Genomic DNA, 185,567 nt, shown 5'->3' on the forward strand with positions numbered 1-185,567 from the left:
TACATCCACTGGTACAACACCAAAAGAATCTCAACAAAGCTAAAGGGCCTGAGCCCGGTGGAATACCGTGCTCAGACCCTCGCGGCCTAACATCTATTTAGCGGTCCAACTTTCGGGGACCACTTCATTTCGGTGGGGCCCTCTTTTGCTCTCAGGTACTGCTAGTGTGCGTGGTCGCCACGGCTGTATTCAAAGACCCAGCCAACGAGTGCCACCAGGGCCAGACCACCGGCAATGTAGGTGATCCAGAAACCGACTGCGAGACCCAGGAAGCCGCCTGCGCAGGCAAGGCCGAGAACCAGCGGCCACCAGCTCCAAGGGCTGAAGTGCCCCTGTTCGCCTGCGCCCTCGTGAACCTCTGCATCGGGACGGTCTTCCGGACGCATGCCGACACGCTTGCCGGTGAAACCAAGGTATGCGCCGATCATGCCCGCAAGGCCACCGACGAGGAGGATTCCCAGGACGCCGACCCACTCAGACCAATTGGTCAGGAAGCCGTAGGCGATGGCTACGGGGACGAAGAAGAAGACTCCGGCTCCGAAGAGCCACGATTCAATTTTCATTTGTTGACGTCCCTCTGGTCGGCGTTACCCAAAACAGCTGCTGCGGGTGACGGGGCCTCTGCGGTGTGGATCTGAGCCAACTCGGGGTGGTGCAGGTCCAGTGCCGGGCGCTCGGAGCGGATACGGGGCAAGGAAGTGAAGTTGTGGCGCGGCGGCGGGCAGGACGTAGCCCACTCCAGCGAGGCACCGAAGCCCCAAGGATCATCAACTTCAACCTTCTTGTTGCTGCGCCAGGTGATGTAGACGTTCCAGAAGAACGGCAGCAGCGAGGCGCCCAGTACGAAGGAGGAGATAGTGGAGAACTGGTTCATCCAGGTGAAGTTATCCTGCGGCATGTAGTCGGCGTAACGACGCGGCATGCCTTCGACACCCAGCCAGTGCTGGATGAGGAACGTGCCGTGGAAACCAAGGAAAAGGAGCCAGAAGTGGATCTTACCCAGGCGCTCGTTGAGCATCTTGCCCGTCCACTTTGGCCACCAGAAGTAGAAGCCGGCGAACATGGCGAACACAACCGTACCGAAGACCACGTAGTGGAAGTGCGCCACCACGAAGTAGGAGTCGGAGACGTGGAAGTCCAGCGGCGGCGACGCCAGGATGATGCCCGTCAGGCCACCGAAGAGGAAGGTCACCAGGAACCCGATGCTCCAGAGCATAGGGGTTTCAAAGGTGATTGAGCCCTGCCAGAGCGTTCCGATCCAGTTGAAGAACTTCACGCCCGTCGGTACCGCGATCAGCATGGTCATGAAGGCGAAGAACGGCAGCAACACCGAACCGGTCACGTACATGTGGTGTGCCCACACGGTGACGGAGAGTGCAGCAATGGCGATGGTGGCGTACACGAGGCCCTTGTAGCCGAAGATCGGCTTGCGGCTGAACACCGGGAAGATCTCGGAAACAATGCCGAAGAACGGCAGGGCGATGATGTAAACCTCGGGGTGCCCGAAGAACCAGAAGAGGTGCTGCCAGAGAACGGCACCGCCATTTTCGGGGTCAAAGATGTGGGCACCGAAGCGACGGTCCGCGCCGAGCGCGAACAGCGCAGCTGCCAGCGGCGGGAAGGCCATCAGGACGAGGATAGCCGTCACAAGGGTGTTCCAGGTGAAGATCGGCATACGCCACATGGTCATGCCCGGTGCACGCATGCAGATGATGGTGGTGATGAAGTTGACGGCACCAAGGATGGTTCCGAAGCCTGAGAGCGCGAGGCCAAAGACCCACAGGTCTCCACCGACACCAGGGCTGAACGTGGTGTTCGACAGCGGAGCATAGGCGAACCAACCGAATGACGCAGCACCCTGGGGGGTGATGAAGCCGGAGACGGCGATGGTGGAACCAAAGAGGAAGAACCAGAAGGCCAGGGCATTCAGACGCGGGAAGGCGACATCGGGAGCACCGATTTGCAGCGGCATGATGACGTTGGCGAAGCCCGCGAACAGCGGGGTTGCGAACATCAGCAGCATGACGGTGCCGTGCATCGTGAACATCTGGTTGTACTGCTCTTTGGTCTGCAGGATCTGCATTCCGGGCTCAAAGAGCTCGGCGCGGATCAGCAGGGCCATGACACCACCGAGGCAGAAGAACACGAAGGACGCAATGAGGTACATGTACCCGATGGTCTTGTGGTCGGTGGAAGTGATCCAGTTGACGACGATGCGTCCCTTGGACTTGGGTACTACCGGAGCTTCAAGAACCCCCGGCGCGGATTGAGTGTACGTAGCCACGTCGCTCCCCTTACTTGGATTCGTTCAGGTTCGGGTTGCGGTCGTATTCCGCACCGAGGAGACCCGTGTTGCCTTCTTGGCGAAGCTTGTCCATGTGCGACTGGAATTCAGACTCGGAGACAACCTTGACCCGGAAGAGCATTTCGGAGTGGTATTCACCGCAGAGCTCGGCACACTTGCCATCGAAGGTGCCCTCCTTGGTGGGGGTGAACCTGATGTAGTTCGTCTTACCAGGGATCATGTCGCGCTTCTGGAGGAATGCGGGAACCCAGAATGAGTGGATGACATCGCGGGAGTTCAGCTCCAAGTCCACGGACTTGCCAACGGGCAAGTACAACGTGGGGAGGAGTTCCTTGTCGACATCGTTGCCGGTCAGGTGGGCCTGGACGCCGGCCTCGTGGAGGTCCTCGTTGACGACCTCGCCCTTTTTGTAGTTGAAGTCCCAGGCCCACTGCTTGCCGCGGACGTCAACAACGACGTCGGCAGGCTGCGAACGGTCATCGATCGCACGCTGGTCCTGGTCGGTGAAGTAGAAGAACACCAGCACCATGAACAGCGGAATGGTCAAGTAGAAGACCTCAAGCGGCAGGTTGTAGCTGAGCTGCTTGGGGAATCCCGTGGTGCCCTTGCGGCGACGGTACGCGATGATGCACCAGACCAGGAGGCCCCACGTGATGATACCGACTGCCAAGGCGGCGATCCATGAGTTGACCCAGAGGTCCATGATCCGGTCAGTGTGGTTGGTCGTGCCGCGCTCTGTTGGCAGCCAACCCTTCTCTACCTCTGGTGAACATCCGGTCAAAACCAACGCGCCGGCGACTGCCAAGCCAGTGATCGAGGTGATCTTTATGCGTCGGCTGCCGGTTCGGTTCTGCGAACTCACAGACGGCCCTTCCTCTTGTTGCTGTCTCCCGGCAGGCCGAAGGCTCACCGGGCACACTAAAAGTTTTACTACCCGATGTAGAGCTTACCGCTATCAAGCGGTTTTCGCGCACATGTCGGCGCCGTGGCTCCCAACGCGTTTCACCGCGTCGGAAGTGGCGCCGACGTGCAGCGACGGCTCACATCAGTGGAATGAATCACCGCAGGCGCAGGAGCCGCCCGCGTTCGGGTTATCAATGGTGAAGCCCTGCTTCGAGATGGTGTCTTCGAAGTCGATGCTTGCGCCGCTGAGATAGGGAACGCTCATCTTGTCCACCACGACCTCGACGCCGTCATAGTCACGCACGGCGTCGCCGTCGAGCAGGCGCTCGTCGAAGTAGAGCTGGTAGATCAAGCCGGAGCATCCGCCGGGCTGGACTGCAACGCGCAGCCGAAGATCGGTGCGCCCTTCCTGCTCGAGGAGGCTGCGGACCTTGCCTGCGGCGACGTCGGTCAGATTGACCTCGTGCGTGGCCAGTTCGTCGTTTGCGACGACCTGCGTTCCGGTGCTGTTTTCGTTGGTTGCAGTGCTCATTGGCCTACCTTCTTATGAAGCTCTTGGCGGCGGCGCCGGGACGCTGCCTGCCCTTACCCAATTACGTACGGGTTATAGCTAATGCTACGTCGCGCAGACGCTTAGCTATAACTCCTGACGTAACCACCTGCGGCATTTGGTTGTTCCCGGCCTGCACTTTCGGTTCAGCCCGCGAGGCCCTCGGCATTGAGCCTGGCCAGCATGAGAGCCTCAGCGACCACAGCATGGCTGAAATCGCCGATATGCAGTGACTCGTTGGCACTGTGGGCCCTGGAATCAGGGTCTTCCACCCCGGTCACCAGGATCTGGGCTTCCGGGTACATTTCCAGGAGGTCTGCGATGAAGGGAATGGATCCACCTATTCCCATCTCGACAGGCTTCACTCCCCAGGACTCCCCCAGCGCCCAAAGGGCCACCCGGGCCGCAGCTGATGAGGTATCGGTGGAGAACGCATCGCCCCGCTCCCCCGGCGTGAACGTCACCTTGGCACCGAACGGAGCATGGGACTCGACGTGCCGCCGCAGGGCGTCCATGGCAGCCTCGGGGTCCTGGCCGGGCGCCAGCCGCATGCTGAATTTGGCTCGCGCCGCCGGAATGAGGGTGTTGGAGGCAACGTCCACTGCCGGAACGTCCATGCCAATGATCGAAAGAGCGGGCTTGGTCCACAAGCGGGAAGCGATGGTGCCGCTCCCGGCGAGCCGCACGCCGTCGAGCACTGACGCGTCGGCGCGATAGTCGGCTTCGGCGAGGTCCACGGCCACCTCGTCCCGGCCCACCAGACCGGCAACAGCGACGTTGCCCTCGTCATCGTGGAGGGTGGCAATGAGCCGCGAAAGGAGGGTCGGGGCGTCGAGCACTGGGCCGCCGAACATCCCGGAGTGCACCGCGTGGTCGAGCACGCGGACTTCAAAAGTGCCGTCAACGAGGCCGCGCAGGCTGGTGGTCAGGGCCGGAACGCCCACTTTCCAATTGCTGGAGTCTGCAACAACAATGACATCAGAACGCAGGAGTTCGCGATGCTCCTCGAGGAAAGTCCTGAAGGTGGGCGAGCCCGCCTCTTCCTCGCCTTCGAAGAAGAATGTCACTCCGAGGCCGAAATCCTCGCCCAGGACTTTGATTGCTGCACTGTAGGCCGCCAAGTGGGCCATGATGCCCGCCTTGTCATCAGCCGCACCGCGACCATAAAGCCGACCGTCACGTTCCTCTGCAACAAACGGCTCCGACTCCCACCGTCCACGGTCTCCAGGGGGCTGTACGTCGTGGTGGGCGTACAGGAGGATGGTCGGCTTGCCTTCCGCCGCGGGACGGCGCGCGACGACGGCGGGCCCGCCGGGGGTGCCGTCACTCTTGTCGCAACGAAGGATGCGGACGTCCTCCATGCCTGTTGCCTTTACCAGTGCGGAAACAGCTTCGGCGCTTTTGTCCAACTCTGAAGGGTCGAAGCTGGACCAAGCAATGCCCGGTATGGCGACGAGGTCTTTCAAGGAGGCCAGAGTGGCATCGAAGGAGTCATGGACCGCCCGGGTCAGTGCCTCCACCGGGGTAGCGCCGGAGTCCAGGGGCTTGTTCTGCGGGGTCTCCGCATGTGCTGAAGTCATGGGCCACACTTTACCGCCGGGCGTTCTCCCAGCGGGGCAGGCGCGGAGTGGCCATCGGAGCGCGGGCAACCCGAAGCGTAACCTGCGCCACCTTGGTGCGGGTATTCTGTAGGGGTGTTCGGACGCAAAAAGGAAGAGCCCAGCGCTCAATCAGTAGTTGACCAGGCCTATGCCACCACCCAGGAGCCCGTAGCTGGAAAGGGCGCGCCCACGCCCAAGCGGAAGGACCAGGAAGCAGCCCGCAAGCGCCCTCTGGTGCCCACCGACCGTAAGGCATCAAAGGCAGCGGAGCGGGTGGCCATCCAGGACCAGCGCCAGAAGATGCGGCAGGCCCTGGATACGGGTGACGAAAAATTCCTGCCGCTTCGGGACAAAGGGCCCCAGAAGAGGTACGTCCGCGACTACGTCGACGCACGGTTCAGCCTGGGCGAGTACCTGATGTTTGGCGCCCTGTTGTTCGTCGTCATTTCACTGATCATTCCCACCACGAGCGCGGGAATCAGCTACGTCCTGGTGGGCTTCTGGATCATGTTCCTGGCTGTATTCATCGATGCCTTCATCCTCTCCCGCAAGCTGCGGAAGAAACTCACCGAGAAGTTCGGCGAAGTGGAGCGTGGCTCTGTCTGGTACGGATGCATGCGAGCCCTTCAGTTCCGCAAACTCCGTCTGCCCAAGCCGCAGGTGAAGCGCGGACAGTACCCGGCCTAAGGCCCCAACCCCTGTCAAACGTATGAAGACCCCCGACCAATGGTCCGGGGTCTTCATCGCTTAACCGCAGTCTTAGTGGCATGAGCCCCGACGAAGCCTTACAAGGCCCTTGTTGATTCGGGACGCCCAGAACGGACCTTCGTAAAGGAATGCTGTGTAGCCCTGGACCAGGGTGGCGCCGGCCTCAAGGCGTTCCTGGACGTCCTCGGCCGATTCGACGCCGCCGACCGCGATCAGCACAAGGTCATCGCCCACAGCCTGCTTGAGCCTGCGAAGCACCTCCAGGGACCGCTCCTTGAGGGGCGCTCCTGACAAGCCTCCGGCACCGATGGAATCCACCTTCGCACTTCCGGAGACAAGCCCCTCACGGGTAATCGTTGTGTTGTTCGCGATGATTCCGTCCAGCTTGAGGTCAAGTGCAAGCCGGGCGACGTCCTCGATGTCTTCGTTGGACAGGTCAGGCGCAATCTTGACCAGAAGCGGTACGTGGCGCCCCGCGGCTTCGTCGGCAGCGTCTCCAACTGCCCGCAGCAAAGGACGCAGCGTCTCCACGTTCTGCAGTAACCGCAGGCCCGGCGTATTGGGCGAACTGACATTGACTACCAGGTAGTCTGCGGCGGGGGCGAGGCTCCGGGCGCTCACAAGGTAGTCCTCCGTGGCGTCGGCGAGGTCCACCACCTTGGTCTTGCCAATGTTCACCCCGATGATCGGCCGAAGATCAGGGTGGTTTTTCTGCAAGGCAGCCCGAGCAGACTTGAGCCGTGGCGCAACGGCAGCAGCGCCGTCGTTGTTGAATCCCATCCGGTTAATGACCGCCCGGTCCTCTATCAGGCGGAACAGGCGTGGTTTCTCATTGCCCGGCTGCGCTTGGCCCGTGATGGTACCCACTTCGACGTGGCCGAAGCCCAGCTCCGTCAGGGCCTCAATGCCGTGGCCTTCCTTGTCGAAACCCGCCGCAAGTCCGAAGGGCGAGGGAAAGCTCAGGCCCAGCGCCTCGGTGCGGAGCGAGGCATCCGGGGCGGTCATGCGGGCAAGGACCCGCCCCGCGCCAGTACGGTGGGCGGCACGGATTCCCTGGAATCCGATCTTGTGGGCCTTCTCGGCATCCATCCAGGAGAAGGCCAACTTAAAGAATGTGGGGTAAAAACGCATGGTCTTAGTTTTGCTGTTCGCGGACGAACTCACCAAACCCATGACTGTGCCGGGCGCTAGCATGTACGCATGCAGCCAGAAAACAGTGACCCACGTCATCCCCGCACGAGCCTCAGGATCACGGCCGATGTCGTGGTGGTCGGGGCGGGACTGTCGGGACTGGTGGCAGCCGCCACAGCATACGCGGCGGGCAAGACGGTGGCCGTCCTGGACCAGGAGCCGGAAACCTCGGTCGGCGGCCAGGCCCATTGGTCCTTTGGCGGCCTCTTTATGGTCGATACGCCGGAGCAGAGGCGGCTCGGCGTGCGGGACAGCGCTGATCTCGCACTTTCCGACTGGCTGGCCTCCGCGGCTTTCGACCGGCCGGTGGATTCGAACGCCCGGGAATGGGCCGAGGCCTATGTGGACTTCGCCGCCGGTCGGAAGCGGGCCTGGCTGAGAAGCCTCGGCGTTGGCATCTTTCCGTTGGTCCAGTGGGCGGAGCGGGGCGGGTACGGACCACAGGGCCATGGAAATTCAGTACCCCGCTTCCACGTCACCTGGGGCACGGGACCAGCCCTGGTGGAACCCTTCCTGAGGAAGGTGCACGAAGGCGTCGAAGCCGGAAGGGTGTCGCTTCACTTCCGGCACAGGGCGACAGCCCTCACCATCACGGCCGGTTCGCTGACCGGCGTCGTCGGAGATGTCCTGGAACCGTCGACGGCGGTGCGGGGCCAGGCGTCATCCAGGCTCCCCGTTGGGGGCTTCGAGGCTGCAGCCGGAGCGGTTGTGGTGACAACCGGGGGCATAGGCGCCAACCACGTGGCAGTCCGACGCCAATGGCCAGGAGGGCGACCACCCGCGGAGATGCTCAGCGGCGTCCCCGCCTCAGTAGACGGTGATTTCCTTTCAGTGGTGCAATCCGGCGGCGCCGCCATGATCAACGGCGACAGGATGTGGCACTATCCCGAAGGTATCCACAACTACGATCCCGTGTGGCCGATGCACGGTATCCGTATTCTTCCCGGGCCATCATCCTTGTGGCTCGATGCTGAAGGACATCAACTGCCGGCACCATTGTTCCCGGGGTACGACTCCCTGGGCGCCCTCCGTCACATTGTGGCAACAGGCCAAAGCCATTCGTGGTTCGTCCTCAACCGCACCATCGCCCTCAAGGAACTCGCCTTGTCAGGTTCGGAACAAAACCCTGACCTGACCGGCAAGGACGTCAGGCTCCTTGCGTCGCGGTTGAGGGCGGGAGGCGACTCCCCCATCCAGCGGTTCCTGGACCGCGGCGTGGATTTCCTGCAGGCAGCCACCCCCGGGCAGCTCGTGTCGAAGATGAACCAGCTGGCCGGAGGCGACCTCATACAGCGGGAGTCCTTGGAGTCCCTGATCAGCGCCCGGGACCGGCAGGTAGCGAGTGGGCTCGGCAAGGACCCGCAGCTTGCGGCCATCAGGGCAGCGAGGCGGTTTGCCACCGACAAGCTGATGCGAGTGGCTCCCCCGCACCGCCTGACCGACCCTGCCCACGGGCCTCTCATCGCCATCCGGCTCTCGGTATTGACCCGCAAGAGCCTGGGCGGACTCAGGACAGACTTGGCCTCCAGGGTGCTCGACGATAGTGGACAGGCAATCCCAGGGCTCTACGCAGCCGGGGAAGCTGCCGGGTTCGGCGGCGGAGGCATCCACGGTTACCGGGCTCTGGAAGGGACATTCCTGGGCGGCTGCCTCTTTACCGGAAGGGCGGCCGGAAAGGCGGCAGCCGCTTTTGTCTAAGCTGGAGCCATGGAATGGACCGCTGACATCCTGGGAACCGGCTACCAGTCCTGCAGTATCGACGCCGCAGGCCCGGATGGCGTGATCCGCCATGCCACGCTGATCCGACACGACGCGGATCCGCTGGACCAGGCCGGAAGCGGCAAGGACGGTTCGGTGCGACGACTTGGCGTTGTCCTGTTCCTCCATGGATGGAGCGACTACTTCTTCAACACCGAGCTCGCCGAGTTTTGGTCGCGCCAAGGCTATGAGTTCTATGCCCTGGACCTGCACAACCATGGACGGAGCCTCCAGCCCGGAGATCCCGGTGGCTATGTCGGCAACCTGGCCGACTACGACGCCGAAATCAACCAGGCCATTAGCGCGATTCACCAAGGACGTAACCGATCCACGGCGGACAGCCTGACACTCATGGGCCACTCGACGGGCGGGTTGGTAGCCGCCCTCTGGGCCAGCCGACACCCTGAACGAGTCCAGTACCTCATTCTCGACAGCCCCTGGTTGGAGATGCATGGGAGTTCCATGGTCCGGCGGACAGCGAACGCCATGGTGTCGCCTTTGGCGAGATTCCGTCCCGAAACGGTCCTGAAACTGCCGGAGCGTGGTTTCTATTTTCGCAGCATCAGCAGCTCCGCAGAGGGAGAATGGCACCTGGACGAAAGGTATCGGCCGCCCTTGGCTTTTCCTGTCCGGGCGGGCTGGCTCCGCGCCGTTTTCGCCGGCCAGTCGCAGGTGGCCCGCGGCCTGAACCTGGAAATGCCGGTTCTGGTCCTGATGTCCTCAGCCAGTGCAAACGGCATGATGTGGCGCGAGTCCATGCGCCGTTCAGACGCTGTGCTTGATGTAGGCGTGATGGCTTTGCGGGCCATGGCACTGGGCCGGACTGTGACTCTGGAGCGTATCGACGGAGGCCTCCATGACGTATTCCTGTCGGCACCTGCCGTGAGGAAAGACGCCTACGCCCGCCTGGCCCGATGGATCAGGGGATTCATGCAGGACAAAGCACCGGATGACCACCACGAGGGGGATAGATGAGCGCCGCAGGGAAAACCGGTGCCGGATGGGAAAACGACATCCTGGGCCACGGCTATGAATGCTTGGACCTGCCACTTAAGCCGGATGAGGAGGGACAGGTCAAGGCGACGCTGGTCAGGCACGCACCTCCCGTCGCCCATCCCGCCCCGCAAGGTGTCCTGGACTTCCTGGTGTCCTTTACCAAGCGGCATCGTCGCGCCACCCCTGCGGATCCCGGAGGTGCCCCGCGGGCGGTCCTGTACCTCCACGGATGGGCGGACTACTTCCTCCAGACCGAGCTCGCCGAATACCTCACAGCCTCCGGTTTCCACTTCTACGCGCTGGACCTGCGGAAGTTTGGCCGCAGCCTCCTCCCCGGACAGACTCCCGGATACACCTCCGACCTTGGTGTTTACGACGAGGACATAGGGGCAGCCTTAGTGGAAGTCGAACGGGACGTGATGGCCCGGACCGGCAACTCCACTGCACCCACCATTCACATGGTGGCCCACTCCCTGGGCGGTCTCATCGCTGCCCTGTGGGCTGACCGCAACCCGGGCAGAGTGGGCACCTTGGTACTGAATTCACCGTGGCTCGAACTGCAGGGAAGCAGCCTGGTCCGAAGTATCGCCATGCATCTGGTTGAACCTTTTGCCCGCACGGACCCGAAAAGGCCTTTCAGGTTCCCCGAGATGCCGGCGTACTGGGAAAGCGTCAGCAACGAAGCCCACGGCGAGTGGATCCTGGATCCGGTCTGGCGACCACGGGCGTCCTTCCCGATCCGGGCGGGATGGACCAAAGCCGTGCTCGCCGGTCACGCTGCCGTGGAACGTAAGCTCAATATTGACGCGCCAGTGTTGGTCCTCTTATCCGGACGGACCCGGATCCAAGCGGAATGGACGGCGGACCTCATGCGGGCCGATGCCGTCATCGACGTCGAGGAAACATCCCGTCGCGCGCTGGGCCTGGCTCGGCGCACGGCCGTCTTCCGCTATCCCGGAGCCCTTCACGATGTGTTCCTGTCCCGGCGCACGGTACGCCAGCAGGCCTATCGGGACGTCGCCGTCTGGCTTGCGGCGTACCCCTACTGAGCAGGCACACCTCGAATTAGCGCGGCCGTGCTATTTGGTAGCGGGGGCGGCATCGACCGCACCACCGTAGCGGCGATCCCGCTTGGCGTAAATCTCCACGGCCTCCCAGAGCGTCCGCCTGTCGACGTCCGGCCACAGAGTGTCCATGAAAACGAACTCCGCGTAAGCGGACTGCCAGAGAAGGAAGTTGGAGAGGCGCTGCTCGCCGGAGCTGCGAAGGAAGAGATCCACATCCGGAAGGTCGGGTTCATCCAGGTACTTCTGGATGGTCTTCTCCGACACAGAACCAGGCTTCAAGCGGCCCGCCGCCACGTCCTGGGCAATGGCCGAGACCGCGTCAGCGATCTCCGCGCGTCCGCCGTAATTAACACACATGGTCAAAGTGCACGTGTCATTGGCCCGCGTGTAATCCTCGGCCTCTTCCAGTTCCTTGATCACCGAACCCCACAGCCGTGGCCGACGACCGGCCCAGCGGATCCGGACACCCCACTCGTCAAGCTGATTGCGTTGACGACGTAGCACGTCCTTGTTAAATCCCATGAGGAACCGGACTTCATCAGGCGAACGCCGCCAGTTCTCGGTAGAGAACGCATAGACGCTGACGTACTTGATGCCCAGCTCGATCGCACCGGCCATGACGTCCAACAGTGCCGGCTCCCCTGCCTTGTGCCCCTCTACCCGGGGCAGGCCCCGCTGGTTGGCCCAGCGCCCGTTGCCATCCATGACAATGGCCACGTGCTGCGGTATGAGCTCACTGGGTATCTTTGGTGGCACTGCCCCGGAAGGGTGTCCATAAGGCGCAACCACTGGCGCCGTCCTCGCTACTGTTGACTTGTTCTTTTTGCCAAGTGCCACTGTCAGCTTCGCTCCACATGTTTGAGTGATTTCACGGCACGTTCCAAATGCCATTGCAGGTAACTGGCCACCAGCCCCGCGCTTTCCCTGCGATGCCGGGGATCCGAGACATCGGCAATGCTCCAATTGCCTGTCAGCAGCGCTCCGAGGAGTTGTACCGTTTCCGGTGCGGGAGCCGGAGAACCCGGAGGACGGCAATCGCTGCACACCATTCCGCCCACCGGCGCCGCAAATGCAGTGTGGGGGCCGGGACGGCCACATCGGGCACAATCCGTAAAGCTTGGCGCCCAGCCACCGGTCGCCAGGGCGCGCAGGAGATACGAATCCAGAATGAGTTCGGGCGGGTGGTCCGAGCGGCTCAAGGAGGCCAGTGCTCCAACCAGCAGATTGTATTGTGCGGTCCCCGACTCGGTGTCGGCATCCGTCAATTTCTCGGCTGTCTCGGTCATTGCGGCCGCAACGGTGAACCGGCCGTAGTCGGCGGCTATGGCGCTTCCGTAGGCTCCCTTGGCGACTGCCTGGGTCACGATATCGAGTGTCCGGCCGGACACGAGTTGCAGGTCGGCGACCATGAACGGCTCAAGGCGCGCTCCAAACCGGCTGCTGGTTCTCCGGACTCCCTTGGCGACGGCCCGGACCTGCCCATGGTGCTTGGTCAGCAGCGTAATGATCCTGTCCGCCTCGCCCAGCTTGTGGGTACGGAGCACTACGGCATCGTCCCGATAGGACCGTGCTGCAAACGACGGATTGGCCACAACTAATCTTTGCACTTCGCGCCGGTCGGGCGTGACCGCCGGACGGTGTGGTGACTGAAAATCCAGCCACCACACCGCGGGGATCTATGCCTGCGCGTCGCGGACTGCCCGGTTTACCGCCGAGATCAGGGCCTTCAGCGATGACGTCGTGGTGCTGGGATCAATCCCGACGCCCCAGAGTACGCGTTCACCGACAGCGCATTCGACGTACGCTGCCGCACTCGCGCTGCCGCCTTCGGACAGTGCGTGCTCGCTGTAGTCGAGCACCCGGACGTCCACGCCGTCCTGGTGCAGGATGTCCAGAAGTGCGGCGATGGGACCGTTGCCGTGACCTGTTCGGCGTACTTCGGCACCGTCGATCCTGAGGTTCGCGTTCATGGTCATGGCACCGGACTCGTCAGTCTCGGTGCTCACGCTGCCCAGGGTGTAGCGGCCCCATTGCGCCTGTTCTTCGTCAGAGGGGAGGTACTCGTCCTGGAAGATCTGCCACAGCTGGGCGCCACTGACCTCGCCGCCCACAGCGTCGGTGCGTCGCTGGATGACACCGGAGAACTCGATCTGGGCCCTGCGCGGCAGGTCCAGGTTGTGCTCATTCTTCAGCAGGTAGGCGACGCCACCCTTGCCGGACTGGGAGTTAACCCGGATGACGGCTTCGTAGCTTCGGCCGAGATCCTTGGGGTCGATGGGCAGGTACGGAACCTGCCACGTGAAGTCATCCACCGACTTGCCGGCAGCTGCGGCATCCTTCTCGAGAGCCTCGAAGCCCTTCTTGATCGCGTCCTGGTGCGAACCGGAAAACGCGGTAAACACGAGGTCTCCACCATACGGGGAGCGCTCCGGCACCGGCAGTTGGTTGCAGTACTCCACCGTGCGGCGTACTTCATCGATGTCGGAGAAGTCGATCATGGGATCAACGCCCTGCACGAACATGTTCAGGCCCAACGTCACCAGGTCCACGTTGCCGGTGCGCTCTCCGTTGCCGAACAGGCAGCCTTCAATCCGGTCGGCACCTGCCAGGTATCCCAGTTCAGCAGCAGCCACGCCAGTCCCGCGGTCGTTGTGCGGGTGCAGGGAGATGATGATTCCCTCGCGCGGGTGCAGGTTGCGGTGCATCCACTCGATCGAGTCCGCGTAGACGTTGGGTGTCGCCATTTCCACCGTTGCCGGCAGGTTGATAATGACTTGCTTGTCCGCGGAGGCCTCAAAGACATCGGCGATGGCATTGCAGACGCGGGCAGCGTACTCGAGCTCGGTGCCCGTGAAGGACTCCGGGGAGTATTCGTAAGTGATGTGCGTGTCTTGCAGCGTCTCTTCGTACTTCTTGCACAGGCGGGCACCCTGCAAGGCGATGTCCATGATGCCGTCTTCGTCCTGGTTGAAGACCACCCGGCGCTGCAGCACGGAGGTGGAGTTATAGAGGTGGACGATGGCTTGCTTGGCGCCCACCAAGGACTCGTAGGTCCGCTCAATCAGGTGCTCGCGCGCCTGGGTCAGGACCTGGATGCTGACATCGTCAGGAATGTGGCCGCCTTCGATGAGCTGACGGACGAAGTCGAAGTCCGTTTGCGACGCAGACGGGAATCCAACCTCGATCTCCTTGTAACCCATCTTGACGAGCAGCTGGAACATCTTCAGTTTGCGTGCCGGACTCATGGGATCAATCAGTGCCTGGTTTCCGTCCCGCAGGTCGACCGCGCACCAGCGAGGGGCCTTGGTGATGACTTTGTCAGGCCAGGTGCGGTCCGGAACATCTACAGTGATCTGGTCCTGGAACGGCAAGTAGCGGTGAATCGGCATACCGGAGGGCTTTTGTGCATTACGCATGATGTGGCCTTTTCTGTAAAGAACTAAGTGAAAGCTTAGCCGGACACAACGGAACTCCGCGGCGAGGATGGCCCAGCGTCAGATAGCTTTCAGGCCTCGCCGCGGCAGCTAAGAAGAAGCATTTCCGCACGCACAAATTCACAGTAACACGATGCGTATGATGACAGTGCAACACCTCATGCAACGTCCACTATGCAGACGCCACGACGGTGGAAACGCCGGCTGCAGCGTCCACACAAGGAGCCACAGTGCCACAGTCGGGGATCACTCTTTCCAACATCGACCACAACGTCCGGCCCCAGGACGACCTTTACCAACACGTCAATGGTGCGTGGCTCAACAGCACGACGATCCCGGACGACCGCCCGCTGGAAGGAACCTTCACCGCGCTGAGGGACGGTGCCGAGCTTGCTGTGAAGGCAATCATCGAGGAAGCCGCCGCAAAAGCGGACTCAGCTACCGGCGTCGAACAAAAAGTCGGCGGCCTCTATGCCAGCTTCATGGATGAAGCGGCGGCGGAGGAAAAGGGCTACGAGCCGGTCCGCGGCAGGCTTCAGGAGGTTGAATCCGTAGAATCCCCGCAGGAATTGGCAGCGCTCATCGGGCGGTTGTTCCGATCCGACGTCTCAGGCCTATTCTCCATCTACCCCGCGCCGGATGCCGGCAATCCCGAACGCATCCTTCTCTACATCGGTCAGGGTGGCCTGGGGTTGCCTGACGAATCGTATTACCGCGACGAAAAATTCGAAGAGATCGTGAAGGCCTACGGTAAATACATTGCCGCCATGTTCAACCTTGCGTCCATCCCCGACGCAGAGGCCGCCGCCGGGCGCGTGGTTGCCCTGGAACGGGCGCTGGCCGCGCATCACTGGGACAACGTCACGCTTCGGGATCCGCAAAAGACCTACAACCTCAAGACCGCAGACGATGCACGGGCGCTGTTCCCCTTGCTGGACACCTGGTTTGAAGCGGCGCGCGTGGACCAGGACAAGCGGAGCGAGCTGGTGGTGAGCACGCCGGACTTCTTTACGGGAGCCGCTGGACTCCTGGAATCCGAGTCCCTGCAAACGTGGAAGGAATGGCTGACCCTGCGCATCCTGAGCTCGACCGCCCCGTATTTGTCGTCCGGTTTTGTCGAGACCAACTTCGACTTTTATGGGACCACGCTCAGCGGCACGCCCCGCAACAAGGAAAGGTGGAAGCGCGGCGTAGCCGTGGTGGAAGCTGCCCTCGGCGAAGCAGTAGGCCAAATCTACGTTGAGCGGCATTTTCCTCCCGGTCACAAGGCCCGGATGGAGACACTGGTGGGAAACCTCATCGAAGCCTACCGGGACAGCATTTCAGCGCTCACCTGGATGAGCGAAGAAACCAAGGTTGAGGCCCTCAAGAAGCTCCAGGCCTTCCGGCCCAAGATCGGCTTCCCCGAGAAGTGGATTGATTACTCGGCCGTCGAGATCGACCCCAATGACCTATTGGGCAATGTAGAGCGTGCACACAATGCCGACGTCGACAGGCACCTTGACGAGATCGGCAAGCCGGTGGATCTCACCAAGTGGCTCATGACGCCACAAACCGTCAATGCCTACTATCACCCGATGCTGAATGAAATCGTCTTCCCCGCCGCGATCCTCCAGCCGCCATTCTTCAATGCCGATGCAGACGACGCCGTGAACTACGGCGGTATCGGAGCCGTCATTGGACACGAAATCGGCCACGGATTCGACGATCAGGGCTCCCAGTTCGATGGAACGGGCGCCCTTCGGAACTGGTGGACCGAAGAAGACCGCACTGCCTTTGAAGCCCTCACCACCAAACTGGTGGCACAGTACGACGCCCTCTCCCCCTATGCCGCCCCCGACCACAAGGTAAACGGAAAGCTGACGCTGGGTGAGAACATCGGTGACCTGGGCGGACTCGCGATCGCCTACAAGGCCTACCTCCTCAGCTTGAACGGGGCGGAGCCTGAAGTCATCGACGGGTTCACCGGACAGCAGCGGTTCTTCATGTCATGGGCAGCCGGATGGCGCCAGGTAATCCGCACTGAGGAAGCAATACGGAGGTTGGCCACCGACCCGCACTCCCCCAACGAGTTCCGTACCAATGCCATTGCCCGCAACCTCGACGCTTTCCACCAGGCGTTCTCCGTGGCCGAGGGCGACGGAATGTGGATGGAACCCGGAGAACGGGTCAGTATCTGGTAAGAAGCCGGCGACGTAACCAAAGAGGCCGGGCCATTTGGCCCGGCCTCTTTAGGCTTCAATAACTATTGGTCGATATACAGCGGATTGACCTGCTGGCAGACGGCGTCGCTGGCTGTCTGGTTAACAACGTCCGGCGGTACCGAAGCAGCCCCATAGACCAAGCCCGTTCCGAAGTCAGTGCCCACGTAGAGCTGAACACCGGCGACTCCCGCTGCCTGCTGGACCTGCGCGGCAGGAATACCGTAGAGGGTCGCCACATCGGCGGCCACGTCCGCAAAACCGGGGCCGTAATAGACCACGGTCCGGTCCACCGGGTTGGCCAGGTAGGACACAGCCTGGGTGAAGCCATTGCCCGTGAGGACGGCCATCAATTCCTGGGCCCTGGTGGCTACTCCGCTGCCGTTGGCAACCGCAACCGGCTGGATGGCCTTGTTATAGGCGGGCACGGCTGGCGTCGTAGCAGTTGGCTGGGCTGCCGGGCTTTGGGAAGCGGCCGGGCTCGAGGTCGCACCCGGCGTGGTGAGGTCAAGATCGGCCCGCAGAGCGGAGAAAAGCTGCGATGCCTGTGGTTCGGCCAGCTCCAGTCGATTCGGATCGACGGCAGCCGGCTGGGTGGGAACAGCAACGAAAGCCACCTTTGAAACATCAATGTCCTTCAGTCGCCCGCCAATCGTCAGCAGGGACGGCACGGAAGCCAGTCCGTTGTCGACCGTGAGGTTCTGCGTTACGACGTCGGCAATTTGCAGCAGCCGCTGCGGGTTGCCCAAAGTACCTTCGTCCTTAAGCTTCCTGGTCAAGGACGAGAGGAAAGCCTGTTGGCCCTTGATCCGTCCGAGGTCTCCACCATCACCAAATGCATGCCTGGTTCGCAGGAACGCCAAAGCCTGTTCGCCTTCAACCAGGGAATTGCCCTTGGGGAGGCGGAGGCGGGAGTCCGGATCGAAAACGGGATCACTGACACAAACGTTAACGCCACCAACAGCTTTGGAGAGCTCCTTGACAGCGTTGAAGTCCGCCATCATGAAGTGGTCGATCTCCAGGCCGGTCAATTTGTTGACCGTATCCACAGCGCAGCCAATGCCGGCTTCTGCCATGGCTTCATTGATCATCACGCCACTTCTGGCAGGGAAGGTCTGGTTGTTGGTGTGGTCCGTACACTGCGGCACATCAACCAGCAGGTCGCGGGGAAAGCTCATGACATTCACGCGTTTGTTGTCCGCGGAAATGTCCAGCAGCATCATGACATCGGAGTGGCCGTAGCCTGTGGAGTCCTCTGAGGTGCCGTAGTCGGAGTTCTTTCCGTCACGGGTGTCCGACCCAAGAATGAGGATCTGCAACCGGTCGGTTTTGTCATTTGCTGTCGCAGCCCCCGAATCCCGGTTTTCGCCGGCGCTGAGGGGAGCCTTGGTGATGTTCGACTGAAGGCGGATAAACCAGAATGCGGCAAAGGCGACGCCGGCAACCAGCGCCAAGGAAACCACGCCGGTCGTAATTTTCAACCAGAGCGGCAGTCCCTTGCGTTCCTTCATGTGCCGGGGAGTGCCATCGGCATCCTCCCCATGGCGTCCCGCAACGGGGCCGGCGGTGCCGGTGCCCTGCGGGCGGGCGTCACGACGTCGCACTATTCGGTTTACCTTTCCTTAATCACCTGAATCTCCGCAATCATAGTTGCCAATTCTGGGAAGTTCCCTATCGGAGGAGCACTGCGCAGGATCGTGTCCCGGCAAACCTAGAACCCGAGCTTCACCAACTGCTTGGGGTCGCGCTGCCAGTCCTTGGCCACCTTGACGTGGAGATCAAGGTAGATCCGGGTGCCCAGAAGTGTTTCGATGCCTTTTCGGGCGTTCGTTCCCACCTCCCGCAGGCGGCTCCCACCCTTACCGATGATGATCGCCTTTTGGGACGGCCGCTCAACGTACAGGTTGACGCGAACGTCCAGCAGCGGGTTGTCCTCGGTTCGGCCTTCGCGGGGAACAATTTCTTCGACCACTACTGCCAAGGAGTGCGGAAGCTCATCCCGGACGCCCTCCAGGGCAGCTTCCCGGATCAATTCGGCAATCATCACTGCCTCGGGCTCATCAGTGAGTTCACCGTCAGGGTACAGCGGCGGTGACGGCGGCATGTGGCTGATCAGGACATCGGCAACCGTGGAGACCTGAAAACCATCCGCTGCGGAAACCGGGACAATGTCCGCCCAGCCCTGCTCGCCCAGGACATCCCTGCCCAGTTCGGCGACGGCGAGCAACTGCTCGGTCAACGCCTGACGATCCACCAGGTCGGTCTTGGTCACGATGGCAACGATCGGCTTGCGCCCCACGGCGGCCAACTGCGCCGCAATGTACTTATCGCCGGGGCCGATTTTCTCGTTGGCCGGGAGGCAGAATCCGATGGCGTCAACTTCGGACAGGGTGTCTGCAACAAGATCGTTGAGGCGCTTGCCCAACAACGTGCGCGGCCTGTGGAGGCCTGGCGTGTCAACGAGGATGAGTTGCGCGTCGTCGCGGTGCACGATGCCACGGATGGTGTGGCGCGTGGTCTGCGGTTTTGCCGACGTGATCGCAACCTTTTGTCCCACCAAGGCGTTGGTGAGGGTTGACTTGCCGGCATTGGGCCGGCCGACCAGGACGGAGAAACCTGCGTGGAAGCCACCGAAGTCCTGATCGGCGTCGAATTTCTTATTTTGCTTGCTCACGTGGAACTCCCTGTTGCGTTGAGTCGGCGTCTTCGAGGAGGTCCTCAAAGTCAGTGTCTTCCTTTGGGATGGCTGCCGCAATGATGTGGCTGACCCTGTTTCGGCGACCCTCAAGCCTATCTGCCCGCAGCGACACTCCGTTCACCTCCACGGAACTTCCGACAATGGGTACCTGCCCCAGTGCCTTGGCGAGGAGGCCACCCACAGTGTCTACCTCGTCGTCGTCGAGGTCCATGTCGAACAGCTCGCCCAGGTCATCGATGCTCATCCGTGAGCTGACCCGGTACGTGCCATCCCCCAGGTCGATGGCCTCTTCAGCGGCGGCGTCGTATTCATCCACGATCTCACCCACGATTTCCTCGATAAGGTCCTCGAGGGTAACGAGGCCGGCTGTGCCACCGTACTCGTCAATGACAATGGCCACGTGGGTGGATTCCTGCTGGAGTTCGCGGAGGAGGTCACTGACCGGCTTGGACTCCGGAACGTAACGGACATCCCTGGCCAGCGAGTCGACGTCGTGGGCCTGGAGTCCTGGCTCCGTGCGGTGCAGGGCCGCGGCCACGTCCTTCAGGTAGAGAATTCCACGGATCTGGTCCGTGTTTTCGCCGATTACCGGGATTCTTGAGTAGCCCGAACGCAGGAACAGGGCCATGGCTGTCTCCAGGTCCGTACCGGTTCCGATAGTGACAATGTCAGTACGCGGAACCATGACGGAGCGCACCAAGGTGTCCCCGAAGTCGAAGACAGAGTGAATGAGTTCTGCCTCGTTGTCTTCGATCATGTCGGATTCGGCTGCCCGGTCCACGAACTCGCGGAACTCTTCCTCGCTGACGAACGCGTCATCGCCGGCTGGAGCGCCGGGCGCCACCGCCTGTCCCAGCGCCACAAGCCATCCGGGAATGGGTCCGAGGATCCAGCAGAGGAACCTGATCAGGGGCGCGGTGAACCGGACTACCGGTCCTGAGTGCGCCCTGCCCAATTGCCGGGGGGAAACCCCTACCAACACAAAACCGATGACGGCCATAATGCCGGTGGCCGCGAGGCCCGCAAGCCATACGTTGTCCAACAGGCTGTGAAGGACGACGGCGACCGCCACCGCGGCCGCCATCTCGAACCACACCCGCCAGAACCGCAAGGCGCGCATGTGCGCGATCGGGTTCCGCAGGATGCCGCCCAGGGCCTTGCCCTTGTTTCGGCCTATGGATTGTTCGGCTTCATGCCGGGGCAGGAAGTTGAAAGCAGCCTCCGCTGCGGTCAGCAAGGCGACGAAACTCAGGAAAACCAGCGCCATGCCGACCAGGATGATCGAGGTCACTGCATGGTCTCCATGGGCGCATCCTTGCCCAGGAATTCAGACAGCAACTCACGCTGCAAACCGAACATCTCGGCTTTCTCCTCGGGCTCTGCATGGTCGAAGCCAAGCAGGTGGAGAATGCCGTGGGTGGTCAGGAGCAGCATCTCGTCCTGTGTCGGGTGTCCCGCGTTGCGCGCCTGCACCTCCGCCACCTGCGGGCAAATGGCGATGTCCCCAAGCATGCCTTGGGGCGTCGGCTTGTCCGGAGTACCCGGCGTCAGCTCGTCCATCGGTACCGAAAGGACGTCCGTGGCTCCGGGCTCGTCCATCAGCTCGATGTGCAGCTTCTCCATGGCAGGCTCGTCCACCAGCAGGATGGACAGCTCGGCCTGGGGATGGATGTAGAGACGCTCAAAGATGAAGCGCGACAACGTCACCAGCTGGGCCTCGTCCACCGCGACGCCGGACTCGTTGTTTACTTCGATGCTCATTTACGTTCTCCACGCTTGTGATGGGTGTTGGCGTCGGCGCGATGCGCCTCATCCCAGTTGCTGTAAGCCGAGACGATGTCCGCTACCAAACGGTGCCTGACGACGTCGGCGGCTTCAAGGATCGAGAAATTGACGTCGTCGATCCCCGTGAGGATTTCCCGGACGATGCGCAGGCCTGACGTCGCCCCGAACGGAAGGTCAATCTGGGTGACGTCTCCGGTGACTACCATCTTGGATCCGAAACCGAGTCGGGTCAGGAACATCTTCATCTGTTCGGGTGTGGTGTTCTGCGCTTCGTCAAGAATGATGAAGGCGTCATTCAAGGTGCGGCCACGCATGTAGGCCAGGGGCGCTACCTCGATGGTCCCGGCGGCCATCAACCGCGGTATGGATTCAGGATCCATCATGTCGTGGAGGGCGTCGTACAGCGGACGAAGATAGGGATCGATCTTGTCGCTCAGCGTCCCGGGCAGGAACCCCAGGCGCTCCCCTGCTTCGACGGCGGGCCGCGTCAGGATGATCCTGCTGACTTCCTTCGTTTGCAGCGCCTGGACGGCTTTCGCCATGGCGAGGTAGGTCTTGCCCGTACCGGCGGGCCCGATCCCGAAGATGACCGTGTTGTCGTCGATGGCATCAACATAGTTCTTCTGGTTCAGCGTCTTGGGGCGGATGGTCTTGCCCCTGCTGGAAAGAATGTTGTGGGTCAACACGTCTGCAGGATTTTGCACTGATTGGGTGCGCAACAGTGAGACAAGTTGCTGGAGAACGTCAGGGGTCACCAGCGTACCCTTTGACACCAGCCCACGGACTTCCTCAAGCAGGCGCATCACCCGGGAGATATCGGTGGACGGACCTGTCATGGAGAGCTCGTTGCCACGGACGTGGAAACTGACGCCTTCGAACTGATCCTCGATGTAGCGCAGGGCTTCATCGTGGCTTCCCAACGAGTGAACCATCTGGTCGGAGTTGTCGAACGTGACAATTTCCGTGCGCGTGCCCGGTAAGGTGTGCGGGAACTCAGTGGGCGGCAGGTTGCCGTTTCCGGTCCTGAGCCGTCCGTTCAAAGATTCACTCATAGTGTTGGCCGTAGGGCCTGTTCTCCTCCGGTTCGATGGTGTCCTGGCAATAATCCTACGCCAGCCCGTCCCTGATGGACCTCATCTGAGCCGTCCGTCCAAGCCACTAAGGGATGGCCGACATTTTGTCTCAACTCTGCATCAAGCCGGTATCAATCATGTTTCAGTTGCTCCGGGCCCCCTCATTCCCGGCCGGCAGCCGTCGGTGGTGTGCCAAGCTGGCATAGCGGGTGGACAAAGCACCCCGCAGCCACGCCGACCCGGCAAAGGGTCTCCAACGATGCACCGCAGGACAGGAATCCCCATCAGCAAGCCAGGAAACACCGCGCAGGGCGCACACAGGCGGAAGAAGTCCGCTTTTGCCGTGCCCGCGATGGTCTCTGTGCTGCTGCTCACCGGCTGCATCGCCGACGGGGCGGGAAACCAGGTTTCACCGAGCTCCCCTTCGCTCTCCGTGCAGGAGGCCCCGGCAAGCAACGCCCCCTTGGAAACCACGCAGGCCTCCACCAAAATCCCCGTGTACTGGATCGGCCGCAGCAAGGATGAGGTCTACCTCTACCGCGAGTTCCGGGACATCGACGGTGACGACAATCCCGTAACCACCGCCTTGCGGATCATGATGGCGGAAAAGCCATTGGACCATGACTTCTTCACGCCGTGGCAGCAACCCAGCAGCCTGGCTACTTCCATATCGGGCAAGAACGTCATCACAGTGGACGTCTCCCGTGATGCTTTCAATTCGAATCTCGACGCCGCCATGGCTCAGCGGGCCGTTCAGCAGTTGGTCTACACAGCCACTGCCGCGGCGTCGTCGTCGGGCCTTATCAATTCCGGCCAGCAGATCCAGGTGGTCATCCTGGTGGACGGCCACCCCGATTACATGGCGTTCGGGCAGGTGAAGCTGGGACAGCCGATGGCCCGTGACGCCTCCCTCGTGGCACCGGTGTGGATCATCGATCCGCAGGAAGATGTCACGGTGCCGCCGGGCGCAGTGAAGTTCAACGGCCGCAGCACCGACAGCTCCAAAACCATCGCCTGGCAGATCCTCAGGGACAACGGCAAGGCCGAGAAAACGGGTCTGCTCAACGGACAGGCCAAGCCAACGGGCGAGCCGGGCCAGTACGGCGTCTTTTCTTTCAGCGCGACGTTGAAAGCCGGCAAGTACGAGCTGCGGGTCTCACAGGTCGACGCCGCAGGCAAAGTCATCGACTCCAGTACCGACACGCGACTGTTCGGCGTCGGCTAGGACCCGCCGGCGTCCTACCAGCGGCCAAGGACATCACTGGCGAGAACGACGGCGGCTGGTCCCGCCGTCGACGACCGCAGGACATGGTGTCCCAACAGTGCCGTAACGGCTCCGGCGTCACTGAGCCGGGTGACTTCACGGGGTGAGATTCCGCCCTCCGGCCCAACGATCAGCAACACTTCCCGGGGTGATCCCGGATCTGAGCCATCCGGCACGCCCGACTCCTCCAGGACGGTCCGCAAGGGGTTCTTGGCATCTTCGTGCAGGATGATGGCCAGGTCCGCAGCAGCGACGACTTTCGCCAAGGCCGCAGTATCCACGATGGGGCGAACCTGCGGGATGTGTGACCTCCGTGCCTGTTTCGCTGCGGCGCCAACCACCGATTGCCACTTAGCATGTGCCTTTGCGGCCCGATCACCCTTCCATCGGACAATGGAGCGTTCGGACTGCCACGGAACCACCGCGTCAATGCCGAGTTCGGTGGCCGTTTCGACGGCAAGTTCGTCACGGTCCCCTTTGGCAAGCGCCTGGACGAGGACCAGGCGAACGGCCGGCTGCTCTTCGAAGACGACGTCCGAGGCCGTCACAGCCAAAGTGCCGGAACCGGCCTCGGAGACAGTACCCGTCAGACGGGTACCGGCGCCATCGGCGATGTCTACCTGTTCACCCACTGCCAAGCGTTTGACGGTGACCGCGTGGCGTGCCTCCGGGCCTTCCAGGACAAAGACAGAACCAGGCCCCAGGTGGCTGAGGTTGCCAGCCTGGGTGAAGAAGACGGGGTTGCTCACCGCTACAGGTTACCGAGCTTGTCCCGCAGTTTGGCGAACATGCCGCCGCTGGCAACGAGCTTTCCCTCGGTGAACTGCTCTCCGCGCAGTTTGGCGAGCTGCTGGAGCAGCTCCTCCTGGGCGGCGTCGAGCTTGGTAGGCGTTTCGACGTGCAAATGCACCTTGAGGTCGCCTCGTCCATAGCCGCGAAGGTGGGTGACGCCAAGCCCGCGAAGAGTGATGATTTCGCCTGACTGGGTTCCCGCCTTGACGTCGATGTCCTGCGCTCCGTCGAAGGTGTCCAGCTGAAGTTCCGTACCCAGGGCGGCGGCTGTCATCGGCACGCTCAGGGTCGCGTGCAGGTCGTCGCCTTCACGCATGAACATGGAGTCGTTGTTGACCCGGATTTCGACGTAGAGATCGCCGGCCGGTCCGCCGGCGGGGCCGGCTTCGCCCTGGCCGGACAACTGGATCCGGGTACCGGTGGCCACACCGGCAGGAACCTTGATGGTGAGGGAACGACGACTGCGGATGCGACCCTGCCCGCTGCACTCGTTGCAGGGATCCTTGATGACCGTGCCGAAGCCCTCGCAGGAGCCACAGGGTGCCGTGGTCATGACCTGGCCGAGGATGGACCGGACAGCCCGCTGGACCTGGCCGCTGCCACCACAGATGTCACACCGTTCAGGATGGGTACCAGGGCGGCAGCAACTGCCATCACAAGTGGGGCACACAACGGCTGTGTCGACTTCGAGCTTCTTGTTGACGCCGAATACCGCATCCTTGAGGTCGATGCGGACGCTGATGAGGGCGTCCTGCCCGCGCCGGACCCGGGAAGCCGGGCCGCCATGGCCGCCGCCGCCGCCAAAGAAGGTGTCGAAAATGTCCTGGAAGGCGAAGCCCTGGCCGGAATAGCCGCCGCCGAAGCCGTTTTCGGTTCCGTTTTCATTACCGGTGGCGTCGTAGACACGGCGCTTCTGCGGGTCCGACAACACCTCGTAGGCGTGGGTCACTGCCTTGAACTGCTCCGCGACATCTTCCCCGGGGTTGACGTCCGGGTGAAGTTTCCGCGCCAACTTGCGGTACGCCTTTTTGATCTCTTCCCCGGTGGCTTCCGGAGAGACTCCCAAAACGTCATAGTGGCTGCTCAAAGTCGGTATCTCTTCCTTGTTGTACTGCGGATGTTTCCTCAGGCCGGTGTTCAGCCGCCGAGAATGCGGGAAAGGTATCTGGCCACGGCCCGGACTGCGGCCATGGTGGTGGGATAGTCCATGCGGGTAGGGCCAAGGATCCCAACCTTGGCTCCGGAACCGTAGCCGGTGGCCACGACGGAAGCCTCGGCCAAACCGTCGTACGGATTCTCCCGGCCGATGCTTACTGACACGCCGCGCGGATCATCGCCCATATCGGACAACAACCGCAGCATGACGACTTGTTCCTCAAGGGCTTCAAGCACCGGACCGATGCTCAAGGGGAAGTCCACATTGGAGCGGGCCAGGTTGGCGGTGCCTGCCATCAAAATGCGCTCTTCACGACTGTTGTCGCTCAGTGACTGCAGGCCGTGCGCAAGAGTCTGGGCCAGGCCGCGAAGCTCGGGCGGGCAGAGGGCCACTACCGATGGAAGGACCTGTGGGAGAAGGTCCAGTTGCGTCCCGGCTATGCTTCCAAGGAAACGGGACCTCAGCAGCATCAATGCCTCGTTCGCAACATCTGATCCGGCATCGATGACCTTCTGGCCAACGCTGCCCGTGTCCGCGATGAGGACCACCAGGACCTGCTTTGGCGCAAGCAGCACGAACTCGACGTGGCGGACGACCGCCCGGCTCGAGTGCGGGTACTGCACGACGGCGACCTGGTTGGTCAGCTGGGAAAGGAGCCTTACGGTCCGCTCAAGAATGTCGTCCACGTCATCCGGGCCCTCGAGCAGGGAGTGGATGGCACGGCGCTCCGCCGCGGAAAGTGGCTTTACCTGGGAGATACGATCCACAAACAGGCGGTAGCCCTTGTCCGTGGGAATGCGTCCTGCGCTGGTGTGAGGCGCCGCGATGAGGCCCTCTTCCTCCAGGACAGCCATGTCGTTCCGGATAGTGGCACTGGAAACACCGAGGTGGTGGCGCTCGACAAGGGCTTTGGATCCAACGGGTTCCCGGGAATGCACGTAGTCTTCAACGATGGCACGCAGCACTTCCAACTTGCGTGGCTCACTCATTGCTCCACCTCCTGACGACGTCCGTGGTCGTGGCGACCGGTGACTGCGGCACGCCCGCCGGCGCCTCCGCACTTAGCACTCAACATGCCCAAGTGCTAACAAGTCTATTATGGGCCACCCCGTTGCTAGCATTGAAAACGCCCTATTCAGCTTCCAGCGTGCAGGTTCGGCAGCCTCGCAACCCAAACGGCAACCCCACCCACCAAGTACTCAAAGGTAGGAAATATCCCTTGGCTTTCGACAACTGGGGTCCACAGGATCTGACCGCTCCCGCCAAACGCCAGCTTCCCGAGGTAGCGGTCCAGCGGGGAATGGTCCTCGAGGACGTCCAGTCAGGCTGGGTGGGTGAAGTGACCAGGGTGGAGAAAACCGGCGGCATGCATATCGTGTCCCTGGAGGACCGGCGAGGTAAGTCCAAATCGTTCCAGCTGGGATACGGCTTCCTGCTTGAAGGCCAGCCTATCCGCCTGATGCCTCCGGCAGTCCGGCAGTCGCCGTCGTCCGTCCAGACGGGCCGGACCGCCTCCGGTTCCGTGCGGGTGCGAGGCCAGCGCGCGCAGGTGGCCAAAGCCAGCCGCATCTGGGTGGAAGGAAAGCACGACGCCGAACTGGTCGAGAAGGTCTGGGGTGACGATCTCCGGGTCGAAGGGATCGTGGTTGAACCCTTGCATGGCGTGGACGACCTCGCGTCGGCCATCGCGGACTTCAACCCCGGCCCGGACCGCCGCCTCGGGATCCTCGTGGACCACCTCGTCCAGGGATCGAAAGAATCCCGCATCGCCGCCGAGGCCATGGCATGTCCCGGAGCCGCTGGGAATGTCCTCATTGTGGGACACCCATACGTGGACGTGTGGCAGGCCATCAGGCCCAAGGTCCTGGGTATTGAGCAATGGCCCACAGTGCCGCGCGGCATGGATTGGAAAACGGGCGTCCTCCGCGCGTTCGGCTGGCCGCATGAGACCGCCGAGGACATCGGATTGGGCTGGCAAAGGCTGCTGGGCGCCGTACGGAGCTACGCCGACCTTGAAGCATCCCTGCTGGGCCGTGTTGAGGAAGTCATCGACTTCCTGACGGCCCCCTAAAGCAGCCACCCCGAACCACCGCAACAGCAGTGCCAACGGGGAGTTGGTCCAGAGAAGCGGGCTCGTGCCGGTATTCTGGGACAGCAACACCGCAGCATCTTTACAGCAAAGGGAAGACACCGTGGCAGAGAACGCTCCTGAAGAACCGGGCAGCGCCGCAGGGCGGCCCCAGTACCATGGCGCGCCAGCCAATGCACTGCCCCTGACGGCCGGCGAAGACCGGCAATGGGCTACCTTGGCGCACTTTGGTGGCATCCTGGGCTGCTTGCCTTCCCTGCTGATCTACCTGATCTTCCGGGACCGGGGACCCTTCACTGCACAGGAATCCAAGGAAGCGCTGAACTTCACCCTTCCTCCGACCATCGCAGCGGTCCTCGCCAACATCCTCGTACTGCTTCCAGTGGTCGGCAACATTTTCGCCGTGATCGCGACCGGCATTTGGGTAGCCCTGACGTGCTTCTCAGTTTCAGCCGGAATCCGCGTGAACCACGGCCAGCCGCACCGCTACAAACTGAATTTGCGCTGGATCAAGTAGCTGCCTGACCAGCAGGAGAGCCCCGGCAGTGCTGCCAGACGGCCGTGAGGCTCAGTCCGGGAGGATCCTGCGGACCACTGCGTCTGCCAGCAGGCGACCCTTCAACGTGAGGACCAAGCGGCCCTTGAAGGCCTGGATTGGGTCAACCAGTCCGTCTGCGATCAACCCGGCCATTGCGTGCCGTCCCACGGCGTCCATGGCATCGACAGCCAGGCCTGTACCCAGACGGGCTTCGAGCATGATGCGCTCCACCTCGCGCGTGTCAGGGTCCAGCGTCTCCCTGCCTGCCGCCGGCGAGCTTCCCGCTCCCAGTCGTGAAGCATAAGCCGTTGGATGCTTGACGTTCCACCAGCGCACACCGCCTACATGGGAGTGCGCGCCGGGGCCCACGCCCCACCAGTCATCTCCACGCCAGTAAGCAAGGTTGTGGCGGCATGCCTGCTCCGGAGAGCGCGCCCAGTTGCTGACCTCGTACCAGGCCATCCCCGCCGCTGAGATGAGTTCATCGGCAAGTTCGTATTTCGCGGCGTGATCGTCGTCGTCGATGCCGGGCACCTCGCCTCGACGGATTTGCGCAGCAAGCTTGGTGCCGTCTTCCACGATCAACGCGTAGGCGCTGATGTGGTCCGGTTCGTACGACAAGGCCGTTTCGAGGGAAACCCTCCAGTCCTCCATGGACTCCCCCGGGGTCCCATAAATGAGGTCCAGGCTGACGGCGAGTCCGGCGTCGCGGGCCCACTGCACCACCAACGGAACGCGGCTGGGTGTGTGCGTCCGGTCCAGCACTTTGAGGACATGCGGCACTGCGGACTGCATGCCGAAGGAGACCCTGGTGAATCCGGCGTCCGCGAGCAGCTTCAACGATTCGGGCGTGACGGAGTCAGGATTGGCCTCGGTGGTCACTTCCGCGCCGGGTTCCAGCCCCCACGTCCCAACCGCGGAACGCAGGATCCTTGCCAGGTCCTCGGCTGGAAGCAGGGTTGGGGTACCACCGCCGAAAAAGACGGTACTCAGGGGGCGCGCCGGAACCGACGAGGACTCGAGCGCCTTTGCGGCGAAGTCGAGCTCCGAGATGGCGGTACTGGCATATGCATCCTGCGAGGCACCACCGCCCAGTTCCGTCGCGGTGTAGGTATTGAAATCGCAATAGCCGCAACGCACGGCACAAAAAGGGATATGGACGTACAGCCCGAACTTGCGGTGCTCGACGCCCGCCAACACCTGCGGAGGCAGAACGCCATCCGCAGGTGCTGGATCGCCCAAAGGAAGGACGCTGGGCATTTACTTCTTGGCCTTGTCCTTGGACTCGTCGGTGGTCAGGGCGGCGATGAACGCCTCCTGGGGCACCTCCACGCGGCCCACCATCTTCATGCGCTTCTTGCCTTCCTTCTGCTTCTCGAGCAGTTTGCGCTTACGGGTGATGTCACCGCCGTAGCACTTGGCAAGAACGTCCTTGCGGATGGCCCTGATGCTTTCACGCGCAATGATGCGCGAACCAATGGCCGCCTGGATCGGCACTTCAAACTGCTGGCGCGGAATAAGTTCGCGGAGCTTGGCCGTCATCATCACGCCGTAGGCGTACGCCTTGTCACGGTGTGTGATGGCACTGAACGCATCTACTTGCTCACCCTGGAGCAGGATGTCGACCTTCACGAGGTCGGCGACTTGTTCGCCGTCGGCCTTCCAGTCCAGCGAAGCGTACCCACGGGTCTTGGACTTCAGGAGGTCGAAGAAGTCGAACACGATTTCAGCCAGCGGGATCCAGTAACGGAGCTCCACGCGGTCCTCGGACAGGTAGTCCATGCCCTTCATCTGCCCACGACGGCTCTGGCACAGTTCCATGATGGAGCCGACGAACTCGTTTGGCGCAAGGATGGTGGCCGAAACCATTGGTTCACGGACCTCGGAAATCTTTCCCGTGGGGTATTCGCTGGGGTTCGTCACGTGGACAACTTTCTTGTCCTCAAGCGTTACCTCGTATTCCACGTTGGGAGCGGTGGAAATGAGATCCAGGTTGTACTCACGCTCAAGGCGCTCCCTGGTGATTTCCAGGTGCAGCAATCCGAGGAAGCCCACACGGAATCCGAAGCCCAGCGCAGCCGACGTCTCGGGTTCGTAAACGAGCGCGGCATCGTTGAGCATCAGCTTTTCGAGGGCATCGCGAAGCACCGGATAGTCCGTGCCATCCAGCGGATACAGGCCGGAGAAGACCATGGGTTTCGCGTCCGCGTAGCCGCTCAAGGACTCCGAAGCAGGTTTGGCCAGATTGGTGACAGTATCGCCCACCTTGGACTGGCGAACGTCCTTCACACCGGTGATCAGGTACCCCACTTCACCCACGCCGAGGCCCTTGGACGGTGTGGGTTCCGGGGAACTCACACCGATTTCCAGGAGCTCGTGCGTGGCCCGGGTGGACATCATCTGGATTCGCTCACGGGGGTGCAGCATGCCGTCAACCACCCGGACGTAGGTGACCACGCCACGGTAGGTGTCATACACGGAGTCGAAAATCATGGCACGGGCCGGAGCGTCCGGGTCACCCACGGGCGCGGGGAGGTCTCGGACAATTTTGTCCAGCAACGCCTCGACGCCCACGCCGGTCTTACCGGAAACCTTGAGGACGTCTTCGGGGTCGCCACCAATAAGGTTCGCCAGCTCCGCAGCATACTTCTCCGGCTGCGCTGCCGGAAGGTCGATCTTGTTCAGTACCGGGATGATGGTGAGGTTGTTTTCCATGGCCAAGTACAGGTTGGCCAAGGTCTGGGCCTCGATACCCTGCGCGGCGTCGACCAGGAGAACCGCGCCTTCACAGGCGGCCAAGGACCGGGAGACCTCGTAGGTGAAGTCCACGTGGCCGGGGGTGTCGATCATGTTGAGTGCATAGCTGGTGCCATCGAGCTCCCAAGGCATGCGAACAGCCTGGGACTTGATGGTGATGCCGCGCTCACGTTCGATGTCCATACGGTCCAGATACTGGGCCTTCATGTCGCGCTGTTGAACGACGCCGGTGTACTGCAGCATGCGGTCGGCCAGGGTGGACTTACCGTGGTCGATATGGGCAATGATGCAGAAGTTCCGGATGATGGCCGGATCTGTTGCGGCGGGCACCGGTGCGGTGCGGGCCATGGGAGACACGCAGGATCCTTACTGTCGATACTCACACGGCAATTCCGCGAACTGGGCATAGGCCAGCCGGAATGCGCCGCGCATCTGATCCTCCAGTCTCCCACGAACCAGCGGTTCACCGTACATTGCCGGCACAGACCGGTACCGGCCCGGTTGTAGCGTTGTCACATGGCTATCGACTTGCGCCCCCTGGGCAAACTCATCCTGCGATCGCTCAAGGCATGGGGAAGCGGCAACACCAAACCGGCCACCGGCCCCAGTGGAGCAAAAACACAAACCCGGCCTGCCGGCGTCGGCGGCCCCTACCCCGGCGACTTTAGCGGGCCGCTCCGGCCCAAGTACTCCCCCAAGCCGGATGGGCAACCGGACCCGGGCGAGATCGTGTGGGGATGGGTGCCCTATGAAGAGGACTACAGCCGGGGGAAAGACCGTCCCGTGCTGCTCGTAGGTGCTGACGCCAAGTGGCTCCTGGGCCTGATGCTGACTTCCAAAGACCACGACCACGGCGCCCGCGCTGACGATTACGTCGACATCGGCGCCGGAGCCTGGGACCGGCAAGGGCGACCCAGTGAAGTCAAAGTGGACCGCGTAATCCGGCTCGACCCGGCGTCCATCCGCCGGGAGGGTGCGGTGCTGGACAAGGTCCTGTTCAACGAGGTCTCCCGGGCACTCCGCGCGCATCAGGACAGGCGGTGACTTCAAAGTCGCCGTCAGGGCGGACCGTCTGCTATTCTTTATAGCTGTGTGTTCGTGCAGGTCGACGGCCACACATGGTTGGCTGCCATAGGCATCCCCACGCCGCTCAGTCGATGGCCAACCTGAAAACCCTCTAGACCATTTCCGCATTAAAAAGAGAGTTCATACGTGGCTAATATCAAGTCCCAGAAGAAGCGCATCCTCACCAACGAGAAGGCTCGCCTGCGCAACAACGCAGTCAAGTCCGAGCTGAAGACTGCCATCCGCGCCGTCAACACCGCCGTTGAGTCTGCTGACAAGGATGCTGCTGGAACTGCACTTGTTGCTGCCAGCCGCAAGCTGGACAAGGCTGTCAGCAAGGGCGTTATTCACAAGAACAACGCTGCAAACCGCAAGTCGGCGATCTCCAAGAAGGTCAACGCACTCTAAGGTTTTTCCAGTTCGACTGAGCTGATCACAAGGCCGGCGCCCAATGGGTGCCGGCCTTTGGGTTTAACGCGGTCAGCGTCGGCTGGCCGATGTGGCAATAACCGTCACTGCGTGTTCCACCGCGTACACGGGATCGCGGGAAAGGCCCTTAACCTGGGCGTCCGCTTCCGCGATGACCTGAATGGACCGGATGAGACCCTCCGGCGTCCATCGTCGGACATCCCGTTGGGCCTGCTCCACGAGCCAAGGCTGCATGCCCAGGTTCCTGGCGATAGTGGCCGGGGAGCCGTTGGCTCCGGCCACTTTGGCCAGGGTACGCAACTTGGCCGCCAGTGCCGCCACCAAAGGAACCGGATCCACACCTGTCGCCAGAGCGTGACGGAGCGTTGATAGTGCCACGGGACCATTACCGGCCATTGCGGCGTCCGCAACCTTGAATGCGGTGGCTTCAACTCTTCCGCCGTAGTACCGCTCCACAGTCGCCGCATCAACGGCGGTGGTGGCATCGGCGATCAACTGGCTGCAGGCTGCGGCCAGTTCAGACAGGTTGGCGCCCACAGCATTAACCAGTGCCATGACAGCCTCGCCTTCGATGCGCCGGCCCCCGGCCTTGAATTCGGAGACAACAAAGGCGGTCTTGTCGGCGTCCTTCTTGAGCGGCTGGCAATCCACCACTGGCCACCCAGCCGACTTAACGGCGTCGAGCAGTTTCTTACCGCGAACGCCACCGGCATGCCTGAGGACCAACACGACATCCTGGTCGGGGTTCTGCAGGTATGCCAGGCCATCGGCGAGGAAGGCGTCGTTCATGGCCTCCAAACCCTCGATTTCAATGAGCTTTCCTTCGCCAAACAGTGACGGGGTAACGGTCATTGCCAACGAGCCGGCCTCATAGGAGCCTGCGTTGAGCCGGCTCAACTCCACCTCCGGAGTAGCCGTCCGCACGAGGGACCGGATGCGGTCCATGGCGCGGATGCCCAAGTACTCCTCGGGACCCGTAACCAATACCACGGCCGCAGGAGTGATCTCCCGCCAGCTGACGTTGTTGGCCGAGGCGGTTTTGGCCCGGTTATTTTGGGCAGCAGCCAATGGTGGTTCCTTCCGGACGTTTCCTTGCAGGATTCAAGTCTGCCATGCCCGGGCGGGAGCTTCGGACGGTTGCCCCCATGCTCACACCGTCCCGGGGCAGGCCGCACGGATTGCCCTCATACGTTCTTCAGAAGGTGTTCGAAAAGCTCGTGGTGCCGATCCCCGTACCACTGATCTGGTAGCTGAGGGTCGTGGTTTCCGTAGGTCCTTTCCTGGTGACCCCGAGGCCGAACCGGAGCGCCGCAGGGTCAACTGTGGTGCTGACGCAATGGAACTGCCGGGTCGCGGAGGGGGCGTTGGTGCACGTCCAACCGTCGGGAGCAACCAGCTTTCCTGGAATCATGTCGGAGCCTTCGGACACTGTGAAGACGGCTTCCGCTGTGCTGGGAGCGGCGCCGCCAAGGTCGAAGGTAATGGTCACATTGACATCCGACGCTGTTGTGCCTGCTTCGGTGCTGAAGGTTGCGCTCACCTTCGGCTGTGGCTTCGGGGTGGCAGAAACCGATGGAAGGGGCGTGCTGGACGGACCCGGAGTTGGTATTGGGGTTGGAAGCAGCGAAGGCAGGGAACCAGGTTCTCCCGGAACGGCGGGTGGCAGCGGAAGAACGGGAATGCCCGGCGAGGCCGGGGAAGACGGCTGGATAGCCGGTGGCCGCTGCACGTCCGGGAGCAGTGGAAGCGCCTTGGAACTGCCGGCCTTTGTACCGGCCGCAGAGGGCTTTCCTGGAAGGACCGGAACCCCTTCCTGATCCTTTTTTCCGGGATCAGCTATGTCCTCGACGACGGCGGGGATCGTTTCCGGTGTGGCTGTGGGCTTGGCTGGGTTTGCAGTAACACCGGGCAGGGGGCTCGTCGCACCGGCAGGTCCTTCCAAAGATGGCGAACCTGTGACTCCCAGCGCTACGGCCGCACCCAAAACCACCGCAGAGCCCGTGAGCACACCCGCGCCGATTTTCCATGTCAAAGACCATTGCCTGGGCGCAGCGTGGGAACCCTGCCCCACCGCCGTCGCTCCGGAACCCGAAAGAGCCGGTACCGCAGAGGTGAACGCAACACCGGTCACCAGGGGGAAGAGGCCGGCGCGCATCGCTGATTGGACGTCGTTAAGGTCCAGTAACAACGCTGTGCATCGAGCACAGTCGTCCAAATGTGCCTGCATCTTGTCCTGGGATCGCCGACGCAGTCCATTACGGGCATACACACCGAGCTGCGACGAATACTCTTCGCAGTCCTGTCCCACGGAAGAACTGACGTGCTGCTGGAGGTAGACCTGACGTAGCCGTTCCCTGGCCCTCAATGCCAGGGAAGACACCCCGTTCGGGCTCAGCCCCAACATCACCGAGGCGGCTGCCGGCTTCATCCCCTCTATATCCACATACCAAAGAACCGCCTGCCATCGCTCAGGAAGCGCCTTGAACGCCCGGGCGACCGCTGCGGACTCGAACTCCGCCATGACGGGGTCCTGCTGCAACTGCACGGAATCGAGCACGTATGACTCGTCCGTCGGCCGGGTGCGGGACGCTGACTGGTTGGCCTTGAACGAGATACGTTTGACGGCGGTCAGCAGATACGCCCGGAAGAACGTATCCGGCCCCTTTCCTGAGGTCAGGGACTGAAAAACGGAGGCGAAGGCGTCGGATACAACATCATCCACATCTGCCCGGTTATCGGCCTGGTTCGCTGCGACATATGTGGCGATGCCTCGGTGCCGCTCGTACAGCACATCAAATGCAGCCGTGTCACCGGAGCGCACCCGCGCCACCAGGTCGGCATCGCTGTCAGCCAGACCGACTCCGGCACGTCCCCCACTGTCCGCTGGAACTGTTCCCTCCATACCGGCCCCGAGTTCGGACGCGGATCATCCAGTGGACCAACCTGGTCATCGCTGACCAAGGCTTTATGGGGCCACGCTGCTGCAGCCCCGTCGCAGTCGCCGCATCCATGCGCTGCGCTCCACGGGGCCAGCTTACGATCAGACGGTGAATTAATACACAACGCCCTGATGAACGTCCGGACGTAGGAGGCTTGGCCTCCCTCCCCCTGCGGGAAGCCATTGCTTCCAGCAGCGTCGCGACTTCGCTGTGGAGTGCAATGACAAAAGCCTGCAGAGTCGTCGGATGAAGCATCATCCATGCCGACAGGACCGTTACCACCGAGAAAACAGCCATGGCGACCACACCCGCCGGACCTTCTGCCCAAGGCAACGCCGCGCCCGGCAACCCGGCAAAAAACCTGGCCAAGGCCGCTACCGCCCCGGCACAATACCCCGCGATGGCCAGCGGGGCCACCGCCACCCAGGGAACAAAGGCCGCGAGTGGCACCGCAATGGTCCCCAGAATTGTCACGGGAGCCACCAGCGGGCCGGCCGCCACGTTCGCGACGAGCGCGTACGGGGTGAACTGAGGCTGCAGCGCAGCAATGACGGGGCCGCACAGTAACTGCGCCGCTAACGGCACTGCAACAGCCGTTGCCAGCCATCGGGGCACCTGTGGTGGAAACCATGAGCTTATGCGGCTGGCCAGTAAAACAATGCCCAAGGTGGCAAGCACAGACAGGAGAAAGCCGACCTTGCCGGCAAGCGAGGGGTCAACGAACAAGAGTACGGAACTGGCAATGCAGAGAAAGGTCAATGCCCGTCCCCTCAACCCACCAACCAAGGCTGTCACCCCAACGCACCCCATGACCGCGGCGCGCAGCACGCTGGGGTCCGGTCCCACCAACACCACAAACGCGAGAAGCCCAAGGCTACCACCTGCCGCAGAAAGGGGCCTGGACAGCCGAAAGTACCTCGCCAACAGAACGAACCCGCCCAACACCAGGCTGCAGTTGGCCCCGGACACGGCTGTCAGGTGCGTCATGCCGGTAGTTTTCATGTCGACACCAAGACTCTCTGGCAGCGCGCTCGTGTCGCCAGTGACCATCCCGGGTAACAACCCCGCGGCGTCCGGGGGTAGCCATGCGGTAGCTTCCACGAAGTGTTTCCGCAGGTCACCCGCGACACCGCGCACGTCGAAATCCGCCCCTACGGCGACAGGGGCAGACGCCGCCGAGAGCAAGCCCGCTTCCGGTTGACCTGTTCGCGCTTCCTTGAGGGAGCCGGTTGTCCTGACCCGGTCTCCCGCACGTACGTTCTGCCAGCGATCGTCACCCACCACCACCACATCGGCCTCACCCCGCACCCTGGCGCCGGAGTACGTGGCATCGATGAGGCGGGCATCGACGGTCCACCGGTCCCTCGAGGACTGTCCCGGGGCAGGGATCTTGCTGGGGCTGCCCGTGATGACCAAGTGTGCGACGACGCCGTCCCCTGACTCGACTGCCGGCGCGAGCGGACCGTGTTCCTGCTTGGCTGCACTCACAGCGCAGTGGACCGCGACAGCAGCCCCCACGACGCAGGCAAGCGCAAAGGTAGCTGCCATGGTCCGTTGGGACCGGCGCCTGTGGTGCCGCCCTCCAAGGAGCAACCCTCCCCCGGCCACAAGAAGCCCCGACGCCAGGACTGCACAGCCCGCCGCACCCAATATCCCACCAGAAAGCGCCGCGGCCCATGAAACCAACACTGTGGGCACAAGCCTCAGATCCAGGCGGCGAGGAGAAGTTTCCGCCTCAGCCACTGTCCCCCGCCACGAGGTCCTTCAATGACTCCATCAGTTTGGGCCCGATCCCATCAATTGCGTCGAGTTCATCCACGGAGGCGAAAGCACCGTGCTCGTTCCGCCAATCGACGATGCGCTGAGCCATCACCGGCCCCACTCGTGGCAATGTTCCGAGTTCTTCCACGGAGGCGGTATTGATGTTGATCCTGGCAGCGCCTCCCGCAGTGGCACCCGCAGCTGTGCTTGCAGCCCCGGAACCGCCAGTACCCACAGCTGGTCCCCCCTGAGGTGGCTCCCCAAGGGCGGGTACATGGACCTTGGTGCCGTCCCTGAGGACTTCCGCGAGGTTCAGGCCGCCGAGGTTCGCGTTCGGCGAGGCGCCACCTGCCGCTTCGATGGCTTGAAAGACTCGGCTGCCATCGGGCAGTGACACTATGCCTGGCGCTTTCACGGCGCCTGCTACATGGACCAGCACAGTCCCGGATGCATCACCGTCAGGACCTGTCGCCGCAGTGGGTGCCGTACTGCTGCCCGATTCACTGGACGGACTGAGGGGAACAAATGACGGGGCCGCTGCCGGGGACATCCACCATTGAAGCGCGATGAAGCCAACAACCAGCACGGCAAGAAGAGCCGCAACCCGCCAGGGTGTCCGCCATCGGAGGCGGGCAGGGGCCACTGGTTCAGGATCTGCTGCGCCTTGGTTCCCCGCGTCTGGAAGCTCCAACAACGGAGGCGCCGTAGGGCCGGTAGCCACGCGGTCCACGAAACGCTGCCGGACGGCCTGAGCTGCGGCATCCGGCGACGGGTCCTGGCTCCACCGTGGCATGGAACGAGCCTATGGCCGGCACTCCGGGCCGGAACCCGGGGAAGTTTCCTATGTGGAAAACACGGGTGCTCAACCCGCGGGTGTGCTGCTTTCACCAACGATGACAGCCAGCACGCCCAGGCCGGCGTGGGCAGCCAGGACAGCCGGCAGCGCACTGATTTGCGGTGCCGGGCACTCCGGGCATTTCTGGTTCAACCGTGCGGCCAAGGCTTCGGCCTCTATTTGATTGCCGAAGTGGTGCACGGCCAGGCGCTGCTGGCCCGCCGGCCGGGAGGCAACATCGGCGGCTACGATTTCCTCGAGGCGGCCTATGGCGCGGACAGCGGAACGCACCTTTTCGAGCGGAACGATCTTGCCGCCGTCGACCGCCAGAATCGGCTTGATGGCCAGCACGGTTCCAAGCAGCGACGCTGCCGCCCCAATGCGTCCGCCACGCCGCAGCTGCTCCAAGCTGGGGACATAGAAGTAAACCTTGGTCCGCTCCATGCGCCGCTCCGCGAAATGGCGCACTTCAGCTGCCTCGCGACCGTCGGCCGCAGCCACCACGGCGCTCTGGACACCCATGCCTTGTGCCATGCCAACCGTGCGCGAGTCCACCACTTCCACCGGAATGCTGACCCGGGCCGCAGCCAGCCGGGCTGCATCGGCAGTTCCGGACAACTCTGAGGAGATGTGGATGGACACCACGGCCTCGAAACCCCGGCGCTGGGCAAGGAGGTAGGCCTGTTCAAATTGTCCGGGCGATGGCCTTGAGGTTTTGACCGATGCCCCTGACGCCAAAGCCAGCGATAACGTTTGGGTAATGTCGTCTTCGCCTTCGCCGTAGATCTCGTTCCCCACCATAACGGGCATGGGAACGACGGCAAGGCGCCCGTCGGCGGTGAAGGCGGATACCCATTCCGGTGGCAGGGCCGCCGCTGAATCCGTGACGACAGCAGTCTTTACGACGGCGGTCAGCGGCTCGCCGGGAGCAGGAACCGGAGCTGTGGGTTGCCGAAGGCGTGCCACTCTTTCCTTGAGCCACATCCATGCGGGTGGTTCTCGCTCAGGCACGCAACCTCCAAAGATGATGGCCGGCCGCCGGCACGATGCCGGCGGCCACACAATCCCTGCTAGGCAGGAACGATGTTCACCAGTTTAGGGGCCCGCACGATCACGGTGCGGATGCCGCGGCCGTCCAAGGCGCGCTGGACGTTTTCGGAAGCCAGCGCGAGCTCCCGAAGGGCGTCCTCGGTGATGTCCGGAGAAACGTCCAAGCGGTCGCGAACCTTGCCTTGTACCTGGACCACAGCAGTCACGGTGTCCTGAACCAGCAGAGCGTCGTCATGCTTGGGCCAGCCTGCATTGGCAACTGATGCCGGGTGGCCCAGCGTGTTCCAGAGGTCCTCGGCTGTGTACGGAGCGAAGAGGCTCAGGATGACCGCAACGGCCTCCACTGCTTCGCGTACAGCCGGATCGGCAGCGCCGGCACCGGAGTCAATGGTCTTGCGGGTTGCGTTGACCAGCTCCATGAGGCGGGCCACGACCACGTTGAACTTGTTGTTGTCCAACAGTTCGGCGGCATCGGCGATGGTTTTGTGCGTCACCGTACGCAGGGCGCGGTCACCGCCGGCCGGGTCAACGCCGGGCTCGCTGCTGACATCCTGGCCGAGCCGCCAGGCACGCGCCAGGAACTTGGCAGAGCCCGACGGCGACACGTCCGCCCAGTCGACGTCGTCTTCCGGTGGGGAGGCGAAGACCATGGTGAGGCGGACGGCGTCGACGCCGAACTTATCCAGCTGTTCGCCCAGGTCCACGCCGTTGCCGAGCGACTTGCTCATGGCCTTGCCGCCGTTGAGCACCTGGCCCTGGTTGAGCAGCGCGGAGAATGGCTCGTTGGCTTCGATCAGCCCAATGTCTTTGATGACCTTGGTGAAGAAACGCGCGTAGAGCAGGTGCAGGATGGCGTGTTCGACGCCGCCTACGTACTGGCCAACCGGCATCCAATCGTTGATCTTGTCGGGATCGAACGGTCCCTCGGTGTAGTCAGGCGAGACGAACCGGAGGAAGTACCAGGACGAGTCGACGAAGGTATCCATGGTGTCGGTGTCACGCTGCGCGGCACGGCCGCAGTTGGGGCAATCGACGTTGACCCACTCGACGGCGGCGGCCAGCGGCGACGTGCCCTTCGGCGACAGTGCCTCACCGCGCAGGTTGTCGGGCAGCCTTACCGGCAGCTGATCATCTGGAACGGGAACTTCGCCGCATTCCCCGCAGTGGATGATGGGGATGGGCGTGCCCCAGAAGCGTTGGCGGCTCAGCAGCCAGTCACGCAGGCGGAAGTTCACGAACTTCTCGCCGGTTCCCAGCTTCTCGAGGATGCTGATCGCTGCCGGGATGGCTTCAGACTTTGACAGGCCATCGAGCTCGCCGGAGTTCTTCAGGGTGCCCTCGCCGGCAGTTGCAACTCCGGTCTCCGAGGGGTCCTCGTCACCGGTGTCGAGCACGGCCCTGACAGGCAGGCCGAAGGCCTTCGCGAAATCGAGGTCGCGCTGGTCGTGCGCAGGGACGGCCATGATGGCGCCGGTGCCGTAGTCCGCCAGGACGTAGTCGGCAGCCCATACGGGCAGCTTCTCGCCGTTGAGTGGGTTGATGGCGTAACGGCCGGTGAAGACGCCGGTCTTCTCCCGTTCCGTGGACTGGCGCTCGATTTCAGACAGCGCCTTGACCTTCTCGCGGTAGGCCATGAGTTCGTCGTGCTGTTCCGGCGTCACCAGGTCCAGTGCCAGGTGCGCGTCAGCGGCAACGACGAAGAACGTCGCACCGTAGAGGGTGTCCGGACGAGTGGTGAAAACGGTGACTTCACGTTCGGCGCGGTCTTCAGTGGCCTCGATGACGAACCGGACGTGTGCGCCTTCTGAACGGCCGATCCAGTTGCGCTGCATGGCCAGGACACGCTCGGGCCAATGTCCCTGCAATTGGTCCATGTCCTGCAGCAGGCGGTCTGCGTAATCGGTGATCTTGAAGTACCACTGGTTCAGGGACTTCTTGGTGACCGGCGTGCCGCAGCGTTCGCAGGCACCGTTGACGACCTGTTCGTTGGCCAGGACGGTGAGGTCCTTCGGGCACCAGTTGACGGGCGAGTCCTTGCGGTAGGCCAGGCCACGCTCATAGAACCGCTTGAACAGCCACTGCGTCCAGCGGTAGTACTCGGGATCGGAGGTGTGGAGGCGGCGCGACCAGTCGGCCGAGATGGCATAACGCTTGAAGGACGCAGCCTGCGTGTCGATGTTCGCGTAGGTCCACTCGCTGGGGTGCGCGTTGCGCTTGATGGCAGCGTTTTCGGCGGGCAGGCCGAAGGAATCCCACCCGATGGGGTGCAGGACGTCGAAGCCCTTCTGGCGCAGGTAACGTGCTACGACGTCGCCCATGGCGAATGCTTCGGCGTGGCCCATGTGTAGGTCGCCGGACGGGTAGGGGAACATATCCAGCACGTAGCGGCGTTCCCGCGAGCCGTCGTCGACAGGCGTGAAGACCTTGAGGTCTTCCCAGACCTGCGGCCATTTGGCTTCCATCGCAGCGAAGCTGTAGACGCCTTCTTCAGGCACCTCGGCTGCGGCTGTCTGTGCTGTTCCGGTCTCTGTCTCCGGCTGAACGCTCACTGCTGCCCTCTTCTGTTCTCGATGGCGGTTTTGCCTCCTGCTGCGGTCCCGGATAGCCCCGGACACACAAAAGCCCCTCAACAATGGAGGGGCGGCCGCACGGCTGGTAAAGCCGGGCGGCTAGCTAAGCAGAAGGATCTCACGCATACCAATACCTTACCCCACCAAACCCATGGGCTGGGTGTAAGGGGGCCGGACGCCAAAAGAGGTTCCGGGGACTCCCCGCCATGGTGTGGTGGGCACCGCGAAGCGGGCGGGCGGGAGTCCCCGGAACCTCTGTCAGGAGAAGGCTACTTAACGTCCTCGTCGACCCAATCCATGGACTTGGTCACTGCCTTCTTCCAGAGCCGCAACTGGCGCTCCTGCTCTTCGGCGGGCAGCTGCGGCTCCCACCGCTTGTCTTCGCCCCAGTTTGCACTGAGCTCGCCGAGGTCGTTCCAGAAACCGACAGCGAGGCCTGCCGCGTACGCGGAACCGAGGGCCGTGGTTTCCACGACCTTCGGACGGACTACCGGGACGCCGAGGATGTCTGCCTGGAACTGCATGAGGGCATCGTTGGCGACCATGCCGCCGTCGACCTTCAACTCCGTGAGCGGGACGCCCGAGTCGGCGTTGACGGCGTCGAGGACTTCGCGAGTCTGGAAGGCTGTGGCTTCCAGGGCTGCGCGGGCGATGTGGCCCTTGTTGGCGAAACGCGTCAGGCCTACGATCGCACCGCGGGCGTCTGCCCGCCAGTAGGGTGCAAAAAGGCCGGAGAACGCGGGGACGATGTATACGCCACCGTTGTCTTCCACTGCAGCGGCGAGTTCCTCGACCTCCGGGGCTGAACTGATCATGCCCAGGTTGTCGCGGAGCCACTGGATCAAGGAACCCGTGACGGCGATGGAGCCTTCCAGTGCGTAGTGCGGCTTGTTGTCGCCCAGCTTGTAGCCGAGGGTGGTGAGCAGGCCGTTCTTGGAGTGGACGATTTCCTCGCCGGTGTTGAAGATCAGGAAGCAACCGGTGCCGTAGGTGTTTTTCGCTTCGCCGGCTTGGAAGGCCGCCTGGCCGAAGGTTGCCGCCTGCTGGTCTCCGAGGATGCCCGCAACCGGGGTTTCGCGCAGCAGCTGCGAGGTGTGGACGTGCCCATAGACCTCGGAGGAGGACTTAATGGTGGGCATCATGGATGCCGGCACACCGAAGATGTCCAGGATTTCCTGGTCCCACTGCAGTGTTTCGAGGTCCATGAACATGGTGCGTGAAGCGTTGGTGACGTCGGTGACGTGAACACCACCGTCGACGCCTCCGGTGAGGTTCCACAGAACCCACGCGTCGGTGTTGCCGAAGAGGAGGTCTCCCGCTTCGGCACGTTCACGGGCACCGTCGACGTTGTCCAGGATCCATTTGATCTTGGTGCCGGAGAAGTAGGTGGCCAATGGCAGGCCGACCTTCTGCTTGAAGCGCTCCGGTCCCCCGTCCTTGCCGAGTTCGTCGACGATGGACTGGGTACGCGTGTCCTGCCAGACGATGGCGTTGTAGACCGGCTCGCCGGTGTTCTTGTCCCAGACCACTGCGGTTTCGCGCTGGTTGGTAATGCCGACGGCGGCGATATCGTGCCGTGTCAGGTTCGCCTTGGACAGCGCGGAGCCGATGACCTCGCGGGTGTTGTTCCAGATCTCGACGGCGTTGTGCTCCACCCAGCCGGCCTGCGGGAAGATCTGCTCGTGCTCCATCTGGCCGGTGGACACGATGTTGCCCGAGTGGTCGAACACGATGGCCCGGGAGCTGGTGGTGCCCTGGTCAATGGCGATGACGTATTGGTTCATGGTGACGTCCTTGTCTGTTGTTGGTTACTCAGTGGCGTTGTGAGGGTGTGCGTAGTGTGCGTCGATCAAAAGCGTTTTAGCCGGCAATGGCGGGCATGATGTCCGGGACCCACAGGGCCACGAGTCCGGCAAGTGCGCCACCGACCAGCGGTCCGACGACGGGAATCCAGGAGTAGGCCCAGTCGCTCGAGCCCTTGCCCCTGATGGGCAGGACGGCGTGTGCGATGCGGGGGCCAAGGTCACGTGCAGGGTTGATGGCGTAGCCGGTGGGACCACCCAGGGATACACCGATACCAACAACAAGCAGCGCTACGGCCAGCGGGCCGAGGCCGGAAGGTGTGCCGCCGAAGGTCAGGATGACGAAGACCAGGACGAACGTGCCAATGATTTCGGTGATGAGGTTCCACGGGGTGGAGCGGATGGCCGGGCCGGTGGAGAAGGTTCCCAGCTTGTTCGCTGCCAGGGGCTCATCATCGAAGTGCTGCTTGTAAGCGAGCCAGCAGACAACGGCACCCAGGAAGGCGCCCAGCAGTTCGCCACCGAAGTACGTCAGGGTCGAGCCGAAGGTCACTGCCACATCCGGGGCGTACTCTTTGCTGCCTTTGACCAGCAGGCCCAGGGTGACGGCCGGGTTCAGGTGTGCACCGGACTTTGCGGCCACGAAAACGCCCGCGAAGACCGCAATACCCCAGCCCCACGTCACCATTAAGAATCCACCGTTGTTGCCCTTGGTGCCTTTGAGCGCAACGTTTGCCACGACACCGCAACCCAGCAGGGTCAGCATCATGGTTCCGAATACTTCGGAAAGGAAAACAATTCCAAGAGACATCTTTGACTCCTCATTTTTCTGTTGTCAGCCTCCTCGCGGGTGAGGGGGCTGTGTGGGGCGGTTCCGGTTTCCGGAACCGCCCCGATGGTGGTTTCAGGCCACCAAGCTGTGCACGTCAACCTTGTGGAACCGTTGCAGTACTTCCTGGGCGTGGCGGATTTCCGCTTCACGGGCGGCGGCGTCCCAACCAAGTGGCTCAGCAAGCGCGGCAGCGATCTCGTTAAGCAGCTCCCCTGTTACCAGGCCGCGGAACGCAAGGGATGTCCGGCGGATCAGGACGTCCACCAGGTGCCCGATCTGCTCGTGCTCTGCCATGAAGGCCAATTCGCGGACACTCAGTTCGCGGGTGGACCGCAACGGTGTGTCGTGTCCGGCATTCAGGTAATCGATGACGGCGTCGGCCCGTGTTCCGTAACGGGTCAGCAGGACAGCGACGCGGTCAGCGTCCAGGCCCGGCCCCATGTGCTTCTTGATCCATTCCTGTTCACCCTGCTCGGTGGCGGGGAAGCCGGCACCGCCACCGATGGCGAGTTTCGCCGTCGAGACTTTGCGTTCCATGCCCAGTTCGCGAAGGACGTCATTGGTCATGTGCTCTGCAAGGGCGCGGAATGTGGTCCACTTTCCACCGACCAGGCTAAGTACGACGGCGGCCTTACCGCCTGGCGTTGTCACAGCGTCGCTGCCCGTGCGGACGCTGCGTTCGATCCTGTAGTCGCGGGAGACGAAGCCGGGCTGCGTGGCGTCGTGGCGGGGCAGCGGACGGACGCCGGCGAAGCTGTACACGATCTGTTCGCGTTCGACCTTGATGGTGGGGAACACGTGGCCGACGAGGTCGAAGAAGTAGTCGATCTCCTCTTCGGTGCACACGGCGTCTTCTGACATGTCCGCATCCACGTCCGTGGTTCCGACCAGCACGCGGTCTCCCATGGGGTAGATCAGGACGATGCGGCCATCGGTGTGTTCAAAGAAGATCTCCCTGCCATTGCAGGCGGCGAGCAGTTCGGGGTGGTCCAGGACAATGTGGGATCCCTTGGTGCCGCCCATGAATTTGCTGACGGCACCCATGGCCTGGTTGGTGAGGTCCACCCATGCGCCTGTGGTGTTGACGATGACGTCGGCCTGGAAGTCGAACTCCTTGCCGGTCAGTTCGTCGCGGAGCCGCACCCCGTCCGTGCCCATGGAAACGAGCGAGACGTAGTTGCTGGCGCGGGCGCTTCCACCGGGGAGTCCGCCTCCACGGCCTGCCTTTTCGCCATCCTGGAGGACGTCCAGGGTCAGGCGTTCGGGGTTGTGCACGGATGCGTCGAAGTACGTTGCAGCGTACTTGATGCCGGAGTGCAGCTTCGGAAGTTCGGCGAGGGCCTTGGTGCGGCCCCGGAACTGGTGCCGCGGAACACTTCCACCGTCGCGGGAGAAGAAGTCGTACATGCTCAGGCCCACCTTGATGAGGAACGCACCACGTTCCTTCGGCTTGCCCTGCTTGTGGGTCAGGAAGCGCATGGGGGCCGACAGGATTCCGGAGAAGGTGCTGAAGATCGGGATGGTTGTCTGCAACGGTTTGACGTAGTGCGGCGCGATCCGCAGGAGCCGGTTTCGCTCCACTACCGATTCCTGGACAAGGCGGAACTCGCCGTTTTCGAGGTAACGGATGCCACCGTGGATCATGTGGGACGAGGCACCGCTGGCACCCTGGCAGTAGTCGCCACGTTCAACAAGTGCCACATCGACGCCCTGCAGGGCGAGGTCACGGAACGTACCCACGCCGTTGATGCCACCGCCGATGATGAGTACCTTCGCCGAGGGCCGCTCCTGCAGTGCAACGACGGAGTCGCGCTGCTGTGCGTGCTGTGAGGTACCGGAAATCCTGTTGTGTCCCAAAACTGCTCCCTTGGGCTTGGTTCGTGCGCCGCGCCACTCGCTGCTGCACCGTTCACCACTAATCTTGCGAAGGTGGAAAATGGAGTCAAGCTATTTGCACAAACGTGCAGTAAGGAAATGAGATGGCACGATCACGTCACTCGGATGCGCTCCGGGCTGCACAAATGTATTACCTGCAGGACCTGACCATGGATGCGATTGCCCGCGAGCTGCGGACCTCACGATCCACGGTGTCACGGCTGCTCTCCTCTGCGCGGGAAACGGGCCTCGTGCAGGTACAGATCCGCAGCCCGTTCGACACGGGCCCGGAGCTGGAAAGCCAGATCAGGAACCAATACGGAGTGGACGTTCACGTCGTGCCGGTGCTGGACACCCTCAATGAAGCCGAGACGTTGGACCGTGTAGCCATGCAGGCAGCGCGAACCATTGGCCCCCTGGTGGATTCGAACGCCATCATCGGGGTGGCCTGGGGTGCGACCCTCAGTGCAGTCAGCCGCCACCTGACCCGCAAGGTGACCCACGACAGCATCGTGGTCCAACTTAATGGGGCCGGAAACATGCAAACCACGGGCATCACGTACGCCAGCGACATCATGCGTCGCTTCGGCAGCGCCTACGGAGCACGGGTGGAGCAGTTCCCGGTGCCCGCCTTCTTTGATCACGCCTCCACCAAGACAGCTATGTGGAATGAACGCAGCGTTCAACGCATCCTCGATTTGCAGGCACGGATGAGCATTGCGATCTTCGGCGTCGGCTCTGTCGATTCCGATTACCCCAGCCACGTCTACGCCGGCGGATACCTCGATGAACACGACCTCAGCATGCTGGCTGCCGATGACGTTGTGGGTGACGTCGCTACAGTGTTTTTCCGGAGCGACGGTTCCTCCGACGGCATCACCTTGAACGAACGTTCCACGGGGCCGGGCCACGAGCAGCTGCGTCAGGTCAGGCGCCGGATTTGTGTCGTGTCAGGCGCCTCCAAGATCAACGGGCTCCAGGGTGCCCTGGCGGCAGGACTGGCCACCGACCTGATCCTGGACGAAGCCTCCGCCCGGCGCCTGGTGAGTTTCAACGGCCATGCCTGAAGAAATTGCTTCCGGATGGGTAGAGTCGTTGCTATGAGATCCTCCTCCAAGCTGACATCGGGCCGGCTGGCACTTAACAACGGCGTACAGATGGAACGCCTGGGATTCGGACTCTATAAGGTCCCGCCCCATGACGCTGACACCTTGGTTGCCACGGCACTCGGGGAAGGGTACAGGCGCTTCGACACTGCCGCGATGTACGGCAACGAGGTAGGCGTTGGCCGCGGAATCGGGGCAGCCATCGGCGATGCCGCTGCAGCCCGCAGTGCCACTGGCGGTTCCGGGGAAGCCATACATGGCCTCTCCCGCGAAGACCTGTTCGTAACAACGAAGGTCTGGAACGATGACCAAGGCTACGACTCGACACTCCGGGCTTTCGACACCTCCATCTCCAATCTGGGGCTGGACTACGTGGACCTCTACCTGATCCATTGGCCCTGTGCCGGCCGGGGGTTGTTTACCGAGACCTACAAAGCGATGGAAACCCTGTACCGCGAAGGCAAAGTCAGGGCCATTGGCGTATCCAACTTCCAACCCGGACACCTTGAAGTACTTATGGACAAGGCAGAGGTTGTTCCGGCGGTCAACCAGATCGAGCTGCACCCGTGGCTGCAGCAGACCAGGCTCAGGACCCTGCATGAACAGCTGGGGATCGCCACGGAGGCCTGGAGCCCACTGGGTCGCGGGCAGGTCCTGGCCGACCCCGCCATTGTTTCCCTGGCGGAAAAATATCACCGGACCCCGGCACAGATCATTCTCCGCTGGCACCTCCAGCTGGGAAACCTGGTCATCCCGAAGGCAAGTTCTCCCGGCCGGATCAAGGAGAACATTGCCGTCTTCGACTTTGAACTGGACACCGCCGACATTGAACGCATGGCAGAACTCGAGCGGCACCACCGGACGGGTTCGCACCCGGACAACGTGAACTAGGACTATCCGTATGGAAAAAGTGGACACCTCGCAATCGCCTGACGGTGCCCAGGCCCCCGACAAGTTCTTCAGCGCGTCCTTGCCCGGGCGGACACACGCCTCGGATGTCGATGTGGACGGCAGCAATATCGCGTATTGGACCTATGAGCCCGTGTCCGTCACGGCTGCAACCCGCACCATCCTGGTCATCCACGGTTTCCGGGGCGACCACCACGGGTTGCTTCGCGTCGCCGACCAGCTCCCCGAAATGCGCATCATCATGCCGGACCTTCCGGCCTTCGGCAGCTCGGAACCCTTCGTTGGCGACGAGCACAGCGTGGAACGCTACGGCCGGTTCATCTCCAGCTTCATGGCAGCGATCGGCCTCGGCCCCAAGACAGTACTGCTGGGGCACTCCTTCGGTTCCATCGTGGCCAGCCACTTCGCAGCAGCGCACCCGGGATCCATCTATCCCCTGATTCTGGTCAACCCCATTGCCGCGCCGGCACTCGAAGGCCCCAAAGGCATCATGACCAAACTGGCTGTGTTGTACTACCAACTCTCGGCAAGGCTCCCCCGCCCCCTGGGGCTGGCCGTACTCCGCAACCGGGCGATCGTACGCATTATGAGCATCACCATGGCCAAAACCAAGGACAAGAACCTGCGCCGGTTCATCCACGCACAGCATGATGCCTATTTCAGTGCCTTCGCCGACCGGAACAGCCTGCTCGAATCCTTCAAGGCCTCGGTCTCAGGCAACGTAGCAGAGGTCGCCGAACGGCTGGCCCTCCCGGTTCTCCTCATCGCCGGCGAAAAAGATGAGATCGCCACCCTTCCCAACCAGCACAAACTGATGAAGCGACTGCCCGACGGAACCCTGGAAGTGATTCCCGGCGTCGGGCACCTCATCCATTACGAGACGCCGGCCCCGGCCGCAGCAGCCATCCGCACCTTCCTGGAGGAACATCCCGCGTGAAAATCGTCATCGACGCCCGCTTTACCCGAACGGACCACCACGATGGCATCAGCCGCTACGGTTCCAGCCTCATAGCAGCGACATCCAAGATCGCGGATGTGACCATGCTGATCAGCGACAAGCGCCAGCTCGCCCTGCTGCCGGATGTTCCCTACGTGCTGATCAACAGCCCCCTCTCCCCACTGGAGCTGTTTGTTGCCCGCAAAGTCAACCCGCTGGGCGCAGACGTCGTAGTCTGCCCCATGCAAACCATGGGTACCCTGGGGCGGCGGTATGGCTTGGTCCTGACATTGCATGACCTCATCTACTACGAGCACCCCACGCCCCCCGGTTTCCTGCCGGCTCCCGTCCGCTTGCTGTGGCGGCTCTACCACAAGGCATTTTGGCCGCAGCGTTTCCTCCTGAACCGTGCCGATGTTGTGGCCACCATCAGCCAGACGACCCGCGCCCTCATGGCCAAGTACGCACTGACGCAACGGCCGGTGCGCATAGTGGGCAACGCCCCCCAGCCCGGCCAGACACCCCGCGATCCTGCTGCGGGCGCTGACAAGACGCTGCTGTACATGGGGTCGTTCATGCCGTACAAGAACGTGGAAACGATGATCCGGGGCATGGCCGGGCTGCCGGACTTCACCCTCCACCTGCTCAGCCGGATCACTCCGGAACGCAAAGCGGAACTGGAAGCGATGGTTCCGCAAGGAGCCAAGGTAGAGTTCCACAACGGCGTCACGGACGCCCAATACGACGAACTCCTTGTCCGGGCCACCGCGCTTATCAGCCTTTCCCGTGCAGAGGGCTATGGCTTGCCGCTGGTGGAGGCGATGGCGCTGGGAACACCCGTGATCGCCAGCGACATCCCGATTTTCCGTGAAGTAGGCGGCGATGCCGTGAGCTACGTGAACCCGGATTCTGCATCTGAATTCGCAGCCGCCGTCACGGCCTTGGCTGAGGATTCCCTCTGGCAGGAGCGCTCCGTGCGGTCAGTGGAGCGTGCGGCAGAATTCAACTGGGACGAGTCGGCACGGCAACTCCTTGCAGCAGCCGAGGAAGTAATGGCCCTGCGGAAACGCAGAGGCTGACGCGCACGCGCCGGTTAAAGTACGTCCACGCCGTCCAGACGGACTTGCACAGGTCCGGACGTGCGCTTGGCGGCGCTGGCGGCCTTCACGGCGCGCATGGCACGGGTGGCCGCGGCTGCGTCCGCGTAGGGAATGAAGTAAAGCGTCCTGACATCGGCATCATCCGCTGGTGACTGCGCGATTCCTGTAAGCGCCTGAAGGGGCGCCGGCCCGGCGCTGCGGAGCCTGCTGCCTGACGGCAGCGCCGCATTCGCCTCGAAAGCTTGCGAGAAGTGTCCGACGTCGGCCCTCCCGCCGGTGATGGAGGCGACCCGTACCGCCGGGGGCAACTGCAGTTCCTTCCGTAGTGCCAGCTCGCGCGAGGCGTATCCCGGGCCGTCCCAACGCAGCAACGCACCGGTCGCGGCGGTATCGTCCGCCGTGATCACCACGAGTCCGCCCTGGCTTGCGGGCTTGACGAGCGCAGCAGCGTTGAACCAGCGCCTGACAGTGTCCTCGCCTGCCCGGAGGTTCTCGCGCCGGAGCAACGAGTTTCCGTCCAGCAGCAAGGCCGCAGCGTAGCCGTGGGCAGCGACCGGCTCAGCCCCGACAGTTGCCACTACCAAGGCCGGAGCATCAGGCACCGTCGCTTTGATGTGCTCACCCGAGGAAGTCACCACCGCCTTGCCCGGGAAGGCTCGCCCGAGTTCCTCCGCAGTCCGCATCACACCCACAGCGCCACGCCGGAGCCGGGTTCCGCTGCAATGGCTACAGCGCCACTGAGGTGCCGGCGTCGAGCACCAGCGGCACGCAGGAATGGCCGATCCGCTGGATACCGCCAACGGCCCTTGGCAGGCGTTGCAGCGGGCAAGTTCACGGCACGTCTCGCACACCAACGACGGTGCATAGCCGGCCCTGGCAACCTGTACCAGGACCGGACCCCGTTCCAGGCCTTCCTTCGCCGCGCGCCACGCGGCCCCGGGCAGGCGGGCAATGCGTGCCAAGGGATCCCGTTCCTGCTCAAAACTGTCCGCCGTGTTGAGCACCCGGGGAACCGTCGAACGGACCACGGATCGTGGTGCCTCAATGGGTACCGCCCACTGCATCTCGACGAGGCGTTGGAGTTCAGTACTGCGGCTGTGCGATGCCAGGAGGCAGGCGGCAGCCTCCTGTTCGGCACGCAGCAGCAGGACCTCCCGGGTGTGTGCGTAGGGTGTCCGTTGTTCGATGTGCAGGTCATCGCCGTCGTCCCAGCACACCACAAGGCCCAGATTCTGCACAGGGGCGTAGGCGGCTGAACGCGTGCCTATTGCCACTCCCGCCGAACCAGTCAGCAGCCGAAGGAAGTTCCGGTAGCGGGGCGTCTGGCCGTCGTCCGCGGTGAGCCGGGCGACGTCCGACTGAGGCAAGACATTCTCCAGCGCCGCTTCAACCCGTTCCAGGTCCCGGTAGTCGGGTACGACCACCACGGCGCCCCGGCCCGAGGAGCGGACAGCCGCGACCGCGGAAGCGACAAGCGCCGGCCATCCGTTGGGACCGAATCCCTGCAAGGCGGTCAGGACAGCCTTGGGTGTACCGCCACTGGCCAAGTGCTGCACGTACGCTGCACCGTTGGTGTATCCCTTCCAGCCATCGGCCGGGCCGGAAGCCAGCTCAGGGGTCCCTGCCGCTGCCAGCTCGCCGGCGAGCAATTCTTTCTCCACTTTGGCGACCCTGGGCGGGACAGCAGTCCGGAGGACGTCGCTGAGCGTACCTGCATACCGGGAAGCGACATTGCCGGCCAGCTCCGCGATGGCCGGAGTCAGGACGGCCACCGGGGAGACGACTTTGTGGAGGGTCGCCAGGGAGTGGGAGCCCTCCGAATCCGCGCGGCGTTCTACGATGTACCCGTTCAGCTCCTGGCCATTGAACTTGACCTTGACGCGAACGCCGGGAACAGCCACGTCAGCAAGTTCCGCGGGCACGCTGTAGTCGAATGGCCTGTCCAAATGTGGCAACGAGGATTCAAGCACTACCCGTGCCACGGGGTTCTCCGCGGCGAGGGGCGGCCCGTTGACAGGTGCCCGCTCTGGAAAACCCTGCAGCAGTGAAGGCTGCAGCAACGAGGGCTGGGTTTCGAATCCTGCCACGCACTTCACCTCCACCTCACCATTGGACATCCACGAATATCGTCAACGCAGAATGCCCGCAGCGGGATTGACCCGCTGCGGGCATCTCTCCGGCTTCAGCAAACCATGGGGCACCGACAAAGTTGTAACCCGTGCCCAGGCCGCGCAAAGCAAAAGGATCAGGCGTTGAAGTATTCCTTCAGGTCATCAACCCGGTCCAGCCGCTCCCACGTGAAGTCGGGGTCGTCGCGGCCGAAGTGGCCGTGCGCCGCCGTCTTGGCGTAAATGGGGCGCTTCAGGTCAAGGGCGTCAATGATGGCCCGGGGACGCAGGTCGAAGAGTTCCGTGATGGCCTCGCTGATACGGGCCGGATCAACGGTTTCCGTGCCAAAGGTTTCCACGTACGTTCCAACGGGTCGGGCCTGGCCGATGGCGTAGGCGATCTGGATCTCGGCACGCTTGGCCAGTCCGGCGGCGACAACGTTCTTGGCGACCCACCGCATGGCGTACGCAGCCGAACGGTCCACCTTCGACGGATCCTTCCCGGAGAACGCTCCACCGCCGTGCCGGGAGAATCCGCCGTACGTATCAACGATGATTTTGCGGCCGGTAAGGCCGGCGTCTCCTACCGGGCCGCCGATCACGAAGGCACCGGCGGGGTTCAGGATGTTGGCAGTGTGCGCGATATCCAGGTTGGACGCGGACAACACGGGGTCGATCACGTAGCTGGCGAGATCCGCACGGAGCTGCTCCAGGCTCGCTTCCTCGGCATGCTGGCTGGAGATGACCACTGTTTCCACAGAAACGGGCCGGTCGCCGTCGTAACCTACCGTGACCTGGGTCTTGCCGTCGGGGCGGAGGTACGCGAGCTCGCCGTTCTTGCGGACTTCGGTAAGGCGTTCCGAGAGGCGGTGGGCCAGCCAGATGGGAGTAGGCATGTATGAGGCGGTCTCATCGCTGGCGTAGCCAAACATGATGCCTTGGTCGCCGGCGCCCTGGAGGTCGTAATCGTCTTCCTGGCGGCCTTCGCGGGCCTCAAGGGAGTTGAAGACGCCACCGGCGATGTCGTTGGACTGTTGGCCGATGGAGACGGAAACACCGCAGCGGGCGCCATCGAAGCCGTTGGCGGAGGAGTCGTATCCGATACCGAGAATGGTTTCGCGGACAATCTGCGGGATCTCGACGTAAGCGTCAGTGGTGACCTCACCGGCCACGTGGACCAGGCCAGTGGTGGCCATGGTCTCCACGGCCACGCGGGATTCAGGATCCGCGGCCAGCAACGCGTCAAGAATGGAGTCGCTGATCTGGTCGCAGATCTTGTCCGGGTGCCCTTCGGTGACCGACTCTGAGGTGAAGAGCCGGAGCTTGGACGGGGTGCCATGGTGTTCATGGTGCAGCGGTAAAGTCACTCGTCCACCTTACTGGGTTGCGGGACAGCGGAAACTTCCGTGTGTCCCTTTGCTAAGAATTCGGGTGTGGGTTCGGTTACACAGCGGGAAAAACCCGTGCAAGCTCGGCGCCCACCCGGTCGATCACGGCGGCCGCAACGTCGGCCTTGGAGCCTGCGGCGGACTCCGGTTCTGCCCCGTGGCCTGAAAGGATGACGACGGAGTTGTCGTCCTGGCCAAACACACGACCGATGCCAACATGGTTGACTACCAGGAGGTCGCAGCCCTTGCGCTTGAGCTTGGCTGTCGCGTGCTCCAGGACGTCTCCTTGGGCATCGCCCGTTTCGGCCGCGAAGCCCACGATCAACTGTTTGCCACCTTCGGCGTTCCGCCGTTCAACGAGCTCGTGCAGGATATCCGGGTTCCGGACCAGGTGCACCAACGGTGCGTCCTCGCCGTCGACCTTCTTGATCTTGGTGTCTGAAACTTCCGCCGGACGGAAGTCCGCCACAGCCGCCGCCATAATCACGACGTCGGAATCGGCCGCCGCTTTCAGCGCCGCTTCCCGCAACTCCAAAGCAGACTCAACGCGGACAAGCTCGACGCCGGCCGGCGGCTCGACGTCCATATGGGCCGCAAGGAAACGGACAGTGGCTCCGGCGGACAGCGCGGCAGCGGCCAGGGCCGCGCCTTGCTTTCCTGACGAGCGGTTGCCCAGGAAGCGCACCGGATCCAAGGCCTCCCTGGTTCCGCCGGCGGAGATGGTCACGACGCGTCCGGCAAGGACGCCGGGGTGGCTGCCTTGAACTACAGGGGATTCCGCGCCGGCCAGCGCCATGGCAGCTGCGAAGATCGCTTCAGGTTCCGGCAGGCGGCCCGGACCCGAGTCTGCACCGGTGAGGCGCCCGGAGGCAGGCTCAAGGACTGTGACGCCGCGGCTGCGCAGCGTCTCCACGTTGGCCTGGGTTGCGGCGTGTTGCCACATTTCCGTGTGCATGGCCGGAGCAAAGAGGACAGGCCCGTGGGCCATGAGGAGCGTGTTGGTAAGGAGGTCGCCCGCCTGTCCGGTGGCTGCCTTCGCCAGGAGGTCGGCCGTGGCCGGAGCAACGACAATCAGGTCCGCCTCATGCCCCAGCCGGACATGGTTGACCTTCTCCACGTCGTCAAAGACGCTGTTGCTCACCGGATTGCCCGAGAGGGCCTCCCATGTAGCCACACCAACAAAGCGGGTCGCCGCTTCGGTGGGAATGACTGTCACCTTGTGACCGGCTTCAGTAAAAAGCCGGAGGAGCGATGCAACCTTGTAGGCTGCGATCCCTCCCCCGACTCCGAGGACTATGCGCACGTGACCTCCGTCAACAGGCAGCCTGTTTTATTCTGCGGGCTCGATCGGCGTGGAGACCAGGAGGCCTTCGTTGATCTCGCGCAGGGCGATCGACAGCGACTTTTCGTTCAGCTTGGTGTCGACCAGCGGGCCAACGTACTCGAAGAGACCCTCGTGCAGCTGGGCGTAGTACGCGTTGATCTGGCGGGCACGCTTGGCGCCGAAGATCACCAGGCCGTACTTGGAATCGGCAGCCTCAAGCAGCGAATCGATCGGCGGGTTGATGATGCCTTCAAGGTTCGTGGACACGAATTCTCCAAATTCTAGCGGGCCAACAAATGCAGGCGCTTTAGCGCCCGTGCGGGGTAAGCCCCATGAGTGAAACAAGCTCGTCCGCTGCCCGGCGAACGTCGTCATTGATGACGGTGTGGTCAAACTCCGGTTCAGCAGCAAGTTCCAGTTTAGCGGTTTCCAGCCTGCGCTGCTGTTCCTCGGGGGTTTCGGTGCCCCGGCCCACCAGCCGACGCACCATTTCATCCCAGCTCGGCGGGGCCAGGAACACGAAATTGGCGTCAGGGACTGCCTCTTTCACCTGCCGGGCACCCTGCAGGTCGATCTCGAGCAACACCGACTTCCCTTCGGCAATCGCTGCATTCACCGTGCTGCGGAGGGTTCCGTACCGGTTGCACCCGTGGACAACAGCCCATTCGAGAAGTTCACCCGCTGCAACCAGGTCATCAAATTCTTCAGCGGTCTTGAAGAAGTAGTGGACGCCGTCCTGCTCTCCCGGACGGGCGGCCCGGGTAGTTGCCGAGACTGAGAGCCAGACCTCCGGATAGTTGTCCCTGATGTAGGTTGAAACGGTTCCCTTGCCAACGGCAGTGGGGCCTGCAAGGACAGTCAGTCCAGGATTCTTGCTCACGGATTCCTTCGGGGAGATGCGTCAAACGCTTTGCTGGGTATCCATAAAATCTACCAGCGCCCGGGCCTGGTGAATTCCCAGCCCCCTGATCCGCCGGGATCCGGCGATTCCAATCTCCGCCATGATCCCGGCGGCCCTGACGGGTCCAATACCCGGCAGGGCCTCCAGCAATTCCACGACCCGCATGCGGGCTATCGCCTCATCGGTGGTGCCCGACGAGATCAGCTCGGCAATGCTCAGCTCACCGCGCTTGAGCCTTTCCTTGGCTGCCGCACGCACGGCACGTGCCTTGGCAGCCTTTTCAAGGGCATCGGAACGTTCCTGCGGTGTCAGCTCTTTAAGGCCCACTGCCAAACCCCTGTCAGATCGAGATTGTGATCCAGATCACGCGGACTGATCCTGAACCTACCGGCAGGGGCCCGGTTGCGCAATGCAGCCAGGCAACTTACTCGGAACGGAGCCCATCCCTGGTCTGCTCGGTAGCAGCCCGCAAGGCCGTAACCGAGGGTCCAGCGGCCAGGATTCCCCGGCTTGATGTCGCGAGGACAGTCGGATACGCGGCCCCAAAAGTGGCACGGAGATCGGCGGGGGTAGCGCCCTGGGCACCGAGTCCCGGGGCCAGGATGGCACCACGGACCGGACCGAGGTCGATGTCGAGGTCCTCCAACGCCGAACCAATGGTGGCACCCACCACCAGGCCAACCGAACCCAGTACCCCGTCATAGCGCGCGTTCTCCGCGGCGGCCTCGGCCACAATGCGCCGGGCAACGGAATCAGCGCCGCCAACATGCTGGACGGACTTGCCCTCAGGGTTGGATGTTAACGCGAGCACAAACACTCCCCTGCCGTATTGGGCGGCGAGATCCAGCGCCGGACGCAGCGACTCAAAGCCCAGGTATGGGCTCAAGGTCACAGAGTCCGCGGCCAGCGATGACCCGTCCCGCAGCCAGGCATCGGCGTAGGCAGCCATCGTGGAGCCAATATCACCACGCTTGGCGTCAGCGATGCTCAGGACACCCGCATCCGAGGATGCGGCCAGGGTGCGCTCCAGCACTGCCATGCCGGCAGAGCCGTGCCGCTCGTACAGTGCCACTTGCGGCTTCACCGCGGCAGCGAGGGAACCCACGGCCTCCACCACCGTCAGCGAAAAGCGTTCCAGCCCGGCGGCGTCGTCGTTCAGTCCCCACTCAGCAAGGAGCTGCGGGTGCGGGTCGATCCCGACGCACAGCGGACCGCGGGCCGTCATGGCGGCAGCCAGCCGGGAGCCGAACGACTCCCGGACCGGCTGCTGTTCCACGTGTGGCGAAGCAGACTCAGGCATTGGCTGCTTCCACTGCCGCTGCCAGGTTGCCTGCGTGCTCCTGCAGGCTGGTCACGGACCATTCGTACGTCCGCAGCGCTTCAATGGCCTGCACAGCGGCGTTGAACTCGGCAACGGTGGTGATGCAAGGAATGCCGATGGACGTCGCTGCGGCACGGAGTTCGTACCCGTCGCTGCGGGCTTCGCCGCCTGAGGGCGTGTTGAAGACCATGTCGATCTCGCCGGCAACGACGAGGTCGGCGATGGTTCCTTCGCCTTCGGCGCTGCTGCCCTCGGCGACCTTGCGCACCGGAGTGGCCTGGATGCCGTTGCGGCGCAGGACATCTGCCGTGCCACCGGTGGAGACGATCTCGAAACCGAGGTCCGAGAGGCGCTTGACGCCCATGATCACCGAACGCTTGTCACGGTTGGCGACCGAAACGAAGATCTTGCCTTCGGTGGGCAGTGCATTGTTGGCGGCAGCCTGGCTCTTGGCGAAGGCGGTGTCGAAGTGCTTATCGATACCCATGACCTCGCCGGTGGAGCGCATCTCAGGGCCGAGCAGGGAGTCCACAACCTTGCCCTCCGGGGTGCGGAAGCGGCTGAACGGCAGGACGGCTTCCTTGACGGCAACCGGAGCGTCCAGGGGCAGCGTGGAGCCGTCCCCCGTCTCCGGCAGCATCTTGTAGGCAGTGCGGAGCTGGTTGATGGTGACACCCGTGCCGATGAGCGCCGCGGCCTTGGCCATCTGCACACCCGTGGCCTTGGAGACGAACGGGACCGTGCGGGAGGCCCGCGGGTTGGCTTCAAGGACGTACAGGACATCGGAAGCCAGCGCGAACTGGATGTTGATCAGGCCGCGGACACCCACGCCCTCGGCGATGGCACGCGTTGCGGTGCGCACGCGTTCGATCACGTTGTTGCCAAGGGTGATCGGAGGAAGCACGCAGGCAGAGTCACCCGAGTGGATGCCGGCCTCTTCGATGTGCTCCATGATGCCGCCGAGGTACATGTCGGTGCCGTCGAAGAGCGCGTCGACGTCGATTTCGACGGCGTCCTCAAGGAAGCGGTCGATCAGCACCGGGTGGTCCGGGGTGATCTCGGTGGCGTTGGCGATGTAGCGGGAGAGGTTGGCTTCGTCGTAGACGATCTCCATGCCACGGCCACCCAGGACGTAGGACGGGCGCACCAGGACCGGGTAGCCGATCTCATCTGCGATCTTCTTGGCGTCCTCGAAGGAGACGGCGGTGCCGTTCTTCGGGGAGGTCAAGCCGGCTTCGTCCAGCACGCGGGCGAAGGCGCCACGGTGCTCGGCGAGGTCGATGGCCTCAGGCGAGGTACCCAGGATCGGCACGCCGGCATCGGCGAGCTGCTGCGCCAGCTTGAGCGGGGTTTGGCCGCCGAGCTGGACGAAGACACCCATGACACCGCCGGTGCGTTCTTCTGCCGCGATGACCTCGAGGACGTCCTCAAGGGTCAGCGGTTCGAAGTACAGGCGCGTGGAGACGTCGTAGTCGGTTGAGACTGTCTCGGGGTTGCAGTTGACCATGACGGTCTCGTACCCGGCCTTACGCAGGGCCATGGAGGCGTGCACGCAGGAGTAGTCGAACTCGATGCCCTGGCCAATGCGGTTGGGGCCGGAGCCGAGGATGATGACCGAGGGCTTGGCGTGCAGGCCCACCTCATCTTCTTCGTCATAGGACGAGTAGTGGTACGGAGTGTACGCGGCGAACTCTGCGGCACAGGTGTCCACCGTCTTGTAGACCGGACGGATGCCCAGTGCCTGGCGGACACCACGGACCACTGCCTCATTGTTGTGCGTCAAAGCACCGATCTGCTCGTCGGAGAAACCGTGGCGCTTGGCATTGCGCAGCATTTCCTCGTTGAGCACGCCGGCCTTGCGGATCTGCTGCGCAGTCTCGTTGAGCAACTGCAGCTGGTCCAGGAACCAGGGGTCGATCTTGGTGGCCTCGAAGACCTCTTCCAGGCTTGCCCCGCCCAGGAGGGCCCGCTGCACCTGGTGCAGCCGGTCGGTGGTGGGACGCTTGGCCTTCTCAAGGAGCTCGGCAACTTCGTATTCGGGGACGGAGCTGAAGTCCAGCTGCGAGCCCTTCTGCTCCAGGGAACGCAGGGCCTTCTGCAGGGCCTCGGTGAAGTTGCGGCCCATGGCCATGGCCTCGCCGACGGACTTCATGGTGGTGGTGAGGGTGTTGTCCGCTGCCGGGAACTTCTCGAATGCGAAACGGGGAACCTTGACCACAACGTAGTCCAGGGTCGGCTCGAACGATGCCGGCGTCTTCTGGGTGATGTCGTTGGGGATCTCGTCAAGCGTGTAGCCCAGGGAGAGCTTGGTGGCGATCTTTGCGATCGCGAAACCTGTTGCCTTCGATGCCAGGGCCGAGGAGCGGGAAACGCGGGGGTTCATCTCGATGACCACCACGCGGCCCGTGGCAGGGTCGATAGCGAACTGGATGTTGCAGCCACCGGTGTCCACGCCGACTTCGCGGATGACGGCAATGGAGACGTCACGCAGCTTCTGGTACTCGCGGTCCGTCAGGGTCAGGGCCGGAGCTACCGTGATGGAGTCGCCGGTGTGGACGCCTACGGGATCGAAGTTCTCGATGGAGCACACAACAACGACGTTGTCGTTCTTGTCGCGCATCATCTCCAGCTCGTATTCCTTCCAGCCAAGGATGCTCTCTTCGAGCAGGACCTCGGTGGTGGGGCTGTACTGGAGGCCCTGGCCGACGATGCGGCGGAGGTCGTCCTCGTTGTACGCCAAGCCGGAGCCCAGGCCACCCATGGTGAAGGAAGGACGGACCACCATCGGGTACCCGAGGTCTTCCGCTGCCGCAAATGCTTCGTCCATGGTGTGGATGATGTGGCTGCGTGCGGACTCTGCGCCACAACGTTCCACCACGCCCTTGAACTTCTCGCGGTCTTCGCCGAGCTCGATGGCGGCAATGTTTGCACCAATGAGTTCCACGTTGTACTTCTCCAGCACACCGTTCTTGTCCAGTGCGATGGCGGTGTTCAGTGCCGTCTGGCCGCCCAGGGTGGGCAGGATGGCGTCCGGGCGCTCCTTGGCGATGATCTTCTCCACCACCTCGGGGGTGATGGGCTCAACGTAGGTGGCATCCGCGAACTCGGGGTCCGTCATGATGGTGGCGGGGTTGGAGTTCACGAGGATGACGCGCAGGCCTTCCTCCTTGAGGACACGAAGTGCCTGGGTGCCGGAGTAGTCGAACTCGGCAGCCTGGCCAATGACGATCGGGCCCGAACCAATGACGAGGACGCTCTTGAGATCTGTACGCTTGGGCATTACTTCTTGTCCTCAGTCTTGGAGTCGTTGGAGTCGTTGGAGTTTTCGCCTGTGGCCTGGGACTTGGTGTCGGCCATGAGGTCGATGAAGCGGTCAAAGAGGTAGGCGGCATCGTGCGGGCCAGCGGCGGCTTCGGGGTGGTACTGGACCGAGAACGCGGGGATGTCCAGGCAGGCGAGCCCTTCAACGACGTCGTCGTTCAGGGAAACGTGGCTGACTTCAACGCGGCCGTAGCGCTCTTCCGGTGCCACCGTGGCGCCGTTCAGCGGCGCGTCGACGGCAAAGCCGTGGTTCTGGGAGGTGATCTCCACCTTGCCCGTGCGGCGGTCCATGACGGGCTGGTTGATGCCGCGGTGGCCGTAACGGAGCTTGTACGTACCGAATCCGAGGGCGCGGCCGAGGATCTGGTTGCCGAAGCAGATACCGAAGTACGGCAGCTTCTCGTCCAGCACCGAACGCAGGAGCTTCACCTGGTGATCGGCCGTCGCGGGGTCGCCCGGGCCGTTGGACATGAAGAAACCGTCGGGCTTGACCGCGTTGACGTCCTCCACGGTAGACGTTGCCGGGAGGACGTGGACGCGCACGCCACGCTCGGCAAAGCGGACCGGGGTCATGGCCTTGATGCCCAGGTCCACAGCGGCGATGGAGAACCGCGGTTCGCCTTCCCAACCGTGGTCCTTGGGCTCAACAACGTAGGCCTCATCGATGGAGACTTCCTCGGCCAGGGCCGCGCCTTCCATCGGAGCACTCGCCAGGACTGCGTCCAGCAGCTCCTTGTCCGAGGCCTGGGCGGCTTCGCCGGAGAAGATGCCTGCGCGCATGGTCTTGTGCTCGCGGAGGTGGCGGGTGATGGCGCGGGTGTCCACGCCCTGGATGCCGACAACACCCTGCTCCGTCAGTTCGTCATCCAGCGAACGCTCGGAGCGCCAGTTGGAGGGTCGGCGTGCGGCGTCGCGCACAATGTACCCGGCCACCCAGATGCGGCGGGACTCGGCATCTTCACTGTTGACGCCCGTGTTGCCGATGTGCGGGGCGGTCTGGACGACCAGCTGACGCGCGTAAGAAGGGTCGGTAATGGTTTCCTGGTAACCGGTCATGCCGGTGGCGAATACCGCTTCACCGAGCGCGGTCCCCTGGGCGCCGTAGCTGCGGCCGCGGAACATGCGGCCGTCTTCGAGCACCAGCACTGCTGCTGAGGAGGTGGGGGTGGTGGCTGCTTTACTATCCGTCACTTTATTACTTTCCACTATCGGCATCTGCCTGAGGGGCTGCGGAGATCAATTCCTGGAGGGCTTCGAGGAGGAGCTGCTTGTCGGCTGCGTGCCTGGACCGGAAACCGGTGTCCAGTTCGCGGGTGCCCAGTTTCCAGCTGATGACCACGAGTCCGTCCTTTTCGACGAACTTCCCGGTCATGCCGTCTGCTGTGTGGCTGTCCTGCACAGCCGAGCGCGGGATAAAGACCGGGGCGGCGCCGGATCGGTCAAACAGCACGCCTTCGGCGTGAATGCTCAGTTCCGCATTGGTCCGGATGCCCAGGCCCTGAACGGCGATTCGGTCCAGCCAGTCGCCCGCGGTCGTGGTGGCCACGTATTGGCCATCTGCGACGACGGTGGCAGGGGTCAGCTGCTCCGGAACCTCGGGGAGGCGTTCGACGTCGGCTTGTCGCCTCAGTCGGTTCCGCCAACCCAGCCAGAGCATCGCCAGCACGACGGCGATCAACGGAACCGTGATGAGCACGGTCAATGTCTGGTTGTCCATCAGTTACCGCTGACTGCAGGGTAGCGGTACGGGGTGTTGAGTTTGCCGTCGAGGACAGTGGGGTGGCCCTTGAAGAATGTCGCCACCACTGAACCGGGCAGCTCTTTGCCCTTGAACGGTGAATTGCGGCCCATGGTTGCCATTTTATGGGGGTCGACGGTCCAACGCGCAGCCGGGTCCACCAAGATGACGTTGGCGGGCTCCCCGACGTCCAATGGGCGCCCTTGGTCGGCAACGCGTCCGATCACGGCCGGAGTGAACGAGGTAACCCTGGCGAAGTCTGCCCACGACATGAGGCCGGTTTCGATCATGGTTTCCTGCACCACCGAGAGCGCGGTCTCCAGGCCGGTCATGCCCATGGCTGCCTGTGCCCATTCACACTCTTTGTGCTCACTGGGGTGCGGAGCGTGGTCGGTGCCCACGACGTCGATGGTGCCATCGGCGAGGCCCTCGCGCAGCGCCTGCACATCAGCGTCCGTGCGGAGCGGCGGATTGACCTTGTACACGGGATCGTAGCTGCGGACCAGTTCGTCGGTCAGGAGCAGGTGGTGCGGGGTGACTTCAGCGGTGACGTTGATGCCGCGGGCCTTTGCCCAGCGTATTATCTCCACGGAACCGGCGGTGGAGACGTGGCAGACGTGCAGGCGGGAACCCACATGCTGGGCGAGCAGGACGTCGCGGGCAATGATGCTCTCCTCGGCCACGGCCGGCCACCCTGTCAGCCCCAGCACCGCCGAGACAGCGCCTTCGTTCATCTGTGCCCCGGCGGTAAGGCGGGGTTCCTGCGCGTGCTGGGCCACGACGCCGTCGAACGCTTTGACGTACTCCAGTGCGCGGCGCATGATGACGGGATCGTGGACGCAGATGCCGTCATCGGAGAACATCCGGACCTGGGCGCGTGAGTCCGCCATGGCACCGAGCTCGGCGAGCTGCTCGCCGGCCAGTCCCACGGTGACCGCGCCGACCGGACGGACGTCAACCCAACCGGACGCACGGCCCAGGCTGTGGACCTGCTCGACGACGCCGGCCGTGTCCGCCACCGGGTTGCTGTTGGCCATTGCATGCACGGCGGTAAAGCCACCCAGCGCAGCGGCCCGGGTTCCGGTCTCCACGGTTTCAGCGTCCTCGCGGCCCGGTTCGCGGAGGTGGGTGTGGACATCGACCATGCCCGGCAGCGCGATCAGGCCCTTGCCGTCAACGACCGTGGCGTCGCCGTCCGCGAGGTCCTTCCCGCGTGCTTCGATGATGCCGTCGCGGATCAACAGGTCCTCAGGTTCACCGCCGAGGATGGCTGCCCCACGAATCAGGTAGGTGTTCTCTGCCATCAGTTGGTCTCCTTGCTGGACTGGATTGCGTTCGGGGCAGCTTCGCGGGAATCCCCGGAGAGCAGCAGGTAAAGGGCGGCCATGCGGACCGAGACACCGTTGCGTACCTGCGCAAGCACAGTGGAACGCGGCGAATCCGCGGCGGCCGAGGAAATCTCCAGGCCGCGGTTCATGGGGCCGGGGTGCATGATGATGGTGTCCTTCATGCCAAGGTCATCCAGGGCACGCAGACGCGCGTCGTCGAAACCCCAGCGGCGCGAGTACTCGCGGGTTGATGGGAAGAACGACGCGTTCATCCGCTCGCCCTGGACACGCAGCATCATCATGGCGTCGATGCCGGCTTCCAAGGTCTCGTCCAGGTTGTAGCTGACCTTGCAGGGCCAGTGCTCGACGCCGATGGGCAGCAGGGTGGGTGGCGCCACCAAGGTGACGTCAGCCCCAAGGGTCTTCAGCAACCAGACGTTGGAACGGGCCACCCGGGAGTGCAGGACGTCACCGGCGATTGCCACGCGCATGCCCTTAAGATCGGCTCCTGTGGAGGCCGTTCCCTTGAGCTGGGCCCAGTGCCGGCGCATGGTGAACGCGTCCAGGAGTGCCTGCGTGGGGTGTTCGTGGGTGCCGTCACCGGCGTTGATCACGGCAGCGTCGATCCAGTCCGTCGCTGCGAGGCGATGGGGTGCCCCGGAGGCCCAGTGGCGGATGACCACCGCGTCAGCGCCCATGGCAGCCAACGTCTGCGCGGTGTCCTTGAGCGACTCGCCCTTGGACACCGATGAACCCTTGGCTGCGAAGTTGATGACGTCAGCGGACAGGCGTTTGGCTGCGGCTTCGAAGGAGATGCGCGTACGGGTGGAGTCCTCGAAGAAAAGGTTGACCACTGTCCTGCCGCGCAAGGCAGGAAGCTTCTTCACTTCACGCTCGCCCACTGCCGACATTTCCTCCGCCGTATCCAGGACCCGGATGGCATCGAAGGCGCTGAGGTTCTCGGTGGAAAGAAGGTGCTTCACTGGCCGGCCTCGATCACTACTTCGTTGACGGGCACGCCATCCACGGTGTCGATTTCCTCCAGGTGGACCCGGACCTTTTCGGAACTTGAAGTCGGCAGGTTCTTGCCAACGTGGTCTGCGCGGATCGGCAGCTCCCGGTGGCCCCGGTCCACCAAAACGGCCAAACGGACAATCCTCGGGCGGCCAAGGTCAACCAAGGCATCCAGTGCGGCCCGGATGGTACGTCCCGAATACAGGACGTCATCGATCAGGACAACAACTTTGTTGTCAATCCCCGACAAGGGCAGGCGGGTGTGGCGCGGGGGCCGGGTGGGCTGGTGCGAGAGATCGTCACGGAACATGGTGACATCCAGTTGGCCGACAATCGTTTCGGCGATGACCGTGGGGTCGGCAGCTGCGATTTTGTTGGCGAGCCGCACGGCCAAAGGGTAGCCGCGGCTGGGAATGCCCAAAAGAACCAGATCCTGGGAGCCCTTGTTGGCTTCAAGGATCTCGTGGGCGATACGAGTGAGCGCACGGTCAATGTCCGCCTGGTTGAGGACAACCCGCGACGGCAGGTGCGCTGAAGTGACTTCAGTCATCGCTCGTCTCCCCTTTCCCCGCCTCACGGGACGGAATTAAAAAAGGAATATTTGCTTTTCCAAGCTACCACAACGGCAGTTTCCCGCTTCACCCGAGGGCGCCGGGCGGGACGAGTTTAAGCTCACATTCCCCGCCGTGGAATAGGCTCAGTCCCATGACCATGAACCCTCACGGCCAACCCTATCCGCGGCCCTATGTGGAACCCGGCGCCAACCCCACCTGGATGGGGCGGGTGCAGCCCGCCAACTACCAGCACGCTCCAGGCAATCCGGCATCACTCCCCCAACAAACCTGGGCAATGCCGCCGGCGCCGAAACGGTCCATGGGCACACTTCCGCTGGTCATCGGTGGCGGGATCCTGGCACTTGCCAGCCTGCTGCTGGTTCTCCCCTTCCTTCTGGTCAACACGGGAATCACCGGCTTCGTGATTGGCTTCGTCGCCTCCCTCATTCCGTTGACCGTGGTGCTGCTCACCGTCCGCCTCATTGATCGCTGGGAGCCGGAACCAAAGCGGCTCCTTTGGTTCGCCTTCACGTGGGGCGCTGCCGTGTCCATCGCAGGCACGCTGCTGATCCAGCCCTTGTTCGCGCTGGCCGCACCCACCAGCAGCGAAGAAGCCTTCACCTACTTCATGGCCACCGTCCAGGCGCCAATCGTCGAGGAGTTCACCAAGTCGCTGGGACTGCTGGTACTGATCCTCGCGGCCCGGAAATACTTTGACGGTCCCGTGGACGGCGTTGTCTTTGCCTTCACCATCGCCGCCGGATTCGCGTTCACGGAAAATATCCTCTATTTCGGGCGGGAGATTGCCTCGTCGACCGATCCCGGCACCGACTTCGTACGGATTTTTATCCTCCGCGGACTCATGTCGCCATTCGCCCACGCCGTGTTCACTGGCACCACCGGACTGATCATGGGCTTCGCCGCCCGCAGATGGCATCCCGGCTATGCAGTGCTGGCGTTCTTCGTGGGCTTGTTGCCGGCCATGTTCTTGCACAACCGATGGAACAGCATGGGCCAGGACTTCCTGGTGGAGTACTTCGTGGTGCAGGTTCCCATTTTCCTGACGGCAACTGTGGGGATCATCCTGCTTCGCGTGGCCGAGGGGAAGCTCACGCGCCAAAGACTCCTCGAATACGCCCGCGCGGGATGGTTCACACCCGCTGAAGTGGAGATGCTTGGCACGTCCAGGGGCCGGCGCCAGGCCCTGCGCTGGGCGTCGTCCCGGGGAAGGACAGCGCAAATGCGGAACTTCATCAAAGGGGCCACGGCTTTGGCCTTCACCCGTCAGCGCATCCTTAGCGGACGTGACGTACCGGTCCACCAACACGACGAACTCGAGCACCTTCGCGCCATACCTGCCCTGAGGGCGGCAGTCCTCCAATAGTGCGTGGACGGATCCCGGACAAAAAAGGACCCGCTTCCCGGTTTCCCGGGAAGCGGGTCCTTCCAACCTTTGCCGCCGATCAGGCCAGCAGTGAAGGCTTGAGCTTCTGCAAACGGCCGAGCAGGCCATTAATGAAGGCCGGCGACTCGTCCGTGGACATCGTCTTGGCGAGGGCGACGGCCTCGCTGACGGCTACGCCATCAGGGACTTCGTCGTTGTAGAGCAGTTCCCATGCGCCGATACGGAGGATAATCAGGTCCACGGACGGCATCCGCTCCAGAGTCCAGCCCTGGGCGTACGTCTCAAGGAATTCGTCAATGGTCCCCTGCATGGAGACCACGCCTTCAACGATTTCCACCGTGTAGGGGTTGATCACGAGGTCAGTCTTCTCCCGGCGCGCCTTGAGCGCATCGAAAGCCGAGACGGAACGCTGCTCCGCTTCGAAAAGTACTTCCAGAGCCCTGCTACGGGCTTTACCGCGGGCGCTCACTAGTCGTTGACCCGGCCCAGGTAGCTGCCATCGCGGGTGTCGACCTTGACCTTGGTGCCCTGTTCGACGAACAGGGGTACCTGGATCTCGTAGCCGGTTTCAACAGTGGCAGGCTTGGTGCCTGCGGAGGAACGGTCACCCTGGAGGCCGGGCTCCGTGTAGGTGATTTCGAGGACGACGCTCGGGGGCAGTTCGATGTAGAGCGGGGTGCCCTCGTGGATGGCGATATTGACCATCTGGTTCTCGAGCATGAAGTTGGTGGCGTCGCCTACCGTTGCACCGGAGACGGTGATCTGGTCGTAGTCCTGGGTATCCATGAACACGAAGTCTTCGCCGTCCTGGTACAGGTACTGGTAGTCGCGGCGGTCAACCGTTGCGGTTTCGATTTTCAGGCCGGCGTTGAAGGTCTTGTCGACCACCTTGCCGGACATGACGTTGCGCATTTTGGTGCGGACGAAGGCGCCGCCTTTGCCCGGCTTGACGTGCTGGAACTCAATGATGTTCCAGAGCTGGCCCTCGAGCTTCAGTACGGTCCCGTTCTTGATGTCGTTTGTGGTTGCCACTCGTATCCTCTGGTTAATCGCACTGGTTCTAGCTGCCAGCTATCTATGCCAAGCAGGCGTGCCAATCGGCGCGCCAGCGCGTATTTATCAAAAATCCAAAAACCATTCTACCGGCAAAACCGGCCGAGGCTTGCGGGCAGCGTTTCCGGTGGCTCCTAGGAAGCCAGTTCCAGCACGTTCCGGGCGCGCTGCAGGGCCACTGCGGACGAGTAGATGAGCGCGGCATCAGCAGCCATCGCCACGCGCAGGTCCAAGGCCTTGGCGAACTCTTCCGACGCCGCCAGCGCGTTCCCACTGACAAAGTAGGCACGGCCAAGGTACTGGTGGACGATCGCTTCCTTGGAACTGCCCTGGACATCATGCAGCAAGTGCTTGAACAACTGCACGGCCCGGTCCAGGCGATGGGTGGCCCGGTGCACTTCGGCTTCGAAGATCCGGAGGCGGAATGACTCGGGGTCCTTATAGCGGGCCTCGGCAAGGAGCTCAGCGGCTTCGTTTGGCTGGTTATCGAGCAGGAGGGCCATGATCCGGTCTGCCGGATCCCCGGAGGCCGCCAGTGCTGCTTCCATTGCTTCTTCGTTGACGACGACGGGAAGCAGCGTGTCCGGGTTCATGCGCACGCCCGGGAAACCGGCTGTCGGCCAGTCGCTCACGCCGTCCTGCAGGGCGATGCTCATGATGCGATTTCCTGGTAGGCCGCAAACAAGAGCGAAGTGTCAGGAACATCCAGGATGCCCGGCTTGGCGATGCCGTCAAGGACAACAAAGCGCAAAAGGTCGCCGCGGGACTTCTTGTCCCGGCGCATACCATCCAGCAAACCCTGCCAGCGGTCCCTGCGGTAGGTGATCGGCAGGCCCAGGCTCTCCAGGATGGTCCGGTGCCGGTCGGCGTCGGCATCGGACAGGCGGCCCACGCTGCGGGACAGCTCAGCGGCGAACATCATGCCCACCGATACAGCGGCACCGTGACGCCAGGAGTAGCGCTCAACCAGCTCGATGGCGTGGCCCAGAGTGTGCCCGTAGTTGAGGATCTCGCGAAGACCGGATTCCTTCAGGTCCTGGGACACGACGTTGGCCTTGACGGAGATTGCCCGCTCAATAAGCTCACGGACAACGTCGGAGCCGGCATCCATAGCGGCCTCGGTCTTGTTTTCCAGCAAGCCCAGGATCACGGGGTCGGCGATGAAACCGCACTTGATCACTTCGGCCATGCCGGAAATGAGCTCATTCTTGGGCAGGGTCTGGAGCGTGTCGAGATCAACAAGCACGGCCGCCGGCGGGTGGAAGGAGCCCACGAGGTTCTTGCCCTCTGCGGTGTTGATACCGGTCTTGCCACCCACCGAAGCATCCACCATGCCGAGGAGGCTGGTGGGCATGTGGATGACCTTGACGCCCCGGAGCCACGTCGCTGCCACAAAGCCCGCCAGGTCGGTCACTGCCCCGCCGCCCACGGCAACGATGGCGTCCGATCGGGTGAAGTCGTTTTGTCCCAGCACCTGCCAGCAGAAGGCGGCAACCTGAATGTGCTTGCCTTCCTCGGCGTCCGGGATCTCCGCCGTGAGCGCCGTGAAACCGGCAGCCTCAAGCTCGTCACGGACGGTATCGCCTGTCAGGCGCAAGGCACGTGGGTGGATGACCAGGACCCGTCGAACACGCTCACCGAGCTTGGCCGGCAAGGACTCCAGAAGGCCGCGGCCCACCACGACGTCGTAGTTTTCGCTGGCGGCCTGTCCAGTCACCTTGATGACCGTTGCTTCGTTGCTCACTTTTCAACTTCCTGTTTCAAGGCTGCATGCTCGCGCAGCCGCGCCTCCAGCTGGAGGCCGATTTCCGCCACGGATCCTGAGCGCACATCAATGACCAGGTCCGCGAGACGTTCGTAGACGGGACGCCGGGTGGCAAATAGCAATTCCCAGCGTTCCATGGCGTCACCCTGCAGCAAAGGCCTCCCGGTGTTGCGCGCAATCCGGTCGGCGACCGTTTCCGCGTCACATTCGAGGTAAACCACAGTGCACTCGCCCAGCAGTTGTTGGGTGCCGGTGTCCAGGACCGCTCCCCCGCCAAGGGAGATAATGGCCGGCTGCGCCTTGGCTGACTCTATGGACTTCGCCACGGCACGTGCCTCAATTTCACGGAACGCATGCTCCCCGCGCCCAGCGAAAATGTCTGCGATGCTGCCATGCGCGGCAACAACCACTGCGTCGGTATCCACGAAGGGCAGCCCCAGCTGCTGCGCAAGTTGCTGGCCTATGGCCGATTTACCGACGGCCATTGGACCCACCAGGACGACAGGGCGGCCAGGCCGGATATCGGGGACCACTACCGGCCGACCGAGTCCAGGGTGGCCGGGATGCTGTCGAGGTAGCTCTGCAGGTTGCGCTGCGTTTCGGCAACGGAGTCGCCGCCGAATTTCTCCGCAATGGCTTCGGCGAGAACGAGGGCAACCATGGCTTCGGCAACGACGCCGGCGGCGGGCACCGCACAGACGTCCGAACGCTGGTGGTGGGCCTTGGCAGGCTCTCCGGTGCTGACATCGATGGTGCGAAGCGCACGCGGAACCGTGGCGATCGGCTTCATGGCGGCGCGAACACGCAGGACCTCGCCTATGCTCATGCCACCTTCAATGCCACCGGCACGATTGGTCTGGCGGACGATCCTGCCATTCTCGTCCTTGAGGATTTCGTCGTGGGCAGCCGAGCCGCGTCGGGCAGCGGTCAGGAAGCCGTCCCCAACCTCCACGCCCTTGATGGCCTGGATACCCATCAGTGCTGCGGCCAACCGCGAGTCGAGTCGACGGTCCCAGTGCACGTAGCTGCCCAGTCCAGGCGGAAGCCCGTAGGCGAGCACTTCGACAACCCCGCCCAGGGTTTCGCCTTCCTTGTGGGCTGCATCCACCTCGGCAACCATCGCGTCCGAGGTTTCGCGGTCGAAGCAGCGCAGGGGGTCGGCGTCAAGCGCCAGAACGTCCGTGGGCAGCGGCAGCGGCCGCCCTTCCGGAACTGTCACGCTGGCAATGGAAACAGTGTGGCTCACCAACTCGACGCCCAACTGCTTCAGGAACTGGGCCGCGACGGTGCCAAGGGCAACGCGGGTGGCAGTTTCCCGGGCGCTGGCACGCTCAAGGACCGGACGGGCTTCGTCGAAGCCGTACTTTTGCATGCCCGTGAAGTCGGCATGGCCGGGACGGGGCCGGGTCAAGGGAGCGTTGCGTGCCTGGTCGGCGAGCACTTCGGGGTCCACCGGATCAGCAGCCATGATCTGCTCCCACTTGGGCCACTCAGTGTTGCCCACCTGGATGGCGACTGGGCCACCCTGGGTCAGGCCGTGACGGACGCCACCCATGATGGTGACCTCATCCTGCTCGAACTTCATCCGGGCACCACGTCCGTAGCCCAGGCGGCGACGCGCCAGCGCGTCGCGAATCTGCCCACTGGTGAGTTCAACACCGGCGGGCACGCCTTCAACAATTCCGATCAGAGCCGGACCGTGGGATTCACCGGCAGTCAACCAACGCAACATATAACCAATCCTGCCATGTAAGGCTTCTAGAACACCCGCCGGGGAAGCCCGACTGAGTCGCACATCACATCTATGACGGCGGCATCCACGTCACAGCCGCTGAAGCGCCTGATCTGTTCCGCCGCCTGGTACATCAGCATCTCCAGCCCGGGAACCACCGCTCCCCCATGGCCGCGCCACACTTCGGCCAGGCGGCTCGGCCAGGGATCGTACGCGACATCCAGGAGCACACCGGCCCCGGTTCCGGGCAATGCCGCAAGCTCCTCAGCCAATGAGTCGGCCGCACGAGGCGGGAAGGTCGAGATCACCAGATCCGTTCCGGCAATGGCGGTGGCTGCTTGCGTCAGCGGCCGGACAGCAATCGACATTCCGACGGCGGCCGCAGCAGCCTCCGCTTCGCCGGCCCGTCTTGCGTCACGGACGAAAACGTCCACATGCCCGGCACCAAGTTCGCGGGCAGCGGCGACGGCCGCGGCGGAGGTGCCTCCACCACCGAGGATGGCGGCATGCGGAGTGGAGGCCACACCGGCGTACCGGACCGACTCAACAATCCCAGCGACGTCAGTGTTGTAACCCACACGACGCACCGTCCCGCCGTCGTTCTCGAAAGCCACGGTGTTGATGACGCCCAGTTGGGCGCCCGCCCCGCGGACTTCGTCAACTTCCTGGACCATGGCCGACTTCAGCGGCATGGTCACCGACAAACCGCACCATGATTCGTCGCCGACCAGCGATGCCATGAACTCCGGAAGGGCGGTAACCGTCACGTCAATGGCCGAGTAGTCAATGTCCACGCCGAGCTTGGCGTAGGCGGCGGTGTGCAGCGCTGGGGACTTCGAATGTGAAATCGGATGCCCCAGGACTGCTGCACGACGACTCACACACACCGTCCCGCGTTGGCCTGGCACCATGCGTTGTATTGCTCCACATAGGTCAAGTGCTCAGCCAGCGTCTTGGAGAACTTGGTCTCCTTGGTGTCCAGGTTGATCGTCACCCAGTACAGGTAGTCATTGGGGGTCGGTTTGGCCGCAGCGTCGATCGCAGTCTTTCCCGGTGACCCGATGGGACCCACAGGCAGCCCAACATTCGCGTACGTGTTGTACGGGTTGGACTTGTCGGCCTTCTCCTCTTCCGTGACATGGAAGGACTTCCTGCCCAACCCGTACGTCACCGTAGCGTCGGACTGGATAAGCCCACTGGTTTCGACGTTGTTGGGTTTGAGCCTGTTGTAGATCGCGCCGGCCACGTTTCCGTAGTCCGCTTGGCCACCCTCAGCCTGCACGATACTCGCGATGGTCACGGTGTCGTACTGCTTGGCGGGATCGGTGATCCCCTGGGACTTCAGCTCGTCCAGGGTGGTGTTCACCAGCTTCTGGAGGATGTCCTTTCCAGAGGTCCCGAGATCGAACCGGTACTCCCCGGGAGCCAGGAAGCCCTCAAGGTTCTTGGCCTTGGCAGGCACGCCGAACTGCGCCGGCGATTGGTTCAAGGCGTTGAGTTGCTGCAGGGGAATGCCTGATCCCTTGGAGATAGCCTCCAGGGATTCAGTGATCCGCAGGCCCGCACTCAGCGCGAAATACATGACCTTTGAAGCGTCCTTGTTGGCGAGGACAGCCACAGCATCGGAGTTCTTCATCTCGGTACGGAACGTAAATTCGCCCGGCGACAACTCGGCACCTTCGCTCATGAACTCCTTGACGAAGGAGTCGGCATCAGCGACGACCTTGTTCTGCACCAGGGTGTTGGCCACAATCTTCGGCCCGGAGCCTTCGGCCACCGTAATCTTCACCGATCCGCTACCGGGACCTGGATAGTCTGTGACCTTGTCCATCCCCAGCAAAGGCTTCAGGAACTGGGCTCCTATGGCAATCGCGGCCACGAACACGCCGAGCGTGATCAGGAGGGCAAGAACACGACGGCGGCGACGCGCCTTCTTCGCCGCAGCCTTGGAGCCCGGGGTTTCCACCGGGGCAAGAACGGGGGCAATGAGGTCGTGATGGTCCTCATGGTGGTCAACGTGGTGTTGGTCATCATGATGATCAGCGTGGACATCGAAAGCGTGGTCTGCGTACTCGTGGTGGTCAACGAGGAGCGCTGCATGCTCGGCGTGCTCCACGTCGCCTTCATGTTCGTGGTGCTGGGGTTCGTGGTGATGTAGTTCGTGATGCTGGGGTTCGTGATCTACGTGTGCAAGGTGCGCCTGCTCCGGATCTTCGTGCCCAGCTTCGTCGTGGTGTGCCCCTACTTCCGTTTGCGGCACGTGGGCTTCAGCCTCTGGCCCGTCAACGGAGGCCACCGCGGCGGGAGCCGTCTCCGGCGCTGCGGGATGTGCTTCAGCTGCGGGATTTGCCTCAGATGCGGGGCGTGCTTCGGGGGCGGCCGGCGCAGCAGGCTCAGGCTGCACCAATGGAACGGGTGGCTTGGCAGCTTCCGGACGCGCGACCGGCACCGGTGGAGCAGCGGGGGCCGGAGGAACCGCGGGAACGGGTCGCGGCAGCTCGACGTCGGCAGGCGGGTCAGTTTCACCGGGCGTGGCTTCAGGAACGGGTACCACGTTGTGGTTCTGGGTGGCGAGGAATCGTTCCCGCGCGCGCAGCTCTTTGCGGGTCAGCGGCATGCCGCCGCCCGCAGCACCGGTGGAGGGGTCGTTGTTGACCGGGCTCACAGTTGCAGTCCCCTCGTAGAAGAATCGGGTTCACTGCCGGAGGCAGCCTGCAGCGTTGGGGCACTGTCGGGCTTTGTGGACTGCGCCGGTGCCTGCACTCGGCGACCAACGTCCGTTCCTCTGGCTTTTTGCATGTCGATTGCTTGCTGGAGTATCCCAGCAGCAGCAACCTGATCAACCACTTTACGGTGGTTCTTGCTGCTCATGCCAGCTTCGTGCAGGTTGCGGTGAGCCGTAACGGTGCTGAGACGCTCGTCAATCAGGGCCACAGGTATGTCCGAACCGGCGAGGAGAAGCTCGCCGGCCAGGAGTTCTGCGTAATCTGTGGCCATCTGCGCTGACGCGCGTTCCTCACCTTTCATGGTGCGGGGAAGGCCAACAAATATCTGCACTGCCGGCAGCTCCAGGGCATGCTTGACGATGACGCGGACGTCGGTGTTCTTCTTGGCGTTCCGGCTCACCGTTTTGAACGGGGTCGCCAGGATTCCGTCCGGATCGCAGATCGCCAAGCCCACCCTGACGGTGCCAACGTCTACCCCCAGCTTGATGCCCCGGGGGTAGACGCCACTGTTCGTACTCGCAGCCACCGTCAGCGCTTGGCTATCGCGTCCACCACCGCTGTGAGGGCCTCAGGGACCTTCCCAGCGTCGGTGCCGCCGCCTTGGGCGACGTCATCCTTGCCGCCGCCGCCACCGCCGAGGATGCCGGCAGCCGTGCGAACCAAGGCGCCGGCTTTTACGCCTGCCTCGCGGGCGGCCTCGTTCGTGGCAATCAGGATGACAGGACGGTCATTGCTGACACCTGCGACGGCCACTGTGGCGGCGTCGGAGCCCAAACGGTTACGCAGATCCAGGGCAAGGTTGCGCAGATCGTCCGCACCACCCACCTGGCCGGCGTCGTGGGCGATAACACGCACACCCGCTGCATCCTTTGCCGTGCCCACCAGGTTGGCCGCCGCTGCCGTGAGCTGCTCCTTGCGGAGCCGGTCAAGTTCCTTCTCCGTGGCCTTGAGCTTGCTCAGGGTGCTGGAGATACGGTCCGCGAGCTGCCCGGAAGGCACCTTCAGCAGTTCGGTGAGCTCGTTGACCAACGCGCGCTCTGCTGCCAGGTGACGGAACGCGTCCAGGCCCACGAAGGCCTCGACACGGCGGTTTCCTGAACCAACCGACTGCTCTCCCAGCAACGAAAGGCTGCCGATCAGGGAGGTGTTGGACACGTGGGTACCACCGCACAGCTCACGGGACCACGCGCCGTCGATCTCCACGACGCGCACTTCGCTGCCATAGTTCTCGCCGAAGAGTGCCATGGCGCCCAGCGCCTTGGCCTCAGCAAGGCCCATCACCTTGGTATCCACGCGGAAGTTGTTCCGGATGGCAATGTTGGAGACTTCTTCGATTTCCGACCGCGTAGCCGTGCTCAGGCCTTCACCCCAGGCGAAGTCGAAGCGCAGGTAGCCTGCCTTGTTGTAGGAACCACGCTGGGTGGCTTCCGGGCCAAGGATCTGGTGCAGGGCGGCGTGCACGATGTGGGTGCCTGTGTGCGCCTGTTCGGCTGCGTGGCGGCGTTCACGGTCGACGGCGGCGCGCACCAACGCGTCGGAGCCAATCTCACCTTCGCGGACAATCGCCTTGTGCACGCTCAGGCCCTTGATCGGGCGCTGGACATCCAGGACCTCCACCACGAAGCCATCGCCGGTGATGAGGCCTGTATCAGCGGACTGTCCGCCGGCTTCTGCGTAGAACGGGGTCTCGTTGAGGACCAGCTCAATCTCGTCACCGGTGGACGCATGGGCCACCGCGCGTCCGCCGCTGACGATGCCGCGGACCTTTGCCTCGCCTTCGAGTTCGTCGTAACCGGTGAAGACGGTTTCGCCCTTGCCCAGGAGCTCCTGGTAGGCGCTGAGGTCGGCGTGGCCGCCCTTCTTGCCCTTGGCATCTGCCTGGGCGCGCTGGCGCTGCTCGAGCATGAGTGCGCGGAAGCCTGCCTCGTCCACCTTGAGGCCGGCCTCTTCAGCCATTTCCAACGTCAGGTCGATCGGGAAACCGTAGGTGTCGTGGAGGGCGAAAGCGTCGGCGCCCGAGAGTGGAACGCCAGCAGCCTTTGACTCAGCCACCGCATCTTCCAGGCGCGCAGTTCCGGAGGCGATGGTGCGCAGGAACGCCTTCTCTTCGGCATATGCAATGCGGCTGATCCGCGCGAAGTCCGTCTCAACGATGGGGTAGACGCCCTTCATGGCGTCGCGGGAGGCAGGCAGGAGGTCCGGCAGGCAGGCTTTTTCCACGCCCAGCAGGCGCATGGCGCGGACGGCGCGGCGGATCAGGCGGCGCAGCACGTAGCCGCGGCCCTCATTGGACGGAGCAACGCCATCAGCGATCAGCATCAAGGCCGAACGGATGTGATCGGCGACCACGCGCATGCGGACGTCGTCCGTGTGGTGGGGATCCTCAGGAGTCTCAGCGGAGGTGTACTCGCGGCCGGACAACTCAGCGGCCTTATCGATGACGGGACGGACCTGGTCGGTCTCGTACATGTTCTCGACGCCCTGCAGGATCATTGCAAGACGTTCCATGCCCAGGCCGGTGTCGATGTTCTTGTTGGGCAGTTCGCCCACGATGTCGAAATCGACCTTGGAACGCACATTTTCGATCTGGTACTGCATGAACACCAGGTTCCAGATTTCGATGTATCGGGTTTCATCGGCCAGCGGGCCACCCTCAATCCCGTAGGCCGGTCCACGGTCGTAGTAGATCTCCGAGCACGGACCCGCCGGACCCGGCTGGCCGGTGTGCCAGTAATTGTCCGACTTCCCCATGCGCTGGATGCGCTCAGCCGGAATGCCGGTGTTCTTGAGCCAGAGTTCCTTGGCTTCGTCGTCCTCTTCGTAAACCGTCACCCACAGGCGCTCGGCAGGGAGTCCGTAGCCGCCGTCGTCGACGCTGCTGGTCAGCAGCTCGAACGCAAACTTGATGGCGTCTTCCTTGAAGTAGTCCCCAAAGGAAAAGTTGCCGCACATCTGGAAGAACGTGCCGTGGCGGGCGGTCTTTCCGACTTCTTCGATGTCACCGGTACGGATGCACTTCTGCACGCTCGTGGCGCGGCTGTAGGGCGGCTCCTCGCGGGCGGTCAGGTACGGAATGAAGGGAACCATCCCGGCCACAGTGAAGAGAAGCGACGGGTCGCTGGAAACGAGCGACGCGGAGGGAACGGCGGTGTGGCCCTTGCTGACAAAAAAGTCCACCCAGCGCTTGGTGATCTCCTGCGACTTCATTAGCTGATTACTTACCCTTCTCAATTCACTGCACACGATGTGCGCGGACCGGCTGGTGCCGTTCCGCAGCTTTCCATTCTGCCCTGTTGCGGGCGCGGGAGCGAACCGCTCCCGCTAGCGGCGGCCTGCCCCGTCGTCCTGGATTCCCAGCGCAGCCCGCAAATCCTCTTCGCGCTGGTGCATGCCGGTTCGGACCGCATCGGCAAAATCAAAGAGGCCGTCGGCCATGCGGCCTACGGCGCGGTTCAGCCCTTCCGGGCCGAGATTGGCCTGTGCCTGCGTGACTTTGCGGAACGCTATGACGCCGATGGCGACGCCAATACCCATCCAGACAATTCTTTTCATCGGTTTCTCCCGTTAATTCAGCGGCTACGGCGGCCGGAGGACGGTGTGCGGCGGCCAGCGAATGCTGACCGTACGCCGTAGCTGAAAGCCGCCACCTTGATCAGCGGTGAGCCCACAGTGGCAGCAACCAGCGACGAAAGCGCCGAAATGTTGGCCGAGGCATCCGAGACGTTCGAAGCTATCCCGTCAACTTTCTTGAGCTGTTGGTTGGTGGTGGTGACCGTGGCGGTCACTTCGTCCATCAGGGGCGTAGCGCCGTCGCTGATGAGCCGGATGGAGGTGCGGACTTCGTCAAAAACGCCGCCCAGCTTCAAGATGGGCACGGCCAACAGCAGGACGAGGAGCGCGAACACTCCCGCTGCGATGAGGCCGGCGATGTCGCCACCAGACATAGAACTCTTCTCCTAGGATCGTTGCGCTGCCCTGCACCCACCGGTTCCCGGCGCGGCCAAGGCCTCCCCCAGTACCTTACCTACAAAGGGCGGGCACCCGGGATACAAAGAAGCCCGCGGCGGCTGCCACGGGCTTCTTTGTATACGCTGCTTGGATTTAGCGTGCGTAGAATTCGACGACGAGCTGCTCTTCGCAGATCACGGGGACCTCGGAGCGCTTGGGACGGCGAACCAGGCGTGCCTGCAGGGCGTCGATCTTGACGTCCAGGTAAGCCGGAACGTTGTTCAGGACGTGTGCACCAGCAGCTGCCACCTGGAACGGGGGCATAACCTCGGAGCGGCTGTGAACGTGGATGAGCTGGCCTTCGCCAACGCGGAAGGACGGACGGTCCACGCGAACACCGTCAACCATGATGTGGCGGTGCACAACCAACTGGCGGGCCTGTGCGATGGTGCGGGCGAAGCCTGCACGGAGCACCAGGGCGTCGAGACGCATTTCGAGCAGCTCAACCAGGTTTTCGCCGGTCAGGCCCTTGGTGCGGCGTGCTTCTTCGAAGGCACGGGTCATCTGGGCTTCGCGGATGCCGTACTGGGCGCGCAGGCGCTGCTTTTCGCGCAGACGTACGGCGTAGTCGGAGTCCTGCTTCTTGCGGGCACGGCCATGCTCACCGGGGCCGTACGGGCGGCGCTCCATGTACTTGGCGGCCTTGGGGGTCAGAGCAATGCCGAGTGCACGCGAAAGGCGTGCGGTACGGCGAGCACGAGTGTTGTTAGCCACTTGTGTCCTTCCAATTACTGCGGTGTGTCAGTGTTACTGGCCTCCATCAGGGAGAGCATCGGCCAACCGCTGCCTCTTGCTACTAGCCCGGGCGCACAGCACTATGGAAGAAATCTTCAAAGGGATTGTGCGTCGGGCCATGCCAGACAAGGATCCATCCTACCACGCACGGTGGAAGCACCGGGCGCGGGAGCCTCCCCACCGTTACTCGCCACGCACGATCTTGCGGAGCCGCTCCAACCTGGCTGCTATATCGCGTTCGGCGCCGTTGTTGGTGGGCTCGTAATAGTCCTTTCCCACCAGGTCGTCGGGTGGGTACTGCTGTTGTGCGACGCCGTGGGGCTCGTCGTGCGCGTACTTATAGCTTTTTCCATGACCCAATTGCTTGGCCCCGGGATAGTGCGCGTCCCGCAGATGCATGGGGATTCCACCGCCGTATCCGGCCCGGACATCGGCAACGGCCTTGTTCAGCCCCATGTAAGCCGCATTGGACTTGGGCGCGGTAGCCAGGTGGACCACGGCTTCCGCGAGGACGATCCGGCCTTCCGGCATTCCGATCAACTGGACGGCCTGCGCCGCAGCCACGGCCGTCTGCAGCGCTGTCGGATCTGCCATGCCAATGTCCTCGGCTGCTGAAATGACGATGCGGCGGGCCACGAACCTCGGGTCCTCGCCGGCCTCAAGCATGCGCGCCAGGTAATGCAGGGCGGCGTCGACGTCGGAGCCGCGGATGGATTTGATGAACGCGCTCGCTACGTCATAGTGCTGGTCTCCGGCCCGGTCATAGCGCACCGCGGCAGCGTCGAGGGCCCGCTCGGTGTGGCGCAGCTCCACCACCACTGGGTCCGCGGACTCGCCGTCGTCCTCGGCTGCGGAGTCACCGAATGCCACGCCGGCGGCAGCTTCCAAGGCCGTCAGGGCCCTTCTGGCGTCACCACCGGACAGGCGCACCAGGTGGTCCAAAGCCTCGTCACTGAGCGTCACCCGTTCAGCCAAGCCCCTGGCATCAACCACCGCCTTTTGCAGCAGTCCTGAAATGTCGTCGTCGGTCAGTGGCTTCAACGTCAGCAGGAGGGATCGGGACAGCAGGGGCGACACCACCGAGAATGAGGGGTTTTCCGTGGTGGCAGCCACCAACACCACCCAGCGGTTCTCGACGCCGGGCAGCAGCGCATCCTGTTGCGCTTTGTTGAAGCGATGGATCTCGTCAAGGAAGAGGACAGTGGTCTTCTTGTAGAGGTCCCGGGCGGTCAGGGCCTCGTCCATGACGCGCCGGACGTCTTTGACCCCGGCAGTGATGGCCGACAATTCCACGAACTTCCGGCCCGGACCGCGGGCGATAACATGCGCGAGGGTTGTCTTTCCGGTTCCTGGTGGCCCCCAGAGGATCACCGAGCTGGGACCGGCCGGTCCGGCCGCTTCGGCACCCGCTGCCAACTGGCGAAGCGGTGAACCCTGGCCCAGCAAATGCTGCTGTCCCACGACGTCATCCAGGGTGCGGGGCCGCATCCGCACAGCCAGGGGGCTGCGCTGGGAAGCCATCCAGTGGGCGTCTGACGGCGCACTGAGGGAATGCGGCATGCCAGTCAGGTCATCCGACTCGTCGTCGTTGTCAGCACCGGCACCAAAGAGATCCTCCACATGGATAGGCTACTCATAGTTCCAGCAAAGGAGACATCGACGTGGGCCGCCCCGATTCCACACCGCTGCCGAAGCAGCAAGGAACCACCAGCCGATTGGCGCTGGTACCGGCCCAGCGGCTCAGCGGATGGGTGGACAGGTTCGCTGCAGGTCATGGACCGTTGCAGGAAGAGACGGTCGACGACGGCCTGGCGCTGAAGGCGTCCGACGGCGCGATGGCCCTCCTGCGCGCCCCCTGGCCTGTGGACGGAAGGCCCGGGCGGGGTGCAAGCAGCATTGAAAGGCTCGCTTCCCTTGCCACCCAGGAGCGCGGCCTGGGCATCCTCCTGGTCCGCCGGGGCGGTTTCGCCGTCGCGGCGGCCAGCGGCCAGCGTGTCCTCGCTTCAAAAGGTGGCAAGCGCTACGCCGACGCCCGGACCACCGCCAGATACGCCGCAGAGGTCTTTGCCGGTCACCTGATCGAGTACATCGTTCCAGGTGGCGACAGGGCGCTGGTGGATCAGGTCCTCGCTGAACCATCCCTGGGGGCCGTGGCAGGGCGGACGCGGCTGGCCCTGTTGGACATCCAGGACCCCAAACCAGCGGTCCTCCAGAAAGCAGCCGCGGAGGCGTGCGCCATCAGGATTACCGTGACCAACCCGTCCCCTAGCAGCCGCTAAGGGCACGCCTGATGGGAGCCTGCCGGTAAAGGTAGCTGCCGTAGTTGGTGAAGCCCGCCTGTGCGTAGAGTGACTGCGCGCCCTGGTTGGCTGCGGTGACCAGCAGCCAGAAGCCCTGGAGTCCGCGCTCGGCACCGGAGTCCAACAGCGCCGCCAGCACCAGACTGCCGTAACCGCGCCTTCGGTGCGTGGCCGTCGTCGCCATGCCGTAGATGCCGCCCCAGCCATCAGCCACGGCGAGGCGTCCGACGGCGGCTGGTACGCCGTCGTCGTCCCTTACCAACGCGTACAACGCCGGGCAGCCGAGCAGGATCCGGCGGGCGACCGCAAGTTCTGCTGCACCGCCGCGACCATCCACCGACCACCACACGCTGAGCCATTCCTCGGTGGGTTCATCGCTGAGCTCGACGTTCCGGCTGGAAGCTGGCGCGGGCAGTCCTTCGAGGCCGCGCACCATAATCCGCGTTTCAGACTGCTTGGTGAAGCGCTGAGTGTCCAGCATGGTGTTAAGGGCCGCGCTGCGGGGGTCGTCGAAGACCTGGAAAATGAGCGGGAGGCGCCGCTGCCGGTACCACTCCAACGCGGAGCGGAGGGATGCAGCAAGGTCCGGGGCGTCGTCGGCAGAGTCAATGATGGTTCGCGGCCAGACGGAATTGGCCCTCTGCGTCACCCCTTCGGACGCACGCAGCACCCACTCCCCTGTATCTTCGCGTTCAACGGCAGGCCACGCCTTATCCATGAGCGTTTCCAGGTGTGCTTGCTCGAGCATGCCTCGACGCCTTTCGTTCGCAGGAACACCAAAGGCCCTCCACCGCAGTGAAGGGCCTTCGGCCGTAGTGCTATTCGGACTTGTTTTCCACCTTGGCGGCAGGCTTGGCCTCGGGCCGGAAATCGACGCCCGCTTCCTTGCGCTGCTGTGCCGTGATGGGGGCCGGTGCCGCGGTCAGGGGGTCGTACCCGTTGCCGGTCTTCGGGAAGGCAATGACGTCGCGGATGGACTCCACGCCGGCGAGCAGGGCCACAACGCGGTCCCAGCCCATGGCCATTCCGCCGTGCGGAGGTGCGCCGTACTTGAAGCCTTCGAGCAGGAAGCCGAACTTCGTTTCTGCTTCTTCCTTGTCCAGGCCCATGAGCTGGAACACGCGTTCCTGCACTTCACGGTCGTGGATACGGATGGACCCGCCACCGATCTCGTTGCCGTTGCAGACAATGTCATAGGCGTAGGACAGTGCCGATCCGGGATCCTTGTCGAAGGTGTCCAGGTACTCCGGCCGCGGCGACGTGAAAGCGTGGTGCACAGCTGTCCACTGTCCGCCGCCCACAGCGACATCACCGGAAGCCACTGCTGCTGCGGCAGGCTCGAACATGGGAGCGTCCACAATCCAGACAAACGCCCAGTCGTTGGGATCAATCAGGCCGGTGCGGTGCCCGATTTCGACGCGGGCAGCGCCGAGGAGCGCCCGGGCTGCGGACTTCTCACCGGCAGCAAAGAAGATGCAGTCGCCGGGCTTGGCGCCGACAGCGTCGGCCAGTCCCGCCCGCTCTTCCTCCGTGAGGTTCTTCGCAACCGGGCCGGCCAGTTCGCCGTCTTCCTTGAAGAGGACGTAGGCCAGGCCTTTGTGGCCACGCTGCTTGGCGAATTCCTGCCACCCGTCCAGGGTGCGGCGGGGCTGGGAAGCCCCGCCGGGCATGACTACGGCGCCGACGTACGGGGCCTTGAAGACGCCGAAGTTAGTGTCCTTGAAGAACTCGGTGAGCTCCGTCAACTCCACGCCGAAACGCAGGTCCGGCTTGTCCGAGCCGTACCTGGCCATGGCGTCCAGGTACGTCATGCGGCGGATCGGGGTGGGGATTTCGACGTCGATCAGCTGCCACAGTGCCTTGACGATCGCCTCACCGAGCTCAATGATGTCGTCCTGGTCCACGAAGCTGGCTTCGATGTCCAGCTGGGTGAACTCCGGCTGGCGGTCGGCGCGGAAGTCCTCGTCGCGGTAGCAACGGGCAATCTGGTAGTACTTCTCAAAACCGCCCACCTGGAGCAGCTGCTTGAAAAGCTGCGGCGACTGCGGCAGCGCGTACCAGGAACCCGGGGCCAGACGCGCCGGTACGACGAAGTCGCGGGCGCCTTCCGGCGTCGAACGCGTCAGCGTGGGGGTTTCGATCTCCACGTAGCCACGCTGGTGCAACAGTTCGCGGGCCACCCGGTTCGCCTCGGAGCGAAGGCGGAGGTTGCGTGCGGGGCCGGGACGGCGAAGGTCCAGGTAACGGTGCTTAAGCCGGGCTTCCTCGCCAACCTCAACGTGCTCGTCAATCTGGAACGGCAGGGCTTCGGAGGTGTTGAGGATAACAACCTTGTCGGCGATGACCTCGATTTCACCGGTCGCCAGGGCCGGGTTTTCGTTGCCTTCAGGACGCTTGTTGACGGTACCAGTCACCTGCAGCACGTACTCGTTCCGCAGGCCATGGAAGACCTCTTCCTCACGGACAACCACCTGGGCGACACCGGACGCATCACGCAGGTCAACGAATGCAACGCCACCGTGATCACGGCGCCGTCCCACCCAGCCGGCCAGGGTAACGGTTTGTCCAATGTGCTCGGAGCGAAGCGATCCGAGGTCATGTGTGCGCAGCACAGCATTCCTTTCAGCATGAAATTTAACGGGACCGCTGCAAAGCGGTCCCGTCCGAGTTTACCCGCCCCGGCCGCGCCTCCCGCCACAGGCGGGACAAGCTCTGTGTGCGTATCAGGCGGTTGTGGTGACGCGTACGTGCAGGTCCTCTTCCGACGGCGTCCAGCTGGACGGGTCAGCATCAACCTGTTCACCGGAACGAATGTCCTTGACCTGGTGCTTGCCGTCGTCGTCGGTGAACCACACGAAAGGAATGCCCCGTCGGTCGGCGAACTTGATCTGCTTGCCGAACTTCTCGGCTTTGGCGGCGACTTCCGTGGCGATCCCCCGGCCCCGCAGCTGCGCTGCGATGTCCTGGGCGGCGGCCCAGCTGTCGTCCGTGTTCAAAGCCACGAGAACTGCGGTGGGTACCGAACGCGAGGCCGTTGCCAGTTCCTGGCTGAGGATGCGGGAAACCAGGCGCGTCACGCCGATGGAAAGCCCGACGCCGGGGAACTTGCGGTTGCCCTTGCTGGCCAGGGCGTCGTACCGGCCGCCCGAACAGATGGAACCGAGCTGCTCATGGCCCACCAGCACCGTTTCGACCACAGTTCCGGTGTAGTAATCCAGGCCGCGGGCGATGCTGAGGTCCGCCACTACCTTGCCCGGGGCGCGCTGGACTGCGGCCTGGATGACCTGCTCCAGTTCGTTGAGGCCTTCCTCCAGGAGGTCATCGGTGATGCCCAGGGCGCGCACCTGCTCAACAAACGAGGTGTCTTCGGTCCGGATACTTGCCAGTTTCAGGGCAAGGCCGGCCTGTTCGTCCGTCGCCCCCAGCTCAGTCTTCAGGAGCTCGGCAACCTTCGCGGCCCCGATCTTTTCCAGCTTGTCGATGCTGCGCAAGACCCCGGCAGTGTCTGTGAGGCCAATGCCGCGATAGAAGCCTTCGGCAAGTTTCCTGTTGTTGATCCGCAGCCGGAAATCCGGAATGGGCAGCGCACTCAGGGCCTCCGCGATCACCAGGGCAATTTCGACGTCGTAACGGAATGGCAGCTCGCCGTCTCCCACGACGTCGATGTCGGCCTGGGTGAACTCACGGGCCCGGCCTTCCTGCGGACGCTCGCCACGCCAGACCTTCTGGATCTGGTAGCGCCGGAAAGGAAACGCCAGGTAGCCTGCGTTTTCAACAACGTAGCGGGCGAACGGCACAGTGAGGTCGAAGTGCAGGGCCAGGGCGTTGGGATCCGTCTTAGCGGCGTCACCGTCGTCGTCCTGAAGCCGGCTGAGGCCGTAGACCTCTTTGTCGATCTCGCCTTTGCGAAGCAACTGGCCAACTGTTTCGACGGCCCGGGTTTCAATCGATGAGAAGCCGTGCAACTCAAAGGTCTTCCGCAGCGTATCGAGCACGTGGAGCTCCACCAACCGCTCCTGGGGAAGCCACTCGGGGAATCCGGACAGGGAGGCGCTACGTGCCATGGAATGTGTCTCCTCAGAAAGCTGACGCTGGCAACAGCACCGCAGCTTTAAACATCCAATCGGCGTTTATAAGGCGGGCGTCCAGCCGGTCATGCATAAACTATGTGCGGCAGCCAGTTTATGCTTTCCGCGCGTGCACATCTAATGCAGCATGCCCGCAGACTGCCCGGCAGCCATCGGAAGCGGGACACAATCAGGAGGACTCTTGGCTACAAGGTCGCGGGATGACCGCGAAGCGAAACGTCGCATCAGGCAGATGGAAGCCAAGCGTGCCCTGCGGCAGGAACAGGGCAAGCGACGCAAACGCGACAACACCATCGCCATCAGCGCCGGTGCGGCAGCCGTGGTCCTGGCTGTCGTGATGCAGCTGACTGTCTTCAGTTCCAATCCCACCGAGGCCGAGTTCGCCGCCGCCGAAGCCGGCCTGAGCTCTCCGTCCGCTTCGCCGTCGGCTTCCAACAGCGCCGACATCCCCAGCCCGGACACCGCTGCCGGCAAGACCTTCACCGGTGACTTGGCTTTGAACGGTGGCACGCTGGGCGTTGAGCTGAACGGTACCGCCGCACCGCAGGCAGCAGCGGTATTGAAATCACTGGCGGACGCAGGCTATTACAACGGGGCAAACTGCCACCGGCTTACGACGGCGGAAACCTTCGGCCTCCTGCAATGCGGCGCGAAGACCGCCGACGGCTCGGACGACGCCAACTACCGTTGGGGCCCACTGGAAAACACTCCCACGGACAACAAATACCCCGCCGGAACCATTGCTGTTGCCCGCACCGGCAACAACGCCTACGGCAATGGCCACCAGTTCTTCATTGTCTATAAGGACACCACCATTCCTGCCGACACAGCCGGCGGCTACACCGTGGTGGGCAAGGTAACCAGCGGCCTGGACGTTGTTACGAAGATCGCTGCAGCCGGTCTCAAAGCCGGTGCAAACAGCGGCGACGGCGCCCCTGTGGCACCTGTCACGATAGACTCGTTCTCTCTGAAGTAACCAACTCCTGGCCCCGGGCCGGGGTGCATTACCCAGCAGTCCCTCCAAGCGAAAGACTTTTAGCGGTGACAGACAGTCAGAAACCCGACGAAACAGCAGTAGTGGCCAACGAAGAAGCTGCCGGACAAGCGCCAGCCGCGCCCCGGCCGACGCCTTCCGCAGCCCCGTCTCCCGCGGCTTTCGCGGCCCGCCCCAAGGCTCCGGCCGCCGTCGTCCCTGCCGCTCCGGCTGTTTCATCGGCGTCGCTTGCTGAGGCAGCGAAGTGGGGCCGCGCAGAAGGGGACGGCCATGTGTTCCTGACACTGGACGGCGAAGAAATCGCTGTCGGCCAGTACCCCGGCGTCAGCCCCGACGAAGCACTGGGCTACTTCGCCCGGAAATTCGACGACATCATCGCCCAGGTGGTCCTGCTCGAACACCGCGTGGAGTCCAAGGCCCCTGCCACGGACATGCAGAAGACTGTGACGCACCTCCGCGAACAGCTCGCTGAGCGCAACATGGTGGGCGATATCCGCTCGGCAGAAAGCCGCCTTGACACTTTGTCGGCCCAGATCGTTGAGCTCGAAAAGACTGAGAAGGCTGCCCACGAGGCCGTACGGGCCAGCGAACTCGCTGCACGTGAGGCCATTGTTGCCGAGGCTGAGTCCATTGCCGGCCAGGATCCGGCCCACATTCAGTGGAAGACCTCCAGCGCACGCATGAACGAACTGTTCGAAACCTGGAAAGCAGCACAGAAGAGCGGCGTCCGCCTGGGCCGCAGCAACGAGGACGCCCTCTGGAAGCGGTTCCGTTCCGCCCGCACCGTCTTTGATCGCCATCGCCGGGCCTACTTCTCCCAGCTGGACAGCAACAACTCTGCTGCCAAGTCAGCCAAGGAAGCCCTGATCGCCGAGGCTGAGGCACTCTCCTCCTCCACTGACTGGGGCTATGCCGCCGGGGAATACCGCAGGCTCATGGACCAGTGGAAGGCCACGCCGCGTGCGAGCCGCAAGGATGACGACGCCCTGTGGGGCCGCTTCCGTGCAGCGCAGGACGTGTTCTTCAGCAACCGCCAGGCAGCCAATGACCAGATCGACCAGGAATACACCGCGAACCTGGCCGTGAAGGAACAGCTGATCGCCGAGGCACAGGCTCTCCTTCCGATCAACGACCTCAACTCCGCCAAGAAGGCCCTCCAGTCCATCCGGGACCGTTGGGAAGACGCCGGCAAGGTTCCCCGCGCCGACATGGGTCGCATCGAGGCAGGTCTTCGCAAGGTCGAAGACGCTGTTCGTGAGGCTGAGGAAGAGAAGTGGCGTCGGAGCAATCCGGAAACCAAGGCACGCACCAACAGTGCGTTGTCCCAGCTCGAAGCCGCCATCGCTGGCCTCAAGGAAGACTTGGAGAAAGCCGAAAAGGCAGGCGATCAGCGACGCATCAAGGCGGCCCGCGAAGCCCTGGAAGCCCGCCAGGCCTGGCTTGACCAGATCCAGCGCTCGGCCAGCGACCTCGCTTAGCACCACCTGACGTTCCCGTCCTGCAGGCTCCGTTCCGGTTATCCACATAGCCGGGGCGGAGCCTGTACTCGTTGGGTGGCCGCACGGAATGATCGGTGGATGGTCCCCGTTGCAACTGCCCCACACTTAGTGGAGCCGGTACTGTCCGAGCTCTACTCCCCCAGCCGCCTTTTTACCTGGAATGAATTGCAGGGCATGGCCATCGACGGCATCCTCCTGCCGCTTTACGGGAAGAGTTATGCCTCGCCAGGCGTGGCTGTCACTTACCGCCTGCGGGCCCGTGCTGCGGCCATGACAGTGCCGGAGAGGATCCGGACCAAAGTGGTGGCCGGAAGGCTGACCGCGGCATGGATCTACGGCTGCGCGAAGCCCCCTGAACGCCTGTCCCTCCTGGTCGATGCGAAGCACCGGATATCCAGCCTGCGGGGAGCTGCTGCCTGCAGTCTCCACGAAGTCAGGCTGGGACAGCTGGATGTGGTGAGCATGGGCGGGATGCTGGTCAGCAGCCCGCTGCGCACGGCAGCCGATATCGCCCTGCACGTGGAAACAGAACGTGCGCTGCCCGCATTGAAGCGCCTCCTGAGCCGGGACGAGCTCGGCATCAGGCTGCGCCTGCTCATCCTGGCCGTCGAGGCCGCGCCCAGGGTGCCCCACAAGAAGCGGGCGCTGGCTACCCTGGCACTGCTGGGTGCCAGAGATCCGGAGCATCAAAACCCTGGGCACCATGGACAGGGTTAGCTGCGGCGCCGGTTCCCCGTTGTGCGGTAAACGTCGAAGACACCGTCGATACGACGCACGGCGTTCAAGACATGGTGCAGGTACTTGGGGTCACCCATCTCGAAAGCGAACTTCGAAATGGCCACCCGGTCACTGGACGTATGCACGGATGCGGCCAGGATGTTGACGTGGTTCTCGGACAAGATCCTCGTAACATCCGAGAGCAACGATTTGCGGTCCAACGCTTCCACCTGGATCTCCACGAGGAAGACGCTGGACTGGGTGGGGGCCCACTCCACTTCCACAATCCTGTCCGGCTGGTCACGGAGCCCCGAAACGTTGGTGCAGTCCGTCCTGTGCACGGAGACACCGGAACCCCGGGTAACAAAGCCCAGAATCGGATCCGGGGGCACAGGGGTACAGCAGCGGGCCAGTTTGACCCACACGTCCCCGACACCACGGACGATGACGCCGGAGTCGGAGAACTTGGACTTTGCAACCTGGGTGGGGATGCTGACTTCTTCAAGATCTTCGTCCGGGGTCTCCTGGCCGCCAAGGTGCTCAACGAGCTTTTCCATGACGGACTGTGCCGACGTGTGTCCATCGCCGACGCCCGCATACAACCCCGAGATGTCGACGTAGTGGAACGCCTCCGCCACAGCCGACAAAGCATCGTGCGTCATGAGCCGCTGCAAAGGAAGGTTCTGCTTCCGCATGGCCCTTGTCAGCATGTCCTTGCCGCGGTCGATCGCCTCTTCGCGGCGTTCCTTGGTGAACCATTGGCGGATCTTGTTCCGCGCACGTGCCGACTTGACGAAGTGCTGCCAGTCCTGGCTCGGCCCGGCCCCTTCGGCCTTCGAAGTGAAAATCTCCACCCAGTCGCCGTGGTTGAGTTCGCTGTTCAGTGGAACCAGCTTGCCGTTGACGCGTGCACCGATGGTGCGGTGGCCCACCTCAGTGTGCACCGCATAAGCGAAGTCAACCGGAGTGGAACCTGCGGGCAGGGCCATCACCTCACCCTTGGGGGTGAAGACGAAGACTTCCCGGGCGTTGATTTCATATCTCAGGGAATCAAGGAACTCGCCGGGATCGGAAGTTTCCTGCTGCCAGTCCACCAGGGACCGAAGCCAGCCCATGTCCCCGTCCCGCGGGCTGCCAGGACCTTGGGCTGTACGGTTGGGCTGGTCTTTGTACTTCCAGTGGGCCGCTACACCGTATTCGGCCCGACGATGCATTTCATGCGTGCGGATCTGGATCTCGACCGGTTTGCCGCCCGGACCGATCACCGTGGTGTGCAGCGATTGGTACATGTTGAACTTTGGCATCGCGATGTAATCCTTGAACCGCCCCGGCAGGGGGTTCCACCGCGAATGGAGTGTTCCCAGTGCGGCATAACAATCCCGCACGGAATCGACCAGGACACGCACGCCCATGAGGTCGTTGATGTCGTCGAAATCCTTATCCCTGACGATCATCTTCTGGTAAATCGAGTAGTAGTGCTTCGGCCTGCCGGTGATGGTGGCCTTGATGCGCGAGGTCCGCAGATCGTCGGCGATCTGGTTGCGGATGACGCTGAGGCTCTTTTCACGCTCCGGCGTGCGGTCTCCCACCATGCGGACGATTTCCTCGTACACCTTGGGGTACAGCGCCGCGAAGGACAGGTCCTCAAGTTCCCACTTGATGGTGTTCATGCCCAGGCGATGGGCAAGCGGAGCAAAAATTTCCAGGGTTTCGCGGGCCTTGCGCGAGGACGACTCCGCCGAGACGAAGCGCCACGTTCGCGCATTGTGCAGGCGGTCCGCCAGTTTGATCATGAGGACACGGATGTCCTTGGCCATGGCCACGACCATCTTGCGGACGGTCTCGGATTGGGCAGCCTCGCCGAAGCTGACCTTGTCCAGCTTGGTCACGCCGTCCACCAACATGGCGACCTCGGGGCCGAAGTCGCGGGTGAGGTCGTTAAGGGTGTAGGGAGTGTCCTCCACGGTGTCGTGGAGCAATGCAGCCGCGAGGGTGGTCCCCGTCATGCCGAGCTCAGCCAGGATGGTGGCCACGGCAACCGGGTGGGTGATGTACGGATCACCACTCTTGCGCTTCTGGCCTTGGTGGCTCCGCTCCGCTACGGCGAACGCCCGTTGGATCAGGTCGAAGTCCTCTTTGGGATTATTGGCCCGAACGGTGCGCAGCAGCGGTTCCAGGATCGGCGAGTAGGGGGCGACGCCCCGGCCTGTGAGGCGGGCGAGCCTGGAACGGGTACGTTCCCTCCTGCCGGGGAAAGTCGGGCGCACGCCGCTGTCGATCGGTACCGCACCTGCGGTCCGTCCGGCCACGCCTGTTGTTGGGACGGCCACAGCATTACGGCCATCTTCCCCGCCCGCCGGTGGTGCCGACGTCGCACGTTCTTCCACAGAAGCACCCCTCACAACCTATTTAATTCTCCCAGTCTATTCCCGTCAGCGAATGCTTCTGCAACCGGACAGCACATGACGAGGACGTGGACAAGTCAAAGAGCCGGCCTCCGCAATGCTGCGGAGGCCGGCTCTCGGGTGAAACTGTACTTTGGGGTGGAGCTAGACGGTTGCCTCGGCCCTGCGGTGCGATACCTTTTTGGCTTGCTTGACGAGCTCCGGTTCGCCTTGGCGCAGCCAGGCGTACAGGGGCGCGGCGATGAAGATCGTTGCCGCTGTGCCAATGAGGATGCCCACGAACAGTGCCAAAGAGAGGTCCCGCAACGTACCGGCACCCAACAAGCCGGCCCCGATGAAGAGGATGGCTGCCACGGGCAGGACTGCCACCATCATGGTGTTGATGGAGCGAACCAGGGTTTGGTTGACTGCGAGGTTGACCTCTTCAGCGAAGCTACGACGCGTCGACGTCGTGATATCGGACGTGTTTTCGCGGATCTTGTCGAACACCACCACGGTGTCGTAGAGCGAGTAGCTGAGGACCGTGAGGAAGCCGATGATGGCCGACGGCGTCACTTCGAAATCGCTCAAAGCGTAGACGCCCGCTGTGGTGAACATGGTGACGAGCATGCCCACCAGTGCCGACAGCGACATTTTCCATGTGCGGAAATACAGCGCCATCAGGATCGCGGCCAGCCCAACGAAGACCACCAGGCCGATGAGCGCCTGGCGTGTGACGTCCTGTCCCCAGGTGGGGCCCACGAAGTTGGACGTCACCTCGTTCTCGGTGACCCCGTATGCACTGGTCAACGCGTCCTTGATGCGGTTGGTTTGGTCGTCACTGAGCTGATCCGTCTGGATCCGCATGGTGTTGCCGGCCACGTTCGCGACACGCGGGATGGCCTCGGGCACCACTTCGTGGACTGCCTTCTCGCCGAGCCCGGCGTCGGTGTTGGCCACGTTCGAAACGGTGAACTCGGAGCCACCGCGGAATTCGATGCCGAGGTTGAATCCGCCCTTGACCACAGGGATCAAGATGGACAGAGCCACGGCTACGGCCGCAATGGTGAACCAGATCTTCTTGGAATTGACGAAGTTGTACGAACGCTTGCCCGTGTAGAGCTCATGGCCGAAGGTTGCGAAGCTCGTTGTCATTTACTTCTCCTCCTTGGTCGCCTTGGAGGAGCCGGCGAACTGGCTCTTCTCGGCGAGGCGCCGTTCGGCGATGGTCATGCGGCGTTCTGCTTCGGCTGCTGCACCGGTGTTGCGCGCACGTACCGGCGTCGGCTTTTGATCCGGGGTGCGGAGCCTGCCGGCGCCGCGGTACAGCGGAACAGCGCCCAGACGGTCGGGCGACAGTCCGGAGAAACGGTGTCCTTCGCCGAAGAACCGGGTGCGTGCCAGGACCTGGAGCATGGGGTGCGTGAACATGAACACCACCAGGAGGTCGGCCAGGGCTGTGAGGCCGAGGGTGAAGGCGAAGCCGCGGACGTTGCCCACAGCCACGAAGTAGAGAACCAGGGCAGCGAGGAGGTTGACCGCCTTTGAGGCCAGAACGGTGCGCTTGGCACGCTTCCAACCATTTTCGACGGCGGACACGAGTCCACGGCCGTCGCGGAGCTCATCGCGGATACGTTCGAAGTAAACGATGAAGGAGTCCGCGGTCTGACCGATGGCAACAATCAAACCCGCAACGCCGGCCAGGGAAAGCCGGTAGTTTTCGGTCCAGCCGAGAATGGCAATGGCAAGGTACGTCAAGGCACCGGCCACCACAAGGGATGCAATGGTCACAAAGCCGAGTGCCCGGTATTGGAAGAGCGAATAGACCACAACGAGCAGCAGGCCGATCACACCGGCCAGCAGGCCCAGGCGAAGCTGGTCGCCACCGAGCGTGGCGGAAATTTGCTCCTGTGACTGGATTTCGAAGCTGATGGGCAACGCGCCATACCGGAGCTGGTCGGACAACGCCTTGGCTGATGCCTGGGTGAAGTTGCCCGTGATCTGCGGCTTACCGTCCGTGATGACGGCAAGGGAGCGAGGCGCGGAGATGACCTTGTCGTCGAGGACAATCGCGAACTGCGACTTGGGATCATCCGTACCCTGGGCCTGCGCGGCAGCATAGAACTGGTTAAGGCGTTCGGTGACTGCCTTGAACTTCGCGGTAGCATCCGCGTTGAAGACGATGTTCACGCCCCAGGAGTTGGTGACGGAACCCTGTGCACCCTGGACCTGGGAGTAGGTCGAGTCGCTGATGTCCTGGCCCTTGACCTCTACCGGTCCAAGGATGTACTTGACCGCGGGAGTCTTGTCCGTGGCGGCCTCGCAGGTGACCAGCGGCTTGGCCGGGTCTGAGCGCTCACGCTTCTCCGTGGACGGATTCACGCAGTCCAGTGCTTCAAATTCCTTGACGACATCGGCAGTGACCCAGTTGATGTCGCTTGCGTTGGCCGGTGCCGCGGTGGGCTTGGGCAGCTGGGCATCAGGGGTACGGGATTCGGCTGGAACGGCAGCCGGGTCTCCCGCAGCGATGACCGGGCGGAAGTTCATGTCGGCAGATGCCTGGATGAGGTCGCGGGTTTCCTTGGAGGGTGTTCCCGGAAGGCTCACTACCACGTTGCGCCCGGACTGGGTGCTGATTTCCGCTTCGGCGACACCTGAGCCGTCAACGCGCTGCCTGATGATGGCAACGGCCTGATTCAGCTGTTCCTCGTTGATTTCGCCGGAACCCTCGACCCTGGGAGCCAGGATCATCTGGGTTCCGCCTTCGAGGTCCAAAGCAAGCTTCGGAGCCCAGCTGGCATGGCCAGTCAGCACTCCGCCACCCAGGACAGCGGTCAGTACAACAAATATTGCGCCTAGCCATGTCAGCACCCTGCGGGCTGAGTTTTTGGGGCCGGTCCTTGCCATTATCGATCTTCCTCTTATCGCCGGACAGCCGCCGGCGGACGCTGGTGAGCGTCTGCCGGCGGCTCTCCGCTGCCGTAGAAGTTGTCCAGCGCGGTGTTGCCGCGGCTGACAGTGCTAGTTGTCCTTCTTGTCCTCTTTGTTGAGGCGCGCAATGGTCTCTTCCGGGGTCTCAACCGTGGCAGGAGTTTCATTCCCGGCAACGGTCAGGGAAGATGCGTCGTCCGGAACAACCGGTGTTTCCTCAGCGGCCGGTTCCACTACCTTGGTGACTGCCTGGCGGTGAACCGTGGCTTCGTTGCCCGGGGACAGTTCGATAACGACCTTGTTCTCGGCCTCGTCGATGGAGACGATACGGCCGAAGAGGCCGAAGCTGGTCATGACGTCCACGCCGGGAGCAAACTTGGACTGCATTTCAGCCTGTTGCTGCTGGGTCTTCTTGTTGCGGCGGAACATCATGAAGACAAAGAGTCCAAGCATGACGAACAGCAATATGGTCATTGGATCCACAGGGAAGTTCCGTTCTGTACTTACGTTTTGGTTCACGGCAACGTCCCTGGCTGATCCGCAGAGCGGGCGCATGAATCAAGGACTCGAACGTGCCGAGCGTCATACCAGTCTAAAGGGAAAAGCTGAAGAGAGCGTGTTAACCAGCCGTATCTACGCTTTCGGCGTGGTTTTCGTCCTCACCAAACAGGTCCAGCGCCTCCTGGCCGAATACTCCGGCCGGAACTGCGAAGCCCAAGTGTGTCCACGCTGGAGCCATGGCGATACGTCCCCGCGGCGTCCTCCCGAGCAACCCTTCGCGCACCAGGAACGGTTCCGCCACGGTCTCCACAGTTTCCGGCTCCTCACCCACTGCGATGGCCAACGTGGAGAGGCCCACCGGGCCACCGTTGAACTTGGTAATGAGGGCTTCCAGCACGGATCGGTCGAGGCGGTCCAGCCCACGTTCGTCCACTTCATACATATCAAGGGCCGCAGATGCTGAGCGGGCGTCGATCTGTTCAATGCCGTGCACCAGGGCCCAGTCCCGGACCCGTCGAAGCAGCCGGTTGGCAATACGGGGCGTTCCACGGGAGCGTCCGGCGATTTCGGTGAATCCGGCCGAGTTCACTTTGAGGTCCAACAGCCCGGCGGAGCGGCGAAGCACCAACTCCAGTTCAGCTACGGAGTAGAACTCAAGGTGCCCAGTGAAACCGAACCGGTCACGCAGTGGCCCCGGCAGGAGTCCGGCACGCGTGGTGGCACCCACCAGGGTGAAGGGCGGCAGCTCGAGGGGAATGGCAGTGGCACCCGCGCCTTTGCCCACGACGATGTCCACACGGAAGTCCTCCATGGCCATGTACAGCATCTCTTCAGCCGGCCGGGACATACGGTGGATTTCATCGAGGAAAAGCACCTCCCCTTCCGACAACGACGAAAGGATCGCGGCCAGGTCACCGGCATGCTGGATTGCGGGACCACTGCTGATGCGCAAGGGTGCGTTCATTTCGGCAGCAATGATCATGGCAAGCGTTGTTTTGCCCAGTCCGGGAGGGCCGGACATCAGGACGTGGTCGGCGCTGCGCCCACGCATCTTCGACGCCTCGAGGACAAGTGCCAGCTGTTTCCGGACGCGGTGCTGGCCCACGAAGTCGTGGAGGTTCTTGGGACGGAGGGCGGCCTCAATGACCCGCTCTTCCGGTTCCTCTCCCCCGCTGACGAGTGACTGCTCAGCCACGGCTGCCTACGCGGTTTCCGGCGCGTGCGCCGTCCTGGCCCAGCCAACGGAGGGTGGCACGGAGGATCTGGGCGACATTTCCTGCCTCCACCAGCTCCGGAGAATCGGCCATGGCTTTGTCGATGCTTCCGGTTGCGTCCTTTTCGGACCAACCAAGGCTGGTCATGGCCGCGACCACCTGGGGCTTCCACTCGGCCTTGAGCGGCGCCTGGGGCTGGGCGGATGTACCCGTGCCGTGCGGAACGAGCTTTCCGGCGAGCTCCAAAACAATGCGTCCGGCGACCTTCGGGCCAATTCCGGGCACCTTGGTGAACGTCTTGCCGTCACCGGTGTGCGCAGCCACCCGGATGGCTTCGGGTTCGTGAACCGCAAGGACGGCAAGCGCCAACCTTGGTCCCACGCCACTCACGCTCAACAGGACGTCGAAGACTTCCCGTTCGTCATCATCAGCAAAGCCGAAGAGCGTCAGGGAATCCTCCCTGACGATCATGGAGGTGAAGAGCTTGGCTTCGGTTCCTACCTTGAGGTGGCTCAGGGTCTGCGGCGTCGCAAAGACACTCATGCCTGCGCCGTTGAGGTCAATAACGGCGGTGGACAAACCAACGTGGGCTACGGTTCCACGGAGAAAACTGATCAAGACCCGGCTCCTGAATTAGCGGACTATCCGAACATATCTACGAATACCCTAGCAAGGGCAGGCGACAATCATCGCGCGCGGCGCGCTTTCGCTTCGGCGTCGGCCCATGCCTTCTGCGCAGGTGTCAGTGTTCCCTTGCCGGATCCACCCGCGGATCCCATGCCGCTGCCTGCACGCCAGGCGTGGGTGAGCGCCAGGGCCAGGGCGTCAGCCGCATCTGCCGGCTTGGGCGGCGCATTCAGTCGCAGGATCTTGGTAACGAGCTTGGTAACGGCATCCTTGTTGGCCGTACCGCTCCCCGTTACCGCGGCCTTAACCTCGGACGGCGTGTGGAGCGCCACGGGGATACCGCGGCGTGCCGCGGCGGCGATCACCACCCCGGAAGCCTGGGCCACACCCATCACAGTGCTCACGTTCATCTGCGAGAAGACACGCTCGACGGCGACGACGTCCGGTTTGTGCAGGTCGAGCCACTCATCGATGGCCTGGGCGATGACCAGCAATCGCTTATCCAACGTCAGCTCAGCCGACGTCCCGACCACTCCGACGGCCACCATGGTGGCCCTTCGGTTCTGCTCGATGTCCACAACGCCGATGCCGCAACGGGTAAGGCCCGGATCGACTCCCAATACGCGAAGAGTCAATTCCGGGCCTTCCTAAGAGATATCAAAGCTGAGTGCTGCCGCGCCTAGTCGGCGTCGAGGGCAGCCTGCACTTCCTCGCTGAGGTCCGCGTTGCTGTAGACGTTCTGGACATCGTCCAGGTCTTCCAGCGCGTCCACGAGCTTCATGAACTTGCGGGCGCCATCGACGTCGAGGTCAACCTGCATGGACGGCACGAATTCAGCTTCATCGGTTTCGTAGTCGATGCCTGCTTCCTTCAGGGCGTCGCGGATGGCCTGGAGGTCTGAGGGCTCCGAGTGGATTTCCCAGTTCTCGCCGCTGTCCTTGACTTCCTCGGCGCCGGCTTCAAGGACTGCCATCAGGATGTCGTCCTCGCTGAGGCCGTTCTTCGGCAGGACAACGACGCCCTTGCGGGCAAAGAGGTAGCTCACGGAACCGGGGTCGGCGATGGTGCCGCCGTTGCGGGAGATGGCGAGACGGACCTCGGAGGCTGCGCGGTTCTTGTTGTCGGTCAGGCACTCGATCAGCAGGGCCGAACCCTGGGGGCCCCGGGCTTCGTACATGATTTCGGTGTAGTCGACGACTTCGCCGGTGAGTCCGGCACCACGCTTGATGGCGCGGTCGATGTTGTCGTTGGGCACTGAAGTCTTCTTGGCCTTGGTGACGGCGAGTTCCAGGCCGGGGTTTCCGGCGAGGTCAGGGCCGCCCATGCGGGCAGCGACTTCGATGTTCTTGATCAGTTTTGCGAACGACTTTGCACGCCGGCTGTCAATGATGGCTTTTTTGTGCTTGGTGGTCGCCCATTTGGAGTGGCCTGACATGCTTTACGCTTCTCCTCTGATCATTCGAATAAAGAGTTCATGCACGCGCTTCTCCCCCGTCACTTCCGGGTGGAAGGAGGTGGCCAGCAATTGGCCGGAGCGCACTGCAACAATTCTAGCCACTCCGTGCAAAGTGGCCGTGTGGCTGGCGTGGTCCGGATCGACCTGGGCCAGAACTTCGACGCCGGGGCCGACGCGTTCCACCCATGGGCCGCGGATGAACACTGCGTGGACTGGCTCTACACCGGATTCGCCGGCACTGAAGTCCAGCCCCTTGAAATCGAGGTCTGTCTCGAAGGATTCGCGCTGGCGGCCAAAGGCATTGCGGCGCACCGTGATGTCGAGTCCGCCGAAGGTCTGCTGGGGGGCTCCCGCGAGGTCGGTGGCCGGGTCGGCGATCTCGTCAGCAAGGAGGATCATGCCGGCACAGGAACCGTAGACAGGGAGTCCTTCTGCAATGCGCTTTTGCAACGGATCGCGGAGCTCAAAGATCCGGGACAGTTTGTCGATGGTGGTCGATTCGCCGCCCGGGATGATCAGGCCGTCGATGTCGTCAAGCTCTGCCGGCCGGCGGATACCCACGCCGGTAGCTCCAGCGGCCTCCACGGCATGGATGTGCTCGCGGAAATCGCCCTGGAGAGCCAGTACGCCGATCCGGAGTCCTGAACCCACGCGTGATGAAGCGTCGGAAAGGGGGGTTGTCATTGGACCATCATAGTGCTCCCGGCCCGGCCAGTGGTTGATGCGAACCGTCCTGCACCGGTCGTGCACCGCCGAAGGGCCAGGTTCCATGCCATGACTGGGATATATTACAGAGCATGCTTTCCTTCAGCGTTCCCCTCGGCAAGCTGGTCCGCAGGCTCTCCCGACTTCGGGGCGGCGGCTCGGCTTTTCCCGGCTTGGTGGTCGAGAAAATCGCTCCCGGCTTCATGCAGCGAACGTTGGCTTCCCTGCCGCACGGCGTAGCCGTGGTGAGTGGCACAAACGGGAAAACCACCACTACCAAAATGGTGGTGGAGCTTCTCGAAAGCCAAGGCCTGAAAGTATTCACCAACCGGTCCGGAAGCAACTTCACCCGCGGTGTCGCAGCCTCCCTGCTGGGTGACGTCGACTGGCGTGGCCGACTCGACGCGGATATTGCCGTGCTGGAACTCGACGAAGCCCATGCAGTGCATTTCGTCAACAAGGTCCAGCCACGCTACAGCCTCCTGCTGAACGTCCTGAGGGACCAGCTGGACCGCTTCGGCGAGATCGACAAGACCGCCCGTTTGCTGGAGCACATCGCGTCAAAGACAACCGACACCGTTGTCCTGAACCGCGAAGATCCGCGTGTTGCGCGGATCGCCACCGTCGTCAACAGTCTGGACGCCGTCCACCACCCCGCCATCCGGTACTTCGGCCTGGATGAGTCACTGCGCAGCACGTTCCCCAACGACGACGAAATGCGCACCGGCAGCGGCCCTTCACCGTCCGGAACGTCAGTAGCCGCAGCGCCCGGTGAGGCAGTAGACCTGCCGGCTGCCGACGTCGTGCTCCGCAGGGTCGGCGCGCAGGACGCCGACTTTGAGTTCGACGGCGAGACCGTCAGTACCGCCATGAAGCTCCGCGGGGTCTACAACATTTTCAATGCCGCCGCCGCATTGTCGCTGACCAGGGCGATCCTTGGCACCGGACCTGTTGATACGCCCAAACTGGTCAAGGCCCTGGGTGAGGTTGCTCCCGCATTCGGCCGTGGAGAAAGCCTGACGGTGGACGGGCAGCCGCTCGAGCTGGTCCTGGTGAAGAACCCCAGCGGATTCCGCCTTGGCCTCAAGTCGTTCCCTGCCGGCGGCTATGCCACCATGATCGCCATCAACGACAACTACGCTGACGGCAGGGATATGTCCTGGCTGTGGGACGTGGAGTTCGATTCCCTCCGTGAAAACGGGGTGGAGGTACTCACGGGCGTCCGGGCCTATGACATGGCCTTGCGTCTTCAATACGACGACGTCCGGTTCGGAGTTGTGGAGCCGGACATCACCGCCGCCCTCCGCACGTTCATTGATGGCTCCCGCGGCAAACCCAAGCGGGTCTTCTGCACCTACACCTCCATGCTCGCCATTCGCCGTGAGCTCGCAAAAATCACCATAGTTGAGGTGGTCTCATGACCTCGGAAACACAGCCCAAGCCGGAAACACAGCCCAGCCCGGAAACGCAGCCCAGCAAGGGCACCATCCGCGTCCTTCAGCTCTATCCCAAAGAGATGAACATCTACGGCGACTGGGGCAACGCCCTGGTCCTGCAGCAGCGCATCAAGTGGCACGGATACACGCCTGAACTGCTTGAGTACAACGTTGGCGATGAATTCCCCGAAGACATCGACATTGTGGTGGGCGGCGGCGGTCAGGACAGTGGCCAGCTGGTCATCCAGGACGATCTCCAGGCCCAGGCGCCCCACCTCAGGAGAATGGCCGACGACGGCGCCCCCATGCTGGTAATTTGCGGGCTTTACCAGCTTTTCGGCAAGTTCTTCAAGACCAGCACCGGCCCTGTGATCCCGGGAATCGGCATCCTGGATGTTGAAACCCACGGCACGGACGAACGGCTGATTGGCAACGTCATCATGAAGTCCACCGAGTTCGGGGACATCCTGGGGTACGAGAACCACAGCGGACAGACCACGTTGGGTCCCGGCGTCGAACCTCTTGGAACGGTCACCAAGGGTGCCGGCAACAACAGCAAGGACGGCCACGAAGGCGCCCGCTACAACAATGTGGTGGCAAGTTATTTGCATGGCTCGTTGCTGCCGAAGAACCCGGCGATTGCGGACTTCCTGATCCGGACCGCTGCGGAGCGCAAGTTCGGCTCTTTCGTCCCGGGAGAGCCCGACGACGATTTTGCCCGCCTCGCGCGCGAACACGCCGCCCGGCGGCCGCGCTAGGCCCTATTTCTCCTTAGTGATCAGCAGTTCGTGGGCGCCGGCGGAGGCCGCGCCCATGGACTCGACAACCGTCTTGGTGCGTTGATGTGTCTCGGCGTCCGCCGCGGGAGAGGCACACACCCCCTGGGGTGCATCGCTTGCCACTGAGCACCAGCGGTACGGGTCGCGGACAATGACCGACGGCGCCCATGCGAGATCCGACGCGGTCCAGGTGCCGGCAGCGTTCTGGCTGAACTGTGCCCGGACCAGGAGACCCTCATTGTTGACGACATACCAGGGGGACAACTCGGTGATGCCGTTGCCCAGTCCGTAGACGATCCATGTTCCCTTGTAGTTTTCGATCGGGAGCACTGAGTGGGTGTGGTGCCCGTAGATCATGGTGAACTGGCCACTGTCCACCAGCGCGTGCGCCACTTCCTGTTGCTGTACGTTGGCCTCGCTCGCGTACTCGTCGCCGGCGTGCATGACGCCCAGGACAATGTCGGCCCCGAGCGCTCTGGCGCGAGTCGCTTTAGCGATCATTGCGGCTGGATCAAGCTCGTCCACAAGCCACGGATATTCGGGGATCTGCCCGTTGTGGCCGTAGGTGCCGGCGATGACGGCCACCTTGGCAGCATCGGTCTGAAGCATCAGAATCTCTTTGGACGCCGCTTCCGTCCGGTAGGAACCGGTGTGCTTCAGCCCTGCAGCATCCAGTGCGTCCAGGGTGCGGAGCAGTCCTTCGGTCCCACGGTCAATAGTGTGGTTGCTCGCGGTGGTGCACGCCTGGTAGCCGACGTCCTTGGAAGCGGTAGTGATCTGCGGTGGAACGTTGAAGGACGGGTATGCGGAGAAGGGACCGTCGGGTGTGCCGACAGGGGTTTCCTGGTGGCAGATGGCGAGGTCGCTTTTGCTGATGTAACGCCGCTGCCCTTCAAGGAGTGGCACGAAGGTATACCCAGGCAATCCCGCGGCTACGGCGTCTGCCTTGGCCTGCTGCCAGAGCTGGGTGTGGACCAGCATGTCTCCCGTCACCGTAATGGAGGTGCACCGGAGTTCCGGACAGGCGGGCCCCTTTCCGGGAGTTGGGTTGGGAGCCGGTGTTGGAGTGGGCGATAAAGACTTCGTGGCTGGGGCCGTGGCTGCGTTACTGCCGTCCGGCTGGTTATTTTCGGCGATGACCCCACAGGCGCCCAACGACAGTGCAAGGGCAGCAACGACAGCCAGCTTCAGCCCCGACGCGCGTGTGGCGTATGCCCACGACTTTGTGAACTTCCCCATATTTGCCATCCTACGGGCGCAGTAGGCTGGATCAGGGCGCGCCGCTATTGAGGACACGATTCTTACGTGAAAGAGTCACTTCATGACCAATCCTCTCCTGAGTCCCAGTCCCTTGCAATATGGACTCCCGCCGTTCGGCGGAGTCACATCCGGCCACTATGCCGAGGCCGTCGAGGCAGGTCTCGCGGAGCACCTGCAAGAGATCAAACTCATCGTGGAGAACCCGGAGGCTGCGTCGTTCGAGAACACTGCCCTGGCGATGGAACGTTCCGGGAGGCTCCTGCACAGGGCTGCATCAGCGTTCTATACGTTGGTCTCAGCGGATGCCACGGACGACATCAAGGCACTGGAAATCGAACTATCACCCAAGTTCTCCGCCCACCAGGATGCGGTGTATATGAACCGCGGACTCTACGAGCGTTTCGCGGCAATCGACGTGACCGGCCTCGATCCTGAGTCGTCGCGACTCGTGGAGGAATACCTCAAGGAGTTCCGGCAGTCGGGCATCCAACTCGATGATGACGGTCAGCGCAGGCTGCGCGACGTCAACGCCGAGCTCTCCAGGTTGGGAACCGGGTTTGGCCAACGCGTAAAAGACGCCATGAAGGCCTCGGCCCTGATCCTCGATGACGAGGCGGACCTGGCCGGGCTCCCACCCGAAGACATCGCCGGCGCCGCAGAGGCCGCCAAAGCCGCTGGCCACGACGGTAAGTACCTCATCACCCTCATTCAACCCAGCAACCAGCCGACCCTCGCCTCATTGGAAAACCGGAGCATCCGCCGTCGTCTCTATGAAGCGTCCCTCGCCCGCGGCACCGACGGCGGGCCGCTGGATGTGCGCGAACTCGTGACAGCTACTGTGCAACTGCGCGCAGAAAAGGCATCGCTCCTGGGGTTCGCCAACTACGCCGAACTGGTGGTGGATCAACAAACCGCACCGGACTTTGCCGCAGTCCAGGCAATGCTTGGCCGCTTGGCGCCCGCTGCCGTGCGGAACGCTCAGGCGGAAGCCGACGCCTTGGCACAGTCTGCGGGCCACCCCCTGGAAGCCTGGGACTGGGCTTTCTACTCGTCCCGCGTACGCAAGGACAAGTTCCAGGTGGACGAACAGGCGCTCCGGCCATATTTCACTTTGGACGCCGTATTGCGCGACGGGGTGTTCCACGCGGCCACACAATTGTACGGATTGAGCTTCCACGAGCGGGACGACCTGGAAGGCTACCATCCAGACGTCCAGGTGTGGGAGGTACGCGACGAAGACGGCAGCGGCCTTGGCCTCTTCCTTGGCGACTATTACACCCGGGAGTCCAAGCGTGGGGGCGCATGGATGAACTCCCTCATGGACCAGTCCACGCTGCTTGGGACACAGTCCGTGGTGATCAACAACCTCAACATCACCAAGCCGGCTCCGGGAGAACCGACCCTGCTAACCCTTGATGAGGCGCGGACTGTCTTCCACGAATTTGGCCATGCACTCCACGGCCTTCTCTCGGACGTCACGTACCCACGTTTTTCAGGAACCTCCGTGCCACGCGACTTCGTGGAATATCCGTCGCAGGTCAACGAAATGTGGATCATGTGGCCTGAGGTCCTGGCCAACTATGCCCGCCATCATGAAACTGGTGAGCCACTCCCCCAGGACATCGTCGATAAACTCAACGACTCCCTGCTATGGGGTGAAGGTTTTGCAACCACGGAATACCTCGGCGCGGCGCTGTTGGACCTTGCCTGGCATGTGCTCTCCGCTGCGGATGTACCCGATGATGTGCTGGCCTTCGAGGCTAAGGCCCTGGCCGAGGCCGGCGTCGCCCACCCACTGATTCCACCACGCTACCGGACCGGGTATTTCCAGCACATCTTTGCCGGCGCAGGGTACGCGGCCGGATACTACTCCTACATTTGGAGCGAGGTTCTGGATGCCGACACCGTGGAATGGTTCAAGGAAAACGGGGGCCTCAACCGCGCGAACGGCGATCACTTCCGGGCAGAATTGCTGTCCCGGGGAAACAGCCGCGACCCCTTGGAGTCGTTCAGGGCATTCCGGGGCCGTGATGCCGAACTGGAACCGCTGCTCACGCGCCGGGGACTGAGCTGACAACGACGCCGGGTGGCCACCTCTGTGAGGCGACCACCCGGCGTCGTACTGCTTTTGCTATTTACCAGCCGCGCTCGGCGAGGCGGTGGGGCTGCGGGATTTCGTCGACGTTGATGCCGACCATCGCTTCGCCCAGGCCACGGGAGACCTTGGCAATGACATCGGGGTCATCGTAGAACGTGGTGGCCTTGACCACGGCGGCTGCGCGCTCTGCCGGGTTACCGGACTTGAAGATACCGGAACCCACGAACACACCGTCGGCGCCGAGCTGCATCATCATCGCAGCATCAGCCGGGGTCGCGATGCCACCAGCGGTGAACAGCACCACCGGAAGCTTGCCCGTGGCAGCGATTTCCTTGACTAGTTCGTACGGGGCCTGCAGTTCCTTGGCCGCAACGTAGAGCTCGTCCTCGGGGAGGGCGGCGAGCTTGGCGATCTCGGCACGGATCTTGCGCATGTGACCGGTCGCGTTGGACACATCGCCGGTACCGGCCTCGCCCTTGGAACGGATCATCGCAGCGCCCTCGTTGATGCGGCGCAGCGCCTCACCGAGATTGGTCGCACCACAGACGAAGGGGACGGTGAAGTTCCACTTGTCGATGTGGTTGATGTAGTCGGCCGGGGTCAGGACCTCGGACTCGTCGATGTAGTCAACACCGAGGGACTGCAGGACCTGCGCCTCGACGAAGTGGCCGATGCGGGCCTTGGCCATCACCGGGATGGACACGGCGGCGATGATCTGATCGATCATGTCCGGATCGGACATGCGGGACACGCCACCCTGGGCGCGGATATCAGCCGGGACACGCTCGAGAGCCATCACGGCAACGGCGCCGGCGTCCTCGGCAATACGGGCCTGCTCGACGTTAACGACGTCCATGATGACGCCGCCCTTGAGCATCTCAGCCATGCCCCGCTTAACGCGGCTGCTGCCCGTGACGCTGTTCGCGGACGAACCGGCTTCGTTGCTTACATCTGGTGTAGACACAAAAACCCCTATGGGTAGATAAACGACCTTCTTGCCGGAGCCACGCGCAGCCAGACGACCGCTATCAGTGCACACCGGGTTTCAGGTCAAGGTGACCAAGTACTAGTAATAGTAGTCGCACGTTGCAGGGCCGCAGTACATTCATTACTGCCTTTGGGGGCAACCAACAGTGCTGTGGTAGGACGCCTGCACAAATGCGCAAGCGACACTCTGGTCAGATGCCAGTTCCCTCGACCTCGGCCATGGCCTGCCGATGGACGGCGGCCATTCTTTGGACGATCGTGACCACACTGGCAATGGCAAGCAGGACCAAGGTGGCGAACAGCACGACAGGTGGAAGGCCCAGTCCCGGGAGTCCGGCAATCAGCAGGACGGAGGCCAAACGTTCGGCGCGCTCAGCGATCCCAACACTGGCTTGGTATCCAAGGGATTCGGCTTTGGCCCGCGCGTAGGAGACCACCATTCCCAGGACAAGGCATACGACGGCGGCCGCTCCGATGGCGGGGTCGTGGCCTCCGGTGAAAAACCAGATGGTAAGGCCCGCAAAAATGGCACCGTCAGCCAACCGGTCCAAGGTGGAATCCAGGAAGTTGCCCCACCCACCGCTCCGTCCTTGCAACCTGGCCATGATGCCATCCACCACGTCCGAGAAGGCGAAGAAAGCAACCACCACTGAGCCCCACCACAAGTGGCCAAGCGGGTAGAGGACCAGTCCGCCGAGGATCACGCCCGCTGTCCCCGCAATGGTGACGGCGTCAGGGGACACACCTATCCTGAGGAGCCAGCGGGCCAGTGGGGTAAAGAGTGAAGTAAAAAAGCCGCGCGCATGCCTATTGAGCATTCGACTCCCCCGGCCAGGCTTCAGCCACAAGCTTGCGGACCTCATCGAGTGTCTGCGTGATGGCCTTGGTCTGGGCGATGATGGGGAAGAAGTTACCGTCCCCACCCCAGCGCGGAACGACGTGCTGGTGCAGGTGCGCGGCGATGCCGGCGCCACCCGTTACTCCCTGGTTCATGCCCAGGTTGAAGCCACTGGGGTTGGAGACTTTCCGCAGGACGCGCATTGCGGTTTGGGTCAGCTCAGCGAACTCGGCCGTCTCCTCCACTGTGATGTCCGTGTAGTCGGGCACGTGGCGGTAGGGGCAGATCAACAGATGCCCCGGGTTGTACGGGAACAAGTTGAGGACCACGTAGCAGGTCTTTCCCCGGTGGACGATGAGGGATTCCTCATCAGAACGGGTGGGTCCTACACAGAATGGGCAATCGTCCTTGTTCTTGAACTGATCCTGCCCGCCTTTGATGTAGGCCATCCGGTGCGGAGTCCACAGGCGCTGGAATGCGTCCGGGACGCCCGCGAGTCCGAAGTCATCTGTTACTTCGGCGTCGCCTGGAATGCCGTCTGCTGCGCCTGTGTTCTCCTGCACCGTCTGTGTCCCGTCCCGTCAGCTCTCGCGGTTCTTGACAGCGTCCACGATCCGGCGGACCGCCTCAGCCACGGGCACGCCATTATCCTGGCTGCCGTCCCGGAAGCGGAACGATACAGCACCGGCTTCGGCGTCCTCTCCCCCGGCGATGAGGACGAACGGGATCTTGTCCTTGCTGGCAGTTCGGATCTTCTTCGGGAAGCGGTCAGAGGAGATATCCACTTCGGCCCGGATACCTGCAGCCTTGAGCTGGTCCACGACGTCGAACATGTAGTCGTTGAATGTCTCGGCTACCGGAATGCCCACTACCTGGACGGGAGCGAGCCACGCGGGGAAGGCACCGGCATAGTGTTCGGTGAGGACGCCCATGAAGCGTTCAACAGAACCGAACAGGGCGCGGTGGATCATGACCGGCCGCTGGCGCGTGCCGTCGGCGGCCTGGTACTCCAGTTCGAAGCGTTCGGGCAGGTTGAAGTCCAGCTGGATGGTGGACATCTGCCAGGTCCGGCCCAGTGCATCTTTGGCCTGCACCGAGATCTTGGGACCGTAGAAGGCTGCTCCACCCGGGTCCGGGACCAGTTCCAGGCCCGAGGCTGCGGCGACCTCGGAAAGGGTGCGCGTGGCCTCTTCCCAGGCTGCGTCGTCGCCGACGAACTTTTCCTCGTTCTTGGTGGAGAGCTCCAGGTAGAAGTCGTCCAGACCATAATCCTTGAGGAGGCCCAGGACAAAGTTCAGGGTAGTGGTGAGTTCGTCCTTCATCTGCTCGCGCGTGCAGTAGATGTGGGCGTCATCCTGTGTCATGCCGCGAACGCGCGTCAGGCCATGGACGACGCCGGACTTCTCGTACCGGTACACAGATCCGAATTCGAACAAACGCAGCGGCAGTTCACGGTAGGAACGGCCACGCGAGCGGAAGATCAGGTTGTGCATGGGGCAGTTCATCGGCTTCAGGTAGTAATCCTGCGCCGGCTTGCGGACGGTACCGTCTTCATTGAATTCGGCGTCCACCTGCATGGCAGGGAACATTCCGTCCTTGTACCAATCCAGGTGGCCGGAAACCTCGTAAAGGTGCCCCTTGGTGATGTGCGGCGTGTAAACGAACTCGTAGCCGGCATCCACATGGCGCTTGCGCGAGTAGTCTTCCATCTCCTTGCGGATGATGCCGCCCTTGGGGTGGAAAACGGGGAGGCCGGAACCAAGCTCATCCGGGAAGGAGAACAGGTCCAGCTCGACGCCGAGCTTGCGGTGGTCGCGGCGTTCGGCTTCGGCAATGCGTTCCTGATAGGCCTTGAGGGCCTCCTTGGTAGGCCATGCCGTGCCATAGATGCGCTGCAGTTGCTGGTTGTTCTGGTTACCGAGCCAGTAGGCGGCGGAGGAACGGGTCAACGCAAAGGCGTTGGAAATGATTTTGGTGTTGGGCAGGTGGGGTCCGCGGCACAAATCGCACCAGACGCTCTCGCCGCTCTTCCTGTCCACGTTGTCGTAGATGGTGATATCGCCGGCGCCGACTTCAACGTTGACACCTTCAACAGCGTCGGTTGAGTCGTTCTTCTTCCCCAGCAGTTCGAGCTTGTAGGGCTCGTTTGCCATGGCTTCGCGGGCTTCTTCTTCGGTGACCACCCGGCGAACGAACTTCTGGTTCTGGTTGATGATCTTCTGCATCATCTTTTCCAGCTGACGCAGGTCTTCCGGCGTGAAGGGCTCGGCTACGTCAAAGTCGAAGTAGAAGCCGTCAGTGATGTACGGGCCGATGCCAAGCTTGGCGTCGGGGCGCAACTGCTGAACAGCCTGTGCCATGACGTGCGCGGTGGAGTGGCGCAGAACATTGAGGCCATCGGGGGATTCGATGGTGACGCCTTCGATTTCAGCGTTGGCGGGAAGCACCTGGTCGAGGTCTTTCAGCTCGCCGTTGACACGGGCTACAACGACATCGCGGCGCTCGAAGAAGAGTTCCGCGCCGGTAGTCCCTTCCGTCACCTTGGTCTCTTCGCCATCGACGATGAGGGTGATCTGTTGGGCATCTGACACGGGTGTCTCCTATTCATGGTTGAGGCTTCATAGCTTGTGGCGTACGGGGACCACAGCCAGCCATCGTCAATCGTATCGGTTTCGATGAAGGCGGCCAAAGCAGCACGCCGTCACCGGATTCAGCTGCCTAGGCCCGTGATGGCAAGGTTCCGGGAGATCCCGTGAAGAGGTCCGTGGCGCGTGTATTCATCAGGCAGCCCACCTCCGGATGGAAGGAGTTCAGCGTAGGGCAGGGTCTCGGGCTTGCTAAGGTCCCATGCTTTGCTGGCGCTCAGGCTGATTCCCCTGGGTCCGGTCCTCCTGGTAGTTCCCCGGATCAGCAACATCCGGGTGCCGAACAGCAGTGGACCCGACTCTTCCTGTGCTTCGTGGAAGAAAACAGAATCCACGCAACCCGTGCCGTCGTCGATGCTGATGAACACCACACGCCGCCCTCCACGCATGGGAGGGGTTTGGGTGGCGACCCGCACTCCAGCCACCAGGACCTCAGTGCCGTTCCGAAGCCCCAGAAGTTTGTCAGCGGTAGTGACTCCCAGCTTGTCCAGCAACGGCCTATGGCTCTCCATCAGGTGCTCGCTGACGTCCATCGCCATCAGGTCAAGCTCCGCCCTGACATTTTCCACCCGGGTGGGGGCCGGCAGTTCCGGAGGCAGGTTCCTCAGCTCAACATCCCCCAGCGCAAACGACAGTTGCCCCTCAATGACCTCGGCTGCCTTCCGGGCTGGAGTTGTTTGGAGGGCTTGCAGATGCTGTACGAGGTCTGCGCGGTTTGCCTTTCCGCCGGAATCCCTGTGGAGGGCATCAAAGGCCCCCAGCTGCGCGAGCCTTTTGATGTTCGGCTTGCTCACCCTCGCCCGGGCCCTGAGGTCGGCGAGGGAATCGTACGGTTGGCCTGCCACGATCCTCTTCAGCTCCGCCCCGGACAACCCATAGATTCCGGTCAGGCTCAGACGGATGCCGAGCTTGCCGGCGTCAGGGCCCTCCAGGATTTTTTCGACCCGGTATTCAGCATGGCTTCGGTTGATGTCCAACGGGAGGATGGGTATGCCGAGCCGGCGGGCTTCTGCGACCAGGAGGCGTTTGGGATACATCCCGGGATCGTGTTCCCACAGCCCTGCGAGGAAGGCTTCGGGATGATGGGTCTTGAGCCAGGCCGATTGGTAGGTGGGCACGGCAAACGCTGCCCCATGGGCCTTACAGAAGCCGAAGCTGCCAAAGGCCTTGAGGGTCCCCCAGACCTTGTCCACGACCTCTGGTGGATAGTTCTTGATGGCTTCCTTGCGAAAGAATTTTTCGACGCCGGGTTCGTGGACTTCGTCGCCCAGCGCACGACGGAACTCGTCAGCCCTGTCCAGTCCGCATTTGGTCATGACATCGAATGTTTTAAGGATTTGTTCGTGGAAGACGGTGACACCATGCGTTTCCTCCAGCACTGGCTTGAGGTCCGGATGAGGATAGACCTCAGGGGCAAAGCCGTGCCTGTGTTCCAGGAAGGGCCGGACCATGTCAGATTTCATGGGCCCGGGCCTGAAGAGGGAGATATCTATGATGAGGTCGTTGAATTCACGGGGCGCCATCTTGCCAATGAGCTCGCGCTGACCCGGGGATTCAATTTGGAAGCACCCCAGGGTGTGCGTGCTCCTGATCAGCTCATACGTGGCCTGGTCGTCGAAGGGCACAGCGTTGAGGTCGATCCTGCCATCCGGCGCAATATAGTCAGGACCTGAACCACCCGGCCCGATGGGATGCCGACCGGCTTTCACCACCTCATCCTTGCCCGGATGCAACCGGATAACCTCCCGGACAGCAAAAGCCATGGCACTTTGCATCCGCACGCCAAGGACATCCAGTTTCAGCATGCCCATGGGATCCATGTCGTGCTTGTCGAACTGGCTCATCGGCAGGCCCAAGCCGCTGGGTTGCACAGGAGTGCGGTCCAGGAGCGTGGCGTCACCCAGGATCACTCCACAGGGGTGCATGGAGATGTGGCGGGGCAAGCGGTCCAGTCTTTCAGTCAGGTCCACCAGGAGATCGAGCTGTTGGTTTTCTTCCAAAGCACCCCGTTCCACCCGCCCGGCAAATTCGCGAAGTTCGGGCTTCTCCACCAGCGCCTCACGGAATTTCCGGGCAGAGAACCTCCACAGCTGCTTGGCGATCCCGCTGATCTCACCTTCGTCCATGCCCAATGCCATGCCCGCATCCCGGACTGCGCCCCTTGCCCGGTAACCGTTTTGCATGCTCATAAGGGTGACGCGTTCAGCCCCGAACCGGTCAAAGATTTTTCGATAGACGTTATGCCGTTCAGCACTTTCAACATCAATGTCGATATCCGGCAGGGTTGATCGGCGCCCGGACAGGAAACGCTCGAAGATGAGGTCGTGGCGGATCGGGTCAACCTGGCTGATGTCGATCAAATAATTGACCAGGCTGGAGGCACCGGATCCTCGGGCCGCGACCCGGACCCCCATTTCCAGGATCATCCGTGAGACCTCAGCCACGGTGAGGAAGTAGGAGCCGAACCCAAGGTTTCCAATAATTCCGAGCTCGTGGTCCAACCGCGAGCGCAGCCGTTCTTCAGCCGAGCCACTGATGCCGGGGAATCGTCGGCTGATTCCTGCGTTGCATCGTTCGGACAGTTCGACCATTGGATCTTTTTCGATACCGATGATGGAGGCTTCAGGGACAACAGGCGTTTTCCATCCCATATCGAGGACGGGGTTGATCCGGCATTTGTCGGCGAGGGCTTCCGTGTTGGAAAGGAGTTTGTGAAGGTCTGCTTTGCCGAGACCTGCGGCGCCCATGATTTCCTTGCCCAGTTGGAGCATCTGGTGGGCGTTCTTGAGCCATCCTTGGCCCGTCGGCTGGAGCATTGGGGCGGTTGAGAGTTCGGGGAGGGATTTGAGGGTGCGGGCTGAGTCGAGGACGTCGGCGGTGGCGGCGCCGTCCTGTGCGCAGTAGCGGACGGCGTTGCTGAGAATCGCAGGGACGTTGTATTCCAGCGCCAGTTTGAGCATCCTTACCGCGTGGGCGGTGCTGAGGGGTTCTCCGGGGGCGCTGAGGTGGGTCACTGTTTCGGCAACGATGGTGCCTGGTGGCATGGCGTTGATCCACTCGTTGAAGAGTGTCCGGGGCCGGAGGTATTTGCGTCCTCCCATGGATTGCCCCACATCGGAGTCCGGTCCAATCAGGACCGTGAGGACAGGTTTCAATGTTTGGGGGTCGAGGGTTCGTGAGGCGAGTTCACTTCGGGTGACTGCGACCGGGATGGTTCCACCGGCTTTTCCTGAGGTCCGTGCATGGGCATCGGAGATAAGGCGGCAGAGTGCCCTGTATCCGGCCCCGTTGTTATTGCCATGGGCAAGGACGACGACGCGGCCCGAGATCCGGGTGCGGTGGTCGCCGTCGTCGTCGAAGACTGCAAGGTCGACCCCCACAATGGGGTCGATGCCCGCGTCCATGCAGGCTTTGATGTGTTTTACGGTTCCGTACAGCCCGTCCCTGTCGGTACAGGCGAGCGCGGTTGCTGAGTCTGCTGCTGCGGCTTGGGCAAGTTCATCGGGCCAGGAGACACCGTAGTGGGCGCTGAAGGCTGTTGCGACGTGCAGGTGGGTGAAGCTCAAGGGTCACGCTGCTTCGTCGGGTTCAACGGCGCGTGCAGGTGCGGCGTCGTGGATGCGGAGTAGCCGCCATCGCCCGCTGCCAAGGTGGCGGACGACGTCGAGGGTGATGGTGTTTTCGAGTTGTACGCGCCAGATTTCGTGGTCAACCAGCCCTGCTCCGCTGCCGATGGGTGCACGGGTTTCCTCTGCCCACCACTTGCGCCGTTCGAACCATCGGTTCGGTTCTCCCGTGACTTTGTAGCTGGTCCCTTTCCATGTGACTTCCAGTGGCTGGCCCTGGTCTGTGCAGATGACGTCCACTGATTCGCTGAACAGTCCCATATCCACACTCCTTGCGCCTGAGTTCGTATTCGAAAGTATGTTCGAATACTTCCAGTTTACGACGCTGTACCGACAAAACCTACTTCGAAGTTTTCGCCTTTCCGTGGGTTCGGGAGACACTCTTTCCCGCTTGCTTCAGCAAGGCATCCCGCGCGGGTTGCCAGCGCTGGGCGAGGGAAATCCTGCCCATCAGGGACGATGCCAACCGCATTTGCTGAGTACGGAGTACACGCTTCCTTTCATACTTTGCGAGCGCTTCCTCTATTGGCAGGTCATTGAGCAGCCCTCCCAGGGTCACGGCATCAATGAGTGCTTCGCAGGCGCCCCTGCCGAGGTTGGGCGTCATGGCGTGGGCGGCATCTCCGATCAATACGACCCTTCCCTTTGCGTAGCGGGCAAGGGCAGGGGTGGTCCAGATGCGTTGGGCCAGCGAATTTTTGTCGGATGCCTGGGAAAGCACCTGTTGCACGGCTGGCGAGTACCCGGCATAGCGCCCCCTTGTCGCTTCGAGCGCTACTTCGACGTCGACCCGCCCTGGACCCAGGTGGGATCTGAAGGAGGCGTACCAGTTGGTTCCGCCCAAGGCCGGGGCCATGCCGAAAATCTCGCCCTTGCCCCAGTACTCTCCAACATCCCCGGGTGATGGGACCGTGGGTACTACCCCACGTATGGCCAGGAACGGCGTCGCCTTGGCGGTACTGCGTTTCCCCCATGCAGCTTGGCGAACCACGCTATGGACGCCGTCCGCACCCACCGTCAACCCAGCGGGAGCGGGAAGGCTTTCCACCGGCTGCGTAACCCGGCGTACGACGCCCGGCACGGCGGAGTCCAGCAGGCTGAGCAGCTCGGTCCGGGAGACGCCGAGCAAGCCCTCTCCTTCCATGGACAGCACCGGCTTTCCTCCCGGATTCCGGAGGGCGCCCGCGCTGATGACGGAGCCCCGCCCCCTTACTGCACCGAGGATCCCCAACCGAGACAGGGCCCGCTGGGCTTCGGGCCACATCGCCAAGGTTGTTCCGACAGTGGGGAGTTGGGGTTTTTGCTCGTGCAGGGTGACCGTGAAGCGTCCGGGATCCAGCCGGGCTGCGAGCGCCAGCCCGGCTATGCCGCCGCCAATAATGTCTACGTTTTCCATGCGCTCACAGTACTACTACATTTGTAGTACCAACAGGGGTTGAAGCTAGACTTTCGCCATGGCTGACCGACGCACACTCCTGGCCGACGCAGCGCTCGCCGTTGTCTCCGCGCAAGGCCTCAAAGGACTCACCCACCGCGCCGTCGACGCCCAGGCCGGCGTCGCCGTCGGAACTACCTCCAACTATTTCCGCAACCGCGCCGCTTTAGTGGCAGCCGCCGTCGACCGCGTTGAAGAACAAGACAACCGGCTGCTGCAGCAGGGAGCCCTGGAGGTTCCGACGTCGGTGGCCGCCTTGGCGGGTCAACTCGCCACCGCAGTCGTGGCACTCGCGCACGAAAACGCTGAACTGACCCGGGCACGCTTCGTCCTCGCACTCGACCAACCCGACGTTGTGGCAGCCGGTCACGAACGGATGCTCTCCGCCTTGGCACAGGTTCTAGAAACCATGGGCATATCCGATGCCAGGGCACGGGCGGAAGCTGTGGCCGATTACAGCGACGGACTTGCACTGCACACCCTTACTGCGCGCCGTGGACAAAGCCTTGAGCCCACAGTCGTGGCGAGCAACATCCAGCGCCTCCTGGCGGGCTAACCCGCCAAGGGGTGGACGGCAGAGGGTCCGCAGAGCAGGATTGTGCCATGAGTACCAATGACGCACTCCTCAAGCAGGTCAACATCTCCGCCTCCGACGAGAACCTGGTGGCACGGTTCGAAATTGACGGCAACATTCCTGGCTCCGGCGCCTACGTCGTGGGCCTTGTTGCTGCCAGCGAAGACTACTCCTCCCAGCGCAGGTTGGGGATCGAGTTCATGAACGGTGAAGCGATCTCGTTCTACTCGTTCAACCACGCACTCAGCGCGGAGGAAAACTACGACATCAAGGGCGTGGAGCACTCCGGCAACGTCATCACGGGCAACTTCCCCATCTCTGCCATCCATGGACTCAGCAAGGGACATGTCATGACAGCGTTCAGCGAAGCAGACGGCCGGGATTTCCAGTCCGGCGTCCCCGTGAACGAAGCGCTCTGACCGCTAGAAGAGCCCTTCCACGGGTTCAATCAGTTCCGGTGAGTTGTTGCGGACATTACCCACAGCGGCACCCACCGGGTCGATGGTCCAATCGGCCGCTGCGTCGTGCGCCCTGGAACGGACCAGTTCCACCAACCCCGCCGCATCCTTTTCGCGCGGATCAAGCCAGGCTTCCATCGTCTCGGTGCTCATAGGCAAGGGAACGCGGTCATGGAGGGCAGTCAGTTCGTCAAAGACCGAGGCACTGCGCCGGGTCTGGGCTGATTCGGCCGTCGGGGTGTCTGCGGTCAGGATGGACATCGAAAGCAGCCAGCGTCCCGGGTCATCGGGTGCAGCCGACTGGTCCTTCCACCACTCATACAACCCCGCGAAGACCAGTCCATGCCCGTCCCCCGGGTGCACGTAATAGGGCTGCTTGCTCTTTCCCTCACCCTTCTTCCACTCGTAGTAGCCATCGGCAGGGACCGCACACCGGCGCGCAACGGCGGCCTTCTTGAAGGAGGGCTTCTCCAAGAGGGTTTCACTGCGGGCGTTAATCAGCCTGGCACCGCCCTTGGGATCCTTGGCCCACGAAGGCACGAGCCCCCACTTGGCAACATGCAGCTGCCTTTTCAGGTGATCGTCAACAACCCTCTCCAGGACAACGGGAACCGCATCTGTCGGGGCAACATTCCACGACTTTTCCAAGGCGATCTCGTTCTCCAGCTCGGCGCTAAAGTCGGCGAGCAGGTCCCCCACCGCACGGGCCATTACATAGCGTCCACACATGCGAACAGTCTGCCCTTTCCCGAAGGAACGCACCAGCGCGGACATGTGATGTCATGTGCGCTTCCCCGCCGCACGGGAATTATTCGGTACCGGGTTACCGTTGTCAGGAAGGAACCAACCCGCGAAAACGACCCAACTACTGAGGAGAGCTCTGTGGACTTCACTCCCGACTCCGGCACCATCACCATGTTCTCGACCACCTGGTGCGGTTACTGCAACCGCCTGAAGAAGCAGCTGGACGCCAAGGGCATCGGCTACACCGAGATCAACATCGAAGAAGTCGATGGCACCGCCGAACTCGTCGAGCAGCTCAACGGTGGAAACCGCACCGTTCCCACCGTGCTTTTCCCGGACGGCACGGCAGCGACCAACCCTTCGGCATCCGAGGTTGAGAAGCGCCTGGTCGCCGTATAACCGCTGGCTCCACGCGTAACCGCACCAGGGTCCGCCGGAACAATCCACACGCTGTCTGCCACCTGTGATAGACAGAATGGGAATCCGTAGCGGGCCCTTCTGCAGTTAACCGGGCCCGCTCTCCGCGAGCCCGAAGGGAACCCTCTCCATGGTCCACGCAGTCAAAGGCGTCGTCGTCCGCTCCAAAGGCGCGCCGGCAACCCTCGAAACCGTCTTGGTACCCGAACCCGGACCCGGCGAAGCCCTCGTCGACATCCTCACAAGCGGCGTCTGCCACACCGACCTCCACTACAAGCTGGGCGGCATCAGTGACGACTTCCCGTTCCTGCTGGGCCACGAAGCCACCGGCGTCGTCAGCGCGGTGGGTCCCGATGTCACCGACGTCGCCCCCGGCGACCGCGTAGTCCTCAACTGGCGGGCAGTCTGCGGAAACTGCCGCGCCTGTAAGCGCGGTCAAGCCCAGTACTGCTTCAACACCCACAACGCCACGCAAAAGATGACCCTCGAGGACGGCACCGAGTTGTCGCCGGCCCTGGGCATTGGAGCGTTCATCGAAAAGACACTCGTAGCGGCCGGGCAGTGCACCAAAGTAGACGCCGACGCCGATCCCGCCGCCGTCGGCCTGCTCGGCTGCGGCGTCATGGCAGGTTTGGGCGCCGCGATCAACACCGGCGGCGTCAAGCGCGGCGACTCCGTTGCCGTCATCGGCTGCGGAGGTGTCGGCGTAGCAGCCATCGCCGGCGCTGCGCTCGCAGGAGCCACCACCATCATCGCGGTGGACATCGACCCCAAAAAGCTGGAGCGCGCCAAGGAACTGGGTGCCACCCACACCGTCGATTCCTCTGCCGGGGACCCCGTTGAGGAAATCCGTGCGCTCACCGGCGGTTTCGGAGCGGACGTGGTGATTGACGCCGTCGGAAGGCCCGAAACCTATAAGCAGGCCTTCTACGCCCGCGATCTCGCCGGAACCGTTGTCCTGGTGGGCGTCCCCACCCCCGAAATGACGCTTGAGCTCCCGCTCCTGGATGTCTTTGGCCGTGGCGGATCGTTGAAGTCCTCCTGGTACGGCGACTGCCTGCCCTCCAGGGACTTCCCCATGCTGGTTGACCTCTACAAGCAGGGCAGGCTGGACCTGGATGCCTTCGTAACCGAGCGCGTCACCATCAACCAGGTGGAAGAAGCTTTCGACAAGATGCACCAGGGCGCAGTCCTCAGGTCGGTGGTGGAACTGTGAACGCCGGGACCAGCCCCACGATCGACCGCGTCGTAACGTCCGGAACCTTCTCCCTCGACGGCGGAACATGGGAGGTGGACAACAACGTGTGGATCATCGGTGACGCCGACGAGTGCATCGTCATCGATCCAGCCCACGATCCCTCCGCGATTGTCGACGCCGTCAACGGCCGGGCAGTGACAGCAATCCTGCTCACACACGGCCACGACGACCACATCCGCTATGCCGGCGAATTCCGGGAGCTCGCCAAGGCGCCGGTCTACCTGCACAAGGACGACTGGATGCTCTGGCACGATGTCTTCCCGGAAGCCGATCCTGACCACTCCATCGCCGACGGAGACACCTTCACCGTTGCCGGTGCAACGCTGGAAGCGATCCACACACCCGGCCACTCGCCGGGGTCGGTCTCCTTCCACCTGCCCAGCCAAGGGACGCTCTTCAGCGGCGATACCCTCTTCCAGGGCGGGCCAGGAGCCACAGGACGGTCGTACAGCGACTTCCCCACCATCATCGAATCCATCCGTACACGGTTGCTGCCGCTCCCCGCGGAAACAGTGGTCCGCACAGGACACGGTGACACCACCACCATCGGTTCCGAGGCCCCGCATCTGGACGAATGGATCGCCCGCGGACACTAGCCCTTAAGGGACGGCTGCGGCCGGCTGCCACCTTTTTCGAGGAGGCAGCCGGCCGCAGCCGTGGCTATTGACCAGCCGTGGTTATTGCCCCGCCGTGGCCATTAACCCAGGAGCGCCGGGAAGTCGCCGTCGAGGACGTCCGCGTAACCACGGTAGGCCTCGATCACGGCGTCCTCCACGGTTTTGACGTCCAGGTGCGGCAGCAGGTCGTTTGCCGCACCAGCGGTAGCCGGATCCCAGTCCAGTCCGAGGGCCGCGTAACTGGCCGTCAGGACATCGCGGATGGGCTGCGAGTTCTCCACCACGATCACTGAACTGAAGAGCCAACCGCCGGAAACCACCCGTTGCGCGGTGCCGATCAGCTTGATCCGGTGCGAGGGAAAGTCCGGGTCCTCACCGTGGACGCTGAACTCACCGGGGCAATACTCCCCCGGGATTTCTCCGACGGCGGCGTGGACGCCAACGCTGCGCAGGGCACCGGCCAGCAAATCGCCAAATTCCGAAAACCGTGCCTTGGCCCGGACGATGGCGTCGGGGTGGGGCTCCACGTGATCGATCACCAGCGAGCCTTCGTGGTAAGCAGCCGCCCGGCCTCCGGCTTTGCGGACCAGCGGCTCGAACCCCAGCTCGCGGCACGCTTCTTCAGCGGCGCCAAAACCCGGCAGGTTCGCATCGCGCTGGCCGAAGGCAACCGTCGGCTTCGGGCGGTACAGACGCAGGGACGGCCCCAACTGACCGCTCCGGGCACGTTTCAGGAGCTCCAAAGCGAAGTCGAGGTCCTCTGCCGCCCCCAATGACTTGGGCTGACGGTATGCCGTCAGCTGTCTACGTTCCGTGACTTCCGTCGTGGCCGCACCCACTAGCTCTTCCTCAGGGTCAGGATCTGCTCGGCCCGGCCGAACGGTCCGTTGACGTCGTGAAGCACGGTGGACGTCAGGCCAATGCCGTCTGCCCCGAAGGAGACCTTGTTGTCCAACCCCAACCATTCGCCCGCAGGCGCCCTGTACATGTGGATCTGCAGGTCCAGGTTGGGGAAGATGTAGCTGTTTTCTCCGGGCGGAACGCGGGCGGCGATGCCGTTGGCCGTATCCACGAGTCCCATCAGCCGCGCCAGGTCCGTGCTGTCGTCCCGATCGGTCAGCGGGTGCGAGGTCCGGATCCACACTCGGCCGGAGCCCGGACGGTGCCCCTCGGCCAAGCGCATTTCCAGGGAACGGATGTAGCCACCGGGCCACACGCTGGCGCCGTCCCACGGTTTGCATTCGTCCGGCGCGGGCATCGGTTCATCTTCGACGGCGGCCACCGCGCTGGTGTCACTGGTGATCATTCGCCATGCAGCCGCCCGGATGGCCACCCGGCCCCCTGCTGAAAGTTCGGCCTGGATGAGTTCGATGGTCCGGCCCGGCCTCAGCGTTGAAGTGGTGACCTGGAACTCCCCGCCCGGAATGAGGCCCAAAATTTCATAGCTGATCCGCGCCAGGCGAACATCGTCCCTGGGCTCGTGACGGACCAAAGCATCAGCGATGATGCCGGAGGCCGGAGCCATGTGCTGTTCATGCGGATTCCAGGCACCCTGGGCGTGGATCGTCGAGCGGTAGCGCCCCGATCCCAACGACTTGTAGTAGAAATCGCCGTCCGCCAAATCCGGTAATGCAGTAGTCAAACCCAAGCCTTTCGCCGATCCAGCTGTAGAACTCAGACCACTGTATCCGCTGATTTGGCCGCTGCCCGCCGCCGGCGGAACACGACAACCCAGACCACAACCGCCGCCAAAGTGGCAACGCCCAACGCGGCACCCACAGGCGACGCCGCAGCCACCGCCAACCAGGCCTCCAAGGCAGCCAGGCCAATGGTGGCGTACAGCACTGCCCAGACCACGGAGCCGACAACGGCTGCAGGGAGGTAACGGCGCAGCGGCATACGGGCCGCGCCGGCTGCCAGGTTGATGGCCGTCTGCAGGCCTATCGTCAGGAAGGAAAGCACGACGGCGTACGGACCCCAACGCTGGATGAGCGCTTGGGCCCGGGCTGCTTTGGGTCGTTCCAAGGAACTGCCCAAACGGGTGTGCGCGAACCCTGCAACCGCTCCCCGGCCAATCCAATACGTGACGTTGACGCGGATCATGACAATGGCGAAGAGCGCCGCGAGGGCGACGCCGAAGGGCAAGCTCATGATCTGGTCCACTCGACTTAGGCTACCCTAAGTACCCGCCCTCCGCGGATTCGGTCCACCGGGTTCGTCCGGAGGAACCCTAGGATGGGTCCATGGAACTCCGCGACGCTGCCCAGGAGCTGTACGCCGTCATGCCGCGCGACTTCACAACGCAGCGCACAGCCTTGGTCCGGAAAGCCAAAGACAACGGCGAAAAGGAGCTGTCGAAGGAAATCGGCAGCCTTCCCAAGCCAGCTGCCGGAGCCTGGGCCATCAACATGCTTGCCGTTCACAAACCCGAGGTGATTGACGGCGTCGTACGTTTTGGCAGTTCCCTCCGGGCCGCGCAGGAAGCGTCGGACGCGGGGGCTTTTCGCGAACTCGGACAGAAACGCCAAGGTGAACTGACTGCGGCCGTGCACGCTGCCAAAGACCTTGCGGGCGAGCTCGGAGCGCCGCTCAGCGCAGCAGCGGCTGCCGACGTCGAACAGACCTTGAGGGCAGCGATGGCTGATGCCAGAGCCGCGACAGCCGTGGCGACTGGCAGGCTGGTACGGGGGCTGAGCAGCAGCGGGTTCGAAGCAGTCGACCTCGACGGCGCCGTTGCGGCTGCCGGTCCCGAGGCCGCTGCACGCCCTGCCTCGAAAGTGCCTGAGCAACAGGTGCACACGCCAAAGAAGCGGGATAAACCGGAACCTGCCAGGAAAACGCGGGCGCCCAAGAATGCACCCCAGGATGAAGCTACGTCCCTGGCCGAGCGTCGGGCAGCCAAGCGGACGGCAGCGCTGGAGGAAGCCCGCGCCGCGTTCGATGCTGCCGATCAGGAGGCGCGGGAAGCGGAACAAGCGGCGGCCGCGGCGTGGGAGGCTGTGAAGGAACTGGCCGATCGCCGTGCGGGCGTGAAGGCGGACATCGAGGAAGCCAAGCGCCGCCTGGCGGAGCTGGAAGCCGAATTGATCGGCCTCACCAGGGACGCGGACACCGCTGAATCCAAGAAGAAGCTCGCAGTCAGGGCCGCGACCCAGCAACGACGCACCGCGGACCAGGCGCAAAGACGCGTAGAGCGATTGGGTTAGTCCTTCTTCCTGACCAAGGACTTTTGCAGGTGATGGGTCGCGGGACCTTCAAGGTATTTGCCTTCCGGGGTGAAGCGCGATCCGTGCAAAGGGCAATCCCAGGTCTTCTCGGCGTCGTTCCACGTCAGCAAGCCGCCAAGGTGCGCGCAACTGCCCGAGACCCTGCAGACCTTCCCGTCCACGGTGGACACCGCCGCCGGTTCACCCTTGTAAAGTCCGACGACGCCGCTCCCCTCTGGCGGGCGGGTTTCGTCAGTGATTTCCGGGTTGTTCTTGACTTTGGATTTGTCCTCCCACATCCGACGGGCAATGTCCGCGTTGTGCCGGACGGCCTCGGCTGCTCCCTTGGGCGAGGTGACGCGGTGGTGGATGGTGGTAGCCCAGTCCGAGTGGCCACCCAGAATCTCGGAGGTGATGGCCAAGGCAGCGGCGACCCCGTTACTCATGCCCCACTTGTTGTATCCGGTGCCGAAGAAGATCCGGCCCTTGCCGCGGGGAAGCTTGCCGAAGAACGGCATGAGATTTGTCGCCTGGTAATCCTGGGCGGACCAGGTGTGGGTGACCTCGGCCCCCGGATAGTGCTGGTTGGCCCATCCGAGGAGGTCCTCCAGATGTTGTCGTGGCGACGTCGCCCGCCCACCTGCATGCCCGTAACCGCCCACCAGTAACAGTTCCGCGTCGGCTGCCGGGTAGGTGCGTTGGGACCTCGTGGGCGAATCAATGGAGAGGTACATACCCCGAGGAATGGCGCCCGGCACCCTCAAAGCGGCGGCGTAGGACCGGTTCGGCTCCAGCTTGGCAAAGTACAGGCCGCGGTCCAGGATGGGTGTGCCTGTCGCGAGCACTACTGTGTCAGCGGTGAAGCTGCCTTTCCTGGTGGTGACGTTCAGGGGCCGGTCGCCGCTGACGTTTTGAACTTGCACCCCTTCAACAACCAGGCCGCCGTGTTCACGGATATCCCGGGCCAGCGCGTCCAGGACCTCCATCGGATGGATCTGTGCTTGGCCTTCAAGTTCCAGCGCCTCCACCACCTTGAAAGGCAGGCCGGCATCTCGGCTGAAATGGACGTCAAGACCTGCGTCCCGCGAGACCGCAGCTTCCTTGCGGAGCCGCTGGCCGCCGTCGTCGGTGGTTGCGAAGGTGATGGTTGTGCGGCGCTGGAACGGGACAGCTTGCTGCTCCATATACTGCGTGAGCCACGCTTGTCCCGTTTTGTTGGCCTCCACATAGGCCTGCACCACCTTCAACGGGTACTGGCTGCGCAAAGCCGACAACGTGCCGCCTTGAAGGAGGCTCAACTTTCCGGTGGTGTTGCCAGTGGTCACAGCACCCAGGGTTCGGGCTTCGAAGACCACCACCCGCTGGCCGGACCGGGACAACAGCAGCGCGGCGACCATCCCGGTGATTCCCGCTCCCACCACTATCGAGTCAAAGTGCTTCTCGTGTGGGACGGGGTCGGATGTGAAGTCTGACTCCCTGTCCAACCACAGTGATTTCATCGAACAACCTGCCTCTCAATTCACGGAATTGGCTCCTGGCATGTGTTGATGGAAACGGTAGGCGGCTCGCTGGTGCTTATCAAGGGGCTATGGTGCGGCGGCAAGGCTGGCTGCATATTGCAGTTCACTATCCGGGTCGTTGGCCCATCGCTCCAGCACCCGCTCTGCCCTCTCCCTGGCCAAACCCTCGAGCCGGGCCAGCAACGGTCGCACCACATCTTTGGCCAGGGGCTCGACGAGTTCGCAGGTTCCGGCGCTCCGGATGAAGCCTTCAATGCGCGTCAGGTCCGTGTTGACCAGTAAAGCTACCTTTGTCTGGAGCAGGACCACCGCTGCCAGCCGCCGCTCGAACACCGGCTCCTCCCACAGCTCAGAGCTCAGGGCCGTGATGTCATCGTGGCTGAGGTTCTTGTACCGCTTCAGGGCGTCACGGACCGTTCCGCGTATTGCGCCTACCGATGCACCATAAACCTTCAGGCCTTGGCCGAGGCGCTCGCTGGTCTCGGCAGCTTTCTCCCAGGTCGATTCCATCTGCAGCGTGTAGTCCACGAATTCACCGGCTTCACTCACACGGCTATTTTGTCAGGGCCTCCCCATACCGTGGTTTTACCAGCCACTGACAGGAGAAACATGCCGTCCCAAGAGCTCGCCGCCGAGGCGTCATTTCCGGGTGTTCCCGCCGCATCGTCGATGCCCGACTGGTACCCCACGCTGCTCGACACCGTGGCCAGGGAAGTCCGGGTCGGCCGAACCCGTGCGATGGCGGCGGCCAACAGCGAGCTCCTGAACTCCTACTGGAGCATCGGGCGGCAACTGGCCGAACGCGAATCGGAGCAAGGCTGGGGCGCCAAGGTAGTCACACGATTGTCTGCCGACATCCGCACGCGGTTCCCCGGAGCGAAGGGCTTCTCCCCCAGGAACCTGCGGTACATGAAGAGCTTCGCGCAGGCCTGGCCGGACTTCCCAATGTTGCAAGCGCCGCTTGCAACATTGCCCTGGTACCACCAGATCGCCCTGCTGGAAAAGCTCGACGACGCCGCCACGCGGCTTTGGTACGCAGCGGCCGCTGCCCAGCATGGATGGTCGAGGAACGTTTTGACTCACCAGATCTCCACGCGCTTGCATGAACGCTCCGGGCAAGCCATCACCAACTTCGCTTCCACCATGGTCCGTGCGGACTCCGATCTCGCGCAGCAGGCAACCAAGGATCCCTACGTTTTCGATTTCCTTGCCATGACCGATCGACACACTGAACGGGACCTGGAGGTGCAGTTGGTGAAGCATGTGGAGAAGTTCCTGTTGGAGCTTGGCCAGGGATTCGCCTTTGTTGGCGAGCAGGTGCGGCTGGAAATCGCCGGTGACGAATTCTTCGCGGACCTGCTGTTCTACCACCTGAAGCTTCGCTGCTACATGGTGATTGAACTCAAGGCAGTGAAGTTCGAACCCGGGTTCCTGGGGCAGCTGGGCATGTACATGGCAGCCGTGGATGACCTGATGGCGCACCCGGACGACAAACCAACCATCGGGTTGCTGCTGTGCAAGGAGAAGAACAGCGTGGTGGCCGAGTACGCGCTCCGAGGCTTCAACGCACCCGTGGGCATCGCGGAATGGAAGACCTCACTGGCTGATTCCTTGCCGGATGAGCTGTTGTCCAGCCTGCCCAGCATCGAGACGTTGGAGGCAGAGCTCGCGAGCGAAGTGGCCCGGTTGCGGGGCTAGACGTTGTCCCTGAACCACGCCATAGTGTCGTTCCATGCCGCCGTTGCCTGAGCTTCCACGTAGCGGTCACTGGTGTCGTTATGGAAGGCATGGTCCACGCCGGGATACACCTTGAGTTGGTGCTTGACGCTGGTCCTGTCCAGCGCTTCCTGGAGTTGCGGCATGGGGCCCGTGATTCGCGCATCCTTCTCGGCATACACACCCATCACTGCCGGCTTGATGGTTGGCACCTTGGCCAAGTCCGGGGCCGGGCCGTAGAAGGCGCTCGTTGCCTTGAGTCCTGGAATCTCCGTACTCGCCTGCCATGTGATGCCGCCGCCGAAGCAGAAACCGATCATGGCGATACGGCCCTGCTCCACGAAGCCCTGGCCGTTGAGATACTCGAAGGCGGCTTTGAAGTCACCCACATGGCGCGCTGCGCCGGCCTGGGTCAGCGCACCAGGAACGGCATCCGGGTCCATGTTGGCCGTGCCGCCTTCCCTGCTGAGAAGGTCCACGGCCAGCGCGACGTATCCTTGCTTGGCGAAGCGTCGGGCCACGTCTTGGATATGCGGGGTGAGGCCTCGGTTTTCGTGGCAGATCAGGACGGCAGGGTGTTGCCCTCCGTCCTCGGGCCGGGCCAGGTAGCCACTGATTTGGGTTCCTTGAGACTGGAAATTGACTGGAGCCGTGGTCAGCCCCGCTGCGCCTTCCGGGACCGACAGCGGACTTTTGGCGTTGGGCACGGCCGTTGTGGCAGTGTCTTTTGGTGCCGCCGATCCGGTGGCCGTTGGGGTCGGCATAGGATCCGTTGCCCTCGGTATCTCCTGCGGTGTACAGCCCACCAACATCATGGCCGCCGCCGTGGCCGTCATGCTGCCCATGATGAATGCCACCCGCCGGGTAAACGTCCCGTGCGACATTTCGCCGGAGCGGTAATCGTCGTAGAACTCTTCGATCAGGTACTTCTCAAACTTCTCAAGCTGCACCATGGGACGTCCTTTCAAAGTTGGCCAACATCTTCCCCTGAAGTTGGGACGCGGACAAGGGTGGGACGGCTAATACCGTCAGAAAAGGCCACCGCACGTCACTACTATTCAGAGGTAACCATGACCCGACGGAGGGGAGCATTCGGGAATGACGGGAATCGCTAAGGGATTGGAAAATTCGGCCATATCGGCCAAAAGTGTTGAGCAGGTCTACGAGGAGATTCGCGGTCCCCTGCAGGCACTGGCCCTCACCGTCATTGCCGAGTGTCGGAACGCAGAGCCCAAAGCATCGGGGTGGACCTTTGACCTGGTGACGGTGAGTGGTGAGCGGACTTTTGTCCTTCCCGCAAGGGTGTGGAATGCCGAACTGACTACGATCAAAAGGGCCTTCGATGCAGCTGGAGAGAGCTTCAAGGCGGCCATGATTGACGGCATGGAACTGGAAGTTTCCGGACAACTGCGAATGTGGTCCGAGACCGGCGACATCTATTTGAAGGTCACTGACATTTCATCGGATTTCTCCCTCAACGGTGCGATGCTCCTGAAGGATCGCCAAACGCTTCAAGCACTTAAGGACGATTTTCCGGGTCACTCGAGACTCCACGCCGATGACGACGCGATATATGAGGACGCCAAAGACGGTTTTTCGTTAGGACGATTACGCAAGATCACTGTGATCTCGCCGGAAAAATCTCAGGGTGTCGAGGACTTCAAGCACCACCTGAGCATTTCGAAGAGTGGGAACAAGCCGGAAATCACGTATCGTCACATGAGCTTGAGTGGTCAGTCGGCAGCCGCGACCCTCCGAACCTACTGTGATGAAGCGCGCAGGAACGGTCATGATCTTGTTGTCATTACGCGAGGCGGCGGCCACTGGCGGACTATGCGGGGGTTCCAGGATGAAGAACTGGCGCGTGCCATCCTTGAATCGCCCGTGCCCGTTATCACCGGCATTGGGCACCGTCAGGACGTATCCATCGCTGACCGGGCAGCCACGGCATCTCTCACGACACCGACAGCCGCCGCGGTGGCGATCACGACCCCCTCAGCCAGCCCCGGAGCATCTGGGAAAAAGTACCCGACGTCCTTTAAGGAAAGCCTTGGGGCCGAGCGCCGAAAGGTTGCGAGACTTGAGCGAGACGTATTGTCCATGCGGCAGTCGCTCGCCCATTCCCACGATGAGCTGGCATCGGCTAATGCGGCCCTTCGCCGGTATGAAGCGGATCTGGCAGCAGGCAACGGCGCGCTCAGGGAAAGCTGGGCATCGTTTATCGCCTCTGACCGTCAACACGGACTGGACCTGCTTGAGCTGGCAACGCGCCGAGTGCGCGGATACTCCTGGCTGCTGACCTTGGCGACGCTGGGCTTGGCAGTCACGTTCGTGCTCAACTCAACGCTCATTGCCATTTGGCTGACTGGTTCGGACGACCACGGGCTCGGGCTTTGGGTGGCTATCGGCACAGTGGCCCTTTCGGTCTTTGCCCTCTTAGCGCAGTTCTCTTCGCGAAAGCACCTGAATGAAAAGCACAAAAAGCCCCTGAAACAACCACCGGTAACTGTCCGTGAGTGGGAGATCCGAATTATGAATGTAAGGACAGTTCGGGCCCTCCGGAAACTACTGCACCATGTACCGGTGGGCTGACCAGACGAGCCATTTAGCTCCACAAGTGCGGACCTAATATTGTCGGTGCCTGCTGGGAGAGTGTTCTCATGGTGCAGGTTCGGGAAGGGCAAACGGGTGCAGTGGCTATGGCTGCGCCGGCGCATTCCGCTGCTGCTGTTGCGAACTGTGCCACTGGCGCTGGTTACGGGCCGGACGGTACGGTCAGTGGTGACCTGATCCAGCAGTTGCGGGTGCTGGAGGACATGAAGTCGGCGATCTCAAGCTTGCAGGCCAAGATCGCCGTGGCGTTTGACCTGGCCCAGCGGCAGGAACAGGCAGAGAAAGGTATCCCGGCTTCGGAGCGGGGCAAGGGTATTGGGGCGCAGGTGGCGTTGGCCCGGCGGGAGTCACCAAACAAAGGCTCCCGGCTGCTGGGCCTGGCCAAGGCTCTGGTCACGGAAATGCCGCACACCATGGCCGCGCTGGAATCCGGGCAGCTGAACGAATGGCGGGCAACGCTGCTGGTCAAGGAAACGGCGTGCTTATCTGCTGAGGACCGGGCCGCAGTGGATGAGGAACTGGCCCCCGACACCGGCACGTTCGATGGTGCCGGGGACAAAGCCATCGCTGCCGCCGTGAAGGCCGCGGCGTACCGGCGTGATCCCCGCTCTGTGACCGAACGCGCAGCGCACGCCGCGTCCGAACGGTACGTCAGCCTCCGCCCGGCGCCGGACACCATGGCCTACCTGACCGCCCTGTTGCCCGTCGCCCAAGGCGTCGCCGTGTTCGCGGCACTGACCCGGCAAGCTGGTACGGCCCGGTCCGCCGGTGATACCCGGTCCAAGGGCCAGGTCATGGCCGACACCCTGGTGGAGCGGATCACCGGCACCGCGGCCGGGTACACGGGTATCGACCTGCAACTGGTCATGACCGACAGGACCCTCCTGGCCGGAGACAGCGAACCGGCACGGCTGAATGGCTACGGGATCGTTCCCGCCGGCTGGGCCCGGGAACTGCTCAGCAACGGACAAGTCGGTGAAGGGCCCGGGGCTTACTACCAGGACTTCAACGTCTGGGTCCGCCGGCTCTACACCGCCCCGCGAACCGGTGAACTACTCGCCACCGACTCACGGGCACGCTTCTTCCCACCCGGAATACGACGCTTCATCCAAACACGAGACAACACCTGCCGCACCCCCTACTGCGACGCGCCCATCCGACACCTGGACCACGTCATCCCGTGGCACTCAGACGGTCCCACCACCGTTCACAACGGCACCGGACTCTGCGAAGCCTGCAACCACACCAAAGAAAACCCCGGCTGGAAGTCCACACCCGAAGCAGGAAGCCGGCACACGCTCAGAATCACCACACCCACAGGCCACAGCTACCAATCACAAGCTCCACCACTGCCCGGGTACCGGCGAAACTAGCTCGCGGGATCGTTATGGGAACTCCCTCAGTTCCTGGGAACAACGGCACGCCGCCCCAATCTTTGCTTGAGTTCCGCTTGGTACCCGGTCCATACGCTGTCCAGACCTGAGAATGCCCAGCCAAGCGAAACAGGTGCACTACCGATCGTCGACATTTGTCTCAATGCTTCGTCGGTGCCGTCATCGAGGTCGACTTCTCCCTCATCGGGATCGACTGTCGCATAAGTCGCGTCGTCTTCCACCTTGAGGTCGATGGTGTACAAGACTCGGCGAACACCTCGAGCGATACAAGGAATTGACTCGCATGACCTCGCTCGCGGCGGCCATTGTTCCAACGATGCCCTCGACTGAATTACCTCCAACCCAGTCGCTTCCAACGTAGACCTGATGGCCGGCGCCCAGGTCAGCTCGCCGGTGGCATCGGCTCGACCCGGAACGCAAGTCGACCGAGAACGAAGAACGCTCGGTCCGGACCCAGTCGGCACATGAGGAGAGGCTGAGATCTTGCTAAAGCCAGCCTCCATGGCATCAGCTAATTCTGCAATCTAAGCCTCTGAGTTCATTCCTCAGGCTCCTTTTCGGGCGCATTAGCCAGATCCTGCTTACGGGACTTGAATAAACCAGCAACTTTTCCACTTGCCGCGCCGCTCACTCCAGCAAGCGCGCCACCAAGGCCCTTTATCGCGGTGAAGGCCTGCGGCTCGTCCGGGATGCCGTCCCCGTCGACGTCTACGGCACGGAATGGGCGGGACACTGCAGCGGCGGCGCTTGTTACCCCCGCACCCACCGCCGAGGCGCCTATTGTAACTCCTTCTCCAACTGTGCTGGCCGTTCCGGTGATCCAGCTTCCGGTGGATTTCGCAGCGTCTTCCAGAAGTGCAAGTGCACGGTTGGGTTCGGATTCCCCTTCGTCAGTGTTTGAGGACTTGCCTTGAAGAGTCAAGTGCCGAGGGAATTCCTCCGGAGCTTTGGGGAATGCGGACCGTGCTGACTCGACCACGTCGCGGCCGAACACGAACCGGCTGACTCCTCCTGTCAGCGCTCCGACCCCGTACTCGATCACGGACTGCTGTTTTCCGCTCAATGTCTCTCGCACGGTATCTAGCTGACCGGTCTGGATGGTCCTGACAAGGCTTTGCGCGGCCCCACTGGGCAGGGTATCGGCCAGGGTCGTCGCCCAATGCGACCAGTCACCGCTGGCCGCCGCGAATTTCTGAGCAACGCCCACAACTCCATCGGGAGAAGTTGCCGCAACGTCCTTAGCCATGGTTGCAATCTGCTTCTGGCTAACGGAATCATTGGTAAGACCGTAAATCAAAGCATGCGCCTGGTCTTGGTCAAGATCCATTCCGTGTATGTCAGCGAGGGCAAGTCCAAAGATTGCTGTGAGCTCGAACTGGAGCTGCTGATCACCCGCAGGCAGGAGCGCGGCCACACGATTAGCGCCGGTCTTCACAGCTCCCATGGCCATGTTCTTGGCGGCTACCTTGGCCGCCTCCTTCACCGTTACCTGCGCGGTCATCTTCGCGGCCTGTTTCCCTGCTGTCTTAATGCCGGTGGCCGCCACACCGCCACCCGGAATGAAGGAAATTGCCACCTCAGCAGCGACAGAACCTGCAGTAATGGCCGCACCTGCGGCGGTAATTGAAGTGCTGTAGTGGCGTTCCAGCAACTTGATCACTTCCGCCGGGGTCGCCTCCGGATGCCGACGCCGAATCCTCATGACGTACTTCCGGGCGATCGAATGACGGGCACTTATGGCGTTCTCGATGTCTAAGTTGGCCTCCTCGTCATCGAGCTCGGTCTCCAGTGTCACGTCTTCCAACTCGGTCATTGTGATTCCCCCTTCAACCGCAGGCTCAACTCTCGGCCTTTTCACAAACACAGCAATTCTGTTTTCGGCAGAGTAGCAAAGCTATCCTCTGCCGCACCGTCATCAGTCTCCCGCACGATGCGGGCGCTTTCAGCGCGCCACGCGGCACCGCTCCCGCCACACCAACTTCCACTGCAAGTCCGCCGGTAGTTAGTACCGTCCATCCATGGAGCGAACCCTCTCGAGGTGGTGGGGCTGTTCCTTGTCGTGTTGACGTGCACGCTGACGAGGACGCGGTCGCCTTTCGCTTGTAATATCTGGGGCCCATTACCGATGCTGTGGAGACACCCCAGCAGGCAAAGTACTTCAACCTCGCTGAGATGAAACTGGCTTCTGCTGCCCGGGAATCACAGCTTCGGAAGCAGCCAAGTGAAAACACAAGGTCCATGCTGACCGGCATATTCAGCTCGGCCGGAATTCAAGTCTCCTTCTCATAACAGCAAAAAGGACCCCGCATGCTCAAAGCATGCGGGGTCCTTTAGCTTTCAACGGGCGCTCAGCCCGTGGACGGAGGTTCAGGTGGAAATCCTCACAACCGCCGTCCGGTCTGACAGCTTAGAACTCCCAGTCCTCATCCTCCGTGTTCACGGCCTTACCGATCACGTAGGAGGATCCGGAGCCGGAGAAGAAGTCGTGGTTCTCGTCGGCATTCGGGGACAGGGCGGAGAGGATGGCCGGATTCACGTCGGTGACGGAAGCCGGGAACATGGCCTCGTAGCCCAGGTTCATCAGGGCCTTGTTGGCGTTGTAGTGCAGGAACTTCTTGACGTCCTCGGCCAGGCCGACTCCGTCGTAGAGGTCGTGGGTGTACTGGACTTCGTTTTCGTACAGCTCGAAGAGGAGCTCGAACGTGTAGTCCTTGATCTCCTGCTTGCGGGCCTCGGAAACCTTCTCCAGGCCCTTCTGGAACTTGTAACCGATGTAGTAACCGTGCACGGCCTCGTCGCGGATGATGAGGCGGATGAGGTCGGCCGTGTTCGTGAGCTTGGCACGTGAGGACCAGTACATGGGCAGGTAGAAGCCCGAGTAGAACAGGAAGCTTTCCAGCAGGGTGGAAGCAACCTTGCGCTTCAGGGGGTCGTCGCCCTGGTAGTAGTCCATGACGATCTGGGCCTTCTTCTGCAGGTTCTCGTTTTCGAGGGACCAGCGGAAAGCGTCGTCAATCTCCTTGGTGGAGCACAGGGTGGAGAAGATGGACGAGTAGGACTTGGCGTGCACCGACTCCATGAAGGCGATGTTGGTGTACACAGCTTCTTCATGCGGGGTGATGGCATCGGGGATCAGCGAGACAGCGCCGACCGTGCCCTGGATGGTGTCCAGCAGGGTCAGGCCCGTGAAGACGCGCATGGTGAGCTGCTGCTCTTCCGGGGTCAGCGTGTGCCACGACTGGACGTCGTTGGACAGCGGCACCTTCTCCGGCAGCCAGAAGTTGTTGACCAGTCGGTTCCAGACTTCCACGTCCTTATCGTCCTGGATCTTGTTCCAGTTGATGGCCTCGACGTGTGTCAGCAGCTTGACCTTTTCGGTCATTTCATCCCCTTAAGCGATGGTGTTCTTGAGGTAAGCCTACGACGGCGGGTGGTGACCCGCCGTCGTACTCTTTAGTTTTGAAGGTAGCCGTGGCCACCATTGATCAACCTATGAAGGTTGATCACAACATGCAGCTGACGCAACCCTCAACCTCAGTCCCTTCCAGCGCGAGCTGGCGGAGACGGATGTAGTAGAGGGTCTTGATGCCCTTGCGCCATGCGTAGATCTGCGCCTTGTTGATGTCACGCGTGGTGGCGGTGTCCTTGAAGAACAGCGTCAGGGACAGGCCCTGGTCCACGTGCTGCGTGGCAGCGGCGTAGGTGTCGATGATCTTCTCGTAGCCGATTTCGTAGGCATCCTGGTAGTACTCCAGGTTGTCGTTGGTCAGGTACGGAGCCGGGTAGTAGACGCGGCCGATCTTGCCTTCCTTGCGGATTTCAATCTTGGCGGCCACCGGGTGGATCGACGAGGTGGAGTTGTTGATGTAGCTGATGGAACCGGTCGGCGGGACGGCCTGGAGGTTCTGGTTGTAGATACCGCGCTCCATGACAGAAGCCTTCAGCTCGCGCCAGTCATCCTGGGTGGGGATGTGGTGGCCGGCGAAGAGCTCGCGAACGCGCTCGGTCTCCGGGGTCCACTCCTGCTCGGTGTACTTGTCGAAGAACTCGCCGCTGGCGTAGGTGGACTTCTCGAAGCCGCCGAACTTCTGGCCGGTCTCGATGGCCAGGCGGTTGGAAGCGCGCAGAGCGTGGAACAGCACCGTGTAGAAGTAGATGTTGGTGAAGTCCAGGCCCTCTTCGGATCCGTAGTGGACGCGCTCACGGGCAAGGTAGCCGTGCAGGTTCATCTGGCCAAGGCCAATCGCGTGGCTCTGGGCGTTGCCCTGCGCGATGGACGGCACCGAGTTGATGTAGGACATATCCGACACAGCACTCAGGGCACGGATGGACGTCTCGATGGAGAGACCGAAGTCCGGCGAGTCCATGGTCTTGGCGATGTTCATGGAACCGAGGTTGCAGGAGATGTCCTTGCCCACGGTCTCGTAGCTGAGGTCCTCGGCGTAGATGGACGGCGAGGAAACCTGCAAGATCTCCGAGCAGAGGTTGCTCATGGTGATCTTGCCGTCGATCGGGTTGGCCCGGTTTACGGTGTCCTCGAACATGATGTACGGGTAGCCGGACTCGAACTGGATCTCCGCGAGGGTCTGGAAGAACTCGCGGGCGCTGATCTTGGTCTTCTTGATCCGGGAATCATCGACCATCTCGTAGTACTTCTCGGTCACCGAGATATCGGAGAACGGAACGCCATAGACCTTCTCGACGTCGTACGGCGAGAAGAGGTACATGTCCTCGTTCTTCTTGGCGAGCTCGAACGTGATGTCCGGGACCACGACACCCAGGGAAAGGGTCTTGATACGGATCTTCTCGTCGGCGTTCTCGCGCTTGGTGTCCAGGAAGCGGTGGATGTCCGGGTGGTGTGCGTGCAGGTAAACGGCACCTGCACCCTGGCGGGCACCGAGCTGGTTTGCGTAGGAGAAGCTGTCTTCGAGGAGCTTCATGACGGGGATGACGCCGGAGGACTGGTTCTCGATCTGCTTGATCGGGGCGCCGTGCTCGCGGATGTTGGTGAGCGAGAGCGCTACACCGCCGCCACGCTTGGAGAGCTGAAGTGCGGAGTTGATGGCGCGGGCGATCGACTCCATGTTGTCTTCGATGCGGAGCAGGAAGCAGGAGACGAGCTCGCCGCGCTGGGCCTTACCGGCGTTGAGGAACGTGGGGGTGGCAGGCTGGAAACGGCCATCGATGATTTCGTCGACGAGGCGGTTGGCGAGGTCTTCGTTGCCGCGGGCAAGGTGCAGGGCAACCATGCAGACGCGGTCTTCGTAGCGCTCAAGGAAACGCTTGCCGTCAAAAGTCTTCAGTGTGTAGGACGTGTAGAACTTGAAGGCGCCCAGGAAGGTCTCGAAACGGAACTTCTTCTTGTACGCGCGGTTGAAGAGGTCGCGGATGAAGTTCATCGTGTACTGGTCAAGCGTCTCGCGCTCGTAATACTGGTTCTTCACCAGGTAGTCGAGCTTCTCTTCCAGGTCGTGGAAGAAGACGGTGTTGTTGTTCACATGCTGCAGGAAGTACTGGTGCGCAGCTTCACGGTCGGCTTCGAACTGGATCTCACCGTTGGGGCCATACAGGTTCAGCATGGCGTTGAGCTCGTGATAGCCCAGGCCCTTGTAAGCCTCAGGCAGCGGCTTCTTGGCCGTGTCCACAGCGCCCCCGGTTACTTCTGTTTCTGCGACAGTTGTGTCCAAAACTTTTCCAGCCCTTCGTTGACCCGTTGGACGTCTTCTGGCGTCCCCATGAGTTCAAATTTGTAAAGATGCGGCACCTTGCACTTGACGGAGATGATGTCTCCCGCTGCGCAATAGTTGTCCGCGAAGTTTGTGTTCCCCGCTCCGATAACACCCCGGATCAGCTTCCTGTTCCCGGGATCGTTCAGAAACCTGATGACCTGTTTCGGCACCGAACCTTCGCCGTTGGTGCCGCCGTAAGTAGGCAGCACAAGAACGAAAGGCTCAAGGGCTTGGAGCGGGGCGTCCTGGGCGTACAGCGGGATGCGTGCAGCATCCCTGCCCAGTTTCTGGACGAATCTTTTGGTGTTCTCAGAGGTGGAGGAAAAGTAGATGAGGTGACTCCTCGTGGTCACAGCTTCCGTCACCTTGCGGGCGGTGGCCGCTGCCAGCGGTGCCATGGAGTCACCTCAACTACATAGGAATTCTTGGTGTGTGTGGTGGCGAAAGTCAGGCCACGGAGGAAACGGCCTGGGCCAGTTCCTCGATCTTGTCCGGGCGGAATCCGGACCAGTGGTCCTGCTCGGTTACGACGACGGGAGCCTGCATGTAACCCAGTGCCTTGAGGCGCTCAAGGGCCTCGGCGTCCTGGGAGATGTCGACACTCTGGTAGGCAATGCCCTTCTTGTCGAGTGCCCGGTAGGTTGCGTTGCACTGAACACAGGCCGGCTTCGTGTAAACCGTTACGGTCATGATCCCTGTCCCCTAAGTTGAAGTCTGATTCTCTTCGTATCTGGCGGGCTCAACCGGAACTGACTACTGAATCCGATACCGGCCCGCAGGCTGCCGTGACAGCCAACACGCTCTGATTTTGTCTTGTGCTGGTTTCCCGCTCAATCCGTAAATCGATACTACATGTAGTGCAAGCGCCGAACTGGAACCCCAAGATGATGTATTACAAGTATGTCATTCAATCCACCGCTCGTCCACAGGGCGGGGGGTTCAAAATGTCCGGGATTCCGCCAAAATGAGAGATGTCATCCACACCCTGTGGACTACTTAGCCACATTTAATCTTCAGCGTGTCGCGCGGATACGGCGTGTCGTGACACTTTGAAAATGTGGCGTGGCGAACAGCTAAAATCGGCTGATGGTCAACCTCCTCCACCTCCGCACGCTCATGGAGGTGACCCGCCTTGGCTCGTTCGCCGCCGCCGCTGCACAGCTCGGTTACACCGCCTCTGCAGTCTCCCAACAGATGGCCGCGCTGGAACGTGATACCGGCGTCGAACTCTTCCAGCGGTCAGCGCGCAGCGTTGTCCCCACTGAAGCGGCGCTGACCATGACACGGCACGCCTCCAAGGTGCTCACCGATGTCGAGGCCCTTATGGCCGCCGCGTCCAGGACCAACGACTCCCCCGCGCAGGAACTCAGGTTGGGTATCTTTCCCAGCCTCGCCACCTACGTCCTGCCGGACATCCTGCGCAATGACCGTTGGAACGGTTTGGGCATTGAGCTGAAGGTCTCAGTGGCAGAGCCGGCGCAAACCATCCAAGGGCTGCGCAGCGGCGGCGAACTGGATGTGGCGCTGGTCTACCAGGTGGGGCAGTCCGGGCTGGCGTGGCCGCACTCGCTTGAACGGCAGTGGATCGGCGACGACGACTTCCGCGTTGTCCTGCCCGCGTCGTGGAAAATCCGCGAAGACGCCGAAATCGAGGCAGCCCACCTATCCGACATGCCGTGGATCGTGCATCACCCCGGCACCAGCGACGCCTTGGTCATTGAGCGGTTGTTCGCCAGTTGCAACCTGCATCCCCGCGTCGTGGCCTACAGCGACGACTTCCACGCCAGCCTGGAGATGACCGCGGCCGGCCTTGGTGCTTCGCTGGTCCCGGAACTGGCCCTGCGGAACCGGCCGTCCGGCGTCGTGGTCCTGGACGTCCCGGACATCAGGCTGGCCCGCAATGTGTTCGCCCTGCTCATCAACGAAAAGCGCACCGCGCAGGTGCAATTGTTCACCCAACTGCTGGCCGACACGCTCAGGGACTCCTCCGGAAGAAGCGGACTGCACCCCCTGAAAACCGCGCCCGTCAAGGGCTCACAGCGGCGCAAGTGAAATATTCCCAATTGCTGGAACCCGCCGGTGGTTGGGGTTAGATTGATCACATGGGCAAGCTAGCGAGCAAACATTTTGGGGAAGTCGAGCTCAACCACGGCAGTGAACATTGCTTCGTTGCCAAGCATGAACTCGGCGGCAATCCGCTGGAACTTGACCTCAACGTCACTGCCCACGACCACTTCGACGAAGCCGCTATGCGCAAAGTGGACTATCGCCTGCGCTTCCTGCCCGAACTGGTGGACCAGGTCCGGGAGATGATTGCCGATGAACTCGACCAGGACGGCACCAACCCCCAACAGTTCCTGCATTTCCACAGCTCACAGCTCAAAGAGGAGCAGTTGGAGTCCGTTTTCGGTGTCCGGGACAAGGGCCAGCTCACCAATGATGTCTTCCTGAATGCCCTCAAATTGGGGCACGTGGCCATCTACCCGGGGCAACCCGAGCGATACTTCGTGCTGGATTTCACCCTCGGCTCGCACTTCACCGACGAACTCCTGGTGGTCGCCGCCGATGAGGACGGCGTGGTGGACGACGAAATCCTGTGGGAGTAGCGCGCCATTAAACGCCGACGGCGGTCAGTCACCATGGCCTGTCAACTCCCGGCCCATTATCGGGACCCCGCAGGTATTCGTCGCGTTGCTGGCCTTCGGCCCGCTCCTGCTGTGCCTGCTCTGCACTGTCCCTGAGTTCCTTCAGTTTCCCTGGCTGAGGGTCGGTTTCTTTGTCCGGCGCGGTCGGTGCATCGCCGGCCTTTCTGTCCGTGTCCTGGATCTTGCCTGAGAGCCGTGCGGCAGCCGAATCCAATGTTGATCCTTCGCCGTCCGCATTCGCGGATCCCGCTTCACGGCACTTCTCCGGAACAGCGTTCGCGGCATCCAACGCTTCCTTGAACAACCGGGATGTCGTGCCCCTGTCCGCCGCCGCGTCGCCCAGCTTCTCGATACTCAGGACCAGATTGACGCGGACCTTACATTCATCGTCACCGGCCCCCGAATGTAGCGCGGCATCGAAATCGGTTCGGGCTGCCGAGAACTCCCCCGCCAGCACGTGGGCATCACCGGAAGCGAAGGGCGCCTTATACGGCTCCACTATGTTGGCTACGCCAAGCCACGATGCTGCCCGCGCCAGTTCGTCGTGCTGTCCGTTCCGGAACAACTCCCCCGCAGCACTGCCCAGCAGGCCGACGCTGAGGAGTTTCGCAGCGACCGCGAGGACCAGGAGGACTGGAAGAGCTGACCAGATCACCAGCCGGAGACGCCGGCGTCGTGCTGTTCGGAGGCTCACAGGTCCGGCTCCTTCTGCAAGGGCCGGCGCAGGTTGGCGAGCTCAAAGGAATGTCGCAGGGGTTCGTGCATTGCCAGGAGGAACGCCGCCAGGGCAAACAGCCAGTAAAGCTCCACCCGGCCGGGACCGTCGCCTGCGGTGGTGGTCAGCTTTCCCAGCTGGACGCCACGGAGAATGTCGGAGGTCGGCTCTGCGCCCGTCCGGTGGGCATAAGGGACGTGGAGCTGGTCCGCGATGCGCCCGAGCTGTGCTTCGTCAATACGCGACACAGCATCCTTCGCTTCGTTGGAACCCTTGTCTTTGACATACCCGGCGCCGCCGTCAGCCGATTCCCTCATCCGGCCACCTTCGCCGGTACCGTAGCCCAGGACTGCTCCCCCGGCAACGTTGGTGGCATCCATGGGCGTGGGCGTCTTTGCACTGGTGTTTTCTCCGTCGCCGGCGTAAAAGACCAGCGCAGGTCGACCCGGATGTTGCTTCTGGGCGGCGTCGAGCCTGTCCTTCAAGAGGTTGGCCGCAATGGTGACGCTGCTGCCCGACGCGTAGCGTGCCCTCTGCGGTTGAAGCGTGGCCATGGCGGTCTGCAGTGCCGTGGCGTCCTGTGTGAGCGGCATACGGACTGTGGCTTTGCTGTCAAAGGTGATCAGTGAAAATTTGGCTCCCGCAAGTTCCCGCGCGACTGCCGTCACGTCTTGTTTGACCCCGGCCAATCGCGTTTCGGTGCCGTGATGATCCTCTGCAGCCATGCTGGTGCTGGTATCCACCACGAAGAAGACATCGATCTCGGACGAAGCGCTGACGGACTGCCCGCCCATCAGCCCCGGCCGCATTGCGGCGATGAGAAGAAGCACGACGGCGGCACTGCGCAGGGCGGCAGGCCGCACCTTGCCGTGGGGCCGGGTCCCCCGCCGTGGGATCAGGGTCCAGGCAGTCAGGACGAGGATGCCGAAGCCGGCCACCACAAGGACCGGCCACGGCAGAATCGGTTCGAAGGTCATGGTTCAAGCCGCCATCCGAGGACCAGCATTCCTGCACCGGCCAGCAGGGCAATCCCCAGTGGCCACGCAGGTGTGTCCGTGACGATTGCCTGCGGGGCGGCGCGGTAGCTGGTGGCTTCCGTTGCCTGCACTTCGCGGACTATGCCTGGTACGGCTTCGGGGCTGTCCAGTTTGTAGTAGGAGCCTCCAGTCCGCTCGGCAGCGGCCCGCAGTTGAGCCCCTGGCTGGTCGGTTCGGCCACCGTAGTCCACGTCCCCGGGGTTAAGGGCGTGCACCTTGACATTCTTGGTCGCCGCCAGCGCCACGGCCTCGTCCAGGGTGAAGATCGGCTCCCCGGAGAGGAAGTTGTCCGTTGCCAGCACCACTGACCGCGAACGCTTGGCTGTTCCTTGGTCCCCGCTGGGGTCCGTGTCCGGGAAGCTTTGGACGCAGGAAGCCAGTCCGTCTCCGATCAGGGAGGAGCCTTCGCCGTTCCAGGTGCCGTCGAAGAAGGATCCGGCCCCGTCGTCGAGTGCTTCCTTGGCGAGCTTGAGCTGTTCTGCCGCGTATTCGTAGTCGTCGGTCAACGGGAACACGTGAACGCTGCTGCTGTCGAAGATGACCATGCCTATCCGTTCGCCGTCGAATTCCTTGGCCAGCTCCTGAAAGACGCCGGCGATGGCTGCGTCCGTGCCGGTCATGGACCCGGAAACGTCCAGGCAGAGCACAATGTCCCTGTTGCGGATTTCCGGCTGCTCGGTGCTCCGTTGGGTAGGTCGGGCGGCGGCTGTAGCGGTGGCGGCCAGGAATACTGCTCCCAACAGGACTGCGAGCGCCAAGCGCAGACGGTGCCGGCGCAGGGCCTGCTGGTACTCGGGGAGCCCGGTGAGCCTCTCGCCGTAGGCTACGGCACGGGTGGGTCTGGGTTTACGGCGACGGTGCAGCCATGCGGCGAAAACCACCGTGATTGCTGTGAGGGGAAGGATCCACCAGTAGCTCAGTTCCATTCGAGCACCACTTGGCGGGCTGCGACTGCGGATTGGCTGACGGTTTGGACGGGCATGGGGGCGAATTCGTTGGGGTAGATCCGCGCGATCCCGGTTGCGAGGTCTGCCAACCCGTGGCCGCGCAGTTCTTCGAGCGTCATGGAGGTGATGGGTAGCCCCGTGGCACTTCCGGCGAACTCGCGGACCAGGAAGCTCAGCCTTTGGTGGGCCTCACGTTCGGGCAGGCGACCGGCGTCGGCGTCCGATGCCGTGGCCTGGATGGCGGCCACGCAGGTGTTGCGCAATGTGTCCAGCGTCGGGCGGGCTACGGCTTCCAAGCGGGCGGTCTTTTCCGGGCGGGCAGGCCAGAGCACCCAGGCGTACCAGGCTGCGACGAGGAGTACCAGCAGCAAACCCAACCAAAGCCAGAGCTGCTGGTAGTGCAGTGGCGCGTAGAAGCCGGAGTCATCCTGCACTGGTGCCACCTTTGCCGCGCTGTGCTGTGGTTGCGGCCCGGGAGCGGTGTTTTTCGAGGAGGGTGAAGATTGCGGTCAGGACGTCCTCGCTTCCACCAGTGTGTTCCTCGGCGATACCGAGGCGTCGGAAAGTATCGCGCCGCCGCCGCGTCCGTTCCCCGGTGGCGGTGGCGTACGCGGCCCGCACCTTGCTGTCCATGGCCAGGCGTGACGGGATTGGTTCGGCGGTCCGGACGTCCGTGCTGTCCTTGGCGGCGCTGCCCGGAGTTGGCGCCAGCTCGGCGTCCTGGATGGTGAGCCAGAGGACTTCGTGCCGGGCCCGGAGTCGGCGCAGCATCGCCTCAGTATGGTCATCAGGCAGGAACTCGTCGGCGACCACCACAATCAGCAGCCGTCCCTTCAGGTATCGCAGGACATAATCGAGTTGCTTGGCGATTTTCCCATGGGGACTCTCCAGGGTTATCTGTGAATCGATGTCCCGTAGGAGGCGTTCCAGGTGTTCCTCCCCTGCGCGCGGGGGGACGTAGAGGGAGGTGGCTTCGTTGCCGTGCAGCAGGCCCACATCGTCACCATGGCGACAGGCCAGATACCCCATGACCCCCGCGGCGTGAACGGCGATGTCCTTTTTGCCTTCACCCGAGGATGCCTCCGCGGCCATGTTCCGTCCCGTGTCCACCAGGAGCAGCACCGAATGGCGCCGCACCGCCACGTAGCGCTTGACCAGCGGTGATCCGTGCCTGGCGGTGGCCTTCCAGTCGATGTCCCTGACTTCATCTCCAGGGACATAGGCGCGCAGTTCATCGAAGTCCAGGCTTCGGCCCTTGAAGACGGAACCGTACTCGCCGTCCAGCAACGTGAGGGTGCGGCGATGGGAGAAGATGAACATCCTGGATTTCACGCGGCGGAGAAGGCTCGGCAATGGCTTGTCCGTTACGGCGTCTGCACCGAAGCCAGGACGGCATCGATGACGGTTTCCACGGAGATCCCCTCCACTACGGCATCGAATCCGAGAATGATGCGGTGGCGCAGGATGCGGTGGGCAAGGTTCTTGACGTCTTCCGGGATGACGTGGTCGCGGCCGTTGAGCAGGGCTAGGGCCCTTGCCGCTTGGCTGAAGGCAATGCTTGCCCGTGGACTGGCACCGAACTCAACCAGGCCGGCAAGTTGGGGGTCGAGGTACTGGCTTGCGGTGCGGGTGACGTAGGCCAAGCCCACGATGTACCTGACAATGGCCGGATCGATGTAAACCCTGCGCACCAGCTCCTGGACCCGGAGCACTGCGTCCAACGATGCTGCGGCAGGCGGCTTCAAGTCCGGGTTGAACACGCCGGCATCGATCCGCCGGATCACCTCTGCTTCCTCGGCCGGGCTTGGATAGTCCAACACATCCTTGAGCATGAACCTGTCCATCTGGGCCTCCGGGAGGCGGTAGGTCCCTTCCTGCTCAATGGGGTTCTGCGTTGCCAATACCAGGAACGGCTTGGGCAGCGGATAGGACTCCCCGCCAATGGATGTCTGCCGTTCCTGCATGGCTTCCAACATGGCACTCTGGGTCTTAGCGCTGGACCTGTTGATTTCGTCAAGCAAAACGATGTTGGCGTGGACCGGGCCGAGCTGGGTAACGAAGGTCCCCTTCGCAGCGTCGAAGATCTGCGTACCGGCGATGTCGCTGGGAAGAAGGTCCGGTGTGCACTGGATCCGGCGGAACTCTGCGCTGACCGATTCGGCAATGGCTTGGGCCGCGGTAGTTTTCGCCAGGCCCGGAACGCTCTCGAGAAGCACGTGGCCGCCGGTCAAAAGACCAATGAGCAAGGTCTCGCGCAGCCGGGTTTGACCCACCACTTTATTTTCGAAACTGCGGACAATGCTGCCCACGAGTTGCTGGGCACGGGCCATGTCCGGGGCATCAATGCCGGCCGTGGCTGTGGTCTGTTGCACTCGTGGTCTCCTCGCTGGCGTTGTTTGGCCACTCTATCCAAGTCGGGGTCCAAAAAAGCCGCAATGGGCAGCCCTCCCCATGCGGACGCCGCGGGTCTATCCTTTTGCCATGCATCAGCTACCAGCCGCCTACCAGAACTACCTTGCAAGCCAAACCCAGCACGTTGTGGACGCCGTTCGCCCTGTTTTGCTGCAGTCAGCGGCGGATCAACGCCACGGCGTCCGGATCACCTACAACTCCGGTCCCACGGGTCATCAAGCCCATTTGGACGAGTCGATACCTTACGGCGAAATCGTTGAGGACATCGACTGATCCCGTCCGCGCTAACCCTTCATGGCGCCGGACAGGGCAAACGAGTTCCCCATGCCCCGGGACACCAGGGCATAAAGGACCAGCACCGGAACTGAATACAGGATCGAGAAAGCCGCCAACTGCCCGTAGGCTACGGCGCCGTGCTGGCCAAAGAAACTGAAGATCGACACCGAGGCAGGTTGCTTCCCCGTGGACAGCAGCAGGATGAAGGGGACGAAGAAGTTTCCCCATGCCTGGATGAACACGAAGATCAACACCACGCCCAGGCCCTGCCTCATCAGCGGCAGCACGATGGTGCGCAGTGCCACCAGATTCGATGCACCGTCGATCCAGGCGGCCTCCTCAAGTTCCAGGGGAACGGAGTCCATGAAGTTCTTGGTCATCCAGATCGCCATGGGCAGGGTGGTGGTGGCCATGAAGAAGATGGTTGCAGCCATGGAATCCAGCAATTGCAGCTGGACGAACAGACCGTAGACCGGAACCATGATGGCAGTCACGGGCAGCGATGTACCGAACAGGACCGTGTACAGGAAAGGCTTGTTGAACCGCGACTGGTACCTGGACAACGGGTACGCTGCCAGCACCGCAGCCAACAGGTTCACTGCGGCGGTGCCGGCCGAGAGCAGGAAACTGTTGGCCAGGGGCCTGAACAGCAGCTCCGGGGTCAGCACGGCACGGAAATTATCCAACGACGGCGTTTCGGGCACCTTGGCCTGGTAGCTGGCTTGGGGATCGACGGCGGCAAGCACCAGCCACAGCAATGGCACCACGAAACACACCCCAACGAGGACCAAAGCGGCATTCGCACCCAGCTTCGCCCGACGGCGTGAGCCGGTTCCCGGCGTCGTACTCGCTGTCCGCGATGGCACCTCCGTCCTGCTCATGCGCGCTTGTCCCGCAGGAGCTGCACATACACCGCGCCAAAAACCATGCCCAACACGATCAGCACGGACGCCACCGCCGTTCCGTAGCCGATGTCACCGAACTTGAAAGCCTCCTGGTAGGCCAGCACGGGCAGGGTGGTACTGGCGTTCGCTGGTCCACCGGCGGTCATCACCCAGATCAGGGTGAAGACGGCGAGGGTCTGCAGAGTGATCAGCATGAGGTTGGTCGCTATGCTGCTCCGGATCAGCGGAAGCGTGATGAACGCCAGGCGCTGCCAACCCCGCGCCCCGTCCATCAGGGCTGCCTCCGAGACATCCCGGGGAACGTCAGCCAGCGCGGCCCGGTACACCAGCATGGAGAAGGCTGTGCCGCGCCAGGTATTGGCAAGGATGATCGCCACCATGGGGAAGGAATACAGCCAGTCCGCGCCCGGGATGCCCATGCCGCCAAGGATCTGGTTCAGCGTCCCGTCCCGGTTGAAGTAGGCGTACGCGGCGAAGGCGGCAACGATCTCCGGCAACACCCACGCCGCAACCACTGCCGTTCCCACCCAGGACGACACGGCCTTGCTTGAACGGGTCATCAGCAGTGCTATCAGCAGGCCCAGACCGCTCTGGCCAAGCACGGCAGATGCCATGACGAAAACCACCGTCAGCCAGGCGGCCAAGGGGAAGGAGTCATCTCCAGCCATGCGGACATAGTTGTCCATGCCCACCCACTGGGGTTCCCTGGCTCCTTTCCCGGACAAGGCAGCGTTGGTGAAGGACGCATGGAACGACCACACCACCGGAGCCAGGAGGAACACCGTCAACAGCACAATCGACGGAGCCACTGGCAGGAGCCGCAGGACGCGGCGGACCGTCATTTCTCCAAAACCTTGTCCTCCCCTACCAGCTTGCGTAGGGCGGCGTCGTAGTCGGCTGAGGCATCTTCGGGACTCTTCTTGCCGGTGATCACGGCTTCCGTGGCTTCCTGCACGGCGGTGGAGATCCTCGGGTAGTCAGCGGTCGCCGGCCGGTAGTGTGTCACTTTCACCAGGTCCGAGACATCTTTCACGAACGGGTTGGCAGCCAGGTACCCGGGGTCGGCCGCAACATCGGTCCGGACGGCGATCTGGGAGTTGTTGATGTCGTAGGACAGTGCGTTCTTCTTATTCAGGACCGTTGTGAGGAATGAGAAGGACAGGTCGGGGTTCTGGCTTTTCGCCCCCACGGCCAGGGTCCAACCGCCCGACATGCTTACCCCGCCGGGCTCCTGCCCCTTTTGAGTGGGAAACATCGCAACGCCCATGTCCTGCTCGTAGCCGGGCCATTCGTACGCTCCGCCTTTCTGCCAGAACGACGGCGCGTAGGAACCTTCCACTGTGGCGCCCAGTTTGCCCTTCGGGAACCATTCACCGAAGACCTTTTTCCACACATTCGCGTCCAGGGCCTCGGCCGGGCTGACAGCCAGCTTCTCGTCATACAGCGTTTTCAGGAAGGCCAACGAGTCAGTGAATCCCTGTGAACCGACCACCCATTTTTTCTCGTGCTCGTCGTACAGGGTGCTGTCCGTGCCGTACAGCAGTTCGTAGAACCCCTGCATGACTGTGCCCTCGCCGGTTGCCTTTCCGGCGTAGAGGTTGAACGGGATGGCCTCAGGGTCCGCGGCTTTGATTGCGCGGGCTGCGGCCAGGATCTCCTCCCAGGTTTTGGGTTGCCATGGCACGGGTATCCCGGCCTTCCGCAAGACGGCTTTGTTGTACCAGATGGCACGTGTGTCGGTGCCGAGCGGTACAGCGTAGACAGCGCCGTCGTCGGCTCGTCCGGCTTCCTTGGCTGCTTCGTCGAACGCGGGCCAGTCGCTCCATTTTTCGAGGTAGCTGTCCAGCTTGAGGAGGTAACCGGCGTCGACGTCCGAACGGACCTTGAAGGTGTCTTCGTAGAAGACGTCGGGAGCCGTGTCGGTGGAACGCTGCGTCAGGGAAAGCTTGGTCCCGTAATCGTCGTCGTTGGCCTGAATGGGCTGGAGATCAACAGTCACCCCGGAATGGGCGGCTTCGAATTCCTTCTTGGCATCCTGCATGACCGCGTCCAGCGCCGTGAAGGAATCCGTCTTTTGGTACACGATCTTCAGGGTCTTGTTCTCCGCTGCATCAGGGGAGGGTGAGCACGACGTCGTCGCCGCAAGGATGGCAGCGACAGAGAACATGGCGGCAGATCGGTATATGGCAGTTCTTACCCGGAAGGTCTTTAGTCGGCTGCCCATGAGGCTCCAATCGGTCGAAAGGTGGCTGCAAGCCAGCACTTCATCGTGACACCTATGCGAGGTGGCCCAGCCTTACGGCTATTCAGTTGTCCCTGCCTGGCCTTAGCCCTCCAGCAGGAGCCTTTGCGCGCGCGGGGCGAGCATGTGTTCCAGGACCAGGCATGCGGCACCGATCGCGCCGACGTCCTCGCCAACCCCTGTGCCCACGACTTCGAGCCCGTGGATCGCACGGGCCGCATTGTTCTGTTCCAGCAAGGCGGGCACCCGTTCCAGGAAGTACGGCGACATCCGGCCCCAGAAGGGCCCGCCAAACACCACGCGCTCCACGTCCAGCGTGTTGGCTACTACGGAGACTGCCCGGGCGACAAGTGTGGCTGACTTGTCCAGGATCGCAATGGCCTTGGCGTCACCGGCATCGGCTTTGTCGCACAACTCCGCGAACCGCTCCTGGACTTCCGGGCCGTCTGCTCCCTGGCGCTTTCCGTCCAGGACGCCGGCCTCTTCGGCTTCGGCAACAAGGACCTGCGGGATGCTGCTGGACTTGACGCACCCGCGCTGCCCGCAATCACACAGGGGACCGTCGGGATCCACCACAATGTGGCCGATTTCGCCTGCGTTACCGGACGTGCCACGCACGACTTCGTCATTGAGGACAATGCCGCAACCGATACCGGTTCCCATGTACATGAAGACAAAGCTGCCCGCGCCACTGGCGCCACCTGCCCAAGTCTCCGCAACCGCTGCGCTGGTGACATCCTTGTCCACGAGGGTTTCCAGGCCGGTGGCTTCGGCCAACGCTTCGCGGATTGGTACCCGGTCCCAGCGGGTCAACAGCGGCGGCTCCACTACAGAGCCCTCGTCGAGGTCGATGGGACCAGGGACCGCAACGCCCAGTCCGGCGATCTTGGACGCGTCAACGCCTGATTCCTGGATGAGGATATCGATTTGCCCTGCGATGCTGGTGATCACGTCCGCCGGGTCACCGCCTGGGGTGGCCATGCGTGAATGCCGGACGACATCACCCAACAGGTCCAGGACCACGAAGGTGATGACGGCCGGGTCGAGATGAACGCCCACCGCGTACATACCCGCGGGGTTCAGGCGCAGGATGGTCCGGGGCTTACCCGGCCCCGATCCTTCCTTGCCGGCCTCCATGATGAGCTGTTGGTCAAGAAGGCGCCGGGAGATGTTGGAGATGGTCTGCGGTGAAAGCCCAACGATTTGCGCAAGTTCAACGCGACTGAGCCCTCCCGGGGATCGCCGGATCGCTTCCAGGATGACGGTGAGGTTGAAGTCACCCATCCTGGGTAGATTCGTTCCGCGCCTAGGTGTCGGCTGCCGGATCTCAGTCACTGATGCCCCTCGTCATTGGAAAAACGTCGTCAATTAAGTCTGTCTGAATCGTACGATACCCACGCCACCACGGATATGAGCACACGCAGGCGCGGGGGTCATGGCTTGGTAACGATAGGCCCGGGATGCCCTCAGGCTTTCCGGCTGCGAGTCACCGTGAACTTCGGGTTACGGCCTTCCTCTACAGTCGGCCCGACATATCGCTCCAAGGCCGGACGGTACTGGAGGTGGCTGTTGTACACGGTCCATAGTTCCCCGCCGGGCGCCAGCACCCGTGCCGCGGCCTCAAACAACTTCAGGCCGGCACCGGCATGGACGCCTGCCCCCAAGTGGAAGGGCGGATTCAGCAGGATCAGGTCCACGCTCCCGGCCTCGAGGCTGGACATGGCGTCGTCGTGGATCACGCTGATGCGCTCTGCCAGGCCGTTCGCGGCCGCGGTCGCGGTGGCAGATGCGACGGCCGCCGCGGACTGATCGGTGGCGATGACCCGGGCACCTGGTTGATGGCGGGCGTACATGGTGGCAAGGATTCCGGTTCCGCAACCGAGGTCCACCACCTGCCGGGCCGCCGGAATCCGATCGAGGAAACCAAGGAGGTAGCGGGTTCCAATGTCCAGGCGGGCTCCGGAAAAGACGGCTCCGTGGGCGCAGACGGTGATTCCCAATTCGGGGTTGGCTTCGACCACGGGGAATGGCGGCTCGTCGGGGACCGGCATGGGTCCCTTAGCTACGAGGATCCGCGATTTTTGCCTGGCCAACTGGGGTTGGACTGCGGAGAAGTACTTCTCCAGGACTGCGTTCATCCCCACGGACATGTGTTTGACGCGTCCACCGGCGAGCAGGACCGCAGCCGGTCCCGCGAACCGGGCAACGGCGTCGGCAATTTCTTCCAGCTCGGCCAACGACTTAGGCAGCTGCAACAGCACCAGGTCCGCGTCCTGCAGCAATTCCCGGCGAAGTTCGTGTGGCGTGTACCGTCCGTCCAAGCCTGCCGCGGCGGCATTGCGCTGCAATGCAGCCCTTCCGGTAAACAGGTCCTGGTTGACGCGGACATGCCCGACGCCGGGACCAGACAAGGCGCCCAGGGTCAGGGCCCCGTAACGGTCACCAATGACTACAACCTGGCTATCGGGCCCGAGGTAAGCTTCCGCAGTCTCCAGCAGCAGCCGATCTGTGGCGTCGTAAGCCTGCAGGTTGTCCGCTTCGACGTCCGGAAGCCTGCTCAACCTACCGAACAGCGCTTCGAGTTCCCATGCCGTCACAACGCGTTTCCTGCTTTCCTTGCTTCAATGTCTCGACTTATTCCACGACCGGGAGCACTCTGGAGGCACAACACAAACACCCGTCCGCCCCGTGGCCCACGAACCGGCCCAAACACTGACGGGCATCGGTCCCGGCGGCCGTAGGAGCAAGGGCGCCCGGACCAGCAACAGTTGCTCCCCTCCCCTGCGAGAAGCCATGAGTGTCAATGCTGTCACGAACCTGGAAGTAAAGTCCCACAATTCCCCAGATGAATCACGCCACCCTGAGAAGACCACGCTGGATCTTGTCACCGTAGGAGACTACACAATCGGCCGCCTGACCTTTGAGCCCGGATGGACGTGGGCCGACTGCATCAAGCCAGTGGTCGGCACCGACTCCTGCCAGTTGAGCCACGTAGGATTTTGCGTGTCCGGCAAACTGGACGTGGAAACCACCGACGGCGGACGTATAAGCATCTCCCCCGGCGATTCATACACCATTCCTCCCGGCCACAATGCATGGGTGGTCGGTGACCAGCCGTTCCAAGGAGTAGAGTTCGTCAGCGGCGCCGAATTTGGAAAGGCACTTTCGGAGTAGCCAAGACCTGCGGGAAACAAAAGGACCCCGCTCTCATGAGCGGGGTCCTTTTCCGAAGTGGAGCTGAGGGGACTCGAACCCCTGACCCCCTGCATGCCATGCAGGTGCGCTACCAGCTGCGCCACAGCCCCGGAAATGCTTGCTTTTCCAGGAAGTTTTTCTCTTCCCGTCGAAGCAACTCGTCAATAGTAACCACAATTCACTGAGAAGCGAAATCATCCCAAGGTGAGGTGCGTCACCCGGCAAAACTCCCTGCAGCCGGGCCTCCTCCGGGCGTTCGCGGCAGCCGAGGTGCGCTGGAAATCCATCGCACCTCCCCCCAAGCCGGCTGCCGGTGAGCCGCGCGGGAACACCCTTGCGGTTCACCTGAAGTCTAGGAGCCAAGCGGCAGTAAACCAAACCGATCAGTCGGTTTTGCCGTAATCGGGTTCACCAACAATGCGGTGGTAGCGTTGTCGGGACGCAAAGCTGCCCGATGCGCCAGCGAGTCCATCCCCCACCGAGAGGCTCTGCATCCCCATGCAACAACGTGCGAAGGACACCAGGCTGGCCGTCATTGAAGGTGCGGCCCGCGTATTCGCGGAGATTGGCTACGGGAACGCCAGCCTGACCGACATCACCAAACGTGCCGGCGTAACAAAGGGAGCCCTCTACTTCCACTTCACGTCCAAGCGGGAACTCGCCCTGGCCGTCATTGAAGAGCAACACGCCCTGGTGCTGGCGTCCGGCGCGGAGATAGTCGGATCCAGCAAGCCTCCCATCGACAAACTCATCAGCCTTTGCCGGATGTTCGGCCAGCAGCTTCTTGACGAACCCATCGTCCAAGGCGGTATCAGGCTCACGTTCGAAGCAACCGCGTTCCAAGCAGATGTGTCCGGGCCCTACGAAGACTGGATCAGCACCGCCGAACAGTTGCTTCGACAGGCCGTGGATGAGGGCCAGGTGCGGCCAGACCTGGATCCCGCGGCCTTCTCCCGGTACCTGATCGCATCCTTCACCGGCGTCCAGATGGTCTCAGATGTTCTGGCCGCCCGGAAAGACGTCATGCTCCGGATCGACCAAATGTGGGAGTTTATGCTGCCGGCATTGCGTATGGGCGCCAGTACCTGATTGCCAGGGCGGCGGCAAACCGCCCGGAAGGATCCGGCGAAAGAAAAAGACCCTGCCTGCTCCATGTTTCCCATGAAGTAGGCAGGGTCTCGATGGTGGAGCTGAGGGGACTCGAACCCCTGACCCCCTGCATGCCATGCAGGTGCGCTACCAGCTGCGCCACAGCCCCATATCTTCGCTGCCCAACGCCTGGCATTTCAGCCATCCGCGCCGAAGCAACTCAAATATCTTAGAACAGCGATTCCGAAAATTCCAAATCGGGCATATTCGGTGCCGCGCAGTCCTTAGTGCTCGGAATCCTCCGCGGTGACAGCCTTGGCGGAAGCGTCGTCACCCAGCTCAAGGTCCACCACAGGGCAGTCCTTCCACAGGCGATCCAAGGCGTAGAAGACCCTGTCCTCTGCGTGCTGAACGTGAATCACAATGTCGGCGTAGTCCAGCAGCACCCAACGACCCTCGGAGCGTCCTTCGCGGCGTACCGGACGGAGGTCCTGCTTCAAAAGTTCTTCTTCGATGCCGTCAACGATGGCATTGACCTGGCGTTCCGTCGGAGCCGAGGCAATCAGGAAGACGTCTGTGAGTGCCAGACGCTCGCTGACGTCGAGGGCGACGATATCCTCGGCAAGTTTGCCGGCCGCGGCACGCGCGGCGTGACGGGCGAGGGTGATGGATTGTTCATGTGCAGACACGGGGACTCCTTGTTGTGGCCTGTGGCCTGTGAATGGCGTGAGCCGTTGTTGAGCGGAACTAGCCGCTGGTAATCATGATGATGCCGACGATGAGCGCAACGATGCCCAGTGCGAGGACACCGAACTGCAGCAGCCTGTTGCGCTGGGCCCTGGCCAGGCCGGCCGTGTTGGCATCGAGTGGATCAAGACCGTAGGCAGTGCTCGCCGAGATCGGCGGCCTTTGCTTTTCTTCGCCAGGGTCCACCGGAGGGGCGGACTTCTTGCGCGCCGACCGCGCTACAGCTTCCGCGCGGGCCAGGACGCCGGCACGGCCGCGTGAGCCCGGCTTCTTTCCGGTTGACGGTTCAGCCTCAAGCTTGGGACCGGCGGACGTAATCAGGGGAACAAAGGTTGTGCTGGGCCGCTTCATGACCGGCCGTTCGACACCGGGTACCTTGACGAACTCCAGGGGCGTGACCATGGCAAGGTTATTAGCTGTGGAAGGACCCGAGTTCCCGGGGTTTGGCTTACGCGGCTCGGCCTTGGCTTGGTCCGGCGTCGCCTGTTCGGCCAGTTTCTGCTTCGCAGCGGCACGCTTGTTCAACACGGCCGCGCGCTCCGCCAGGGCAATCTGCTGGGCCAACACCTCTGGATCAACTGCCAGGGGGTCCTGCTCGGCAATGTGTTCCAGTTTCGCGGTCTGGTTTTGGACCTGCGCCGCGATCAGCTCGCGGACTGCCAGAGCCTGCTCCACCGACATATCGGATTCTGTTGGGCCGCTCTTGCCGTCTCCGTCGGTCTTCGGGGAGGCGTCCGGAGCGGCAGTGTCCGTCGCCGGCTTGCCTGCTCCCGGCTTTCCGGCTTCCGGAGCCGCTGCGGGCTTGCCCGCGTCCGGTGCCGGAACGATGGGGTTCATGGACGTGGCAACTTCAGCCTGGAGCTGCTGCAACCTCAGCTGGCGACGCGTTGGCGGGCCGCCACCGGAGAGCTGTTCCTCCTTGTCAGCCAGGTCCTTGATGGTCCTGAGGGCTGCCCGATCACGGGCGCGGATCTGGGATGAACGCTCCTGTGCTGTGGGTCCCACAGCGTCCACGGGCGCGTTTGCCGCGCGCCTGTTACGCGCGTTCGGGCGGTCGGCTTCTTCGGCGGCAGCCGCCTCTGCGGGGTCGCTTGACGTAGCGTCCGGCGTTGTTTCCGGGTGCTCTTCCCGGGCACGGCGAAGCTCGCGCCTGCTGCGGATGGGTCGCTGTTCCTGGCTGCTCATTTAAAAACTCATTCAGTACGTGCTTGGTCGTCTGATCCGGATAATGCGGGCGACAGTTCCCCTGCCGAGGGCCGGGGTGCGTACAGCCCATATTTTGCGATGTACTGGACCACTCCGTCCGGCACGAGGTACCACACAGGGTTGCCCGCGCCGACGCGTGTCCTGCAATCCGTGGAGGAGATCGCCATGGCGGGCACTTCGAGAAGGCTGACATCCTCCGTCCGGCCCAAATCGTTCAGTTCGTGTCCAGGGCGGGTCACGCCGACAAAGTGGGCCAAGGACCACAATTCGTCGACGTCTTTCCAGGACAGGATCTGCGCCAAAGCGTCGGCACCCGTAATGAAGAAGAGGTCCGCATCAGGACGGAGTTCCCTCAAGTCGCGGAGGGTGTCGATGGTGAACGTCGGGCCTGGTCGGTCCACGTCCACACGGCTTACGGTAAAGCGGGGGTTGGAAGCTGTGGCGATCACCGTCATGAGGTAGCGGTGCTCGGGCTCGCTCACCTGCTTGTGCGACTTTTGCCACGGCTGCCCGGTGGGCACGAAGACCACTTCATCAAGGTCGAACTTGGCTGCGACTTCACTTGCAGCCACAAGGTGGCCGTGATGGATGGGATCAAACGTTCCACCCATCACGCCCAGCCGGAGCCTGCGCTCCGACTCCCCGCGAGGTATTGCGGCGATAATGTTAGTGGCCCTGGCCGTGGGTGTGCTTGTTGGGGTGCTGGCGGTGCGGATCGGAGTGCTCTTCCACTGCCTCGTGACGGTTGCCCAGGTTGGTGTAGGACAGCGTTACGAACATGAGAACCAGCAGCAGGGCAAACATGGAGACGCCGAAGACCCACGGCTCGGCCCACAGCGGGGCGAGTTCCTCGTGGCCGCCTTCTGTCGCGGCGGCAATGGACGTGGCGATCTGCTGAAACAGCATCTTCTCCCCTAGTTGGTTCTCAAAGGATTTCGACGGCGGGACTCCCCGCCGTTCCGGACTTCTGTTCTATGTTACCGCGTTGCTAGCTGCGGATTTGGCCTTCGCCCTGGACGATCCACTTAGTGGTGGTGAGTTCCGTGAGGCCCATGGGTCCGCGCGCGTGGAGCTTCTGCGTGGAAATCCCAACCTCCGCGCCGAGCCCCAGCTCACCGCCGTCGGTGAAACGCGTGGAGGCGTTAACGATCACAGCGGCCGAATCGATGTCCGCGATGAATTTCTCCGCATTTGCCAGGTTGTTGGTGAGGATGGCTTCGGTGTGCCCAGTGGTCCACTTGCGGATGTGGTTTACGGCGTCGTCCACGTTGTCCACCATGGCAACGGCGAGATCCAGGTCCATGTATTCAGTGGCCCAATCCTCGTCGTCGGCCGGGACGGTCTCCACACCGGCGCCCAGTGCAGCCGCGATCCGATCATCCACGTGAAGAGTCACACCCGCGTCGCGGAGTGCCTTGGCCACGGCAGGAAGCACAGTGGAACCGGAGTGCACCAGCAGCGTCTCAACGGTGTTGCAGACACTGGGCCGCTGCGTCTTTGCGTTCAAAAGGATGTCCACGGCCATCTCTTCGCCGGCGGACTCGTCGATGAAGATGTGGACGTTCCCCTCCCCGGTCTCAATGACGGGCACGGACGAGTTGGTCACCACAGTCTGGATGAGCTCGCGTCCGCCGCGGGGAATGAGGACATCCACCCGTCCGCGGGCGCGCATCAGGACGTTGGCGCCCTCGCGGCCGTACTGGTCAACGCTCTGTACCGCATCGGCCGGGAGGCCCACGGAGTCCAGCGCTTCGCGCAGGATCTGCACCAGCGCACCGTTGGTGTGCGCGGCGGCGGACCCACCGCGAAGAATCACGGCGTTGCCGCTCTTGAGGGCGAGTCCCGCGATATCCACGGTGACGTTGGGACGGGCTTCGTAAATGGCGGCCACAACACCCATGGGCACATTGACCTGGCGCAACCGCAGCCCGTTGGGAAGCGTTTGGCCACGGACCACGTTGCCCACAGGATCGGGCAGCCCGGCAAGGTTTTCCAGGGCGGAGACCAAGCCGTCGATGCGGGCGGGCGTCAGCGTGAGCCTGTCCAAGAGCGCCGCGGAGGTACCGTTGGCACGGCCTACGGCAACATCTTTGGCATTGGCTTCCAGCACATGCTTACGGTTTTCCACCAGGGCTGCGCCGATCGCACGCAGGCCGCGGTCCTTCCAGGCACGGTTCGCCTGGCCCATGCGTCGGGCAGCCTTCCGGGACCGGTCGGCGATTGCGTGTACCGCAGCCTGGACATCCTCAGGCGACAGTGGAGCGCCGCCTGCCACAGGGTTCTCCGGCGTCTGGCCGGCAGTACCGGAAACGTCGGAGATCACAGGGGCGTCGGGAGTCAGCGCTTCAGTCATGCTCCAAGTTTAGATGAGCGCGGCGCCCCCAGGAGCACCAGATCGTCAACATGAACAACTTCGCGGTCATAACCACGGCCCATGGCTTGGCCGAGCTCCTGGGTAGTACGTCCCAGCATCCGCGGCAGTTCCTCCGAAGAGTAGTTCACCAGTCCGCGGGCCACCACGGTTCCGTCATGCCCAACCATCTCAACAGGATCCCCGGCTTCGAAGTCGCCGCTGATATCCGATATCCCCGCGGGCAGGAGCGACCTGTGCCGGTCGCGCACGGCTTTCACGGCGCCGTCGTCGAGCATCAAGCGGCCCTGAACGGTCGCCAAGTGGGCCAGCCACAACAGGCGCACCGGCTTGCGGTTTCCGTTCACGGCAAACCACGTCCCCACGTCCTCGCCGGCCAATGCAGCCGCGGCGTTGGTGGTAGAGGTGACCAGTGCATGAATACCGGAACCGGCGGCGATGGAGGCAGCCTCCACCTTGGTCATCATTCCGCCCGTTCCCACACCGGCTTTGCCCGCCTTGCCAATGGTGACGCCTTCAAGGTCCTGCGGACCGCGGACCAGCGGAATCCGCTGCGCACCCTGGGACGGCGGACCGTCGTAGAGGGCGTCGACGTCGGACAGCAGCACGAGCGCGTCGGCGCGGACCAGGTGGGCCACCAACGCAGCCAGCCGGTCGTTGTCGCCGAAACGGATTTCGTGGGTAGCAACAGTGTCGTTTTCGTTCACGACCGGTACCACGCCGAGGTTCAGCAGCCGATCCAAAGCACGGAACGCATTGGTGTGCTGCGTGCGGCGCATGAGGTCATCGGCCGTCAACAGGACCTGGCTGACAGTGATCCCATGCGCGCTGAAAGCCTGCGTGTAGCGGGCCATCAGGAGTCCTTGCCCGACGCTGGCTGCTGCCTGCTGCGTGGCCAGGTCCTTCGGGCGCTTGGCAAGGCCCAACGGAGCCAGGCCAGCGGCGATGGCACCAGAGGAGACCAAGATGATTTCGGTGCCCGCATTGCGCTGGTGGGCCAGGGCGTCAACCAGCCCGGCAAGGGACTTCTCGGAAATACCGCCCTTGATACTCGTCAGCGACGAGGAACCCACTTTGACGACTATCCGCTTGGCGGTGGCCAGTGCGTTGCGTTCGAGGCCCTCGGCGGAGTTCGGTGCGTCGACGGTCCTAGTCGTCATCACCGGCGTCCAGGTTGCTTTCCTTCACGGCCTGGGCGCGCCGGCCGCTGACGGACTCGGTCCAGATGCCCGCCTTGCGCTCAGCTTCAAGCTCGGCACGCGCAGCAGCCTTGGCTTCGCGGCGTTCAACCTGTTCTTCGCGCTTCTGCGAACGCGTGGGCCGGTCCCCGATGTCGGCAACGCGGATGTCCGTGCCGCGCGGAGTTGCCAGGAGCTCGGCGCCGGCCATCATGGTCGGCTCCCAGTCGAAGACAACGCCGTCGTCTTCACCGATGACCACGGTGTCGCCCGGCTTGGCACCGACCTTGAACAGTTCGGTTTCGACGCCGAGCTTCGCCAGCCGGTCGGCAAGGTATCCAATGGCTTCCTCGTTGGTGAAGTCGGTCTGCTTGACCCAGCGAACGGGCTTCTCGCCCAGGACACGGAACAGCGGCTCGAGGTTCTTTTCTTCGCGGCGGATCTTGAAGCCGGACTCGTTGACCGCGCGCGGACGAAGGACCGGAGGTGCCACCTTGGGGGGAGCAGTCGCTACCGCATCACGCGCGGCCTTGACGATCTCTGCCATGGCGAAGCCCAGTTGGCGCAAGCCTTCGTGGCTCGTGGCCGAGACTTCGAACACGCGGTATCCGCGGGCTTCGAGGTCCGGGCGAACGAACTCGGCCATGTCCTTGCCGTCCGGAAGATCCACCTTGTTGAGGACAACCAGCTTGGGGCGTTCGTTCAGCGGCACCACCTCACCGTCCACACCGGCGTAGCTCATGTCCACTGCGTACTTGTCGAGTTCGGCCTCGATAATCGCCAGGTCGGACAAAGGATCCCGATCGGATTCCAGGGTTCCGCAGTCAAGGACATGCACCAGTGCGGCGCAGCGCTCCACGTGGCGGAGGAAGTTGTGTCCGAGACCCTTGCCGTCGCTTGCTCCCTCGATCAGGCCGGGAACATCGGCAATGGTGAAGCGGACCTCGCCGGCCTGGACCACGCCAAGGTTGGGGATGAGGGTGGTGAAGGGATAGTCGGCGATCTTGGGCCGGGCAGCGGACATGGCTGCAATCAGGCTGGACTTGCCAGCCGACGGGAAGCCAACCAGGGCAATGTCGGCAATGGACTTCAGTTCCAGGACAATATCGCTGGATTCGCCCTCGATGCCCAGGAGGGCAAAGCCGGGAGCCCGGCGTTTCTGCGAGGAAAGCGACGCGTTGCCGAGGCCGCCCTGGCCGCCGGCGGCAGCGATGTACTCGGTACCTTCGCCCACGAGGTCAGCCAGGACTTCGCCGTCCTTGGTCTTGACCACGGTGCCATCGGGTACCGGAAGGATCAGGGTTTCGCCATTCTTGCCGCCGCGCCAGTCACCCATGCCCGGACCACCATTTGTAGCGTGGCGGTGGGGTGCGTGGTGGTAGTCGAGCAGGGTGGTGGTCTGGGCAGACACCCGAAGGATGACGTCGCCACCGTTGCCGCCGTTACCTCCGTCGGGGCCGCCGAGCGGCTTGAACTTCTCCCGCTTAACAGAGACACAGCCGTGGCCGCCGGTTCCGCCGGATACGTGCAGGACTACCCGGTCTACAAAGCTCGCCACGTGGATCTCCTCAGTTGCTGTTGTACAGCGTTGTTGCAAAACCAGTGCGCCCGAGCGCCCCAGTCGATTGTAATGCGGTTAAAAGAACGGTGGAGCGGGCCGTTTGGCCCGCTCCACCGGTTCAGAACTTGTTGTTACTCTGCAGCTGCAGCAGCAACGATGTTCACTACGCGACGGCCGCGGCGAGTACCAAACTCAACCGCACCGGCCTGGAGAGCGAACAGGGTGTCGTCGCCACCGCGGCCGACGCCTGCACCGGGGTGGAAGTGGGTTCCGCGCTGGCGAACGATGATCTCGCCTGCGGAAACTACCTGACCACCGAAGCGCTTGACGCCCAGGTACTGAGCGTTGGAGTCACGACCGTTGCGAGTGGAACTCGCGCCTTTTTTGTGTGCCATGTGAAATGCCTGCCTCTAAATTTCTGGGGAAACTGAAAAACCTGAACAGCGTGTAACGAAAGTTACGCGATGCTGGTGATCTTGATCTTGGTCAGTTCCTGACGGTGACCCTGACGCTTCCGGTAGCCGGTCTTGTTCTTGAACTTCTGGATGACGATCTTCGGACCACGGAGGTCTTCGAGGATCTCAGCCGTAACCTTGACGTTGGCCAGTTCCGCAGCTGCGGAGGTGACCTTGTCGCCGTCAACCAGGAGCAAGGCGGGCAGCTCAAGCGTGCTACCGGCTCCACCGGGGACGCGGTTAAGCGTTACGTAGTCTCCAACGGAAACTTTTTCTTGGCGGCCGCCTGCGCGGACAATCGCGTACACCACTTGGGTACTCACTTCTCTCGACGTTTATAACTAAATTTGCGTGCGGAACCTGAACCGGAATCAGGCTTGGTTCGCGCTGTGCCTCAACGCCGTGGACTTCTGAACGAAGTCCGCGAGTCATCCCATGAACAATTCCAAGGGGCATAACCCAAGTGTTGGCGTAAGCACCGAAGATCAAGATTACGCTAGTTTGACCTTCAGCTGCAAATGAGGCCGGGTCCGGAGGCTACCACGTGACTCGCGTCACCAGTTGTAACGGACTCTCCCGGCACCGTGCCCATACAGCCTACAGGGTTTGGGCACGATTAACGCGATTTGCCCTGCGACGCGCGGCGAGCCTCGCAAATTACCCGCCCGGACGCCCGACCGGAGAGGTCAGGAGAAAACACGTGGCGCGTCGAAGAAGGCAGTTTCGTAGCGGCAGGACTGGGTGAAGGCTTCCATCATGGCCTCGCGATCCGCCGGCGAGGCCGCAAGGGCCGCCGCGTCCGTGAGCTTGATCGCAGTCCTGGTTGCCTCGGCGAAGTCTTCGTCGGCGTACGTCTTCAACCACTCCGCGTATGCGTGGTCCACAGGGGAACCTGCTTCCACGTAGGCGTGGTGCAGTTTTTGGCCCACTTCCGCGTACAACCAGTAGCAGGGAAGAATCGCCGCCAGCAGCACTGCGTAGCTTCCCGATGCCGAACAGGCCAGCAAATGGTCCACATAGGACTTGGTCACGGGACCCGTTGTCCCGGACACGTCGCGGCTGCTGAGCCAGTTCCTGTGCAATTCCGACTCGACCTCCAAGCACTGCATGGAGCCCTTGGCCCAGAACAACTGCTCGTCTTCAGTAGGGGCCAGGGCGCTGGCCCGGGCCAGGACCCGGGAGTAGCCGTTGAGGTAGATCGCGTCCTGTGCCAGGTAATAGCCGAACGCGGATTCCGGCAGGCTGCCCTTCTGAAGGCCATCGATGAAGCCAAGCCGATGGATCGCCTCGAGCTCCGCGCGTGCGTGTTCCCACAAAGTCGCGGCGAACTCGCCGGGCCTCAGACCCCGCTGGTGGTGGAAGTGGTGGATCGGTCCGCTTCCTCGTCCTACTTCCAAGGCCCCAGAGTGCCTCAAAGCCTCAAGCAACCAGGGCTTCACCTCCCGCAGTGAAGCTTCCCAGTCCCCCGTGCTGACCTGCACCGTGGCCAGGGCGGACGACAACGAACACCCTGTGCCGTGGCTGTTCCGGGTATCGATGCGGGGCCCGTCGACCTCGACCACGTCCTGCCGCAGCAACCCGCTCGTATTCACCAAAGCATCAGGACACGCGTTTCCCGCCAAGTGGCCGCCCTTCACAAGGACCGTGTTCCCGTACTCAGCGGCCAACCGCTTACCCTGGTCCAGCGCCGAAGCCCAGTCCGTAGCTTCCGCCTCGCCCAGCAGCACTGCCAGCTCGGGAAGGTTCGGGGTCAGGAGGTCTGCCAACGGCAGGAGCGAACGCAACGCCTTCTCAGCGGACTCGCGCAGGAGCCTGTCTCCACTGGTTGCCACCATCACCGGGTCCAGGACCACGACGCCGGGACGCACCTTTTCGAGCCAGCTGCGGACTTCGTCGATGACCTCAGGGTCGCCGAGCATGCCGATTTTGACGGCGTCAATCTCAATGTCGTTGCTGATGGCGTCCAGTTGTTGGCGCAGAAATTCGACCGGGGGCACGTGGACCGCGCTGACACCCACGGTGTTCTGGGCTGTGAGGGCGGTGATGGCAGCCATGCCATACCCGCCATGGGCCGCAATGCTTTTCAGGTCCGCCTGGATTCCTGCCCCACCGGATGGGTCGGAGCCGGCGATACTCAGCACCCGCGGAGTCGGCCTGCCTGAAGCGACCGGGTAGACAGGACAATATGGTGCAGTCATGGGGACATCCCTTCGCCGGTGCTAACCGGACAGGTTCAACGGGTCTGGATCTCAGCCCGGCCCAACGCCAGGCACCCCGTGTCTGTCCCCCAGCCTAACCGGGAAGCAGCCCGGCTCGGGAACAGCGCTGCGTAGGGGCCCGGATATGACCCATTGACGTCCCCAGGGTCCGGCCATGAACGTCCTGCACATGCAAAGACCCCGTAGTGTCTGCCGGGGCAGTTACTACGGGGTCTTGGCTAAGCAAGGTACGAATCAGAGCGCGGAAGCCGGCACGCCGACTCCCAGGATGATGGGCTCGTCTGCGGGTGCCTTTTTGGCTGGTTCCACAGGGGCCTTAGCCTCGTGGGACGAACCTTGTGGCGCCGACGCAGTCACTTCATGGTGTTCAACGCTGGTTTCGTTGGCCGCACCTTGGGCCCTGCTTGCGCTGCGGTTACGGCGACCTCGGCGACTCCCGGACGTCGAAGCGGCTTCCCGATCCTGCTCAGCGGCCCGAGCCGGGGCAGCCACCTTCGGGGCAGCAACAGCTTCGCGGACGGCAGCTGGTTCCGCTTCCGCCTCCGGTGCCGCTCCCAGGTGGGAGAATGCCTCCGCCAGCAGATCCAGGCTCATTGCCGGTTTGGCCGCCTGTGGTTCGTCCTGGTGTTCAACGAACGGCAAAGCGACTTCTTCGCCACCGAAACGCAGGACCGGGGTGGAGCGTGCTTCCCGGACTGCTGCCTCGTGGGCCGTTGATTCTTCGTCGTTGCCATGAACGACGGGTTCGTCGGCAGCCGTCTGATGCGTTGACCGCGCCAGTTCCTCTGCACGGTGAAGCTCGTCGTCGTGCAGGTGGGCAGCGTGCGCTGCAGCCGCGATGGTAGCCAACGCAGCGCGGGTTGCCTCGGCCTTTGCCTGGCGCGCAGGGTCCTGCGGTTCAGGGTGCGTTGGCGAGGCCGCGGGCGCGGCCGGCGCAGACTGAACCGGAGCGGGGGCTTCGGAAACAGCCTGTCCCCCACCCTTGCCTCGGCGGCGCTTCCGTTCCGTACGGGCCGCCGGTTGCTGCTGCTGCGTCTCTGTGTGCGGGCGGTGGTGCTCAGCGGCCACAACGTTGGCACGGCGGTGTTCCACCGGCTCATCGTGTGTCACGACGCCACGGCCGGCGCAGTGCTCGCACTGCTCGCCGAAGACCTCGAGGAGGCCGGTGCCCATGCGCTTACGCGTCATTTGTACCAGGCCCAACGACGTGACTTCAGCGACCTGGTGCTTGGTACGGTCGCGGCCAAGGCACTCAACCATGCGGCGCAGCACGAGATCGCGGTTGGATTCCAGGACCATGTCGATGAAGTCGATGACAATGATGCCGCCGATATCGCGCAGGCGCAGCTGGCGGACTACTTCCTCGGCAGCTTCGAGGTTGTTCTTGGTGACAGTCTCTTCGAGGTTGCCGCCGCTGCCGGTGAACTTGCCGGTGTTGACGTCCACCACGGTCATGGCTTCGGTGCGGTCAATGACCAACGAACCACCCGAGGGCAGGAAGACCTTGCGTTCCAGGGCCTTGTGGATCTGCTCGTCGATGCGCCAGGCAGCGAAGATGTCCTGGTCCTTGGTCCACTTCTCGAGGCGTCCCACCAGGTCAGGGGCAACGTAGGTCACGTAGGCCTCGATGGTGTCCCACGCGTCGTCGCCGGAGACGATCAGCTTGGAGAAGTCTTCGTTGAAGACGTCGCGCACTACCTTGATGGTCAGGTCAGGTTCGCCGTACAGCAGTTCCGGTGCAAGGACCTTGGTTGAGGAGGCTTGCCCCTCAATGCCCTCCCACTGAGCGCGCAGGCGGTTGATGTCGTGCGTCAGCTCTTCTTCCGATGCACCTTCAGCCGCGGTACGGACAATGACGCCGGCGTTTTCCGGCAAGCGGTCCTTGAGGATGCGCTTGAGGCGGTTGCGTTCAACGTCCGGCAACTTGCGGGAGATACCGGTCATGGAGCCGCCCGGTACGTACACCAGGTAGCGGCCCGGCAGCGAAATCTGGCTGGTCAGCCGGGCGCCCTTGTGACCCACGGGGTCCTTGGTGACCTGCACCAGGACAGAATCGCCTGACTTCAGGGCGTTCTCGATCCGGCGCGGCTGGCCTTCAAGGTTGACAGCATCCCAATTGACCTCGCCGGCGTACAGCACGGCGTTACGGCCACGGCCGATGTCCACGAACGCGGCTTCCATGGAAGGCAGTACGTTCTGGACCTTGCCGAGGTACACATTGCCGATCAGGGAGTCCTGTTGTGTCTTGGACACGAAGTGCTCGGCCAGGACGCCGTCTTCGAGGACGCCGATCTGGATTCTGTCGTCGCGCTGGCGGACGATCATTTGGCGGTCTACCGACTCGCGGCGCGCAAGGAACTCGGCTTCGGTGATGACCTGGCGGCGGCGGCCGGTTTCGCGGGACTCCCTGCGGCGCTGCTTCTTGGCTTCAAGCCGCGTGGAGCCCTTGACGCTGGCGACACGGTTGGACGGAGCTGTTTCGGTGATGGGCCGGGGCGCCCGGACACGGGTCACCGTGTTGGGCGGGTCGTCATCCGTGCCACCGGTCAGTTCAAGATCCTGGTCGCCGCGGCGGCGACGACGGCGACGACGCGACGTCACGCCTTCTTCGAGGGCTTCCGCTGCCGGGGCTTCGTCATCCTCGGACTCGCTGGGGCCCTCGGTTTCGTTCTCTTCGCGTTCGGTTCCACGCCTGCCGCGACGGCCACGGCTCCGGCGACGACGGCGGCTGCCGGCGTCGTCGAGCTCGTTGTCGGCGCTGGACTCGGCCTCTTCTTCGGCTTCCCCGGCCTTCTCTTCCACGGCCGCAACGCGCGGGACGGTGGTGAGGTCCGGAGCCTGGAAAATCATGGACGTGATGGACACGGGCTCAAGGAAAAGGGACGTGGACGCAGCCGGGGTCTCCTCCTCAGCGGGAGCCCCCTCGTCCGCAGGAACCGGCGCATCAGCTGCAGCCGGTGTTGCGGCGACTGCCTCAGCAACAGGTTCGACGGGCTGGGAGCCGGGCTCCGGCGTCGTGGTTTCTTCAGCGGCCGGCGCCTCTGCTGCTTCAGCCTTCGGCTTTGCCGTACGACGACGGCGGACCGGCTTTTCGGGGGCGGGCTCGGCGGCAGCTTCCGGCTGGCTCTCTACTGCGGCGGCCTCCGGGGCGCCAGCGGCTTCCTCGCCCAAGCCGGGGAGCGGCTCGGCAGGTTCGACCTTCTTGCGCGACCGGGTCCTGCGCACCGGCGGGGCGGCCGCTTCCGGGGTATCGGTCCCCTCGACAGCTGCAGGCACTTCAGCGGTGGGCGACTCAACCGCGGGAGTTTCCTTGGGCGCGGCCTTGCGGCGGGTCCGGGTGGTCTTCTTGGGCACTTCCGCTGTTTCCGCGGACGCTGCCTCGTCATTAACGGCTACAACCTGGTCTTTATCCATATGTGGCAACACTCCTGCCCCAGCGACGCCGCCACATCCGGCGCCCGGTGGGGCAAATATTGTCAAAACCCGCAGGCGTTGACAGAAGTCGGTAGTTTGCCTTCCGGTTCGCACCATCATTGGGGTGCGGCAGCCCTGGAAAGCCGATGGCCCTGTCCTGAAACCCGTTGTTCTGCTGCCACAACCAGGTGCCGTCCATTGTCATGGCGGGCCTACCGAGGATCACGGGATCCGGGGCATGCCCAGCTCATACTGGCGGTCTTGGGAACAAGTCACCGGACCGGATTCCGAATGTGGGTCGAAAACCGGCCATGTTCATTCTCTCACACCCCTGCACCTTCGCGGGGTAACCGCCTGTGTCGCCGCACTCCCGCTACAGGCTGGGGGCCTCCCCCAGCCTGCGGCGCTACAATCCTCCCAAGAGCCCTTCCCGCCCCGCCGGGCCACATATCGAAAAGGATCAGATCCGCGATGCCGAGCACCGCCAGGGGAAACCTGGCCAAGAATGCCTCCACGCCGGTGGAAGAACAGTCCACCGTGCGCGCTGCACTGCCCAAGACCGTGCGGGACAAGCCCTTTGCCTGGCTCCTGCTGATCACCGGAGTCATTGGCTGGTTGGCTTCAGGGGCGTTGGTCCTTGAGAAGCTCGAAGTTCTGAAGGACCCCAACCATGTCACCGTCTGCGATGTAAATCCCTGGATTTCCTGCGGCAAGGTCATGGAAACTCCCCAGAGCTCGGTGTTTGGCTTCCCGAACATGTTCATCGGGATTGTCGCGTTCGCCGTCATCATCACCACCGCCATGGGCCTCCTTGCCGGCGCAAAGTTCTCCCGCTGGTACTGGCTGGGCCTGCAGGCCGGGGTAACCCTGGGTTTCGCATTCGTTGTGTGGCTGTGGTCGCAGGCCCTCTACGTCATCAACGTCCTGTGCCCGTTCTGCATGGTGGTCTGGGCCGTCATGATTCCCCTGTTCGTCTGGGTGACGATCCGGAACATCTCCACCGGTGTCATCAAGGGACCGCCGGCGCTGGCCAAACTGCTGGGTGATTCCGGCTGGATCATTGTGGCACTGCTCTACGTCGCCGTCGCCGCCACGATTTTCTTCGCATTCCTTCACGTGTTCGCCGGGACGTCCGGCTACTAGGGAAACACGCGCAAACTCCCGCCAGATGATGGAAAAGGCCAATGTTCGAGTCGAACATTGGCCTTTTCCGTCATCTCGGTGGGGCGTTCTTAGCCCTCGAACCAGATCTTGATCTCGCGCTCAGCGGAATCAACGGAATCCGAACCGTGGACCAGGTTCTGCTGGACCGCCAGGCCCCAGTCGCGGCCGAAGTCGCCACGGATGGTGCCCGGTGCCGCAGTGGTGGGGTCCGTAGTTCCTGCCAGCGACCGGAAGCCTTCGATCACACGGTGGCCCTCGAAGACCGCAGCGATGACCGGTCCGCTCAGCATGAACTCGACCAGGGGCTCATAGAACGGCTTGCCGACGTGTTCCTCGTAGTGCTGTTCCAGCAGCTCGCGGGTCGCGTTGACCTTCTTCAGCTCCGCCAGGGTGTAGCCCTTGGCTTCGATCCGGGCGAGGATGGTTCCGCCCAGGTTACGGGCGACGCCGTCGGGCTTGACCAGGACGAGGGTCCGTTCAATGCTCACAGTTGCTCCAATGTGGTTGGTCAGTGGTTTTCATGCCAGTTTACGGGGTTTGGGTGCCTGCTTCGTCACCATGGGCCGCATCCCATTCCGCCTGCTCACGGTCCCGTTGCGCCACTTCGCGGTCAATGCGCATCCCTGCTCTGATCCCATACCACCAGCAGATGGCAAAGAGGATGCCGACAATGAACATCGTGGGCTCAGCGAAGCCCGTCAGGATGAGGACCAGTTGCAAGCCCCAGCCGACTGCGATGCCCCAGGTTTTGGACAACACTGCGCACGTCAGGACCAGCACAACGCTCAACGCGATGCCCACGCCCAGGATGATGCCCGGGTCCACCTCGCCGCGCTTCAGCCCAAAGACCGCCAGGGTGCCGAAGAACGCCACGAAGGCCTCCAGCAGAAGCACCGTGGACGCGAACATCACCTTGGTGGACCGACGTTTCTTCGGCATGCCCGGCCGCCATTCGCGCTGGGCCTTCGTCATCTTGGCCACGCTCAGGCACCTGCCTTTCCGAGCAGGATTCGAGCCTCTGCAACCACGGTGATCGATCCGGTCACCAGGACGCCACCGGCGAGGTCGTCGTTGGATTCGGCACGCTCCACAGCCCATTCGAGGGCGTCGTCGAGCTTCTCCGCGATATGTACGTTGTCCTCACCAAAACCGAGGTCGACGGCGAGTTCGGCCAGTTCCGCTGCGGGAACGGCACGTGCCGAGTTGGACTGGGTGAAGCAGAATTCCTCGGCGAGTCCGCCAAGGGACTCTTTGAGGGTTTTCAGGATCTCCTCGGCATCCTTCTCCCGCAGTATGCCCACAACCACCACCAACTTGCTGAAGCTGAAGGCCTCCTGGATGGCCTCGGCAGAGACCCGGATTCCATCCGGATTGTGGGCAGCGTCCACCACCACAGTGGGAGCGGTCCGCACCACCTCAAGGCGGCCGGGCGACGTCACCGTGCCGAATGCTTCCTTCAGCACCTCGGCGTCGAGCTCCTTCTCTCCCCCGCCGAAAAATGCCTCAAGGGCAGCCACGGCAACAGCGGCGTTCTCGGCCTGGTGGGCGCCGTGCAACGGCAGCAGAAGATCCTCGTAGCGACCGGCGAGTCCCTGGATGGTCAGGACCTGGCCACCCACGGCCACGCTGCGGGATTCAACGCCGAACTCAACGCCTTCGAAGCGGAAGGGCACGTCCACTTCGCGGGCCTTCTCCAGGAGGACCTGGGCCGCGTCAACCGGCTGCGCAGCGCTCACCAGGAAGCCGCCGGCCTTGATGATTCCGGCCTTCTCGTAAGCAATGTCCTCGGTGGTGTCGCCCAGCAGGTCCGTATGGTCCAGCGAGATCGGCGTGATGACCGAGACCTGGCCGTCTCCAACGTTGGTGGCATCGGTGATGCCTCCCAAGCCGACTTCAATGACTGCTACGTCTACCGGCTGGTCAGCGAAGACCGCAAAGCCAAGGATGGTCAGGCATTCAAAGTAGGTCAGGCGCGGCTGGTTGTCGGCAACCAGTTCGCTGTCCACTATTTCCAGGTAGGGGCGGATCTCGTCCCAGATACGCACGAACGTCGCATCGGGGACGGGTTCACCGTCAATGCTGATGCGTTCGGTCACCTTGGACAGGTGCGGGCTGGTGTACCGCCCGGTGCTCAGCCCATGGGCACGCAGTCCGGCTTCGATCATGCGGGCCGTGGACGTTTTACCGTTGGTGCCCGTGATGTGGATGATCGGGTACGCCTTGTTGGGCTCTCCGAGCACGTCCATGGCACGGAACAGCGGCGCCAGGCGTGGCTCCATCTTGTTTTCCGGTGCCCGGCCAAGGAGTTCCGCGTAGACGCTTTCCACCGAGAATTCGTCAGTCATGATCAGGCCCCTGCCTTTGCGACGGTGACCTGCGGTTCGTCGACGCCGGCAACCAGGACTTCGAGTTCCAAGGTGAGTGTCTCGGTCTTGACCAGCTCAGCGTTGGCTTCCAGGGCGTCGACAACGTCCTGCGCGGCCTGAACAGACGTGCGGATGCGGTCACTGACATTGAGTCCAGCGTCCTTGCGTGCCTGCTGGATGGCCCGGACCATGTCGCGGGCCAGCCCCTCGGCGGCAAGTTCCGGCGTGACCTCGGTGTTGAGGACCACAAAACCCCCACCGGGCAGGACGGCAGCAGCGGCAGCACCGCCGTCGGCCGACTGGGCCACCACTGTTTCCAAGGTGTATTCGTGGGGCTCAAGCTCAAGGCCGCCGGCCACCACCACTCCGTCGTTCACGGACCAGTCGCCGGACTTGGAGCCCTTAATGGCCTGCTGGACGTTCTTGCCCAGGCGCGGACCGGCGGCCCGGGCGTTGACCACGAGTTTCTGCTCGATGCCGAATTCTTCCGGCGAGGCAGAGGAAGCGTCCATGAGGCGCACGGAGCGCAGGTTCAGTTCATCCGCGACGACGGCGGCAAAGCCTTCCAGCGCATCCGCGCCCGGTGCCACGACAGTCAGTTCCTGCAAGGGCAGGCGTACGCGAAGATTGGCGGCTTTGCGCAAGCTCGAACCGGTGGAGCAGATCTGCTGGACACGGTCCATGGCTTCGACGAGTTCCGGGTTGGACGGGAACAACGCAGCGTCAGGCCAGTCAGCCAGGTGGACCGAACGTCCGCCCGTCAATCCGCGCCAGATCTCCTCGGAGACAAGCGGGAGCAAGGAGGCGGAGACACGGCAGATCGTTTCGAGGGCCGTGTACAGGGCGTCGAAGGCATCAACGTTCTCGTCGAAGAAGCGCTGGCGGCTGCGCCGGACGTACCAGTTGGTGAGCATGTCCAGGTAGCTGCGCAGTTCGTCGCAGGCACCGGAGATGTCATAGCTGTCCAGGCTTGCCGTGACGTTGCGGACCAGGTCCCCCGTGTTGGCCATGAGGTACTGGTCCAGCGTGTCGGAGTAGCCGTCGTAACGCAGCTTCGCGTCGTAACCCGCACCGCCGTTGGCGGCATTGGTGTACAGCGTGAAGAAGCTGTATACGTTCCACAGCGGCAGGATGACCTGCCGCACGCCGTCACGGATGCCCTGTTCGGTGACGATCAGGTTGCCTCCGCGCAGGATGGGGCTGGACATGAGGAACCAGCGCATCGCGTCGGAACCGTCGCGGTCAAGGACCTCGGACACGTCCGGGTAGTTGCGCAGGCTCTTGGACATCTTTTGCCCGTCGGAGCCCAGCACGATGCCGTGGCTGATGACGTTGCGGAACGCCGGCCGGTCAAACAAAGCCGTGGACAGGATGTGCAGCATGTAGAACCAGCCACGGGTCTGGCCGATGTACTCCACGATGAAGTCCGCAGGGTTGTGGGTGTCGAACCATTCCTCGTTTTGGAACGGGTAGTGGACCTGCCCGTAAGGCATCGAGCCGGAATCGAACCATACGTCCAGCACGTCCTCGACGCGGCGCATGGTGGACTTGCCCGTGGGGTCGTCCGGGTTGGGCCGGGTCAGTTCATCGATGAACGGACGGTGCAGGTCCACCTGTCCTTCGTTGTTGACAGGAAGCCGGCCAAAGTCCGCCTCAAGGTCGGCCAACGAGCCGTAGACGTCGGTGCGCGGGTACTCGGGATCGTCCGACTGCCACACCGGGATGGGCGAACCCCAGTAGCGGTTGCGGCTGATGGACCAGTCACGTGCGTTCTCCAGCCACTTGCCGAACTGGCCGTCTTTGACATTTCCGGGGATCCAGTTGATCTCCTGGTTCAGCTCGGACATGCGGTCCTTGAACTTGGTGACTTCCACGTACCAGGAGGACACAGCGCGGTAGATCAAGGGGTTACGGCAGCGCCAGCAGTGTGGGTAGCTGTGCTCGTAGCTGGCCTGGCGCACCAAGCGGCCATCGGCGCGGAGAACCTGCGTGATCGGCTTGTTGGCCTCGAAGACCTGCAGGCCGACGATTTCCGCGAGGCGGCCATGGGCGAACAGGGGAAGGAATTTGGCTCCCTCATCCACGGAAAGAACCACCGGGATGCCGGCTTCTTCACAGACTTTCTGGTCATCTTCACCGTAAGCCGGAGCCTGGTGAACGATGCCCGTACCGTCGGTGGTGGTGACGTAGTCCGCAACGAGGATCCGCCAGGCATTCTGGGTCCCGTACTTTTCGGTATCGGCGAAATCGTTCCAGAGCGGTTCGTACTCGAGGCCTTCCAACTGGGCGCCCGTGTAAGTGGACACTACAGCGGCAGCTGCGGCAGCGGCGTCGTCGTACCCCAGGTCCTTGGCGTAGGACCCCACGAGATCAGCGGCCAGCATGAAGCTTCCGGAAACCGGCGCCTCAGCGGAAGCGGCCTTCACGCCGTTCGGTCCGGCGGGCAGCACTGCATAAGAGATGTCAGGCCCGACGGCGAGCGCTGCGTTGGTGGGCAGCGTCCAGGGCGTCGTGGTCCAGGCGAGCGCCTGGACGCCTTCGAGTTCCTTGGAAAGCGCGGAGCCGTTGGCCTTGATGGGGAACGTGACCGTGACTGTTTGGTCCTGGCGGTTCTTGTAGACGTCGTCGTCCATGCGGAGCTCATGGTTGGACAGTGGCGTCTCGTCTTTCCAGCAATACGGAAGGACGCGGTAGCCGTTGTAGGTCAGGCCTTTCTCGTGCAGCTGCTTGAAAGCCCAGAGGACCGACTCCATGTACTCGACGTTGAGGGTCTTGTAGTCGTTCTCGAAGTCCACCCAGCGGGCCTGGCGCGTGACGTAGGCCTTCCATTCGTTGGCGTACTTCATGACTGAGGCGCGGCAGGCATCGTTGAACTTGTCGATGCCCATGGCTTCGATCTGGGTTTTGTCCGTCATGCCGAGCTGCTTCATGGCTTCAAGCTCTGCCGGCAGTCCGTGGGTGTCCCAGCCGAAGCGGCGCTCCACGCGCTTCCCGCGCTGGGTCTGGTAGCGGCCTACGAGGTCCTTGGCGTAGCCCGTCAAGAGGTGGCCGTAGTGGGGCAGGCCATTGGCGAAGGGAGGGCCGTCGTAGAAGACGAATTCGTTGCTGCCGTCCTTGCCCGCATCGCGCTGGTCGATGCTGGCCTGGAAGGTGCCGTCTTCATCCCAGTATTTGAGGATGCGTTCTTCGATCTCCGGGAACTTCACGGAAGCGGACACGCCGTGCGTGCCGGAAGAAGACGCTGAGGCCTTGGGGTAGTGGGTCATCTCATATCCTGTGATAGCTGGTTGACTGTCAGGATGCGAGGACGGCTCCTGTGACGCTTGTCAGCGACACGGGTACCGCGGTACCACCTCACTTACCGGGACACAGAGTCCCGGCCTCTCATTACTGCTGTGACGGGCTTACCCGTCCGGTTCTACTGGGCACTGGCCGCCACGTGGACGGTCTGTGCTGTTCTTCCGGAAGCTCACCGGTGATGGCCGGGTCAAAGCTTGTCCTCCAAGTCTAGCGGCAGCGGGGCTCCTTGCTCTACTCGGCAGTTCTTCCCTGATAGGCGGCCGCGCGCCGCGCGTGAATAGACTCGGATCCATGACGCATCCAGCTGCTGCCGTTCCGGAAACCCGCCCCGCTCGACGGCGACGGCCGTCCATTGTGTGGTCGGCGCTGGCCTTGCTCCTTATGCTCCCGGTAGCGGGGCTGTCCATCTTCCGTGCTGTTCCCGCTGAGTGGCCTCTGCCGGTGGTCCAGCTGCTGTCGTTCACCCCGTGGATGGTGCTGCCTACGGTGCTGGCATTGCTCCTCGCGGTACTGGGGCGGCGTGCCTGGGTGATGGGCACCAGCACGGTCCTGCTTGCCGCGCAGTTGTTCTGGCTTTTCCCCTTTGACGCAGGGAAGGCGGAGCCGTTGTCCGCGGGGACTCCTACTGCCGCAGTCAAGGTTATGAGCCTGAACTCCGAGTATGGCGGGGCGGATGCAGCCACGATCGTGGGTTTGGTCCGCGACAACGGCGTCCAGCTGCTGGTGATGCAGGAGTTCACGCAAGGACTGGAGGATCGCCTGCGGTCCGAGGGCCTGGAGACGTTACTGCCCCAACACCTCAACAAACCCAATGACGACGCCTCGGGCGGCGCGGTGTACTCGGTGTTTCCTTTGGAAACCGAGGGGCAACTGCCGGACACCCCGTTCACCATGGACGTAACCCGTGTCCTCGCGGCCGACCCGGCTGCTGGTTCCAAGGCCACGTTGCACCTCACCAATGTCCACACTCTTCCGCCTGTGGATGTCCGGATAGCCCAATGGCGGAGCGACCTTGGGAAGATCGCACGCCAGGCCGCCCGACCCGGCAACCAGCTGCTCATGGGCGACTACAACTCCACCTATGACCATTCGGAGTTCCGGGCCGTGCTGGACTCCGGACCGGACGGGCGCAAACTTGTCGATGCAGGGACAGCCGCCGGTGCCCGGTTCTCCCCCACGTGGCCGATGGAAGGTCCGCCGCTGCCGGGGATCGTCATTGACCATATGGTGACAACGCCCCGGATCAGCAGCAGCAACTACTCGGTCCGCCAGGTTCCCGGCAGTGACCACGCAGCCATCATGGCCACGCTCAGCATCCCCGCTGGCTAGGCCTGCTTGCGGACGAGTTTGTGGTTGGCGGCCTGGGCTACCGGGCGGACCACGATCTGGTCGAGGTTGATGTGGTGCGGCAAGGAGACGGCGTACTTTACGACGTCGGCCACGTCCGCAGCGGTCAGGGGCTTCTCGACGCCCTCGTACACCTTGGCAGCGGCGTCCTTGTCGCCCAAGCGGTTGAGGGCGAATTCCTCCGTGAGCACAAGACCGGGAGCGACCTCTATGACCCGGACGTTGTTGCCAACCTCTTCCAGGCGCAGGGCATTGGTCATGGCGTGCTGGGCGAACTTGGCCGCGTTGTAGCCGGCACCGCCTTCGTAGGCGGACAGCCCGGCCGTCGAGGTCAGGTTGAGGACAGTTCCTTCGCCGTTGTCGCGCAGCATCGGCAGGAACGCCCGCGTGATTTTCATGGTGCCCAGGACGTTTACCTGGTACATCCAGTCCCAGTCCTCGGTGTCGGCGTTCGCGATGATGTCCGCGCCACGGGCACCGCCGGCGATATTGATGAGGGTGTCCGCACCTCCGGCTTCGGTGACGGCCGCGAGCAAGGCCGCAACGTCGTCGTCGACCGTGATGTCAGCCGGGAACGGCACGGCGCCGGTTTCGGCACCCAGGGCGCCAAGGCGGTCAGCCCTGCGTGCCACCGCGAAGACCTTCCAACCGGCGGACGCCAAAGCCCTCACGGTGGCCTCGCCAATGCCGGTGCTCGCCCCCGTAACGACGGCGGTTTTGTTCTGTACTGCGGGGATCTGGTGTGCTGCCAAAGTCATGGCACCACCCTATCGGGAGTGCGGGGCCACCGGACGGCGGGCTGTAACGTGCGTCTATCCAGCCATGAAACAATTGGTCCATGGCTGAATCAACGCAGGGTACAGACACGCCCGCCACCGCCCCCATCAACGTTCCCGACAAGCCGGCCCTTGAAGGCCTCGAGGCTGCCCTGACGCAGCGCTGGCTGAGCGAGGGAACCTACAAGTTCAACCCGGACACCACCCGGGAGCAGGTCTACTCGATCGATACTCCCCCGCCGACGGCATCAGGCTCCCTCCACGTGGGCCACATGTTCTCCTTCACCCAGACCGACGTGCAGGCCCGCTACATGCGCATGACCGGCAAGAACGTGTTCTACCCCATGGGCTGGGACGACAACGGGCTGCCCACTGAGCGCCGTGTCCAGAACTACTACGGTGTGCGCTGCGATCCCGCCGTTCCCTACAAGGCCGACTACACGCCCCCGGCCCAGCCGGCCAAGAACCAGCGCGATTTCGACGTCGTTTCGCGCCAGAACTTCATCGAACTGTGCGAGGAACTCGCCGTTGAGGACGAGAAAGTCTTCGAGAACCTGTTCCAGACCCTGGGCCTGTCCGTGGACTGGGACCTGACATACCGCACCATCGACGACACCTCCCGCGCCGTGTCGCAGCGCGCCTTCCTCGCGAACCTGTCAGCCGGAGACGCCTACATGGCCGAGGCACCGACACTGTGGGACGTTACCTTCCGTACCGCCGTGGCACAGGCGGAGCTTGAGGACCGCGAAGTTGCCGGCGCCTACTACCGCTACCCGTTCTTCACCGAGGACGGCGAAAAGATCTTCATCGAGACCACCCGCCCGGAACTGCTTGCAGCCTGCGCGGCGTTGGTGGCAAACCCCGACGACGAGCGGTACCAGCCGCTGTTCGGCAAGACAGTAAAGTCTCCCCTCTTCGACGTGGAACTTGAGGTCAAGGCCCACCCGCTCGCCAAGGCGGACAAGGGTTCCGGCATCGCTATGGTGTGTACGTTCGGTGACCTGACCGACGTCACCTGGTGGCGTGAACTCCAGCTCCCCACGCGAGCCATCATGGGCCGCGACGGCAGGATCATCGCCGACACCCCGGAGTGGATCAATACCGAAGCCGGCAAGGAAGCCTACGCAGCCATCGCCGGCAAGACCGCTTTCTCCGCCAAGGAAGCCGTGGTGGAACTGCTCAAGGCCGCCGATCTGCTCGATGGCGAACCCAAGAAGATCACCCACCCTGTGAACTTCTTCGAGAAGGGCGACAAGCCCCTCGAAGTGGTGACGTCCCGTCAGTGGTACATCCGCAACGGTGGCCGCGACGAGGAACGCCGGGAACGGCTGATCGGCCGTGGCCAGGAGATCACCTTCCACCCGGCCTTCATGCGCTCCCGCTACGAAAACTGGATCGCCGGCCTGAACGGCGACTGGCTCGTATCGCGCCAGCGCTTCTTCGGTGTGCCCATCCCCGTCTGGTACCCGCTGGACGCCCAAGGCAACCCGGACTACGACAACCCCATCCTGCCCTCTGACGACATGCTGCCGGTGGACCCCGCCGCCGACGCCGCTCCCGGCTTCGAGGAATCGCAGCGCGACCAGGCCAACGGCTTTACGGGTGACGCCGATGTCCTGGACACTTGGGCCACATCTTCCCTCACCCCGCAGATCGTGGGCGGTTGGAGCCGCGACGAGGAGCTGTTCTCCAAGGTCTACCCGTTCGACCTCCGTCCCCAGGGCCACGACATCATCCGCACTTGGCTGTTCTCCTCGGTCGTCCGTGCGGATGCCTTGCAGAAGAGCGCCCCCTGGAAGCATGCGGCCATTTCCGGCTGGATCCTGGACCCGGACCGTAAGAAGATGTCCAAGTCCAAGGGCAATGTTGTGGTGCCCACGGATGTGCTCAACGAGTACGGCTCTGACGCTGTCCGTTATTGGGCTGCATCAGCCAAGCTTGGCGCCGACACCGCGTACGAGATCGCGCAGATGAAGATCGGCCGCCGCCTGGCCATCAAGTTGCTCAACGCCTCGAAGTTCGTGCTGAACCTCGGTGCCACGGAGAACTCGGTTGTCACCACCGACCTTTCGGTTCTGACCAACCCGCTGGACCGCGCGCTGCTCGCCCAGCTCTCGGACGTCGTCGCGCAGTCAACCAAGGCGTTCGAGAATTACGACTACGCCCGTGCGCTTCAGATCACGGAATCGTTCTTCTGGCAGTTCACCGACGATTACGTGGAGCTCATCAAGGACCGAGCCTACGGTGCGGCCGGCGAAGCAGAACAGGCCTCCGTGCTTGCAGCGTTGGCAACCACGCTGGATGCACTCCTGCGCTTGTTCGCGCCGTTCCTGCCCTTCGCTACCGAAGAGGTATGGGGTTGGTGGCGCACCGGTTCGGTCCACCGTGCGGCATGGCCCGCCGCCGTGGAAATCACCGACGGCGACACCACCATGCTCAGCACCGTGGGCGTTGCCCTCAGCGGTATCCGGAAAGCAAAGTCCGAAGCCAAGGTCAAGCAGCGCACCGAGGTACTCTCAGCAGCCATCACCGCTCCTGAGGTACTCGTAGCCCAGTTGAAGGCTGGCCTCGGTGACCTGAAGGCAGCTGCCAACGCCAAGGAGATCACGCTCCAGTCCGGCGAAGGCGACTTGGCCGTCAGCGATGTTGTCCTGGCACCTGCGGAGGACGTCCCGGCGTCCTAGCAGGGCCCAGCGTCCTGGATTGTGCCCTTTTTGGGCAAAGGGGAAGCCCCATCAGCGTTTTGCCGTTGGTGGGGCTTCGACTTTCGGCTGCTTGGTGACGTCTTGGCAGTCTGGCGGAATCCTTGGAATTTCAGGTCTTCCTACTTCGTCACTGGTAGCTTGCTTCCAACTTCGCCAAAGGCTGCGTTGGTTGCATATCACTGAATCTTTGGTTTCCGTGTCCCTCTTCTTTCGAAGTGGGTAAGAACCATTGTTGTCCCGCCGCGTCCCATGCACAAGGCCTTCGGAGGAACTACAGGACTGTAGTTCGTCGAAGGCTTTTTTGGCTCTCTTTCCTGCGGGTTCGGCCTCCCGTATGGCAGAGTATGACCATGCCGGAACTCCCCGAAGTGCACGGGCTGTGCATGTACTTGGACACCCAACTCCATGGCGCCGTGTTAACCGAAGTCCGCATCAACTCATTCTCGGCACTGAAGACTGCCGACCCACCGTACAGTGCACTTGAAGGCCGGACAGTTCAAGGAGTCCGCCGAATCGGGAAGTTCGTGTGCGTCGATGTTGATGGCCTGTACTTCGTGTTCCACTTGGCGAAGGCCGGCTGGGTGCGTTACACAGAGCATCCCTCATCTGCCGGACTGCGCATGGGGAAAAGCAACATCGCAGCGCGGCTGCTCCTTCACAGGCCTTCCGACGATGCCCACATCGGCATCGACCTGACCGAAGCCGGAACCAAGAAGAGCCTGGCAATATACGTGGTCAAGGATCCCCATGACGTACCCGGTATCGCCACCTTGGGTCCCGAACCGCTCAGTCCGGATTTCGACGTCGACTCTTTTGCCGCCATCCTCGCATCCAGTTCGCAACAGATCAAAGGGTTGCTCCGCAGCCAGGGCGTGATTGCCGGAATCGGGAACGCCTACAGCGACGAAATACTCCACGCGGCCAGGATCTCTCCTTTCGCAAGCGCGAAGTCGCTGGACAAGGAGACCGTGGCCCGCCTCTACGCGTCCATGCAGGAAGTCCTGGTGGGTGCTGTCAATGCCGCGGCAGGCAAGCCATCCAGTGAACTCAAAGACACCAAGCGGAGCAATTTCCGCGTGCACGCCAGGACAGGACAAGCTTGCCCGGTGTGTGGGGATACAGTCAGGGAGGTGTCCTTCGCGGACACCTCCCTGCAGTATTGCGCTACGTGCCAGACCAACGGCAAGATCCTGGCCGACCGTAGGACATCACGGTTCCTGAAGTAGCTGGATTATTTCCGACTAGCTGAATTCGGGGCTTTCCGAGCGGCTGCGCTTCAGCTCGAAGAAGTGTGGGTAGTCAGCCAAAGTGACCGTGGCGTCCCACAGCTTACCGGCCACTTCGCCGCGCGGAATCCGGGTCAGGACCGGGCCGAAGAATGCTGTTCCGTTGAACGCAACCACCGGGGTACCCACGTCCTGGCCGACCAAGGAAATACCGGCCTCGTGGCTTTCGCGCAGCTTGGCGTCGTACTCGTCCGAGCCTGCGAAGCGTGCCAGCTCGGCAGGAAGGCCTACCTCGGCCAACGCCTTCTGGATGACGGAGGCGCGGTCCTTGTTGCCTTCATGATGGATCTGCTCCCCCATGGCGTCGTAGAGGGGCTTGACGTAGCTGTCGCCGTGCAGTTCCTGGGCGGCAATGATGACACGGACAGGTCCCCAGCTGTCATCCATCATGGCGCGGTACTCGTCGGGCAGGTCACGGCCTTCGTTGAGCACCGAAAGGCTCATGACGTGCCATTCGGTCTCGATTCCACGAACCTGCTCCACTTCCCCGATCCAACGTGACGTGATCCACGCGAACGGGCACACGGGGTCGAACCAGAAATCAGCTTTGTTGGCAGTCTGTTCGGGCACAGGGAACTCCTTGGAATAAGTGGGAGGGTGTTTGGCTGGCGACTCCGGCGGAGCCGCGCCTTACTTTCACCAACGGGCGCCTAGGCCGACTTATTCCTGCGCTTGGCGACGACATCGTGGGCAATCATGGTGGGCTGCGCCTTTTTGAGCACGACGTCCGAGGTGATCACCACTGTGGCGATGTCGTCCCTGCTGGGAAGGTCAAACATCACTGGCAGCAGGACTTCTTCCATGATCGCCCGGAGGCCCCGGGCACCCGTGCCGCGCTCCAGCGCCTGGTCGGCAATGGCGTTGAGGGCGTCGTCGTCGAATTGCAGGTCCACGCCGTCAAGCTGGAACATCTTCTGGTATTGCTTCACCAGGGCGTTCTTCGGCGTGGACAGGATCTGGATCAAGGCGGGGCGATCAAGATTGGAAACGGTGGTGATGACCGGGAGTCGACCAATGAATTCGGGAATCAACCCGAACTTGAGCAGATCCTCGGGCATGACTTCGCCATATGTGTCGACGTTGTCCCTGGCCTCGTTCAGCGGAGCTCCGAAGCCGATGCCCTTGCGCCCGGACCGGGAACCAATGATGTCTTCCAATCCAGCAAACGCACCGGCCACGATGAAGAGCACATTGGTGGTGTCGATCTGGATGAATTCCTGGTGGGGGTGCTTCCGGCCGCCCTGCGGTGGAACCGAGGCCACGGTGCCCTCGAGGATCTTCAGGAGTGCCTGCTGGACGCCTTCTCCGGAAACATCCCTGGTGATCGAAGGGTTTTCGCTCTTCCGGGAAATCTTGTCGATTTCGTCGATGTAGATGATGCCCTGTTCGGCCTTCTTGACGTCATAGTCGGCAGCCTGGATGAGTTTCAGCAGGATGTTTTCAACGTCCTCGCCAACGTAACCCGCCTCTGTCAGTGCCGTGGCATCGGCAACAGCAAACGGGACGTTCAGCCGTCGCGCCAACGTTTGGGCCAAATAGGTCTTTCCGCAACCAGTGGGGCCAATCAGTAGGATGTTGGACTTGGCAATTTCCACGTCTTCGTGGTGCGAGCCCTCGCCCAGGCTGCCGGTCTTGGGTGCATGCCCTGCCTGGATGCGCTTGTAGTGGTTGTACACGGCAACGGCCAGGGACCTTTTCGCCGGTTCCTGGCCAATGACGTATTCCTGCAGGAAGTCGAAGATCTCGCGGGGCTTGGGCAGTTCGAAGCTACCGAGATCGGAAACCTCTGCAAGCTCCTCTTCGATGATTTCGTTGCAGAGCTCGATGCACTCGTCACAGATGTACACACCGGGCCCGGCAATCAGCTTCCGCACCTGCTTTTGGCTCTTTCCGCAGAAAGAACACTTCAGCAGATCCGTGCTCTCGCCAATCCGAGCCATGTGGGAATCCCTTCGTTGCATGCGGGTGATGCGGCGCCGCGCCGTACTCAAGTGTGCGGCCAAGCCGCGGTTGGCACCACCGTGACAAGATCCACTCTAGGTCACAATGGGCTGCTTGGGTGGAAACAGAACGCCGGTGCGGTCCATATTTCGTGAACCGCACCGGCGTTCAATTCCGGTTACTACCGGGCGATTGCCTGGGGCTTGATCTTCCGGGAGTCAAGGACCTGGTCGATCAGACCATAGCTCATGGCTTCAGCGGCCGTCAGGATCTTGTCACGCTCGATGTCGTTGTTTACCTGCTCCGAGGTGCGACCCGAGTGGTGGGCCAGCGTGTCCTCAAGCCACGTACGCATGCGCATGACCTCGGCAGCCTGGATTTCCAGGTCAGAGGCCTGGCCACCCTGGCCGCCGGACAGGGCCGGCTGGTGGATCAGTACACGCGCATTCGGCAGCGCCAGGCGCTTCCCGGGTGTACCGGCGGCGAGCAGGACCGCTGCGGCGCTGGCCGCCTGGCCGAGGCAGACCGTCTGGATCTCCGGGCGAATGTACTGCATGGTGTCGTAGATAGCCGTCATGGCGGTGAACGAGCCACCCGGCGAATTGATGTAAAGGGTAATGTCGCGGTCCGGGTCCGTTGACTCCAGGACCAGCAGCTGGGCCATGATGTCATCGGCCGAGGCATCGTCAACCTGGACGCCGAGGAAGATGATGCGGTCCTCGAACAGCTTGGTGTACGGGTCCTGGCGCTTGAAGCCGTAAGGCGTGCGCTCTTCGAACTGGGGCAGGACGTAACGGCTGGACGGGAGATTACCGGCAGACCATCCGAAGTTGTAGTTCATGTTCTTTACTCCTGGGTTTCAGTGGTTCTTTAGTGCCGGTCAGTTGTCGGAGTTCGACTGGTTGGCCGTTCCGCCACCGCCGGCAACAGAGCCGGCGTGCGCCGAAATCTTGTCGAAGAATCCGTACTCCAGGGCCTCGGCAGCGGTGAACCACTTGTCGCGGTCGTTGTCCTTGAGGATGGTTTCGACTGTCTGGCCTGTCTGCTCCGCGGTCAGCTCAGCCATGACCTTCTTCATGTGCAGGATCAGCTCGGCCTGGATCTTGATGTCCGAGGCGGTGCCGCCGATGCCGCCCGAGGGCTGGTGCATCAGGATGCGGGCGTTGGGGGTTGCATAGCGCTTGCCCTTCGTTCCGGAGGACAGGAGGAACTGGCCCATGGAAGCAGCCAGGCCGGTGGCGACGGTGACGACGTCGTTCGGGATGAACTGCATGGTGTCGTAGATGGCCATGCCGGCTGTCACGGACCCACCAGGGGAGTTGATGTACAGGTAGATGTCCTTCTCCGGGTCTTCGGCCGAGAGCAGGAGCAGCTGCGAGCAGATGGCGTTTGCGTTCTCGTCACGCACTTCAGAGCCGAGCCAAATGATGCGCTCTTTCAGCAGGCGGTTGTAGATGTAGTTGTCCTGGGCTGCGGGATCGACAGTTGCCATCCGGGGAGCCTCTGATTGCTGTGACATAAGTACTTACCTCTCGCTGGTGCCAGTGACCTCACTGAACTTCACTACTTGGACACTAACCGTTTTCGGGGGTGATTTGTTCGCCGGAATCGCGCTGTTCGCTGACGGCGCACGTTTGGGATCAGCGCCAGCGGGGGGCCTTAAAGCAAACCGACCCCGGATCAGAAGATCCGGGGTCGGTAGGCGGTGTGTATTAGAACTTCACAGCGGCGGGATCGTCGCTTGCGGGAGTTTCCGTTTCGTCGGCTGCTTCGACAGCTTCAGCTTCCTCGGCTGCAGCTTCGCCGGCGGGCCGGACGAAGTCAGTGAGGTCAACCTTGTTGCCCTCGGAGTCGACAACCTCTGCCTGGCCCAGGACGACGGCCAGCGCCTTACGGCGGCGGACCTCGGAAACCATCATGGGAACCTGGCCGCTCTGATCAATGATCTGGGCGAACTGGTTCGGGTCCATGCCGTACTGGCTGGCGGTGGTCACGATGTAGTCAATGAGCTCGTTCTGGCTGACATTGACCTCTTCCTTGTCCGCGATGGCGTCAAGGATGATCTCGTTCTGGAAAGCACGCTCGGTGTTGGCCTTGACCTCGGCGCGGTGCTCCTCGGTGTCGTGGTCACCTTCGCCGTGTGCGTTCTCCGGGTTGAAGTGCGCTTCGATCTGCTCTTCCACCACCGAGTCCGGCACGGGGACCTCGACGAGCTCAACGAGCTTGTCCAGGACCTTGTCCCGGGCCTCAACGCCCTGCTCAACAACCTTGGAGTCGGCAGCCTGCTTGGCAAGGTCCTCACGGAGCTCAGCCAGGGTGTCGAACTCGGAGGCCAGCTGCGCAAAGTCGTCGTTGGCTTCGGGGAGCTCGCGCTCCTTCACGGCCTTGACCGTGACCTTGACCTGAGCAGCTTCGCCGGCGTGGTCGCCGCCGACCAGCGTGGTGTCGAAGATTGCTTCTTCGTCAGCAGAGAGGCCGGTTACGGCTTCGTCCAGGCCTTCGAGCATGGTGCCTGCGCCTACCTGGTAGGACAGGCCGGCAGCGGAGTCGATCTCTTCGCCGTCGATCGTGGCGTTGATGTCGATGGTGAGGAAGTCATCGTTCTTGGCGGGACGCTCAACGGACTTCAGCGTGCCGAAACGGCCGCGCAGTTCATCGAGGGCCTTATCGACGTCGGCTTCGGAGGATTCCGCAGCAGCAACCTCAACCTTGATACCGGAGTATTCCGGCAGTTCGATCTCGGGACGGACGTCGATCTCGACCTGGAACTTGAGTTCACCATCGGTTGCGGACGGGTCCGGAACTTCGGTGATTTCAACCTCGGGACGGCTCAGCGGGCGAACGCCGGTTTCCTGGACAGCAGCCTGGTACCAGCCGTTCAGGCCATCATTGATGGCCGTTTCCAGTACGTAGCCACGGCCGACGCGCTGGTCGATGAGCTTGGAAGGAACTTTGCCCTTGCGGAATCCGGGAACCTGGATCTGCGAAGCAACGGTCTTGTACGCGGCATCGATGCTCGGCTTCAGTTCCTCAAAGGGAACCTCAACGTTGAGCTTGACCCGCGTTGCGGTGAGGTTCTCGACAGCGCTCTTCACAGTCTAAGTACTCCTGATTTTGTGGGTATGGGGTTCTGTCGTATCCCTGAAGCGGACACAAACACAGAGTCGGGGTGACAGGATTTGAACCTGCGACTTCCTGCTCCCAAAGCAGGCGCTCTAGCCAAGCTGAGCTACACCCCGAATGCACAGGACAGTCTACGGGCAAGCGGGCCAAGAATGCACATTTGACACCGCCGCCGGAATTAGGTTTAGTTGTACCCGGCTTCAACAGCCACAGGGAAAGCGTCCTGAAGAGGATGTCCACCTGGGGACGTAGCTTAATGGTAAAGCCTCAGTCTTCCAAACTGATTACGCGGGTTCGATTCCCGTCGTCCCCTCCAGCAAAGCGCCCCGATCTTCGGATCGGGGCGCTTTTTGCTTCCAGCTGTTTTTGGCTTCAAAACAGAGCCTGGAACCGCCTAAACCTGGCAGCCGGGACACCAATAGAGCTTGCGAGCACCAATTTCGGTGATGCCCACCAGCGTCCCGCAAGCCCGGCAGGGCAAGCCGTGACGTTTATAGACAAAGTGCGCATCGGCGTCGGGCGCGATTGCCCCTCCAACGGTCCACAGCGACGGAGGCGTCGTAACAATCCGACCGTCACGGACGCCGTCGGCCATTGTTGCCACCGTGTCATCCCACAGCCGGCCAGCCGTTTCGGCGTCGATGCTGTTTCCCGGGGTCCACGGATCAACTGCCTGTCGGAACAGCACTTCGGCCCGGTAGATGTTGCCTACTCCGGCGAGCACCGACTGGTCCATCAATAACAAGGCAACGGCAGTCTTGCGGCGACGCAGGCGCCGAATGAACTCGTCACGGTCCCCCGGCCGGTTATGCAGAGGATCCGGGCCCAGCCTTGCCAGCACGGCCTCTGTCTCCGCGGCTGTGATGGCCGCACAGGTGGTGGCCCCACGCAGGTCAGCCCATCCGTGGTCCGAAACGAGGCGGACCCGCACCGCCCCTACGGGCGGAGGCGGTCCGGCGTAGGCACCGTCCGGCGCGGCCGAGCCAGTCTCCCGCTCGCCGATTCGACGGGGAGCGCCGATGCTGGACGCCCCGGTAAAGGACTCGTCGCCCCCGAAACTCCAGGCACCGTACAGGCCCAAGTGAACGTGGAGGAACAGTCCGTGGTCGAAGCTGAGGAAAAACTGCTTTCCGTGGGCCATGGCGTCAACCATGGTGTGCCCGGTCAGCAGCGCAGCCCCGGCGGAGAACCGTCCTTGGGGACTGGTAACTTCCAACCGCTGGCCGCCAAAAACATCCTGGAATTGGCGGGCCAGGCGATGGACCGAGTGGCCTTCCGGCACTATTCGACGATTTCGCCGGTGTTTTCGTACACCGCGATCTTGCCGATCCGACGGACATGCCGTTCGTCGTTGCTGAAAGGCTCAGCAAGGAATGCCTCGATCAGCTCCGTGGCCTCCTCGACGCTGTGCTGGCGCCCTCCGACTGCGACGACGTTCGCATCGTTGTGTTCGCGGGCGAGCTTGGCTGTCGAAAGGTTCCACGCCAGGGCGGCTCGCACACCCTTGACCTTGTTTGCGGCAATTTGTTCGCCGTTGCCGGAGCCGCCAAGGACGATTCCCAAGGCGTGCACGCCAGCTTCCTGGTCGGCGACCACAGCGACGCCTGCGTTGATGCAGAACGACGGGTAATCGTCCAGGGCGTCGTATTCCTTGGGACCGTGATCCACCACTTCGTAGCCCTTGGCTGTGAGGTGGCTGACCAGGTGGGCACTCAGTTCCATGCCGGCGTGGTCAGTTGCAATGTGGACGCGGGGTGTAGTCACAGGAAGTCCGTTTCTTTCTGGCGCGCAGGTACGGCACTGGGCAGTGGCACAGCACTGGCCGGGCGCGGCGATGAGGGATGCGCTACCTAGGGTACCGCTAGCCGGGTTGCTGGGTCTGCCCGTCGCCTTGGGCCCGATGGGCCGCCCTGTTCAGGATTCCGGCAAGTTTGTCCGCGGAGGCGTGGGTTCCGGCGCTCAGCGCCACACGCCGCCCATTGAGCCTCCTGACGACTACCGCGGGCCCGCTGCTGACGAGCATTGCCGTGGCGTCGTCGTGGTGGCGCCATCCCCACCCGCCGTAATCCGCAGCTTTGACTTCCGCGGGTGCCGCTGCTGCGATGTCGACGGCGGGAACGGCCAGGACGCGTACGAGGCCGCCCGCGAAGACCTGCAGCCCTCCCCTGTCGGCACGCACCCGGGCGAACAGGAATCCCGCGCCCACCAGGGCCGCCACGGCGACCAGGGCACCCAGCCACGGGACCACCACCGCGATCAGGGCAGCCGGGAACAGCGCCGAAACAATGATCATGATGAATACGGAGCTACGGGCATGGACCCACATCCTCAGGGTGTCGTTGGCGAGGTCGGGGTCCTCCAGGAGGCGAAGCTCCGATTGCAGTGCGGCGTCGTCCTCGGGAGTCCAGCGGGGGTCGGGCTTGAAAGCGAACATCATTACGACGCCCAGGGCCAAGGCTGCACCGCTTCCCATTGCCAATACGATCGGATCGACGTGGGACAACCTGGCGTCCGCAAGCCCGGACTGCCCTACCAGCCCGGCTGCCAGCACAGTGGTGATGAAGAGGCTGAGCATGAGTCCAAGGCCCATCATGACGCGCCGCATGACCACCGGGCGGGCCAACGGTACGGCCTGCAGGAAAGCGGCCCATCCGAAAACGATGATCAGGGCTGCGCCTCCGGCTACGTAGGCGCCAAAAGGCGCGAAGGAGGTGCCGCCGTCGGCGTTCCACATGACAGCGACTGGTTGCGGAAGGTCGTTGCGCAGCATCTGCGCGCACACAACGAATCCTGCCGCGAGCATCAAAGGAAAAGCCACCGCGAACCGTAGCGCGCGGAGGTCGAGCGTGTCCCGGAACCGTCCCATGCCTCAACGCTACTCCGTCAGGACGACACTATGGTGGGAGCTCCTTGCCTTACGGTCAGGGAGTGAAAGAATGGCTTCACACCAGCGGCCGGGCCTACCGGTCGGTCACCCCACCTTCCCGGAGGCACCACTTTGCCAGGCCTGAACCTCACCCGCGATGAAGCGGCCGCCCGCGCCGAACTGCTCAACGTCGAGTCGTATGACGTCACCTTGGATCTGACCAAAGGCCCGGAGGTCTTTGGCTCCATCACGGTTGTCAGGTTCTCGGCGCGCCCCGGATCCTCGACGTTCATCGACGCAATCACGCACACCGTCCACAGCGTGACCCTCAACGGCACGGAACTGGACCCCGCGGAGGTCGCCGACGGAGTCCGCATCCAGCTCCCCGGACTCGCGGCAGAGAACGAGCTCACGGTCGTTGCGGATGCCCCCTACATGAACACCGGCGAGGGCCTCCACCGCTTCGTCGACCCCGTAGACGGCGAGGCCTACCTCTACACCCAGTTCGAAGTCCCGGATTCGCGCCGCATGTTCGCCGTCTTCGAACAGCCGGACCTGAAGGCCACGTTCACCTTCACCGTGACGGCGCCTTCGCACTGGGATGTCATTTCAAACTCCCCCACGCCCGTCCCTTCCGAAACCGAACCCGCAGAGGACGGCGGTGCACGGTCTGTCTGGAAGTTCGCCCCGACGCCGCGGCTGTCCTCCTACGTGACGGCCCTGATCGCAGGGCCGTACCAGTCCGTCCGTTCCGAGGTCACCAGCACCGACGGCCGGGTCATACCGCTCGGGGTGTTCGCGCGGAAGTCCCTCATGCAGTACCTCGATGCGGACAACATCTTCGAACTCACGCGGCAGGGTTTCGAATTCTTCGAGGCCCAGTTCGGGTGCCCTTACCCGTTCGAGAAGTACGACCAGCTCTTCGTGCCCGAATTCAATGCCGGAGCCATGGAAAACGCAGGCGCTGTCACCATCCTGGAGGGCTACGTCTTCCGCGGCAAAGTCACCGGTGCCCAGATTGAACGGCGTGCCATCACGGTGCTGCACGAACTGGCCCACATGTGGTTCGGGGACCTGGTGACCATGCGCTGGTGGAACGACCTGTGGCTCAACGAGTCCTTCGCTGAGTACATGTCCCACTTGGCAGCCGTGGAAAACACGGAATTCGACCGCGCATGGACCACCTTCGCGTCCGTGGAGAAGTCCTGGGCGTACAAGCAGGACCAGCTGCCAACAACGCACCCCATCTTCGCTGAAATCAACAACCTCGAGGACGTTGAGGTCAACTTCGACGGCATCACCTACGCCAAGGGCGCCTCAGTGCTCCGGCAGTTGGTGGCATGGGTTGGTCCGGAGCAGTTCATGGCCGGCGTCCGCACATACTTTGCCAAGCACGCTTGGAAGAACACCGAGCTCGCAGACCTCATGGTGGAACTCGAAGCCGCGTCCGGACGCGACCTTGACCAGTGGGGCAAGCTCTGGCTCGAGACAGCCGGCGTGAACACCCTCTCCCCTGAACTCACGGTCGATGACGCCGGCACCATCACAGGTTTCGCCATACGGCAGACCGCGATCGAGGAACAGCCCACCCTCCGCCCGCACCGCCTGGCGGTCGGTTTCTACAACCTCTCGGCCAACGGGAAGCTGGAACGGACGCACCGCGAGGAGCTCGACGTGGACGGCCCCCGCACGGAAGTTCCTGCCCTGGTGGGCATCAAGCGTCCTGACTTGATCCTGCTCAACGATGACGACCTTGCCTACGCAAAGGTCCGCCTGGATCCGGATAGCCTGGCGACAGCCAAGGCACACCTGAAGGACTTCGCTGCCAGCCTTCCCCGGACCCTGGTGTGGGGCTCGGCCTGGGACGCAGCCCGCGACGGCGAAACCCCGGCCCGCGGCTATGCGGACCTGATCCTGGCCAACATTGCCGACGAAACTGACTCGTCAGTAATACTGGTCCAGCTGCGCCAGCTCGCGACCACGCTGACCTATTACGTGGCGGCAGACCACAAATTGGAGGCCACCACCGCGGCGGCCGAAAAGCTGTGGGAGCTTGCATCCGCGGTCGAGGCCGGCTCGGACGCACAGCTGCAGTTCGCAAAGGCTTTCGCCCAGCTCGCGCGAAGCGATCGGCAGCTTGACCGCCTCCAGGCCCTCCTGGACGGGACGGAAACCCTTGAGGGCCTGGCAGTCGACCAGGATATGCGGTGGGAGCTCCTGACTGCCTTGGTGGCCGGGGGCCGCCAGGGCCAGGAGCGCATCGACGCTGAACTGGCTCGGGACAACACCTCGAACGGCCAAAACGCTGCGGCGCAAGCCAAGGCAGCCATCCCCACCGCCGAGGCCAAGCAAGCGGCCTGGGACTCGATTGTGGTCAAGGGTGAGCTCTCCAATGCTCTCCAGGCGTCCGCCGTCGCCGGCTTCATGCGGGTGCCCGACACCGCCTTGCTGGAGCCGTTCGCCGGGAAATACTTCGAAGCCGTCCCCGGGATCGTCAAGGAACGCACCCACGCCCTGGCCCAGCAGATTGTGGTGGGCCTCTACCCAGCGCAGCTCACCACGCAAGCCACCGTGGACCGCACGGATGAATTCCTCGCTGGGCTTCCCGAAGAAAGCGCCGCGTTGCGCCGCATGATGCTGGAGAACCGCGACGGCGTGGTCCGGGCACTGCGCGCAAGGGCAGCGGACGTCTAGGTGTACTAACCCGGTAGGTTGGTGACGCGGCTGGCTGGGGAGGCGCCTTTGAGTGCCGTGTGTGGCCTGCTGCGATTGTAGTGCTCGATGAAGTCCTGGTAACAGGCTTGGCGTTCGGTTTC

General features: G+C 62.8%; 166 protein-coding genes, 4 tRNA genes and 1 riboswitch. Of the genes, 43 read left to right on the plus strand and 127 right to left on the minus strand.

Annotated features, from left to right (window positions below; translation table 11 throughout):
• Positions 1-90: IS3 family transposase (locus LRQ04_RS13715; RefSeq protein WP_235520549.1), on the plus strand; the 90-nt coding region annotated here is incomplete at its 5' end.
• Positions 91-161: 71 nt separating this feature from the next.
• Here the strand turns inward: LRQ04_RS13715 and LRQ04_RS13720 are convergent.
• The 5 genes from LRQ04_RS13720 to LRQ04_RS13740 form a co-directional block, all read right to left on the minus strand.
• Positions 162-563, minus strand: coding sequence for a cytochrome c oxidase subunit 4 (locus tag LRQ04_RS13720; protein WP_235520697.1), 402 nt, complete (start codon positions 561-563; stop codon positions 162-164).
• On the minus strand, positions 560-2,284 hold the full coding sequence (ctaD, locus tag LRQ04_RS13725) for a cytochrome c oxidase subunit I (RefSeq protein WP_235520698.1): 1,725 nt from the start codon (positions 2,282-2,284) through the stop codon (positions 560-562). Before ctaD ends, LRQ04_RS13720 begins: the two co-directional genes overlap by 4 nt.
• A 10-nt stretch (positions 2,285-2,294) precedes the next feature.
• The gene (coxB, locus tag LRQ04_RS13730; RefSeq protein ID WP_235520699.1) at positions 2,295-3,167 is read right to left on the minus strand and encodes a cytochrome c oxidase subunit II; all 873 of its coding nucleotides are present in this window, start codon (positions 3,165-3,167) and stop codon (positions 2,295-2,297) included.
• 183 nt (positions 3,168-3,350) lie between these two features.
• Positions 3,351-3,740 carry an iron-sulfur cluster assembly accessory protein gene (locus tag LRQ04_RS13735; protein WP_211712345.1) on the minus strand — a complete coding sequence of 130 codons (390 nt, stop codon included), beginning with the start codon at positions 3,738-3,740 and terminating at the stop codon, positions 3,351-3,353.
• 164 nt (positions 3,741-3,904) lie between these two features.
• Positions 3,905-5,338 carry a dipeptidase gene (locus tag LRQ04_RS13740; protein WP_235520700.1) on the minus strand — a complete coding sequence of 478 codons (1,434 nt, stop codon included), beginning with the start codon at positions 5,336-5,338 and terminating at the stop codon, positions 3,905-3,907.
• Between the two features lie 114 nt (positions 5,339-5,452).
• On the opposite strand from LRQ04_RS13740, the gene LRQ04_RS13745 reads away from it, so the two are divergent.
• Positions 5,453-6,046, plus strand: a complete 594-nt coding sequence (locus LRQ04_RS13745; RefSeq protein ID WP_235520701.1) for a DUF3043 domain-containing protein — start codon at positions 5,453-5,455, stop codon at positions 6,044-6,046.
• 72 nt (positions 6,047-6,118) lie between these two features.
• Here the strand turns inward: LRQ04_RS13745 and LRQ04_RS13750 are convergent, their stop codons facing one another.
• Positions 6,119-7,198 (minus strand): quinone-dependent dihydroorotate dehydrogenase, encoded by a 1,080-nt coding sequence (locus tag LRQ04_RS13750; RefSeq protein ID WP_235520702.1) that lies wholly within the window; start codon positions 7,196-7,198, stop codon positions 6,119-6,121.
• Between the two features lie 69 nt (positions 7,199-7,267).
• On the opposite strand from LRQ04_RS13750, the gene LRQ04_RS13755 reads away from it, so the two are divergent.
• From LRQ04_RS13755 to LRQ04_RS13765, 3 genes are read left to right on the plus strand one after another with little or no spacing between them, the layout of a single operon-like run.
• On the plus strand, positions 7,268-8,956 hold the full coding sequence (locus LRQ04_RS13755; RefSeq protein ID WP_235520703.1) for an FAD-binding dehydrogenase: 1,689 nt from the start codon (positions 7,268-7,270) through the stop codon (positions 8,954-8,956).
• 9 nt (positions 8,957-8,965) lie between these two features.
• On the plus strand, positions 8,966-9,991 hold the full coding sequence (locus tag LRQ04_RS13760) for an alpha/beta hydrolase (protein WP_235520704.1): 1,026 nt from the start codon (positions 8,966-8,968) through the stop codon (positions 9,989-9,991).
• Positions 9,988-11,061, plus strand: coding sequence for an alpha/beta hydrolase (locus LRQ04_RS13765; protein WP_235520705.1), 1,074 nt, complete (start codon positions 9,988-9,990; stop codon positions 11,059-11,061). Before LRQ04_RS13760 ends, LRQ04_RS13765 begins: the two co-directional genes overlap by 4 nt.
• 30 nt (positions 11,062-11,091) lie before the next feature.
• Here LRQ04_RS13765 and LRQ04_RS13770 read toward each other — a convergent pair whose 3' ends face one another.
• From LRQ04_RS13770 to leuA, 3 genes are all read right to left on the minus strand, one after another.
• Positions 11,092-11,916, minus strand: a complete 825-nt coding sequence (locus LRQ04_RS13770; protein ID WP_235520706.1) for an isoprenyl transferase — start codon at positions 11,914-11,916, stop codon at positions 11,092-11,094.
• Between the two features lie 2 nt (positions 11,917-11,918).
• The gene (gene recO, locus LRQ04_RS13775) at positions 11,919-12,671 is read right to left on the minus strand and encodes a DNA repair protein RecO (protein WP_235520707.1); all 753 of its coding nucleotides are present in this window, start codon (positions 12,669-12,671) and stop codon (positions 11,919-11,921) included.
• Between the two features lie 84 nt (positions 12,672-12,755).
• Positions 12,756-14,495: a 2-isopropylmalate synthase gene (leuA, locus tag LRQ04_RS13780; protein ID WP_235520708.1), complete on the minus strand. Its 1,740-nt coding sequence runs from the start codon at positions 14,493-14,495 to the stop codon at positions 12,756-12,758.
• Between the two features lie 248 nt (positions 14,496-14,743).
• Between leuA and LRQ04_RS13785 the strand changes: the two genes are divergently transcribed.
• A complete protein-coding gene (locus LRQ04_RS13785; protein WP_235520709.1) occupies positions 14,744-16,696 on the plus strand; it encodes a M13-type metalloendopeptidase in 1,953 nt (650 codons plus the stop codon).
• A gap of 62 nt (positions 16,697-16,758) precedes the next feature.
• Here the strand turns inward: LRQ04_RS13785 and LRQ04_RS13790 are convergent, their stop codons facing one another.
• The 5 genes from LRQ04_RS13790 to LRQ04_RS13810 form a co-directional block, all read right to left on the minus strand.
• A complete protein-coding gene (locus LRQ04_RS13790) occupies positions 16,759-18,318 on the minus strand; it encodes an LCP family protein (protein ID WP_235520710.1) in 1,560 nt (519 codons plus the stop codon).
• A 107-nt stretch (positions 18,319-18,425) separates the two neighbouring features.
• Entirely contained in the window at positions 18,426-19,388 is a 963-nt protein-coding gene (era, locus tag LRQ04_RS13795) for a GTPase Era (RefSeq protein ID WP_235520711.1), read from the minus strand.
• On the minus strand, positions 19,372-20,703 hold the full coding sequence (locus LRQ04_RS13800; protein WP_235520712.1) for a hemolysin family protein: 1,332 nt from the start codon (positions 20,701-20,703) through the stop codon (positions 19,372-19,374). The genes era and LRQ04_RS13800 overlap by 17 nt, the downstream gene beginning before the upstream one ends.
• The gene (gene ybeY / locus LRQ04_RS13805; RefSeq protein WP_235520713.1) at positions 20,700-21,173 is read right to left on the minus strand and encodes an rRNA maturation RNase YbeY; all 474 of its coding nucleotides are present in this window, start codon (positions 21,171-21,173) and stop codon (positions 20,700-20,702) included. The genes LRQ04_RS13800 and ybeY overlap by 4 nt, the downstream gene beginning before the upstream one ends.
• The gene (locus tag LRQ04_RS13810) at positions 21,170-22,249 is read right to left on the minus strand and encodes a PhoH family protein (RefSeq protein ID WP_235520714.1); all 1,080 of its coding nucleotides are present in this window, start codon (positions 22,247-22,249) and stop codon (positions 21,170-21,172) included. The genes ybeY and LRQ04_RS13810 overlap by 4 nt, the downstream gene beginning before the upstream one ends.
• A 373-nt stretch (positions 22,250-22,622) precedes the next feature.
• Here LRQ04_RS13810 and LRQ04_RS13815 point away from each other — a divergent pair, with 373 nt between their 5' ends.
• Positions 22,623-23,495, plus strand: a complete 873-nt coding sequence (locus LRQ04_RS13815; RefSeq protein WP_235520909.1) for a GerMN domain-containing protein — start codon at positions 22,623-22,625, stop codon at positions 23,493-23,495.
• A 14-nt stretch (positions 23,496-23,509) separates the two neighbouring features.
• Here the strand turns inward: LRQ04_RS13815 and LRQ04_RS13820 are convergent, their stop codons facing one another.
• The 3 genes from LRQ04_RS13820 to hrcA are packed head-to-tail and all read right to left on the minus strand — an operon-like array spanning position 23,510 to position 26,471.
• The gene (locus LRQ04_RS13820) at positions 23,510-24,283 is read right to left on the minus strand and encodes a 16S rRNA (uracil(1498)-N(3))-methyltransferase (protein ID WP_235520715.1); all 774 of its coding nucleotides are present in this window, start codon (positions 24,281-24,283) and stop codon (positions 23,510-23,512) included.
• Positions 24,284-24,285: 2 nt separating this feature from the next.
• Complete coding sequence (gene dnaJ, locus LRQ04_RS13825) at positions 24,286-25,413, minus strand: molecular chaperone DnaJ (RefSeq protein WP_211712328.1); 1,128 nt, start codon at positions 25,411-25,413, stop codon at positions 24,286-24,288.
• 50 nt (positions 25,414-25,463) lie between these two features.
• Positions 25,464-26,471, minus strand: coding sequence for a heat-inducible transcriptional repressor HrcA (hrcA, locus tag LRQ04_RS13830; protein WP_235520716.1), 1,008 nt, complete (start codon positions 26,469-26,471; stop codon positions 25,464-25,466).
• Positions 26,472-26,701: 230 nt separating this feature from the next.
• Here hrcA and LRQ04_RS13835 point away from each other — a divergent pair, with 230 nt between their 5' ends.
• Positions 26,702-27,553 carry a DUF3097 domain-containing protein gene (locus LRQ04_RS13835; protein WP_235520717.1) on the plus strand — a complete coding sequence of 284 codons (852 nt, stop codon included), beginning with the start codon at positions 26,702-26,704 and terminating at the stop codon, positions 27,551-27,553.
• Between the two features lie 121 nt (positions 27,554-27,674).
• Positions 27,675-28,088, plus strand: coding sequence for a DUF4870 domain-containing protein (locus LRQ04_RS13840; RefSeq protein ID WP_235520718.1), 414 nt, complete (start codon positions 27,675-27,677; stop codon positions 28,086-28,088).
• A gap of 51 nt (positions 28,089-28,139) precedes the next feature.
• Here the strand turns inward: LRQ04_RS13840 and hemW are convergent, their stop codons facing one another.
• Together hemW and lepA are read right to left on the minus strand one after the other, a co-directional pair.
• The gene (hemW, locus tag LRQ04_RS13845; RefSeq protein ID WP_235520719.1) at positions 28,140-29,369 is read right to left on the minus strand and encodes a radical SAM family heme chaperone HemW; all 1,230 of its coding nucleotides are present in this window, start codon (positions 29,367-29,369) and stop codon (positions 28,140-28,142) included.
• Positions 29,370-31,223 (minus strand): translation elongation factor 4, encoded by a 1,854-nt coding sequence (lepA, locus tag LRQ04_RS13850; RefSeq protein ID WP_235520720.1) that lies wholly within the window; start codon positions 31,221-31,223, stop codon positions 29,370-29,372.
• A gap of 159 nt (positions 31,224-31,382) precedes the next feature.
• On the opposite strand from lepA, the gene LRQ04_RS13855 reads away from it, so the two are divergent.
• Together LRQ04_RS13855 and rpsT are read left to right on the plus strand one after the other, a co-directional pair.
• The gene (locus LRQ04_RS13855; RefSeq protein WP_235520721.1) at positions 31,383-31,910 is read left to right on the plus strand and encodes a type II toxin-antitoxin system PemK/MazF family toxin; all 528 of its coding nucleotides are present in this window, start codon (positions 31,383-31,385) and stop codon (positions 31,908-31,910) included.
• 168 nt (positions 31,911-32,078) lie between these two features.
• Positions 32,079-32,339: a 30S ribosomal protein S20 gene (gene rpsT, locus LRQ04_RS13860; protein ID WP_011774926.1), complete on the plus strand. Its 261-nt coding sequence runs from the start codon at positions 32,079-32,081 to the stop codon at positions 32,337-32,339.
• Positions 32,340-32,411: 72 nt separating this feature from the next.
• Here the strand turns inward: rpsT and holA are convergent, their stop codons facing one another.
• The 9 genes from holA to LRQ04_RS13905 form a co-directional block, all read right to left on the minus strand.
• Positions 32,412-33,428, minus strand: a complete 1,017-nt coding sequence (holA, locus tag LRQ04_RS13865; RefSeq protein ID WP_235520722.1) for a DNA polymerase III subunit delta — start codon at positions 33,426-33,428, stop codon at positions 32,412-32,414.
• Positions 33,429-33,555: 127 nt separating this feature from the next.
• A complete protein-coding gene (locus LRQ04_RS13870) occupies positions 33,556-35,262 on the minus strand; it encodes a sigma-70 family RNA polymerase sigma factor (protein WP_235520723.1) in 1,707 nt (568 codons plus the stop codon).
• Complete coding sequence (locus tag LRQ04_RS13875) at positions 35,207-36,847, minus strand: ComEC/Rec2 family competence protein (RefSeq protein ID WP_235520724.1); 1,641 nt, start codon at positions 36,845-36,847, stop codon at positions 35,207-35,209. Before LRQ04_RS13875 ends, LRQ04_RS13870 begins: the two co-directional genes overlap by 56 nt.
• Before the next feature lie 187 nt (positions 36,848-37,034).
• Positions 37,035-37,853: a helix-hairpin-helix domain-containing protein gene (locus LRQ04_RS13880; protein ID WP_235520725.1), complete on the minus strand. Its 819-nt coding sequence runs from the start codon at positions 37,851-37,853 to the stop codon at positions 37,035-37,037.
• 69 nt (positions 37,854-37,922) lie between these two features.
• The gene (locus LRQ04_RS13885) at positions 37,923-38,957 is read right to left on the minus strand and encodes a DegV family protein (protein ID WP_235520726.1); all 1,035 of its coding nucleotides are present in this window, start codon (positions 38,955-38,957) and stop codon (positions 37,923-37,925) included.
• An 8-nt stretch (positions 38,958-38,965) separates the two neighbouring features.
• Positions 38,966-41,494, minus strand: coding sequence for a leucine--tRNA ligase (gene leuS, locus LRQ04_RS13890; protein ID WP_235520727.1), 2,529 nt, complete (start codon positions 41,492-41,494; stop codon positions 38,966-38,968).
• 290 nt (positions 41,495-41,784) lie between these two features.
• Positions 41,785-43,299, minus strand: coding sequence for a glycerol kinase GlpK (gene glpK / locus LRQ04_RS13895; RefSeq protein WP_235520728.1), 1,515 nt, complete (start codon positions 43,297-43,299; stop codon positions 41,785-41,787).
• Between the two features lie 76 nt (positions 43,300-43,375).
• Positions 43,376-44,128, minus strand: coding sequence for an MIP/aquaporin family protein (locus LRQ04_RS13900; protein ID WP_235520729.1), 753 nt, complete (start codon positions 44,126-44,128; stop codon positions 43,376-43,378).
• A 93-nt stretch (positions 44,129-44,221) separates the two neighbouring features.
• Positions 44,222-46,006 carry a glycerol-3-phosphate dehydrogenase/oxidase gene (locus LRQ04_RS13905; RefSeq protein WP_235520730.1) on the minus strand — a complete coding sequence of 595 codons (1,785 nt, stop codon included), beginning with the start codon at positions 46,004-46,006 and terminating at the stop codon, positions 44,222-44,224.
• Between the two features lie 122 nt (positions 46,007-46,128).
• Here LRQ04_RS13905 and LRQ04_RS13910 point away from each other — a divergent pair, with 122 nt between their 5' ends.
• Genes LRQ04_RS13910 through LRQ04_RS13925 form a run of 4 tightly spaced genes read left to right on the plus strand, consistent with a single transcriptional unit; the run spans position 46,129 to position 50,055 of the window.
• A complete protein-coding gene (locus tag LRQ04_RS13910; protein WP_211712312.1) occupies positions 46,129-47,091 on the plus strand; it encodes a sugar-binding transcriptional regulator in 963 nt (320 codons plus the stop codon).
• Positions 47,092-47,124: 33 nt separating this feature from the next.
• The gene (locus LRQ04_RS13915; protein ID WP_235520731.1) at positions 47,125-48,021 is read left to right on the plus strand and encodes an aldo/keto reductase; all 897 of its coding nucleotides are present in this window, start codon (positions 47,125-47,127) and stop codon (positions 48,019-48,021) included.
• A 10-nt stretch (positions 48,022-48,031) separates the two neighbouring features.
• Positions 48,032-48,976 carry an alpha/beta fold hydrolase gene (locus tag LRQ04_RS13920; RefSeq protein ID WP_235520732.1) on the plus strand — a complete coding sequence of 315 codons (945 nt, stop codon included), beginning with the start codon at positions 48,032-48,034 and terminating at the stop codon, positions 48,974-48,976.
• Positions 48,973-50,055, plus strand: coding sequence for a glycosyltransferase family 1 protein (locus LRQ04_RS13925; RefSeq protein ID WP_235520733.1), 1,083 nt, complete (start codon positions 48,973-48,975; stop codon positions 50,053-50,055). Before LRQ04_RS13920 ends, LRQ04_RS13925 begins: the two co-directional genes overlap by 4 nt.
• A gap of 14 nt (positions 50,056-50,069) precedes the next feature.
• Here LRQ04_RS13925 and LRQ04_RS13930 read toward each other — a convergent pair whose 3' ends face one another.
• The 13 genes from LRQ04_RS13930 to pyrR all read right to left on the minus strand — a co-directional run bounded on the left by LRQ04_RS13930 (position 50,070) and on the right by pyrR (position 65,069).
• Entirely contained in the window at positions 50,070-52,163 is a 2,094-nt protein-coding gene (locus LRQ04_RS13930; protein WP_235520734.1) for a primosomal protein N', read from the minus strand.
• 158 nt (positions 52,164-52,321) lie between these two features.
• A complete protein-coding gene (metK, locus tag LRQ04_RS13935; RefSeq protein WP_235520735.1) occupies positions 52,322-53,551 on the minus strand; it encodes a methionine adenosyltransferase in 1,230 nt (409 codons plus the stop codon).
• A gap of 76 nt (positions 53,552-53,627) precedes the next feature.
• Positions 53,628-54,875, minus strand: a complete 1,248-nt coding sequence (gene coaBC / locus LRQ04_RS13940; RefSeq protein WP_235520736.1) for a bifunctional phosphopantothenoylcysteine decarboxylase/phosphopantothenate--cysteine ligase CoaBC — start codon at positions 54,873-54,875, stop codon at positions 53,628-53,630.
• Between the two features lie 27 nt (positions 54,876-54,902).
• A complete protein-coding gene (rpoZ, locus tag LRQ04_RS13945; protein WP_017197559.1) occupies positions 54,903-55,163 on the minus strand; it encodes a DNA-directed RNA polymerase subunit omega in 261 nt (86 codons plus the stop codon).
• Between the two features lie 40 nt (positions 55,164-55,203).
• On the minus strand, positions 55,204-55,776 hold the full coding sequence (gene gmk / locus LRQ04_RS13950; RefSeq protein ID WP_235520737.1) for a guanylate kinase: 573 nt from the start codon (positions 55,774-55,776) through the stop codon (positions 55,204-55,206).
• Positions 55,777-55,797: 21 nt separating this feature from the next.
• On the minus strand, positions 55,798-56,124 hold the full coding sequence (mihF, locus tag LRQ04_RS13955) for an integration host factor, actinobacterial type (RefSeq protein ID WP_211712304.1): 327 nt from the start codon (positions 56,122-56,124) through the stop codon (positions 55,798-55,800).
• Positions 56,125-56,221: 97 nt separating this feature from the next.
• Positions 56,222-57,097 carry an orotidine-5'-phosphate decarboxylase gene (gene pyrF / locus LRQ04_RS13960; protein WP_235520738.1) on the minus strand — a complete coding sequence of 292 codons (876 nt, stop codon included), beginning with the start codon at positions 57,095-57,097 and terminating at the stop codon, positions 56,222-56,224.
• Positions 57,090-60,398 carry a carbamoyl-phosphate synthase large subunit gene (gene carB, locus LRQ04_RS13965; protein ID WP_235520739.1) on the minus strand — a complete coding sequence of 1,103 codons (3,309 nt, stop codon included), beginning with the start codon at positions 60,396-60,398 and terminating at the stop codon, positions 57,090-57,092. The genes pyrF and carB overlap by 8 nt, the downstream gene beginning before the upstream one ends.
• Positions 60,398-61,654 (minus strand): glutamine-hydrolyzing carbamoyl-phosphate synthase small subunit, encoded by a 1,257-nt coding sequence (gene carA, locus LRQ04_RS13970; RefSeq protein WP_235520740.1) that lies wholly within the window; start codon positions 61,652-61,654, stop codon positions 60,398-60,400. Before carA ends, carB begins: the two co-directional genes overlap by 1 nt.
• The gene (locus LRQ04_RS13975) at positions 61,635-62,156 is read right to left on the minus strand and encodes a hypothetical protein (RefSeq protein ID WP_235520741.1); all 522 of its coding nucleotides are present in this window, start codon (positions 62,154-62,156) and stop codon (positions 61,635-61,637) included. Before LRQ04_RS13975 ends, carA begins: the two co-directional genes overlap by 20 nt.
• On the minus strand, positions 62,156-63,481 hold the full coding sequence (locus LRQ04_RS13980) for a dihydroorotase (protein ID WP_235520742.1): 1,326 nt from the start codon (positions 63,479-63,481) through the stop codon (positions 62,156-62,158). Before LRQ04_RS13980 ends, LRQ04_RS13975 begins: the two co-directional genes overlap by 1 nt.
• Positions 63,481-64,488, minus strand: coding sequence for an aspartate carbamoyltransferase catalytic subunit (locus tag LRQ04_RS13985; RefSeq protein WP_235520743.1), 1,008 nt, complete (start codon positions 64,486-64,488; stop codon positions 63,481-63,483). The genes LRQ04_RS13980 and LRQ04_RS13985 overlap by 1 nt, the downstream gene beginning before the upstream one ends.
• Positions 64,485-65,069, minus strand: coding sequence for a bifunctional pyr operon transcriptional regulator/uracil phosphoribosyltransferase PyrR (gene pyrR / locus LRQ04_RS13990; protein WP_235520744.1), 585 nt, complete (start codon positions 65,067-65,069; stop codon positions 64,485-64,487). Before pyrR ends, LRQ04_RS13985 begins: the two co-directional genes overlap by 4 nt.
• A 155-nt stretch (positions 65,070-65,224) precedes the next feature.
• Between pyrR and LRQ04_RS13995 the strand changes: the two genes are divergently transcribed.
• The gene (locus LRQ04_RS13995) at positions 65,225-66,457 is read left to right on the plus strand and encodes a PrsW family intramembrane metalloprotease (protein WP_235520745.1); all 1,233 of its coding nucleotides are present in this window, start codon (positions 65,225-65,227) and stop codon (positions 66,455-66,457) included.
• A 79-nt stretch (positions 66,458-66,536) separates the two neighbouring features.
• On the opposite strand, the gene nusB is transcribed toward LRQ04_RS13995, so the two are convergent.
• From nusB to LRQ04_RS14065, 14 genes are all read right to left on the minus strand, one after another.
• Complete coding sequence (nusB, locus tag LRQ04_RS14000; RefSeq protein ID WP_235520746.1) at positions 66,537-66,947, minus strand: transcription antitermination factor NusB; 411 nt, start codon at positions 66,945-66,947, stop codon at positions 66,537-66,539.
• Complete coding sequence (gene efp / locus LRQ04_RS14005; RefSeq protein ID WP_011774957.1) at positions 66,947-67,510, minus strand: elongation factor P; 564 nt, start codon at positions 67,508-67,510, stop codon at positions 66,947-66,949. The genes nusB and efp overlap by 1 nt, the downstream gene beginning before the upstream one ends.
• 155 nt (positions 67,511-67,665) lie before the next feature.
• On the minus strand, positions 67,666-68,187 hold the full coding sequence (locus tag LRQ04_RS14010; RefSeq protein ID WP_235520747.1) for a lipopolysaccharide assembly protein LapB: 522 nt from the start codon (positions 68,185-68,187) through the stop codon (positions 67,666-67,668).
• On the minus strand, positions 68,184-69,275 hold the full coding sequence (aroB, locus tag LRQ04_RS14015) for a 3-dehydroquinate synthase (protein WP_235520748.1): 1,092 nt from the start codon (positions 69,273-69,275) through the stop codon (positions 68,184-68,186). Before aroB ends, LRQ04_RS14010 begins: the two co-directional genes overlap by 4 nt.
• A complete protein-coding gene (locus LRQ04_RS14020) occupies positions 69,272-69,829 on the minus strand; it encodes a shikimate kinase (protein ID WP_374198950.1) in 558 nt (185 codons plus the stop codon). Before LRQ04_RS14020 ends, aroB begins: the two co-directional genes overlap by 4 nt.
• Positions 69,829-71,028 (minus strand): chorismate synthase, encoded by a 1,200-nt coding sequence (aroC, locus tag LRQ04_RS14025; protein WP_235520750.1) that lies wholly within the window; start codon positions 71,026-71,028, stop codon positions 69,829-69,831. The genes LRQ04_RS14020 and aroC overlap by 1 nt, the downstream gene beginning before the upstream one ends.
• Positions 71,029-71,054: 26 nt before the next feature.
• Entirely contained in the window at positions 71,055-71,909 is an 855-nt protein-coding gene (locus LRQ04_RS14030; RefSeq protein ID WP_235520751.1) for a shikimate dehydrogenase, read from the minus strand.
• Complete coding sequence (gene mltG / locus LRQ04_RS14035) at positions 71,906-73,693, minus strand: endolytic transglycosylase MltG (protein WP_235520752.1); 1,788 nt, start codon at positions 73,691-73,693, stop codon at positions 71,906-71,908. The genes LRQ04_RS14030 and mltG overlap by 4 nt, the downstream gene beginning before the upstream one ends.
• On the minus strand, positions 73,690-74,280 hold the full coding sequence (gene ruvX, locus LRQ04_RS14040) for a Holliday junction resolvase RuvX (protein ID WP_235520753.1): 591 nt from the start codon (positions 74,278-74,280) through the stop codon (positions 73,690-73,692). The genes mltG and ruvX overlap by 4 nt, the downstream gene beginning before the upstream one ends.
• 2 nt (positions 74,281-74,282) lie before the next feature.
• Positions 74,283-76,961, minus strand: a complete 2,679-nt coding sequence (alaS, locus tag LRQ04_RS14045; RefSeq protein WP_235520754.1) for an alanine--tRNA ligase — start codon at positions 76,959-76,961, stop codon at positions 74,283-74,285.
• 114 nt (positions 76,962-77,075) lie between these two features.
• The gene (locus LRQ04_RS14050; protein WP_235520755.1) at positions 77,076-77,306 is read right to left on the minus strand and encodes a hypothetical protein; all 231 of its coding nucleotides are present in this window, start codon (positions 77,304-77,306) and stop codon (positions 77,076-77,078) included.
• 17 nt (positions 77,307-77,323) lie between these two features.
• Complete coding sequence (locus LRQ04_RS14055) at positions 77,324-77,698, minus strand: DUF948 domain-containing protein (RefSeq protein ID WP_235520756.1); 375 nt, start codon at positions 77,696-77,698, stop codon at positions 77,324-77,326.
• 157 nt (positions 77,699-77,855) lie between these two features.
• Positions 77,856-78,476 (minus strand): 30S ribosomal protein S4, encoded by a 621-nt coding sequence (gene rpsD / locus LRQ04_RS14060; protein ID WP_142939071.1) that lies wholly within the window; start codon positions 78,474-78,476, stop codon positions 77,856-77,858.
• 204 nt (positions 78,477-78,680) lie between these two features.
• The gene (locus LRQ04_RS14065) at positions 78,681-80,117 is read right to left on the minus strand and encodes a replication-associated recombination protein A (RefSeq protein ID WP_235520758.1); all 1,437 of its coding nucleotides are present in this window, start codon (positions 80,115-80,117) and stop codon (positions 78,681-78,683) included.
• A 41-nt stretch (positions 80,118-80,158) separates the two neighbouring features.
• On the opposite strand from LRQ04_RS14065, the gene LRQ04_RS14070 reads away from it, so the two are divergent.
• The gene (locus LRQ04_RS14070; protein ID WP_235520760.1) at positions 80,159-80,776 is read left to right on the plus strand and encodes a Vms1/Ankzf1 family peptidyl-tRNA hydrolase; all 618 of its coding nucleotides are present in this window, start codon (positions 80,159-80,161) and stop codon (positions 80,774-80,776) included.
• Here LRQ04_RS14070 and LRQ04_RS14075 read toward each other — a convergent pair.
• From LRQ04_RS14075 to hisS, 3 genes are all read right to left on the minus strand, one after another.
• Complete coding sequence (locus LRQ04_RS14075) at positions 80,763-81,545, minus strand: GNAT family N-acetyltransferase (RefSeq protein WP_235520762.1); 783 nt, start codon at positions 81,543-81,545, stop codon at positions 80,763-80,765. The genes LRQ04_RS14070 and LRQ04_RS14075 overlap by 14 nt on opposite strands.
• A 70-nt stretch (positions 81,546-81,615) precedes the next feature.
• The gene (gene aspS, locus LRQ04_RS14080) at positions 81,616-83,409 is read right to left on the minus strand and encodes an aspartate--tRNA ligase (RefSeq protein ID WP_235520764.1); all 1,794 of its coding nucleotides are present in this window, start codon (positions 83,407-83,409) and stop codon (positions 81,616-81,618) included.
• A 111-nt stretch (positions 83,410-83,520) separates the two neighbouring features.
• A complete protein-coding gene (hisS, locus tag LRQ04_RS14085; RefSeq protein WP_235520766.1) occupies positions 83,521-84,861 on the minus strand; it encodes a histidine--tRNA ligase in 1,341 nt (446 codons plus the stop codon).
• 205 nt (positions 84,862-85,066) lie between these two features.
• Here hisS and LRQ04_RS14090 point away from each other — a divergent pair, with 205 nt between their 5' ends.
• From LRQ04_RS14090 to LRQ04_RS14100, 3 genes are all read left to right on the plus strand, one after another.
• Entirely contained in the window at positions 85,067-85,861 is a 795-nt protein-coding gene (locus LRQ04_RS14090; protein WP_235520768.1) for a peptidylprolyl isomerase, read from the plus strand.
• Between the two features lie 65 nt (positions 85,862-85,926).
• On the plus strand, positions 85,927-87,357 hold the full coding sequence (locus LRQ04_RS14095) for a DUF349 domain-containing protein (protein WP_235520769.1): 1,431 nt from the start codon (positions 85,927-85,929) through the stop codon (positions 87,355-87,357).
• A 99-nt stretch (positions 87,358-87,456) separates the two neighbouring features.
• On the plus strand, positions 87,457-88,095 hold the full coding sequence (locus LRQ04_RS14100) for a hypothetical protein (protein WP_235520771.1): 639 nt from the start codon (positions 87,457-87,459) through the stop codon (positions 88,093-88,095).
• Here the strand turns inward: LRQ04_RS14100 and LRQ04_RS14105 are convergent.
• The 9 genes from LRQ04_RS14105 to pdxT all read right to left on the minus strand — a co-directional run bounded on the left by LRQ04_RS14105 (position 88,092) and on the right by pdxT (position 97,892).
• Complete coding sequence (locus tag LRQ04_RS14105) at positions 88,092-90,482, minus strand: bifunctional (p)ppGpp synthetase/guanosine-3',5'-bis(diphosphate) 3'-pyrophosphohydrolase (protein WP_308194943.1); 2,391 nt, start codon at positions 90,480-90,482, stop codon at positions 88,092-88,094. The genes LRQ04_RS14100 and LRQ04_RS14105 overlap by 4 nt on opposite strands.
• A gap of 162 nt (positions 90,483-90,644) precedes the next feature.
• Positions 90,645-91,634 carry a protein translocase subunit SecF gene (gene secF / locus LRQ04_RS14110; protein WP_235520773.1) on the minus strand — a complete coding sequence of 330 codons (990 nt, stop codon included), beginning with the start codon at positions 91,632-91,634 and terminating at the stop codon, positions 90,645-90,647.
• Positions 91,635-93,386, minus strand: coding sequence for a protein translocase subunit SecD (gene secD / locus LRQ04_RS14115; RefSeq protein ID WP_235520775.1), 1,752 nt, complete (start codon positions 93,384-93,386; stop codon positions 91,635-91,637).
• A gap of 114 nt (positions 93,387-93,500) precedes the next feature.
• Positions 93,501-93,884 (minus strand): preprotein translocase subunit YajC, encoded by a 384-nt coding sequence (gene yajC, locus LRQ04_RS14120; protein WP_235520777.1) that lies wholly within the window; start codon positions 93,882-93,884, stop codon positions 93,501-93,503.
• A 145-nt stretch (positions 93,885-94,029) separates the two neighbouring features.
• Entirely contained in the window at positions 94,030-95,106 is a 1,077-nt protein-coding gene (gene ruvB, locus LRQ04_RS14125) for a Holliday junction branch migration DNA helicase RuvB (RefSeq protein WP_235520779.1), read from the minus strand.
• Positions 95,099-95,743 carry a Holliday junction branch migration protein RuvA gene (gene ruvA, locus LRQ04_RS14130; RefSeq protein ID WP_235520781.1) on the minus strand — a complete coding sequence of 215 codons (645 nt, stop codon included), beginning with the start codon at positions 95,741-95,743 and terminating at the stop codon, positions 95,099-95,101. The genes ruvB and ruvA overlap by 8 nt, the downstream gene beginning before the upstream one ends.
• 68 nt (positions 95,744-95,811) lie before the next feature.
• Positions 95,812-96,387, minus strand: coding sequence for a crossover junction endodeoxyribonuclease RuvC (gene ruvC / locus LRQ04_RS14135; protein ID WP_235520783.1), 576 nt, complete (start codon positions 96,385-96,387; stop codon positions 95,812-95,814).
• A 44-nt stretch (positions 96,388-96,431) separates the two neighbouring features.
• Positions 96,432-97,187 (minus strand): YebC/PmpR family DNA-binding transcriptional regulator, encoded by a 756-nt coding sequence (locus LRQ04_RS14140; protein WP_167265987.1) that lies wholly within the window; start codon positions 97,185-97,187, stop codon positions 96,432-96,434.
• Positions 97,188-97,190: 3 nt separating this feature from the next.
• Entirely contained in the window at positions 97,191-97,892 is a 702-nt protein-coding gene (gene pdxT, locus LRQ04_RS14145) for a pyridoxal 5'-phosphate synthase glutaminase subunit PdxT (protein ID WP_235520785.1), read from the minus strand.
• 113 nt (positions 97,893-98,005) lie between these two features.
• On the opposite strand from pdxT, the gene LRQ04_RS14150 reads away from it, so the two are divergent.
• Both LRQ04_RS14150 and LRQ04_RS14155 read left to right on the plus strand, forming a co-directional pair.
• Positions 98,006-99,334 (plus strand): Mur ligase family protein, encoded by a 1,329-nt coding sequence (locus LRQ04_RS14150; RefSeq protein ID WP_235520787.1) that lies wholly within the window; start codon positions 98,006-98,008, stop codon positions 99,332-99,334.
• Positions 99,331-100,107: a type 1 glutamine amidotransferase gene (locus LRQ04_RS14155; protein ID WP_235520789.1), complete on the plus strand. Its 777-nt coding sequence runs from the start codon at positions 99,331-99,333 to the stop codon at positions 100,105-100,107. The genes LRQ04_RS14150 and LRQ04_RS14155 overlap by 4 nt, the downstream gene beginning before the upstream one ends.
• A gap of 3 nt (positions 100,108-100,110) precedes the next feature.
• Here LRQ04_RS14155 and LRQ04_RS14160 read toward each other — a convergent pair whose 3' ends face one another.
• Entirely contained in the window at positions 100,111-101,376 is a 1,266-nt protein-coding gene (locus LRQ04_RS14160; RefSeq protein WP_374198951.1) for a CapA family protein, read from the minus strand.
• Positions 101,377-101,449: 73 nt separating this feature from the next.
• Between LRQ04_RS14160 and LRQ04_RS14165 the strand changes: the two genes are divergently transcribed.
• Positions 101,450-103,462, plus strand: coding sequence for a M3 family metallopeptidase (locus LRQ04_RS14165; protein ID WP_235520792.1), 2,013 nt, complete (start codon positions 101,450-101,452; stop codon positions 103,460-103,462).
• A 61-nt stretch (positions 103,463-103,523) separates the two neighbouring features.
• Here the strand turns inward: LRQ04_RS14165 and pdxS are convergent, their stop codons facing one another.
• The 7 genes from pdxS to LRQ04_RS14200 form a co-directional block, all read right to left on the minus strand.
• Positions 103,524-104,450, minus strand: a complete 927-nt coding sequence (gene pdxS / locus LRQ04_RS14170) for a pyridoxal 5'-phosphate synthase lyase subunit PdxS (RefSeq protein WP_257367976.1) — start codon at positions 104,448-104,450, stop codon at positions 103,524-103,526.
• A gap of 214 nt (positions 104,451-104,664) precedes the next feature.
• Complete coding sequence (pgsA, locus tag LRQ04_RS14175) at positions 104,665-105,291, minus strand: phosphatidylinositol phosphate synthase (RefSeq protein ID WP_235520794.1); 627 nt, start codon at positions 105,289-105,291, stop codon at positions 104,665-104,667.
• On the minus strand, positions 105,281-105,874 hold the full coding sequence (locus LRQ04_RS14180) for an HIT domain-containing protein (RefSeq protein ID WP_235520796.1): 594 nt from the start codon (positions 105,872-105,874) through the stop codon (positions 105,281-105,283). Before LRQ04_RS14180 ends, pgsA begins: the two co-directional genes overlap by 11 nt.
• Before the next feature lie 18 nt (positions 105,875-105,892).
• Positions 105,893-107,902: a threonine--tRNA ligase gene (thrS, locus tag LRQ04_RS14185; protein WP_235520798.1), complete on the minus strand. Its 2,010-nt coding sequence runs from the start codon at positions 107,900-107,902 to the stop codon at positions 105,893-105,895.
• Between the two features lie 119 nt (positions 107,903-108,021).
• On the minus strand, positions 108,022-111,522 hold the full coding sequence (locus LRQ04_RS14190; RefSeq protein ID WP_235520799.1) for a DNA polymerase III subunit alpha: 3,501 nt from the start codon (positions 111,520-111,522) through the stop codon (positions 108,022-108,024).
• Positions 111,523-111,525: 3 nt separating this feature from the next.
• Positions 111,526-111,843, minus strand: a complete 318-nt coding sequence (locus tag LRQ04_RS14195) for a DUF6504 family protein (RefSeq protein ID WP_235520801.1) — start codon at positions 111,841-111,843, stop codon at positions 111,526-111,528.
• 79 nt (positions 111,844-111,922) lie between these two features.
• A complete protein-coding gene (locus LRQ04_RS14200) occupies positions 111,923-112,978 on the minus strand; it encodes an FAD-dependent monooxygenase (RefSeq protein WP_235520803.1) in 1,056 nt (351 codons plus the stop codon).
• A 58-nt stretch (positions 112,979-113,036) separates the two neighbouring features.
• Between LRQ04_RS14200 and LRQ04_RS14205 the strand changes: the two genes are divergently transcribed.
• Together LRQ04_RS14205 and LRQ04_RS14210 are read left to right on the plus strand one after the other, a co-directional pair.
• Entirely contained in the window at positions 113,037-113,573 is a 537-nt protein-coding gene (locus tag LRQ04_RS14205) for a TetR/AcrR family transcriptional regulator (RefSeq protein ID WP_235520805.1), read from the plus strand.
• A 47-nt stretch (positions 113,574-113,620) separates the two neighbouring features.
• Entirely contained in the window at positions 113,621-114,010 is a 390-nt protein-coding gene (locus tag LRQ04_RS14210; protein ID WP_235520807.1) for a hypothetical protein, read from the plus strand.
• 3 nt (positions 114,011-114,013) lie between these two features.
• Here the strand turns inward: LRQ04_RS14210 and LRQ04_RS14215 are convergent, their stop codons facing one another.
• Positions 114,014-114,760, minus strand: a complete 747-nt coding sequence (locus LRQ04_RS14215) for an SOS response-associated peptidase (protein WP_235520914.1) — start codon at positions 114,758-114,760, stop codon at positions 114,014-114,016.
• Between the two features lie 171 nt (positions 114,761-114,931).
• Here LRQ04_RS14215 and LRQ04_RS14220 point away from each other — a divergent pair, with 171 nt between their 5' ends.
• From LRQ04_RS14220 to LRQ04_RS14230, 3 genes are all read left to right on the plus strand, one after another.
• Entirely contained in the window at positions 114,932-115,192 is a 261-nt protein-coding gene (locus LRQ04_RS14220; protein ID WP_091467878.1) for a mycoredoxin, read from the plus strand.
• A gap of 148 nt (positions 115,193-115,340) precedes the next feature.
• Positions 115,341-116,426, plus strand: coding sequence for an S-(hydroxymethyl)mycothiol dehydrogenase (locus LRQ04_RS14225; protein ID WP_235520809.1), 1,086 nt, complete (start codon positions 115,341-115,343; stop codon positions 116,424-116,426).
• On the plus strand, positions 116,423-117,064 hold the full coding sequence (locus tag LRQ04_RS14230; protein WP_235520811.1) for an MBL fold metallo-hydrolase: 642 nt from the start codon (positions 116,423-116,425) through the stop codon (positions 117,062-117,064). The genes LRQ04_RS14225 and LRQ04_RS14230 overlap by 4 nt, the downstream gene beginning before the upstream one ends.
• Positions 117,065-117,165: 101 nt before the next feature.
• Here the strand turns inward: LRQ04_RS14230 and LRQ04_RS14235 are convergent, their stop codons facing one another.
• From LRQ04_RS14235 to LRQ04_RS14245, 3 genes are read right to left on the minus strand one after another with little or no spacing between them, the layout of a single operon-like run.
• Positions 117,166-117,924: a lipoate--protein ligase family protein gene (locus tag LRQ04_RS14235; protein WP_235520813.1), complete on the minus strand. Its 759-nt coding sequence runs from the start codon at positions 117,922-117,924 to the stop codon at positions 117,166-117,168.
• Positions 117,924-118,727 carry a thioesterase family protein gene (locus LRQ04_RS14240; RefSeq protein ID WP_235520815.1) on the minus strand — a complete coding sequence of 268 codons (804 nt, stop codon included), beginning with the start codon at positions 118,725-118,727 and terminating at the stop codon, positions 117,924-117,926. The genes LRQ04_RS14235 and LRQ04_RS14240 overlap by 1 nt, the downstream gene beginning before the upstream one ends.
• A 32-nt stretch (positions 118,728-118,759) precedes the next feature.
• A complete protein-coding gene (locus LRQ04_RS14245; protein WP_255774236.1) occupies positions 118,760-119,236 on the minus strand; it encodes a VTT domain-containing protein in 477 nt (158 codons plus the stop codon).
• Positions 119,237-119,328: 92 nt separating this feature from the next.
• On the opposite strand from LRQ04_RS14245, the gene LRQ04_RS14250 reads away from it, so the two are divergent.
• On the plus strand, positions 119,329-120,291 hold the full coding sequence (locus tag LRQ04_RS14250) for a hypothetical protein (RefSeq protein ID WP_235520819.1): 963 nt from the start codon (positions 119,329-119,331) through the stop codon (positions 120,289-120,291).
• Here LRQ04_RS14250 and LRQ04_RS14255 read toward each other — a convergent pair.
• Positions 120,288-121,790, minus strand: a complete 1,503-nt coding sequence (locus LRQ04_RS14255; protein ID WP_235520822.1) for an FAD-dependent oxidoreductase — start codon at positions 121,788-121,790, stop codon at positions 120,288-120,290. The genes LRQ04_RS14250 and LRQ04_RS14255 overlap by 4 nt on opposite strands.
• Positions 121,791-121,877: 87 nt before the next feature.
• Positions 121,878-122,360, minus strand: coding sequence for a DNA alkylation repair protein (locus tag LRQ04_RS14260; protein ID WP_235520823.1), 483 nt, complete (start codon positions 122,358-122,360; stop codon positions 121,878-121,880).
• A gap of 60 nt (positions 122,361-122,420) precedes the next feature.
• Here LRQ04_RS14260 and LRQ04_RS14265 point away from each other — a divergent pair, with 60 nt between their 5' ends.
• Positions 122,421-123,509 (plus strand): YhcG family protein, encoded by a 1,089-nt coding sequence (locus tag LRQ04_RS14265; RefSeq protein ID WP_235520825.1) that lies wholly within the window; start codon positions 122,421-122,423, stop codon positions 123,507-123,509.
• Here the strand turns inward: LRQ04_RS14265 and LRQ04_RS14270 are convergent.
• A complete protein-coding gene (locus tag LRQ04_RS14270; protein WP_235520827.1) occupies positions 123,506-124,480 on the minus strand; it encodes a dienelactone hydrolase family protein in 975 nt (324 codons plus the stop codon). The genes LRQ04_RS14265 and LRQ04_RS14270 overlap by 4 nt on opposite strands.
• A 166-nt stretch (positions 124,481-124,646) precedes the next feature.
• Between LRQ04_RS14270 and LRQ04_RS14275 the strand changes: the two genes are divergently transcribed.
• Together LRQ04_RS14275 and LRQ04_RS14280 are read left to right on the plus strand one after the other, a co-directional pair.
• On the plus strand, positions 124,647-126,119 hold the full coding sequence (locus tag LRQ04_RS14275) for an exodeoxyribonuclease VII large subunit (RefSeq protein WP_235520829.1): 1,473 nt from the start codon (positions 124,647-124,649) through the stop codon (positions 126,117-126,119).
• A 68-nt stretch (positions 126,120-126,187) separates the two neighbouring features.
• Positions 126,188-127,513: a DUF222 domain-containing protein gene (locus LRQ04_RS14280; RefSeq protein WP_235520831.1), complete on the plus strand. Its 1,326-nt coding sequence runs from the start codon at positions 126,188-126,190 to the stop codon at positions 127,511-127,513.
• Between the two features lie 26 nt (positions 127,514-127,539).
• Here the strand turns inward: LRQ04_RS14280 and LRQ04_RS14285 are convergent, their stop codons facing one another.
• The 6 genes from LRQ04_RS14285 to nrdH form a co-directional block, all read right to left on the minus strand.
• On the minus strand, positions 127,540-127,776 hold the full coding sequence (locus tag LRQ04_RS14285) for a hypothetical protein (protein ID WP_235520833.1): 237 nt from the start codon (positions 127,774-127,776) through the stop codon (positions 127,540-127,542).
• Between the two features lie 296 nt (positions 127,777-128,072).
• Positions 128,073-129,347 carry a hypothetical protein gene (locus tag LRQ04_RS14290; protein ID WP_235520835.1) on the minus strand — a complete coding sequence of 425 codons (1,275 nt, stop codon included), beginning with the start codon at positions 129,345-129,347 and terminating at the stop codon, positions 128,073-128,075.
• A gap of 594 nt (positions 129,348-129,941) precedes the next feature.
• Positions 129,942-130,916, minus strand: a complete 975-nt coding sequence (nrdF, locus tag LRQ04_RS14295) for a class 1b ribonucleoside-diphosphate reductase subunit beta (RefSeq protein WP_166840537.1) — start codon at positions 130,914-130,916, stop codon at positions 129,942-129,944.
• A gap of 121 nt (positions 130,917-131,037) precedes the next feature.
• Entirely contained in the window at positions 131,038-133,179 is a 2,142-nt protein-coding gene (nrdE, locus tag LRQ04_RS14300; RefSeq protein ID WP_308194945.1) for a class 1b ribonucleoside-diphosphate reductase subunit alpha, read from the minus strand.
• 11 nt (positions 133,180-133,190) lie between these two features.
• Positions 133,191-133,661: a class Ib ribonucleoside-diphosphate reductase assembly flavoprotein NrdI gene (gene nrdI, locus LRQ04_RS14305; RefSeq protein ID WP_235520837.1), complete on the minus strand. Its 471-nt coding sequence runs from the start codon at positions 133,659-133,661 to the stop codon at positions 133,191-133,193.
• A 49-nt stretch (positions 133,662-133,710) separates the two neighbouring features.
• Complete coding sequence (gene nrdH, locus LRQ04_RS14310; RefSeq protein WP_011775022.1) at positions 133,711-133,953, minus strand: glutaredoxin-like protein NrdH; 243 nt, start codon at positions 133,951-133,953, stop codon at positions 133,711-133,713.
• A gap of 396 nt (positions 133,954-134,349) precedes the next feature.
• On the opposite strand from nrdH, the gene LRQ04_RS14315 reads away from it, so the two are divergent.
• Together LRQ04_RS14315 and LRQ04_RS14320 are read left to right on the plus strand one after the other, a co-directional pair.
• Positions 134,350-135,315 (plus strand): LysR family transcriptional regulator, encoded by a 966-nt coding sequence (locus LRQ04_RS14315; protein ID WP_235520839.1) that lies wholly within the window; start codon positions 134,350-134,352, stop codon positions 135,313-135,315.
• Positions 135,316-135,365: 50 nt separating this feature from the next.
• Positions 135,366-135,869, plus strand: a complete 504-nt coding sequence (locus LRQ04_RS14320; protein ID WP_211712244.1) for a DUF2004 domain-containing protein — start codon at positions 135,366-135,368, stop codon at positions 135,867-135,869.
• Between the two features lie 28 nt (positions 135,870-135,897).
• Here LRQ04_RS14320 and LRQ04_RS14325 read toward each other — a convergent pair whose 3' ends face one another.
• From LRQ04_RS14325 to LRQ04_RS14350, 6 genes are read right to left on the minus strand one after another with little or no spacing between them, the layout of a single operon-like run.
• Complete coding sequence (locus LRQ04_RS14325; RefSeq protein ID WP_235520841.1) at positions 135,898-136,602, minus strand: hypothetical protein; 705 nt, start codon at positions 136,600-136,602, stop codon at positions 135,898-135,900.
• The gene (locus LRQ04_RS14330) at positions 136,599-137,600 is read right to left on the minus strand and encodes a VWA domain-containing protein (protein WP_235520844.1); all 1,002 of its coding nucleotides are present in this window, start codon (positions 137,598-137,600) and stop codon (positions 136,599-136,601) included. The genes LRQ04_RS14325 and LRQ04_RS14330 overlap by 4 nt, the downstream gene beginning before the upstream one ends.
• Positions 137,597-138,586 carry a VWA domain-containing protein gene (locus tag LRQ04_RS14335; RefSeq protein ID WP_235520846.1) on the minus strand — a complete coding sequence of 330 codons (990 nt, stop codon included), beginning with the start codon at positions 138,584-138,586 and terminating at the stop codon, positions 137,597-137,599. Before LRQ04_RS14335 ends, LRQ04_RS14330 begins: the two co-directional genes overlap by 4 nt.
• Positions 138,577-139,041 (minus strand): hypothetical protein, encoded by a 465-nt coding sequence (locus tag LRQ04_RS14340; protein ID WP_235520848.1) that lies wholly within the window; start codon positions 139,039-139,041, stop codon positions 138,577-138,579. The genes LRQ04_RS14335 and LRQ04_RS14340 overlap by 10 nt, the downstream gene beginning before the upstream one ends.
• Positions 139,031-139,960 (minus strand): DUF58 domain-containing protein, encoded by a 930-nt coding sequence (locus tag LRQ04_RS14345; protein WP_235520850.1) that lies wholly within the window; start codon positions 139,958-139,960, stop codon positions 139,031-139,033. The genes LRQ04_RS14340 and LRQ04_RS14345 overlap by 11 nt, the downstream gene beginning before the upstream one ends.
• Positions 139,961-139,971: 11 nt before the next feature.
• Positions 139,972-140,979 carry a MoxR family ATPase gene (locus LRQ04_RS14350; RefSeq protein WP_235520853.1) on the minus strand — a complete coding sequence of 336 codons (1,008 nt, stop codon included), beginning with the start codon at positions 140,977-140,979 and terminating at the stop codon, positions 139,972-139,974.
• Positions 140,980-141,088: 109 nt separating this feature from the next.
• Between LRQ04_RS14350 and LRQ04_RS14355 the strand changes: the two genes are divergently transcribed.
• Positions 141,089-141,292, plus strand: a complete 204-nt coding sequence (locus LRQ04_RS14355) for a hypothetical protein (protein WP_374198953.1) — start codon at positions 141,089-141,091, stop codon at positions 141,290-141,292.
• A gap of 11 nt (positions 141,293-141,303) precedes the next feature.
• Here the strand turns inward: LRQ04_RS14355 and LRQ04_RS14360 are convergent, their stop codons facing one another.
• From LRQ04_RS14360 to LRQ04_RS14380, 5 genes are all read right to left on the minus strand, one after another.
• On the minus strand, positions 141,304-142,176 hold the full coding sequence (locus LRQ04_RS14360; RefSeq protein ID WP_235520857.1) for a carbohydrate ABC transporter permease: 873 nt from the start codon (positions 142,174-142,176) through the stop codon (positions 141,304-141,306).
• Positions 142,173-143,042, minus strand: a complete 870-nt coding sequence (locus tag LRQ04_RS14365; RefSeq protein ID WP_235520860.1) for a carbohydrate ABC transporter permease — start codon at positions 143,040-143,042, stop codon at positions 142,173-142,175. The genes LRQ04_RS14360 and LRQ04_RS14365 overlap by 4 nt, the downstream gene beginning before the upstream one ends.
• Positions 143,039-144,367, minus strand: coding sequence for an extracellular solute-binding protein (locus LRQ04_RS14370; RefSeq protein ID WP_235520861.1), 1,329 nt, complete (start codon positions 144,365-144,367; stop codon positions 143,039-143,041). The genes LRQ04_RS14365 and LRQ04_RS14370 overlap by 4 nt, the downstream gene beginning before the upstream one ends.
• Before the next feature lie 159 nt (positions 144,368-144,526).
• Entirely contained in the window at positions 144,527-145,726 is a 1,200-nt protein-coding gene (locus LRQ04_RS14375) for an ROK family transcriptional regulator (protein WP_235520863.1), read from the minus strand.
• A gap of 182 nt (positions 145,727-145,908) precedes the next feature.
• Positions 145,909-147,039, minus strand: a complete 1,131-nt coding sequence (locus LRQ04_RS14380; RefSeq protein ID WP_235520865.1) for a methyltransferase — start codon at positions 147,037-147,039, stop codon at positions 145,909-145,911.
• Between the two features lie 196 nt (positions 147,040-147,235).
• Here LRQ04_RS14380 and LRQ04_RS14385 point away from each other — a divergent pair, with 196 nt between their 5' ends.
• On the plus strand, positions 147,236-147,616 hold the full coding sequence (locus LRQ04_RS14385) for a cupin domain-containing protein (protein ID WP_235520867.1): 381 nt from the start codon (positions 147,236-147,238) through the stop codon (positions 147,614-147,616).
• 58 nt (positions 147,617-147,674) lie between these two features.
• Here the strand turns inward: LRQ04_RS14385 and LRQ04_RS14390 are convergent.
• Positions 147,675-147,747: transfer RNA gene (locus LRQ04_RS14390), tRNA-Ala, on the minus strand.
• 388 nt (positions 147,748-148,135) lie between these two features.
• Here LRQ04_RS14390 and LRQ04_RS14395 point away from each other — a divergent pair.
• The gene (locus LRQ04_RS14395; RefSeq protein ID WP_235520868.1) at positions 148,136-148,726 is read left to right on the plus strand and encodes a ScbR family autoregulator-binding transcription factor; all 591 of its coding nucleotides are present in this window, start codon (positions 148,136-148,138) and stop codon (positions 148,724-148,726) included.
• A 93-nt stretch (positions 148,727-148,819) separates the two neighbouring features.
• Here the strand turns inward: LRQ04_RS14395 and LRQ04_RS14400 are convergent.
• The 12 genes from LRQ04_RS14400 to LRQ04_RS14455 all read right to left on the minus strand — a co-directional run bounded on the left by LRQ04_RS14400 (position 148,820) and on the right by LRQ04_RS14455 (position 161,877).
• A tRNA-Ala gene (locus LRQ04_RS14400) sits at positions 148,820-148,895 on the minus strand.
• Between the two features lie 115 nt (positions 148,896-149,010).
• Positions 149,011-149,415, minus strand: a complete 405-nt coding sequence (gene rsfS / locus LRQ04_RS14405; protein ID WP_211712230.1) for a ribosome silencing factor — start codon at positions 149,413-149,415, stop codon at positions 149,011-149,013.
• 58 nt (positions 149,416-149,473) lie between these two features.
• The gene (locus LRQ04_RS14410; RefSeq protein ID WP_235520869.1) at positions 149,474-150,658 is read right to left on the minus strand and encodes a hypothetical protein; all 1,185 of its coding nucleotides are present in this window, start codon (positions 150,656-150,658) and stop codon (positions 149,474-149,476) included.
• Between the two features lie 8 nt (positions 150,659-150,666).
• The gene (nadD, locus tag LRQ04_RS14415) at positions 150,667-151,332 is read right to left on the minus strand and encodes a nicotinate-nucleotide adenylyltransferase (protein WP_308194946.1); all 666 of its coding nucleotides are present in this window, start codon (positions 151,330-151,332) and stop codon (positions 150,667-150,669) included.
• A 13-nt stretch (positions 151,333-151,345) separates the two neighbouring features.
• Entirely contained in the window at positions 151,346-151,585 is a 240-nt protein-coding gene (locus LRQ04_RS14420; protein WP_235520871.1) for a hypothetical protein, read from the minus strand.
• Between the two features lie 82 nt (positions 151,586-151,667).
• Positions 151,668-153,032, minus strand: coding sequence for a glutamate-5-semialdehyde dehydrogenase (locus LRQ04_RS14425; protein WP_235520872.1), 1,365 nt, complete (start codon positions 153,030-153,032; stop codon positions 151,668-151,670).
• Positions 153,029-154,210 (minus strand): glutamate 5-kinase, encoded by a 1,182-nt coding sequence (gene proB / locus LRQ04_RS14430; protein WP_235520873.1) that lies wholly within the window; start codon positions 154,208-154,210, stop codon positions 153,029-153,031. The genes LRQ04_RS14425 and proB overlap by 4 nt, the downstream gene beginning before the upstream one ends.
• Entirely contained in the window at positions 154,200-155,786 is a 1,587-nt protein-coding gene (gene obgE / locus LRQ04_RS14435; RefSeq protein WP_235520874.1) for a GTPase ObgE, read from the minus strand. The genes proB and obgE overlap by 11 nt, the downstream gene beginning before the upstream one ends.
• 134 nt (positions 155,787-155,920) lie before the next feature.
• A complete protein-coding gene (rpmA, locus tag LRQ04_RS14440) occupies positions 155,921-156,184 on the minus strand; it encodes a 50S ribosomal protein L27 (protein WP_003803426.1) in 264 nt (87 codons plus the stop codon).
• Between the two features lie 62 nt (positions 156,185-156,246).
• On the minus strand, positions 156,247-156,555 hold the full coding sequence (rplU, locus tag LRQ04_RS14445) for a 50S ribosomal protein L21 (protein ID WP_018777818.1): 309 nt from the start codon (positions 156,553-156,555) through the stop codon (positions 156,247-156,249).
• A gap of 375 nt (positions 156,556-156,930) precedes the next feature.
• On the minus strand, positions 156,931-158,442 hold the full coding sequence (gene thiD / locus LRQ04_RS14450) for a bifunctional hydroxymethylpyrimidine kinase/phosphomethylpyrimidine kinase (RefSeq protein ID WP_235520875.1): 1,512 nt from the start codon (positions 158,440-158,442) through the stop codon (positions 156,931-156,933).
• A riboswitch (TPP riboswitch) is annotated at positions 158,433-158,531 on the minus strand. It overlaps the preceding gene by 10 nt.
• Positions 158,532-158,697: 166 nt before the next feature.
• Positions 158,698-161,877, minus strand: a complete 3,180-nt coding sequence (locus tag LRQ04_RS14455) for an Rne/Rng family ribonuclease (RefSeq protein WP_235520877.1) — start codon at positions 161,875-161,877, stop codon at positions 158,698-158,700.
• A 471-nt stretch (positions 161,878-162,348) separates the two neighbouring features.
• Here LRQ04_RS14455 and LRQ04_RS14460 point away from each other — a divergent pair, with 471 nt between their 5' ends.
• Complete coding sequence (locus LRQ04_RS14460; protein WP_235520879.1) at positions 162,349-163,020, plus strand: vitamin K epoxide reductase family protein; 672 nt, start codon at positions 162,349-162,351, stop codon at positions 163,018-163,020.
• A gap of 89 nt (positions 163,021-163,109) precedes the next feature.
• Here the strand turns inward: LRQ04_RS14460 and ndk are convergent, their stop codons facing one another.
• The 4 genes from ndk to ileS are packed head-to-tail and all read right to left on the minus strand — an operon-like array spanning position 163,110 to position 168,673.
• Entirely contained in the window at positions 163,110-163,529 is a 420-nt protein-coding gene (ndk, locus tag LRQ04_RS14465) for a nucleoside-diphosphate kinase (protein WP_062069281.1), read from the minus strand.
• Between the two features lie 40 nt (positions 163,530-163,569).
• A complete protein-coding gene (locus LRQ04_RS14470) occupies positions 163,570-164,022 on the minus strand; it encodes a DUF4233 domain-containing protein (RefSeq protein ID WP_235520882.1) in 453 nt (150 codons plus the stop codon).
• Positions 164,023-164,024: 2 nt separating this feature from the next.
• On the minus strand, positions 164,025-165,386 hold the full coding sequence (locus tag LRQ04_RS14475) for a folylpolyglutamate synthase/dihydrofolate synthase family protein (protein ID WP_235520884.1): 1,362 nt from the start codon (positions 165,384-165,386) through the stop codon (positions 164,025-164,027).
• A gap of 2 nt (positions 165,387-165,388) precedes the next feature.
• A complete protein-coding gene (ileS, locus tag LRQ04_RS14480) occupies positions 165,389-168,673 on the minus strand; it encodes an isoleucine--tRNA ligase (protein WP_235520885.1) in 3,285 nt (1,094 codons plus the stop codon).
• 325 nt (positions 168,674-168,998) lie between these two features.
• Between ileS and LRQ04_RS14485 the strand changes: the two genes are divergently transcribed.
• The gene (locus LRQ04_RS14485; protein WP_235520887.1) at positions 168,999-170,036 is read left to right on the plus strand and encodes an endonuclease/exonuclease/phosphatase family protein; all 1,038 of its coding nucleotides are present in this window, start codon (positions 168,999-169,001) and stop codon (positions 170,034-170,036) included.
• On the opposite strand, the gene LRQ04_RS14490 is transcribed toward LRQ04_RS14485, so the two are convergent.
• Positions 170,033-170,812 carry an SDR family oxidoreductase gene (locus LRQ04_RS14490; protein ID WP_235520889.1) on the minus strand — a complete coding sequence of 260 codons (780 nt, stop codon included), beginning with the start codon at positions 170,810-170,812 and terminating at the stop codon, positions 170,033-170,035. The two genes, LRQ04_RS14485 and LRQ04_RS14490, sit on opposite strands and share 4 nt — an antisense overlap.
• Positions 170,813-170,892: 80 nt before the next feature.
• Between LRQ04_RS14490 and valS the strand changes: the two genes are divergently transcribed.
• Both valS and LRQ04_RS14500 read left to right on the plus strand, forming a co-directional pair.
• The gene (gene valS / locus LRQ04_RS14495; RefSeq protein ID WP_235520891.1) at positions 170,893-173,514 is read left to right on the plus strand and encodes a valine--tRNA ligase; all 2,622 of its coding nucleotides are present in this window, start codon (positions 170,893-170,895) and stop codon (positions 173,512-173,514) included.
• 371 nt (positions 173,515-173,885) lie between these two features.
• Entirely contained in the window at positions 173,886-174,761 is an 876-nt protein-coding gene (locus tag LRQ04_RS14500) for an Fpg/Nei family DNA glycosylase (protein WP_235520894.1), read from the plus strand.
• Between the two features lie 15 nt (positions 174,762-174,776).
• Here LRQ04_RS14500 and LRQ04_RS14505 read toward each other — a convergent pair whose 3' ends face one another.
• The 6 genes from LRQ04_RS14505 to LRQ04_RS14530 form a co-directional block, all read right to left on the minus strand.
• Complete coding sequence (locus tag LRQ04_RS14505) at positions 174,777-175,391, minus strand: DsbA family protein (protein WP_235520896.1); 615 nt, start codon at positions 175,389-175,391, stop codon at positions 174,777-174,779.
• An 80-nt stretch (positions 175,392-175,471) separates the two neighbouring features.
• The gene (gene clpX, locus LRQ04_RS14510) at positions 175,472-176,761 is read right to left on the minus strand and encodes an ATP-dependent Clp protease ATP-binding subunit ClpX (RefSeq protein ID WP_235520898.1); all 1,290 of its coding nucleotides are present in this window, start codon (positions 176,759-176,761) and stop codon (positions 175,472-175,474) included.
• Positions 176,762-176,943: 182 nt separating this feature from the next.
• Complete coding sequence (locus LRQ04_RS14515) at positions 176,944-177,603, minus strand: ATP-dependent Clp protease proteolytic subunit (RefSeq protein WP_144659025.1); 660 nt, start codon at positions 177,601-177,603, stop codon at positions 176,944-176,946.
• Between the two features lie 39 nt (positions 177,604-177,642).
• Positions 177,643-178,254: an ATP-dependent Clp protease proteolytic subunit gene (locus LRQ04_RS14520; protein ID WP_283091474.1), complete on the minus strand. Its 612-nt coding sequence runs from the start codon at positions 178,252-178,254 to the stop codon at positions 177,643-177,645.
• A gap of 220 nt (positions 178,255-178,474) precedes the next feature.
• Positions 178,475-179,857 (minus strand): trigger factor, encoded by a 1,383-nt coding sequence (tig, locus tag LRQ04_RS14525; protein ID WP_235520901.1) that lies wholly within the window; start codon positions 179,855-179,857, stop codon positions 178,475-178,477.
• A gap of 69 nt (positions 179,858-179,926) precedes the next feature.
• Positions 179,927-180,001, minus strand: a tRNA-Pro gene (locus LRQ04_RS14530).
• A gap of 126 nt (positions 180,002-180,127) precedes the next feature.
• Here LRQ04_RS14530 and LRQ04_RS14535 point away from each other — a divergent pair.
• Positions 180,128-180,201: transfer RNA gene (locus LRQ04_RS14535), tRNA-Gly, on the plus strand.
• Positions 180,202-180,279: 78 nt separating this feature from the next.
• On the opposite strand, the gene LRQ04_RS14540 is transcribed toward LRQ04_RS14535, so the two are convergent.
• From LRQ04_RS14540 to LRQ04_RS14550, 3 genes are all read right to left on the minus strand, one after another.
• Positions 180,280-181,167, minus strand: a complete 888-nt coding sequence (locus LRQ04_RS14540) for an Fpg/Nei family DNA glycosylase (protein ID WP_235520903.1) — start codon at positions 181,165-181,167, stop codon at positions 180,280-180,282.
• Positions 181,167-181,649: a ribose-5-phosphate isomerase gene (locus LRQ04_RS14545; protein ID WP_257367922.1), complete on the minus strand. Its 483-nt coding sequence runs from the start codon at positions 181,647-181,649 to the stop codon at positions 181,167-181,169. The genes LRQ04_RS14540 and LRQ04_RS14545 overlap by 1 nt, the downstream gene beginning before the upstream one ends.
• A 97-nt stretch (positions 181,650-181,746) precedes the next feature.
• Positions 181,747-182,751, minus strand: a complete 1,005-nt coding sequence (locus LRQ04_RS14550) for a hypothetical protein (RefSeq protein WP_235520905.1) — start codon at positions 182,749-182,751, stop codon at positions 181,747-181,749.
• 132 nt (positions 182,752-182,883) lie between these two features.
• Here LRQ04_RS14550 and pepN point away from each other — a divergent pair, with 132 nt between their 5' ends.
• A complete protein-coding gene (gene pepN, locus LRQ04_RS14555; RefSeq protein ID WP_235520907.1) occupies positions 182,884-185,445 on the plus strand; it encodes an aminopeptidase N in 2,562 nt (853 codons plus the stop codon).
• Between the two features lie 5 nt (positions 185,446-185,450).
• Here pepN and LRQ04_RS20770 read toward each other — a convergent pair.
• Positions 185,451-185,567: integrase core domain-containing protein (locus LRQ04_RS20770; RefSeq protein ID WP_374198954.1), on the minus strand; the 117-nt coding region annotated here is incomplete at its 5' end.

This window comes from Paenarthrobacter sp. AR 02, assembly GCF_021538675.1.
In the GTDB taxonomy this organism is placed as follows: Bacteria; Actinomycetota; Actinomycetes; order Actinomycetales; family Micrococcaceae; genus Arthrobacter.

What these genes read in the sequence shown, in the direction of transcription:
- carB (WP_235520739.1), bottom strand. Translation starts at nt 60,398, where the DNA reads ATGCCCAAGCGTACAGATCTCAAGAGCGTCCTCGTCATTGGTTCGGGC.
- LRQ04_RS13870 (WP_235520723.1), bottom strand. Translation starts at nt 35,262, where the DNA reads ATGGAGGGAACAGTTCCAGCGGACAGTGGGGGACGTGCCGGAGTCGGT.
- LRQ04_RS13740 (WP_235520700.1), bottom strand. Translation starts at nt 5,338, where the DNA reads ATGACTTCAGCACATGCGGAGACCCCGCAGAACAAGCCCCTGGACTCC.
- LRQ04_RS14280 (WP_235520831.1), top strand. Translation starts at nt 126,188, where the DNA reads ATGGTGCAGGTTCGGGAAGGGCAAACGGGTGCAGTGGCTATGGCTGCG.
- LRQ04_RS14385 (WP_235520867.1), top strand. Translation starts at nt 147,236, where the DNA reads ATGAGTGTCAATGCTGTCACGAACCTGGAAGTAAAGTCCCACAATTCC.
- yajC (WP_235520777.1), bottom strand. Translation starts at nt 93,884, where the DNA reads ATGACCATATTGCTGTTCGTCATGCTTGGACTCTTTGTCTTCATGATG.
- LRQ04_RS13900 (WP_235520729.1), bottom strand. Translation starts at nt 44,128, where the DNA reads ATGTCTCTTGGAATTGTTTTCCTTTCCGAAGTATTCGGAACCATGATG.
- nrdF (WP_166840537.1), bottom strand. Translation starts at nt 130,916, where the DNA reads ATGACCGAAAAGGTCAAGCTGCTGACACACGTCGAGGCCATCAACTGG.
- LRQ04_RS14210 (WP_235520807.1), top strand. Translation starts at nt 113,621, where the DNA reads ATGAGTACCAATGACGCACTCCTCAAGCAGGTCAACATCTCCGCCTCC.
- LRQ04_RS14515 (WP_144659025.1), bottom strand. Translation starts at nt 177,603, where the DNA reads ATGAACTACAACTTCGGATGGTCTGCCGGTAATCTCCCGTCCAGCCGT.
- LRQ04_RS13810 (WP_235520714.1), bottom strand. Translation starts at nt 22,249, where the DNA reads ATGAGTGAATCTTTGAACGGACGGCTCAGGACCGGAAACGGCAACCTG.
- proB (WP_235520873.1), bottom strand. Translation starts at nt 154,210, where the DNA reads ATGACGACTAGGACCGTCGACGCACCGAACTCCGCCGAGGGCCTCGAA.
- carA (WP_235520740.1), bottom strand. Translation starts at nt 61,654, where the DNA reads ATGCCGATAGTGGAAAGTAATAAAGTGACGGATAGTAAAGCAGCCACC.
- LRQ04_RS13855 (WP_235520721.1), top strand. Translation starts at nt 31,383, where the DNA reads ATGGCTATCGACTTGCGCCCCCTGGGCAAACTCATCCTGCGATCGCTC.
- LRQ04_RS14245 (WP_255774236.1), bottom strand. Translation starts at nt 119,236, where the DNA reads ATGAGCTTGCCCTTCGGCGTCGCCCTCGCGGCGCTCTTCGCCATTGTC.
- nrdI (WP_235520837.1), bottom strand. Translation starts at nt 133,661, where the DNA reads ATGGCACCGCTGGCAGCGGCCACCGCCCGCAAGGTGACGGAAGCTGTG.
- LRQ04_RS14320 (WP_211712244.1), top strand. Translation starts at nt 135,366, where the DNA reads ATGGGCAAGCTAGCGAGCAAACATTTTGGGGAAGTCGAGCTCAACCAC.
- hisS (WP_235520766.1), bottom strand. Translation starts at nt 84,861, where the DNA reads ATGGCACGTAGCGCCTCCCTGTCCGGATTCCCCGAGTGGCTTCCCCAG.
- LRQ04_RS14425 (WP_235520872.1), bottom strand. Translation starts at nt 153,032, where the DNA reads ATGACTGAAGCGCTGACTCCCGACGCCCCTGTGATCTCCGACGTTTCC.
- nrdH (WP_011775022.1), bottom strand. Translation starts at nt 133,953, where the DNA reads ATGACCGTAACGGTTTACACGAAGCCGGCCTGTGTTCAGTGCAACGCA.
- LRQ04_RS13875 (WP_235520724.1), bottom strand. Translation starts at nt 36,847, where the DNA reads ATGGCAGCTACCTTTGCGCTTGCCTGCGTCGTGGGGGCTGCTGTCGCG.
- valS (WP_235520891.1), top strand. Translation starts at nt 170,893, where the DNA reads ATGGCTGAATCAACGCAGGGTACAGACACGCCCGCCACCGCCCCCATC.
- ybeY (WP_235520713.1), bottom strand. Translation starts at nt 21,173, where the DNA reads ATGAGCATCGAAGTAAACAACGAGTCCGGCGTCGCGGTGGACGAGGCC.
- LRQ04_RS14365 (WP_235520860.1), bottom strand. Translation starts at nt 143,042, where the DNA reads ATGACGGTCCGCCGCGTCCTGCGGCTCCTGCCAGTGGCTCCGTCGATT.
- LRQ04_RS14250 (WP_235520819.1), top strand. Translation starts at nt 119,329, where the DNA reads ATGGAACTCCGCGACGCTGCCCAGGAGCTGTACGCCGTCATGCCGCGC.
- LRQ04_RS13880 (WP_235520725.1), bottom strand. Translation starts at nt 37,853, where the DNA reads ATGCCACGGTGGAGCCAGGACCCGTCGCCGGATGCCGCAGCTCAGGCC.
- LRQ04_RS13750 (WP_235520702.1), bottom strand. Translation starts at nt 7,198, where the DNA reads ATGCGTTTTTACCCCACATTCTTTAAGTTGGCCTTCTCCTGGATGGAT.
- LRQ04_RS14550 (WP_235520905.1), bottom strand. Translation starts at nt 182,751, where the DNA reads ATGGGACGGTTCCGGGACACGCTCGACCTCCGCGCGCTACGGTTCGCG.
- LRQ04_RS14490 (WP_235520889.1), bottom strand. Translation starts at nt 170,812, where the DNA reads ATGACTTTGGCAGCACACCAGATCCCCGCAGTACAGAACAAAACCGCC.
- pgsA (WP_235520794.1), bottom strand. Translation starts at nt 105,291, where the DNA reads ATGCTCAATAGGCATGCGCGCGGCTTTTTTACTTCACTCTTTACCCCA.
- LRQ04_RS14370 (WP_235520861.1), bottom strand. Translation starts at nt 144,367, where the DNA reads ATGTTCTCTGTCGCTGCCATCCTTGCGGCGACGACGTCGTGCTCACCC.
- LRQ04_RS13920 (WP_235520732.1), top strand. Translation starts at nt 48,032, where the DNA reads ATGGAAAAAGTGGACACCTCGCAATCGCCTGACGGTGCCCAGGCCCCC.
- pyrF (WP_235520738.1), bottom strand. Translation starts at nt 57,097, where the DNA reads ATGCCTGAGTCTGCTTCGCCACACGTGGAACAGCAGCCGGTCCGGGAG.
- alaS (WP_235520754.1), bottom strand. Translation starts at nt 76,961, where the DNA reads ATGAAGTCGCAGGAGATCACCAAGCGCTGGGTGGACTTTTTTGTCAGC.
- LRQ04_RS14265 (WP_235520825.1), top strand. Translation starts at nt 122,421, where the DNA reads ATGCCGTCCCAAGAGCTCGCCGCCGAGGCGTCATTTCCGGGTGTTCCC.
- LRQ04_RS14140 (WP_167265987.1), bottom strand. Translation starts at nt 97,187, where the DNA reads ATGTCAGGCCACTCCAAATGGGCGACCACCAAGCACAAAAAAGCCATC.
- LRQ04_RS14200 (WP_235520803.1), bottom strand. Translation starts at nt 112,978, where the DNA reads ATGGAAAACGTAGACATTATTGGCGGCGGCATAGCCGGGCTGGCGCTC.
- LRQ04_RS14100 (WP_235520771.1), top strand. Translation starts at nt 87,457, where the DNA reads ATGGTCCCCGTTGCAACTGCCCCACACTTAGTGGAGCCGGTACTGTCC.
- LRQ04_RS14195 (WP_235520801.1), bottom strand. Translation starts at nt 111,843, where the DNA reads ATGGGACTGTTCAGCGAATCAGTGGACGTCATCTGCACAGACCAGGGC.
- LRQ04_RS14360 (WP_235520857.1), bottom strand. Translation starts at nt 142,176, where the DNA reads ATGAGCAGGACGGAGGTGCCATCGCGGACAGCGAGTACGACGCCGGGA.
- hemW (WP_235520719.1), bottom strand. Translation starts at nt 29,369, where the DNA reads ATGCCCAGCGTCCTTCCTTTGGGCGATCCAGCACCTGCGGATGGCGTT.
- LRQ04_RS14075 (WP_235520762.1), bottom strand. Translation starts at nt 81,545, where the DNA reads ATGCTCGAGCAAGCACACCTGGAAACGCTCATGGATAAGGCGTGGCCT.
- LRQ04_RS14455 (WP_235520877.1), bottom strand. Translation starts at nt 161,877, where the DNA reads ATGGATAAAGACCAGGTTGTAGCCGTTAATGACGAGGCAGCGTCCGCG.
- LRQ04_RS14050 (WP_235520755.1), bottom strand. Translation starts at nt 77,306, where the DNA reads ATGAAAAGAATTGTCTGGATGGGTATTGGCGTCGCCATCGGCGTCATA.
- LRQ04_RS14475 (WP_235520884.1), bottom strand. Translation starts at nt 165,386, where the DNA reads ATGACTGACGAATTCTCGGTGGAAAGCGTCTACGCGGAACTCCTTGGC.
- LRQ04_RS13980 (WP_235520742.1), bottom strand. Translation starts at nt 63,481, where the DNA reads ATGGCAGAGAACACCTACCTGATTCGTGGGGCAGCCATCCTCGGCGGT.
- LRQ04_RS13975 (WP_235520741.1), bottom strand. Translation starts at nt 62,156, where the DNA reads ATGGACAACCAGACATTGACCGTGCTCATCACGGTTCCGTTGATCGCC.
- LRQ04_RS14420 (WP_235520871.1), bottom strand. Translation starts at nt 151,585, where the DNA reads ATGCTGTTTCAGCAGATCGCCACGTCCATTGCCGCCGCGACAGAAGGC.
- LRQ04_RS14485 (WP_235520887.1), top strand. Translation starts at nt 168,999, where the DNA reads ATGACGCATCCAGCTGCTGCCGTTCCGGAAACCCGCCCCGCTCGACGG.
- aroC (WP_235520750.1), bottom strand. Translation starts at nt 71,028, where the DNA reads ATGTTGCGTTGGTTGACTGCCGGTGAATCCCACGGTCCGGCTCTGATC.
- secF (WP_235520773.1), bottom strand. Translation starts at nt 91,634, where the DNA reads ATGACAACGAGCTTCGCAACCTTCGGCCATGAGCTCTACACGGGCAAG.
- rpmA (WP_003803426.1), bottom strand. Translation starts at nt 156,184, where the DNA reads ATGGCACACAAAAAAGGCGCGAGTTCCACTCGCAACGGTCGTGACTCC.
- LRQ04_RS14395 (WP_235520868.1), top strand. Translation starts at nt 148,136, where the DNA reads ATGCAACAACGTGCGAAGGACACCAGGCTGGCCGTCATTGAAGGTGCG.
- LRQ04_RS14225 (WP_235520809.1), top strand. Translation starts at nt 115,341, where the DNA reads ATGGTCCACGCAGTCAAAGGCGTCGTCGTCCGCTCCAAAGGCGCGCCG.
- LRQ04_RS14355 (WP_374198953.1), top strand. Translation starts at nt 141,089, where the DNA reads ATGCATCAGCTACCAGCCGCCTACCAGAACTACCTTGCAAGCCAAACC.
- LRQ04_RS13755 (WP_235520703.1), top strand. Translation starts at nt 7,268, where the DNA reads ATGCAGCCAGAAAACAGTGACCCACGTCATCCCCGCACGAGCCTCAGG.
- LRQ04_RS13915 (WP_235520731.1), top strand. Translation starts at nt 47,125, where the DNA reads ATGAGATCCTCCTCCAAGCTGACATCGGGCCGGCTGGCACTTAACAAC.
- pdxT (WP_235520785.1), bottom strand. Translation starts at nt 97,892, where the DNA reads ATGACAACCCCCCTTTCCGACGCTTCATCACGCGTGGGTTCAGGACTC.
- LRQ04_RS14160 (WP_374198951.1), bottom strand. Translation starts at nt 101,376, where the DNA reads ATGGCAAATATGGGGAAGTTCACAAAGTCGTGGGCATACGCCACACGC.
- glpK (WP_235520728.1), bottom strand. Translation starts at nt 43,299, where the DNA reads ATGAACCAATACGTCATCGCCATTGACCAGGGCACCACCAGCTCCCGG.
- clpX (WP_235520898.1), bottom strand. Translation starts at nt 176,761, where the DNA reads ATGGCTCGGATTGGCGAGAGCACGGATCTGCTGAAGTGTTCTTTCTGC.
- thiD (WP_235520875.1), bottom strand. Translation starts at nt 158,442, where the DNA reads ATGACTGCACCATATTGTCCTGTCTACCCGGTCGCTTCAGGCAGGCCG.
- LRQ04_RS14335 (WP_235520846.1), bottom strand. Translation starts at nt 138,586, where the DNA reads ATGGAACTGAGCTACTGGTGGATCCTTCCCCTCACAGCAATCACGGTG.
- LRQ04_RS14290 (WP_235520835.1), bottom strand. Translation starts at nt 129,347, where the DNA reads ATGACCGAGTTGGAAGACGTGACACTGGAGACCGAGCTCGATGACGAG.
- LRQ04_RS14375 (WP_235520863.1), bottom strand. Translation starts at nt 145,726, where the DNA reads ATGGGTGACTTCAACCTCACCGTCATCCTGGAAGCGATCCGGCGATCC.
- LRQ04_RS13815 (WP_235520909.1), top strand. Translation starts at nt 22,623, where the DNA reads ATGGTCTCTGTGCTGCTGCTCACCGGCTGCATCGCCGACGGGGCGGGA.
- LRQ04_RS14255 (WP_235520822.1), bottom strand. Translation starts at nt 121,790, where the DNA reads ATGAAATCACTGTGGTTGGACAGGGAGTCAGACTTCACATCCGACCCC.
- LRQ04_RS14205 (WP_235520805.1), top strand. Translation starts at nt 113,037, where the DNA reads ATGGCTGACCGACGCACACTCCTGGCCGACGCAGCGCTCGCCGTTGTC.
- LRQ04_RS14165 (WP_235520792.1), top strand. Translation starts at nt 101,450, where the DNA reads ATGACCAATCCTCTCCTGAGTCCCAGTCCCTTGCAATATGGACTCCCG.
- ileS (WP_235520885.1), bottom strand. Translation starts at nt 168,673, where the DNA reads ATGACCCACTACCCCAAGGCCTCAGCGTCTTCTTCCGGCACGCACGGC.
- LRQ04_RS14520 (WP_283091474.1), bottom strand. Translation starts at nt 178,254, where the DNA reads ATGGCAACTGTCGATCCCGCAGCCCAGGACAACTACATCTACAACCGC.
- LRQ04_RS14150 (WP_235520787.1), top strand. Translation starts at nt 98,006, where the DNA reads ATGCTTTCCTTCAGCGTTCCCCTCGGCAAGCTGGTCCGCAGGCTCTCC.
- LRQ04_RS13995 (WP_235520745.1), top strand. Translation starts at nt 65,225, where the DNA reads ATGACCATGAACCCTCACGGCCAACCCTATCCGCGGCCCTATGTGGAA.
- LRQ04_RS14410 (WP_235520869.1), bottom strand. Translation starts at nt 150,658, where the DNA reads ATGAGCAGCCAGGAACAGCGACCCATCCGCAGCAGGCGCGAGCTTCGC.
- pyrR (WP_235520744.1), bottom strand. Translation starts at nt 65,069, where the DNA reads ATGACTGAAGTCACTTCAGCGCACCTGCCGTCGCGGGTTGTCCTCAAC.
- LRQ04_RS13765 (WP_235520705.1), top strand. Translation starts at nt 9,988, where the DNA reads ATGAGCGCCGCAGGGAAAACCGGTGCCGGATGGGAAAACGACATCCTG.
- LRQ04_RS14155 (WP_235520789.1), top strand. Translation starts at nt 99,331, where the DNA reads ATGACCTCGGAAACACAGCCCAAGCCGGAAACACAGCCCAGCCCGGAA.
- LRQ04_RS14315 (WP_235520839.1), top strand. Translation starts at nt 134,350, where the DNA reads ATGGTCAACCTCCTCCACCTCCGCACGCTCATGGAGGTGACCCGCCTT.
- LRQ04_RS14500 (WP_235520894.1), top strand. Translation starts at nt 173,886, where the DNA reads ATGCCGGAACTCCCCGAAGTGCACGGGCTGTGCATGTACTTGGACACC.
- hrcA (WP_235520716.1), bottom strand. Translation starts at nt 26,471, where the DNA reads ATGAGTGAGCCACGCAAGTTGGAAGTGCTGCGTGCCATCGTTGAAGAC.
- leuA (WP_235520708.1), bottom strand. Translation starts at nt 14,495, where the DNA reads ATGCGTAATGCACAAAAGCCCTCCGGTATGCCGATTCACCGCTACTTG.
- LRQ04_RS14330 (WP_235520844.1), bottom strand. Translation starts at nt 137,600, where the DNA reads ATGACCTTCGAACCGATTCTGCCGTGGCCGGTCCTTGTGGTGGCCGGC.
- secD (WP_235520775.1), bottom strand. Translation starts at nt 93,386, where the DNA reads ATGGCAAGGACCGGCCCCAAAAACTCAGCCCGCAGGGTGCTGACATGG.
- LRQ04_RS14010 (WP_235520747.1), bottom strand. Translation starts at nt 68,187, where the DNA reads ATGAGCATCGCCCTGCAGGACGGCGTGAGCGACTGGCCGACAGCCGGT.
- LRQ04_RS13760 (WP_235520704.1), top strand. Translation starts at nt 8,966, where the DNA reads ATGGAATGGACCGCTGACATCCTGGGAACCGGCTACCAGTCCTGCAGT.
- LRQ04_RS14460 (WP_235520879.1), top strand. Translation starts at nt 162,349, where the DNA reads ATGCCGAGCACCGCCAGGGGAAACCTGGCCAAGAATGCCTCCACGCCG.
- LRQ04_RS14055 (WP_235520756.1), bottom strand. Translation starts at nt 77,698, where the DNA reads ATGTCTGGTGGCGACATCGCCGGCCTCATCGCAGCGGGAGTGTTCGCG.
- LRQ04_RS14215 (WP_235520914.1), bottom strand. Translation starts at nt 114,760, where the DNA reads ATGGCCCGTGCGGTGGGGGACCTGCTCGCCGACTTTAGCGCCGAGCTG.
- LRQ04_RS13910 (WP_211712312.1), top strand. Translation starts at nt 46,129, where the DNA reads ATGGCACGATCACGTCACTCGGATGCGCTCCGGGCTGCACAAATGTAT.
- LRQ04_RS14270 (WP_235520827.1), bottom strand. Translation starts at nt 124,480, where the DNA reads ATGGTGCAGCTTGAGAAGTTTGAGAAGTACCTGATCGAAGAGTTCTAC.
- LRQ04_RS13720 (WP_235520697.1), bottom strand. Translation starts at nt 563, where the DNA reads ATGAAAATTGAATCGTGGCTCTTCGGAGCCGGAGTCTTCTTCTTCGTC.
- LRQ04_RS13735 (WP_211712345.1), bottom strand. Translation starts at nt 3,740, where the DNA reads ATGAGCACTGCAACCAACGAAAACAGCACCGGAACGCAGGTCGTCGCA.